We start from the raw sequence: 225,119 nt of genomic DNA, 5'->3' as shown, positions 1-225,119 counted from the left end.
CGGGCCGCTGCCCGAGCCGGCCGAGCGGATCGCGCGCGGGCCCGACGCCGAAGAACTGCTGAACGACGCGCGCCTGCGGGTGCGCCAGCCGGTCGACCATCCCCTCGCCGGCAGGTACGCCCGGATGGGCGTGCTCGGGTTCGCCGTCGCGGTGGTCCTGACGCTGGTCGGGCTGGAGGTGAGCATGGCCCTGCACGACGCGGGCCGGGTGCGGTGGTTCGCCGCCGGGCTGCCGGCACTGCTCGCGCCCTGGCTGGGCCACCTCGCGGCGAACGGCTGGATCCGCTACCGCACGTCGCACGAGGAGCAGGAGTACGCGGTGGACACCGCGATCGCGGGCGCGATCGGCGGAGGGGCGGTGTGGCTGTTCGCGGTGACGTTCCTGATCATCCGCGTCGCCACCTGACCGCTCCTTTCTGTGGTAATCGCGGCACGCCGCCCAGGCGATTTCTGTCAAGATATCCGCCATGGGTCTTCCGAAGAATTCGTTGACCGAGGATGAAAGGATCATCCTCGAATTTCATCCTCACTGGTCGACGCTCGTCTCGACGATCTTCTGGGCGATCGTCTCGGTCGTCGTGGCGGGGGTGATCATCTTCTTTATCCCGGCCGGGGGCTCGCAGACGCTCATCCGGCTGATCGTCGCGGCCGTCGGCGTCTTGGCGATCACCGTGGTGGGTTTCCTGCCCTTCCTGCGCTGGGTCACGACCACCTACACGCTGACCAACCGCCGGTTCGTGATGCGTCACGGCATCCTGTCCCGCTCCGGCCGCGACATCCCGCTGACTCGCGTGAACGACGTGTCCTTCGAGCACAGTCTGATCGAGCGGATCTTCGGCACCGGCACGCTCTCGGTCGAGTCCGGCGGTGAGCACGGCCAGCTGGTCCTCAAGAAGATCCCGCGGGTCGAGTACACCCAGAACCAGCTCTACCGCCTCGTCGAGGAGCTGACGGACGGTGACGGCGTCCGCCCGTGACGGCCGCCAAGGCGACGTGAGCGAGCGGAGCGAGCGAACCAATGAACACGCGCGTCTGGTCGCCCCTCCGACGCAGGAGGTCTCGTGAGCGATTTGCCGGATCCGCGGCGGCTCGAGGAGCTGCTGCTCGGCGGTGAGCTGCGCTACACCAGTCTCGACGCGATCCAGGCCGCCGGGGTGTCGGAGGACTTCGCCCGGCGGCTCTGGCGCGCCCTGGGGTTCCCGCACGTCCCCGACGACGTGGTCGCCTTCACCGAGGGTGACGTGGCCGCGCTCGCCGGGGTCGCCGGGCTGCGGCCGACCGGCGTGGTCGACGAGGAGATCAAGCTCCGCATGGCCCGCGCCGTCGGGCAGACCATGGCGCGGCTCGCGAAGTGGCAGGTGGACATCCTCGTCGAGGCGATGACCGACCCGCTCGAAGCACCGGACCAGGAGACCCTGCGGGTCGTCACGGCCAACGCCGAGACCCACCTCGCCGAGCTCGAACCCCTGATCACGCACGCCTGGCGGCGGCAGCTCGCCGCCGCCGGCGCGCGGCTGCTCGCCGCGCGGGGCGCCGAGGAGCTTCAGACCCGGGCGGCGGTCGGGTTCGCCGACCTGGTGGCGTTCACCCGTACGAGCCGTGACCTGGACGAACGCGAGCTGGCCCGGCTCGTGGAGCGATTCGAGGAGACGGCCTCGGACGTCGTCGCCGAGCACGGCGGGCGGCTCGTGAAGACCCTCGGCGACGAGGTCCTGTTCAGCGCCGACACCGCACGGACCGGGGCCGAGATCGGCCTGGCCGTCGCGGAGGCGGTCCGCGAGGACGAGGGCATCCCCGACGTGCGGGTCGGCATCGCGTACGGCCCGGTGCTGCCGCTGCGCGGCGACGTGTTCGGCACCACGGTGAACCTCGCCAGCCGGCTGACCACGATGGCCCGCCCCGGCACGGCGCTGGTCGACGCGGGCCTGGCCGCCGAACTGCGCGACGATGCCGCGTACGAGCTGACGCGCATCACCCGCCGCCGCGCCCACGGCCTCGGCATGATCCAGCCGTACGTCCTCCGGCGTCGCTAGGCGCGGACCGTCCCACTCGAGGCGATCGTCCAGGCGGCGGTGCCCCACAAGGTCAGCGCACAGGCCACCCCGACGACGGTGGAGACCACACCCTGGGACCCGTGCGCGATCCATACGGCCGGGCCCGCGACGCCGGCCGTGATCAGCAGTGCTGCGGGCACGCGCATCCGCGGCTGGGCGAAGACCCCGGCCAACGGGAAGAAGTGCGCGCCGACGATCAGCGCGACCAGCGGCGAGATCAGGCCGGGACGGCCCGTCCTGCCGCAGGCAGCGGCCACGACGGCGATCAGCACCCACTGCGCCGCGTTGACCTGCGCGAAGCGCCGCCGGTGCCGTGCCGGCGGTGGCCCACCGGCCGCGTCCGGCAACCGACGCTTCGCGGTGAGCATCAGACCCAGCGCGACCAGCAGGCCGAGCGGCAGGCCCACCCCCGCGACACCTCCGCCGAAACGGCCGATGCCCAACATCAACCAGCCGACGCCGAAGAGCGCGTAGAAGCCGACCCCCGCCCTGAACATGGGGGAATCCTACGGTCCACCATCGTGGGTTTCGGACAGGCCGTAGGTGCACGGCGGCGTACGGGCCGAGGGAACGCGATGACGGTCGGGCGCGTCGGTAGATGTAATCGGGAACCCGATCCGTCCGTCGCTTCGACACCTCTGGAGGCTCTCCGCATGACCGATGCCCAGTACCCATCCGCCGCGGTGGAATTGCGTGAGCGCGCCCTGGCCGCCCAGCGTGAGGGGGTGTGGGAGGAGGCCGAAGACCTGTTCCAGCAGGCGTTCGAGGCCGGGCACCCGGTCGCCGCGTACGACCTGGGCATCGGCCTGTTCGACCGCGGGGACGACGACGGTGGGCGGATGTGGTGCCGCCGCGCCGCCGAGCAGGGCGTGCCCGCCGGTGCTTTCGAGACCGGCTACTCCGCGGAACGCCGGGAGGACCTGGAGGAGGCCGAGCGGTGGTACCGGCAGGCCGCCGAAGGCGGCCACGTGGGCGGCACTCTCAATCTGGGGGTGCTCCTGGAGCACCGGGGTGCCATGCCCGAGGCCATGGACGTCTACCACCGTGCCTGGGAACTCGGCGCCCACGAGGCCGCGTTCAACATCGGCAAGATCCATGACAACGACGGCAACGGCGACCTGGAGAAGGCCGCCGAGTGGTACGAGCGCGCGGCCGAACGCGGCAACGCCGGCGCCGCGTACAACCTGGGACACGTCCGGCGTGACCAGGGCGATGAGGCCGCGATGGCGGCGGCCTGGGAGCGGGCCGCGGAACTCCGGCATCCGAAGGCCGCCCACAGCCTCGGAGTGGTGTTCAAGCGGCGGGCCGACTGGGAGTCGTCCGCCAAGTGGTTCCGGAGGGCGGTGGAGGATTTCGGGCACCGCGGCGCGGCCGACGCGCTTGCCGACTTCTGCGAACGGAACGGCGACCAGGACCAGGCCAGGTTCTGGCGAGACCTGACGGACGGGCTGGGCGCCTACAGCCCGGCGTTCGAGGCGTTCGCGAGCGAGGGTTCGGCCGCGGCGATCCACCGGCAGGACGTGCTGAACGCGGCCCTGGAGGGCGACCACGTCGACTTCAACGTCGACGAGCGGACGCTGACCACCGGGGGCCGCACGTACCACGGCGTCACCCTGCTCGGCAGCTTCTCGCACCTGGACCAGTCGTGGCTGTGGTCCTGGGCCAACCAGCACTACGGTGACGACCATCCCGCCATCGCGCCGCTGGAGGCCATCCGCGAGTACGGCCGCGACCACGACATCCCGGAACTCACGGTCGGACGCCTGGAGCTCTCCGGCTTCCCGCAGCCGCACCAGGCCGCGACCACGATGGCCATCGCCGCCGGCGCCCTGCTCGGCGGCAACGGCGTCCACAGCGTGGGGATCAACGAGGGCAAGGGTTCGGCGTACTTCCACATCGACGACCCGCAGCTGCCCGCCGCCGGCTACGACCCGCTCGCGGCCCCGCGCCTGCTGATGACCGCCGTCGAGGTCTTCCCGTCCGACCCTCGCCGGGTCGTCCGCGGTTTCATCGCGCACTACGGCGCCGGGATCGCGGAGGGCCCCGACGTGATCCAGGGGCGCTTCCCGGACGGCCGGAACCTCACGGTCGGGTTCACCGAGGAGGGGCTCATCAAGGCGATCTCGGCGGAGAACACCCCCTCCTGAGCGTCAGGCGCAGGCGGCGTAGAGCACGTCGCGCAGGCCCGGTACGTCCTCCCGGTCGCCGCGCCAGACCAGGCGCAGGCTCAGCGCGGGGGCCGGCAGGTCGAGCCGGGCCAGGGTGCCGCTCTCGCAGGCGGAGGTCACCCCGAACTCCGGCAGCAGAGCCACCCCGAGCCCGTGCTCGGCCCAGGAGCGCATCACCGGCACCGCGCCCGCCGGGACGCGCTCCGGCCCGGGGCCGAGCACCCGGTCCGCGGCCAGGCGGAAGGAGCAGTTCGGGTCCCCCACGAGCAGGCGCTCACCGGCCAGGTCGGCCGGGGTGAGGCCGTCGCGGCCGGCCAGCGGGTGGCCCGGGGCGGCGACCAGGGCGAGCGGGACCGCGTCGACGTCGAGGAAGGTCAGGGGCTCCGGCGGCGCCGGGAAGCCCAGGCCGCCGAGGGCGTCGCCGGTGTCCAGGACCAGCGCCGCCTCCAGCCGTCCCGCGCCGACGTCGGCCATCAGGTCATCGCGGCTCACACCGGGGCGGACCTCGACCTCGACGCCGGGGCGGCGCTCGGCGAGCCGGGCCAGCACACGCGGCACGTACGTGGCGGCGATGGTCTCCAGCGCGCCGAGCCGTACCTGCCGGGGCCGCCCGGCCACCTCGGCGCGCGCCTGTTCGGCCTGGTCGAGGAGGCGGCGGGCCCAGACCAGCAGCCGCTCGCCCGCCCCGGTCGGCCGCATCCCCGCCGGGGTCCGCTCGAACAGGGGCACCCCGAGCGACCGCTCCAGGGCGCGGATCTGCGCGGACACGCTGGAGGGCGCCCGGTCGAGCGCGACGGCGGCGTCGGTGACGGTCCGGTGACGTACGACGGCCTCGAAGGTCCGTAGCTGGTGGAGCTCCACGGCCATCGCAACCGCGCGGTGGCGTTCGGAAATTCCGAACGGGCGTGCGGGCCGGCCGGTGGAGCGCGTGAGGCCCGGCCCGGACAGTGGGGGCCCATGACCACTCTGAGACTCCCCGTACGGGCCGGAGCCGGGCACGGGCTCGCGCTCTTCGGCATCGCTCTCGGCTACTTCATGGTGCTGCTCGACATGACCGTGCTGTCGGTGGCCGAGCCGGACCTGGCCGCCTCGCTGCACACCTCGGTGTCCGGGCTGCAGTGGGCGACGACCGGCTACACCGTGGTGTTCGGCGCGCTCCTGCTGTCGGCCGGAGCCGTGGCCGACCGGTACGGGGCGCACCGGGTGTTCCGCGTCGCGGTCGCGGTGTTCGGGCTCGGCTCGCTGCTGTCCGCGTTCGCCCCGGTGCTGGGCGTCCTCATCGCGCTGCGGGTGCTGCTCGGCGCCGCCGGTGCGGCGTGCGTGCCCGCGTCGATGGCGATGATCGCGCGGCTCTACCCCGTGCCGGCCGAGCGCACCCGTGCGGTCGCGGTCTGGGCGTCGGTCAGCGGCGCCGCGGTCGCGGCGGGCCCGATCGCCGGCGGCGTGCTGGTCGACCTCGTGGGCTGGCGTGCGATCTTCCTGGTGAACGTGCCGATCGCGCTGGCCGTGCTCGCGCTCGTCGCGGGACCCGCGGTGCGCTGCCCGCGCGGCGGGCGGCGGGTCGACTGGGCGGCCCAGCTCGCCGCCTGCGCGGTCCTCGCGCTGCTGACCGACGCGCTGATCGCCGCCGGCGCCCGCTCCTGGGCGCACGTCGTCGTCTCCGGGACGGCCACGGTGCTCGCGGCGGCCGGGTTCGCCGTCCTGGAGCGGCGCAGCGTCGCGCCGGTGATCGACCGTGCGCTGCTGCGCGCGGGCGGGGTGCGGGCCGGGCTGGCGGCCGGCGCGGCGGTGAACTTCGCGCTCAACGGAAGCCTGTTCGTGCTGCCGCTGCTGCTCCAGGAACAGCGGCACCTCGGCGCGGCCGTCAGCGGGCTGGCCTTCCTGCCGCTCACCGTGCCGTTCGTGGCGAACCCGCCGGTGACCGGCCGGATCGTCGCGCGGGTCGGGCCGCGGCCGCCGATCCTGGCGGGGATGACGCTGCTGACGCTGGGCGGTGCGGCGCTCGGCTGGGCGGTCGCCGCCGGGGCCGGGTACGCGGTGCTCGCCGTCGGGCTGCTGCTGACCGGGTTCGGCGTCTCGTTCGTGCTGCCCTCCCTGGTCGCGGCCGTCCTCGACGTCGCGCCGGAGGGCACGGCCGGCGCGGCGGGCGGCACGCTGAACGCCGCACGCCAGACCGGGGCGACCATCGGCGTCGCCGCGATGGGCGCCGTATTCGGGCACGGGGCGGCGTACGCGCTGCTCCTCGCGGCGGTGGTCTGCCTGGCGGCGGGCGCCTGGTTCGCCCTCGCGGGTGATCGGCGCTGAGAGCGTGAGCGCACTAGATTGGCGGCAGGAGGTGCCACATGACCGACCTGCCCGATCGGATCTCGTTGCGTGAGGTGGGGCCGCGCGATGGTCTGCAGAACGAGGAGCCGGTGCCGACCGAGGCCAAGGTCGAGCTGATCGACGCCCTGTCGCACACCGGCGTCGGCCGCATCGAGGCCGTGTCGTTCGTGCATCCGAAGGCGATCCCGCAGATGGCGGACGCCGACGAGGTGTGGAGCCGGGTGCGGCGCGCCGGCGACGTACGCTACTCGGCCCTGGTGCCGAACCTGCGTGGCGCCGAGCGCGCCCTGGACGCGGGCTTCACCGAGCTGGAGGTCGTGGTCTCGGCCTCCGACACGCACAACCGCAAGAACGTCAACCGCTCCACCGAGGAGTCGCTCGACGACATCGCCAAGATCATCGACCTGGCGCACGGCCGCGGCGCCACCTGCCAGGTGATCGTCTCCACCGCGTGGGGCTGCCCGTACGAGGGTGACGTGCCGGTCGAGCGGGTCGTCGGGGCCGCCTCGCGGGCGGTGCGCGACGGCGCCGACAGCGCCTCGTTCGGCGACACGACGGGCATGGCGACCCCACCGCGGGTGACCCGGCTGGTCGGCGAGTTCCGCATGGCCAACCCCGACACCTCGCTCAACCTGCACTTCCACAACACCCGTGGCACGGGCCTGGCGAACGTGCTCGCGGCGCTCCAACTGGGCGTGGCCGACTTCGACGCCAGTGTCGGCGGCCTGGGCGGCTGCCCGTACGCTCCCGGCGCGACCGGGAACATCGCGTCCGAGGAACTGGTTCACATGGTGGAGGACATGGGCGTGGCCACGGGCGTCGACCTGGAGGCGCTCATCGACGTCGCCGCCCGGGCGGAGACGATGGTGGGCCACACGCTGCCCTCACAGGTGCTGCGCGCGGGCCCCCGGAGTCGCACGATCTCGCCCTGAGCGATCGGGCGTCCGGATCTCAGGAAGGTAAGCCCCCGTTGGCTTCAAGTTCACATTAGGCGGGGAGCATATCTGTCATGAGTGTCGAAGCCGGACAATTCTCCGAGGTAGAGGGTGAGTTCCCCGAGGACCGGTTTCTTGATCGCGAGGAGAGCTGGCTGCGGTTCAACCAGCGTGTGCTGGACCTGGCCGGAGACCCGGAACTTCCGCTGCTCGAACGCGTCCGCTTCCTGTCGATCTTCGCCAGCAACCTGGACGAGTTCTTCATGGTCCGGGTCGCCGGGCTGACCCGGCGCATGGCCACCGGGATCGCCGTGCAGACCGCGAGCGGCCGGCAGCCGCGCGAGGTGCTCGCCCGGACCTCCGAGGTCGCCCACGAGCTGATGCTCAGGCACGCGGCCTGCTTCCACGACGAGATCCTGCCCGCCCTCGCCAAGGAGGGCATCGAGATCCTGCGCTGGGACGAGCTGGCCGACACCGAGAAGGAACAGCTCCACCGCCTGTTCCGGCGGCGGATCTATCCGGTGCTCACCCCGCTCGTCGTCGATCCGGCACACCCCTTCCCGTACATCTCCGGCCTGTCACTCAACCTCGCCGTCGTGGTCCGCGACCCCGAGACCGAGGAGACGCTCTTCGCCCGGGTCAAGGTGCCGCCGCTGTTGCCGAGGTTCCTGGAGGCGTCGCCGTCGCGGTTCGTCCCGCTCGAGGACGTGATCGCGGAGAACCTCCCGCAGCTGTTCACCGGCACCGAGATCCTCGAACACCACGCGTTCCGCGTCACCCGCAACCAGGACCTGGAGGTGGACGAGGACATCGCGGAGAACCTCCTGCAGGCGCTGGAGCGCGAGCTGCTGCGCCGCCGCTTCGGCCCGGTCGTCCGGCTGGAGGTCGAGGAGTCGATCACGCCGGAGGTGCTCGAACTGCTGACCACCGAGCTCGGCCTGGACGAGAGCTCGGTCTACCGGGTGCCCGGCCCGCTCGACCTCGGCGGCCTCGGTGCGATCGCCGACCTGGACCGCAGCGAGCTGAAGTACCCGCCGTTCGTGCCCTCGGAGGCGGCGCTCCCGCACGACACCGACATCTTCGCCACGCTGCGCGACCATGACGTGCTCGTGCACCACCCGTACGACTCCTTCACGACGAGCGTCGAACGGCTCATCGAGGACGCCGCCGCCGACCCGCAGGTGCTGGCGATCAAGCAGACGCTCTACCGGACGAGCGGCGACTCACCGATCATCGACGCGCTCATCGACGCGGCCGAGGCGGGCAAGCAGGTCGTCGTGGTGGTGGAGATCAAGGCGCGGTTCGACGAGCGCGCCAACATCACCTGGGCCCGCAAGCTGGAGCAGGCCGGCTGCCACGTCGTCTACGGCTTCGTCGGCCTCAAGACGCACTGCAAGCTGGCCCTCGTCGTCCGCGAGGAGTCCGACGGCACGCTGCGCCGCTACTGCCACATCGGCACCGGCAACTACAACCCCAAGACCGCCCGCGTCTACGAGGACTACGGCCTGCTGACCGCAGACCCGCAGGTGGGCGAGGACGTCACGGACCTGTTCAACCACCTCACCGGCTACACGCGTGACACCGAGTACCGCCGGCTCCTGGTCGCGCCGGACTCCCTCCGCGCCGGGCTGGTGAGCCGCATCGAGCGGGAGATCGACAGCCAGCTGCGGGGCCGCCCGGCGCACATCCGCTTCAAGTGCAACTCCCTCGTGGACGAAGTGATCATCGACGCGCTGTACCGGGCGTCGCAGGCGGGCGTGCCGATCGACATCTGGGTGCGCGGCATCTGCGCCCTGCGGCCGGGCGTGCACGGGCTGTCGGAGACGATCCAGGTCCGCAGCATCCTCGGCCGCTTCCTGGAGCACTCGCGCCTGTACGCCTTCGAGAACGGCGGCGAGGCGGAGGTGTGGATCGGCAGCGCCGACCTCATGCACCGCAACCTGGACCGCCGCGTCGAGGTGCTCGTACGCGTCACCGACCGGAACCACTGCGCGGACCTGCTGGGCCGCTTCGACCTGGCGATGGGCATGGACACCCAGTGCTGGCTGCTGGACGAAGAGGGCAACTGGACCCGGCACGGCGGTTCCACGCACATTCAGACCCACCTCATGCGGACGCGGCGATGGAGGACCGTCGATGGGTGATGGCCCCGACCAGATCCGGGCGGCGGGCGCCGTCCTGTGGCGGCCCGGACGGAACGGTCCCGAGGTCGCGCTGGTCCACCGCCCCAAGTACGACGACTGGTCCTTCCCCAAGGGCAAGGCCAAGGACGGCGAGCACATGCTCCGCACGGCCGTACGCGAGGTGTGGGAGGAGAGCGGCGTCTGGCCCGTCCTGGGCCGCCGCCTGCCCGCCCGCGAGTACGTGAAGGAGAGCCGGTCCAAGCGCGTCGACTACTGGGCGGCCACCGGCAACGGCGGCGACTTCCGCCCGAACGAGGAGATCGACCGGGTCGAGTGGCTGCCGGTGCCCGAGGCCGAGCGGCGGCTGAGCTACGAGCACGACGCCGACCTGCTGCGTGAGTTCGCCGCAGGACCCAACCGGACCACGCCGTACATCGTGCTGCGGCACACCTCGGCCGGCGACAAGCACGAGTGGGACGGCGACGACGTGCTGCGGCCGCTCGACGAGCGCGGTCGCGCCGAGGCCGCGGCGCTGGCCGAGACGCTGGCCGGGTACGGCCAGACCCGGGTGTTCAGCTCCGCGACCGCCCGCTGCATGGAGACCGTGCTGCCGTACGCCGCGCGGATGAGCGCCGACATCCGCACCGACTGGGCGTTCTCGGTGGGCACGCCGATGGCCGCCTCGAAGGAGGCGGGCGGACGGTTCGCCCAGATCATCGGGGAGGGCGCCGCCGCGCTCGTCTGCACGCACGGCGAGCTGGTGCCCGAGCTGATCGAGCGCGCCTGCGAGACGCTCGGCGCTCCCGTGCCGGAGGATCCCCGGCTGCCCAAGGGCGGCTTCTGGGTGCTGCACGTCGCCCGTGACGCGCTCGTCTCCGCGGAGCGGCACCGCCTCTGAGGCGATGTGATAGTTCTCGTATGCCGTGTCCGGCCGACGAAGGGTGTTGATCGATGCCGCACGAGGTACGAGGGGTCGTCGCGCGTTCCAAGGGCGCGCAGGTCGCCATCGAGACGATCGTCGTGCCCGATCCGGGCCCCGGCGAGGCGCTCGTTCAGGTCCAGTCCTGCGGCGTGTGCCACACCGACCTGCACTATCGCGAGGGCGGCATCAACGACGAGTTCCCGTTCCTGCTCGGCCACGAGGCCGCCGGTGTGGTCGAGGCGGTCGGTGACGGCGTCACCGACGTCGCGCCGGGCGACTTCGTCATCCTCAACTGGCGCGCGGTCTGCGGGCAGTGCCGCGCCTGCCTGCGCGGGCGTCCCTGGTACTGCTTCGCGACGCACAACGCCGCCCAGAAGATGACGCTGACCGACGGCACCGAGCTCTCGCCAGCCCTGGGCATCGGCGCGTTCGCCGAGAAGACCCTCGTGCACGCGGGCCAGTGCACCAAGGTGAACCCGGCCGCCTCGCCCGCCGCCGCCGGGCTGCTGGGCTGCGGCGTCATGGCCGGCCTCGGGGCGGCGATCAACACCGGCGGCGTGACGCGAGGCGACTCGGTCGCGGTCATCGGCTGCGGCGGTGTCGGCGACGCCGCGATCGCCGGGGCGCGCCTGGCCGGCGCCGCGAAGATCATCGCCGTCGACATCGACGACCGGAAGCTGGAGTGGGCCCGCGGCTTCGGCGCCACCGACACGGTGAACTCCCGCGAGACCGACCCGGTCGAGGCGATCCGCGAGCTGACCGGCGGCCACGGCGCCGACGTCGTGGTCGAGGCCATCGGCCGGCCCGAGACGTACGAGCAGGCGTTCTACGCCCGCGACCTGGCCGGCACGGTCGTCCTCGTCGGCGTGCCCACCCCGGACATGAAGATCGAACTCCCGCTGCTCGAGGTGTTCGGCCGCGGCGGGTCGCTGAAGTCCTCCTGGTACGGCGACTGCCTGCCCTCCCGCGACTTCCCGATGCTGGTCGACCTGTACCTCCAGGGCCGGCTCGACCTCGACGGCTTCGTCTCCGAGACCATCGGCCTGGACGAGGTCGAGGAGGCGTTCGGCAAGATGGAGCGCGGCGAGGTCCTGCGTTCGGTGGTGAACCTGTGAGCGACGTTCGTGAGGCATCGGCGAGCCACCTGATGCCAGAGCACCGGCCGAACGCGCGGAGTGAACGGAAGGCACTGTGAGCGACGTTCGTGAGGCATCGGCGAGCCACCTGATGCCAGAGCACCGGCCGAACGCGCGGAGTGAACGGAAGGCACTGTGAGCGACGTTCGTGAGGCATCGGCGAGCCACCTGATGCCAGAGCACCGGCCGAACGCGCGGAGTGAACGGGAGGCACTGTGATCGGTCATCTCGTCACCTCCGGGACGTTCAGCCTCGACGGGGGCACCTGGGACGTCGACAACAACGTGTGGCTGGTCGGCGACGACCGCGAGGTGCTCGTCATCGACGCCGCGCACGACGCCGACGCGATCGCCGCCGCGGTCGGCGACCGCCGCCTGACCGCGATCGTGTCCACCCACGCCCACGACGACCACATCGACGCCGCGGCCGAGCTGGCCGACCGCACGGGCGCGCCGATCCTGCTGCACCCGGACGACATGGTGCTGTGGCGGATGACCTACCCCGACCGCGACCCGGACCGCGCACTCGCGGACGGGGACGAGCTGACCGTGGCCGGCACGACCCTGCGCGTCCTGCACACGCCGGGCCACGCCCCGGGCGCGGTCTGCCTGTACGCCCCGGACCTGGGCACGGTGTTCACCGGCGACACACTGTTCAACGGCGGCCCGGGCGCGACCGGCCGGTCCTACTCCGACTTCGGCGTCATCGTCGGCTCGATCCGCGACCGCCTGCTGACCCTCCCGCCGGACACCGTCGTACGGACCGGCCACGGCGACACCACGACGATCGGCGACGAGGCGCCGCACCTCGACGAGTGGATCGCCCGGGGCCACTGAGGTGGCGAGCCTGGAGGACGCGGAGCGGATCGCCTCGGCGCTGCCCGAGGTGACCGAGGGCACGCGCTACGGCAACCGCACGTGGCTGGTCAGGGGCAAGGGTTTCGCCTGGGAACGCCCGTTCCGCAAGGCCGACCTCAAGCGGTTCGGGGACGCCACCCCGCCGGACGGCCCGATCCTGGCCGTCCGGGTCGAGGATCTCGGCGAGAAGGAGGCCGTGCTGGCCGCCCACCCGGAGTCCTTCTTCACGATCCCGCACTTCGACGGGCACGCCACCGTCCTCATCCAACTCCGGCGCGTGGGCGAGGAGGAGCTGGCCGAGGCGATCACCGACGCCTGGCTGGCCTGCGCGCCGCGCCCGCTGGCGGAAAGTCACCTCGGCCGGCCGCCCGAGGCGCGGGGTCCGGCGTAGCGCCTGCCCGCAGACCAGGCCCGTCACGCGATCAGGGACGGGTGGGCGGGTGGGGGGTCTCGTTGGTCCAGCCCACCTTCAGGTAGGTGATCGCCGCGTGCTTCGGTCCCACAGTCGTGCTCTGGGAGAGGAGCATCGCGCGGGACGGGTCGATCAGGTATCGAGTGCCGCCGATGATGAGCGCGTACCCCCACCGCCCCTGCTCGTCCTCGGCCAGGCCGGCGCTCTTGACCTTCGGCCGTCCGGCCAGCGCGCGGAAGGCCGCCGCCCGGGTCTTCGGCGTGGCCGGCGCCTCGGCCAGCAGCTCGATGAGCAGGTCGTCGGTGTAGAAGTCGATGTCCTGCCGGCGCCAGGAGGGGGATACGGACCGTGCGACGCCGTTCGCCCACTTCTCGATGCCTTTCGCGGTGGTGGGCAGGTTCCTGACCTGGGCGAGGGTGAACATGTGGTCCGCCACCTCGAAGGCACGCGGCGACTTCTTCTTGCTCCGGTAGACCGTTCCCGGCTTGCCCGCCTCGTCACGGCCGTTCAGGATCAACACCCCTCCCCAGTAGTAGCCGTCCTTGCCGTACCAGCTCTCATCGATCTCCTTGGTGAAGTGCACCTCCCGAAGCGTGCTGACATGCCAGTACGCGCCGTCGGCGGCGGGCTGCCGCTCCGCGGTGGTCGCCGCCGCCAGCAACACCTGCCGCGTGGACAGCGGGGAGGAGGACGGGGAGCGCCTCACGGGTGGGGTCGCGGGCGTGGAGCCGCCGGAGACCGCGAAGACGACGGCCCCGGCGGCGGCGGCGAGGCCTCCCGCGAGGGCCGTCCACCGGACGAACCCGCGCCGGGTGCCCGTCCGTGGTGCTGCGGGCCGGGAGTCGATGGCCGCGAGCAGCCGCTCCCGGCCGGTGTCCAGACGCTGCGGGGACGGGATCGGGGCATCGGCACGCATCGTACGCACCAGATCGAGATCGTTCACTGCCGGCACCTCAGCTTTCCTCTGTGACCAACATGGGGTTCCCGTCGCCGAGCGCGGCACGGATCTTCCGCCGAGCGCGGTGCAGCCGTGACCGCACCGTTCCCACGGAGGTGCCCAGAGCCTGGGCCGTCTCCTCATAGGACAGATCGGCCCAGGCGATCAGCAGCAGAACCTCCCGATGCGCCCGGCTGAGACCCGCCAGGGCCGCCGCGAGCGACTGGTGCATCCCACTCGCCACCACCCGGTCGTCGGCGTCCTCCCACTGGCCGTAGGTCTGGGCCACCGGGTCGGCACCGCTGCGGGCGAACGCCCGCAGCATCCGGGTCTCCCTGCGGTGATACTGGGCCATGACGTTGGCGGCGATCCCGTACAACCACGGCCGGGCGTCCGGTCGCCCGAGGTCGTAGTGCCGGCGTTTCTCGAACGCCCGATAGAACGTCTCGGCGGTGACGTCATCGGCGAGATCGTCACCCAGCCTGCGGGCGACGTAACGGCTGATGTGGGCCGCATGCCGCTCATACAGCGCGGCGAACACCCCGGGCTCCCGCCAGGACCCCTCGATGACAGCGGCGTCGCTCGCGCCGTGTCGGGGCGACACAGTCATACGGCTCCTGTCTCTCGCAGCCGGGGATCCGGCCGTACGCGGTGTGCGCTTCACCCGCTTTTCTCCGAACCTGCGATCGAGTTCCCCCGAGGAGACGTGGCCGTGAGAGAGGCGGAGATCTTCGGCACGGACGCGTTCCGCGCGGTACTCCCACCTCGAAGAATGGATTTCCCGAAGGCGCTAAGGGTAATTTCTCGCCCATTTGTCGCTGGAACCCCATATCTTGAGCCCAGCGTCGGGGAGCTGATCGCGGGGGAGTCTGTGCGGGTACTGGCGGGCAGGTACGAACTGCACGAAGCGCTGGGGCGCGGCGGCATGGGCGTCGTCCACAAGGGTCTCGACCGCGAGCTGGGACGTACGGTCGCCGTCAAACTGCTCCCGGCCGAACTGCTCCGGCAGCCGGGCTTCCAGGAACGGTTTCGTCGTGAGGGACGCACCGCCGCCGCGCTCAGCCACGCATCCATCACGGTCATGCACGACATCGGGGAGGACACCTCCGGCGGTGAGCCGGTGCCCTATCTGGTGATGGAGTACCTCGACGGCCGCCCCCTCGACGAGGCGATCGCGGCCGGGCCCCTGCCCCTGGACCAGGTTCGCGCGATCATCGGTGACGTTCTCGACGCGCTGGACCACAGCCACGGCAAGGGCATCGTGCACCGGGACATCAAGCCCGCCAACGTGATGGTCGACCTGGACGGCTTCCGGCCCCGTGTGAAGATCCTGGACTTCGGCATCGCCAAGCTCATCGCCGACGCCGCCACCCGCCTCACCGCGACCGGCTGGATGGTCGGCACACCCCTGTACATGTCGCCCGAGCAGGCCGAGGGCCACGCCGCGACCGCGAAGTCGGACGTGTACGCGGTCGGCTGCCTGCTGTACGAACTGCTCACCGGGGACCCGCCGTTCACCGCGGAGACGCCCACGGCCGTGCTGTTGCAGCACATTCGCCAGACGCCCCGGCCGCCGTCCGCCCGGCGCCCCGATCTCCCGCCCGGCTGGGACGCCGTCGTTCTGAGGGCACTGGCCAAACGCCCTGAGGACCGGTACGCCGACGCGGCCGAGATGCGGGCCGCCGTGCTCACGGCCGGCGACGACGCCCCTGTTGTCCAGGCCGGTGCCGCCGCCCGGATGGACGGTGCCCTGGCCACCGCCCGCCGGCCGGAGGCCAACGCCACTCCGGCCACCCGGCCGATCTCCGCCGCCGGGGCAACGCCGCCGAAGACCAGAGGCCGGTCCGCGGGCGATCTACTCTTCGGGTCCTGGATTCCGTTCTGCCTCGTCGGACTGAGCGTCCTCGGCGTGGTGGCGGGCCTCTACTGCGGGCTCCGTTTCGGAACCGCGCATGTCTCGTCCTACAACGCGAGAAAGTATCTGGCGGCGGTCTTCGCCAGCGGCCTGCTCATCGCGGTCTCGGCGGTCGTGTTCTTCACGGCGGTCGGCGGCCTGGCCTTCCGCAGGCGGGGCCGGGCCGGGGGCAACCCCCCGGTGCGACCGTACGTGATCGAGCTCTTCCTCGTCCTGCTGTTCGCGGCCGGGCCGCAGGTCTTCGGCATGATCACCGCCGTGCGGCTCTACAACGGCTTCGACGGTGCCGACGGGATAGCGCTCCTTCACTCCATGAGCATGTGGCCCGGTCTCTCGAGAACGTACTTCTGGCTCGGCATCCTGTCCGCCGTCGTCGTCAGTCCCTTCGCCGTCGTGCCGGTGGCCCGGTATTTCTCCGCGGGCGCGCGGCGGCGCTGAGCGGGCGGGAGCACCCTCCGGGCGTGGCGAGCAGGGCTGAGGCGCCGTCCCACCGTTCCGGGTCAGTCGTCGTTCGCGCTGCGGGGTTCGGCGTAGCGCTGGAGGTAGAGCTGTTCGCCGAGCGCCTCCAGCAGCTCCAGCTCGGTCTCCAGGTAGTCGACGTGCTCCTCTTCGTCCTCGAGGATGTGTTCGAAGATGCGCGCCGAGGTCACGTCGCCGCGGGAGCGCATCAGTTCGATGCCGGGCCGCAGGCGTCCGACGGCCTCCATCTCGATGGCCAGGTCGGAGCGGATCTGTTCGGGCACCGTCTGGCCGATGCGCAGCGGGTTGATCCGCTGGTAGTTCGGCAGTGCCGACAGCATGAGCAGGCGGTCGGTGAGGGTCTCCGCGTGCCGCATCTCATCGAACGACTCGGCCCTGGTGTGCTCGGCCAGCGCGGTGTACCCCCAGTGCTCCTGCATCTTGGCGTGCAGGAAGTACTGGTTGATCGCGGTGAGCTCGGCCGTCAGCTGCTCGTTGAGCAGGTTGATGACGTCGGTGTCGCCTTCCATGTCACCCAATCGTGACACGGGCAAGGCAAAGCGCGGGCAATGCCTCGCCGTGTCCGCGACCGGGGGTCAGGCGGCCGCTTCGACGGCCTCCGTCGGCGCCGGCCCGGCCATGCTCTCCTGGAGCATCGCGCAGATGCGGTTGACACACGAACCGCAGCCCGGCCGCATGCCGCACGCCGCCCGGACCTCCTTGGCCGAACAGGCTCCGGCCGCCACGTGCTCCCGCACCACGTCTTCGGTGACGGCGTGGCAGACGCAGACGTACATGGCCGGTGGACCTCCGGGGGGGCGATTAGGTAAGGCTCCCCTAAGCTAACGCACGATCCGGGGTTTTGGCCAATGTTCGCTGGTCAGGAGCGATGTAGCGTACGTCACAAGTGCGTTCCTCCAGATACGTGTGAGTCGATCACCTGGGGGAAATTGACCGATGTGATGCGTATTTGGCCGGGTGACCCCTACCCCCTGGGCTCCACCTACGACGGCGCGGGCACGAACTTCTCCGTCTTCTCCGAGGCTGCGGACCGGGTGGAACTCTGCCTGTTCGACGACGCCGGCAAGGAGACCCGGATCCCCCTTACCGAACTCGACGGCTTCGTCTGGCACGGCTACGTGCCCTGGGTCGGCCCCGGCCAGCGGTACGGCTTCCGGGTGCACGGCCCCTACGACCCGGCACAGGGCCTGCGTTGCAACCCGGCCAAGCTCCTGCTCGACCCGTACGCCAGGGCGATCCAGGGCGAGGTGGAGTGGAACGAGGCACTGTTCGCGTACCGGTTCGCCGACCCGGGCGCGCGCAACGACGACGACAGCGCGCCGTACGTGCCCAAGAGCGTCGTGGTCAACCCGTTCTTCGACTGGGGCGACGACCGCGCGCCGCGCACGCCGTACCACGAGACGGTGATCTACGAGGCCCATGTAAAGGGCCTGACCCGGCGGCATCCGGACATCCCCGAGGCGGAGCGCGGCACGTACGCGGGCCTGGCCAATCCGGTGATGATCGACTACCTGCGGGAGCTCGGCGTCACGGCGATCGAGCTGATGCCGGTCCACCAGTTCGTGCACGACGACGTGCTGCTCCAGCGCGGGCTGTCGAACTACTGGGGCTACAACACCCTCGGCTTCTTCGCCCCGCACAACGGCTACGCGGCGAGCGGTTCGCGCGGCGAGCAGGTGCAGGAGTTCAAGCTGATGGTGCGGAGCCTGCACGCGGCGGGCATCGAGGTGATCCTCGACGTGGTCTACAACCACACCGCCGAGGGCAACCATCTCGGGCCGACGCTGGGGTTCCGCGGCATCGACAACCGCAGCTACTACCGGCTCGTCGACGGCGACCCGCAGTACTACATGGACACCACCGGCACCGGCAACAGCATCAACGTGCAGCACCCGCACGCGCTTCAGCTGATCATGGACTCGCTGCGCTACTGGGTGACCGAGATGCACGTGGACGGCTTCCGCTTCGACCTCGCCTCGACGCTGGCGCGCGAACTGCACGCGGTGGACCGGCTGGCGGCCTTCTTCGACCTGGTGCAGCAGGACCCGATCGTCTCGCAGGTCAAGCTGATCGCCGAGCCGTGGGACGTCGGCGAGGGCGGCTACCAGGTCGGCAACTTCCCCCCGCTGTGGACGGAGTGGAACGGCAAGTACCGCGACTCGGTGCGGGACTTCTGGCGCGGCACCGACGGCCTGCTGCCGGAGTTCGCGCGCAGGTTCACCGGCTCCAGCGACCTGTACGCCGACGACGGCCGCCGGCCGCTCGCCTCGATCAACTTCGTCACCTGCCACGACGGCTTCACGCTGCACGACCTGGTCTCCTACGACCACAAGCACAACGAGGCCAACGGCGAGGACAACCGCGACGGCAACGACGACAACCGCTCGTGGAACCACGGCGCCGAGGGCGACACCGGCGACGCGGACATCCTCGCGGTACGGGAGCGGCAGAAGCGCAACTTCCTGACCACGCTCCTGCTGTCCCAGGGTGTGCCGATGATCTCCCACGGCGACGAGCTGGGCCGCACCCAGGACGGCAACAACAACGCCTACTGCCAGGACAACGAGCTGAGCTGGGTCGACTGGACCGACCGGCCGGAGGCCGGCGCGCTGCGGGAGTTCGTCCGGCGGCTGACCACGCTGCGCCGCGACCATCCGGTCTTCCGCCGCCGCCGGTTCCCCTCCGGGGACAACGTCCAGTGGTTCACCCCCGAAGGACAGCCCATGACGGACGGGGACTGGCAGACCGGGTACGCCAAGGCGGTCACGATCTTCCTGAACGGCGACGCGATCACCGAGCCGGACCGGCGCGGGGAGCCGGTCCAGGACGCCTCGTTCCTGATGCTGGTCAACGCCTCCGACCGCGACCTGACGTTCACCGTGCCCGAGGCGTACCGCGGCCTGTGGACGACCGTGATCGACACCACCACCAGCTTCATGCTCGAGAACGAGGAGACCGCGCCGATGACAGGGGACAAACCGTTGGTCGAGGCCCGCTCGATCCAGGTGCTCCAGCGTGTCTAAGGCGCCGACCGCGACGTACCGGTTGCAGCTCAGGAAGGGATTCGGGTTCGCCGAGGCGGGGGAGCTGGCCGGCTATCTGGCCGCTCTCGGCGTCTCCCACGTGTACCTGTCGCCGATCCTGCAGGCCACCCCCGGCTCGGCACACGGCTACGACGTGGTCGACCACTCCCGCATCGCCGACGACCTGGGCGGCGAGGAGGCGTTCCGCGAGATGGCCGCGCGCCTGCGCGAGCACGGGCTGGGCATCGTGATCGACCTGGTGCCCAACCACATGGCCATCCCGGCGCCGGAGACGCTCAACCCGGCGTTCTGGGACGTCCTGTGCCACGGACCGGACTCGCCGTACGCGCGGTGGTTCGACATCGACTGGTCCGAAGGGGCGGTCGTGGTGCCGGTGCTGGGCTCGCCGGAGGACGAGCCCGAGATGGACGGCGACGTCGTCCGCTACCACGAGCACGTCTACCCGCGCGGCGGCCGCTACCGCCTCGGGTACTGGCGCGACACGGAGCCGAACTACCGGCGTTTCTTCGACATCTCCACGCTCATCGGGCTGCGCCCGGAGGACCCGGAGGTCTTCGACCGCACGCACGCGCTGCCGCTGCGACTGGTGCGCAAGGGGCTGGTCGACGGCCTGCGCATCGACCATCCGGACGGCCTCGCCGACCCGCGCGGCTACCTTCGCCGGCTCTCCGGCCGGGCGAGGCCCGGCACGTGGATCGTCGCCGAGAAGATCCTCACCGGCGGCGAACGGCTCCCCGAGGACTGGCCGTGCGCGGGCACCACCGGGTACGACGCTCTCGGCATGATCGGCGGGGTGTTCAACGACCCGGCGGGCGACGGGCCGCTGACCGATGCGTACACCACCCTCACCGGTGGCCGCCGCGACTTCGAGGCGGTGGAGCGGGAGGCCCGCCGGTACGCGGCCGAGCGCATGCTGGTGCCCGAGGTCGACCGGCTCGCCGGCCTGCTCGCGAAGATCCTGCCCGACGACGACCCGGAGGCCCTGCGCCTGGCGCTCGTCGAGCTGCTCGTCGCGATGCCCGTCTACCGCACGTACGTGGTGCCGGGCGAGGAGCCGTCGGCCCGCGACCTGGAGATCGTCGCCCAGGCCGCCGCCGGAGCGCGCGCCGCGCTGCCGGACGGTGAGCTGCTCGACCGGGTGGTGCCGCTGCTGCTCGGCCTGACCGGCCGCGACGCGCTGCGCGACGAGTTCGTCGTCCGGTTCCAGCAGACGTCCGCGCCGATGATGGCCAAGGGCGTGGAGGACACGGCGTTCTACCGCTGGTCCCGGCTCGCGGCGCTGAACGAGGTCGGCGGGGACCCGGTGCGGTTCTCGGTGTCGCCCGAGGAGTTCCACGCGTACTGCGCGGGGATCGCCGCCGAGCGGCCCGGCACGATGACCACGCTGTCGACGCACGACACCAAGCGGCAGGAGGACGTGCGCGCGCGGCTGGCCGTGCTCAGCGAACTGCCCGGCGACTGGATCGAGGCGGTCCAGAGGTGGCACGCCCGCGCGCCCGACAGCCCCCTCGACCCCGACCTGGACTACCTGATGTGGCAGACGATCGTGGGCGCGTGGCCGCTGTCCGGGCAGCGGCTCAAGGAGTACCTGACCAAGGCCATGCGGGAGGCCAAGACGCGCACGTCCTGGGTGAACGGCGACGCCGCGTACGAGGAGGCGGTGCTCGCCCACGTGGACGTCGTGCTCGCCGACCCGGAGCTGGCCGACGACATCGAGGGGTTCGTGGCGCTGCTCGCCCCGTACGCGCGGGCGAACTCCCTCGCCCAGAAGCTCGTGCAGCTCACCATGCCGGGCGTGCCCGACGTCTACCAGGGCTGCGAACTCGCCGGGCTGTCCCTGGTCGACCCCGACAACCGGCGGCCGGTGGACTACGTGCGCCGGCGCGAGCTGCTCGCCGACCTGGACGCCGGGACGGTGCCGGCCGACCTCGGCGGGGAGAAGCTGCTCGTCACCTCGCGCGCCCTGCGCCTGCGGGACGAGCATCCCGAATGGTTCTCCGGCGGTTACGAGCCGCTCGCCGCCGACGGCCCGGCGGCCGAGCACGTCCTGGCGTTCCGCCGCGGCGGCGTGACCACGGTGGTGACCCGGCTGCCCGCCGGTCTCGACGCCCGCGGCGGCTGGGACGACACGCATCTGCCGCTGCCGGGCGGTCCCTGGCGCGACCTGCTCACCGGCCAGTCGTACGTCTCGCCGGTGCCGCTCACCGGCCTGCTCGGCATGCTCCCCGTCGCACTACTGATCGAGGCTGAATGAGATACGACGTCTGGGCACCGGACGCCGCGAACGTCGAGGTGGAGGCCGGTGGGCGCCGCCATGCCATGGCTCCCTCACCCGTACGGCGGGGCTGGTGGACCGCCGAGGCCGAGGGCGAGGACTACGGGTTCGTGATCGACGGGAGGGGGCCCTTCCCCGATCCGAGATCGCCCTGGCAGCCGGACGGGGTGCACGGTCTCAGCCGGGCCTACGACCACGGCGCGTTCGCCTGGACCGACGGCGCGTGGCGCGGACGGCCGCTCGCCGGCGGCGTCCTGTACGAGCTGCACGTCGGAACCTTCACGCCGGAGGGCACGTTCGACGCCGCCGTCGAGCGCCTGGACCACCTGGTCGCGCTGGGCGTCGACGCCGTGGAGCTGATGCCGGTCGCGGCCTTCCCGGGCCGGCACGGCTGGGGGTACGACGGCGTGCACCTGTGGGCCGTGCACGACCCGTACGGCGGGCCGGACGGGCTCAAGCGCTTCGTCGACGCCTGCCACGCGCGCGGCCTGGCGGTCGTCCTCGACGTCGTCTACAACCACCTCGGGCCCAGCGGCAACTACCTGGGCGAGTACGGCCCGTACTTCACCGACGACCACCGGACGCCCTGGGGCCCGGCGGTCAACCTCGACCGGGCCGGGTCCGACGAGGTGCGCGCGTTCATCGTCGAGAACGCCCTGATGTGGCTGCGCGACCACCACCTGGACGGGCTGCGGCTCGACGCCGTGCACGCGCTGAGCGACGAACGCGCCGTGCACATCCTGGAGGAGCTGGCCGTCGCGGTGGACGGGCTGCGGGCCGCGACGGGCCGGGAGCTGTTCGTGGTCGCCGAGTCCGACCTGGGCGACCCGCGGCTGGTCACCTCGCGCGAGGCCGGCGGGTACGGCCTGGACGCCCAGTGGAACGACGACTTCCACCACGCCCTGCACTCGGTGCTCACCGGCGAGCGGCAGGGCTATTACTGCGACTTCGGCTCGATGGGCGCCCTCGCCAAGACACTGTGGGGCGCGTTCTTCCACGACGGCACGTGGTCGACCTTCCGCGGCCGCTCCCACGGCCGGCCGGTCGACCGGCTGCGCACGCCCGGCCACCGGTTCGCCGCGTTCCTGCAGAACCACGACCAGGTCGGCAATCGCGCCACCGGCGACCGGATCTCCGCGACGCTGTCGCCGGGGCTGCTCAAGGTCGGCGCCGGACTGCTGCTGACCTCGCCGTTCACGCCGATGCTGTTCATGGGGGAGGAGTGGGGCGCCACCACGCCGTGGCGTTTCTTCACCGACCATCAGGAGCCGGAGCTGGCCCGCGCGGTGAGCGAGGGGCGGCGGCGCGAGTTCGCCACGCACGGATGGGCGTCGGAGGACGTGCCCGACCCGCAGGACCCCGAGACGTACCGCCGGTCCGTGCTGGACTGGACGGAGCCGTCGCGGCCGGAACACCGCGAGCTGCTGGACTGGCACCGCGACCTGATCGCGCTGCGCCGTTCCTGCCCGGAGCTGACCGACACGCGGCTGACCGAGATCGACGTGGAGCACGACGAGTCGTGGATCGTCGTGTACCGGGGATCGGTGCGGGTCGCCGCCAACCTGGGCGCGGATCCGGTACGGCTGCCGGACGGCGAGCTGCTCCTCGCCTCCGCGCCCGGCATCCGCCCCGGCGGCGAGCTGCCCGGTGAGTCCCTGGCGATCCTGCGGATGGTGTGAGCCGGGCCGGGAAACCGCTTGACTGTCTCTATGAGCGAGAAAAATCCCGGTGCTCTCCTGTCCGAACACCTCGGTCTCGTCGAGGCACCGGTCGACCGCGTCCGCGCGGTGGTGCTCAACGTGCCCACCGGGGAGCTCTCCGGCCCGGACGCGCCGGTCGTCCTCGGCCCCGGGCGGACCGTCACCGTGTCCGGCGGGCCGACGACGTTCACCGCCGATGCCGGGACGCCCATCGTGATCGACGTCGACCGCGAGGCCGGGTGGGTCCAGGCGCACGGGGAGTGGTGGTGGTGCGTACGGCTCCAGGTCGAACCGCACCCGGACGGCGCGCTGGTCCGGCGGAGCGCCTACAACCGCGCGACCGGAGCGGCCGGGCGCCTGGTGCCGTACACCGTCGGCCGGGGACACCGGCGGCAGGGCCACGCGGCGCTGCTCGGCCTCCTCGACGACCTGGGCTCGCGGCTCGGCTGCGACACCCGCCTCCTGCCCGAGTGACGCTCAGGCCCGGGTGAGCCGCTCGTCGCCTTCGGGGTGGAACGTGCGGCGGTAGGCGATCGGTGACACGCCCAGGGTCGCGTGCAGGTGCTGGCGCAGTGACACGGCCGTGCCGAACCCGGCCAGCCGCGCGATCCGATCGACCGGCAGGTCGCTGGTCTCCAGCAGGTGCCGGGCACGGTCGATCCGCTGGCGGGTGAGCCAGCGGCCCGGGCTCATGCCGACCTCCTCGCGGAACCGCCGGCTGAGCGTGCGCACGCTCATCCCCGCCTGCTCCGCCAGGTCGGCCAGCGACAGCGGCAGGTCCAGGCGTTCCAGCGCCCAGGCACGGACCGGCGCGGTGCCCGCGTCGTACGGCTCGGGGACCGGACGTTCGATGTACTGCGCCTGGCCGCCGTCGCGCCACGGGGGCACCACACAGCGGCGCGCCGCGCGGTTGGCCACCTCGCTGCCGTGGTCGCGGCGTACGACGTGGAGGCACAGGTCGACGCCTGCCGCGGCTCCGGCGGAGGTGAGCAGGTCGCCGTCGTCCACGAACAGCACGTCGGGGTCCAGCCGGACGTGCGGGAACATCCGCCGGAACCGGTCGGCCTCGCCCCAGTGGGTGGTCGCGGGGCGTCCGTCGAGCAGACCGGCCGTGGCGAGCACGAACGAGCCGGTGCAGATCGACATGATCCGCGTGCCCGGCCGTACGCCGTCGAGGGCGGTCCCGAGGGCCGCCTGGTCGTACGCGCCCCTGAACGGGGGGATCGCGATCGTGTCGGCGCCGGCCAGCGCCGAGGCGTCGTGGTCGACGACGATGGCGAAGTCGGCGGCGGTACGCACCGGGCGGCCGTCCAGCGTGCAGGTGAGCACCTCGTACAACGGTTCGTCCGCGGGGCCGCGGGCGGCGCCGAAGATGCGGCCGGGGATGCCCAGCTCGAACGGGATCACGCCGTCCAGCGCGAGGACGACCACGCGATGGGGTGCGCTCATGACCAGATACTTTCACACGATGGCAATCAGGCCACTTCCCGGGGAGGGCGGCCCTGACGTTGGCTGGGGGCCTACCGAGGAGGAACATCATGGCTACCATGCGCGCCGTCAGCCAGGACACGCTGGGCGGTCCGGAGGTACTGAAGATCGTTGACGTCGAGCGGCCGGAGCCGGGGCCGGTGGAGATTCTCGTGCGCGTGCACGCGGCCGGGGTGAATCCGACCGACTGGAAGTCGCGGGCGACCGGTGGGCTGGTCGGCCACGAGCCGCCGTTCACCCTCGGCTTCGACGTGTCGGGCGTGGTCGAGGCGGTCGGCTTCGGCGTCACGCTCTACCGGCCCGGCGACGAGGTCTTCGGCATGCCGCGCTTCCCGCACCTCGCCGGGGCGTACGCCGAGTACGTCACCGCGCCGTCCCGCCACTTCACCCGCAAACCGGCCTCGATCGACCACGTCCAGGCGGCGGCGCTCCCGCTGGCGGCGCTCACGGCCTGGCAGGGCCTGGTGGACACCGCGGGCCTTCGCGCGGGGCAGCGGGTGCTGATCCACGCCGCCGGCGGCGGGGTCGGCCACCTGGCGGTGCAGATCGCCAAGGCGCGCGGCGCGCACGTCATCGGCACCGCCCGTACGGCCAAGCACGAGCTGATCCGCTCTCTGGGCGCGGACGAGGTGATCGACTACACCGAGGTGGACTTCGCCTCGGCGGTCCGCGAGGTGGACGTCGTGCTGGACCCGATCGGCGGCGACTACGGCCTCCGCTCGCTGCGGACCCTGCGCGACGGCGGAGTGCTCGTGTCCATCCTGCCGGTCGGCGAGGAACTGCGGGCCGCCGCGGCCCAGCGCGGCATCGCGGCGGACTTCACCCTGGTCGAGCCGGACTACGCGGGGATGAAGGAGATCGCCGCGCTGGTCGAGGCCGGCCGGCTGCACGCCGAGATCGACAGCGTGTTCCCGCTGGAAGAGGCGGCCAAGGCGCACGAGCTGGGCGAGCGCGGCCGTACCACCGGCAAGATCGTGCTGACCGTCTGATGGTGCTGCATCGCCCTGGATGATCACATACTGGTAAAGGATCAACGACGGGGTAACCGGACACTCCGCCACGGACGTCTCTTGTAGCGCAGCAGGTCACGTAACAGGAGATACTCGTGTCCAGTAAGAATGCGGGGCGTCGCCCCGTGATCCGGTCCCTCGTCGCCGTCGCGGCCTTCACCGCCGTCCTGGCCGGGCTCACCGGATGCGGAGGCGGGCGCCCCTCGGCCGGCGTCTCGCCGGGCGAGGTCCCCGCCGAGGACGCCCCGGCGGCCGCGGACGCCGGTGCCGGGGCGCCCCAGCGCTGGTGCGGCGACACGGAGTGGCTGGCCCCGGCCGCCGAGATGTACGTGTCGGTCTACCGGAAGAAGCGACGCCCGATCACCGCGGACACCATCGACGCCGACCTGGCCGACCAGGGCCGGCTGTGGAAGGCCTACCGCCGCCTGGCCGACGGGGGCGTGTCGGCGGACGTCCACGAGCTGCGGGAGTTCCTCGTGTCGGTCGCCGCCGCCGAGGACGCCGGCACCGAACCTGGAGGCTACGCCCGCCACATCGTGGCCGTCTGCGACAGCTGACGGCCGCATTTCACATCTTCCTGAAGTGATTGGCCGCCGGGGCGGACGGGCGGTAGGTCTTGGGGGACGCCCGTCCAGGGGTCACGACCGCGCGGTCGAGCGAAAGGATGCGGGTGGTGTCCTCCGAGCTGAGTGTCGACCACGTCCAGGTACGGAACGCGGTCATGCGCATGGACGACGTGGCCGGCACGCTGGACTCGCTGCGGCGGCTGGTCGACCAGAGCGACATCCCGCATCTCGCCTTCGGTCTGGTCGGCGAGGGCGCCCGGCACAATTACACGGTCTCCCGTGCGGACGAGCTGGACAACCTGGCCGCCGGCATCGACAAGGCGCAGACCTATGCCGACAACCTCCACAAGTCCGCGGACCTCTACCTGGGCGTCGAGGACACCAACGTCCGGGCGGTGCTCTACGACATCGGCTGGATCCCCGACTCCCATGGCGCCTACAAACCACGGCCGCCGACGCCCCCCGCCACGACGTCTCCCGCACCGAAGATCAGCTCGCCGGCGGACCTGATGGCCGTGCCGGCCAGCGCGGCGGTGGGAGGCTCCGGCGCGCTGGTGGTCGCCGCACTGGGAACGGCCACCGCGGCGAACCTGAAGGCAAGCGCCGGGATGTCGGCCCTGACGATCGGCGCGGCGCTCGCCTGGGGGGCCGTGGTCTGGTCGGACGACGGTTCCATCGACCGGGCCCTGCAGAACTGGGACCAGGTGGCCAGGGAGGCGCGCGCGCTCTTCGGCTCCGACGTGAACGGAGTACGACAGGCGCTCCAGGCGTCCTGGCAGGGCATCGCCGCGAACTCCGCGGACGGCAGGATGCTGGAGTTCGTCATCGCGGGAATGGCACTGGCCGACCGGGCCGAGCGCCGGGTCGAGACGCTGCGCGACATGATCAGCCAAATGATCACGATTCACAGGCTCGCGCTGGTGATCTCCATGCTCGTGGTCGTGGCGAGCGTCTTCGCGTTCTGGACGGCCGGCGCGTCACTCGCCGCGGCCGCGACGTACGCCCAGACGCTGGTCTGGGTGGTCACCGTCATCGAGGGGCTGTTCCTGTCCTGGGGCATGGTCGCGATGTGGGGGGACTCCGAGGAGGGCTTCGCCCTGAAGGGCACCGACAACGGCTCCGCCGCCCAGGCGGTGTCGGTGCTGACTCCGCCCGGGCACAGCCGGAACAAGAAGCCCCAGAAGGCCCCGCCACCGTTCAGCTTCTGAACGTCTCGCACCACTCGATGACACCCCGAACGAGACGGTTCGTCATCCGCCGACGCGCTTGTTCCCCCGCACGACGTCGAACCAGTCGAGGAACTCCGCGACGGTACCGATCTGCTTGATGCGGGCATGCAACGCCGCCTGGTCGTGGCCGGGCAGAAAGTCGTGACCGACCACGCTTCCACCGCAGCCGCACCTGCACGGCCTGCCGTCCATCTCCACGTCGAAGTAGGAGACCGGGTTGCGCACGCCCTGAACAGGGGACTCCTTGCCGACGTACCTGTCGTACACCGGGTGACCGGAGTGCAGGATCCTGCCGTTGATCACGCTGCGCCCGTCGGATCGCGAAAAGCCGATAAGCGCGCTTTCCATATAGCGAAAATGGAGCCGGCCGACCGGGCCGGGCGCGGGGTCGCGACGTAGGCCCAGTCGCTGATCTTGGTGGTCGCGGCATGTAAGTAGTGTCGGTTTTCGGCATCTGTGCACCGTGTGGCCGTTTGATGGCTATTTTGGTGAGCAGTCCCTGGTAGCCTCGCGCTTCGCGTGTGCCGTGCCGTGGATGCGGGTCGCCGTGGATGCCGGCCCCCCACTTCCTGCCGGATGCCCCCATCGAGGAGAGACCGTGTCCCACGGGTTGTTCGAGGTCCCTGTCGTCATGCTGGCGCAGAGCGCGATGTTCACCGCCGACATCCGGCCGTTCGTCGGCATCGTCGCCGCCGTCCTGGCCGCCATCCTGGCGGGCCACGCGAGCTGGCACGTCACGGACCGCATCGTCACCAGGCTCAAGCGCACCGATCACGACGAGTTCTGAACCCGCCCTGTACGAGCGGCAGGCCGAGGTGGGTAGGCGACGTCACCGGTACGGGTACCCGGCCCAGCGGAATTCTCCGGCCCGGACATGCGTCGCCCCTCGGTCCGATGGTCGTTCCGAGGGGCGAGAGTGCAGGTCACGGGGCTACTTCAGCAGGGCGCGGGACATGACGACGCGCTGGATCTGGTTGGTGCCCTCGTAGATCTGAGTGATCTTGGCGTCGCGCATCATGCGCTCGACCGGGTAGTCCTTCACATAGCCGTAGCCGCCCAGGAGCTGGACGGCGTCCGTGGTGATCTCCATGGCGGCGTCCGACGCGTAGCACTTGGCGGCGGAGGAGACGAATGTCAGGTCCGGCTCCTTGGCGCCCAGCATGCGGCGTTCGGACTTGGCCGCCGCGGCGTACGTCAGCTGCCGGGCGGCCTCCAGCTTCATCGCCATGTCGGCGAGCATGAACTGCACGCCCTGGAAGTCGCCGATCGGCTTGCCGAACTGCTTGCGCTCCTTGACGTACCCGATCGCGTAGTCCAGAGCGCCCTGGGCGATGCCCAGCGCCTGGGCCGCGATGGTCACGCGGGTGTGGTCGAGGGTGGCCAGGGCGGTCTTGAAGCCGGTGCCCTCCTCGCCGATGATCCGGTCGGCCGGGATGCGCACGTCGTCCATGATGACCTCGCGCGTCGGCGATCCCTTGATGCCGAGTTTCCGCTCCGGGGCGCCGAAGCTCACGCCCGCGTCGTTCTTCTCCACCACGAACGCCGAGATGCCGCGGGCGCCCTGGTCGGGGTCGGTGACCGCCATCACGGTGTAGAAGTCGGAGACACCCGCGTTGGTGATCCAGCGCTTGGTGCCGTTCAGCACCCAGTGGTCGCCGTCGCGGACCGCGCGGGTCTTCATGGCCGCCGCGTCGCTGCCCGCCTCCGGCTCCGAAAGGGCGTACGAGAACATGGCCTCACCGCGTGCCACCGGGCTCAGGTAGCGTTTCTTCAGATCCTCCGAACCGGAGAGCAGGATCGGTACCGTGCCCAGCTTGTTGACAGCAGGGATGAGTGAGGAGGCGGCACATGCCCGGGCGACCTCCTCGATCACGATCACCGTGGCGAGGGCGTCCGCGCCGACTCCCTCGTACGCCTCAGGAATGTGAACGGCGTGCAGGTCGGCCTGGATCAGAGCCTCGTACACGGCCTGCGGAAACTCCGCCGTCTCGTCGGTCTCGGCGGCCTTCGGAGCGATCTTGGCATTGGCAAGGGCCCGTACCGTCTCCCGCAGGAGCCCGTGCTCTTCAGAGAGTTCGTACAGAGGAAAGTCTGAGGTCATGTGCCGATCGTACGCCGTCTACCTACTCGCCAGTAGGGCCGGTAACATGCCGAGCGGCCCGTGGGGAAGGTCAGTGGGGTCGGGCATCAAATTCTCATGATGGGAGGCAGGGCCTTGGCACAACGCTTGACCGTGATCGGCACTGGCTACCTGGGCGCCACCCACGCGGCTTGCATGGCCGAGCTGGGGTTCGAGGTGCTCGGCATCGACGTGGACGCCGACAAGATCGCACGCCTGTCCGCGGGTGAGCTGCCGTTCTACGAACCCGGTCTCGAGCCCATCCTGCGGCGTAACCTCGAGAACGGACGGCTCCGTTTCACCACCTCCTACGACGAGGTGGCCGAGTTCGGCGACGTCCACTTCATCTGCGTCGGCACGCCGCAAAAGCCCGGCGAGTACGCCGCCGACATGACCTACGTCGACGACACGATCACGGCGCTGGCGCCGCGCCTCACGCGCGCCTGCCTCGTCATCGGCAAGTCCACGGTGCCGGTCGGCACCGCCGAGCGGCTCGCGCGCCGGCTCGCCCGGCTCGCCCCCGCCGGCGACTTGGCCGAGCTCGCGTGGAACCCGGAGTTCCTCCGCGAGGGCTTCGCCGTGGAGGACACCCTCCACCCCGACCGCATCGTCATCGGTGTGGAGAGCGACCGCGCCGAGAAGGTCCTGCGCGAGATCTACACGCCGATGACCGCCGAGGGCATCCCGCTGATCGTCAGCGACTATCCCACCGCCGAGCTGGTCAAGGTCTCCGCGAACGCCTTCCTCGCCACGAAGATCTCCTTCATCAACGCGATGGCCGAGGTCTGCGAGGCCGCGCACGCCGATGTGACCAAGCTCTCAGAGGCGCTGTCCCACGACGACCGCATCGGCGGCAAGTTCCTCGGCCCCGGCCTCGGCTTCGGGGGCGGCTGCCTGCCCAAGGACATCCGCGCGTTCATGGCGCGGGCCGGCGAGCTGGGCGTGGACCAGGCGCTGTCGTTCCTCCGCGAGGTCGACGCGATAAACATCCGCCGCCGGATCCGCATGGTCGACCTGGCCCGCGAGCTGCTCGGCGGCTCGTTCATCGGCCGTACGGTCGGCGTGCTCGGCGCCGCGTTCAAGCCCAACTCCGACGACATCCGCGACTCGCCGGCGCTCGACGTGGCGACCACGATCCGCGCGCAGGGCGGCAACGTCACCGTCTACGACCCGCAGGCGCTGGACAACGCCCGCCGGGCCCACCCCGAGCTGGCGTACGGCACGTCGGCGCAGGACGCCGCCGCCCACGCGCACGTCGTCCTGCTGCTCACCGAGTGGCGCGAGTTCCGCGAGCTGGACCCGGACGAGCTCGGGGCGGTCGTCGCGGAGCGCAACATCGTGGACGGCCGCAACGCGCTCGACCCCGAGCGCTGGCGCACCGCCGGCTGGCACTACCGCGCGCTCGGCCGTCCCTGAGAGGTCACCGGTCCGGTTCCCTCTCACCGGGAACCGGGCCCTGGTCGTCCGCGACCGCCTTGAGCTGGACGAACGGGAGCCGCAACAGCCTCACCGCGGCGTGCACCGCCTCCTCGCTCTCCGCGGTGAACACGCACAACAGGCGCGTCTGTGCGGGCATGTACATCCCGTTCACGTAGTGCACCGGGTGTCCCGACCGGGTGATCCGCCGCGCGGCGTCGGCGAGCGAGTGCTGGATCTCGGCCAGGCCGCCGGGCATGGCGCCGGCCGGCAGCCCGATCGACAGGTAGACCGTCACCGGGGGAAGTGGCCAATCGCCGGACGGATCGGGGGCGGGCTTCACCTGCGGCCTAGGAAAGGATCGGAGCCGGGACGGCACGCGCATCGCGGAACACCTCCGTGGCAACCGCGCGGACGCGGTCCAGGCGCGCGCACGACGGATGATCGATCGCATGTCGGTGCGGATGCACATGTCCCCCTCTCGCCGTCTGACCTACCCTCCACCATCGGGTGCGCGGTGGTTCGCCGTCTTCACGGCCACCCACCGTTCCGTGCCCCCTGCCAGCCGTACCGCCGGATTCCGGCTACCGGGAAGCCGCGAAAAGCGCGCGTACTGTTGAGGAATGGCTGTCCGGTGCCTGATCGTCGACGACGATGACGGCTTCGCCGATGTCGCTCGTGACCTGCTGCGACGCGAGCAGATCGACGTCGTCGGCGTGGCCGCGAACAGTGCTCGCGCCCTGCGGCTGATGGCGAGCGCGCGCCCCGACGTCATGCTCATCGACGTCAACCTCGGCGACGAGAGCGGCTTCGACCTGGTCGACACCATCACGGGCGTCGACGGGCGGCCGACCCTGATCCTCATCTCCACCTACCGGCTGGACGACTACGTCGACCTTCCCGTGCCCGGCGCCGCGGCGTTCGTCCGCAAGTCCGAGCTGTCGGGTACGGCGATCCGCCGGATCCTGGTGGACGCCGGCCAGGGCTCCGGCTGACCGGAAGCCCGGAGCGCCCTGGACGGTTATAGCGGTCATGAGCGACCGTTATGCCGACGAAGCCGTCATCCGGCGCATCCTCACCGGCTCGAAGACGTGGGCGTTCGTGGGCCTGCGCGACAACCCCGGGCGCACCGCGTACGACATGGCACAGCTGCTCCAGTCGCGCGGCAAGACGATCGTGCCGGTCCATCCCGACGCGGCGACCGTGCTCGGCGAGCCCGGCGCCGCCTCGCTCGCCGCGGTCGCGACACCGGTGAACGTCGTCGGCGTCTACCGGAACGCCGCGCACGCCGGCCGGGTCACCGACGAGGCGATCGAACTGTTCCGCACGTACGGCCCGCGGGCGGACGACGAGATCAGGGCCGTCTGGTATCCGCTCGACGTGGTCGACGAGGACGCCGCGCGCAGAGCCGCCGAAGCCGGTCTCGATGTCGTCATGGACCGCTGCCCGGCCATCGAATGGGCGCGGCTGCGCCTGCCCCGCTGAGCGAACCGACGGTCAGCCGGCGCTCATCGTCCCAGGTCATTCCGCAGGGCGTCGGCATGGCGGCGGGTCTGGACGGTGTCCGGATGTTCCGGGCCCAGCACGCGCACCTGCTCGGCGAGCAGCGCTTCGGTGTCGTTCAGCGCGCCTGCCAGGTCGCCCGCGACCTTCCTCCACTGGGCGAGCTGGCGCCGCGTCACGCGTGTGCGCGGGTGACTCGATCCCAGCGTACGAAGCTGCTGGGCCAGGAGCTCTTCCAGCAGTTCCACCGCTCGCTCCGGATTCCCCAGCTGGCCTTGCCACTGAGCCAGGCGGCGACGTGTCGCCATGACGTCGGCATGGTCCGGTCCCAGCAGGCGGCGCTGCTTCGCCAGCAGTGTCTCCGTCGCCTGCACGGCGCCGCCGCGATTGCCGATCTGCCACTGCCATTCGATGAGTTGCCGGTGCGTGTTCATCGGATCCACGTGGTCCGAGCCCAGCATGTGTACCTGGAGTGCGTGGAGGTCCTTGAGGGCGGCCAGGGCATCGGCTCGTCTTCCGCCCTCCCAGAGCCGCTTGGCCAGTCGGCGGCGCGTCGCGAGGGTATCGGCGTGTTCCGGACCCAGCACGCGTGACTGTTCCGCGAGCAACTCTTCGGTCGTGTTCAGGGCTCCGGCTCGGTCACCGGCCTGCCATTGCCGCGCCGCGAGCTGGGCGCGGGTGGCGAGGACCTCCGGATGATCCGCGCCCAGTGCCCGCAGTTGCTCGGCCAGCAGCTCCTTGAGGGACGCGACGAGTTCCCGGGCACGCCAACGGGTCTCGTCCGGCGTGGGCGCACGACCGCCTGCCGCCAGGCGTAGCGTTCGGGCCTTGCTGCGGCGCACCGTGCGGCGGTTGCGACGCTTGGTCTCGGTGCGCGGCGGAGTCTCGGTCTCTGCCGCGCCGGGCGGGCTTTCGGCCCATACCCGCCACTCGGTCAGAAGCCGGCGTGTCGCCTGCGTCGCGCGGTCGTCGGAACCCAGCAGCCGCTCCTGGTCCGTCAGCACGGCTTGCAGAATCCGGACCGCATCGGCCCGGTGCCCCGCCGTCCAGCGCCAGATCGCAAGCCGTCTGCGGGTGGCGACGGTCTGGAGATGGTCCGTGCCCAGGGTGCGAACCTGGTCGGCCAGCAACGCCTCGAAGTCGCGGATGGCGCCCGCCTGATCCCCCGACTGGCCCCGCAGCTCGGCGAGTCGCGTGCGGGTGACCGATGTTCTCGGGTGCTCGGTGCCGACGACGCGGATCTGGTCGGCGAGAAGGTCCGCCAGGCTGCTCAACGCGGTCGCATGATCGCCTGCCGTCCACTGCGCCAGGGCGAGGTGATAGCGGACGGCCCAGGTTTCGCGGTGGTCGGCACCAAGGTTCTCTTCCGATGCGTGACGCGTCTGCTCCCAATGAGCGACCGCGGAGGCGAGAAACCGGGCCTCGCCGAGGCTGTGTCCGGTCCGGACCAGTACGCGGTGGGCGTCGAGCGCCCAGAGCCGGGCGCCGGCGTTGGCGGACAGCGCCGTGGCGTTCACCCGGAACGCCTCGTCGTCGGCGAACTGCCCGGTGGCCGGCCAGACTTCGAGGAGTGCCTCGGAGGCGGCCTGGACGGCGCGATCGAATCTGTCCGTTGCCAGCTGGTCCCGGGTCGCCCGTTGGATCAGACCGTGCACACGGACGATCTCGTCAGCGGCGCCGGAGGCGATGTCCACCAGGTGCAGCCTGTACAGGCAGCGCAAGGCGTCGCGAGCGTCATCCGCGGTCAGGTCTCGATCACCCCGTACGGGCGGGTCCGCCGCGGCGCGGGCCGCGGGATCTCGCTGGGCCGACAGGTAGGCCAAGGTGGCGGGGCAGGTCAGCACGGCGACGGGAATCCCGTTCGCGTCGAGGAGGCCGGCCAGCTCGAGCATGGGCCGTGCCAGTCCGGCCGGCGCGAGCCGGTCGGCCAGTTCGATCGACAGCGACCACGTCGCGGCGACCGTGGCCAGCTGCTCGTCCGGCAGGGAGGAGTCCTCAGGAAGAACCTCACGCAGCGTGAGTCGGCTGTCCCTGAGCCGTCGCCGGTACGCGGAGCAATCCAGGCCACGGTCCATCAGATACGCCGCGGCCTGCGCCAGCGCCAGCGGCAGATGGCCGAGGTCTTCGGCCAACCCCCGCATCTGCTCGGGGTCGTCGTCGCGACGGTGTGCGGCAAGCGTGGCGGCAAGGTACGCGGTGGCCTGCTCAGGGGAGAAGAGACCGACGGTGATGGCCTGTCGGCCGGTTCCGGTGAGCACGGAGTCTCGGCGGCGTGTGGTGACCAGTACGCGTCCGGCAGGATGGCGGGGCGGCCACAAACGTCGCAGATCACCGGGGTCGGCCAGATCGTCCAGGACGATCAGCCAACGACGGTCCGTCGTTTCGAGGCAGGTCAGGAATTCCTGGGCGGCCTCCTCGACGTCGTTGCTCGTGACACACGCCATTCTCCTGCCCGCCTGTACGTAGGCGGAGACGATCGCGTCTCGGCTGCGCGCGTTCACCCAGAGCAGCAGGTCCACGTCGCGTGCGTCTCTGCGGTGCCGGGCATAGTGGGCGGCGATCTGTGTCTTGCCGACCCCGCCGATTCCGGAAACGACCTGACACAGTACTGCGGCGTCCCCACGCGAAAGAGCGACGTCCAGGTCGTCAATGGCGGTGCGGAACTGGAAGTGGTCGGCCTCCCGGGGAATCACCCCGATCTGCACGAACCCTTCGGGCGGCTGCGGACTGACGTAGTAGTTGTTGATCTGGGTGGCGTCGTCGCCAATGATCAAGGCGTTGGGCCCGAGAAAGACGTCGCCGCCGGTCCCGTCCGGCGAACGGCCGCCATCACTGGCGCCAGACCGCGTCACGCTCAGCTCCGCCGTGAACGCGTCACCCGAAGTTATTGGTCTGGGAGTTCTGGTCGCCGATCTGAACGGCGGTAGGCCCGTGAAAGGAGCTTCCGGACAAGGCGCCGCTGCCTTTCTGGACCGGCCGGGTCTGGGCGACCAGGCCGCGCAGCTCATGGGCGACCTGGTCGCGGGCGGCGTCGCCCGCCGCTTCCAGCAGCGCCTCGAACCGGCTCTGCCAGGCGCTCTCCTCGCTCGTTCGCACGAGCTTCGCGTCACCTTCTGGAGCGGCCGCGAGGGCGGCCGCGGTCTGGTCCAGCCGCTCCAGTTCCGCCCGCTCCCGCGCGGGGTCTCCGCCACCGAAGAGCCGCGCCACTCGTTGCCGCGCCGTCGCCCAAACATCGGTGCCGGCGGCCTGCACGACCGCTCCACCACCGGCCGCGGCCAACGCCTCGAGTGCCTCAGTCAGCATTCCGGCCCCTTTCCCGCCGCATCATCATGACGATACAGCCGCCCCACATTCCCGGAAAAGGCACGCGTTGAGCCCGATGGTGGGCTTTCATCCGGACGTCTTGGCATAGGTGAGGATGAGCCTCGACGACCTGCTCCACCAGACGGCCCGCCGTATCCACCATCGCCTCACGGCGGACCCGGAGGTCCTCGCCGACCTGCTGCGCGCCCCCGCGCGACCGCGCCCTGGTGACCGCCCTGACGCTCAGCCTGATGAGCCGGATCGGCGACGACCGGGCCGGAGACCCGGCGATGCTGGAGCTGCGGCTGGAGGCCACCCGCCGCCCGACGCCGTCGGCGCGCTGGTCGACGCCATCGTCGAGAGGACAGGCTCAGGAGGGCCGGTAACGGGCCCTGATGTGGAACCGCTCGCCCTGCGGACCGAGGATGCTCAGGAACTCGACGGGCCGTGCGTCGGCGTTGCCGAACCAGTGGGGGAGATGGGTGTCGAACTCGGCGACCTCGCCCGCGCTGAGGACCAGGTCCTGGTCGCCGAGCACCAGGCGCAGCCGTCCGTTGAGGACGTACAGCCAGTGGTACCCCTCGTGCGAGCGGGGATCGGGCTCCCGATCGTTCCGGCCGGCCGGCAGGATCTGTTTGAACGCCTGCAGCCCGCCGGGGTTGCGGGTCAGCGGGATGACGGTCATGCCGTTGCGGGTCACCGGCCGCGGATAGACCCGCGGATCGCCGCTGGCGGGAGCGCCGACGAGTTCGTCGAGCGGCACCTGGTAGGCCCTCGCCAGGGGAAGCAGGAGTTCCAGCCCCGGTCTGCGGTGCCCGGACTCCAGCCGGGACAGGGTGCTGACCGGAATCCCGGTGGTCTCCGACAGGGCGGTCAGCGTGGCTCCGCTCCGGTGCCGCAACTCACGCAGCCGCGGGCCGACCGCGGCCAGCACGTCGTCGAACTCGTCTCTCATACCCTCACTATCGGCCCGCCCCACGCGCGCCCCTACACCGCGTCAGGCGTTCACCGTCGCCTCGGCGCGGGCCATCGGCCCGGCGGGCCGGGCGGCGACGACGGTGGCCGCGGCGATGACCGTGGCCGCGAACGCGAACGACCAGGGTGTTCCGCCGGGCTGGTCGACGATCAGGCCGGCGATCGCACCGCCGGCCGAGTTGGCCGCGACCGGCACCGTCACCAGCCAGGTGCCGGCCTCATCGCGCATGCCGGCCGGCACGATGCGGCCGACGATGGCGGTGTAGACGGTCAGCGTGGGCGCGATGGTGACGCCGCCGAGCACGAGGGCGATGCCGAGCGTCAGCGCGTCCGGCATGATCGCCAGTATCGCCGTGCTCAGCGAGACCGCGCCGAGCAGCCAGGCGAACCGCCGCGGCAGCGGCGCACGGGGCCGCGCCATGCCGTACCCGAAGCCGCCCAGGCCGGATCCGATGCCTCAGCCCGCGAGCAGGACGCCCGCCAGCCCGTCCGCGTCCGGACCCGCCTGCAGAGTCGCGTACGCCGGCACGGTCAGCGGCGGACAGGTCCCGCCCGCGAACATCGCCGCCGCGCAGATCAGCGGCGTCGAGCCGCCATCGGCCGCGAACACGAACGCGACCAGCCCGGCGGGATGAGCGACGGCGGCCGTACGGAGCACCGGCGTGGAGCCGAGCCGGCCGGCGACCGGGCCCATGAGCGCACTCGGCGGTGTTGTTCCTGTCAGGTCGTGGACTCGCGGAGGCGTTCGCCCTTGGCCTTGGCCTGGGCGTGCAGGTCGCGCTGGAACTCCTCCATCCGCGTGCGCAGGCCCGCGTCGCTCGCCGCCAGGATGCGTACGGCCAGCAGGCCGGCGTTGCGCGCGCCGCCGACGGCGACGGTCGCCACCGGCACCCCGGCGGGCATCTGCACGATCGACAGCAGGGAGTCCATGCCGTCGAGGTACTTCAGCGGCACCGGCACGCCGATCACCGGCAGCGGTGTGACGGAGGCGAGCATCCCGGGCAGGTGGGCGGCGCCGCCGGCGCCCGCGATGATCACCTGGAGGCCGCGCGAGGCCGCCTCGGCGCCGTACGCGATCATCTCGTGCGGCATCCGGTGCGCCGAGACCACGTCGGCCTCGTACGGCACGCCGAACTCCTCCAGCGCCTCGGCCGCGGCCTTCATGACCGGCCAGTCCGAGTCGCTGCCCATCACCACGCCGACGCTCATCGGGGTCCGTTCCTCAGGTAGTCGGCCGCGTGACGCGCCCGTTCGCGTACGTCGTCCAGGTCGTCGCCGAGCGCGGTCACGTGCCCGATCTTGCGGCCCGGCCGGATCTCCTTGCCGTAGAAGTGCACCTTCACGCCCGGGTCGTGCGCCATGACGTGGATGTAGCGCGGGTAGATCTGGGGCTCGTCGCCGCCGAGGACGTTGGCCATCACCGTGTACGGCGCGGTCGGCCGCGTGTCGCCCAGCGGCAGGTCGAGCACCGCGCGCAGGTGCTGCTCGAACTGCGAGGTGCGCGCGCCCTCGATCGTCCAGTGCCCGGAGTTGTGCGGCCGCATGGCCAGCTCGTTGACCAGCACGCCGTCATCGGTCTCGAACAGCTCGACCGCCAGCAGGCCCGTCACGCCGAGCCGGTCGGCGATGTCCAGGGCCAACCGCTGGGCCTCCTCGGCCCGGTCGGGGTGGAGGCCGGGCGCCGGCGCGATCACCTCGTGGCAGATGCCGTCACGCTGCACCGTCTCCACGATCGGGTACGCCGCGCCCTGGCCGTACGGCGAGCGCGCCACCAGGGCGGCCAGCTCGCGGCGGAACGGCACGTGCTCCTCGGCCAGCAGTGGGACCCCCTCGGCCGCGGCCCGCTCGATCACCTCACGCGCCTCGGCGGGGGTCTCGCAGACCCAGACGCCCTTGCCGTCGTAGCCGCCGCGTACGGCCTTGAGGACGAGCGGCCAGGCGCCGAACTCCTCCGCGTCGGCCAGGCTCGCGACCGGCGCGAACCGCGGCACGGGCATGCCGAGCGCGCTCAGCCGCTCGCGCATCACGCGCTTGTCCTGGGCGTGCAGCAGCGCGGCGGAGCCGGGGCGGCACGCGACCCCGGCCTCCTCCAGCGCCTGAATGTGCTCGCCCGGGACGTGCTCGTGGTCCCACGTCACCACGTCGCTGTCCTTGGCGAAGGCGAGCAGGTCGTCGAGGGAGCGGTGGTCGCCGACCCGGACGTCGGAGATCACACGCGCGGCGGAGGCGTCGACGCTCTCGCCGAGCACGCGCAGTGTCACGCCGAGACCGATCGCCGCCTGCTGGGTCATGCGGGCGAGCTGGCCACCGCCCACCATGCCGACCGCGGGAATACCTTGCCTGTCCGTCACCCCCGCAGCCTATCGAGCCCTCAGAGGCCCAGCTCACGGGCGATGAGCATGCGCTGGACCTCGGACGTGCCCTCGCCGATCTCCAGGATCTTCGAATCGCGCCAGTGACGGGCGACCGGGTACTCGTTCATGAAGCCGTAGCCGCCGTGGATCTGGGTGGCCTCGCGGGCGTTGGTGACCGCGATCTCGGAGGAGTGCAGCTTCGCGATGGCGGCCTCCTTCTTGAACGGCTCGCCGCGCATCATCCGCTCGGCCGCGCGGTACCACGCGAGCCGCGCGGTGTGCGTGCGCACCTCCATGTCGGCGATCTTGAAGGCGATGGCCTGGTTCTTGCCGATCGGCGTGCCGAAGGCGGTGCGCTCCTTGGCGTACTTGATCGACTCGTCGAGGCACGCCTGGGCGAGGCCGGTGGCGAGCGCGGAGATCGCGATGCGCCCCTCGTCCAGGATCGACAGGAAGTTCGCGTAGCCGCGGCCGCGCTCGCCGAGGAGGTTCTCGGCCGGCACGTGGCAGTCGTTGAAGGAGAGCTCGCGGGTGTCGGAGGCGTGCCAGCCGACCTTGGAGTACTTCGGCGCCACGGTGAGACCCTCGTGCGGCGTCGGGACGATGATCGTGGAGATCTCCCGTTTGGTCCCCTCGTCGCCGGTGACGGCGGTGACCGTCACCAGGCGGGTGATGTCGGTGCCGGAGTTGGTGATGAAGCACTTCGTGCCGTTGATCACCCACTGGTCGTCGATCGCCTTCGCGGTGGTGCGGGTGGCGCCGGCGTCGGTGCCGCCGCCCGGCTCGGTCAGCCCGAACGCGCCGAGCGCGCGGCCCGTCACGAGGTCGGGCAGCCACGTGCGCTTCTGCTCCTCGGTGCCGAACCGGTAGATCGGCATCGCGCCGAGCGACACCGCGGCCTCCAGAGTGATCGCCACGGAGGAGTCGACGCGCGCCAGCTCCTCCAGCGCCAGGCAGAGGGCGAAGTAGTCGCCGCCCATCCCGCCGTACTCTTCGGGGAAGGGCAGCCCGAACAGCCCCATCTCGCCCATCTGACGGACGATGTCGTACGGGAACTCCTCGTCCGCGTCCAGTCGTTCGGCCTGTGGAGCGACGACGTCTCGGGCGAACTCCTCGACGGTCTTGCGCAGGGTTTCGTGCTCGTCGTCGAGCCGGTAGTCCATGATCACCTCGGTCGGAGAGACATGAGCCTGATCCCGTCATACCCCGGACGGCCGCGGTCGGCGGCTGCCAGAATCTGGGACCACAGGCACATGCTGCCACGAACGCCGTCTATCCTCGTCGTGCCGGGGGTAAGCAGAGTTGCGGGCCTGTCGAGTACGCGCGATCAACCGCGACCGCGAATGAAAGGTCTCCCTTAGTGAGCATCGCCGTAAATCTGTACCGACGATTCGCCCACCTCGTTCACGAGCTGGCAAAGTTCGGCGTGATCGGCGTGCTCAACTTCATCATCACCATCGGGATCTCCGACACCCTCCACCTGGGCTTCGGGGTCGGGCCGCTGACGTCGTTCGGCGTCGGCACCGTCGTCGCGACGACGTTCTCCTACTTCGCCAACCGCTACTGGACCTTCCGGCACCGCGACACCAGCGGCCTGGGCCGCGAGTACGTCCTGTTCTTCGTGCTCAACGGTGTCGCCCTGTTCATCACCTGGGTGTTCATCGGCGTCACGCACTACCTCCTGGGCCTGCAGGGCGGCATCGCGTACAACGCCGCCCAGGTCGTCGGCACCGGCGCCGCCACGCTGTTCCGCTACTGGGCGTACAAGAAGTGGGTCTTCCTGCCCGCCTCCGCGCCGCCGGTCGACCCCCACACGGGCCTGCCCGAGGCCGGCGCGGAGACCGCTGAGACCGAGGCCGAGTCGGAGACCGCGGACGACCCCGAGCCGGTGCCCGCCGGCGTCGCCAAGCGCTCCCGCTGAACGATCCCCCAACGGATCGACCAACGTCTGGGTCAGGGCTCTAGGCCGGGCCGCTGACCACGCGTTCCTTGGCGAGCAGCGCCTCCTCGCGCTTGCGCAGGAAGATGGCGAAGGTCGCCGGGCGGGCCCGGATCAGTTCGAGCCGTCCGCCGTCGGCGGTGGCCAGGGAGCGGGCCAGGTAGAGGCCCAGGCCGGTGCCCTGGCGGCCGCTGACGTTGCGGTCGAACACCCGGCGTTCGAGCTCGGGCGGCACCCCGGCGCCCTCGTCTCCCACCTCCACGACGATCGAGGTCGGCGTCTCCTTGGTGTGGATGGTGACCTCGCCGTCGCCGTGGACGAGGGAGTTGTCCAGCAGCGTCGCGACGATCTGCGAGAGGCCGCCGGGGCTGACCACGGCGGTCAGCCCGCGGACGCCCGACATGCCGATCCGGCGGTTCTCGCGGCGGAAGACCGGTTCCCACTCCTTGACCTGCTGGGCGACGATCTCGTCCACCCCGATCGGGATCGCGTCACCGGTCGGGTCGTGCTTGGCACGCGCGAGGAGCTGTTCGACGACGGCGGCCAGCCGCTCCACCTGCGCGGCGGCGGCGACGCCCTCCTCGCGTACGACGTCGGGGTACTCCGCGGCCTCGATCATCTCCTCCAGCCGCATCGACAGCGCGGTGAGCGGCGTGCGCAGCTGGTGGCTCGCGTCGGAGGCGAACTCCCGGCTGGCGGCGAGCAGGTCGGCGATGCGCACGGCGCTGCGGTCGAGGACCTCCGCCACGCGGTCGACCTCGGGCACGCCGTAGCGGCGCCGCCGCGGCCGCGCGTTGCCGGACCCGAGGCGGTCGGCGGTCTCGGCCAGGTCGATGAGCGGAAGCGTCAGCTTGCGCGCCTGCACCATCGCGAGCCCGACCGCCACGCCCACGCCGAGCACGACGAGGCTGCCGATGAGCAGGAACGTCCGCACGGCGTCCGCCTCGACGTCGCCCGCGTCCCGTGACACCTGGACGTGGATGCCGCGGTCGTTCGCCGCCATCTTGGTGATCACATGGTCGCCCTTGGCCGGGGCGTCGCCGGCGGTGATCTGGGTGCCGTCGGCCATGGTCACCACGATGTAGCGGCCCGGGAACTCCTTGGCGATCTGGTCACCGGTGATGGACTGGCGCAGCTCCTCGCGCAGGTTGACGCCCGCCACGACGGTCGCCGCCTCGCGCTCGACCTGCTGCTGGGCCTCGTCGTAGATCAGGCGCTCGGTGGCGTAGGCCAGCGGGATGCCGAGCAGGAGCACGGCCACGACTGCGACGGCGAGCGTCGACAGCAGCAGACGTCGCCTCATGGGGGTCCCTCTCTTCCGACCGTGACGTGATGCCGTGGTTCACGTCACGGTCACCGTCTCAGTCGCCGCGCTCGAACCGGAATCCGACTCCGCGCACGGTCGTGATGTAGCGAGGGCTTCCCGCGTCGTCACCGAGCTTGCGGCGCAACCAGGAGATGTGCATGTCGAGGGTCTTGGTGGAACCCCACCAGTTGGTGTCCCACACCTCGCGCATGATCTGCTCACGGGTGACGACCTTGCCGGCGTCGCGTACGAGCACGCGCAGCAGGTCGAACTCCTTGGTCGTGAGCTGCAACTCCTGGTCGCCCATCCAGGCGCGTCGCGACTCGGCGTCGATCCGCACCCCCTGGACGATGGGCGTCTCGGTGCTGCCCCGGCGCAGCAGGGCACGGACGCGGGCGAGGAGTTCCGCCAGGCGGAACGGTTTGGTCACATAGTCGTCCGCTCCGGCGTCGAGCCCCACAACGGTGTCCACCTCGTCGGCGCGGGCGGTGAGGATGAGGATCGGCACACCGTGGCCCTCCGCCCGGACGCGGCGGGCCACCTCGAGGCCGTCGAGTTCGGGAAGACCGAGGTCGAGCACGATCAGATCCACCCCACCGCCCAGCGCCCGTTCGAGGGCCTGCGGACCGTCGGGACTGACTTCGACGTTGTATCCCTCCCGCCGCAACGCTCTGGCGAGAGGCTCGGAGATGGACGTGTCGTCCTCGGCGAGCAGTACTGAGGTCATGAGCCGATCGTAGAGCTATTCAAGAACGTTTCCTCCGTACTAGAGGGGGCTTGACCTGCGATTTGCCAGTCATAGAGCTCCTAGGAACGCGCCAAATCCGAGCTAATGAGGGGTAATTGGAACGACCTTCAGACCGGCGTGACTCCGTGTCGGCGGTGCGAGAACGATCGATCCTTTCCATGGGCGGCGGCGAGACGAGCGGCGATCTCCTGTCGCAGATCCTCCGGCTCGACGATCGCGTCGACGACGAGTTCGCCTGCCAGGCGGACGATGTCGATGTCCTCCTCGTACTCGGCGCGGAGTTTCTCGACGTACGCCTCGCGCTCCTGGGCGTCCTCGATCGCCATGATCTTGTTGTAGTAGACGGCGTTCACGGCGGCCTCGGCGCCCATTACGGCGATCTTCGCGGTGGGCAACGCAATTGTGGCGTCGGGGTCAAAGCCCGGACCCGCCATGGCGTACAGACCGGCCCCATAGGCCTTTCGGACGACTACGCAGATTTTGGGCACCGTGGCCTCCGACACGGCGGTGATCATTTTGGCGCCGTGCCGGATGATGCCCTGACGCTCGACCGCCGTCCCGACCATGAAACCGGGCACATCGGACAGGAAGAGCAATGGCACGTTGAAGGCGTCACAGAGCTGGATGAACCGGGTGGCCTTGTCCGCCGAGTCGACGAACAGCACGCCGCCCTTGAACATCGGGTTGTTCGCGACCACGCCGACGACCTTGCCGTCGAGCCGGCCGAAGCCCACGACCAGCTCCTTCGCCCACAGGCTGTGGATCTCGAAGAAGGAGTCCTCGTCGAGCAGGCCCCTGACGTAGCGGCGCATGTCGAAGGCGACGCGCTCGCTGGCCGGCACGAGCTTGCGCAGGTCCACCGGCTTCGGGTCGCGCGCCTCGGCCGCAGGCGGCTCCTGCTCCCAGTGGGACGGCAGGTAGGACAGGAAGCCGCGGACGGCCTCCAGCGCCTGCGGCTCGTCCTTGGCCAGGAAGTGGCCGCAGCCGGAGACCGAGCAGTGCATCTTCGCCCCGCCCATCTCCTCCAGCGTCGTCTGCTCCCGCACCACCATCTCGACCATGCGGGGGCTGCCGAGGTACATCGAGGCGTTGCCGTCCACCATCGCCACGAAGTCGCAGAAGGCCGGGATGTACGCCCCGCCCGCCGCGCTCGGCCCGAACAGCGCGCACACCTGCGGGATCGAGCCGCTCGCGCGCACCTGGGTGTGGAAGATCTTCCCCGCCCCACGGCGGCCGGGGAACATCTCGACCTGGTCGGTGATCCGCGCGCCGGCGGAGTCGACCAGGTAGATCATGGGGACACGGGTCTTGTAGGCGCGCTCGATGATCCGGACGATCTTCTCCACCGTCCGGGCGCCCCAGGAGCCGGCCTTGACCGTCGAGTCGTTGGCCATGAGCGCGACCGGACGGCCGCCGATCGTGGCGGTGCCGGTGACGACGCCGTCGGCGGGCAGGTCGCCGGCGAGGGCGTTGGCATAGAGACCGTCCTCGACGAACGAACCGGCGTCGACGAGGAGCCGGATCCGCTCCCGTGCGAACAGCTTGCCCTTCGCGGCGTTGGCGTCGTGGTACTTCGGCGCTCCGCCGTGCTCGACCTTCTCGCGGAGTTCTGCCAGGTGAGGGTGGCCCGGCTCGTCCTGTGATGGCTGCATTGTGTGCTCGGTCACGATGGGACCCTACCCCGTGACTCCCCGTCCGCCCACGCCCCGCGCCTCTACTCTGAGGCCATGCCGCACGAGGATCTGCCCCGGTTCGAACTGGCCTTCCCGGGACCGTTGCGCGACCGGCTCGTCGCCGCCGTCCTGGCCGGCGTCAAGACGGCCACCACCGGGCTGTGCGAGGAGTACGAGCGGCTCGGAGAGCCGCTGCCCGTCGCCGGGGAGCGGTCCGTGGTCGTGGACTCCGGCGGCCGCCCGGTGGCCGTGGTGGAGACGACGGACGTGCGCGTCGTGCCGCTCGGCGAGATCGACCTGCCGTACGTGATGGAGGAGGGCGAGGGCCACACCTCGGTGGCGGAGTGGCGTGCCGCCCACGAGAGGTTCTGGCACGGCGAGGAGATGCGGGCGGCTCTCGGCGACCCGGAGTTCACCGTCGACGACGGCACACGGGTGGTGACGCAGCGGTTCCGCGTCGTGGAGCGGCTCGCCGCGCGTGCGGCCGAGGAGATCCTGGACATCGTGGACGAGCACGACAACGTGATCGGCACGGCGCCGCGGGCCGAGGCGTACGCGCGGCGCCTGCGGCACCGGTGCGCGTTCGTCTTCGTACGGGACGGCCGGGACCGGATCTTCGTGCACCGGCGCACCCCTGGCAAGCTGATCTTCCCCTCGCGCTACGACATGTTCGTCGGCGGCGTGGTCGGGGCCGGCGAGTCCTACGACGACGCGGCGCTGCGGGAGGCCGAGGAGGAACTGGGCGTGTCCGGCCTGGCCCGGCCGGTCCCGCTGTTCTCGTTCCTGTACGAGGGCGCGGCCGGGCACACGTGGTGGTCGCGCGTCTATGAGGTCCGGTGCGACCTGCCGGTCTCGCCGCAGGCCGAGGAGGTCGCCTGGCACGCCTTCCTGACCGAGGAGGAGCTCGAACGCCGCCTGCCCGAGTGGGAGTGGGTGCCCGACGGCCTGGAGGCCTACCGCCGGATGCGGGCTAGGCGACCCGGATGACCACCTTCCCGAACGGCGCGCCGTCCCGGTAGTACGCGAAGGCCTCGCGCGCCTCGGCGAAGCCGAAGACGCGGTCGATCACCGGACGCAGGAGGTTCGCGGAGATCGCCTGGTTCATCGCCTCGTGGTCCGCGCGGCTGCCGACGAAGACGCGCCGGATCGTCGCGAGCGAGTTCTTGTAGGCGTCGCCGGAGATCTCCAGGTTCGCGCCGGGCGCGCCGGCCGGGACGGGCGGCACCGACAGCAGCACGACCTGGCCGTACAGCGCGGCGGACCGTACGGACTGGTCGATGGTGGGCCGCCCGTTCGTCTCGAGCACGAGGTCCGCGCCCAGGCCGCCGGTGGCCTCGCGCACCGCGCGCCACCACTCCGGGGTCGCGGTGTAGTCGATCACGTGGTCGGCGCCGAGCTCCCGCAGCCGGGCCGCCCTGGCGGCGCTGGAGGTGGTGGCGACGACCCGGCAGCCCATCGCCTTGGCGAACTGGAGGCCGAACAGGGCGACCGGCCCGGTGCCGAGCGTGAGCACCGTCCGCCCGGGCTCCAGCGGGTCGCCGCCGACGAGGGAGGTCCACGCGGTGAGCGCGGCGCACGGCAGCGTGGCCGCCTCCTCCCAGCTCAGATGCTCCGGTACGGACACGGCCCACTGCTCGTCCAGCACGGCGTACTCGGTGAGCATGCCGTCGAGCGTGCAGCCGAGCTGGTCGATCAGCTCCGGCCGCAGCCGCCCGTCGTGCCAGCGGGGCCAGTAGGCGCCGACGACCCGGTCGCCGGGCCGGAAGCGGGTCACCGCGGAGCCGACCGCGACGACCTCGCCCGCGCCGTCGCTGAGCGGTGTCACGCCCGGCGCGGACGGCAGCGGGTAGCGCCGCTGCAGGATGAGCAGGTCGCGCCGGTTGAGGGAGGCCGCGTGGACGCGGACCACGATCTGGGCCGGACCGGGTTCCGGCTCGCCGGCCTCGTGCCGGACGATGCCGGCGATCTCTCCCGGCTCGTCCAAACGGTAGGTGTGCATGCGGCGATCCTCGGGCGGCCCCGCGAACCCGGCAATACCGCGCGAGGTATGGCCTGAGGTGCCGTTATGTCACTGGGGGCGGTACATCTCGCGGGTGCCGCCGTCGTCGTCGGGCGGGCTGAAGGGGGGCCGGTCGGCGTACGGGGACTGCTGCTGTTGCCGGGTCGGCTCGTACAGCGGCGTGTCATAGCTCGTGTGCTGCGGCGGGTCGTATCCGGCCTGCGGCTGCTCGTAGACCTGGTCGTATCCGCTCTGCGGCTCGGCGTACGCGGTGGGCTGCTCGTCCCGCGCCGCGTGGCGTCCGCCGAAGGACTCGCCCGCGACGTGCTCGCTGTACGGCTCGCGGCGCGTGTCCGGCCGGGCGTACTCGTAGTCGTCGTTCGCGTCGTCGTTCCCGCGGGCCCGCCAGCGGGAGGGGAAGAACGAGGCGAACAGCAGCCCGACGCCGGCGAAGAGGAGGAATCCCTCGTCCTCCAGCCCGGCGAGGGTGACGCGCTGCTCCTTGAACGGGAAGCGGTTGATCAGATCCGCGGTCGTCTTCTGGGAGACGAAGAACAGCACGCCGGCCGCGGTGAGCACGAGGCCGGCGATGAGTGAGGCCAGCGGCGACAGCCGCGACGAGGCGAGGAGCGCGAACACGATCGCCGCCCCCGCGATGAGGCCACCGCCGATCCACTTGTCCTGTTTGTGGAACTCGGTGACGTAACCGTGCTGCAAGCGGTACGTACCGAAGATCAACAAAGCCGCCAGGGCCGCAGTGAGTACGATTCCGGCAAAGAAGCCCCAGGTGTGACGAGCGCCGTTGGACATCGCTACTCCTCCAGAGTGGCCGCGGCCCGCTCGGGCGTTAGGTCAGCAGGCTAGTAGCCAACTGCCACATTTGGGGGAATAGGGATCGGCGACTTGGCGGCGAAGCCCGCCCACCAGGGGTCCTCCCGCTACTTGCAGAGGTTCTGCGTGGCGGTCTTGGCGTTGATCTGGCCGCCCGAGGAGGGCGACGAACTCGGCGGCGCCGCCACCTTCACCTGCTTCGCGCCGTTCCAGGACGGGCCGACCAGGAGCTGCAGCCGCGAGCCCAGAGACGACACCGCCCTGATCTTCGCGCCCGGGATGGCCGCTCTCAGCGTCTTCGCCGAGTCCTCGCGCCCCGGCCCGTACTCGATCACCGTCTCCGTCGCCCCGTGCTGCGTGCCCGGCGCCACGGTCGTGCCGAAGCCGGCCCGGTGCAGGTCGCGGGCGGCCCGGGTGGCCAGGCCCTGGACGCCGACGCCGTTGACGACGCGGACGTCGATCTGGCTCGGCGGCACCGTCAGGCCGTTCTTCGGAGCGGCGGACGCGGTCGGCGTCGGCTTCGCCGGCTGGATGATCGGCTGGTCGCCCTCGATCTCGTTGAAGAGCCGGTTGCCGGCCGACTGGTCCCACAGCACCGTGGACTGCCGTTGCCCGCCGATCGAGACCGTGTAGTCGGGGTTGGACAGGGGCACGGTCGTGAACGCGATGCTGTCGGTGCTCATGCCCTTCATCTGCGTGGCGAGCGCCGTCAGCGTGCTCTTCGACAGGCCCTTGTCGGCGCGGATCGCGTCGAGTGAGGCGCTGAGGAACTGCGGGAACTTGGCCGGCTCGCTCAGCGCCTTGTGCACGACCGCCGACATGAACTGCTGCTGCCGATCGATCCGGCCCAGGTCGCTGCCGCCGGTCAGGGTGTACCGGGCGCGGGCGTACGCGAGGGCGGTGGTGCCGTCGACGTTGCTCTTGCCGGCCGGCAGCCGCAGACCGCTCTTGGGGTCGTCGACCGCCGTCGGAGTGCAGACCGTGACCCCGCCCAGGGCGTTGACGACCTTGAGGAAGCCGAGGAAGTTGACCTCGACGTAGTGGTCGACGTGCACGCCGGTGGCCCGCTCGATGGTCTGCACGGTCAGCGGCGCGCCCCCGTACATGTAGGCCCAGTTGAGCTTGCCCTGCCGCTCGCCGATCTCGGCGCCCTTGGCGCCCTCCGACCCGTTGGAGCGGTGCGCCGGGATGGTCACGAGCGAGTCGCGCGGCAGGCTCACCACGGTGACCTTGTCGTGCTTGGACGAGATGTGCACCAGCATCATCGTGTCGGAGCGCTGGCCGCCGACCTTGCCCAGATGCAGGTCGTTGATCTGCTGGTCGGTCAGGCCCTCGCGCCGGTCGACGCCGGCGAGCAGGATGTTCATCGAGCCCTCGGGCCCGGAGTCGGGGCGGTTCTTGAGCCCCTCGAAGGCGTCCACGCGCTGGACGCTGCCGAGCACATAGTCCTGGAACGCCCAGCCTCCGCCGGCGAACAGGAGCACGAACGCGGACATCGCGCCGGTCGCCATGAGGCCGCGACGGTGCCGTCGCGCCCCGTGGGCGTACGTCCGGGACGGCCGGCGTTCGACCTTGACGTGCATGGACTCCGCGTCGCCCACCGTCACTCCGTCCGGCGGCGTCGTATCATCGCCGTCGACCGGAGCGCCGGGTCGCGGGCGGAAGTATCGCTCCTGCGGGTCGGACCCGGTGTCTTCAGACATGCCGCTCACGCCTCCCCGAGGTGCGAAGTCTTGCCTACATTGCGGCGTTCCTCGCGTTCGTACAGTACCGTGGCGCCGTCATGAATCCCTCGCCTAACACACCCCTTGCCGGAAACCGCGTGTGGCCGGCGGTGTCAGTGATCATGCCGGTACTCAACGAGGAGCGGCATCTCGCCGAGGCGGTCGGCGGCATCCTCAGTCAGGAGTATGCCGGTGAGCTCGAGCTCGTGCTGGCCATCGGCCCTTCTCGTGACCGTACGCAGGAGATCGCCGAGAAGCTCGCGGCCGACGACCCGCGGATCGTCATCGTCCCGAACCCCACCGGGCGCACCCCGCAGGGGCTCAACGCGGCCATCAAGGCCTCGCAGTACTCCATTGTGGTCCGGGTCGACGGGCACTCGCTCATGCCGCCCGACTACGTGCGCGCCGCGGTGGAGACGCTCGAGGAGACCGGCGCGGACAACGTCGGCGGCATCATGGCCGCCGAGGGCGTCACGCCGTTCGAGAAGGCCGTGGCGCGTGCGATGACCTCCAAGATCGGCATCGGCAACGCGCCGTTCCACACCGGCGGCGGCGCCGGCGAGGCGGACACCGTCTACCTGGGCTCGTTCCGGCGCAGTGCGCTCGAACGCGTCGGCGGCTACGACGAGACGTTCGTCCGCGCGCAGGACTGGGAGATGAACCACCGGATCCGCCAGACCGGCGGCAAGGTGTGGTTCACACCCCGCATGCACGTGACGTACCGGCCCCGTCCCAACATCCGGGCGCTCGCCAAGCAGTTCTTCCACACCGGCCGCTGGCGGCGCGTCGTGGGCCGCGAGCACCAGGGCACGCTGAACCTCCGCTACCTCGCGCCGCCCATCGCCGTCGTGGCGATCGTGGCCGGCGTCGTGGTCGGCGCGTTCGGCTTCTGGCCGGCCTGGATCCTGCCGGGCGGGTACGCCGCCGCGATCATCGTGGGCTCGGTGCCGACCGGGCGCGGGCTGCCGCCGTCGGCGTGGCTGCGCCTGCCGCTCGTGTACGCGACGATGCACCTGTCGTGGGGGCTCGGCTTCCTGCTCAGTCCGCCGAGCCTGGGGCGTTCTCGCGAGACGTGATCTGCTCGGCGACGATCAGGTCGACCGGGTGCGTGATCTTGATGTTCTGCTCGCTGCCCGGCACCACCACGATCGGTACGCCGGGCAGGTAGCGGTGCACCACGCCGCAGTCGTCGGTGGGCGGGTTCGCCGCGAACTCCGGGTCGGCGAGGGCACGCTCGTACGCCGTGCGGATCGTGGCCAGCCGGAAGCCCTGCGGCGTCTGGAACCGCCGCAGGCTGCCGCGGGACGGCATCTCGACCACGCGGTCGTCCTCGACCACGACGACCGTGTCCGATGACGGCACCGCCACCGCCACCGCATCGGCGTGCTCGAGCGTCGCGACGCACTCGGAGATGATCCGGGCGTCCACGAACGGCCGCGCGGCGTCGTGGAACAGCACCCGCGCGTCGCCCGGCCGGTCCGCCAGCGCCGACAGCGCGCTCAGCGTGGAGTCCGTACGGCTCGCGCCGCCCGCGATGACGCCGGTCACCTTCGGGTACGGGCCGGCGGCCAGTTCCGCGGCGGCGAGGTGACCGGGGGCCATCACGACGAGGATGTCGTCGATCTGCGGGGCGGCGTCGAACGCGGCGATCGCGCGCGTCAGGATGGGACGCCCGCCCACCGTCGCGAGCTGTTTCGGTGCCTCGAGACCGAGCCTGCGGCCCGTCCCACCGGCCAAGATCACGGCCGTTGTCGTCAAGGGCCTCATGAGGCATGCACTCTACTGTCCGCACACACGGAGGAGCGGTCGCGGGCGACGGTAACCTATGGGGACTCTCCATCCATCCGGCCGGCGGACGAACGGATGTTTACGCGAGGGCGGCGACGAGGTGACGGTCGCGATATGGTCGGCGCTCGTGTCTCGCGGCGTTCGCCGGAGATGACCCCCCACACCTGAAGGACTGCCTGACATGACGTTCGGAGGGCGCCGATGACGTTGGCAGTGGTAGTCGCGACGGAGACCGTCGCGCCTGAGTCCTCGCCGACGGCCGGCCTCGCGCTCCGGGGCGGCACTGTGATCGGCCGCCTGATCGAGCAACTCAAGTCCCTCGACGTGCGCGACCGCCGTGTCATCACGCGTCCCGGGACCGCCGCCGAGCTCCGCGACCTCGGCTGCGAAGTGATCGAGTCCAAGGGACTCGCCGAGGACCTGCGGGAGATCGCACGCGTGGCCCGCGAGGCCACCGAGCCGATGCTGGTCGTGCACGGCGACGTCGTGGCGCACCGCGAGGTGTTCGCCCGCCTCGTGTTCAACTCCAAGGCCCCCGCCTCGGCCGCCGCCACCCGGGTACGCCCGATCGGCGACGCGCCCACCCGCCCCGTACTCAAGATCCGGCGCGGCCGGATCGCCTCCGCGGGCACCCGCTTTCACCAGGTGACCGACCCGAACGCCCTCTTCCGCGGCGTGCTGCGCGTGGGCCAGGAGGAGACCCGGACCCTCGCCGCCGTGGCCGAGCGGTTCGCCGAACTCGTCGACACCCCCGACGGCCTCACCGAGATCAGCCCGGTGCGCATCCTGTGGAGCGGTCCGGACGACACCGACGCCGGGGCCACGGAGGAGGCGGAGGCGCACAACACCGGGCTGCCCCCGGTTCTGGCCAGCACGCCGGTCCGGGGCGACGACGCGCCGGCCCTGCTGGTCACCGGCCTCGTCCGTTCCGGCGTGAAGGTCACCGCCCGCGGCAGCCGCGAACTCGTCTGCGAGCGCGTCCTCGACCAGGAGCAGGCCGGCGCGGCCCAGCAGGCCGTCGACGCCGTCGACGAGGACCGCGTGCGGCTGAGCGCGGCGGTCAAGAACAACGACGGCTTCTTCACGACCTACGCGGTCAGCACCTACTCGCGCTACATCGCCCGCTGGTGCGCCAAGCGCCGCTGGACGCCCAACGGCGTCACCGCGATCTCGATGGGGATCTCGGTGGTGGCCGCCGCCTGGTTCGCCACCGGCCACCGCTGGGGCATGCTCCTCGGCGCGGTGTGCCTGTACTTCGCGTTCGTCTTCGACTGCGTGGACGGGCAGCTGGCCCGCTACACCCGGCAGTTCAGCACGCTGGGCGCCTGGCTCGACGCGACGTTCGACCGGGCGAAGGAGTACACCGTCTTCGCCGGGCTGGCCGTGGGCTCGACCGCGGCCGCCGTGGGCAGCTCGGTGCACGGCGGCGACGTCTGGTACCTCGCGGTCGCCGCGCTGACCCTGCAGACGTGCCGGCACATGGTCGACTTCGCGTTCGGCGCCTCCAAGCGGCGCAAGCCGCCGGAGCCGATCCCGGTGCTGCCCCTGGAGATGTCCGACGACAAGGTGCTCGACGAGCCCGAGCCGGCCAAGAGCCGTCCCAAGGGCGGCGGCCTGGGTCACCTGGCGGTGTGGCTGTCCGGGCGGTCGGAGAAGGTCCGGGCCTTCCACTGGTTCAAGAAGATCATCGTGCTGCCGATCGGCGAGCGGTTCGCGCTCATCGCCCTGAGCGCGGCGATCTTCAACGCCAAGGTGACGTTCATCGCGCTGCTCACCTGGGGCACCGTCGCCGCCCTGTACACCATCGGAGGTCGCTTCCTCCGGTCCCTGACCCAGCCCAGGACGGCCCGCCTTGACGCCTGAGCCAACTGAAACTCGAGGAGTGAGCGACCGATGAGTACCGTGCTTCCCGGAGGCATGTCGGCGGGGGCACCGGAGCGGCCGACTCCGAACGAAGCGTTCACCTTCCACGGCGACCGGCTGGTCGCGTACCGCGACGACGGCCCGGTGTCGCACCTCCTCGGGCGGCTCAGCGGCGGGCAGCTCCCGCCGCTGCTCCCGCTGCTCGTCGCCGGCATCGTCACCGCGATTCTGCTGATCGCCGGCGTCAACGGCCAGGACAGCCCCGCGATCTTCGCACCCGTGCTCGCGCTGCTGCTGTGCGGGCCGGCGTCGACGCACCCGCACAGCGGGCGCCTCGACTGGCTCGTGCCGCCGATCATGCGCGCGATCGAGTACGGCTACCTGGCGACGCTCTGCTTCGCGCATGACGTCTCCAAGCCGCTGACCTACGCCTTCATCGGCATACTCGCCTACCACCACTACGACACCGTCTACCGCACCCGCCAGCGCCTGTGGCCCGCCAAGTGGGTCTTCCGCGCCGGTCTGGGCTGGGACGGCCGCCTGCTCATCGCCGCCGTGGCGACGCTGGCGGGTGTGCTCCCGTACGTCATCGCGGTGCTCGCCGTCTACCTCGGCCTGCTGTTCGGCATCGAGAGCGTCTACACCTGGACGCGCACCGGCACGGGCAAGGGCGTGATGGTCGACCTCGAAGACGAGGGAGAGAGCCCCGGCGGAACCACGGCGCAGCAAGAAGAGGAAGCCGCGGCGGAGCAGGCCGAGGCGAAGCAAGCAGAGGAGGCCCTTCGATGATCGGCATGGTTCTCGCCGCCGGCGCCGGGCGCCGGCTCCGCCCCTACACGGACACGCTCCCCAAGGCGTTGGTGCCCGTGGACGGCGAGACGACGATCCTGGACATCGCGCTCGGCAACCTGGCGGAGGTGGAGCTCACGGACGTCGTCATCGTCGTGGGCTACCAGGCGGGCGCGGTGGAGGAGCGCAAGGCCGGGCTGGAGCGCCGGTACGGCGTCGACATCACCCTCGTGCACAACGACAAGGCCGAGGAGTGGAACAACGCCTACTCGATGTGGCTGGCGCGCGACCACTTCAAGGAGGGCGTGCTCATGGTGAACGGCGACACCGTTCACCCGGTGAGCGTCGAGCGCACCCTGCTGGAGAACCGCGGCCCCGACGTGCTGCTCGCCATCGACGACGTGAAGAAGCTCGCCAACGAGGAGATGAAGGTCATCCTCGGCTCCGACGGGCACCTGGAGCGCATCACCAAGCTGATGGACCCGGCCGACGCGAACGGCGAGTACATCGGCGCGACGCTGCTGGAGCCGGCGGCCGCCGAGCCGCTCGCCGACGCCCTCAAGGCGACCTGGGAGCGCGACCCGAACCTCTACTACGAGGACGGCTACCAGGAGCTGGTGAACCGCGGCGGAAAGGTGGCGGTCGCACCGATCGGCGCCGTGGACTGGGTCGAGGTCGACAACCACGACGACCTGGAGAAGGCCCGCCGGATCGCTGGTCTTTACTGATGCCCCTGCTCACGCGGATGCTCCCCGCTCCGCTGTCGATCGACGTGCGCCGGGGAGCGATCGCCCATCTCGGCGAGCTGCTCGCCGACCGGCGCATCGCGACCGAGGGCCGCGTCGCCATCGCGGTCGGCCCGGGCCAGGGTGACCAGATCGCCGAGCACGTACGCCCGAGCCTGGACGCCTGCGAGGTGTTCCAGGTCGAGGGCGCGTCCGTCGACGCGGCCATGGCCCTGGGCTCCCGGCTGCGGAGCGGGTCGTACGAGGCCGTCGTCGGCATCGGCGGCGGCCGTACGATCGACGCCACGAAGTACGCCGCGACCCTCGCCGGCATGCCGATGGTGTCCGTCGCGACCAACCTCTCCCACGACGGCATCTGCTCGCCCACCGCGTCGCTGGAGCACGACAAGGGCAAGGCGTCGTTCGGCGTGACGATGCCGCTCGCCATGATCGTGGACCTCGACTACGTGCGCTCGGCGCCGGAACGCCTCGTACGGGCCGGCATCGGCGACGTGCTGAGCAACTTCTCGGCGGTCGACGACTGGATCCTGTCGAACCGGGAGCAGAACGATCCCATCGACCGGCTGGCGCTGACCCTGGCCCGCACCGCCGGCGAGGCGCTCATCCACCAGCCCCGCTCGATCGAGTCGGACGAGTTCCTGACCGTGCTGGCCGAGGGGCTCGTGCTGTCGGGGATGGCCATGTCGTTCGCCGGGTCGTCCCGGCCGGCGAGCGGCGGCGACCACGAGATCCTGCACGCCATCGACGCCCTGTTCCCCGGCACCGCCAACCACGGCGAGCTGGCCGGGCTCGGCGCGGCGTTCTGCTACCACCTGCGCGCGACGCACCTGGGTGAGGGCGCCGAGCGCCTCACCGAGATCGTCGCGAGCCTCGACCGTCATGGCTTGCCCAGGACTCCCAAGGACATCGGTCTGACCGCGGAGCAGTTCGCCCAGGCGGTGGCGTACGCTCCCCAGACCAGGCCGGGTCGGTACACCATTCTGGAGCACCTCGCGCTGGACGAAGGTGCCCTGTTGAAAGCGGTACGTGAATATGTCGGCACCTTCGCTGGCTGAGGTCAAGGCGGGCGGACAGCCGCCCGGCCTGAAGAACCGGCGCAACGAGGAACACTGGGCGGGGCGCCTCTACATGCGCGACATCTCGCCCCTCTTCACCTGGTTGTTCGTCCGGATCGGGTTCAGCCCGAACCAGCTCACCTACATGATGATCGCCTGCGGTGTGCTCGGCGGCGCGGCCGTCGCGGTCTCCGCGGGCGGCACCACGGGCCTCGTGTGGGCGATCGTCGGGGCGTTGCTCATCCAGGCGTACCTCCTGCTCGACTGCTCCGACGGCGAGGTCGCGCGGTTCCGCAACCGCACCTCGGTGACCGGGGTCTACCTCGACCGGATCGGGCACTACATGTCCGAGGTCGCGCTGCTGGCGGGCCTCGGCGTACGGGCCCAGGGCGCCTGGGAGAACGGCGGGTACGTCGAACTCGGTCTGCTCGCCGCCCTCGGCGCCGCGCTGATCAAGGCCGAGACCGACAACGTCGTGGTGGCCCGCGCCAAGTCCGGCCTGACCGCCGACCCGGCGACCGGCGACCGCGCGCTGCGGCCGGAGTCCACCGGCCTGGCCCTCGCCCGCGAGGCCGTGTCGCTGCTGAAGCTCCACCGGATCATCGGCGCCGTCGAGCTCTCTCTGCTGATCCTGGCCGCCGCCGTGGTCGACAAGGTGACGGACACCCTCACCGCGACCCGCGTGCTCGCCGTCGCGGTCGCGATCGTCGCCGTGGTCCAGACGGGCCTGCACTTCGTCAGCATCGTCGCCTCACGGAGGCTCAAGTGAAGCTCTCGGTGGTCGTCCTCACCATGGGCAACCGCCCGGTGGAGCTGAAGAAGGCCGTCGACAGCGCGCTGAGCCAGAAGGGCGTCGACGTCGAGATCATCCTCGTCGGCAACGGCGCGGACGTGCCCGGCTCGTGGGGCGACGCCGTACGCGTCGTGCGCCTCCCGGAGAACGTCGGCATCCCGGCGGGCCGCAACCGCGGAGTCGAGGCCTCCACCGGCGAGCTGATCCTGTTCCTCGACGACGACGGCTGGTACGAATCGACGGAGCTGGGCGCGTACCTGCGCGACCGGTTCACCGCCGACCCGAAGCTCGGCATCGTGTCGTTCCGGGTGCGCGACCCGGAGGGCGGCCCGGGCGAGCGCCGGCACGTGCCCCGGCTGCGCGCGGGCGACCCGCTGCGCTCCTCGGAGGTGACGACGTTCCTGGGCGGCGCGTGCGCGGTGCGCCGTGCCGTCTTCGACGCGGCCGGCGGGCTGCCGGAGGACTTCTTCTACGCCCACGAGGAGACCGACCTCGCCTGGCAGGCGCTGAACGCCGGCTACCACATCGTGTACGACGCGGAGTGCGTGATGTTCCACCCCGCGGTCGCCCCGACGCGCCACGCGATGTTCTACCGGCTGAACGCCCGCAACCGGGTGTGGCTGGCCCGCCGCAACCTCCCGTGGCCGGTCGCGCTGACGTACCTGGCCGTCTGGATCGGCATGACGGTCCTCCGCGAGCGCAAGCTGTCGTCGCTGCGCCCGTGGTTCGGTGGCTTCCGTGAGGGCTGGCGCAAACCGGCGGGCCCCCGCCGCCCGATCAGGTGGCGCACGGTCTGGCGCATGACCCGCCTGGGCCGGCCCCCGATCATCTGACCCGACGTTTCGGCCCCCTGTTCGGCCCCGGCCGTATCGAGGACTTCGCGTCGGGCCCTCAACGCGCCTTTAGGGTGACGGCATGGGGCGACGGCGGCACGTCCGTACGACGGTGGCCCTTTGGCTGGGCCCGGTCGCCGGAGTCACGGCGGGCGCGCTCACCAACCTGATCACCGCGCGTTGGAACTGGTGGCTGTTCGGCGGCCTCATCGTGCTGACCACGGTGATCGCGGCGAGCGGAGCCCTGGTCGCCCCGCCTCCGCCCGCACCCGTAGCGGGGTCCGCCCCGCACCTGGCCGCGCCGGTGGGTACGCGGGTGTTCACCGGCCGGGCGCGGGAGCTCGACCGGCTGTGCGCCGCCGTGCCGGACGACTCCGGCCCGCTGCTGCTGGCCGTGACCAGGCTGGGCGGCACGGGCAAGACCGAGCTCGCCGTACGCGCGGTCGCCCGTCTCGCGGCGCGTTGTCCGGACGGACGGTTCTGGCTCGGCTTACGCACGTACGCGCCGGCCGAGTCACGGATGGGCACCGCGGAGGTGCTCCGCACCCTGCTCAACGCCCTGGGCGTCGCGCCGGATCCGCAGGATGTCGACGTCTCTCGGCTGAGCGCCAAATGGCGGTCGGTCACCGCCGACCGCCGGATCCTCCTGGTCCTGGACGACGTCGCGAACGCCGATCAGGTACGCCCCGTCCTGCCCACCTCGGCGGACTCGATCGTCCTCGTGACCAGCCGTCACTTACTGATCGGCCTGGATCCGGACGACACGGTGACCCTCGACGTGTTCACCGAGGCCGAGGCACGGCAACTCGCCGCCGGGATCCTGCGACGTGCCGGCCATGACGACGTGCCGACCGCGGCGGCGATCGCCGCGGGCTACCGGCTGCCCCTCGCGGTACGCCAGATGGCCGATCTCAAGGCGGCCGATCCTCATCGGGCCATCACCGACCCGCCACCCGGCGGCGGCAGCGGTGAGGCGGACGTGGCGTTCAGCCTGTCACTGGCCGCGCTGGGCAAGGACGCTCGCTCGATGCTGCGCCGCGTCGCGCGCTATCCGGGTTCGTTGATCACCGTTGCCGTCGCGGCCACCATGGCCGACCTGCCGCCCGATCGCGCCCAGCACCTCCTGTCAACGCTCTACCAGCACGGACTCCTCATCTCGGCCGGACACGACGGTGGCTACCGGATGCACGACCTCATCCGCGCCGCCGCCACCGGCGACCCCGCGACCCGCGACGACAGGCGCGGCCTGACCGAAGAACGTCTCTTCCGCTACGTCGATGCCGCGATCGCGTCAGCCGTCGAGACTCTGTACCGATCGGGTTCGGTGACCGGCTTGTCCAGCGGCCGTCCGGCGCGGTCGGCCGTGCCGCCACCTCGGCACGAAACCGACCTTCACGCTCTCACCTGGCTCGACCGGCATCACGCCGACCTGCTCGCGGTGGCTCGGCGGTGTGTCGCCGTCGGCTCTCCGCAGGCCTGGCGCATGGTCTACGACCTGGAGTTCTACCAGCGGCTACGCGGGTTCTACGGAGAGATAGCCGAGCTGCACACCGAAGCACTGCGCCTGGCCGAAGCGGCGGGTGACCGGTTCGGCCAGGCCGCCATGCACCACAACCTCGGCCTCCTCGACATGCGCAGAACCGACTTTCCGGCGGCCCGCGCCCACTTCGACATCTCGGTGGCCCGCTATGCCGAGGTGGGAAGCCTCGTCGGCGAGGGGGAGGTCCGTCATGAGCTCGCCAACATCGGCTACTGGCTCGGTGACCTCCCCTCCGCCCGCGCGCACGCCGAGGCCGCGCTCACCCTCCTGACCAAGGCCGGAGACCCCGTCGGCGTCGCCTTCGCCCATCGGGACCTGGGCGTGGTCGATCGGGCGCAGGGCCGGCACGCCGACGCCGCCGATCGCTTCGACACCTCCATCCGGCTCTTCGAGAGCATCGGCCAGCGCCGGGGAGTCGCGGTGGGCCGCCGGGAGCTCGCCCTCCTCCTTCTGGAGCAGGGCCGGCACACGACGGCCCGGCGGTACCTCGAGCAAGCACTGGCCGCATTCCAGGATCTGGGCGACTGATGAACGCGGCCGACACACATCGAGCGTTCGCGACGCTCGACCGCGAGGCCGGCGACAACGATGCCGCGCACCGGCACGCGAGTGCGGCCCTGAACCTGAGCACCGACATCAGCCACCGTCGCGGACAGGCCGAGGCGCACACCGAACTGGGCCTGATCGCCGCCGACCCCACCGCCGCCCACCGGCATTTCACCACGGCTCTGGACCTTTACCGTCGCCTGGGGATCAGCGACAAGGCGGACGACCTCATCCGATTACTGGGAAAATGATTTTGCCGTTTACCCACCGTAAGCGGATGACCACTATTAGTGTCTTCGGTATGCCGACACAAGAACACGACGTCCTCGCCGAGCTGTTCCGCTGGAGCCCCGCACTCGCGGCCGACCTCGTCGGCAAAATCGGCGTGGACCTGCCGGACGTCCGGGGAGCGTCACACTGCTCGGAGTCCTTCACCGACCTCAAGACCACTGAGTACACCGGCGACGCGGCCGTCCTGTTAGAACTCGACTCTGGCAGGTGCGGCGTCGTGGTGGAGGTCCAGCGCCGGCCGGACAAGGAGAAGCCATGGAGCTGGCCGCTGTACATCGCCACACTCCGCGCCCGCGAGCGGTGCCCCGTCATGCTCCTGGTGATCGCCCCGGAACGTAGTGTCGCCGAATGGTGCGCCACGACCATCGAGACCGGCCATCCCGGCCACACCCTCACCCCGCTGGTCCTGCAAGCGGACAACGTGCCGGAACTGACCGACCCGAAGGACTTCCTGGCCAACCCGCCGATGGGGGTGCTGTCGGCGATGTTCCACGGCGACGGCCCCGAGGGTATGAAAGTGTTGCGGGCGGCATCGGACGGCACGGACCTCATCGCCGACGCCGACCGCCAGCTCGCCCGCCGCTACGTCGACTGCGTCCTCGCCGTCGTTCCCCAAGCCGCCCGCGACGCCTTGGAGGCGCTCATGATGACCGAATCTGAGTTCTACAGCGAAACCTTCCGAAACGCCGAAGCCAAGGGAAGGGCCGAAGGACGAGCCGCGGCCAAGGCTGAAGCCGTACTGACGATCTTGCAGGTCCGGGGCCTTCTCCTCACAGAGGAACAGAAAAAGCGCATCAGTGGCTGCCGCGACCTTACCCAACTCCAGACCTGGGTAGCGTGCGCCGCGACCGTCGAGGCGGCCGACGAGCTCTTCGGCTGATCGCCGTTAGAGCTCGTCGTGTTTCAGTACCCGGCTGCGGTCCGCAGGCCGTCCTCGCTGCGTCCGTGGTTCGGCGTCTGCCGGGGCAACCGCCCGATCATCTGAGCGTGCACGCACTTTCGCGGGGCGTCCGTGGACGCCCCGCGAAAGAAGGTCAGGGGCGCTGGCCGGGCTTGTCGACGAAGGCCGCCGCGAGACGGACCGAGAAGACGTCGATCGTGCCCTTCTCGACCTTCCAGGTACCGTTCCCGCCGGTGCCCGCGTCACCGGTGTGGTCCTTGACCACGACGCTTCGCTCACCGAGATACGCGTAGGACGTACGGTCCAGTAGCACCTCCTGACGGAGGTAGCCCTCAACGATCCGGGAGACGGCCAGGGCGGGGCGGCCGGCGACGTCCACCGTCCGCCTTTCGAGGGTGACGCCGGGAATCTTCGCCATCGCGCGGTAGACCGCGGCCTCCTGCCGGGGCGGCACGAGGTTGTCGTTCAGCAACGAGGCGAGTATTCCGAAGGTCTGGGCGTCGCTCGCGTCAGCCGGGCTGCCGGGCCGGACGCCGGCCGGCGCTCCCTTCTTGGCCCAGGCGATCAGCGCGTCCGGGTCAAGCGGGATCTTGGTCACGGACCCGTAGTCCACCGGCGGCATGGCGCCCGCACCGGTCGGTGCGACCGTCAGCCTGCCGTGGTCGTACTGGGCCACCCGCGTTCCGTCGATCCGGGTCCAGAGCCGGTCGACCCGGGTCTTCAGCGGCGACTTCGGGGTCTGTACCCCGCCGATCGGCGGCTTGCCCGGCGAGGTGTACCGGGTCTCGAGGTAGGTCCACTGGCCCGGCCGGGGCGGGGTGAACGGACGGGAGCCCGTGCGGTTCGCCGCCTGGTAGAGCACGGTCTGGACATCGGCCACCGGCCCGCTGGTCGGGACGGTGCGGGGACCGTTGTCGCCGTCTGCCCCGCCCAGGCCGACGGCCACGGTCACCGCCGCGGCGGCGGTGGCCAGCCCACCGGCCACGGCGAGCCGCAGGCCCACGCGCGAAGGGCGGAGCCGGCGTGTGCGGCCGCGCACGGGCGCGGAGGACGCGGCTCGCTCCATCAGCGCCGCGTGGGCGGCGGTACGCGCCTCGGTGGAGGGCGGGGCGGTGTTCGGGCGAAGGGCGCGAAGCGTCGTGAGGTCGTCGTTCATGGTCAGCGGTCCTCTTCACTCGTCGGTTCGGTCTGGCCCATCGCGGCCCGGATCTTCTTCCGGGCGCGGTGCAGCCGGGATCGTGCGGTCCCGGCCGGAATGCCGAGCGCCTCGCCCGCCTCCTCGGAAGTCAGTTCGGCCCAGGCGACCAGTAGCAACACGTCTCGATCGCCGTCCCGCAGCTTCGCCAGCGCCGCCATCAGCGGGCCCCGGTGCGCTTCCGCGTCCAGCCGTGTCACCACCCGGTCGGCGTGGCTCTCGTAGATCCCCTCGGCGCCGGCGCGCGCGAGCGCCCGGTACTGCCGCACCTCCGCCCGGCGGTGCCGAGCGATCAGATTGGTGGCGATCCCGTACAGCCAGGGCCGGGCGTCCGCACGGGACAGGTCGTAGCGATCCCGCCGGTCGAACGCGATCAGGAACGTCTCGGCGGCCACATCGTCGGCCAGACCCGGCCCGAGCCGCTGGCCGGCGAAGCCGTGAATCGGCGCGTAGTGCCGTGCGAAGACGGCGGCGAAATCCTCTGGCTCCCGCACGGACCGCTCGATGATCGCGGCATCGCTGACCTCGGTCGGGAGCATCCGGCTCACCACTGCCATGGTCGAGAAGACTCAGTCATCGGCTACCTCCGTAGCATGGTCGGACAACCTCCTTCACCGATCCCGCCGAAGCTGTTCACGCCGCCAGGTTTCGGGAGCTCAGGACGTAGAGGTGACCGGCCGGAGCGAGGCCGGGGAAGGTGGTGCGGACACCGGTCGATGCCTGGTGGTCGGCGGTGGTTCCGGCTGCGGATCCGACCGGCCCGCCGAGACGGCGGCGGCCAGGTGGACGGCGTCGACCCGGCCGGGGATCCGGGCCGCGCGGCCCGGTCCGGTCGAGGGAGAAACGCGACCGCCGAGACGGCCGACGAGCTCTGACGGCGATCAGCCGAAGAACTCGTCGTGCCGCCTCGGCGGGCGGTGGTGGAGGCTCAGGCCCTGTCGGCCGACTCCAGGGCGGTGCGGGTGCGCTTGGCGGCCAGCGCGTTCACGGCGTCGGTGAAGCGGGTCATCGCGTCCGGCTCGTCGGCGCCCAGCAGGTCGTGCTTCAGCGCCCGCCGGCGGTCGGACATCGGGTCCTCGCCCTCCGCCGTCACGGCCGTCAGCACGTCCTTCAGGCTCGCGCAGTCGCGGCCGATGAGGTAGGCCGCCGACGCGCTCGGGTTCTGGGCGCGGAACTCACCGTCCGGCAGGTTCGCGCCGTTCGTCACCGCGTACGGCTTGCCGCTCGCGATGAAGTCGGCGACGACGCTCGAGATGTCGGTGATGAGCAGGTCGGCCCGGTTGAAGCACGAGTACAGGTGCGGGATCGTGCCGGTCACCACGCGGTGCCGCCACCAGCCCTCGGACGCCCAGTACGCCTGTTCGCACCCGGCCGCGGTGTCGCGCCACAGGGCGTCGCCCGCGAGGTCCGGCTCGGCCGCGCGCCGTGACTCCTCCGCCTCGTCGGCTCCGCGGCTCGACTCCCGGCCCAGCGCCGCCAGCCTCGCGGTCAGCGCCTCCAGGTCGCGCCGGGCCGCGGCGTCGCGGGCCGGGTCGGCCGGCCACTGACCGCTCGCGTCGCGGGCCGCGTTCGCCTCGGCGATCATGCTGACGATCTTGCTGTGCGCGCGGCGTACGGCGGGGTCGTTCTTGCCGGCCATCGGGTGCGGCTTGTACAGCAGCCGGATGTGCGGCGCGTGGTCCAGCAGCGCGCGGACCAGCTTGACGCCCATCACCGCGACCGACGTGTGGTACGGGTCGCCGGTCCAGCCCTCCCAGGTGGGGGCGTACAGGACGGTGAACATCGGGTCCGGGGTGACGCCGGAGGTGTCGATCGGCGCGAGCTGCGGCCGGCCGACCTCGACGATCTCGTCGTCGCGCACGCCCGCGTCGCTGCGCCGGTAGCGCTCGCGCCCGGCCGGCCCGGCGACCCAGACCTCGTCGTAGACCTTGCTGAACGGGCTGAAGCTGGCCGCCTTGTCGCTGTCGCCGTGGCCGATGAACACGCAGCCGATGTCCGGCAGCCGCAGCATGTGGATGTTCTTGCCGGCGTTGGCCGGGAACAGGGCGACCCGGGTGGTCTCGGGCATCGGGAAGTTCATCATCTCGGTGCCGCCGGGGAAGCACAGGACCGGCGAGGACGTGCGGCCGAGCAGCGGCATGTTGTTCCGCTCCCGCATGATGATCATCTTCTTGTGCGGCAGCCGGTCGAACGTCTCCAGCCACATGTTGACCTGGTACATGCAGTCGTCGGCGCCGGAGAAGTACAGCACGACCTCCGGCCCGTACGCGGCGATCTCCTCGGCGACGTCCTTGAGCACCCGCTCGCGGTCGGCCAGCTGCCGGTTGAGCCGGATGTGCACGGCGGCGAGGACGAGCGCGACCAGGCCGGCCGCCAGCGCCACCGCGAGCCCGGCGGCGACCGGTCCCGGGGTCTCCAGCCCGACGGTGAGCACCGCGCCCGCCACCACCGGCACGTCGAGGTAGATCATCGACCGGTGCTCCCGCACCGATGCGGGCGGCGGCGCGGGAAGGCGCAGCCGCGTCAGGTCGATGCCCCGAGTGATCACCGGGAGCCGGCGCCGTTCGATGACGACGACGGCGAGACAGGAGTGCACCGCGCGCAGGACGTGCAGCAGCACCAGCGTGCCCGCGACCGTGGTGAACCAGCCGGCGGACAGCGTCGCCGACCGGGCCAGCATGACCAGCACGGCCACGTCGCGGACGGTCGCGCGCAGCGTCACGCCGAGACCGACCTGGCTCAGCGCGGCGTTGAAGTACAGCGCGCGGCGGACCAGAAACGCCTCGGCGACGTAGCCGGTCAGCGCGAACACGGCGACGAACAGGGCGCTCGGCCACACGGCGGCGACGACGAGAAGCGCGTACGACAGGACGAGGCCGCCGGCGATGGCGGGTCCGGCCGTGTCGCCTCCGAAGCGCCGGCCGATCTTGGAGAGGATGCTGGACGGATTCAAGCTGCTGGCCGATCGTCGTCGGTGCGGGTGAGGGACTTGGCGGCGAGCGCGGAGACGGCCGCGTCGAACCGCTTGGCGGAGTCGAGGCCGTCGGGCCCGAGCAGGTGGGCGCGCAGCTCCCGCCGCCGCTCGGCGAGCGGGTCGGGGCCCTCGGCCTGCGCGTGCGCGAGGATCTGCCCGATCTCGGCGCAGCCGGGCCCGATGAGGTACGCCGCGAGGGCCGCCGTCGGGAACAGCTGCCGGAACTCCTCGCCGCTCAGCCCCTTGACGTTCGTCACCGCGTACGGCTTGCCGCTGACGATGAAGTCGCCCGCCACGCTGGAGATGTCGGTGATGAGCAGGTCGGCGTGGTTGAAGCAGTCGTACACGTGCGGCCGTGGACCGGTGATGACGCGGTGCCGCTGCGGGCCGCCGGCCTGCCAGTACGCCGCGGTCCACGCCTCCTCGGTCTGGCGCCATTCGTCGGACGTGCCGGCCGCGGCGCTGTCGCGGGTGAGCTGGGCCTCGTCGCCGGCGGTCTCGTCGCCGGCGAGGGCGTCCAGCCGCCGGGACAGCGCCTTGAGCCGGTCGGCGTGCTCACCGCCGCTCGCCGGGCGTCCCGCGTTGGCCCGCTCGATCATCGCGACGATCTCCTCGTGGCGTTCGATCGCCTTCGGGTCGCGGGTGCCGGTGAGCGGGTGCGGCTTGTAGACCACCCGGACCTGCGGCGCGTGCTCCAGCAGCGCCCGGACGATCGCCGGGCCCATCGTCGCGACCGAGCTGTGCGCCAGGTCGTCCGACCAGCCCTCCCAGGTGGGGGCGTACAGGACGGTGAACATCGGGTCTGGGTTGCGGCCGGAGGCGTCGATCGGCGCGAGCTGCGGCCGGCCGACCTCGACGATGTCCTCGTCCCGTACGCCGGTGCGCATGGTCAGGTACCGCTCGCGCCCGGCCGGCCCGGCCACCCAGACCTCGTCGTACGCGCGGGCGAACGGGTTGAAGCTCGCCGGCTTGTCGCTGTCGCCGTGGTTGATGAAGGCCGACCGGATGCCGGACATCCGCAGCATGTGGAGGTTCTTGCCGACGTTGGCCGGGTACAGCGCGGTGCGGATCGAGGACAGGTCGAGCCGCACCATGTCCATCGCCTTGGGCACGCACAGCACCGGCGTCTTCGTACGGCCCAGCAGCGGCACCATGACGCGCTCCCGCAGGATGATCACCGCCCGGTGATCGAGTTCGTCCATCGTGGAGAGCCACATGTTGGCCTGGTAGGCGGAGTCCGCCGAGCCGGAGAAGTACAGCGCGACCTCCGGCCGCAGCTCCGCCAGCCGCTCGTTGACCAGGTCGAAGACCCGGTTCTCGTCACCGAGGTGGCGGTTGCGCACGGCGTGCCGCGCCATGATCGCGAACGCGACGAGGCCGAGGACGTACGCCGTGGCCAGCCCGCTCACCCCGGCTCGCAGCCCGAAGAGCCCGCCGAGCATGACCGGCAGCACGTCGAGGTGCAGCATCGTGCGCGAGTGCCGGGTGGTCAGCTGCGGGCTCGGGGCGTCCGGGATGCGCAGGGCGGTGAGGTCGATGCCGCGCGTGACGACGGGGAGCCGCCGGCGTCGGATGACGTAGAGGGTGAGCCCGGAGTACACGCCGCGCAGCGCGTGCAGGCCGAGCAGGCCCAGCGCCAGGACGGCGAAGACGGTGTCTCCCGCGTGGCCCTCCCGCACCAGCAGCAGGAGCACGGCGAGCTCGCGGATGAGGAACCGCACGGTCACGCCGGTGTGGGTCTGGGCGAGCCGCTCGGTGACGGGGAGTTCGTCGCGCGAGGCGACCGCGTCGGCGACGTAGGCGATCAGCGCGGTGGCGGCGAAGGCCCAGGTGTTCGGCCACAGCGCGGCCACGACCGTCGCGGGATAGGACAGGACGAGCGCGGGCCCGGCCACGGCCCGTACCAACGGGTGAGTCATCGGGTGACCGCCGTCGGGTCGTGGCGGCGGATGTCGACCGTGTGGCCGGTCAGTCCGGAGATGAGCACGTCGATCGAGGTCATCGCCACGTCGCGGGAGGCCAGCAGCGTGCCGGGCGGCTCCTGGCCGAACGCGCGCGTCCGCATCGGCGTGGCGGTGCGTTCGGGGTTGATGCAGTTGACGCGCACCCCGTCGTCGGCCCACTCGTCGGCCAGGGCCTGGGTCAGGTTGACGGTGGCGGCCTTGGCCGAGGAGTAGAGGCTGTAGCCGGCGCGGCCGCGCGTGTAGCTGCTGGAGGTGTAGAGCAGCAGCTGGCCCTTGGTCTCGCGGAGATAGCCGATGGCCGCCCGCGCGACCCGCAGCGGGCCGAGGTAGTTGATCCGCAGCGACTCGTCGATGATCGCCTCGTCGATCTCGTCGAGGCGGCCGGTGTGCAGGACGCCCGCGGTGTTGACGACGTAGTCGATGCGGCCCGTCTCGCCGTACGCCTTGGCCAGGGCGTTCTCGATGTCCTGCGGGTTCTCCACGTGCGTGCCGGTCTCCGACCGCGAGAAGGAGTACACCTTGGCGCCGAAGGACCGGGTCAGCTCGGCGATGTCGGCGCCGATGCCCTGGCTGCCGCCGAAGACGACGACGGTCTTGCCGCTCAGGCGGCTCTCGTAGTCACCGTCGTCCTCCGGCGACGGCGGCGGCGCCTGGGAGGACAGCTGGAACAGCTTGTCGGCGAGGAACACGTCGACCGGGTGGGTGACCTTCATGTTCTGCTCGCTGCCGGGCACGACGACGATCGGCACGTCGGGCAGGTAGCGGAGCACGACGCTGCAGTCGTCGGTCGCGGTGACCTTCCCGCCGGTGAAGTCCGGGTCGGCGAGCGCGAGTTCGTACGCCTCGCGGATCGTCGACAGGCGGAAGCACTGCGGCGTCTGACCGCGGCGCAGCAGGTCGCGGCGGGGCACGTCCTTGATGACCGTGCCGCCGTAGTCGTCCACCTTGATGATCGTGTCGGCCGAGGGGATCGCCACGTCGACGGCCTCGTACCGTTCCAGGGCCGTGACGCAGTCCTCGATGACGCGGTGGTCGATGAACGGCCGGACGGCGTCGTGGAACAGGACGTTCGCCTCGGGGGCGGTAGCGCCGACCGCTTCGATCGCGCGCATGGTGGTCTCGGTCCGGGTGGCGCCGCCCTCGATGACGCGGGACACCTTCGTACATCCGGCGGCGGCGACTATGGCCTCGGCATCGGCGGTGAAACCGGGGGTCATGGCGACGATGATCTCGTCGATCTGCGGCGCGCTCTGAAAAACCTGCAGCGTGTGCTGCATGATCGGCTTGCCGGCGATCTTGACGAGCTGTTTGGGGATCTCGAGCCCCATCCGCTGCCCCGTGCCACCTGCCAGGACGACTGCGACGTTGTACAACTTGGGTCCGTCCTCTGTCTGATAGGTGCAAGCGAGGATAGCGTCAGATAACCGGTAAAAAACGACAGACGTACCACATGAAGGCTACGTAACGCTCACCTGAGAATTCGGTTACTTGATCAACGTTTTACGCCGTCCGAGCCTCGCCTGACCGGGGCGCGCGCATGATCGCGCCCCGTACGCTCCCGGTCCGCCGTCGGCCGAATCGCCTTGACCGGCGCCCTCGTGCCGCCATCATCGGTGGCGAGCGTCCGAACCCCGTACGCTCGGCAGTCCCGGGATTTGGAGGTGGTCACGGTCGAGTCCGCACGGAGCCGTTGGCGCGCCGTGCCCGGGGTTGTCGCGACCTTGGTCACCGTCATCTGCGGAGCGATCCTCGCCGACCGGCTCATCCTCCAGGCGGAGTGGTGGCAGGTGAACCGCACCGTGACCCACGCCCCGCGACCGCCGCTCGCCGACCTGGGGCCACCACCCGGTCCGGTCACGCTGAGCTGGCAGCTCAGCACCCCGGTGGCCGACAGCGAGCTGCCCGCCTACGACCGGGTCGCCTACACGATCATGGACGGAGAGCTCGTCGTCGTGTCCGGCCACGGCCTCACCGTCCGCGACGCGCGTACGGGCCGTGAGCGCTGGCACTACTACCGCGGGCAGTGGTCCCTGCTGGGGTGGGCGCGCACCGGTCACGTGGTCGTCGCCTACCTCGAGCGCACCGGCCACCGCGGCAACCGCCTCATGGTCGGCCTCGACGCGGTCAGCGGCACACTGCTCTGGCGCCAGCGCGGCGACGTGCCGGCCGCGACCGAGCGCACCACGTTGCGCTGGCCGGCGGGCGGCGGTGTGGTCATCGTCACCGAGGACGGCCGGCACACGCTGTACGGCCGTGCCGCGGCGACCGGCCGGCGCGTGTGGAGCAAACGTCTCGCGCACGGCTGCCTGCTGCCCGAGGCCGTCCCGTACGGTTCGTCGGCCAGCGACAACGTCGCCGCGTTCGGCCTCGACTGTGGCGCGCGCGACCGCACGCTGGCGCTCGACCCGCGCACGGGGCGCACCCTGTTCACGACGAACGCCGCGCACCCCGCGGTGTCGGTCAGCGGCGACGTGACCGCCGTCTTCGACGGCACCGGCCTGCACGCCTACGACCGGGGCGGCCGGGAGTTCCTCGTCCGCAGGGGAGAGGACGTCTGCCGCGAGATGTGCCCGGCCGTGGTCACCGGTGGGCATCTGCTCATCGCCTACGACCTGGCCCGCGGACCGGAGAACGGCACCGAGACGCGGAGGCTGGAGTCGATCGACATCGGCTCCGGGGGGCTGTCCTGGCGCCGCGACATGTCCGGGTACACCGCGCTGTCGGTGTCGGGCGGCCTGGTGTACGGCCTGCGCTCCCGGCTCGCCGATCCGCTGCTGCCCGCCGGGATCGACGTCATCGACCCGGCCACCGGCGCCGGCACCACGGTGCCCGCGCCGCTGGTGACCCGCCCGGGCCTGGACGGCGTGCGGCCCTGGCTCGCCGCCGGCGGCGGACTGCTGTACGTGGCCGTGCCGACCGCGCGCCCGCGCCCGTTCGGCGGGGCGCGGCTGGTCGCCCTGCGCGGCGGGATCCGCGGGTCGGGGCCGCCGGAGCTGGCAGGCGTGCCGGCGCGGGAGTGGCCCGAGGCGTGCTCCCTGCTGACCAAGCACGACCTGCCACGCGGATACGCGGCGGAACCGACCACCGCACACGTCGAGGGCCTGCGCCTGCGGGTCGGCTGTACCTACCGCCTGCGCCACCAGAAGCGCCGGGCGTCGGACGGTCCCGAACGCGAGGCGGCCGCCGTGTCGGTCACGGTCCAGTGGGTCGCGGCCGACGAGAGCACGGCCACGGCCCTGTTCTGGGCGGCCCGTGACACGCAGAACGGCGTCCGTGACCCGGTGAAGGCCGGCGACGCGGCGTACGGGCTGGGCGTGCCGTCGGGGACGGTGGTGATGCGGGTGGACCGCACGATCGTGACGGTCACCTCCGGCATACCGAGCATGGCCTCGGGCCTGGCCAACCTGGTCGCCGCCCGGCTCCGCGCCGCGCCCTAGTAGCACTACTAGCCCGCCCGCGGCGCTCAGGCCTTCGCGGAGGCCCAATCCTCGAGCTGGGCGACGAACAGGCGTGCCTGTTCGGGCCAGTGGAAGCGGGCGCGCGCCGCCTCGTGACCCCGTTTGCCCATGTCCAGGCGCAGCGCGGCGTCGTCGCGGAGCCGGCGGACCGCCGCCGCCGTGGCCACCGGGTCCTGGAACGGCACGACCAGGCCGCAGCCGCTCTCGTTGACGATCTCCGCGGCGATCGGGTTGGGCGTGGTGACGACCGGCAGGCCCCGCGCCATGTACTCCACGACCTTCGTCGGCATCGAGTGCCGGTAGTTCGGCGAGTCGTGCAGCAGCGCGAGCCCCGCGATGGCGCCTTCGGCCATGCGCAGCGCCCGGTCGTTCGGCACGAAGCCGTACCAGCGCAGCAGACCGGTCCGCTGTGCCTCGCGCAGCAGCGGCCGGACGCCCGCGTCGGCCGCGCCGATGAGCTCCAGGGTGATCCCGTCGGCCTGGAGGATCCGCGCGAGTTCGATCAGGTCGGCGGCGCCGCGGGCCATCGAGAGCTGCCCGACGTAGACCACCCGCTCGTCGCCGGGCGGCGCCGGCGGGACGTCCGGGACGTTCGTGGTGTTCGGCACGACGAGGTGGGTCTCGCGGAAACGTGCGCGGTACCCCTCTTCGGCCAGCAGCAGCTTCATCCGGCGTTCCGCGCGCCGCTCCAGCCGCCGTACGGCGAACCGTAGCGGTATGCGCATGGGCGCCGGCAGCCAGCCCTTGGCGCCCAGGGCCGCCGCGGTGTCCTCGTGGACGTCCCAGACGGTGCGTGAGCGCAGGCGGCGCGGCACGCCGAGCAGCAGTTCGGGATCGTGCAGCAGGACGAGGTCGGCCTCCCCGCCGCGTTCGCGCAGCACGCGCCGCGCCATCCGCAGCGCGTGCAGCCGTCGCCGGCCGGTCGCGCGCGGCACGTCCACCGGAACGATCTCCGGCCAGGGCGTGACATTGCACGCGCGGAAAGGCGCCATGTAGGTGATCTCATGACCCGCGTCGAGCAAGGCTCGAATCTGCCGGTGCAGAATTCGCGCGTCCTCCGGATGGTGCACGACCGTACAGACGAATATCCGCATCGATTTCACTTCACCGCGAGTCTGTTGGGGTAAGGCGAACATTCGGTTAATTCGGCACGGCCATCAGTTCACAACAATTCGACGCGCTCGGCGGCCGACTCGTCCACCATCCGCGTACGGCCGCGGGTGTCGAACAGCAGGCGCGCGTGCCGGGTCAGCGTGTCGGCGTCGTACTCGGCGTGGTTCGTCAGGACGACGACGAGGTCGGCCTCGGCCAGCGCCGTGTAGAGCACGCGGGCGCGCGGCACCGCGACGCCGTCGACCTCCCAGTCCTCCACGTGCGGGTCGTGGAAGGTCAGGTCCGCGCCCATCTTGCGCAGCCGTCGCGCGACCGGCCGCGCCGGCGACTCGCGCTGGTCGGCGATGTCGGCCTTGTACGTCACGCCGAGCAGCAGAACCTTGGCGTTCTTCATCGCCCGGCCCTCGCGGTTGAGCAGGGCCTGCGCCCGCTCGACCACGTACCGCGGCATCCGGTCGTTGATCTCCTGGGCGAGCTCGACGAAGCGGAACGGGTAGCCGAGCGAGCGCACCTTGTACGACAGGTAGTTCGGGTCGATCGGGATGCAGTGGCCGCCGACGCCGGGGCCCGGGTAGAACGCCTGGAACCCGAACGGCTTGGTCGCCGCGCACCCGATCGCGTCCCACAGGTCGATGCCGAGCTCGTGGCAGAACACCGCCATCTCGTTGACCAGCGCGATGTTGACGTGCCGGTAGGTGTTCTCCAGCAGCTTGGCCATCTCGGCCTCACGCGTGCCCTTGGCCTGCACGACGTGCTCGACGAACTTGCCGTAGAACCCGGCGGCCGCCTGGGCGCAGCCCGGGGTCATGCCGCCGACGATCTTGGGGGTGTTCTTGACGCCGTACACCGGGTTGCCCGGGTCGATGCGCTCCGGCGAGAAGGCCAGGTGGAACTCGGCGCCCGCCGTCAGGCCGGACTCCTCCAGGATCGGCGCGACGACCTCCTCGGTCGTGCCCGGGTAGGTGGTCGACTCGAGGACGACCAGCGTGCCGGGCTCCAGGTGCCGCGCGACCGTCTGCGCGGCCTTCCGCACGGCCGTCAGGTCGGGCCCGCCGTCGGCCGACAGGGGCGTGGGCACGCAGATCACGACGGTGCGCGCGCCGTCGAGGACGGACTCCTCCCGGCTGGGCGTGAAGCCCGCCGCGAGCATGTCCTCGACCTCGGCCGGGCTGACGTCGTCGACGTGGGAGAGCCCTGCCTTGAGCCCGGCCACGACGCGTGCGTCGAGATCCAGCCCGCCGACCTTGAGTCCGGCGCGGCAGGCCTCCCGCACGAGCGGGAGGCCGACGTATCCGAGTCCGATGACCACCAGGTCCACCAGGTGGCTCCCTTCAGGAAGCAGATGAGGCGATTTCTCGATAAGGGGTGAGATAGCGAGCCGTTACGGCCCGCCAGGTCCGGTATTCCGCGACCCACTCTCGGCCGGCCTGTCCGATTTCACCGCGTGTCCTGGGACTGTAAATGAGCTGGTCCAGGTGATTCGCCCAAGCTTCCGGGTTTTCGGGAAGTGTTAACGTCCCCGTCACACCTGGTTCGATGATTTCGCGAAGTGCTCTGACATCACTTGCTATTACTGGGATTCCCCCTGCCATCGCCTCCAGGGGCTTCAGCGGAGTCACCAGCTGACAGACACGGTCCGCAGTCCGCGGGACCGCGAACACATCGAGGACGGCTTGATACCGACGTACCTGATCGACCGGCACCCGGCGGGTGAATATCGCGGGAACCTCCAGCTCGGCCGCTCGGCGCTCCAGGGCCGGACGCTCCGGCCCGTCGCCGACGAGCAGCAGGGTGAAGTCCCGGCGCAGGGCGGCGGCCTCGATCAGCGTGGCGATGCCCTCGAAGCCGTAGAACGTCGAGGTCAGCCCGACCACGACCTCGCCGGGTGCGATGCCCAGCTCGGCCCGGAGCTTCGCGGCGTCCGGCAGGGGCGCGAGGAACGAGTCGTCCACGGCGTTCGGTACGACGAGCACATTGCCCACGCCGCGGCTCTCGATCTCCTCGCGCATCGCCTCGCCGAGCGTGACGACGAGGTCGGCCGAACGCATCCGGGCCGTCTCGACCTCACGGGTGAGCCGGTAGAACTCATCGTTCTCGGTCCGCGCCGGGTCGCGCGACAGCCAGGAGTCCTCCAGGAAGCCGCGCACCTCGTAGGCCATCGGCACGCCGTACCGGTCGCGCAGCTCCAGCGCGACGGCGGCGTTCATGTGGTTGCTGGCCGCGTGCAGCACGGAGGGGCGGAGCCGCTCCACGAGGCCGCCGGCCAGGTCGGCGGCCTTGCGGATCTCGCGCACCGGCCCGCGCGGCGGCAGCCACGGCAGGAGACGGTGGTAGGTCACGCCGTCGACGTCGACCCGCGGCCGCGCGTCGGTGACGCCCTGGGCGAGCGGATGCCCGAGCCGGGTCACGACGTGCGGTTCCAGTCCCAGCTCCCGCTGGGCGGAGACGATCCGCTGCGTCCGCACGGTGTACCCGGCCTGGGTGGCCGGCAGCGCGTTCGTGACGAAGTGCAGCACGCGGGCGGGGTCCCGCCGTCCGAGGGCCCGCTTCGGCGCGGTCGTACCGGTGGCGGCGAGCAGGGCCCGCAGGTCGCGCGTCTCGTCGGACTTCGGAGTCGGCCGTGCCCACGTCGCCAGGCGAGGGCGTACCCTCCCCGGAACGACGCGGAGCGCCAGGCGTACGGCGAGCCGGAGCGCACGCCGCGGGTCGTCGCGCGCGTGCCGCCAGGCCAGCGCAGCGGAGAAAAAGATCATCTTGGCCACCTGCATGGCGGGCGAGGCTAAGCACCTTCAATGAACGAGAGGCAAACGTGATCGCGCACGTCCTCGGCGCCCGGCCGAACTTCGTCAAGGCCGCCCCCGTCATCGCCGCCCACAACCGTGAGCAGCGCCTGATCCACACGGGTCAGCACTACGACGAACGCATGTCAGAGGTCTTCTTCCGCGAGCTCGGTCTGCCCGAGCCGGACGTGAACCTCGGGGTGGGCTCCGGCAGCCACGCCGCGCAGACCGCGGCGATCATGGTGGCGCTGGAGAAGGAGTTCATCGAGCGTTCACCCGAGCTCGTCATGGTGTACGGCGACGTGAACTCCACCATCGCCGCCGCGCTGGTCGCGGCCAAGCTGCACATCCCGGTCGCCCATGTCGAGGCCGGGCTGCGCAGCTTCGACATGACCATGCCCGAGGAGGTCAACCGGCGGCTGGTCGACCAGCTCTCGAACCTGCTGTTCGTCACCAGCCCCGAGGCCGTCGGGCACCTCGCAGCCGAAGGCGTGGACGTCGACCGGGTGCACTTCGTGGGCAACCCGATGATCGACACGCTGCTCGCCCACCTGGACTCCTTCGACACCGAGGCGGTGCGCGCCGCCCACGGGCTGCCCGAGCGCTACATCGTCGCGACGCTGCACCGGCCGGCGAACGTCGACGACCCGCAGGTCGCCGCCGGGCTGGTCAAGCGGCTGCACGAGATCGCCGACCTGGCCGACGTGGTCATGCCGGTGCACCCGCGCGGACGCCGGGTGCTGACCGAGGCCGGGCTGGACGACCACCCGCGCGTGACGCTGCTGGAGCCGCTCGGCTACGTCGACTTCGTCGCGGTCGTACGCGGCGCCGTCGCCGCCGTCACCGACTCGGGCGGCGTGCAGGAGGAGACCACCATCCTCGGCGTCCCGTGCCTGACCCTGCGGCCCAACACCGAGCGGCCGATCACCATCACGCACGGCACGAACCGCCTCGTCACCCCGGACGGGCTCGTGCCCGCGGTCGAGCAGGTGCTGGCGTCGCCGGCCGGCGAGCACGAGGTCCCGCCGCTGTGGGACGGCAAGGCCGGCCCGCGCATCGCCCGGATCACGGAGAGCTGGCTCAATGGCTGACCCGGAGGCCGGGTCGCGGATCGCGGATACGAAGGGACTGCTCAATGGCTGACCGGCAGGTGTCCCGGCTCAAGGCGGCGCTGGCCGACCGCGATGCCCGGGTGCGCATCCTGGAGGCGCGGGTCGCCGCCCTGGAGGAGTCGACCTCGCTGCGGGTCGGCCGCGCCGTCACCGACGCGGCGCGCAGCCCCGGCAAGGGCGTCGTCCGGCTGCCGCGCGAGCTGTACCGCATGTGGCGGCACCGCGGCGCGCCCAACGTCGTCACGTCGGTCGACGCCCGCGAGCGTCCGATGTTCAGCGCCCGTGACGAGGACCGGCTGATCGTCGGCTCGCCCGCCACGGGCCTGATCGTGGCCGGGGTGCTCGGCGCGGCCGCCGCCGAGGAGCTGGGCCGTACCGCCCGCGTCGTCCCGCTGATGCCGCACGACGCCGCCCTGATCGTCGACACCGCCGACGTCGACCTGGTGCTCGTGGACGCCGCCGCGGGCGCGCCCGGCGGGCCGTGGGCGTACCTGGGCGTCCCGGGGGTGCCGGACCGCGAGCGCGCCCTGCTGGGCCTGATGGACGTCGCGCGGGGCCGGGGCCGCCCGCTCGTGCTGCTCGGCTCCGCGCCCGGCCTGGCAGGGCTGGGCTGGGACGCCACGCTGAAGGCCGGCACGCCCCTGGACGAGGGACTCGCCGCTCTTCGCACCCGCTTCGGCCTCGAACGACCATGACCTTCACCACCACCGCGAAAGGAAATCGCGTGCGCGCTCTCGTGTACGGCGACGTGGACCTCAACATCATCGACGGGTCGGCGATCTGGGCCCAGGCGATGGTGCAGGCGCTGCGCGAGGCGGGCGTCGAGGTCACCCTCGTGCTGAAGGCGCCGGTGCGCACGGACCGCCTCGTGGCCCCGCTGGAGCGGCTGCCGGGAGTGACCGTGCGGCGCCGGCCCGAGGACGCCGCCGGCCCCCTCAAGGTCGAGGACGCCGCTCAGCTGCTGACCGAGCTGGACGCCGCCGAGCCGTACGACCTGGTCGTCGTGCGCGGGCGCCGGCTCGCGGTGCGCGTCACCGCCACGCCGCTGGCCGGACGGCTGTGGACCTACCTGACCGACGTGCCGCAGAACGCCGCCGAGATGGCCGCCCCGGCGAACAAGGGCGTCCGCGGCGAACTGGCCGCGGTCGCCAAGGCGTCGCGCTTCCTGCTCTGCCAGACCGAGGAACTGCGCTGCTTCCTCGAAGGCATGCTGCACAAGGCGGCCGGCAAGTGCGTGCTGTTCCCGCCGGTCGTGGTGCTGCCCGAGGGACTGGAGCCGGCGCCGGAGCGCATCCCCGGCCGGCCGCTGAAGCTCGTCTACACCGGCAAGTTCGCGCCGCGGTGGAACACCTACGAGATGACCTCGCTGCCCCGGCGCCTGGCCGCGCGCGGCGTCGACGCCGAGCTCCACATGGTCGGCGACAAGATCCACAACGACCGTACCGACCCGGGGTTCTCCCGCCGGATGCGCGTGGCGCTGGAGTCCACCCCCGGCCTGGTCTGGCACGGCGGGCACCCGCGTGCCGAGGCGATGCGGGTGAGCGCCGGCTGCGACATCGGGCTGTCCTGGCGGCACCCGGAGCTGGACGCCAGCCTCGAACTGTCCACGAAGGTCCTGGAGATGGGCGGCCTCGGCGTGCCGGTCGTGCTGAACCGCACGCCGATGCACGAGAACCTCCTCGGCCCGGACTATCCGCTCTTCGCGGGCACCGAGGACGAGGTGGTCGACGTCATCGCCGGGGCGGCCGACCCCGCGACGTACGCACGGGCGCGCGAGCGCTGCCTGGAGGCCGCGCGCGCGTTCACGCTCCAGGCCGCCGCCGGCCGGCTGCGCGGCTATCTGCGCCAGGCCTTCCCGCCCGCTCCGGAGGGCGCGAGCCCGACGAAGATCGTGGTCGCCGGGCACGACCTGAAGTTCTTCACCCGGCTGCTCGACCACCTGCGCTCCCTGCCGAACGTGGAGGTACGGGTCGACCAGTGGCCCGCGCTCGGCAAGCACGACCCGGAGGTCAGCCGTGAGCTGGCCGCGTGGGCGGACGTCGTGGTCTGCGAGTGGTGCGGTCCGAACGCCATCTGGTACAGCGAGTGGCTGAAGAAGCACGGCCGGCCGGAACAGCGCCTCGTCGTCCGGCTGCACCGCTTCGAGCTGTACGGCGCGTGGCCGGGCCGCCTCGACATCGACGCCGTCGACCAGGTGGTGTGCGTCAGCCCGCACTACGCCGACCTGACCCGCAAGATGACGGGCTGGCCCGCCGACAAGGTCACCGTCATCCCCAACTGGGTGGACGACGCGCAGTTCGGCCGGGCCAAGCTTCCGGGCGCCGAGCACCATCTGGGCTTCATCGGCCTCGCGCCGTGGCGCAAGCGACTCGACCTGGCCGTCGACGTGCTCGAACGCCTCCGGCGCGACGACCCGAGGTTCACGCTCTTCATCAAGTCCAAGCTGCCCTGGGACCTGCCGTGGATCTGGAACCGCAGCGAGGAGCGGGAGAGGTTCGAGGCGCTGTTCCGCCGGATCCGCCGGTCGCCGCTGCTCGCCCCGGGCGTGGTGTTCGACCCGGCGGGGCCCGACGTGGCCTCCTGGCTGCGACGGGTCGGCTTCGTGCTGTCCACCAGCGACGACGAGAGCTTCCACCTGGCGCCCGCCGAGGGCATGGCCTCCGGCGCGATACCGGCGCTGCTGCCCTGGGAGGGCTCGGACCGGATCTATGACCGCCGCTGGATCCACGACGACCCGGCAGCGATGGCCGACGCGATCGCGGCGACCGTCGCCGAGGGCCGCTGGGAGGAGGAGCGGGCGCGGGCACGCGAAGAAGTGCGGCGGTCCTACGCCCTCGACCTCGTCTGCGACCGGTGGGCCGAACTGGTGCTCACACGCTCTTCGGACGGCGCAGCGGGACGAACGCCCACGACATGTCCGGCTCCAACGCCCAGTGCATGAGCCAGCGCACCGGCGGGGTGCACAGGATCGTCGCGAGCACCGCGCCGGTCACGGCGGTCACGGCCACGCCGGGCAGCGTGTGCAGGAACGGCGTGTCGTACCAGCCCATGTACTCCATCAGCTTCGTGGCGAAGCCGTGCAGTAGATAGGCGTACAGCGTGGTCGCGCCCAGGTTGGTGAACCAGGTCTGGCGCGCGGGCACCATCGTGAGGAACGCGAACACGAGGATGCCCGCGCCCACCAGGAGGCCGAGACGCATGCCTGAGCCGACGAGGTTGTTCACGTGCATGTCGGCGTTGCCGTCGCGCCAGTACATCCACTCGGTGGTCATGTGGCGGTCGGCGAAGAGGTACGTGAAGGCGAGCGCCAGGACGAGCGTGATCCCGCCCAGTACCCGGGCCACCGGGCGCTTGAGCATCTCGAAGTGCTCCGGCTTGAGCACCAGGCCCAGCACGTAGAACGGCACCAGGCCGAGCGTGCGGTGCATCTCGAGCTCGCCCGGCAGGGCGGTCATGGCCGACAGCAGCGAGATCAGCACGGCCGCCAGGACCGGCCAGCGGATCTGCTGCCAGACCGGCGTGGACAGGCGCCACAGGAACAGCGCCATCAGGAACCAGGTCAGGTAGTACGGATCCAGGATGCTGATCTCGAACTTCGAGTGCCCGACCGCCCAGTGGTAGGTGGAGTAGGCCGTCTCGAACACGACGTACGGCACGCCGAGGTTCACGATCAGCTTCTGCGCCTTGCGGCCGCTGAAGGTGAAGTTACGCGAGAAGTAGCCGGTGATCACGATGAAGACCGGCATGTGGAACGTGTAGACGAACATGTAGAGCGCGTGCGCGGCGCGTACGTCGCGCAGGTTCACGATCGAGTGACCGGCCACGACGAGCACGATGGCCATGAACTTGGCGTTGTCGAAGAACGGGTCGCGCCGCCGTCGCGCGGGACGCTGCTCGACGACCGCGTCCCGTGGTGCGGGGACCGTCGGGGCGGCGGAGGCGTCGGCCGGAATGCCGGTCGGTGAGGCCGGCGGTGCGGTGTGAGGTGTGCTCGGCGAAGTCATCGATTCCGTTGAGGGACGACGGTGAGGGCGGCCCCGGGCACGCCCGGGGCCGCGAACGACCATACCTATCCGGGCCGCTGATCGGACGCCGGGTCGAAAAACTCTCCAAAAGCTCTCAGGTCTTGCAGGGGTCGTCGGAGGCGGTCACGGCGTCCGATGACTTGGGGATGGTGGTGGACTGGGCGCCCTTGAGACCGTTCCAGTCCGGGCCGAGGACCAGGTCGACGACGCCGGCCGCGACCGACTGGTCCGGCACCGGCGTGCTCGCCGGGGCGACCTGGCCGAGCGCGGTGGCCTGCTGGTCGGCGCCGCTGCCGTAGCGCAGCTCGGTTTTGCTCGGCCTCGTCGTCGCGGTGCCGATGCCGGCGACGGAGTAGCCGCGCGCGGTCAGCTGGTCGCCGACCCGCTGGGCCAGACCGGCGGTGCCGGTGCCGTTCAGCACGCGCACCTTGATCTGCGCCGGCGGCACGCTCACCTTCTGGGCCTTCGCCGGGGTCTGGATCTTGTTGTCGTTGCGGATCGCGGCGAACAGGTTGTTGGCGTCCGGCTGCCGCCAGGCGATCCGGTTGGGGTCCGGCGCGTAGGCCCCCCACGGCACGGTGACGAACTGCACCTTGCCCGCCGACATGCCCTGGAGACTGCCCGCCACCTTCTTCATCTGGTCGACGGTGAAGTCCTTGTCCGTGGTGACCGACTTGGTGGCGGCGTCGAGGAAGCCGTAGAGCTTGCCCGGGCTGGTCAGCGTGCCGTTGCTGGTGGCCTTCTTCACGACCGCGCCGAGGAACTTCTGCTGCCGCTTGATCCGGTCGGTGTCCGAGCCGTCGCCGAGGCCGTGCCGGTTGCGCACGTACGCGAGGGCGGTGTCGCCCTTGACGATGTGCCGGCCGGCGGACAGGTGCAGCTTGCTGTCTCTGTCGTCCACGCGCTGGGGCAGGCAGATCTCGACGCCGCCGAGGGCGTCCACCACCCGCTTGAAACCGGAGAAGTCCACCTTGACGAAGTGGTCGACGCGGATCCCGGTCAGCGTCTCGATGGTGTGCATGGTGCAGCCCGCGCCGCCGTTGTTGAACGACGAGTTGATCATGTTCAGGCCGCCCGGAATGGTCCGCCCGCTCGGGGTCTTGCACGAGGGGAGGTTCACCATCGAGTCGCGCGGGAAGCTGATGCCGACGGCCTTCTGACCGCCGGGGGAGAAGTGCAGCAGGATGATCGTGTCCGAACGCTCGCCCTCCGCCTTGCCGTACTTGGCGTTGGCGCCGTTGCGCTGGTCCGAGCCGATCAGCAGGACGTTGAGAGCCTGGTTGAGCTTGGGCGGCCGGTGCGTGCCGAGCTCGGCCGTGACGTCCTCTTGCGTGATGTTGCCCTGCAGCTTGCGGTACGTCCCGTACGCGACGAGGCTCGTCCCGACCAGCACCACGGCGAGCCCGATCGACACCCAGCCGAGCACGCGCCAGAGGACGCCTCGCTTCGGCGCGTCGCCGAGCGGGTCGTCGTACTCGGGGTACTCGTAGTCGCTGAACATTCGGCCCTAGAGGCTAGGCGAGGTGACCAACGCAGTCGCCCTTTCCAGGGATATACGTCGATCTAGTCCGCTTTGTTCGAGGTTTTGGCAGATTATTACTGATCCCTGCGAGGCCAACGGTCCGATCAGTCCGGAAAGCAGCCCTTCCGGTGTGGCGTAGGACACAGTCGTGAGCGTGCGAGTGCCGGGCGGCAGCCCCAGCGCCTCGCCCGCGGCGACGAGCCGCGCCCCGCTCATGACCTCCCCGCCGATCTCCACCGCCGGGGCGTCCGCGTCCGTCACGCCGGTGAAGTGATCACCGTACGAGCGCACCTCGACCGCGTAGTCGGTGACCCCGGGCGGGCACTCGGCCAGCGGCGCGCCGAGCGCGTGCAGCGACAGGCCGACCACCTCGGCGTGTCCACTGCCGGTGGCCGCGAGCGCGGCCTCCAGCCGGCCGGGGCCGGCGGCCACGATGTCGGCGTCGGCGGGGATCTCGCCCTCGTCCACCGGAATCGCGGTCAGCCCCGCCGACCAGCAGGCGAACAGCCACACGGCGGTCTGCCAGTGCACCGGCAGGGCGAGCGCGACCCGGGCGCCCGGGTCGGCGGCGAGCCCGTCGAGCAGCAGGTTCGCCGTCTTGGCCACCCAGTTGTCGAAGGTCTTCACCGACAGTTCGACGCGTTCGCCGGTGGCGTCGTCGTAGAAGGTGACGAGCGGGCGGGACGGCTCGGCCGCCAGCGCCCCCCGCAGCAGGTCGACGGGATGAGACATGAGAGTGAAGACTAGGGGTGTTTCACCGGTTCCGCGTGTAGCCGGGGTGTCTCATGGGTTCTCGTGCGCGCCGGGTTCGCGTCGGAGAGACCCCTCCGTTGCGATCCGTGTTCTAGCCTGACTGCTTGTGCTGGTCGATGAGCTGGTCCGGGACCGTACGGACGCGCCGACATCAGGGCGATTCCCACTTCGAAGCGGAGGTGACGGGTCGCCGTGTCGGTAGTCGCTCCCGAACCGACGGATGAGCGGGACAGGAGAGACCCGGGCGAGGCCCGCGCGGGCGTCTTCCTGGCCCGGCTGACCGTCGCCCCGGCGCTGCTGCTGGTCTGCTGGCTGGCGGTCGCGCTGCCGCTGCTCATGGCCGGGGTGTTCACGCCGCTGCCCGCCATCGCGTCGTTCGTGCCGGTCGCCGCGCTCGTGCTGACCTTCGGCCTGCGGGCGGTACGCCCGGCCGGGGCGCGCTGGGGCTCGTGGTGGACGGTCGGCGGCCTGCTCGCCGTCACCGTGGCGTTCTGCGTGATGCAGCTCCTGACCTTCTCCGAGCAGATCGTGGTGCGCCGCGACCCCGCGTCGTACTTCAACTTCGCCACCTGGCTCGCCGGCCACGGGTCGCTGCCGATCCACCCGGCCCTGGGCCCGTTCGGCGGCGCGGATCCCGCGCTGTCGTTCGGCAGCCCCGCGTTCTACCAGCGCGGCGGCGTGCTGTGGCCGCAGTTCATGGCCGGTACGCCGATGATCCTCGCGCCGGTCGGGCGCCTCGCGGGCCCGTACGCCATGCTCGCCGCGATGCCGGTGATCGGGGCGCTGGCCGTCCTGTCGTTCGGCGGCCTGACCGCGCGCCTCGTCGGGCCCCGGTGGGCGCCGGCCGGCGCGCTGCTGCTGGCGCTGGTCTGGCCGATGATGATGATCTCGCGGTCGATCTACAGCGAGACGGCCGCGCTCGTGCTGGTGTGCGGCGGCCTGGCCCTCGCCATCGACGCCGTACGGGCGAACCGCCGCCTGACCGCGCTGCTCGGCGGGCTCGCGCTCGGGCTCACCATCCTGGTGCGCATCGACGGGCTGCGCGATGTGCTGCCCGTCGTGGCGTACGCCGGGCTGCTGGTGGCGCTGCGGCGGCGCACGGGGCCGGCGCTGTTCGCCGGGCTGGTCGCCGGCGTCGGCGCCGGGGTGATCGAGGGGTACACCCTGTCGCAGCCGTACCTGCACTACGTCCGTGCCTCACTGGTCCCGCTGCTGTACATCGGCGGGGCCGTGCTCGTGGCCACGGCGGTGGCGGTCGTCGTCGTGCGGCGGTGGGGCCTGCCCCGCCTGGACCGGTTCCGGCTGCCGGACCTTGCGCTGGCGGCGGTGTTCGCGGTGATGGCGTTCTTCGCCGCCCGGCCGAGCCTGCAGACGGTCCGGCGCGTGCCGCACAACCCCGACGACGAGGCCAACGCCTCCTTCATCGCGGCGCTGCAGAAGTCGCTGCGGCTGCCCGCCGACCCGTACCGGCAGTACTCCGAGCTGAGCCTGCACTGGGTGACCTGGTACATCGGCGTGCCGGCGGTGCTGCTCGCCACGATCGGCGCCGGCCTGCTCCTGCGCAAGCTGCTGCTCCGCCGCCGTACCGACTGGCTCCTGCCGTACGCGGTGATCGCGTGGACGACGGTGACCACGCTGTGGCGGCCGGGGATCACCCCGGACCATCCCTGGGCGAGCCGGCGGCTGATCGTCGTGGTGCTGCCCGGCCTGCTGCTGTTCGCGCTGTGGATGATGGCCTGGGCGGTGCGGAGCGTGCGGCGGCTGGGGTACGGGCCGCAGATCGCGGGCGGCACGGCGGTCGTCGGCGTGCTGCTGGTCCTGGTGCCCACCGTGCTGACCTCCGCCGGAATGATGTTCACCCCGACGGAGCAGGGCGAGGTGGCGCAGGCACGGTCGATGTGCCGCAGTATCGGCCCGCGCGCCACCGTGCTGATCATCGAGCGGGTCACCGCCGACCGCTTCACCCAGCTCGTCCGCGGCACGTGCGGTGTGCCGTCCGGCCGGATCCAGGTACGGCCGGGCTCCAACACCGCGGCGTCGGAGGACGTCGAGCGGATCAGTGAGAAGGTCGTCGCCGCGGGTCGCCGCCCGGTGCTCCTGGGCGCGAACTCCGTGGACGTGGCGCCGTACGGCACCGCGCGGCGCGTCTATCACGTCAGCACCCGCCGCGACTCCAGCAGCCTCGTCGCCGCTCCGCACGGCACGTGGTCACTGGCGATCAACGTCTGGATGGCCGTTCCCGTGTACGCAGGGTGAACAGTGCGTACCCTTGGCTCGTGGCCCAGCCAGTCCGAGTATCCTCGCCATGCGTGACTGACACGCCCCACGTGACGATCGTCCTGCCGTGCTACAACGAGCAGGACCACGTCATCGACGAGGTCGAGCGCATCTGTAAGGCGATGGATGCCAGTGGCCACACCTATGAGCTTCTCGCCGTCGACGACTGCTCGACCGACGGCACGCTGGCGCGGCTCGAGGAGGCGGCGCCGAACTTCCCCTCCATGCAGGTGGTCCCGTTCCACCGCAACGGCGGTTCCGGCACCGTGCGCCGCATCGGTTCCCAGCAGGCCAAGGGCGACATCGTCGTCTGGACCGACGCGGACATGAGCTACCCCAACGAACGCATCCCCGACCTGGTCGACATCCTCGACGAGGACCCGACCGTCGACCAGGTCGTGGGCGCGCGGACCAGCGAGGAGGGCTCGCACAAGCTCCTGCGGGTGCCCGCCAAGTGGTTCATCCGCAAGACGGCCGAGCGGCTGGCGGGGCAGAAGATCCCCGACCTCAACTCCGGCCTGCGCGCCTTCCGCCGTGACGTCGCCGAGCCGTACCTCAAGCTGCTGCCGCCCGGGTTCTCCTGCGTCACCACGATCACGCTGGCGTTCATGTCGAACCAGCACGACGTCCGGTACGTCCCGATCGACTACGCCAAGCGGGCCGGAAAGTCGAAGTTCCACTTCGTGCACGACGCCTACCGCTACATCCTGCAGGTGCTGCGGATGGTGATGTACTTCAACCCGCTCAAGGTGCTGATGCCGCCCGCGCTGTGGCTGCTCGGCCTGGGCATCGCCAAGGGCGTCTTCGACCTGATCGTGCACCCGGTGCGGTTCGCGAACAACACCGTCATGATCTTCGTGACCGGCATGATCATCGCTTCGCTCGCGCTGCTCGCCGACCTCATCGTGCGGTCGCGGGGAGACACGTGAAGATAGCGATCGTGGGTCCCGCCTTCCCGTACAAGGGAGGCGGCGCACACCACACGACCGAACTCGCCCACCGGCTCGCCGCGGCCGGGCACGAGGTGACGATCGAGTCGTGGAAGGCCCAGTATCCGGGCTTCCTCTACCCGGGCGAGCAGACGATCTCCACGCCAGAGGGCGTGCCGTTCCCGGGCACCCGCCGCACGCTGGCCTGGTACCGCCCGGACGGCTGGATCCGCACGGGGCGGCGGCTGCGCTCCTTCGACCTCGTCGTGCTGGTGGTGCTCTCGCCGGTCCAGGTGCCGGCCTACCTCGGCATGGCGCGTGGCCTCGGCCGCGGAGGCCCCCGCCTGATCGCCCTCTGCCACAACGTCCTGCCGCACGAGCGCAAGCCCTACGACGTCCCGCTGATGCGGCGGCTGCTGCGTCGCGTGGACGGCGCCCTGGTGCACTCCGCGCAGCAGGCGCAGCTCGCCCGCGACCTCGCGCCCGGCACCCCTGTGGTCACCGCCGGACTGCCCGCCCACCTGCCGACGCCCGCCGGCGGCACGCCGGTCGTGGTCGCCGACGCCGAGCCGGCCGACCACCTGCTGTTCTTCGGCATGGTCCGGCCGTACAAGGGGCTGGACGTGCTGCTGAGAGCCCTCGCGCGCCTCGACGGCGTCTCGCTGACCGTGGCCGGGGAGTTCTGGGGCGGTGTGGACGAGACGCGCGCGCTGATCTCCTCGCTCGGCCTGGACGACCGGGTCGAGCTGCGGCCGGGGTACGTCCCGGCGGACGACGTGCCGGGCCTGTTCGCCCGCGCCGACGCGCTCGTGCTGCCCTACCGCACGGCGACGGCTTCGCAGAACGTCTTCATGGCGTACGAGCACGGCGTCCCGGTGATCGCCACCCGCGCCGGCACCCTCGCCGATCATGTACGCGACGGCATCGACGGACTGCTGTGCGACCCGGACGACGTCGACTCGCTGAGCGACGCGCTGAAACGCTTCTACGCCCCGGGCGAGCCGGCCCGGCTGCGCGCGGGCGTGAAACCGGTCGACGCGGAACCGCACTGGGTCGCTTATCTGGAGCAGTTGCTCAGTCACTGATTTTCGCCCGGCGGCGACGCGCCGGTCTCGCTGGAAAACCGGAACTCCCCCTCGTATGAGGAGGGGGAGTCGGTTTTCAGCGCCTAGAATTCGTGGCCGTATTCTCCACCGTGGCCGTATTCTCCGCCGCGACCCCGTTCCCGGCGTCGGTCGACCGGACTGTTTATCCACAGGGAGGACTCGGCGGAATTCGTCGTCGCCGGAGTGCGTGAACGGGGGCCTGCAGGCGCCCACTGCATGACATAGCGTTCCCGCGCACCAATCACCGATAACCGGTTTATGGTGCGCTTTGTCCAGCTTTTGCTAGTCCGTGGTCTCGTCGTGCGGGGTCAGCGCGCGCAGGTGGGCTTCGAGCAGGGCGACGTGGTCCTCGGGCCGTGCCGGGCCCGGCCGGAGAACGGTCGTCAGGCTCAGGCCGTCGATGAGGGCGGCGAGGCGTTCGGTCTCCAGTGTCAGGTCGAGGTCCCGCCGGAGCGTGCCGGTCTCGTGGAGCCGGTCCAGGAGCAGGCGTACGAAGACGCGCTCGTCGGCGGACGCCTCCTGGGCCGGTGCCTGGAACGACGTGTCGGTCCGGCTCGCGACCATGAAGTCGAGGAAGACCGCCACCTCGCTGCGGCGGCGGGTGTCCAGCGGAAGCAGTTCGGCCAGCAGATCCGTCGCGGCGCGGAGCCGCTCGGCGGGGGACAGGTGCCGGAAGTCGCCGAGCTCGTCGAGGCGGGTCCGCAGGCGGGTGCCGAGCCGGTCGAGCATCGAGCGCATCGCGAACGTCATCAGGTCGTGGTGACTCGCGAAGTAGTGACGTACGGAACCGATGCTGAGCCCCGCCTCCTCGGCGACGGTGCGCAGCGAGGCGCTGTGCAACCCGTCGCGCTCCGTCACCCGGAACAGCGCGTCGATGACGTCCGTACGGCGGGCGACGGGATCCACGTACCGGGGCATGCGACGAATCTAGCCGTCCTCTCGGTGCCCTGGACAATGCGGCGCCATCGACTACGCACTGTAGTAGCACGGTCATGCTACATTGGCTCTCGTTCGTTCTTCTCACCCCCTGCAGGAGGTCTCATGGGACAGAGGCGTCGGCGTCATGGCGCACGTCTGGTCCGCCTGGCACTCGACCTGGGGATCTCTCCCCTCGCGTACTACGGCGGTGTTCTCGCCGGTGTCTCCACGCTGCGCTCGTTGCTCACCGCCACGGTGGTGGCCGGCGTATGGCTGGTCGCCGTCACCGTGCACGATCGCAAGGCGGACGCCCTGGCCGTCTGCATGCTGGGGATGTACGGCGTCATGGCCGCCCTGGCGGCGGCGACCGCCGACCCACGGCTCCTGCTCACGCGCGATCCGGTGACCAGCGGGCTGGCGGGCCTGGTGTTCCTGGGAAGTTGCGTCAAGGGCACGCCCGCGACCGCGTACCTCGCGCGCAAGCTGCATGGCGAGCGGCCGGCGGACGAGCGGGCGCACCGCAGGCTGCACCTGGTCGAGACCGTCGTACTGGGCATCGGGCTGACCGCCGAGGCGCTGCTGCGGCTCGTGCTGGTCTTCACGCTGCCGCTCTCCACGAGCGCCACCGTGGTTCCGCCCGTGGAGTTCGCCGTCCTGCTGCCGCTGGTCGGCTGGGCGGTGTGGCATCGCAGGCGCGCTCGCGCGGCGGACGGCGGCGCCCGGGCCGCGTCCGACCCGCGGGCCCCGGTCGGCGCCGCGGCGGACGGACCGGGGTGGACGCGATGAGGACCCTGGAGAGCACGCCGGCGGCGGACGGCTTCCGCATGCCGGCCGAGTGGGAACCCCACGAGGGATGCTGGATGGCGTGGCCGCAGAACGGCTACGTGTGGCGGGAGGGCGCACGGCCCGCCCAGCGCGCCCTGGCGGCCGTCGCCAACGCGCTCGCCGACGTCGGCGAGCAGGTCACCGTCACGGTCACCGGCGACCAGTACGCGCACGCCCGCGCGGTACTCGACGGCCGCGTCCGCGTGGTGGAGACCACGTGCTGGCTGGGCTGGGCGCGCGACATCGCCCCGACCTACGTCGTCGACCGCGAGGGCCGCCGGCGCGGGGTGGACTTCGCCTTCAACGGCTACGGCGCCCGTTACCCGTACTGGGCCACCGACGACCAGTACGCCCGGAAGGTCCTCGACCTCACCGGGACCGATCGCTACCGCGCCCCCATGGTCCTGGAGGGCGGGGCGTTCCACGTCGACGGCGAGGGCACCGCCCTCGTCACCGCCGAGACCCTTCTGGACCCCGACCGGAACCCGGCGCCCTCCCAGCCCGCGATGGAAAAGCTTCTCCATGACTACCTGGGCGTCACCCGCACCGTCTGGATCGAGTGGGGCCTGACCTGCGACGAGACGCGCGGCCACGTGGACAACATCGCCTGCTTCGCCGCTCCCGGCGTCGTCTGCCTCACCTGGACCGACGACCCGCGCGACCCGCAGTACGAGCGCAGCGCCCGCGCGCTGGAGGACCTACGGCACGCCACCGACGCCCGGGGAAGGACACTGCGGGTGGAGAAGCTCCCCCTGCCCGGCCCGCTTCACCGCACCGATGAGGAGGCCCGCGGCGTCGACACCCTCGGCGTGCCCGACACGGGACCCGGCCGCCTCGCGGCGTCGTACGCGAACTTCTACCTCACGTCCGACCACGTCTTCGCGCCACTGCTCGACCCCGAACACGACGACGAGGCGATGCTCCGACTCGGCCGGATCTTCCCGAACCACACCGTCGTCGGCCTCCCCACCCGCGAACTCCTCCTGGGCGGCGGCAACATCCACTGCGCGACCCAGCAGATTCCCGCCCTCGGCGTTCTCGACGCTGATTCTCCTGACGAACGCGCCCGTAAGGGCCTCTCGGTGCGCTAATCCCCCGATTCCCCGACGTAATCGAACGGTGTCGCTGAGTGATCGGCGATCTGTGTTTAACTGAAGTATGCGTAGTGGAGGTGAGGAAGGCATGGCCGTGCCCCTTGAGGTCGACCTGCCCCGTGACCACTACACCGTCGAGGACTGGCTTCACCTGCCCGAAACCGTCGGGCAGCGGATCGAGCTCATCGACGGGAGCTTTGTCGTGAGTCCCACGCCGTTGTCGACTCATCAGCTCTGCGCCAAGCGGCTGGTACGCATTCTGGACGATGCCGCATCGCATGACCTCGAGGTCCTCGAAGCGTTCGGCGTGCGGACGGCGAACGAGGTGCCGGTCCCGGATGTGGTGGTCGGTGACGCAGACGTGATTCTGGGTGGCGCCACCGTGCTGCTCCCCGAGCAGACTCACCTCGTGGCCGAGATCGTCAGTCCGAGTCACCGCCAGCGGGACTATCACGACAAGCCCCGGATCTACGCCGGCGTCGGCATCCCGACCTTCCTTCGCATCGAACTGGCCGGGATCGCGCCGCCGTACGTCGAGGTGTTTCATCTGCGTGACGGCGCGTACACCCTGGTGGCGAAGGCGAACGCGGGGCAGGTGCTGGAGCTGACCCAGCCGTTCCCCGTCGCGTTCGACCCGGCGCGTCTCGTCGGACGGCGTGCGGCGTAGCGCTCGGAGCAGGGCGCGCTTGGGTCTGGCCCCGCCGTAGGTTGAAGATCGCTTGGGCGTCGCGACGCGCCGCGCGGGGAATTCTGTGATCGCCGGGTACGGCTTCACAGCTTCGGGGGATGTCAGCAGATGGCGTTGAAGCACTCGCGGCGCGGCGGTCGTTCCACCCGTGACCTGGAGGTGAATCCCCTCTTCAGCCAGGAGCCGGTCACGGTTCCCCGGTACGCCCTGCCGCCGGGGAGATGGACCCGGCGACCGCACATGCCGGCCCGGCTGTGGCACGCCCCGGATCCCCGGCGGGTGGCGGGGTGCTCGACGACCGGATCGAGCGAGGCCGCCAGCGCGGTGATCGCGCCGTTCCTCGACTCGGGCCTGGTGTGGGACTTCCGGCTGCCCCGCGTGGCGTCGATCAACACCTCCGGCCACAAGTACGGGCTGGTCATGCCCGGTCTCGGCTGGGCGCTGTGGCGTGACGCCGATGCGCTGCCGGACGACCTGGTCTTCCACGTCAACGACCTGGGCGGGCAGATGCCCACGTTCGCGTTGAACTTCTCCCGTCCCGGCGCCCAGGTCATCGCGCAGTACTACAACTTCCTGCGGCTGGGCTTCGACGGATACCGCCGCGTCCAGCGCACCTGCCGGGACGTCGCCGTGCGGTTGGCCGGACGGATCGCCGCGCTGGGGCCGTTCGAGCTGATCACCGACGGCGGCGAGGCGCCGGTCTTCGCGTTCCGGCTGCGCCCGGAGATCACCAACTTCACCGTCTTCGGCGTCTTGGCCGCCCTGCGCGAATACGGGCGGCTGGTGCCCGCGTACACCTTTCCACCGGACCGTACCGACCTGTCGGTGTTGCGGATCGTCGTCCGCAACGGGGCGTTCGCTCACGGCATCAAGACGTGATGTGTCGCCTGTTCGGGATGAGCAGTTCGCCGCGGCGTACGCACGCCACGTTCTGGCTGCTGGACGCCCCCGACAGCCTCAGCGACCAGAGCCGGCGGGACCCGGACGGTACGGGGCTGGGCTACTTCGACGCCGACGGCACCCCGCGGGTGAGCAAGGCGCCCATCGCCGCGTACGAGGACCGGCGTTTCGCGACAGAGGCCAAGCAGGTCGAGTCGACGACCTTCCTCGCGCACATCCGCTTCGCCTCGACCGGCGGCCTGGAGCGGCGCAACACTCACCCGTTCGAACAGGACGGTCGCCTGTTCGCGCACAACGGCGTGCTGGAGAACCTGGACGAGCTCGACACCGAGCTCGGTCCGGACATCGCGCTGGTCCACGGGGACACCGATTCCGAACGGTTCTTCGCTCTGATCACACGCGAGATCCGGGCTCATGGCGGGGACGTCGCCGGCGGCATCGTCCGCGCGGCCCGCTGGGTCGCCGACCGCCTGCCGGTCTACTCCCTCAACCTGGTCCTGACGACCGCGGACGGGCTGTGGGCGTTGCGCTACCCGGACACCCACGCCCTGTACGTGCTCGAACGCCCGCCGGGCGGCCGGCACGGCGACCGGCACCTGGACCACGGCGGCACCGCCGGCCACATGCGCGTCCATTCCCGCGACCTGACCGGCGCGCCCGCGGTCGTGATCGCCAGCGAACGCATGGACGACAACCCCGCCTGGCGCCTGATGGAACCCGGCGAGCTCCTCCACGCGGGACCCGGCCCGCGCGTCACCCACACGATCGCGCTTCCCCGCGAACCGAGCCATCGGCTCCGCCTGAAGGATCTGCGGCCCGAGGCCGCCGAATCCCAGAAGTCCGCGTAGGGACCCGGCGCGCCTCGCCGGACGACGCGCCGGGTACGGGGTGTCTCAGGCGCTGATGCCCTCGATGTGGGGCTGGAGCTCCTTGAGCAGGGCACGCTTGGGCTTGGCCCCGACGATCTGCTGTACCGGCTCGCCACCCTTGAACAGCAGCAGGGTGGGCAGACCCATGACGCCGTAGCGGTTCGGAACGTTCGGGTTGGCGTCGTAGTCCAGCTTGGCGATCTTGAGCTTGTCGCCGTGCTCCTCGGCGATCTGGTCGAGCACCGGAGCGATCATGCGGCAGGGTCCGCACCAGGTCGCCCAGAAGTCGACCAGCACGGGCGTTTCGCTCGCCAGCACCGCCTCGTCGAAGGTCGCGTCGGTCACGGTAAAGGGCGCGGCCGCGTCCGCCATCAGATGTCTCCTTCCGGGCGCACCGCCCGTACGGCGGCGACGTCTCACGCTGAAAGTCGCGAACCGCCCAAGTTGTTCCCGCACTGCCGGCCTCAAGTCCGGGGGCTCAGTCCCGCGACGGACAGCCGGAACAGCCGGTCCGCCGCGGCGGCGGGGTCCGGATGGTGCTCCGTCGCGAGGACGATGCCGACGATCAGCGCGATCAGGTCGGCGATGGTGACGCCGGGGGGCACCGTGCCGTCCTGCATGGCGCGGTGCAGCAGGGGATCTCCCGCCTCTCGCATCACCGCCGCGCAGGTGTTGTCGTGCAACGGGTCGGGCTCGGTCCCGTCGTAGGTCAGCGCGGCCGCCAGCCCCCGGGCGGAGGCGGAGTAGGCGACGACGTCACTCAGCCATTCCAGGAGCGCGGCCCGGCTGTCGCTCTCGCCGGTCAGGGCCTGGGCGCGGGTGGCCAGGGCTTCGATCCGTTTCCGGGACACCGCCTCCAGCAGCGCGCGCCGGGTGGGGAAGTGGCGGCGCACGGTCGCCGAGCCGACCCCCGCGATGCGGGCGATCTGTTCCAGGGAGGCGTCGGCGCCGTGGGCGGCGATCTCCTCCTCGGCCACGGCGAGGATGCGCCCGTAGTTGCGCCGGGCGTCCGCGCGCTGGCGGTCGGGCATCGGCCTCGTCTCCAGGGTCGGTTGTCATGCGGCGGGGTTGTTAAGTGGCGGGCCCCGCCATATCGTAGCGCGGAGAAAACGGCGGGCCCCGCCGTTTAGTGTCGAGCACCCCGAGGAGCACCATGTCCACATACTCCGCGCCCGTCCTGGTCACCGGCGCCACCGGCAGGCAGGGCGGGGCCACCGCCCGTGCCCTGCGTGCGGCGGGCGTCCCCGTACGCGCCCTGGTGCGCGACCCGTCCACGGACCGGGCCAGGGCCGTCGAGGCGCTCGGCGCCGAACTGGTCACCGGCGATCTCCACGACCGCGACTCCGTGATCCGGGCCGCCGAGGGCGCCCGCGCGGTCTTCTCCGTGCAGATGCCCGCGATCGTCGGCGATGCCTTCGACTTCGAAGGGGAGATCGCCCAGGGCGTCAACCTCGTCGAGGGCGCGAAGGCCGCCGGAGTGCCGCAGTTCGTGCACACGTCCGTCACCGGCGCCGGCCGGCACACCGAGGTTCCGGGCTGGGCCGAGGGCCGGTGGGCTTCGATGGAGGGCACCCTGGGCGCCAAGAGTGCGATTCAGGACCGGGTCCGCGAGGCCGGCTTCCCGCACTGGACGCTGCTCAAGCCGGGCTTCTTCATGGAGAACTTCCTCCCGTCCATGGCGTTCCTGTTCCCGCGCGGCGTCGAGGGCGGTCTGGTGAGCGTCCTGAACCCCGAGACCCGGCTGTCCCTGGTCGCGGTGGACGACATCGGCAGGGCGGCCGCCGCGGCCGTCGCCGCGCCGGAGCGGTTCGACGGGGTGGAGCTGGAGCTGGCGAGCGACCATCTGTCGATGAAGGAGATCGCCGAGGTCCTCTCCCGCGCCCTGGGCACACGGCTGACCGCGCCGGACATGACCGAGGAGGAGGCCCTCGCCGCCGGAATGCCCGCGATGGGAGCCACCCACGAGTGGCTGAACGTGGCCGGACAGCCGGGCCGCCCGGAGTACGCGAGGGCCCTCGGCCTCCCGCTCACGAGTTTCGAGGAGTGGGCGCGGGAGCACATGCGGGCAGCGGCCTGACCGTTTTCTTGGCCCGGGGTCGCCGAGTCCACGCCACGGCGGTCGACCGTCCAGCCGGTCGCCCCGGCCTCGCAGGGTGGTGTTCTGCCGGAGGATCCGCCGCATGACGCCGTAGCCGGTGCCGAACTTGTCGGCGACCTGGCGGATGCTTCAGCCCGGCTCGTAGAGGCGTACCGCGTCCTCGGCGCGTTGCCGTAGGGCATCGCCCGATTCGCCGCGTTCGGCCTCGAGGAGGCGGCGGATCGCCGCGAGGCGGTAGCGACGGTGACCGCCGGGAGTGCGGATCGGCGTGAGCCTGCCGTCGCGTGCCCACCGTACGGACCCCGAAGAGCTCCGCCACCTCCCGGCGTCTGAGCAGGTCATCGTCGCCTTGGGGGAGTCTCATGAGACGGCCTCGCCGGTCACCGCACGCCGGGGGAGCGCGGCCGCGCGTTCGTCGTGAGTGAGTGGGCCGCCCACGGCCAGGAGAGCGTGGACGACCTTATGGGCTCAGCCCCCTCCTTCTCGCGGCCACGGCTGTCACGCCGGAGCGTTCGCGAATGCCGTGCGGATCTCCGCGCAGAAGGCTTCGGGCACTTCGAGCATCGGGAAGTGGCCCCCGTGCTCGGCCACACTCCAGTGGCGCAGGTCGCGGTAGCGCTCCTCGACCCATGAGCGGGGCAGCTTCTGAAGGTCGCGGGGGAAGACCGTCACGGCCGCCGGCACCGTCACGGGCGTGTTCGTGTCGGACATGCCGAGGCCGCGGAAGCTCTCCCAGTACAGCCGGGCCGCGGACGCGCCGGTGCGGGTGAACCAGTACAGCGAGACGTCGTCGAGGATGCGATCCCGGGACACCGCCTCCTCGGGGTTGGTCTCTGAGTCGGAGAAGTCAAAGAACTTCTCCGCGATCCAGGCGAGCTGGGCGGTCGGCGAGTCGACCAGCGCGTACCCGATCGTCTGCGGGCGTGTGGACTGCTGGAGCGCGTAGCCCCGCCCTGACCGCCCGAACTCGGCGTACTCCTCGAGCCAGCGCTTCTCGGTCGGCGTGAGCGTGTTGTCGTCGAATCCCTCGGGGCGCGGCGCCCAGGGCACGGTGGTATGCATCATGGCGACCCGTTCGGGGTGGCGCACGGCGATCGTGATCGTGACCATGGCGCCCCAGTCGCCGCCCTGAACGAAGAACCGTTCGTAGCCGAGCCGGGTCATCAGCGCGACCCAGGCATCGGCGATGCGCTCGATGCCCCACCCCGCCTCGGCCGGCTTCTGGGAGTAGCCGAACCCGGGCAGGGACGGGATGACGAGGTGGAACGCGGGCTCGCCGTCGCACGGCTCGGCGAGCGCGTCGATCACGTCGAGGGTCTCGATGACCGATCCCGGCCACCCGTGCGTGATCAGCAGGGGACGAGCATCCGGCCGCGAGGACCGGATGTGGAGGAAGTGGACGCCGAGGCCGTCGAGGATCGTGTGCGACTGTCCGTGCGAGGCCAGCTCGCCCTCCACGCGCCGCCAGTCGTGCTCATCGCGCCAGTAGCGGATGAGCTCGGTCAGGTAGTCGAGGGGGATGCCCTGCGCCCAACCGGGTGCCGTCTCCGGTTCGGGGAGCCGGGCTCGGCTGAGGCGTTCTCTCAGGTCGTTGATCTCGTGATCCGGCACGACGGGCCGAAACGGGGTGATCTCCGCATTCTGGCGGTCACTCATCGGGAGGTTCCTTTCCACGGTCGCGTTGACGTGGTCGCGCGGCGGTCGCGTTCAGCCGGTGACCGGGCGGATCGGCAGGAGGGTGCCGGACAGGTGCATGGACTCGTCGGCGCACAGGAAGCGCACGAAGGGAACGATGTCCTCGGGCCGGCCGACTCGCCCGCCCGGGTACGCCGACGCGACGCGCTCGGCGTACCCGTCTTCGACAGTGCCGCGCATGCCCGGGGTGTCGGTCAGACGGCGTACGTCGCGGATGTCGGCGTGCAGTAGTCGCAGCTTCTCCGTGGGGAGCATCAGTCCCGCATTGCTGACCAGGGCATCGATCCGCCCCCATCGGCCGTCGATGGCGCCGACCGCTTCGGCGACGGCGGCCTCGTCCGTGACGTCGCACTTGAGAGCCAGTGGCTCCTCCGCGCTCGGCACGCTCTGCTCGATCTCGCGGGCGACCGCAGCGAGGTCCGCGCCGTCGCGTTCTAGGAGGGCGATGCGCGCACCCTCCGCCGCGAGGACGGAGTTCGCCGAGCATGGTCTCGAGGGCGCTCGGGTGGACCGCATCGCCGGGGCAGCGGGAGTGAACAAGGAGCGGATCTACGGCCACTTCGGCAACAAGGAACAGCTCTTCGAGGCGGTGCTCTCGGCCGCGCTGACCGAGGCGGCGGAACTCAAGCCGGCCGCCGGACTGACCGACCCGGCCGCCTACGCGGCCGCGACATTCGACTTCCACCGGTCGAACCCGCACTTGATCCGCCTGTTGATGTGGGAGTCGTTGCAGCGACAGCGGATCTCACCGGAGGCCGCGGCGCGGCGAACGCGCTTCTACACCGAGGCCGCACAGCGGCTCGTGCCTCCGGGTATCGACGACGAGACCGCACGGTTCGTCCTGTACGGCATCCTGGCGCTGGCGACGTGGGCCCAGGCGTTGCCCATCGCCGGCTCGATGGTGTTCGGAGGCGCCCCCGACCCACAGGATCTGCGCGAACGGATCGCGAACGCCGCCGCCGCGCTCGTCGAACCTCGCCAGTGAACGCGGCCGGGCGATGTCGGTGCCGTTCGCCTGACGGCCGGTGGCCGAAGCCGTACGTGTCGGGCGTCGGTCACCGGGTGCCCGGCTGTTCCTCCAGGAGTTCGGCCTCTTCGAGGGCCGGGTGGCGGGAGCCCAGGAGCACCGCCGCGCCCGCCCATGCCAGGTCGGCGACGGTCATCACGACCCTTGAGGCCAGGGCGACGATCAGTGGGGCGCCCGCGGGCAGGACCGGGCCCAGTGTCACGGTGAGCGCCGCCTCCCGTACCCCCACGCCGCCTGGTGCGATGACGACCAGGAATCCGGCGGTGAACGCCAGCGCGTACGCGCCGGTGGACAGGAAGAAGCCCGACCCGCCCGCCGCGCGGACCAGCAGCCAGGCGTGCGCGCCGAACAGCAGCCAGCCCAGTGCCGTCCAGGCCACCGCGCGGATCATCGTGGCCAGGCCCGCCGTACGGTCGAGGGGCTGGCGCCGGGCGAGCCGGAGTGCCCGGTTGAGCGCCCACGCCACGATCCGCGGGTGCAGCAGGGCCAGGAAGATCGGCGCGAGCACCAGCAGCCACCAGTAGCGACGGGTGGCATCGGACGAGGTCAGCGGCAAGGTCACGGCCGCCGCCGCGCAGCCGGTGGCGATCGTGGTGGCCATCGCCAGCAGGGCCGCCGTCGCACCGCGCTGGCGGGGTACGCGATGTTCCTTCGCCAGCTCCATCTGGGCGACCAGCGCCCACACCGAGCCGGGGATGTACTTGCCGAGCTGGGAGACGAAGTAGACCCGCACGGCCGCCCGCAGGGGGAGCGGCGAGCCCATCCCGGCCAGCAGCGACCGCCAGCCCAGCATCCAGGCGCCGAGCCCGGCGACGCCGGCGACGAGCGCGGCGACCATGTACGGCCAGGAGAAGGCCGTCAGCGCATGGCGGGTGTCGTCCCAGCGCGACGCCAGGCCGTACACGCAGAAGGCGAGCGCGACGACGACCAGCGCCACGCGAGGCAGGCGACTCGCTCGCAGCCGGGAGATCACCCGGTCAGGGTAGTCGTTGGCCGGCCTGGCCCGGGCATCACGCTCGCGCCCGCCGGATGAACAACGGCCCGTTCGCGCCGAAACCCGGCGGTACGGGCCTTCGTCGAACTTCCCGCTCGGCCGCTCACGTACGCTGCGGCCTCACGACGTGCGCATAGGCCGATAAGTCGGCCCGCGCGGGGGATAGGGGTGTGCCGTGAGCGGCGGCAGGACGGCGGGCGAGGTGCGCCGGCGGCGGCGCCGGAGGGTTGTATGGGCGGTCGTCGTGGCGCTGGTGGTGGGCGGGGTCGCGGCGCTGACCACGCTGCTGGGGCAGAACGAGCGTGTCGCCCGCATGTGGGTCGAGGCGGAACTGTCCGCCGACGGCAGTGCCCGCGTCACCGAGGTGATCGACTACGACTTCGGGGGAGCCAACCGCCGGCACGGCATCTTCCGCGACGTCCCCGGCATACCCGAGGACGCCAAGGTGAGCGTCACCATGGACGGCAAGCCGGTCCCGTACGACGTGGATCCCTACTGGGGCGATCACGGTGAGACCCGGATTCTCATCGGTGACGCCGACCACTTGATCAGCGGCCATCACCGCTATCGCATCCAGTACCCGCTGGAGGGCGTCGCCCCCGGCGGGAAGCTCGCCTGGAACGCCGTGGGCACCGGGTGGCAGGTCCCGCTCAGCCACATCGAGATCCAGGTGACCGGGCCTTTCGCCTTCGGTGACGTCCGCTGCGTCAGCGGCCGGTCCGGCTCCAGGAACCCGTGTCGGGCCGGCCGGCCGCAGCCGGGGCAGCTCACGCTCGGGCTCGACGCGCTGAAGGCGGGTCAGGGCGCCACGCTGTACGCCACCTCCGCCGGCAGGCTCGCCGCCGCGCCACCGTCGCCGGCCGAGCCCTCCGGCCCGGTCGTCCTCGCCGACCGGCCCGGTGCGCTGTGGGCCGGGCTGTACGCCGCCGGGATCGCTCTGGCCGCCGGGCTGCTGGTGGGGTGGGTGATGCGGAGGGCCGGGCGTGAGCGGATCGCCGCCGACGCGCTGCCAGGCTCCCCGCCGGCCGGCAAGGTGCGCCGCGTGGACGTCACGCGGTTGGCCTCCCTGGCCACCGAGGCGTCGTCCCCGCCGGAGGAGCTGACCCCGGCGCAGGGCGGCCTTCTGCTCGACGAGTTCGTCTGGCCCAGGCACCAGGTGGCCTGGCTGCTGAGTACCACGATCGACGGCTACCTCGTCCTGGGCGACGACAACGACTCGTATCCCACCCTCACCCGCCCGTCGCGGGAGGAGGTCACGCGCGACGACCGTGCCGTCCGGGACGTGCTGGACCAGGCATTCGTGGGTCGTGACTCGCTGGTGCTCGGCGGCTCCTACGACCCGTACTTCACGAAGGCCTGGAACAAGATCGCCGATCAGCTGAGAGGGTGGCTCGACGGCAGTGGCCTGTGGGAGCCGGGCCGGGAGAGGTTGAGAAGACGTCTCGTGCTCGGCGGTGTGGTCGGTGCCCTGGCCGGTCTGATCGCCGTGGGCGTCGCCGGTGCCGCCGCGGGAGGTGCGCACGGGTACTGGTCGGTGTTGCTGCCCATCGGGGCGGCCGTGGCGGGCGCGAGCGTCGCACTGTTCGCCTGGGCGGACGAGACGCTGGTCCGCACCCCTCGGGGGTCGAAGCTGTGGCTCGAAGTGGAGTCCTTCCGCCGCTACCTGGCCGGAGCGGGCGCCGAGCATGTGGAGAAGGCGGCCGAGGCCGGAGCGCTGGACCAGTACACCGCCTGGGCGGTGGCCCTCGGCGTGGCCGACCGCTGGTCCGAGGCGGCGGAGAAGTCGACGGTGCCTCCGGTGTCCGGGCACCGGCGCGCAAGGGCGTCCCTGTACCGACCGCTGATGGCCACGGCGATCCTCTCGGCGGTCTCCTCGACCACCAGGGCGCCGTCTTCCAGCGGATCGAGTTCGGGCTCCGGATCGAGCTCCGGCGGCGGCTTCTCGGTCGGCGGCGGTGCGGGCGGCGGAGGAGGCGGCTCCTGGTGACGGCCGTACGGCGGAAGCAAACGGTGAACACTCGGTGATCAGCGGATACCGCTCAGGTTCCGCCCGTAGAGTGGGGTCGCGATGAAACTCAACGACGCAAAGGCCTTCGTGGGCCATCAGGTGCACGTGTGCCGTTTCCGTGAGGCCGGGACGCTTCTCCGCTGGATGGGTGACGACCTGCGCGGCAAGCGGGTGCTCGACGTCGCCGGCGGTGACGGCTACTGGGCGGGGCAGGCGCGCAAGCGCGGCGCGTACGCGGTCTCCATCGACCTGGCCCGCGGCAAGATGCTCTACGGCCGTACGCTCAAGTACACGCCGGCGCTGATCGAGTGCGACGCGCTCCGGCTGCCGTTCGCCGACGAGTCCTTCGACGCGCTGCTGTCGGTGTGCGCCATCGAGCACTTCGACGACGGCGGCACGGCGCTGGACGAGATGTCGCGCATCCTCAAGCCGGGCGGCGAGCTGTTCATGTCCGCCGACGTGCTGAGCCGGTCGCGCGACTGGCCCAAGCTCCGCGAGGCGCACTGCGAGAAGTACCACGTGCAGCACACCTACACGCACGAGACCCTGGCCGGGCTGCTCGGCGAGCGCGGCATGGAGCTGGTCGACTACTCCTACCAGTTCCGCAGCCGGACCACCGAGCGCCTCTACCTGTCGCTGTCGGCGTACGGGGGCCGGGTCGGTTTCAACGCCGCCGCGCCGCTGACGCCCCTCGTGGCACTCGCCGACCGCCGCAGTCCCAATGACCGCGGCAGCATCGTGCTGATCAGGGCGCGCAAGAAATAGTGACGTCCCCCCGTTCCGGACTGATCGGCGTAGGCTTCCGATCGGGGAGTGATCCCCACCACTTCGGCACCTAACGAGGGGGCGACTGTCAACGTGGTGCCTCGGGTCCTCGTCGACGCGACCGCTGTACCCGCTGACCGCGGTGCGCTGGGGCGATATGTCGACGGCCTGATCGCCGCGCTGCACCGCGCGGACGCCGATCTGGCCGTCGCCTGCCAGCGATCGGATGAGGAGCGCTACGCCGCGCTCGCACCGAAGGCCCGTGTCGTCTCGGGGCCGCCGGCGATCGTGCACCGGCCGGCGCGGCTGGCCTGGGAGCAGACCGGGCTGCCGTTCATCGCCAAGCAGGTCGCCGCCGACGTCATCCACGCGCCGTACTACTCGACACCGTTGCGGCCGGGGGTGCCCGTGGTCGTCACGGTGCACGACGTCACCTATTTCGCCGAGCCGGAGGTGCACAACCCGGTCAAGGCGACCTACATCAAGTCGGCCACGCGCACCGCGGTACGCCGCGCGGCCCGGCTGATCGTGCCGTCCAAGGCGACGCGTGACGAGATGGTCCGGCTGTTGCGCGCCGACCCGACGCGCATCGACGTCGCCTACCACGGCGTCGACCACGAGATCTTCCACCCGCCGGGCGAGGACGAGCGGCGGCGCGTCTCCGACCGGCTCGGCCTGCACGGCCACCCGTACATCGCGTTCCTCGGCGCGCTGGAGCCGCGCAAGAACGTCCCGAACCTCATCCGCGGCTGGGTACGCGCCGCCGACGGCCTGAAGGACGCGCCCGCCCTCGTGCTGGCGGGCAGCGGCGGCTGGGACGACGAGGTCGACGCGGCGCTCGCCGACGTCCCGCACCAGCTGAGAGTGCTGCGGCCGGGCTATCTGCGCTGGTCGTCGCTGCCGGGGTTCTTCGGCGGCGCGCTCGTCGTCGCGCTGCCGAGCCGGGGCGAGGGCTTCGGGCTGCCGGTGCTGGAGGCGATGTCCTGCGGCTCGGCCGTGCTGACGACGCACCGTTCGTCGCTGCCGGAGGTGGGCGGTGAGGCCGTCGCCTACACCGAGCCCGACGCCGAGAGCATCGGCGCGGCGCTGAGCACGCTGATCGCCGACGACGCCCGCCGGCGCGCGCTCGCCGAGGCGGCCGCCGCCCGCGCCGCGGAGTTCACCTGGACGGCGTCCGCCGAGGCGCATCTCGCTTCCTACCGGCGCGCCGCCGAGCAGTAGTGTGGCCGCCACACCGATAAGGGAGGGACACGCTGGAAGCGATTCTGCTGGTCGGAGGTAAGGGCACGCGGCTGCGGCCGCTGACCATCTCCACCCCCAAACCGCTGCTTCCCACCGCCGGCGTGCCACTGCTGGAGCACCTGCTCAGGAAGGCCCGCGCGGCCGGGATCCGGCGCATCGTCTTCGCGACGTCCTATCGCGCGTCGATGTTCACCGAGGCGTTCGGCGACGGCTCGCGGCTCGGCCTCGAACTCGTCTACGTCACCGAGGACCAGCCGCTCGGCACGGCCGGCGCGATCCGCAACGCCGCGCGCGAGCTGACGTGCGACGCCGACAGCCCGGTCGTCGTGCTGAACGGCGACATCCTGTCGGGCCACGACCTGGCGGCCCAGATCATGATGCACGAGAAGTCCGGCGCGGCCGTCACGATGCACCTGACCCTGGTCAACGACGCGCGCCGCTACGGCGCCGTGCCGACGACCTCCGAGGGCAAGGTCATCGAGTTCGTGGAGAAGTCGCCGAAGCCGCCGACCAACCAGGTCAACGCGGGCTGCTACGTCTTCCGGCGCTCGGCGATCGAGGCCATCCCCGAGGGCCGGGTCGTCTCGGTGGAGTACGAGACCTTCCCCGGCCTGCTCGCCGCCGGCGAGACGATCATGGGGTACGTCGAGGGCGCGTACTGGCTCGACGTGGGCACGCCGAGCACGTTCGTGCAGGGCTCGTGCGACCTGGTGCTCGGCCGGATGACGTCGCCGGCGGTCACGCCCGGCGGCGGCGTGCTGTTCCTCAACGGCTCGGTGGTCGCCCCGGAGGCCGCGGTCTCCGGCGGTACGGCCGTCGGCGCCGGGGCCGTGGTCGAGTCGGGCGCGACGGTGGAGTCCAGCGTGCTGTTCGACGGGGCCGTGGTCGAGCAGGGCGCGCGGGTCTCCCGCTCGGTGATCGGCCGGGGCGCCCGCATCTGCGCGGGCGCGGTGCTCGACGAGACGGTGATCGGCGACGGCGCGATGGTCGGCGCGGGCAACGAACTGCGCGGCGGCCTGCGGCTGTGGCCCGGCACCCAGCTCCCGCCGACCGCGGTGCGGTTCTCCAGCGACGTCTGAGGCCGGCGCCGAGAAGTGGTGCTGGGTACACCCCGGCCCGGGGTCTGACCGGCTGGGGCGGGACAGGCGGCGTGCCTAGTTTCGTCGGCATGAGGATTCTTTCATCCGCCGCTCTCGCCGGGCTCGCCCTGGCCGGGGTCGTCTCGGCGCCCACCCGGTCGTCGGCCACGTCACCGCACGGGGATGACTCCGGCGGACGGGGCCGCGTGGTCTCCGCCAAGAAGATCGCCGGTCTCTCCCGGCAGCAGACGGCCTCGTACCTGGACACGATGAACTTCGGGTCGCCGGCGCCCAGGTACGGGATCGACGAGTACGCGATCGTCTACCGGACGATCACCCCCACGGGAGCGTCGACCACCGCCAGCGGCCTGCTCATCCTGCCGCGCAGCAAGGACCGTACGCTGCGCACGGTCGCCTACGAACACGGCACCAACCCCACGCGGCTGGACGCGGCGACGACCTCCGCCGAGAGTTACGACCGGGCCGCGGCGGCGCTCATGGCCGCCGCCGGGTTCGGCACGGTGGCCCCCGACTACCTCGGGCTCGGCCTCGGGCCGGGGCACCACCCGTACATGGACCACGCCTCGGAGACGACCGCCTCGCTGGACATGCTCCGCGCGGCCGGTGAGGTCGCCGCCGACCACGGCCGCTCGCTCACCTCGAAGGTGCGGGTCACCGGCTTCTCCCAGGGCGGCGCGGCGGCGATGGCGCTGGGCCGCGTCCTGCAGGCGCGCGGGCGGCTCGTCGCGCTTGCTCCGATCAGCGGCCCGTACGACGTCGAGCACGCCGAGATCCCGGTGGGTCTCCACGGCGATCGGCTGTCGCCCCAGGAGGTCACCTTCTACCTCGGCTACTGGACGACGTCGATGAACCGGCTGCACCACTTCTACACGTCGCCGTCCGAGGTGTTCCGGAAGCCGTACGACGAGACCGTGGAGACTCTCTTCGACGGTGACCACAGCGGGGCGCAGATCTTCGCCGGACTGCCCGCGACGCCGCAGGAGCTGCTCCGGCCGGAGTTCATCGCGCGGCTCGACCACCCCGACGGCTCCCTCGCCCGCGCGCTGCGCGAGAACGACGACACCTGTTCCAGCTGGCGGCCCGGGGTGCCGATCCGTATCTTCGCCGCGCACGGCGACAAGGACGTGACGATCCTCAACGCGCGGCACTGCCAGGCGCAGCTGCGCGAGCACGGGGTCGACGCGCCGTTGACCGACGTCGGCGCGACCGACCACAACGGCTCCGCGTTCCGCTCCGTGCCGCAGGTCGTACGCTGGTTCGCCTCCCTGTAAGAACGGCGAAACCACGTAAGCTCAGGACGAGAACCATGCTCACCCGCGAGTGGCTGCCTTCATGGCCGGTGGACCTGAACCTGACGCTGGGGCCGCACCGGCGCGGTTCGGGCGACCCGGCGTACACGGTCGGTCCCGACGGCGCGGTGTGGCGCGCGTCGACGACGCCGGAGGGGCCCGGCACGCTGCGGGTCCTGCGGCGCGGCGACACGGTCGAGGGCCGGGCGTGGGGGCCGGGGGCGGAGTGGCTGCTCGACGGCCTGCCCGAGCTCCTCGGTGCCGCCGACGACCCGACGTCGTTCACGCCCGCGCACGAGATCCTGCGCACGGCCGCCGTCCGGTTCGGCCACTTCCGCGTCGGCCGGAGCCGCAACGTCTTCGAGGCACTCGTGCCGGCCGTGCTGGAGCAGAAGGTCGTCGGCAAGGAGGCCTGGCGCGCCTGGCGCTACCTGGTCCGGAGGTTCGGCGAGGTCGCGCCGGGTCCGCAGCCGCCGCACCTGCGGTGGCCGCTGCGGGTGCCGCCGCCGCCCCGGGTCTGGGCCACCATCCCGTCGTGGGAATGGCACCGGTCGGGGATCGAAGCGGTGCGGGCCCGTACGATCATCGGCGCCGCGCGGGTGGCGAGCCGGCTGGAGGTCGCCGACACGGCCGAGGCCGACCGGAGGCTGCGCTCACTGCCCGGCATCGGGGTCTGGACGTCGGCCGAGGTGCGGCAGCGGGCCCTCGGCGACGCCGACGCGGTCTCCGTCGGCGACTACCACATCCCCGGCATCGTCGGCTGGGCCCTGACCGGGCAGAAGGTCGACGACGCCGGGATGCTCGAGCTGCTGAAGCCGTACGCCGGGCACCGCTACCGGGTCACCCGGATGCTGGAGCTGTCCGGCGGCGGCCCGCCCCGCCGCGGGCCGCGGATGTCCGTACGCGACTACCGCGCGTTCTGACGGCGCCAGGCCGGCCCGAAGTGGCTTGAGCGGCCGTCGCGGGTGTCGGCGCCGTAGAGCGGGCCGAGCACGGCGAGGGCGACGATGAAGGACAGGATGATCCAGGCCATGACGGTCTCCCGGGGTAAGGAGTGTTTGTCGTTTCGCTGCTTAAGTGTGCGCGGTGAAAACGTTCAGCACCAGCGAGCGTTTCTGTACGGAACCGGTAAGCGTCGCTGAAGCTTCGGCCGCAACGCCGGGGGCGACGGGAATACCGGGCACGGCCTCGGCGTATGTTCCGGACATGAGCGAACGGAGTGAGCGAATCGAGGGACCGGCGCGCCCGGTCCGTCCCCCGGCGAAGGAGGGCTCGTGACCGATCTCGCCGACGGGCCCCCGCCGCCGACCGCCGTCCGGCGGGCGCTCGCCCGCGCCCGCGACGGCAAGGCGCTCGACGTCACCGAGGCCGAAGTCCTGCTGGCCGCCCGGGGAGAACAACTCGACACGCTGCTCGAACACGCCTCCCGCGTGCGCGACGCGGGCCTGGAGGCGGCGGGCCGGCCCGGCGTCATCACCTACAGCCGCAAGGTGTTCATCCCGCTGACCCGCCTGTGCCGCGACCGGTGCGGCTACTGCACGTTCGCCACCGTCCCCGGCCGCCTCGACGCCCCGTACCTCAGTCCCGACGAGGTCCTGGAGATCGCTCGCCAGGGCGCCGCGCTGGGCTGTAAGGAGGCGCTGTTCACCCTCGGCGACCGGCCCGAGGACCGCTGGAAGCAGGCCGGCGAGTGGCTGCACGCGCACGGCTACGACGACACGCTCTCCTACGTGCGCGCGATGGCGATCCGGGTGCTGGAGGAGACCGGCCTGCTGCCGCACCTCAACCCCGGCGTCATGACCTGGCAGGACCTCCAGCGGCTCAAGCCCGTCGCGCCGTCGATGGGGATGATGCTGGAGACGACCTCGCGCCGGCTGTTCGAGGAGAAAGGCCAGGCGCACTTCGGCTCGCCCGACAAGGACCCGGCGGTGCGCCTGCGCGTGCTGGAGGACGCGGGACGCTCCAGCGTCCCGTTCACCACGGGCGTCCTCATCGGCATCGGCGAGACGGTGCGCGACCGGGCCGAGTCGATCTTCGCGATCCGCAGGGTCGCGCGGGAGTACGGCGGGATCCAGGAGGTCATCGTCCAGAACTTCCGCGCCAAGCCGGACACCAAGATGCGGTCGACGCCCGACGCCGACCTCCAGGAGCTCGCCGCCACGATCGCGGTCACCCGGCTGGTCCTCGGCCCCAAGATCCGGGTCCAGGCGCCGCCTAACCTCGTGGACGCCGAGTACGAGCTGATGCTGCGGGCCGGCATCGACGACTGGGGAGGCGTCTCACCGCTGACCCCGGACCACGTCAACCCCGAGCGCCCGTGGCCCCAGATCGACGACCTCGCCGCGCGCACCGCCAAGAGCGGCTTCACGCTGCGCGAACGCCTGACGATCTACCCCGAGTACGTCCTGCGCGGCGAACCCTGGCTCGACCCGCGCCTGGCCGCCCACGTCGCCGCCCTCGCCGAGCCGTCCGGCCTGGCCCGCGAGGACGTCATTCCCGAGGGCCTGCCCTGGCAGGAGCCCGACGGCGGCTGGGCCGACCAGGGCCGTACGGACCTGCACGTCGCCATCGACACCGCGGGCCGCAGCGCCGACCGGCGCGAGGACTTCGACGAGGTGTACGGCGACTGGGCCGAGGTGGGCGAGCGGATCCGGCCGGTCGAGCGGTTCGACGCGGACGTCGCGTCGGCGCTGCGCAGCGCGGAGCGGAACCCGGGCGGGCTGTCGGACGAGGAGGCCCTGGCGCTGCTCCAGGCCGACGGCGCGGAGCTGGACGCGCTGGCCCGGCTCGCCGACGACCTGCGGCGCGACGCGGTCGGCGACGACGTGACGTACGTCGTCACCCGCAACATCAACTTCACCAACGTCTGTTACACCGGCTGCCGGTTCTGCGCCTTCGCCCAGCGGCGCACCGACGCCGACGCGTACACACTCTCGCTGTCCCAGGTCGGCGACCGCGTCGACCAGGCGTGGGCGGCCGGGGCCACCGAGGTCTGCATGCAGGGCGGCATCCACCCCGACCTGCCCGGCACGGCCTACTTCGACCTGGCACGCGAGGTGAAGAAGCGCGCGCCCGAGATCCACATGCACGCGTTCAGCCCGATGGAGGTCGTCAACGGGGCGTCCCGGACGAACCTGTCCATCCGCGACTGGCTGACCGAGGCCAGGGCCGCGGGCGTCGACTCGCTGCCCGGCACCGCCGCGGAGATCCTCGACGACGACGTGCGCTGGGTGCTCACCAAGGGCAAGCTGCCCGCCGCCGAGTGGGTCGAGGTGGTCACCACCGCGCACGAGTTGGGCATCCCGACGACCTCGACGATGATGTACGGGCACGTGGACACCCCCGCGCACTGGGTGGCGCACCTGAAGCTGCTGCGCTCGATCCAGGAGCGCACGGGCGGCTTCAGCGAGTTCGTGCTCCTGCCGTTCGTGCACCAGAACGCGCCGATCTACCTCGCCGGCCTGGCCCGTACCGGCCCGACCCGGCGGGAGAACCGCGCGGTGCACGCCCTCGCGCGCATCCTGCTGCACGGCGCGATCCCCAACATCCAGTGCTCCTGGGTCAAGCTCGACGACGAACTGTGCACCCAGGTGCTCCAGGGCGGCGTCAACGACCTGGGCGGCACCCTCATGGAGGAGACCATCAGCCGCATGGCGGGCTCGGAGAACGGCTCGTTCAAGACGATGTCGGCGCTGGAGGAGATCGCCGCCCGCGCCGGCCGCCCGGCCCGCCAGCGCACGACGATGTACGGCGAGGTCCCGGCCGAACGCGTCGCGGCGGCCCGCGCCACGGACGGGGTGGGGCACTTCCTGCCCATCGTGTCTTGACCCCGCCCCGCCGCGTCCTGGTCGCGGGGATCTCCGGCGCGGGCAAGACCACGCTCGCACGGAGGCTGTCCGTCCGCTGGGGTCTGCCGCGCCACGAACTCGACGCGCTGCACCACGGCCCGGGGTGGACGCCGCGTCCGGGGTTCCTCCCGGACGTGCGCCGCCTCGCCGCGGAGGACCGCTGGGTCACCGAGGACCAGTACCACCGCGTCCTCGGTGACCTGCTGTGGGAGCGCGCCGACACGGTCATCTGGCTGGACCTGCCCCGGCGCACCGTGATGTGGCGTGTCGTACGCCGTTCGGTGGCCCGCGCCGTGACGCGCCGCGAGCTGTGGAACGGCAACCGCGAGAGCGCCCGCGACTGGCTGCGCCCGTCCCACCCGATCCGCTGGGCCTGGTCGCAGGCCGCCTCCCGCCGCGAGGCGACCGCCGCGCGGGCGGCGAGGTTCCCCGGCGTCACCGTCGTCCGCCTGCGCACCGCCCGCCAGGCCCGTCACTGGCTACGGCAGGCCTGACCCGATCAGGCCGGGAACGGTTCGAGTCGGACCGCGGCCGCCGTTCGGTCGCCTGTGTGCCCGATCGACCCGGGCGGACCGTGCAGGACGAGGCTGTCCGGTTCGCGAAACGGGCAGTCCGCGGGCTTTCTCAAGCGCCGTAGCGGCGTTGTCGGGCGGCGAAGCTGCGGAGCGCCCGCAGAAAGTCGATCTCACGGAACGCAGGCCAGTTGGCCTCGCAGAAGTACAGCTCGGCGTAGGCGCTCTGCCAGAGCAGGAAGTTCGACATCCGCTGTTCGCCGCTGGTGCGGATGATGAGGTCCGGGTCGGGCCGGCCCACCGTGTAGAGGTGCCGGGCGATGTCGTCCACCGTCAGGGTCGACGCCACGTCGGCGAGGGATTCTCCGGCCTCGGCCCGGTCGTACAGATGCTCACGCAGGGCGTCGATCACCTCCTGGCGGCCTCCGTACCCGACGGCGAGCGTGACGTGGGCGCCGGTCGCACAGTCGCGAGTGGCCTCCACGGCGTCCTTGAGGGCACGGGCCGTCGTATCGGGCAGCGCGTCGAGCACGCCGGCGACATGCACTCGCCAGCGGGCGTCCCGGCGGCCGAGCCGGTCCGCCACCAGCTGTTCGATGACCTGCATGAGGAAGGCGACCTCGGCGTCACCACGGTTCTGGAGGTTCTCCGTCGAGCACAGGAACACGGTGACGTGCTTGATCCCGACGGCCTCGCACCAGGACAGGACGTTCTCGGCGTGCTCGGCGCCGTACTTGTGCCCGAGGCTGGGGTTCTCCAGGCCCATCTGCCGGGCCCACCGGCGGTTGCCGTCCATGATCAGCCCGACGTGCTCGGGCAGCGAACCGGCCATGACCCGCCGACGCAGGCGGCGAGCGTAGAACGAGTAGAGCGGACCGATCATCTGGCACCTTCCGCTGTCGGGCGCCGTCATCGGCGCGCCTCGGAGGCGTGAGGAAACACGCGACCGGGCTCGGGGCGTTGTGGGCGTCGCTCAGTCGGCCGGCGACAGGTGACGAATGTCGTACAGGGTTCCGGCGAACGCCGGCACCAAGACGAGCAGTCCGGCACCCGACGCGGCGGACAGCAGGTCGAGATGCCCGTTCGTCGTGGAAGCGTGGAGCAGGATGGGACCAGGCGCGGTCACCGCGGCCGCCAGAACCCACAGGCCGAGTTTCAGGCGGCCGGGGCGGGGCGGCACGACCACGGCCTGACCGAAGGCCGCGACGATCCGGCAACTTTGGATCGCCGCGAGCGCCAGTGCGGTCCACCAGCAGGCGAGCAGCACCGGTCGCAGCAGCGTCGGCGCGGCCGTGTACGCGCCGGTGTCAACGCAGACCACCACGCCCGCGCCGAGCGCGACCGGGACGGCGAATCGCGCGGCCGCGCAACGAACCACCGCGATCACGGCGTTGAGCGTCATGCGGGGTCGAGGTGCGACGAGGGCGAGCCCGAGGAGCATCAGGAGGCTGCACACGCTCATCGGCCAGGACCCGGCGGTCTTCACCGGCAGCGGGGCGTGCAACTCCATGACCGCATGCGTGATGAACCAGCAGACGGCAGAGACCGCGACCGCCATCGTCGCAGCCCGTCGGTAGCGTTGCGTGCAGGACTCAGCGGGCCAGACGACCGGGTGCAGCCACATGTCGGCGATCCCCGCCAGCACGTTGGGCCACGCCTTCCATCCGCCGGTCCCTATCTCGCCTTCCAGGGCCGGACCCCACCGGCTCCGAAAGGCGGCCGGGTAGAGCCTGACCAGCATCCGCGCGATGTTCACGCCGGATGCGCCCCGAGGTTGCGCAGGCCTGCGGCGGCGACCCGCTCCATGGCCCGCAGCTCCCGTTCCAGGACCTGACGGCCCTGAGGGGTCAGCTGGACCGGACGCTGGCGGCCGCTCTCGTCGAGCGACTCGATCAGCCCTTTGGTCTCCAGTCGGGTCAGGGCCCCGTACAGACTGCCGGGCCCCAGCCGCCGCCCGGTCAGCTCCTCGATCGCGGTGTTGATGGCGTAACCGTGCAGCGGCCCTTCCGCAAGTACGCACAGCACCAGCGTCTGAGCATCGTTCGCTTGCATCAGCACCTCCTCTCACCGCTCACCTTACTACGCGACAAGTACTACGCGCCGTGTACTATCTGCGGTCATGAACGACGGAAACCTTGCGGTCATGAACGACGGAAACCCCGTGGTCGTGACGGACGTAACGAAGAAGTTCGGATCCGCGAACGCCGTCCGCTCGGTCTCCTGGGCGCCCCGGCGCGGCGAGGTGACAGCGCTGGTCGGCCTCAACGGCGCCGGTAAATCGACCCTCATGCGGATCATGACCGGCCTGATCAAGCCGATGGGGGGTGCGGTGACGGTGCCGGCCGAGCAGGGGCGGCGCTCGCTGTCCGCGATGATCGAGGCTCCTGCGTTGTTCACCGGATTGACGGTGCGCCACAACCTGCGGATTCATCGCATCCTCACCGGCGCGCACCCGGACGACGTCCAATCCGTCGCAACGCTGACCCGGATTGATCAGGTCATGTCACGCCGTGTCCGTGCCCTGTCCCAGGGCTACCGGCAGCGAGTGGCCATCACCGTGGCGCTGCTGGGATCACCCGCCGTCCTCCTGCTCGACGAGCCGACCAACGCCCTCGACCCGGAGGCCACCGCCCACCTGCGCGTGATGGTCCGGCGCATCGCCGACCGTGGAACCGCGGTGATCGTGTCGACGCACATGCTCCGGGAGCTCGAAGGGGTCGCCGACACCCTCACCGTCATGCACGAGGGGCAGGTCCTCTACGACGGCCCGTTCGCGTCGTTCGTGGGGCCGCCGAGCCTGCGCGTCCGGGCACAGGACGCCGAGGCGATGGCCCGGCTCACCGCACGCCTCCAGGACGAGGGGATCGCGGCACGGCAGGCCACGGACGGCGTCCGAGTTCCGGCCGACGGCCGACACCCCGACCGCGCGGCCCAGCGCGTCTTCACCACCGCGGTCGACGCCGGCATCGAGCTGGTCGAGCTCGGCCACATCACACCGACCCTGGAAGAGGCGTTCCACGCCGCGATCTCCGGAGCCCGCTCATGAGGACCTACCGCGCCGAACTGCTCCGTTCCGCCAGTCGAGCCACCGGCTGCCTGCTGCTGCTCTGCCTCTGCCTGGCTGTTTTCAGCATGTCGAACGCCGGGCCACAGCACGAGCCGCCGCTGTGGGGATTCCGCCAGGCCGCCATCTTCATCGCGACCCTGCTCATGGGCCGGGCCGCGACCGTCACGGCCGGCGACTTCAGCACCGGGACGATCCGGCCGTGGATCATCTCTACCCGGTCGCGAGGTCCGGTGTTCCTGGGAAAGCTCGCCGCCTCGCTCACCATCGAGGTGGGCACCGCCGTGCTCATGGGACTGGGCGCCTACCTGGTCAGCGGGGTGTTCGGCCGCGTTCCCCCCGTCGGCGCCATGGCCACCGCGACGGCGCAGCTCGCCCTGGCCTGCGCGGCCCTCTCGGTCTTCGGGCATGCCACGGGGGTCATGACCCGGTCGGTGCCCGTCGCCCTGACCGTCACCCTCGGCTGGATCCTGCCCGCCGAAGCCGTCCTGCAGGGCCGCTCCGCGCGGCTCGACAGGTGGCTGCCGGGCTCCGTCCTGCACGACTTCACCCTCGGCCACGTCGCCCCGGGCGGTACGACGGCCGAAGCCGTGTTCCACGCCACCCTCCCGCTCGTCCTGCTCGACGCGGCCGCGCTGGTCTTCTTCCTGCGCCGCGATATCAACAGCTGAAGGAGCGACCTTCCTTTGACGAGTTCTGAGATGGTGCTCCTCACGGTCGGGCACCGGGCACGATCGGCCGCGGTGACGGCGTTGTGGGTCTCGGTCGCCGGGGCGGCGGCCTTCACGGTGTTCGCCTTCCTGACGACCCAGGTTCACGCCATTCGGGCGGGCAGCCCGTGGCAGGACGACCCGTACGACGGCGTCGTGTCCTTCACCCAGCTCATCGTCCCGGCGCTGGCCGTGCTGACCGTGACGCGCGCTCGGCTGCTACGCGGATGCGGCTGCCAGCCGGTGTTCCGGGTCGGGCAACTGCTGCGGGCCGCGCTCGTGTGCACCCTGCTGGTCGCCGCCACCGTCGTCACCGACTGGCTCGCGGTCACCGTACGGGCCGACCACCGGCTCTGGAACCACGGCACACCCTGGCTCATAGCAGCGCTTGCCCCCCTCACCGCGGCGGTGGCGGCAGGACTACTGACGCAGTGGCGGGCGTTCCGCCGACTGCCGCCGCGCGACGCCCGCGGGCCGGAGGGCGACTGGCTGGACGACCTCCCAGCCCTGACCGAACTGGTGGCACGAGCCCTTCCCCGCACCGGACGTCGGCTCGCCGGCGTGCTGGGCCGTGACGAGGTGATCGGGTTCACCCGGCGGCATGTCCTGCCGCTCGCGGCGGCGATCACCCTGGTCACCGAACTCCCGCTCAGCATCGGGGAGGCGCTCGGCGAGCATTGGACCGACCCACTCTTGTCGGTCACCGTGAACGCGATCGGCTCGGGAGGGTTCTTCGCCCTGATCATGATCTGCAACAAGGCGCTACGGATCGTCGTACCGCATGCGGACGATCGAACGCTGTCCGGGCGTCTGGGCAGAGCACGCCGCTCGGCCCGGATGGCCGCCGTCGCCGGAGCGCTCGCCCTGCCCACGTCCGCGGTGCTGCGCGGCAGCATCTGGCCGATGCTCGGCGGCGGGGGCCGGCTGCCCGTACCGGTCGCGTTCGCCACGATCACCTTCACCGGCGCGGCCACCACCACACTGGTCGTCTTCGGCACCGTCCTCATTCTCAGCCGACCGACCAGGCCGCGCCGACGCCCGCGAAGGTGGCGCGGATGGGTGCGCCGTACGGTCAAATCGATCGCGGCGACCGCGACCGCGTTGGTGGTCGTGAGCGCCGGTTACGTCGCCGCCGTGGCGACACTGCACGCGCAGCCGGTCACGCTGCCCGCCCCGGCAGGTCCGCACCACGTCGGCCGCACGATGTTCGACTGGACCGACCACACCCGCGCCGACCCGCTCGCCCCCACCCCGAGGAACGCTCGGAACCTGTCCGTATGGGTGTGGTATCCCGCAGTGCCGGGCGCCCGTGGCCGCCGCGCGCCGTACGCCCCGGGCGCCTGGAACCAACTGCATCTGCCAAGCCTGCCGGGGCTGGGCGAGACCGACTTCGCCGCCGTCCGAACCCATGCTCTGGAGGACGTCCCACCGGCCGGTGGCCGCTTCCCGGTCGTCGTGCTGCTACCCGGCCTGGGGTTCGCCGCGCCGCAGTACGCCACGCTGGCCGAGAACCTGGCGAGCCACGGCTACCTCGTCGCCGGCGTCACCCCCACCTACAGCGCGAACCTGACCGTCCTGCACGCGCACCCGGTACACGCGACGACCTCCGGCAACCCGGCGTTCGACGGCACCGACCTGCACACCGCCGCCGCCACCGAGGCCGGTGACCGTCTGACCGGGATCTGGGCCGCCGACGCGCGCTTCGCCGCCGCCCAAGTCGCACGGCTGGGCCTGACCGGCCGGTTCGCCGGGCGCGTCGACACGGCGCGTACCGCCTACGTCGGTCATTCCTTCGGCGGTGCGGCCGCACTGGAAGCATGCCGCACCGACCCGCACTGCGCGGGCGCTGCCGACCTCGACGGCACCCAGTTCGGACCGGTCGCACACACCGGCCTGAACAAGCCCATGATGATCATCGCCGCTCAGGACTCCTGCGTGACCGGCACCTGCCGGCCCGCCGATACCGCGGACCGCTCCGACGTCGCCACGGCCCACGCGATGCTCACCGCCGGCACCGGGCCCGCTTGGCGCTACCAGATCGAGGGAGCCCGGCACTTCAACTTCACCGACTACGGCGCCTACTACCTGGCCGCCCCCATCCGCCCCCTGCTCGCGCTGGGCACGATCGACGGCGACCTCGGGCTCCAGATCACCAACACCTACCTGAGCGCATTCGTCGACCACGCCCTGCGCGGCAGCCCCGAACCGCTCCTCACCGGACAGACCACGCCCTACCCGCAGATACGGATCCAGCCGACGATACGGTCGACGCCAGCGGTGCGGTGACGGACGCTCGACAACCGCCGACGCCGCGCGTCGAGAGCCTCATCGACTCCCGACCGTGATCGCGCCGTCAGCGCAGCTCGATGAAGGCGTCCGGGTCGCGGGGTGGGCGGTCGCGCGGGGGCGCGGCGGCGTGGCCGATGCCGACGGCGCCCATCGGGTCCCAGTTCGCCGGCAGGTCAAGGGTCTCGCGTACGACGTCGGCGCAGAACATCGTGCTCGACACCCAGCACGATCCCAGGCCCTCCACGGCGAGCGCCACGAGGAGGTTCTCCACCCCAGCGCCCATCGCGACCAGGAACATCTCGCGCTCCGCACGGGAGCGGCGCGCGTCCGGGTAGGGGTGCGCCCCGTCCGCCACCAGGCACGGCACCACCAGGTACGGCGCGCGCCGGAGCACCTCGCCCCGCCGCAGGCGGCGCGCGATGGACTCCTCGGAGAACCCGTCGCCGCGCAGGTCCGCCTCCCAGGCGTCGCGCATGGCGTCGAGCAGCCGGTCCTTGGCCTCCTCCACCAGCACGAACCGCCACGGCGTCGTGTGGTGCGGGGCGGGCGCGGTGATCGCGGCGGACACGGCGCGGCGTACGGCGGCGCGGTCGACCGGCTCGTCGGTGAACTCGCGGATCGTCCGGCGGGCGCCCACGACGTCCGCGGAGCCGTACCGGAACATGTCCTCGTCGGCCGGGCGGACCAGCACCCGCGCGCCCGGCCCGTCCTCCTCGGTGACCAGGTGGGGCAGGCCGCGCACGACCGCCACCGGGACGCCGGCCAGCTTGCCCTTGACCAGCTCCGCCGCCGAGGCGACCTCGTCGGCCACCGAGGTCGCCGTGGCCGTGAGCAGGTTGCCGTACGCGTCGGTGCGCCCGCGCAGGTCGTCCATCGGCCGTACGCCCGCGGCGCCGATCGCGGCGTCGGTCAGGCCCATCCGCCACGGACGTCCGAGCGTGTCGGAGACGATCACGCCGGCGCGTACGCCGGTCAGCTCGCGCAGCCGGGCGCGGATCCGGCGGGCCGACGCGTCGGAGTCGACCGGGAGCAGGAGCACGGTGCCGGGCTCGGTGTTGGAGGCGTCCACGCCCGCGGCGGCCAGCACGAGGCCATGGCGCGTCTGCACGATCCGGGTGTCGCCGCGGCGCGCGACGACGCGCACGGTCTCGGCGTCGATCGCCTTCTCCCGGTCGTCCGCGACGAGGACCCGCCCCTCCGCCTTGCTCACGATCTTGGAGGTGACGACCACGATGTCGCCGTCCCGGAGGTCCGTGCCGGCGATCAGCGCCGCGATGTCATCGCCCTCGCGGACCTCGGGCAGACCGGGCACACCGAAGACCTCGAATGTTTGAGTCATGAGTCCTGCTTCGTCGGAGGGCGTGACCACTGAGGCGTGTTGTCGATTCCCTCGCTTCGCTCGGTCATGCCCGCAGCTCCTCGGCGAGGTCGAGCGCCGCGCGGGCGATGTCCGCGGTGGCCTCCACGTCGGTCATGAGGAGTGGCCGGGCCCGCACGGCGATGCCGTCGAGGTCACCGGCGGTGCCGTCATCGGCCGTGTCGACCAACCAGCCGTCGAGCAGGTCGGGGCCGTAGTGCGCGGCCACCGCGCGGGCCGAGGTCTCCACGCCGATCGCGGTCAGGCACGCGTCCGCCATGCCGCGCACCGGGGCGCCGCCGATGATCGGCGAGACCCCGACCACCGTCTTGGCCGCGACCGCGGCGCGGATCCCGGGCACGGCGAGGATGGTGCCGATGCTGACCACGGGGTTGGACGGGGGCAGGACCACCAGGTCGGCGGCCTCGATCGCCTCCAGCACGCCCGGGGCGGGCTTGGCGTCGTCGGCGCCGACCGCGGCGATGCTCCGCGCCGGAGTCCCGGCGTGCAGGCGCACCCACCACTCCTGGAAGTGGACCGCCCGCTTTCCCTCGTCGTCCTCGATGACGACGTGCGTCTCCACGCGGTCGTCGGTCATCGGGAGCAGCCGGACGCCGGGCCGCCAGCGGTCGCACAGCGCCTCGGTCACCGCCGACAGCGGATATCCGGCGTCGAGCATCTGGGTGCGCACGATGTGCGTGGCGAAGTCGCGGTCGCCGAGGGTGAACCACGCGGGCCCCACCTCGTACGCGGCCAGCTCCTCCCGGAGGGTGAACGTCTCGTCCGCGCGCCCCCAGCCCTGCTCCTCATTGATGCCGCCGCCGAGGGTGTACATCACGGTGTCGAGATCGGGGCAGATCCGCAGCCCGAAGAGAGATATGTCGTCGCCTGTATTGCCGATGACGGTGATGTCCGCTTCGGGAGCGGTGTGCCGGAGTCCGCGCAGGAAACGGGCTCCCCCGATCCCGCCCGCGAGTGCCACGATGCGCATGTGGACAAGTCTGGCATCACTGGGCCGGACCAAATGCGACGGGCCATCCGCTTGTGCGAAGCTGACACAAACCGATTACTCACTGGAGCTGGTTCGTGAACAAAGACGTACAGCGGCTGCGAGAGCCCGGGGCATGGGTTCTGCTCGGAGCGGTCGCGCTTCAGATCCTGTCCGGCCTGATCGGGCTGCTGTTCGGCCGGGGCAGATTGCCCTTCACGATGGAAGCCTTCCAGTACGTCACCGGTGACCTGTTCTTCACTGAGGCGGCCGTCACCGGGTTGGTCGTGGTCGCCGTGCTGCTCGTGACGAGGATCGGCGGGCCGCCGACCCGGCAGGCCCGCAACGTGGCCCTCGCCGCGCTCATCGTGCTCGGCGTCGTCGCTCTGTTGACCATCATCTGCATGCTCGCCGGCCTCGGCGCGGGCGGTGACGAGTCGGGCATCCTGTTCGACAGCGCGGCGACGCAGAAGGTCACCATGTTCCTGTACGGGCTCTCGAAGCTCGCGGTGCTCGCCGTCGGCGGCTTCTACGCCCTGCACACCTACCAGACCTCCGCCCCGCCGGCGCCGTACGGCCCGCAGTACCCGCAGCAGGGCTGGGGTCAGCCGGGCGCGCAGCCGCCGTACGGCCAGCCGGCCTACGGCCAGCAGCAGCCGCCGGCCTACGGTCAGCCGCCGCAGCAGCCGCAGCAGCAGTACGGCCAGCCGGGCTACGTGCCCGCGCCGTACGGCACGGGTCCGTATGGGCAACCGGGTCAGCCGGGCCAGCCCGCCCAGCCCGCCCAGCCGGCCCAGCCGGGTCAGTACGGTCAGCCGCAGCCCGGTCAGCCGGGCCAGCCGGGTCAGCCGCAGCCCGGGCATCCGCCGGTGCCGCCCATGCCGCCGCAGGCGCCGCAGTCGGGTCCGCCCTCCGCTCCGCAGCCCGCCGTCCCGACCGGCCCGCAGCAGTCGGCCCCACCGCCGTCGCAGGGCGAGGAGCTCGAGGGCGAGTGGACCCGCGCCTTCGGCGGCGGTGAGGTCTCCAAGGCCGCCGAGCAGGAAGAGGACGACAAGCCCGAGAACCCGCCGTCGGACCGGTCGCCGTCCGCGGACCCGTACCGGCCTCCCGAGTAACCGGTCGTCCGGAAAGCCCCCCAAAAAAGACGGCCCTGCGGCACGGAGCGAACGCTCTCCCGGATCGGTCCGAGCTCCGTACCGCACGGTTCCTGATCGTGTCTCCGCAGGTCAACGCGGTTTTTTTAGCTTCGCTAGACCTACGGTGCCGCATTCGGCTTGACGTGTGTGGTCAGACACGCGTGTAATTTCATCGGTGTAGTTCTGCCTTCCCGGGGGAGAGGGAAGGCGTGACCAGGGGGGCTCCACGGGGCTAGGAGGTGCGCTATGGGCAGTGAGGTGCTCATCCCGCTGGCGCACGGCACAGACGGTGAAGAGTTGGGCTGGCAGGAGCGCGCCCTGTGTGCGCAGACGGATCCGGAAGCATTTTTTCCGGAAAAGGGTGGCTCCACTCGCGAGGCCAAGAAAGTGTGCCGCGCTTGCGATGTACGGGCTGAGTGTCTGGAATATGCGCTCGGCCATGACGAACGTTTTGGTATTTGGGGTGGTCTGTCCGAGCGCGAGCGCCGCAAGCTCAAGCGCGCCGCGGGCTGACACCCGCCTGCGGACCGCGCCGGCGGGCTTCGGCCGGCTGAGCGGACCAGACATATTCCACGGGCGCCTTCGCTATCGTGGTCAGCCGTGCCGGGCAGCTGAGCCCGGTCCGGCTGACCCCTCGGATGAGAACAGTGGCGCCCCAACTCGACCGCCATATCGTCACCGCCGTACTCGTCACGCATGACGGTGCGCGCTGGCTGCCGGAAACGCTCAAGGCACTGTTGACCCAGAGCCATCCGGTCGACCGGCTCGTCGCGGCGGACACCGGCAGTACCGACGCCGGGCCGGCCATGCTCACCGAGGTCGTCGGTGAGGGAAACCTCATCACGCTTCCGGCCCGCACCCGGTACGCCGACGCGGTCACCGCCGCTCTCGCCCATCCGGCCTCGACCGTCGAGGTCCCGGAGGGTGCGCCCGGAGTCGACCGTGTCGAGTGGGTCTGGCTCATCCACGACGACTCCGCGCCCGCGCCCGACGCGCTCGAACGCCTGCTGACCACCGCCGAGGCGCACCCGCCCGCGACCGTCCTCGGTCCGAAGCTGCGCGACTGGGACGACCGGCGGGTGCTGCTCGAGGCGGGCGTCGCCATCGACCGGACGGGACGCCGCGAGACCGGGCTCGACCCGCGCGAGTTCGACCAGGGGCAGCACGACACCATCCGCGAGGTCATGGGGGTCAGCACCGCCGGCATGCTGGTGCGCCGCGACGTATGGGACGAACTGGGTGGCCTCGACCCGGCCTTCGGCCTCTTCCGCGACGACGTCGACTTCGGCTGGCGCGCCTACGCCGCGGGGCACCGGGTCCTGATCGCGCCGGACGCGGTCGCCTTCCACGTTGAGGCCGCCGCGCGCGGCGCGCGCCGGGTGGCGTTCCCGGCCGACGACCGGCGCAGCGCGCTGCTCGTGCTGCTGGCGAACCTGCCGCTGTCCGCCCTCGCGCTCTCGCTGCCGATCATCGTCGTCACCTCGTTCCTGCGGGCGGCCTTCTTCGCCGCGGCCAAACGGCCCGGCGCGGCGGGCCGTGAACTCACCGCGCTGCGCGGCGCGCTGTTCCGCGCTCCCCGGCTGCGCCGGGCGCGGCGGCCGGGACTCACCGCGAGCGGCGTCAACCGCTTCCAGCCGCGCTGGCCGACGCTGCGGCGGCTGCCGGACGTGTTCGTCGGCCGCGGCGCGACCCTGCCGTCGCCCGAACCTGGCGCCCTGTACCGCTGGCTCCGCCGTCCCGGCGTCGTGATGACGCTCGCGCTGACCGTCGTCGCCCTGGTGGCCGAGCGGCACATCATCGCCACCGGCGGCCGCCTCGGCGGCGGCGCGCTCGTGCCCGCGTGGGGCGGGGCGGGCGACCTGTGGGCCGAGTACCTCACCGGCTGGCATCTGGTCGGCCTCGGCTCCGGCGCGGGAGCGCCGCCGTACGCCGGGGTGCTCGCCGCGCTCGCGACGCTGCTGCTCGGCAAGCCGTGGCTCGCGGTCCTCGTGATCCTGGTCGCGGGCGTGCCGCTGGCCGGGCTCACCGCCTACACTGCCGCCCGCCGGCTGCGCGGCCTCGCCGTCCCGGTCGCCGTCTGGGCCGGCGTCACGTACGCGCTGCTGCCCGTCGCGACCGGCGCGGTGGCGACGGGACGGCTCGGCACGATCGTGGTGATCGTCCTGCTGCCGCTCATCGGGGTGTTCGCGACCGGCACGCTCACGACGCCGTCGCGGCACGCGCCCTGGGCGGCCGGTCTGCTGCTGGCGGTCGCGATGGCGTTCGCGCCGTTGACCTGGGCGCTCGCCGTCCTCGTCGGCCTGCCCGCGCGTTACGCGCTGGCCGGCCACCGCCCGTACGCCGGCCGCCGCCTCGCCGTCGCGCTCGGGGTTCCGCCGCTCCTGCTGCTGCCCTGGACGCTGCACCTGCTCGCGCATCCGTCGGGGTTCCTGCGGGAGGCCGGTCCCCGGGCGGCCGTCGCACGCCCGCAGGCCGGCGCGCTCGTCATGCTCAGCCCCGGCGGACCGGGCACGCCCGTCTTCTGGGTCACCGCCGGGCTCGCGGCGACCGGGCTGGCGGCGCTCCTGCTGCGGCGCCGGCGTACGGCCGTGCTGGCCGGCTGGCTGCTCACGATCATCGGAATGCTGGTGGCGATCCTCGTCCTGACCCGGCCGGAATGGCCGGGCGTGGCACTGACGTTCGCCGCGGCCGGCGTCGTGCTGGCCGCCGCGAGCATGCTGCGCGTCGCGGCGACGAAGCTGCGGGCGCCGGGGCTGATCCCGCGTGCGGGCGCGGCCGTCGTGCTGGCGGCCGCCGCGTCGACGCCGTTGCTGGCCGCCGCCCTGTGGGTCGTCCACGGCGCCCACGGGGCGCTCGCCCGCGCGAACCCCGAGGAGTTCCCGCTGGTCGTCGAGTCGCACGTGACCCGCCCGCGCTTCCTCATCCTCTCCTCGCGCACCGACGGCGCGGTCGGAGCGACCGTGATCCGCGAGCGGTCGCCGATCCCCGGTGAGGAGACCGCCGAGCCCCCGGCGCCGGCGCGGTGGCGCCTGCGCGCGGCCGTCGCCGGCCTCACCTCCGGCACCGGCGGCGCATCGGCGCTGAGCCGTCTCGGCGTCGGCTACGTCCTCGTGCCCGATCCCGGCCACGACCCGCTCACCGGCGCCCTCGACGCCGTGCCCGACCTCCAGCGGCTGGGCCGCACCTCGGGGTTCGGGCTCTGGCAACCGGTCACACCCTCCGGGCGGCTGATGCTCGTCGACGGCCGTACGGTCACGCCGCTGGCGGCCGGGTCCATCGACGCGAAGGTCCGGATCCCGCCGGGACCGGCGGGGCGCACGCTCCTGCTCGCCGAGCCCGCGAGCGCGGGCTGGCACGCCGCCATCGGCGGCCACGCGGCGCGGTCGCGGACCCTGGACGGCTGGGCGCAGGCCTATGACGTTCCCGCCTCGGGCGGCACCTTCACGTTGCGCCGCGGCATGCTGCTGCGCCACCTGTGGGTGGCCGTGCAGGGCGTGGCGCTCCTGCTGGTCGTCGTGCTGGCGCTGCCGTCCGCCGCGTGGGTCGAACGCCCGCGCGGCCGGCGCCGCCGCGGCGGCCACGCCCGTACGACCAAGGCCAAGGACGAGCCGCGGGTCCAGGCGATGAGCGGGGTGGAGTCATGAGGGCGGCACTGGCGTCGGCGTACGCCGTGGTGCGCCGGGTGCTCGGGCCCCCGGCGCGCCTGGCGTACCGGCTCGCCCGCGCGGTGGCGCGGGCGGCGGGCGCGTACGCCGTGCGGCTCTCGTCGGCCGACACCCGGCCGGGCTGGATGAACCGGCTGCCGGCGAACCGGTTCGCGCTCGCCGCCCTCGTCGTGCTGGCCGTCGCCGCGCTGTACGGCGTCGCCTCGTTCGCCCGCCCGGCCGCCTCGGCGCCCCGGCACGGCACCACGGTCCCGGTCACCTCGGCGTACGCCGCCTGCCCCGACACGCACGGCGCCCGGGTGAGCGCGGTCACGCCGCCCGGCGCCCGTGGGTCCGGCCAGGCGTCGGTCGCGGGCGCGCCGGTCCTGCTCACCACGCCGGGCACCGCGTGGTCGACCGACGTCAAGAAGGGCGCCGGTCCGTGGGTCTTCGGAGCGTACGGCTCCCTCGCGCCCGGCCTGACCGTGGAGCAGACCACCTCCGACGGCGGGCTCGCCGGCACCCGGTGCGACCGGCCGGCCACCGACCTGTGGTTCGCCGGGCCCGGACCCGCCGACGCCGATGACGTGAGCCTCTACCTCACGAACGTCGACGATCGCCCCGTGACCGCCCTGGTCGCCGCGCTGAGCCCGGAGGGCTCGATCGAGACGCCCGAGGGCCAGAACCAGGTCCTGGTCGGTCCGCACTCCACGCGACTGGTCCAGGTCGGCGTGCAGGTCGAGGGGTTCGGCCAGACCGCGGCGGACGCGAAGCTCATCGCACTGCACGTCCACGCCATGACGGGCCGGATCTCGGCGGCGGTGCGGGTCGACCGCAAGAAGGGCGCCGACTGGCTGCCCGCGACCGCCCCGAGCCGCCGCGTCGTGGTGCCGGGCGTGCCCTCGGGCGGGGGCCGCCGGCGGCTGCTGATCGCGGTGCCCGGTCAGGACGAGGCGCGGGTCACCGTGCAGGGCATGGCGCCCGACGGGGCGTTCGCGCCGGTGGGCGAGCGGTCACTGGACGCCACCGCGCTGGCGGTGACGCCGTTCGACCTGGGCTTCGGCGGCAAGTCCACCGCGCTGCGGCTGGTCGCGAACCGGCCGATCGTCGCGGCGCTCGTCGCGGAGAAGGGCGACGACTTCGGCGTCACCGCGGCCGTACCGCCCCTCGGCACGGCGGACGCCGGACTCGTGGCCGACAACCGGGACACGACGACGCTGCTGCTCAGCGCCCCGCCCGAGCACGCCGCCGCGGTACGCCTGACGCAGCTCGCGGCGCAGGGCCCGGCGGCCCCGGCGAAGGACGTCGCGGTGCCCGCCGGCCACACCGTGGAGGTGTCGCTGCCCCCGCCCGCGAGCGGTGACGACTACGGCCTCACCATCGCGCCGCGTCCGGGCTCCGGACCGGTGTACGCCGCGCGTCTGCTCGAGGTGAAGAAGAAGGGCTTCACCCTGCTGCCGATAGCCCCGGCGCGGATCACCGCCGCACTGCCTCCGGTGGCCGACTCGACCGTTCCCTGAATCGTTCGGTGCCAGAGTCCTAAGGGAGACAAAGCGGCGGCAGGCTTGTCCGGCAGGCCTATTCGGTAGGGCTCATTCGGTGAGGTGACCGTGTCCGACCGTCCGCTTCGTTTCGGTGTGCTGGGCCCTCTCGTCGTCCGTGCCGATGGCGGGAACGCGCGGATGGGCGGCCCGAAACAACGCCTCCTCCTGGCCGCCCTGCTGCTGGCCGAAGGACGGCCGGTCTCCGCCGACAAGCTCGTCGACACATTGTGGCCACAGCGTCCGCCGCGTTCGGCGGTGGCGAATCTCCACACCTATGTGTCCAGTCTGCGTTCGTGCCTGCCGCCCGTTCCGGACGGTCACCGCGTACGGCGGCACGCCGACGGCTATTCGATTTCCCTGCTGCCGGGGGAGCTCGACCTTCAGGTGTTCGAAGAACTGCTCGAAGAGTCCGCGCACCGGAAGGCCGCCGGTCGCCCCGACGACGCGGAGAGCCGGATCGCGGAGGCGCTGGCGTTGTGGCGCGGCGAGCCGCTGGAGGACCTGCCGCCGAGCCCGCTGTGGCAGGCGGAGACCGCACGCCTGGTCGAGCGCCGGCTCGAAGCGGTCGAGGAGCGGTGCGCGCTCCGGCTCGCGGCGGGCCGGCACGCGGAGAACGTCGCCGAGCTGCGGAGCCTGCTGGTCCGCCACCCTCTCCGCGAGGGACTGTGGCAGCAGCTGATGCTGGCGCTGCACGCCGGCGGCCGCCAGGCGGAGGCGCTGGGCGCGTACTCCGAGGCGCGTGAGCACCTGGTCGACGAGCTGGGCACCGAGCCCGGCCCGCGCCTGCGCCTGCTGCACGAGGCGATTCTGCGGGGCGCGGGTCCGGCGGCCGAGGACACCGGGGTGTTCCCGCTCTGCCAGCTTCCCGGCGACACGCCGGACTTCACCGGACGCGAGGCCGAGGCGCGCGAGCTCGCCGGGATCCTCCAGGACGCGTCGCCGGCGGCTCCGCCACCCGTGGTCGTGGTGACCGGCGCCCCCGGTGTCGGCAAGTCCGCGTTCGCGCTCCACGTCTGCCACGCCCTTCGCGGGTCGTTCCCGGAAGGGCAGCTCTACTTCGACCTGTCCGGCACGGGCGGCCAGCCACGTGACCCCGGAGACGTGCTCGTCGAGGTGCTGCGCACACTGGGGTTCACCGGTGCGGCGGTGCCGCGCACCCTGAGCGAGCGCGCCGCGCTCTTCCGCTCCCGCCTCGCCGACCGGCGGGTGCTCGTGCTGGTGGACGGCGCGACCGACGCCGCTCAGGTACGGCCGCTGCTGCCCGCGACCCCGGGAAGCGCCACCGTGGTCACCAGCAGATGGCAGCTCGCCGACCTGTCCGGGGCGCACCACATCGAGCTGGACGTCTTCCGGCCCGGCGCGGCGGTCGAGCTGCTGGCCCGCGTCGCGGGTCGCGAACGCGTCCGGCGCGAGCCCGACCAGGCCGCCGCCATCATCCGCGACTGCGGGTGCCTCCCGCTCGCCATCCGCATCGCCGGGGCGCGGCTGAGCGGACGGCAGGGCTGGTCGCTGCGGGTGCTCGGGGAGCGGCTGGCCGACGAGTCGCGCAGGCTCAGCGAACTGCAGGTCGGCGACCTGGGCGTCCGCGCGACGTTCGACCTGAGCGTACGGCTGCTCGACCCGGAGGCGGCGCGGACGTTCCGGCTGCTGGGCCTGCTCGGCACGCCCGAGTTGCCCTGCTGGGTGGCCGGCGCGCTGCTCGACCGCGCCGACGGCGACGACGTGCTCGAAGAACTCGTCGACGCGAGCCTGGCCCATCACGCGGGTCCCGGCCCCGACGGCCTGCCGCGCTACCGGCTGCACGGCCTGCTGCGGCAGTACGCGCACGAGGAGGCGCTGGCCGCGCCCGACGCGGACCAGGACGCGGCGATCGGCCGGCTCCTCGCCACCTGGCTCGACCTGGCGGAGCAGGCGGCGGCGCGGCTGCCGGCGAGCCTGCTGACGCCGCTGTCCGGCGACGCGCCGCGCCGGCCCCTCGACCCGTCCGTGGCCGAGCGGCTGACCGCCGACCCGATGGCCTGGTTCGACACCGAACGGCGCGGGCTGCTGGACGCCGTCGCGGTCGCCGCGGAGTACGGCCGTGCGGCGCACGCGTGGGAGCTCGCCATCGCGATGGTGCCCTACTTCGACCAGCGCAGCCTGTACGAGGACTGGCGGACCACCCACCGGCACGCGCTGCGCGCGGTACGCGCGGCCGGCGACCGCCGCGGCGAGGCGGTGCTGCTGCGCACGCTCGGGCAGGTGTACGTCTACCAGGACGAGTACGACGAGGCTCTCGCCGCCATCGAACGCTCCCGTACGCTGTGCCGCGCGCTGGACGACGCCAGGGGCGAGGCGCTCGCGGACGTCGGCCTGGCCACCCTGCACCGGATCCTCGGCCGCGCCGACGAGGCGCTGAACCGTTACCGCGCCGCGCTCCCGGTCCTGGCGACCGGCGACGACCGCCACATCCAGGCGCAGCTCCGCGGCTCCATCGCGGCCATCCTCATCTCGCGGGATCGCCTGGACGAGGCGGAAGAGTGGCTCGCGACGGCCCTGGCGCGGGCGCGGGAGTCGGCCGACCCCCACCGCGAGGCGCGCGTGCTGAGCCAGGTCGCCGAGCTGTACCTGCGGCGCGGCGACGCCGCCGGCGCGCGGGCCCGGCTGGAGGAGGCGCTGGCGGTCTTCGAGGAACTGGGCGACGACCGGTGCGCCGCGTACGCGCTGCTGGACCTCGCGCGGTGCCACCTCGGCGCCGACAACGCGGCCGCCGACGCGACGCTGGACCGGGCGCTGGAGAGCTTTCGCCGGTCCGGCAACCGCCGGGGCCACGCCGCCGCGCTGCTGATGCTCGGCGAGGTCCGCATGGCCGAGGGCGACGCGACGACCGCGGGGATGTACCTGCGCGAGGCCGCCGGGATGTGGCGCGAGCTGGGCGACGGCGTGCAGGAGGCCGCCGCGCGCGAGCACCTGGCCGGCCTGGGCCCGTCCGGGCGCTGAGCCGGCGTCGCCCCGGCGGCCGGGCCGCCGGGGCAGCGCGCTCTCAGTTGCTGTTGCCGGGCTTCCAGCCCAGGTAGTGGCTGTAGTAGTGGACGCTCGTCGCGTGGCCGATCTTGCCCTTGACGCTGGTGGCCCAGAATCCGCCCTTGCCGTCGGCGATGCCGACGTGACCGGCCGAGCTGATGTTCCAGAAGACGAAGGCGCCCTTCGGGGGAGTGCCCGTGGTGTGGCGGGCCCCGTCGGAGGACCGCCAGTGGTCGATGGCCGTCGGGTGGTGGGTGGCGCGGGCCCAGGAGAGCCGCGCCGCCTTCTCGCAGTAGCCCTCGTACGCGGTGCTGCCCTTGCGGCTGGAGTACCACTGGATCGCCTGGGCGGCCGTTCTCTTCGCCGCCACGGCCTGGCTCTGCGGCGCGGCCTGGACGACGGCCGGCGCCGTCGGCGCGGCGGAGGCGGGCGCCGACACCGCCACCGTGCCACCGAGCGCGGCGGCGAGCGTCATCGCGGCCAGCCCGGTCTTCGTCACCCGTGCGTTCGTGATCCTCATGCTGATCCTTCCTGAGGCGGGGGATTCGCGAGCAGTCTCCGGACCGTCGCTACAAAGCGCCTACAAGTCGGATGTGGCGGGTTCTTACTTCGTGACGGGTTCGGTGGCGTAGCGGCCCATCACCTCGGCGACCGCGTCATCGGTCATGAGTCCTCCTTCGTCGGAGGGCGTGACCACAGGGGCGTGTCTTTTGACTCCCTCGCTCCGCTCGGTCATGGGACGGCCCGCGGCGACCATGGCGCGCAGGTCGCGGAAGTACTGGACGTACAGGTCGGGCGTGAAGGTGTTCAACACGACGGCCGGCTCGTCACCGGGGTTGGCGAACGTGTGCGGCGCGCCGGGCGGCACCATCACCAGCGTGCGCGGGCCCGCGTCGTGGCTCTCCTCGCCGACGGTGAAGCGCACGGTGCCCGCCACCACGTAGAAGCCCTCGTCGTGCCGGGCGTGCCGGTGCTGCGGAGGTCCCTCGGTGTGCGGCGCGATGGTGATCTCGCCCAGGCCGAGCCGGTGTCCCGTCGTGCTCCCGTCCTCCAGGATCCGCATGCGGATCGGCCCGGTGAGCGTCGCCTCGCCCTCGTCCGGGCCGACCACGGAGACCTCCGCGGCGGTGAACTCCCGGATCGCGGCCAGCAGCAAGTCCGGGGTCTCGATCTGCGGGACGTGCCCGGTGCCCGCCAGCAGCCGGAACCGCGCGCCCGGCATCGCCGCGGCGTACGCGCGCCCGTAGTCGGGGTCGGCGATCCGGTCGGCCTCGCCCCACAGGACCAGAGCCGGCGCGGTGACGCCGGAGAGGCGTTCGCGCAGGCCCGGGTCGACCATCGAGCCGCCGTACACGGCGAGCGCGGCCCGGTTGCCGGCCATGGTCTCACGCTGCGCCGGGGTCATGGCCTCGGGGTCGATTCGGAAGGACGCCGGGTCGTGGTAGCTGAGCCGGGCGACGTCGTCCAGGCTCAGCGAGAAGAAGTCGACGACGGGGTGGCCCGGCACCTCGATGCCGACCGCGTCGACGAGGACGACCGCGCAGATGCGCGGGGAGCCCAGCAGCGCCATCTCGGCGGCGATCCAGCCGCCGATGGAGTTGCCGACGACGACCACGTCGGTCAGGCCGAGTGTCTCCAGGAAGGCGCTGTAGACGGCGGCGAGCCCGCGAACGCTCGTCAGGGTCTCCGGCCGTGGGGTGCCGTCGAATCCGGGGTGGACCGGGGCGATGACCCGGGCGGGCTGCTCGCCGGCGAGCAGGTCGGCGAACCCGGCGACCGAGGCGGGGCCGGCGCCGCCGTGCAGCAGCAGGTACGGGCGGCCCTGACCGCGGTCGGTCGCGGTGAGCCGTACGGGGCCGACGCCGTCGGCGGTGAGGTCGTACGTAGCGGTGATCATGTCGCTCCTCGGAAGTCGTCGTGTCGAGGAGGCTATATAAGGAAGCTTAGATAAGCAACCTTAGATAAGGAGCCTTGGGTAAGCTTCCTGTGTATGACCCGTACCGCGCAGGAAGTGGCCCTGCTCGTCAAGCGGCTGCAGCACCGGCACCACCGGGAGCTGACGGCGGCTCTGGCCCCTCTCGGCATCTCCCTGGTGCAGTGGGACACCTTGCGCCACCTCGACCGTCGCCCCGAGGCATCCCTTCACGACCTGGCGCGGCTGACCTTCCAGACCGACCAGTCGTTCGGCTCGCTCGCCGCCCGCATGGCCGACCGCGGCCTCATCGAACGCGTGCCCGGCCCGGGCCGGGCCGTACGGCACCGGCTCACCGAACGCGGGGAGGAGCTGCGCCGGGCGGGCGCGGAGATCCATGAGAAGGTGATCGCCGAGTCCTTCGCCCCGCTGGCACCGGACGAGCTGGACCGCCTCGGCGATCTCCTCGGCGGCGTCCTGGCCGCCCGGGAGGACGCCTAGGGCCCTAGTCGTCGGGAGAGTCGTAGGTGGGGTCGATGGACTCCGGGGAGAGGCCGAGCAGGTCGGCGACCTCCTCGACCACGACGTCGCGCACCAGGCGGGCGCGGTCGCGTTCGTCGTCGCCGCCACGGGCTTCGACCGGGCGGCGGTAGACCACGATCCGCGGCGGCCGGCCGTCGGCGGCCGGGATCAGGCGGCTCAGCGGGACCGTGTCGGCGTCCAGGGAGTTCGGCTCGATCGCCGGCACCTCCTCGACCGCGAACTCCACTCCGGCGAGCTGCCGGCTCCACCGCTGTTCGAGCCGGTGCGCCTCGTCGCGTACGAGCTCGTCGAACCGCTCGGCGCGCGTGCGTGAGATGGGCACCTCCGCCGGGGCGAGCGGCCCGCGCATGCCACGACCGCGGCGGTCACGACGGCGCGTGCCGGAGCCTCCTGTCACGCGTGATCGCACAACACCAGCATACGACCCGTGCCTCTTCACACGCCGATCGTACGGCCCGACCGTCGCCCCTGGTCACATCGTCTAGGACCAGGCATGACCCCGTGGTATCTTGCGATTTTGCCGTCTAGGAGGGGAAGGCAGCGCTGGCCAGACGTGCGTTGGTCACCGGCGTTACGGGACAGGACGGCCGCTACCTCGTAGATCATCTTCGCAGGTCCGGCTATGACGTTTACGGCCTCGTCCACCGGACGGCGGCAGAATCGCTCTTATTCGAAGAGTCCGAACTCATCCGCTGCTACGGCAACATCCTCGATCAAGTCAGCCTGATCCGCGCGCTCGACGCCGCGCAACCCGACGAGGTCTACAACCTCGCCGCGGCCGAACCACCCAGTGTGCCCCTCGAAGCCGAACTCGCCATGCGGGTGAACGGGCTCGGGGTCCTCCAGATACTGGAGGCCGTCAGGATCGTCAACGGACTCTCCGCCTCGGGCGCGAAGCCGTCCGGGCAGACCCGGATCTTCCAGGCGTCATCCGCCGCGATGTTCGGCCGGCCCGACAAGGAGCCGCAGGACGAGAGCACGAAACTCGCGCCGGTCGACCCGTTCGGCTCCGCCAAGGCCTACGGCCACATGATGACCAGGACCTACCGCCACAAGTACGGGATGCACGCCTCAGCCGGGATCATGTTCAACCACGAATCCCCGAGGAGGAAGCCCCATCACTTCGCGCGGCACGTAGCGGCGGTCGCGGTGATGATCAGTCGTGGCGCCCGCAGGCACGTCTCCCTCGGGGATCTCGACCGGAGGGTGGAGTGGGGCTTCTCCGCCGATCACATGCGGGCGGCGCACGCCATCATCGGTCAGCCGGAGGCGGGCGACTATGTCGTGGGCGTCGGCGAGACCCACTCCTACCGGGAGTTCGTCGAACTCGCCTTCGCGCACGTCGGCCTGAACTGGGAGGAGCACGTCAGGCCGGCGCCGGGCCCGCCCACGTCATCCGGCGGCAAGGAGCTCCGCGCGGACGCGACGAAGGCGCTGACCCGTCTCGGCTGGCGCCACAGCACCTCTTTCGAGGAGCTCGTGATGTCGATGGTCGAGGCGGAGAGAGCACGCGTCTCCGCCTCGACCACGTGACCGGCTCAGCGCTCCTTGAGGGATTCGCCCACGATCTCCTGAGCCTCGGCGATCACCTGTTCGAGGTGCGTCTCGCTCTGGAAGCTCTCGGCGTAGATCTTGAAGACGTCTTCGGTGCCGGAGGGGCGAGCCGTGAACCACGCGGACTCGGTGCCGACGTAGACGCCTCCGATCGGCAGGTCGTTGCCCTTCGTCCTGGAGAACTTCTCTGTGATCGGCTCGCCGGCGAGCGTCGTCTCGCGAATGGAGTCGCCTGTCATCTTCGACAGGATCTGCTTGTCCTCCCTCGTCGCGATGGCGTCCTGGCGCGCGTAGTGCGGCTTGCCGAACTCCCGCGTCAGGTTGTCGTAATAGACGTTGGGCGAGTCGCCGGTGGCGGCCGTTATCTCGGCGGCCAGCAGCGCCATGACGATGCCGTCCTTGTCGGTCGTCCAGGTGCGCCCGTCGCGCCGTACGAAGGAGGCGCCGGCGCTTTCCTCGCCACCGAAAACGATGGACTCGTCCTCGAAATAGGGAACGAACCACTTGAAGCCGACCGGAACGTTGACCACCGTACGGCCGGCGGACTGAACCAGCCGGTCGATGAGCCTGGTGGTGACCAGTGTCTTGCCGATGGCGGCCTGTGCCGGCCAGTTGTTCCGGTGTTTGATGAGGTAGTCGACGGCCACCGTCAGGTAGTGATTGGGGTTGAGCAGACCGGCCTTGCCCGTGACGATTCCGTGCCGGTCCGCGTCGGCGTCGTTGCCGGTGGCGATGTCATAGTGGCTGCGCTCGTTGACGAGCGCCGACATCACGTACGGCGACGAACAGTCCATGCGGATCTTCTCATCCCAGTCGAGCGGGATGAAGCGGAATGTGGGGTCGATCTCCGGGTTGACCACCGTGAGATTCACGTTGTAGTGATCCGCGATCGCGGTCCAGTAGTCCAGGCTGGCACCGCCGAGCGCATCGGCGCCGATACGGATGTCCGAGCTCCGGATGACATCCATATCCAGGATGCTCGCCAGATCGCCGACGTAGCGGGCCACGAAGTCGTAGTCGCCGATGTGGTCGGAATTGATCGCGCGCTCGTAGGGGATGCGCTTGACGCCGTCCAGTCCATTGGCGAGCAGAGAGTTGGCGCGCTTCTCCAGCCACCGGGTCACCGTGGAATCCGCCGGGCCGCCGTTCGGGCCGTTGTATTTGAAGCCGCCGTCGCCCGGAGGATTGTGGGAAGGCGTGATGACGACGCCGTCGGACCGCGACTTGCCGCCATTGCTGTTGTGGCTGAGGATCGCGTGCGATATCGCCGGAGTCGGAGTGAAGCGGTCGCTCACGTCCTTGAGAACGTGCACGCCGTTTGCCGCGAACACCTCCACCGCGGTCCTGAACGCGGGCACCGAAAGAGCGTGTGTGTCGAACCCGACGAAAATGGGTCCGTCAATACCTTGTTCTGCGCGGTAGTCACAGACGGCTTGACTTACAGCGAGGATGTGGTTTTCATTGAATGACCGGTTGAGTGATGATCCACGGTGGCCGGATGTGCCGAACTCAACGCTCTCACCAGCAACATGAACATCTGGTTGCTCGTCGTAATATGCGGATAGAACCTCGTTCACATCGATAAGGTCCGAGGGTTCAGCCGCCTGGCCGGCCCGTGAGTGCACTGCCATGTCATACCTCCATCTCCAGGCCAAGCATAGTGTCTGACGGCACGTTGGCCCGGACTGCGTGCTCCCCCGAGCGGCATGCTACCTGCCGCGGTCTCGCTCCTGATCCCAATCGAGGCGCTATGATATCCAGGCGTGATCGGTGCTCACGCCCGGCCCGGTCGGACAGTGATCAAACGCGAGCCTGATTTTCGGGTGAGAGAGGCCTCTCTTGACTGATTCACAAATATGGCCGTTCAATTTGCCGGGCTCCGGCAATGACGCTATTAGTTTGAGCACGGGGGATCTCGACCAGTCCCTGTTCCGTGAGTACGATATTCGCGGTCGGGTCAATGACGGCCGGCTCGGTGACGTTTACCCGCTTAACGAGTTCAGCGCGAACCGGATCGGCCGTGCCTTCGGCTCCCTGCTGGTCGACCAGGGGATCTCCGAGGTCGTCGTGGGCTACGACGCGCGCAGCTATTCGGAGATGCTCGCCAACGCGGTCACCGTCGGCCTGCTCTCCACCGGCGTTGACGTCGTCTTCTTGGGGCTCGCCACCACTCCTTTGGTCTACTTCGCGCAGCACGAGCTCGGGGGCACCGCCGGAATCTGCGTGACGGCCAGCCACAACCCCAACGGCTGGTCGGGTTTCAAACTCTCCAACCGGCCGTCGGTCACTCTCGGACCCGAGGAGATCGCCGAAGTCGCCGATCGAGCGGCGAAGGGGAACTTCAGCCGTGGCCAAGGCCGTTATCGAGAGCAGTCGCTGACGGAGGCCTACGCGAATTACATCGCCTCCGCCCTCCCCGCGCCTCGTCCTCTCAAGGTCGTGATCGACGGGGGAAACAGCATCGCCGGTCCGATCGCCGAGCTCGCCCTCAAAGGGGCCGGATACGACGTCATCACTCTCAACCGTGAGCTGGACTGGACCTTTCCCAATCACGAGCCCGATCCCGAGTCGGCGGCGTCTCGCGCGCAGATTCAGGAGGCCGTGGTCAAGCACGGAGCGCATTGCGGAATCTCGTTCGACGGTGACGGCGACCGTCTCGGGGTGACGGATGGCGCCGGAAACATCGTCTGGGCGGACGCGATCCTGGCCCTTCTCGCCGAAGAGGTTCTGCGCCGCCGGCCGGGCGCTCCCATCGTGTACGACGTGAAATGCAGCAGAATGGTCACGGAGGTCATCGAGCGAGCGGGCGGCACTCCGGTCATGACGAAGACCGGCCACTCGCACATCAAGTCGAAGATGCGTGACGTCAAGGCGCCGTTCGCGGGAGAGCGCAGCGGCCACTTCTTCTTCGCGGACGGCTACCTGGGCTACGACGACGCCATCTACGCCGCGCTGCGCCTGCTCTCCGTCATCGGTGCCGATCAACGGGATTTCGCCACCATTGTCGCCGACCTTCCGCACTACGAGGGAACGCCGACGATGCACGCCGAATGCGCGGATTCCGACAAATATCGAGTGGTCGAGGACTTCGCGCGGTACGCGGAGTCGCTGAATCCTCGGGACATTGTTCGGATCAACGGTGTCCGTGTAGAATTCGACGACGGATGGCTGCTGGTCCGGGCCTCCTCGAACATGCCGGCGCTCGTCATACTCGCCGAGGCGAACAGCAGCAGTCGGCTGTTCGAGCTTTATCAGATGCTGCGTACCGGTCTCAGTCGTTCGCCCGAAGTGGGCTCCGACTGGCTGAATGATCCATGGAAGTAAGCGTTCTCCAGCAGACCCGACTTCGTTGAGGCGATGGCCGTGAGTACTGACTTCTTCGCACGAATTTCGGAGTTCGACCCAAAGATATCCAGCGCAACCTATCGGTCGGTCGGCGGCGAAGATGACGGAGACGTCTTCGACACCGCCGCCGTCGTGGTCACCGCGGCGATCGCCGCCGCGGCGGAGGCCGCCGCACGGTGCCCGACCGACGGTGAACTGTCGAGCACCAAACGCGCGATCGACGCGGCGGCGACCAACGCGGCGGAGGCGGTGTTCGCCGGAACGACCGCGGAGATCAACGTCACGGCGGGGGAGGGCGTCCGGGACGCCAGCCCCGGAGCGCAGACCGGGCAGGTCATCAACCGGGGAGGAGCCGCCGGCCGCTGGGACGGCATCTTCGACTACGTCGACGGCACCACGCTGGCGGCGCAGTCGCTGGCGGGTGCGCTCGCGCTCGGCGGCCTGGGCCAGGGCTTCCGGCCGGTGCCGGACCTGCAGGCGTACGCCATCCTCGCGCCGGTCGGGGCGCTGGACGGCTTCGACATCATGTCCAGTCCAGAAGATCACGCGGCCGAGGCGTTGAAACGCATCGCCGGTGCTCTGGACATGAAGGTCACCGACCTCGCGGTGGTGACGCATTCGGTGAACGGCCACCACCACCATGCCGGGCTGATCGAGCGGATGTCGCAGTGCGCCGGCGAGGTGGTCGTTCCGCCGCACGTGTCGGTCGAGCCGCCGTACCTCCTCTCGCTGACCGGGCTGTCCCAGCCCCGAGTGCACGCCCTGATCGGCGCGATCGGGCTGACCGAGCTGGCGTTCGCGGCGGCCCTGCTCGATCTGGTCGCACCCCACTACGAGTTCGTCTTCCGCCCGGCCTCGATCGCGGGGCAGCGGCGAGAGCAGGGCGAGACCCTCGGGCCGCTGTTCAAGTTCACCGACGAGGAGGTCGGCGAACTCGCCGAGGCCGGCTGGGCGACGGACCGTCAGTACCTGAGCTCCGACATCGTGCCCAGAGGGTCGGCGGAGGCCGCCGCGATCTTCGCCGTGACGGAGAATGACGCGCTGTCGCTGCCCCGACCGGCACGCACCGGGGACAAGACGGTCTCCTCCGGTCTCCTCCTGCGCCCGGACCGACGAGTCGGCCGGGTGACCATCACCAGGAGCGCCTGAACCCACCGCTCACAGCAGACCCAGATGCTGCAGTCCCAGGAGCCCCGAGTCGACGTCGGTCATCCTGCCTTCGCGTAGCGCGCGCCGTAGGTCGTCGATGGTGACGAGTACTACACGCGTCACCTCGGGGTCGAGGTCGGATGGCGCCGACGCGGGCACGCAATCCGTCGCCGTGAAGCAGTACTTCTTGGCCGAGGAGTAGGCGTCCAGGTAGCAAGTGGCATGGAGCTCGACCGATCCCCGGTAACCGGTCTCCTCCAGGAGTTCGCGCTCGGCGGCCGTCGACGGAGTCTCGTTCTCATCGATGAAACCGCCGGGCAGCTCACGGAGCAGGTCTCCTGGGCCGGGGCGATACTGCTCCACCATTATCACCCGCTGTTCGCGGGTGAGCGCGACGATGCTGACCGTCGGCCGGGCCACCGAGATGTAGTAGATGGCCTCGCTGCCATCCGGCAGGAGATAGCCCACCTGGTCGAGTCCCCGGCCGAAGGCCCGGAACACCGGTTCGCGCGAGGTCTCCACCCACCTCTCGGAAGCAGGCGGTGGTGCGTCCACTAGTGTCCCCTCTTCGCCAACGCGTCGTGCAGGGCCTGTACGACCGTCTTCGTGTCCTCTTCCGGCATGTGGCTCCAGGTGGGCAGCCAGGCGGTGGACGCGGAGACCTCGGCGGCCACCGGGCAGGGCAGCCGAACGCCGTCCGCGTACAGCGGCAGCTCCGGCAGCGACGGCCAGATGGCCCTGGCGTCGATGCCGCCCGACCTCAGCTCGCCGACCAGCTCGTCGCGGTCCGGAACGGTGACGGGGTGAAGCCAGCACGAATACCGTGCCCACGGCGCGATCGGCCGGTGGCCGACGGCGTCATCGACGATGGAGGAGCGATAGCGATCGGCCACCGCATTTCTCCGCGCGGTCAACTCGTCCCATCGTTCGAGCTGTGCCGCACCGATCGCCGCGGTGACGTTCGTCATCCGCATGTTGTGGCCGACGACTTCATGCCAGTAACGCCGCTCTGGCCGCATGCCGTGGTTGGCGATGATCCGCATGCGGTCGGCGAGTTCGTCGTCATCGGTGCCGGCGCACCCGCCCTCCCCGGTGCTGATCGTCTTGTTCGAGTGGAAGCTGAAGATCGAGATATTCCCGAAGGAGCCGGTGGGAGATCCTTTGTACCCGGCGCCGTGGGCCTGGGCGGCGTCCTCGATGAGAGGTACCCCGAGTTCGCTCAGCCTGTCGAAGTCACACGGATGCCCGAGCAGGTCGACCGCGATGATCGCTCTGGTCCGGTCCGTGACGAGCGACGCGGCGAGCGCGGGATCGATCGTCCAGTCCTGAGGAGTGATGTCGCACATCACCGGGGTCGCGCCGACGGTGCGCACCGTCGCCGCGGGAGAGACGAACGTCAGCGCCGGGACGATCACCTCATCGCCGGGGCCGACGCCCAGCGCGCGAAGCGCCAGCTCCAGCGCCGCCGTCCCGCTGCTGACCGCGAGCACGTGCCGGCGCCCGGTAAGCCGCGCGATGCCGTGCTGAAATCGATCGAGATAGGGGCCGCTGCCGGAAATCCATCCCGAACTCATCGCATCACTGACGAATGCGGATTCGAGGGCGCCGATTGACGGTGATGACAGTGGTATGCGCATTACTCCCGCGTCTTCCAGATCCAGCCGACGACCGCCAGAACGATGATGATGAGTCCGATGCTGGTGGACAGGCGCCACCAGCTGTCCTTGGAAATCCAGTCGCCGAACTGCTGTACCAGACCGGGAATGCCGACGACCGCCAGGGCGACCGCGAGGACCGCGAGGAACGTGTTGGTGCGGGCCTGGGTCTCCTGCTCGCGGATCTGCACGAGCGCGCGCGCCATCGTGCCGGCCTTTTCCATGTCGCCGGACAGCGTCTGCATCGTTTCGCTTATGCCGCGGAGCGTGTCTATACGGTCGTTGAGGACCCTGTTGCGCGGCTCAATGAGTTTTCCGCGGAATCTGGCGAGACGGTCGATCAGTGAAAGGTGCTGCAACTGCGTACGGGAGAAGGTGCCGTGCTCAACCGCGCTCATGCCTTCGCGCTGAGTGAAGTCGGCCATGACGTCGTTGTACCGGTTTGCGAGGTCCTCGGCCACGGCCGAGCGTAAAGCCATGGTGCTCCATACGAAGATGGAAGACGAATCATATCCATAGTTCTGCAGCCGAAACCGGGACCTGTCGCGGAAGAACGCGGGAAGATGTCCGATCTCAAGGCAGCATGCGCTGTTCGCGAACACCATATGATCGTCCAGGAAGCGGAAGCCGGTGCTCACCTCATGGAAGACGAGTTCCGGGCCGCGCTGCAGCCACAGTCCGTCATGGAGGATATGATCGGACGGGTACCCCAGAATCGCGGATATCTCCCAGGCGTATTTGCGCGATTCATAAATACCGGCATACATCTCGTCCGGGTCTCGGTGGGCCGTGCCGGTGAGGTCCCAGATCTGCACGGCAAGGCAGTTGTGCAGCATCCACGTCTGGGCTATGTCGTCGGCCGTGAGCAGGCCGTTCTTGACCAGCGCGCCGGCGACCTGTGCGGCCAGCTCCGCGCTCGTGTCCATCCGCGTGATGCCGCGTATCGCGGCAAGGCATTGTGACATCCCGAGAGGGGATTCGATCTCGATGCTGGGCAGCCCGTCATTTCGCGGAGTGGATATCACGAAGGGGACGGCGGAGACGAAGTAGTCGCCCGACTGGGAGATCACCGACTGGCTGAGCCCGGTGCCCGGTGTCGCGCCGATGGTGTCGGCGATGGCCGCCGGGAGGTCGCCGGCCGGATAATACCTGCTGTAGATGAGCTCGCTTCCGCTGCTCACCTTGTCGCTGTAGCCGTATCCGAAGTCGTCGTCGACATCTTCGAAGATGTCGTCCGCCTGTATATCGGCGGACTTCAGGCGATGTGCGAAGTAGGCGACGATCGTCATGCCGCTTATTTGCAGGCTCTCGGCGCCCGGGGGAGGCGGAACCTCACCCGCCGACCCAAAGATCGACGTCGCATACTCCATGCGTCTCTCCCCTGAGCCCCGCGCGGCTTCGCCGGACATGCTTTCCTGTCCGTACAAGTCCTCGTATGAAAGATTCTACATCTAATAGCGAAATTCAAGGTCGTGTGTGTAATCTCCGGCGCGTCCGTGTCGCTGTGGGCCGTTGCGGCATTGCCCGCCGATCGCCTGCCGGCGAGATAGTGCGAGGTAGAAGACGGTGCAGGCGTCACATGAGGGCTCGCTGGTCGTCGTGGGGGCGAGGGGTGGGGCGAGCCGCGATGAGGCACCCGCCCAAGACACGGCGGCGATGGTGGTGGCGGTGGTCGTGGGCGCGCGGTACGGTCTGCCATTGTGAGCCTCGTCCGGATTTGCTCCCGCACAGCGTGCAAGGAGCCCGCAGTCTTTACGCTCACGTACGTCTACCGTGACTCTACGGCGGTTCTGGGGCCCCTCGCGGCCTACGCGGAGCCCCACTGCTACGACCTGTGCGTCGATCACGCGGAGAGGCTGACCGCGCCGATGGGCTGGGAGCTCGTGCGGCTTCCGGCCGAGCCCGACTCCACCTGCACGACCGATGACCTGGAGGCCCTCGCGGACGCCGTCCGGGAGGCCGCCCGTCCGGTGAAGCGCGAGGAACCCGTGGGCCAGGCCGTCGAGGTCGGCCGTCGCGGCCACCTCCGGATGCTGCGATCCGAGTCGCCGGGGCCGAGGAACGCCAGCGAGAGTTGACGCGGGAGGAACAGCTGCCGGGCGGTCGTGCCAGATGCCGCGCCCAGTAAGCTTCCTATGCTGGAAGACCAGGCATTCCACCCGATGTAACGGCTGATGATCGTCATTTTGGCGGGTCAGTCCCTAAGGAGAGTCCGTGAACATCGACTCCTGGCTGTTGGAGATCCTCGCGTGCCCCAACTGCAAGGGCGAGCTGAGGTCCGACGAGGCGGCGGAGGAGCTCGTCTGCACCGGCACGTGCAAGTACGCCTACCCGGTTCGCGACGACATCCCGGTCCTGCTGGTGGACGAGGCCAGGACGCCTGCATGACGCGAGCCGCGTCCGTCCCGGGGGCGACCCCCCGGTATATCGGAGGGCCGGCGCGACGATGAGTTTTCCCGAGCCCGACTACGGCCGTCTCGACGATCCCGAGGCACTGGCCGAGGCGGACCCGGGCGAGATGCTGCGTCATGTCGCTTCGGCGGCCGCACAGGTCCGTGAGGCGCGCCTGCTCGCCACCGAGGCGGGGGTCGACCGTGTCGCCGCGGGCGGGCGGCCGCGGGCCGTGGTGATCGTCGGCATGGGCGCGTCCGGCATCGTCGGCGACCTGATCGACGCCGTCTGCGGCCTGGGCTGTCCCGTTCCGGTGACGACCGTCCGCGGACACCGGCTGCCCGGCTGGGTCGGCGTCGCCGACCTCGTCATCGCCGTCTCGCGCTCCGGCTCGACCGAGGAGACCCTCGGGCTGGTGGCCGATGCCGCACGGCGCGGATGCCGGCTGCTGTGCGTCGGGGCCGGCGGCTCGCCGCTCGCCGACATGGCCCTACAGGCCGGTGGGCTGTTCGTGCCGGCGCCGGCCGCCGCGCGGTCGCGGGCGGCGCTGTGGGGCCTGGCCGTGCCGCCCCTGCTCGCCCTCGACATCCTCGGCCTGACCGTCGTACGGCCCGAGGTGCTCGAACGCACCGCCGAGCGGTTGGAGGAGATGAGCCACCTGTGCCGCCCGGCCAGCGAGTCGTTCGTCAACCCCGGCAAGCAGACCGCGCTGGAGATCGCCGGGTCGATCCCGGTCATCTGGGGCACGTCGCCGCTGACCGGCGTGGTGGCGCGGCGGTTCGCCGCCCAGCTCGCCACCGACGCCAAGTACCCGGCCATTCCCGGCGAGCTGCCCGAGGCCGGGCACGGCCAGGTGGTGGTCTTCGACGGCCCCTTCGCGACGAGGGCCGGCTCCGCGGAGACCGGTGAGGATGACTTCTTCCGCGACCGCGTCGACGAACCGGAGACCACGCGACTGTGCCTGGTCGTCGTACGCGACACCGACGAGCATCCGCAGGTGACGCGGCGGCGGGAGGCGTCCGCCGAGCTCGCGGCCGAACGCGGTGTGACGGTCACCGAGCTGACCGCCCGCGGCGAGCATCCGCTCGAACGCCTGGCCGGCCTCATCGCCCACGCGGACTACGCGAGCGTCTACCTCGCGCTGGCCCTCGGAACCGACCCGACCCCCCTGCCTGCCATCCAGGAACTCGAAGTGAGGATCTCATGACCGCCCAGGAACGATCTTGAGCGCCGAAGGCGGGAGCAAGGCGATCATCGCCGCGCTGGGAGCCAACCTCGGCATCGCGGCGGCCAAGCTCGTGGCGTTCGCGTTCACCGGATCGGCCTCGATGATGGCCGAGGGCGTGCACTCGATCGCCGACTCCGGCAACCAGGGACTGCTCATCCTCGGCCGCAACCGGTCCCAGCGGGCCGAGACGAGCCGGCACCCGTTCGGGTACGGCCGCGAGCGCTTCTTCTACGCTTTCGTCGTCGCCGTCGTGCTGTTCACCGTGGGCGCGCTGTTCTCGCTGTACGAGGGCTGGCACAAGGTCAGGGATCCGCACGACATCGAGGACCCCCTGTGGGCGTTCGGCGTCCTGGTCCTCGGCATCCTGCTGGAGGGCTTCTCCTTCCGTACGGCGGTGAAGGAGTCGAACCGCACCCGCGGCGAGCAGAGCTGGGTGTCCTACATCCGCCGGGCCCGCGCGCCGGAGCTGCCGGTCGTGATCCTGGAGGACTTCGCGGCCCTGATCGGCCTCGTCGTCGCCCTCGCGTGCGTCGCCCTCGCGGTGGTCACCGGCAACGGCGTCTGGGACGGCGTAGGCTCGATCGTCATCGGCGTGCTGCTCGCGTTCGTCGCCGTCGTGCTGGCGGTGGAGACCAAGAGCATGCTCATCGGCGAGTCCGCGGTGGGCGAGATCGAAAAGCGGATCACCACCGAGCTGGAGTCGGTCGAGGAGATCGACCGGGTCATCCACCTGCGCACCCTGCACACCGGCCCGGAAGAACTCCTCGTCGCGGTGAAGGTCGCGGTCACCTCGGACGACACCGCGGCGGAGGTGGCACGGGGCATCGACGCGGCGGAGAAGCGCATCCGCGAGGCGGTGCCGATGGCCCGCCACATCTACATCGAACCCGACCTCGACCGCGCCCGTACGACACCGGAGAGCACCGCCGAGACCCCCTGACGCCGTCCGGTGCCGCGACGAGTGCGCGGAATGGCGAGTGAGCGTGCCCGCCATGGCGTCCGGCGCCGGCCGTCCGTCGCTACGTTGACCTCGCGTCGTCGCGGGGACGGCGGTGAGGGAACAGGGGAGCACCGTGATACGCAGAATTCTGACCCTGGCGGCGACGGCGATCGCGGTCACCACGATCGCGGTGCCGGGTACGGCCATCGCGCCGGCGAAGGCGCGGGCGGCGACCGGCACGGTACTCCTCGACGAGCCGGCGGTCTGTAACTCCCAGAACGTGTGCGGCCGTATCGAGCTCTACCTCAACGAGTCGAACGGGCAGGTGCACGCGAGGCTGATCAGCCGCGAGGGCGCGATCACGGGGTCGGTCGCCAAGCTCCAGACGTCGGGCTACGACGACTTCCGCAACGCTCCGTACGCCTGGAGCAGGACGGTCGGCGACACCACGCACGGCGACGGGAGCACGTACGTCAACACCGATGACGTGAGCTACTCCTACCCGGGCGCCGACTGGTGGTGGCGGGGATGCGGCTACATCGGCTCGGGCAGCCACTGCACGTACGCCTTCACCTTCGCCTACAGCACGGGCATCGGCTGGAAGATCCGCTACTTCAACGGCTACGGGATCTACGACTGGAACGGCTAGACGCCGTCCGCGGGACCCGCTCGATCTCCGCCCACACCTGCCGGCCCTGGCTCCACAGCCGGGCTCGCAGCCGTTGGATCCGTCGTCCCCTGACGAAGAGGACCGCCCCGATCGGGGTGAACACCACGCCCAGCCCGCCGACGATCAGCGGGGCGAGGAACGCCGACCAGAATGACGCGATCCGCGCGTCGGACGGATCGTCGGGGTCGTGGGCGACGGGCACGCCGTCACCTTCCTCGTACGCCGGCGGGTCGCTGCCGGTGGAGCTCTGGAACGAGTACGACCTGCCGTCGACGGCGAACCACCGGCACGCCCTGTAGTGCCGGCGGAGGGCTCAGGGCGCGTAGCCGTGCAGGAAGACGCGGGCGCCGGCGGTGGCGAGCTCCGCGACGTCGGCGTCGGAGATCGGGAAGACGCCGCGGTAGTTGCGGCTCTCCACCTCGGCCGCGGCGAGTGTGGCCAGGTGGAACGCGGCGCGTTCGGGGTCGGCGACGCGCAGCAGGCCGCGGTCGGCCAGCTCCTCCAGGCGCCGCGCCAGCTCGCGCCGCACGCGGCGCGGGCCGGCCTCCTGCCAGGCGTTCAGCACCGCCGGCGGCAGGTGCCCGACCTCAGCCCTGATCTGCTGCACCAGGGCGAAGTGGTCGGCGAACTCCGGCGTCGGCCGGGCCCAGGCGCAGGCGAAGCCGATGATCGCGGACTCGACGTCGGTGACCTCGCCCAGATGCGCCTCGATCAGCGCGATCTGTGACTCGGCGACCTCTGTCGCGCTGCTCTGGATGACCTCTTCGAACAACCGGGCCTTGTCGCCGAAGTGGTTGTAGAGAGTGCGGGTGGACACGTCCGCCGCCGCCGCGATCGTGTCGATGCTCGCCCGCGTGTAGCCCTCGCGGGCGAAGGTGACCCGGGCGCCATCGAGGATCGCCCGGCGCTTGTCGGGGGATCGCCGGGACCGCCCCGGAGCCGTGTCCGTGCCGCTCATGCCGCTGATCCTAACCGATGTACAACGGCCGTTGTAACATTACAGTACAACGTGTACTTTACCTTTCGATCCCGCAAGCGACATCGGAGGACCGTCCATGACCAGGATCGCGATCATCACTGGAAGCACCCGCCCGCGCCGACGCGCCCCGATGGTGGCCGCGTGGGTGCGCGACGTCGCCGAACGCCACATCGACACGGCCGACTTCGAGGTCGTCGACCTCGCCGCGTTCGACCTGCCGCTGCTCGACGAGGAGGTGCCCGCCGCGATCGGCGAGTACACGGGCGAGCACACGCGTCGCTGGGCCGAGGCCATCGCCGGTTTCGACGGCTTCGTCTTCGTCACCCCGGAGTACAACCACTCCGTCCCGGCGGCGCTGAAGAACGCCATCGACTACCTGTTCGCCGAGTGGGGCGACAAGGCCGCCGGGTTCGTCGGCTACGGCCTGCACGGCGGCACCCGTGCGGTGGAGCACCTGCGCCTCACACTCGCCGAGGTCAAGGTCGCCGGCGTACGGACCACGGTGGCGCTGTCGCTGTTCCAGGACTTCACGATCACCGACATGGCCGAGCCCGGCGCGTTCACCCCCGGCGACCACCAGGAGCCGACGCTCGCCCGGATGCTCGACGAGGTCGTCGCCTGGTCGGCCGCGCTGGCGCCGCTCCGGGCCGGGCGGGTGGCGGCATGACGACCGTGGCGGCGCCCGCGGAGGAACGCATCGGCCGGCCGGTCTGGCGGCTGGCGCTGGTCATCGTGTTCGGCGCGTTCGCGTCCGGGCTCGACGGCTCACTGACCAACATCGGGCTGGACACCATCGGCGCCGACCTGCACGCCGGGCTGGACGAGACCCAGTGGGTGGCCACCGGCTACCTGGTCGCCCTCGCCGTCTCGCTGCCGCTGTGCGGCTGGCTCGGGCGGCGGCTCGGCCCGGGGCGACTGTGGCTGATGGCGCTCGTGGCGTTCACCGCGGCCTCCGGGCTGTGCGCCGCCGCGCCGAGCATCGGCTGGCTGATCGCGCTGCGCGTCGCGCAGGGCCTGGGCGCCGGACTGCTGGTGCCCGCCGGGCAGACGGTCATCGGCCAGGCGGTCGGCGCCCACCGCCTCGGCCGGGTGATGTCCACGCTGGGCATCGCGGTCGCGCTGGCGCCCGCGCTCGGACCCGTCGTCGGCGGGCTCGTGCTGCACGCGCTGTCGTGGCCGTGGCTCTTCCTGGCCAACCTGCCGATCGGCGCGGTCGGGCTGGCGCTCGGCCTGCGGTACGTGCCGCGCGGAGACCGCGGAGCCGCGGGCCCGCTCGACCGGCGGGGCTTCGCCTTGATCGGCGGCGGGCTTCCGCTCCTGGTCTACGCGCTGACGAGGTGGGGTTCGGCCGGCACTCCGGCCGCGCCCTCGGTCGCGATCCCGCTCGTGTTGGGCGTCGCGGGTCTGGCCGCGTTCGTGCTGCGGACCCGCCGGCGGGAGCACCCGCTGATGGACCTCGGGCTCTACCGCCGGCCGGTGTACGTCGCGGCCAGCGGCGCCTCGGCGCTCAGCGGTGCGCTGATGTTCGGCACCGCGCTGGTCTTTCCGTTGTACTTCCAGATCCTGCACCACGACCGGGTGGTCGACACGGGGCTGCGGATGCTGGCGCTCGGTCTGGGCACCGCGGTGATCCTGCCGGTCGCCGGGCGGCTCACCGACCGTTACGGCGGCGGCCTGGTCGCCTCCTGGGGCGGCGTGGCCGCGGTGGCGGTGATGGTGGTGTTCCTGCTGTTCGGCGCGGACGCCGACGCCGAACCGGTGCTGGTCGAGGCGCTGCTGGTGCTGCTGGGCATGGCGGTCGCGGCGACCGCGGTGCCCCCCGGCATCGCCGCCTACCAGGCTGTACCGCCCGACCGGCTTCCCGACGCCACCACCCAGGTCAACATCGTGCAGCGGATCGGCGGCGCGCTCGGCGGCTCCCTGTACGCGGTGGCGCTGGCGAACGCCCTGCCCGGCGGCGGCGAGCACGCCTTCCGCGTCGTGTTCGGATGGCTCACCGGCTCGGCCGTGCTCGCCCTGCTCTGCTCGCAGTGGCTGCGCATCGCCCTGCGCCGCGCCGGCTAGCCGTCGCCGCCCGGCGTGACCAGGCCGGACTCGTACGCCAGGACGACGGCCTGGGCGCGGTCGCGCAGGCCCAGCTTGGTGAACACGCGGGCGACGTGGGTCTTCACCGTGTGCTCGCTGACCACCAGGCGTTCGGCGATCTCGCCGTTCGACAGGCCGCCGGCGATCAGGCCGAGGACCTCGGTCTCGCGGGCGGTGAGGTTCTCCAGCTCCGGGGCGCGCTGCGGCCGGGCGCGCCGCTGCCGGGCGAACTCCCGGATCAGCCGTCCCGTCACCTGTGGGGCCAGCAGGGCGTCGCCGCGCGCCACCACGCGTACCGCCGAGACGAGGTCGTCCGCGGTGGAGTCCTTGAGCAGGAATCCGCTCGCCCCGGCCGACAGCGCGTCGTAGACGTACTCGTCGACGTCGAACGTCGTCAGCACGAGCACCCGGGTTCCGCCGTTCGCCGGGTCGGCGAGGATTCGCCGGGTCGCGTCGATCCCGTCCATGCCGGGCATGCGGATGTCCATCAGGACGACGTCCGGGCGGTGAGCTTCGGTGAGGCGTACGGCCTCACGGCCGTCACCGCCCTGCGCGACGACGTCGATGTCGGGCTGGGCGGCGAGGAGTGCGGCGAAGCCGGCGCGCACGATCGTCTGGTCGTCGGCGATCAGCACTCGGATCATGAACGCCGATTCTGGCCTACCGGAAGCTCGGCCTGCACGGCGAATCCGCCCTCTGCGCGCGGACCTGCGGCGAAGCGGCCACCGAGCAGCGTCGCGCGCTCGCGCATCCCGACGAGCCCGTGTCCCATCGCCTTCGTGCGGTTCTCCACCCTCGTGACGGGCACGGGCGACCCGTCGTCGGTCACGCGGACGGCGAGCCGGTCGCCGAGGTAGTCCAGCTCGACCCGCACCCGCGATCCGGGCGCGTGCCGGCGGGCGTTCGTCAGCGCCTCCTGGACGATGCGGTACGCCGACAGCTCGATGGTGGTCGACAGGGGCCGTACGGCGCCGTTGACCCTGAGCTGGGCCTCTCCGCCGGCGCCGCGGTGACTGTCGATGAGCTCGTTCAGCCGGTCGAGGCGCGGCTGCGGCGTCACCTCGGCGGGTTCGGCGTTCGGCTCGGCGCGCAGCACGCTGAGCAGCCGGCGCATCTCCTCCAGCGCCTCGCGGGCCGCGCCGGCGATCTCGGCGAAGCCGTTCTTGGCCTCCGGCGACAGCGTCTGCATCGTGTACGGCGCGGTCTCCGCCTGCACGGCGATCATCGAGACCGAGTGCGCGACGACGTCGTGCAGCTCCCGCGCGATCCGGGCGCGTTCGCGCAGCACCGCCTGCTCGCGCTGCACGGCGTTCAGCCGGGTCAGGGTCTCGCTGTTGCGCTCGCGCTCCTCGTCCATGCTGGCCTCGGCGGTCTCCACCGTACGGCGCGCGTCGCCCAGCCCGAGGGCGGCGACGACGGCGACGAGAGAGGCCGGCCAGGGGATGCCGTCGAGGCTGCCGGAGGCGACGTAGACGACGCCGACGGCGACGACGCTGCCCACGCCGAGCACGCCGGTGGACTGGCGCGGCAGCTGCTGGGCCAGCAGGAACAGCGTGTACAGCCCGGCGAAGGCCGTCGTCGCGAGCAGCGGCTGTCCCGACAGCAGGCTCGCGGCGAGGGCGCCGAGCGTGATGGCCGCGGCCGGGCGCAGCGACTCCCGGCGGAACATCAGCGGCACGGTCGAGGCGAGCGCGAACCCGCCGAGGAGGCTGACCGCCTGCCGGTGGTGCAGCGGGATCTCGAACAGCGCGGCCAGCGCGAGCACGGCCCCGGTGACCGGCCCGTACCACCAGGACCTGCCGAACCGCCGCCAGGCGTGCAACCAGCGCAGTAGTGGAGGCGTGTGAGGCGTGGGCGCCGCCGCGCCGGGCCGGGCGTACATCGTCCCGCCGGGCGCACGGTGGGAGGGATCGGGTGGCGTGCTCCGGCCGTACAGGGACGCGACCAGGCGGCCCGTGAGCGGCTTGAGCAGGCGGCCGATGCCGGTCAGGATCCACAACAGCACCTGACCCACGGCGGTGACCACCTGGGCGGCCAGACGCCACGCTGCGGGGCCGGCTTCTTGGAGAAACTCAGGTTTGTCGCTAGCCACCCTTTATCTTCACCTCCCGAGGCCGGTGCTCGCCTCACCGTACGGAGCGATTTACCCCTCCCTGAGACCGGGGCGGTGTCCACCTGGAGGACGATGCGAGGTCCCTCCCACAGGGGGACGCGTAGGCGGGGGTGGGCGGCGTAGCTTTTTGAGCGTGACAAGGGCGCCGCGTCTCCGTACTAGGGGGTCCGGAGACGTCGGCCCCTGGTCCGCCATCCGACCTTCGGGGGTTCGGATGGCGGCCGGTCTCCCTCGCCGGGTGGCCGTCGACCGTCCGAGGTCTCCCGCGGGCACTCCCCGTGGACGGCATGATCGGGCACACCATGGGCTGGGGTCTCCCCGATCCGGCCACCCAGGCGAGGGCCCTTTGCGTTCTACCGCCGGCCGCGGAGCAGGCGCAGGGCCTTCTCCTTCTCGAAGTCGAGCGCGCGTGCCGGCGGGGGCGACAGGCGCCCGATGCGCTCGCCCAGCTCTCGCACCGCCGCCCGGACGTCCGGCTCGGCCAGCACGCGCAGCCCGAAGGCGAGCTCTCCCGGGCTGATGTCGTACCGCTTCTCCAGCGTCAGCGCGAGGGCCACCGCCCGCAGCTCGTCGTCGCCGAAACGCCGGTGCCCGCGGGGCTCACGGACCGGAGGCAGCAGGCCGAGGGCTTCGCGGTAGCGGAGCATGCGGGGCGAGGTACCGAGCCGCTGGGCGGCCTCCGTGATGCGCATGAGGCCTATTCTGACAAATCAGTGTCAGATACCGCGCCCGGGCCGTGCACCCCTCGACGCACCGCACCTAGACTCGGTCGTGAAACCGAATCCAGGGGAGTAAACCAAGCATGGACTACAAGGTCGCCGATCTGTCGCTGGCGGCGTTCGGCCGCAGGGAGATCAAGCTCGCCGAGCACGAGATGCCGGGCCTGATGGCCGTCCGTGAGGAGTACGCCGAGTCCAAGCCGCTGCGCGGGGCGAAGATCATGGGCTCGTTGCACATGACGATCCAGACCGCCGTGCTGATCGAGACCCTGGTCGAGCTGGGCGCCGACGTCCGCTGGGTGAGCTGCAACATCTTCTCCACCCAGGACCACGCCGCCGCCGCGGTCGTCGTCGGCCCGGACGGCACCACCGACGACCCGCAGGGCGTCCCGGTGTTCGCCTGGAAGGGCGAGACGCTGGAGGAGTACTGGTGGTGCACCGACCAGGCCCTCGCCTGGCCCGATGGCACCGGCCCCAACATGATCCTCGACGACGGCGGTGACGCGACGCTGCTGGTGCACAAGGGCGCCGAGTACGAGAAGGCCGGTGCCGTGCCCTCGGCGTCGGAGGACGACCCGGAGGAGTGGAAGGTCATCCTGGACCTGCTTCGCCGTACGGTCGACGGCTCGGGTCGCTGGACGAAGACCGCCGAGCGGATCAAGGGCGTGACCGAGGAGACCACGACCGGCGTCCACCGGCTGTACGAGATGGCCAAGGCGGGCACGCTCGCGTTCCCGGCGATCAACGTCAACGACTCGGTGACCAAGTCCAAGTTCGACAACAAGTACGGCTGCCGGCACAGCGTGATCGACGGTCTCAACCGCGCCACCGACGTGCTCATCGGCGGCAAGGTCGCGGTCGTGTGCGGCTACGGCGACGTCGGCAAGGGCTGCGCGGACGCGCTGCGCGGCCAGGGCGCCCGGGTCATCGTCACCGAGATCGACCCGATCTGCGCGCTCCAGGCGGCGATGGACGGCTTCCAGGTCACCACGCTCGACGACGTGGTGGCGATCGCGGACATCTTCGTGACGACGACCGGCAACTTCAACATCATCACCGCCGACCACATGGCGCGGATGAAGCACCAGGCGATCGTCAGCAACATCGGCCACTTCGACAACGAGATCGACATGGCCGGCCTGGCGAAGATCCCCGGCATCAAGAAGGAAGAGGTCAAGCCGCAGGTCCACACCTGGACCTTCGAGGACGGCCACTCCATCATCGTGCTGGCCGAGGGCCGCCTGATGAACCTCGGCTGCGCCACCGGCCACCCGTCGTTCGTGATGTCGAACTCCTTCACCAACCAGGTGATCGCCCAGATCGAGCTGTTCACCAAGACGGAGGACTACCCGATCGGGGTCTACACCCTGCCCAAGCACCTGGACGAGAAGGTCGCCCGCCTGCACCTGGACGCGCTCGGCGTCAAGCTGACCACGCTCACCAAGGAGCAGGCCGCCTACATCGGCGTCGACGTCGAGGGCCCGTACAAGTCGGACCACTACCGGTACTGACCTCGATTCAGCGATGAAGTCAGACGTGACGGACCCCGGGCTCGCCGAGTCCGGGGTCCGGCGTATCGAGTGGGCCGACCGTTCGATGCCGGTGTTGCGGCGCATCCGCGAACGGTTCGCCGCCGACCGCCCGCTGGACGGCATGAAGGTCGCGGCGTGCATGCACGTCACCACCGAGACCGCGAACCTCATCCGCGCGCTCCAGGCCGGCGGGGCCGAGGTCGCGCTCGCGGCGTCCAACCCGCTGTCGACGCAGGACGACACGGCGGCCGCGCTCGTGGAGGAGTACGGCGCGGCCGTCTTCGCCCGGCAGGGCGTCGACCGCGACGGCTACTACCGGCACATCCACCAGGCGCTCTCGATCGGTCCGGACCTGGTGCTGGACGACGGCTGCGACCTGGTCAACTCGCTGCACACCGAGCGCCTCGACCTGGCCGCCGGCGTACGCGGGGGGTGCGAGGAGACCACGACCGGCGTCATCCGGCTGCACCAGATGGCCCGCGAGGACGCCCTGCGCTTCCCGATGGTGGCGGTCAACGACACCGACACGAAGCACATGTTCGACAACCGGTACGGCACGGGCCAGTCCACCCTGGACGGCATCATCCGCGCGACGAACACCCTGCTCGCCGGCAAGACGATCGTCATCGCGGGCTTCGGCTACTGCGGCCGCGGCCTGGCCGAACGCGCCCGCGGCATGGGCGGCCGCGTCGTCGTCACCGAGATCGACCCGGTCAAGGCGCTGGACGCGGCCCTGCAGGGCTTCCGGGTGCAGCCGATGTCCCAGGCCGCCGAGGACGGCGACGTGTTCATCACCGTCACCGGGAACACCGACGTGATCCGCGCCGAGCACTTCGCCCGTATGAAGGACGGCGCGATCCTCGCCAACTCCGGCCACTTCGACGTGGAGGTCGACGTACGGGCCCTCGCCGACCTGGCGGTGGAGGTCCGCCACGAGGTACGCCCGCAGGCGGACGAGTACGTCCTGGCCGACGGGCGGCGCCTGGTGCTGCTCGCCGAGGGCCGGCTGGTGAACCTGGCGGCGGCCGAGGGCCACCCGGCCGCCGTGATGGACATGTCGTTCGCCGACCAGGCGCTCACGTGCGAGTGGCTGGTCACCCAGGATCTGGCCCCGGGCGTGTACGAGGTGCCGGAGGCGATCGACACGGAGGTCGCCCGGCTCAAGCTGATCTCGATGGACATCGAGATCGACGCCCTGACCCCGGACCAGGAGGTCTACCTGTCGTCCTGGCGCCGCGGCTCCTGAGCGGCCGCCGACGGCATGTGTGGTACGGCGGCTCCCGGGTCGTGACCGGCGAAGACCAGCCCGATGACGAACCCCGCGACCTCCTCCAGTTGGCGGGCTTGGTCGAGCCCTCCCAGCACGGCCGGTGCGCCGCCGACCGCGCGTGCGAGCTCGCCGACGACCTCCAGCGCCGCCGGGTCGTCGCCGCACATCGCCAGGGTGACGGCCGTTTCGCCCGGTCCCGTCCACTGGTCGGAGGGGAAGAGATGGAAGGCCTTGACGACGTGTGCCCCCGGAGCCAGGCCGGCGATCCGCTCCGCCATCGATTCCCCGGGCCCGGTGAGCAGTGCGCCGACTCCGTGGTCGACGGGGTTCGTGGGATCGATCAGCGGCGTGCCCGCCAGCGAGCCGTCGGCGGCGCCCACGGCCCGCAGCATGTCCTCGACGCCGTCCCAGGCGACGGCGAGCAGCACCGCGTCGCGCCCGGCGACCACCTCCCGCGGCTCGGCCGCGCGTACGTCCGGGCCGAGCCGGTCCGCGAGGTCCCGCGCCTTGGCGGGTGACCGGCCGCCGACCACGATCTCGTGTCCCGCCCGCGCCCAGCCCTCGGCGAGTGCCGCCGCCAGCGTTCCCGTTCCCAGGATTCCGATCCGCATCGTCGTTTCCCTTCCTCGTTGATCGTCCGGCGGCCACGGTAAGGAAGGTGACGCGCACCGATCGGTGCGTATCGCGTGCGCGATGATGGTGGGCGAGATGAGCGAAGCCCACTGCTACCAGATGGTCGCCGACTGCCGCCTGCGGGCGGCCACCGACCTGTTCGCCCACACCTGGGATCCCGTCGTCCTGGCGGCCCTTCAGGCCGGGCCGCGCCGACGCCGCGAGCTGCGGGCCGCGATCGGCGGCATCAGCGACAAGGTCATGACCGAGACGTTGCACCGCCTGTCCGGCAACGGCCTGATCGACCGTCGGACCTACGCCGAGGCCCCGCCGCGCGTCGAGTACGGCCTGACGGCCCTCGGGCGCAGCCTGGTCGACGGCCCGATGAGAGCGCTCGGGGACTGGCTGACCGAGCACGGCGACGAGCTCCTCGACGCCCAAGAACGCTCCGCGCTCGAGGGCCTGTCTCGAAGTCCCCGTCCGTAGCGAGCGCCGCGCAGTAGGACAGCGGGGCTTCGAGACAGGCCCTAGATTGGGGCCATGCCGCACGGAACGTACGTTCATGAGTCGCAGGTCGAGGAGAGGTTCTCCTGCGCTCCGGACGGAGGAGGCTGGCGCTACACCGCCGAACGCTCCGACGGCGGCACCATCGAGCTGATCGCCGACGGACGCTGGCGGCCGGCCCGGCTCCAGGTGACCTCCGGCGAGCACGTGCTGCGCGGCGGCGCGGCAGGCGCCGAGCTGCTGTGGGTCACCGGGGGCCGGGAGGGCTCCGCGCGCGCCACCGGGTTCGTCGGTGACTCGCCGGGGCTGCTCGTCGCCGTCGCGCGTTCGCTCGGCCTGACCGAGGGGGAGCGGGCCGACGTGCGCCTCCTGATGCTCACCGAGCCCGCGCTCGCCGTCCGTACGGTGCCGCAGCGCTGGGCGCTCACCGAGATCACCTGGCACGAGGCCGACGAGGGCCGGCTACCGGTCGAACGCTACGAGATCACCGATCTGGAGACCGGGGAGATCTCGGAGTGCTACCTCGCCGGCGACGTCGTCGTGGCCGCCTCCGGGATCGAGCTGGCCGGGCTGGACGACCCGCCGAACTTCGCCTGACCGGTCACTGCCGGGGCGGCAGGAACCGGGGCGCCGAACCGGGGGCCGCGCCGAGCCACTCGGGACCCGGCACCGGGCCTGGGCCGTACGAGGGCGGCGGTGGCGGGGGCCCGCCCACCGGGATCGCCTGGGGCACGGGCGCCGGCATGGGCATGACCGGCGCGCCGCGGCGGTTGATCGCCTCGCGCCGGGCGGCGCGTTCGGCCAGCCGGACCTCCTCGCGGTGCCGGCGTTCGGCCAGGACGGCCGACAGGTAGATCTCCGGCCGAAACCCCGGAGGCGGCGGCGGGCTGACGTAGCGCAGGATCTCCGCCATGAGCCGGTCGCCCATCGCGTCGCGTACGCGGGGCGCCAGCTCCCAGAAGCGCGTGAGGTACTGCCGCGCGGCCATCGCCACGTTGTCCGGCAGCATGGCGAGCTCCAGCGACCGCGCCCACGGCGCCAGTGGCGGCGGCATGATCGCGACCGGCCCGAGGAAGACGTTGACCGGCACCCGGTCCTGGATGACGATCGTGCCCGCGAACAGGTCGCCGAGCCGCTTGCCGCGCTGGTTGAGCAGCGACGAGATGAGCGCGGGCGAGCCGAGCAGCGCCCAGATCTCCAGGAACCCGGCCAGCGCGCGTACGAGGGCCTGCCGGAAGCGCTCAGGGCCACCGTCGTCGCCGACGACGCGCAGCCCGACCGCGAGCTTGCCCAGAGTGCGGCCGCGCGTCAGCGTCTCCGTGATCGTCGGGTAGCCCACGAACACGGCCACCATGCACACGATCGACAGACCCACCGCCACGGCCGAGTCGAGCACCGTCGCCGACAGGCCGACGAAGATGAAGCAGATGTAGAGCACGAAGATCTGCAACAGCATGTCGACGAACAGCGCCAGGGCGCGGCTGGCCAGCCGCGCCACCCGGATGTCGAGTGCCACGGCCTCGCCGGTCACCAGTTCGATCGGCACGCGCCCTCCCGTCGGATCACTGAGAGACTGGCGAGGATCCCCCAGGAGTCTTTGAGAGTAGTCTGCCCGTTTGTGGACGTCGATGCCTTCGTGGCCGCGCACAACGCCGAGTGGCGGCGCCTGGAGCAACTGATCAACCGGGGTGCCAGGAAGCTGAGCGGTGCGGAGATCGACGAGCTGGTCGAGCTGTACCAGCGGGCCGCGACCCACCTGTCCGTCGTCCGCTCCAGCTCGCCGGAGCCCGCGCTGGTCGGCCGCCTGTCGTCGCTGGTGGCCCGGGGGCGCGCGGCGGTGACCGGCGCGCACGCGCCGATGTGGCGCGACGTCGCCCGCTTCCTCACCGTCTCCTTCCCGGCCACCGCGTACCGGATGCGGAGGTGGTGGCTCGGCGCGGCGGTCATCTCCAACCTGGTGTCGCTGGTCATCGCCGTCTGGGTGGCCCGCAACCCGGACGTGCAGACGTCACTGCTGTCCCCGATGCAGATCCGCCAGCTCGTCGAGCACGACTTCGCGAACTACTACACCGACCACGCGGCGGGCGCGTTCGCCTTCCAGGTGTGGGTGAACAACGTCTGGGTCTCGGCCGAGGCGCTGATCTTCGGCATCCTGCTCGGCATCCCGACGATCTTCGCCCTGTGGGGCAACCAGCTGAACCTCGGCGTCTCCGCCGGCCTGATGTTCGCCCACGGCAAGGGCGCGATCTTCTTCGGCCTGATCCTGCCGCACGGCATGCTGGAACTCACGGCCGTGTACCTCGCCGCCGCGGCCGGCCTGCGCCTCGGCTGGACGATCATCGACCCGGGCCACCGCCGCCGCAGCCACGCCCTGGCCGAGGAGGGCCGCGCGGCGATGAGCATCGCCCTGGGACTCATCATCGTGCTGGCGGTGTCGGGCGCGATCGAGGGCTTCGTGACGGGACACGTGAGCGTGACGTGGATCCGCATCGGCATCGGCGTGATCGCGGAGTCCGCCTTCCTGACGTACGTCATCGTGTTCGGCCGCCGCGCGGTCCGCGAGGGCGACACCGGCGACATGGAAGCCGTCCCCGACACCGCCCCGGTCGCGGCCTGACCGTCAGCCGAGCGCGTCGAGATCCACCTCGACGGGAAAGGGCTCGTCGGTCCGGAGACGATCCGCGTGTTTGCCGACCGGTGTGTAAGCCGCTGTCTCCAGCCGGTACGTGTAAGCGACCAGTCCGGCGTCTTCTTGCTCAATTCGCCAGAAGTGCGGAATGCCTGCTACGGAATATTCGGCCGGTTTGTCGAGACGATCGGCGCTCACGCTGCCTTTGCTCATTATCTCGACAGTGAGCAGAACCTGGTGTGGTCGCACCGGGAGAATGTTGGAGTCGCCGGAAAAGACCAGAATGTCGGGCCGCCGGTTGTTCAACGGTACGTCGGACAGCCTCAGGTCGACGTCGGTCGTGACCTGCCACGGAGCGGGTGCGACCTGCTCTAGCGCGTTGGCGAGCAGCCGGGCGATCCGATTGTGCCTCGGCGTCGCGGAAGGCGACACGATGATGCTCCCGTCGAGAATTTCAATGCGCCGGCAGATTTCCTCCGGCATGCGATCGTAATCCTCGGCGGTGACGCCTTCCTCTGGAAGTGTCAACATCCAGTCCGGTAGCGCGGTCACATCAGGCCTCCGTGGGACAGGCATCGCTCAACCTGTGCCTCTCAGGTTACGGCACTCCAAGAATTCCCGTCAGAGGCGGCCGGCGGCCTTCAGGGACAGGTACGCGTCGGCCAGGGCCGGGGCGATGTCCTCCGGTGGGGCGTCGACGACCTCCACGCCGTACTTGCGGAGTTCCGCCGTCACACGGCTGCGGTCGGCGCGGGCGCGTTCGGCGGCGGCCGCGTCGTAGACGGCGCTCGCGTCGCCGCGGGCCGTGGCCATCTCGGTCACCCGCGGGTCGCTCACCGCGGCGACCATCACCAGGTGCTTGGCGGTGAGCTGGGGCAGCAGCGGCAGCAGGCCCTCCTCCATCGCCGCGGCGTTGAGGTCGGTCAGCAGCACCACGAGGCAGCGTTGCCGTACGCGGGCCAGCAGGGTCGAGACCATGCCCGCCGCGTCCGCCTCGATGAGTTCGGGCTCCAGCGGGGCCATGGCGCGGACCATCGCGGGCAGCAGGTTGGTGCGCGTGCTGCCCTCCACCCGGGCGCGTACCTGCCGGTCGTAGGCCAGCAGGTCCACCCGGTCGCCCGCACGCGAGGCCAGCGCGCCGAGCAGCAGGGCGGCGTCCATCGAGCAGTCGAGCCGGGGGATGTCGCCGACCCGGCCCGCGGCCGTACGGCCGGTGTCCAGGACCAGGTAGATGCGCCGGTCACGTTCGGGCCGCCACGTGCGGACGACCACGTCGCTCCGGCGCGCCGTCGCCCGCCAGTCGATGGAGCGTACGTCGTCGCCGTCCACGTACTCCCGCAGCGAGTCGAACTCCGTGCCCTGCCCGCGAATGAGCGCGACATGCTGGCCGGTCAGCTCCCGCAGGCGGGACAGCTTGGCCGGCAGGTGCCGTCGCGAGGGGAAGGCCGGCAGGACGCGTACGGTCCAGGGCGCCCGGCGGGAGAGCTGGCGGGCGGCCAGCCGCAGCGGCCCGTACGAGCGGATCGTCACCGAGACGGCCCGGCGGTCGCCCCGGCGCGTGGGGACGAGACGCATGTCGACGCGGCGGCGTTCGCCCGGCGGCACCGACAGGGTGGCCGAGCGCGGCGTCGCGCCGGCGCTGGGCGGCCAGGCGTCGCGCACCTCCGCGCGCAGCCGCCGCGTACCGGGGTTCTCCACGATGAGGGAGACCGAGGCCTCCTCGCCGAGGCGGACGTTCGTGTCGCCGGAGCGGTGCAGGCCGAGCGCGCGGACGTTGCCCGCCAGCGCCAGGTCGGCCGCGACCAGGGCCACGATCAGGGCGTTCACCGCGAGCAGCGTCCACCAGCTCGGCACGATGACCATCACGGCCGCGCCGAGCAGCGCCAGGAGCCCGGTACGGCCGGTCAGCGCCATGCCGCGCTCCTCAACGGGGCGCGGGGACGGTGGTGAGCACGCCGTCGAGCACGCCGTCGGTCGTCGCGCCCTCCAGCTCGGCCTCGGGCCGCAGCTGCACGCGGTGCCGGAGCGTCGGGCGGGCGAGGGCCTTCACGTCGTCCGGGCGCACGTAGTCGCGGCCCGACAGCCACGCCCACGCCCGTGCCGTCGCGAGCAGCGCGGTCGCGCCGCGGGGGGAGACGCCGAGCTGGAGAGAGGGCGACTGCCGCGTGGCCCGGCACAGGTCGACGACGTAACCGCTGACCTTCGGGTCGACCCGGATGCGGCGTACGGCGTCGCGCCCGGCCGCCAGGTCGGCCGGGCCGGCGACGGGCTTGACCCCGGCGGCGTCCAGGTCGCGCGGGTCGAAGCCGGAGGCGTGCCGCTGGAGTACGGCGATCTCGTCCTCCCGCGAGGGCACCGGCACGGTCAGCTTCAGCAGGAACCGGTCGAGCTGTGCCTCGGGCAGCGGGTAGGTGCCCTCGTACTCGATCGGGTTCTGCGTGGCGCACACCACGAACGGGTCGGGCAGCGGGCGCGGTACGCCCTCCACCGACACCTGCCGTTCCTCCATCGACTCCAGCAGCGACGCCTGGGTCTTGGGCGGCGTGCGGTTGATCTCGTCGGCGAGCAGGAGGTTGGTGAAGACCGGCCCCTCGCGGAACTCGAACTCCGACGTCCGGTTGTCGTACACGAGCGAGCCCGTGACGTCACCCGGCATCAGGTCGGGAGTGAACTGCACGCGTTTGAAGTCGAGCTCCAGCGCCTGCGCCAGAGTGCGGATGAGCAGCGTCTTGGCGACGCCCGGCACCCCTTCGAGCAGGACGTGCCCGCGGGACAGCAGGGCGATGACCAGGCCGGTCACCACGGCGTCCTGCCCGACGACCGCCTTGGCGACCTCGGTCCGCAGCGCCATCAGCGCGGCACGGGTGTCCTGCGCCGGCACGTCGTCCGACGGCTCGATGCCGTAGATGTCAGATCCCTGTCGCTCCGTCACGAGCTGCGAACCTGCCTTTCGAGTTCGTCGAGGTAGCCGGAGAGCCGGACCAGCTCGGCGTCGTCCATTGGTGGAGGACCGTACAGCGCCGCGCCGATGGCGGCTTGCGGCTCTCCCGTGTGCGCCGCGATGCCGGCGACGATCTCGTTCGCCATCGCCGGGTCGGAGGCGGCGCTCTTCGGCATGCCGAGCAGGGCGGTGAGGCGTTCGAGCGCCCCGGCGCGCAGCGCCATGGCCGCGCGGTCACCGGCCCCGCGCGAGCGGTACAGCCGGGCCCGTCCCTCGACCGCCTCCGCGGAGCGGACCACCACGGGCAGCGGCTCGACCACGACCGGACCCAGCCGGCGTGCCCGCCACAGCGCGACCAGCACCACCGCGATCACCGCCTGCAGCACGGCGAGCTTCACGCCGAACGGGACCAGCTCGGTGAACGACTTCTGCCCGCCGGCGCCGGGCGGCGGCGGGGCCGGCAGCAGCCAGACCACGTTCGAGCGGGAGCCGAGGAGGTTCATGCCGAGCGCGGCGTCGCCCGCGTCGGTGAGGCGTTCGTTGGTGAACGGGCCGCCGGATCCGATCACCGTGACGTTCGCGCCGCCCACCGGCAGCTGGACCAGACTCGGCCGCCCGTCCCCGAGGTAGCACTGCGTCGCGCCGGCGGGGGCCCGGTAGACCTGACCGCCGATGAGGTCGATCGAGCCGGCGTCGGCCGCGGCGGGCAGCGGGCAGGCGGGGGAGATCGTGCCCGAGGTGACGCCGTCGGTCTCGACGCCGGGCGCGAGCGCCTCGAGCGCGTCGCCGGACGGCTCCAGCAGCAGCCGGTCGCCGGGCAGGGCGCGCAGGGTGGCCAGGTCGGTGGAGGTCAGCCGCTCCGACCGCGCGATCACCAGGAGGGTGTCGGGGTTGGAGTTCACCGCGCCGGCCGCCGCGGACACGCTGCGCGCCACGGTCACCGGGGTGCCGTGCTGCCGGGTGATCTCGACGAGCGCGCGGGCGCCCTGCTGTCCCGGCGAGTCGGGGTCGAGGTACTCCGCGCGGACCTTGGGCCGCAGCGCGGCGAGCACCACGCCGATGATGACCAGCGCCAGCAGGACGATCAGGATGCCGCGCGAGCGCCGCCAGCGCCGGTGCGCGACCTGCCGCGCGGTCTCGGGCGCGGCCGGGGGCGCCGTCTGGACCGCGGTCACGTGGTGCTCCCGGAGACGAGCGGCGCCGGGCGCGCCGCCCGCACCCGCCGGTCGAGGTCGACGAGCCGCTGGTAACCCTCGGCGTCACCCTGGCGTCCGCCGTACCAGACGTCGTCGAAGGTCCGTACGCCCGCGGCGAGTTCTTCGGCGTGGTCGGGCAGCGCGGCGCCCGCCTCGGCCGCCAGCTCGTCGGCGGTACGGCCGGGGCGAGGCTCGACGATGACGCGTTCTTCGAGGTCGCGGGCGATGGCGCGCAGGCGTTCGCGGATGGCCTCGGGCCACTCGCCGGCGGCCGCGTGGCGTTCGGCGGCGGTGCGGTGGTCCTCGGCGGTGGTGTGGGTGTCGTCGAGCAGGCCCGTGCGTTCGGCCGCGCTGCGGCGCAGGTTGCCGACGCGCCACCAGATCGCGGCGGCCACCAGGATCAGCACGACCACGAGCACGACCAGCGCCGTCCAGCCCCAGCCGCTGCCGGCGTGCTCGCCCGGCGTGTGGTCGAACAGGCGGCTCAGCCAGTCGTTGATCTTGTTGATGATCCGGTCGAGGAACGACGGCTCGTCGCGGTGGTAGATCGGCTTGTTCAGCTCGCGGCGGGCGAGCTCGCGCGCCGCGTCGCGGCCGACGGGCGGTGCGGGGGCGTTGAGGATCACCGTGGCCATCCCGGCGGGGGAGGCGGAGGCGGCACGGGCGCCGTCCACGGAACGGCGCCGCGCCGCACCTTCGGCTGCGGGCCGGAGCCCGCGGCGGTGAGCGGGCCGGGCAGCCACGCGGCGAGCGGGTCCTCCGGCGATCGCATCTGCAACTCCAGGTCGAACGCCTCCCGCCGCATGCGCCGGTCGGCGTACACGAAAGCGATCACCCCGGCGTTGAACGGGTTGACCAGGGTGCCGGCGACGATCCGGCCGACCGCGCTCACGGCCAGCAGGGCGACGAGGAGCCCGCCGCCCGGTGAGGGATGGACGCCCGCCACGATCTCCACCACGACGGTGAACGGCGCCGGGATGACGACGAATTCGGCCAGCACCGTGATCAGCAGGGCGAGGAACAGGATGCCGAACGTGCGCCACCAGCGCCCGCGCACCATCTCCGCGGACCGGCGCAGCGAGGCGATCACCCCGCGGCGCTCCATCACGAGGATGGGCGTGCTGAGGGCGAACCAGACATACGCCGCCACCATCGCCACGAAGGCGACCGGCGTACCGAGGATCCAGGCGAGGGCCTGCACGCCGACGGGAGCGTCGGCCGCGACCGAGGCCACCATCGGGGTGAGCGGGATCGCCAGCGCCAGGAACACCGCCACGATGACCGCGGTGGCCGCGCCGAACAGGCGTCCCAGGCAGGGCCGTACGGCGCGCCAGGCCTGGCCGAGGGAGGTGGGGCGGCCCAGCAGCGTCCGCGCCATGACCGGCGCGAGCAGCCCGGACAGCAGCAGCACGACGTACGCGGTGAGGAGCAGGCTGCCGGCCGCGATGACGAACGCCCAGCCCACCGACTTCTCGACCGAGCCCGGCGTGATCTCGGTACGGGCCTGGGCGCCGATGAGGAAGTACTGGGCCAGCGTGACGACGACCTCGACGGCGGTCGTCATCACCGCCGACATGCCGAGCGTGGCGCGAGGGTTGCGGCGGATGTAGGTGACCGCTCCGTCGAGGATCTCCGAGACGCCGAGCGGGCGCAGCGGGATCTCGGTCTCCAGCTCGGGCTCGTCGGCGGCCGGCTCGGGCGCCGGGGGCGCGGGGTGGTCGGCCGGGGGCGCGCCGGAGCCCGGCGTCGCCCAGGCCCCCGGGTCGGTCACCCTGCCCCCTCCACGCTGTGTCCCCCTGTCGATACGGGCCATCCTGCCACGCTGAACAGTTCCGCGTGATCGCGCGGGAGGACTCCCTGGAATCGGGCGTCAATGGGGCAAAATGGGGACGCGGAATCACTGCACCGGATCGATCCCCCCGACGGACCGGCAGTGGCGCCGCGCTCGCCGGTCGCGCCGGTAACGGCGATCGTCACCGCGCGAGGGGTCGCCACACGAGGGATCAGAGGTAACCTTGGCCTGCTTGGGGGGACCACCTCTTACAACTCCGGCGATGAGGGTACATGAAAGGACGCGTGCTGGTCGTCGACGACGACCTTGCTCTGGCCGAGATGCTCGGCATCGTGCTGCGGGGAGAGGGCTTCGAGCCCTCGTTCGTGCACGACGGCGACAAGGCGCTCGAGGCGTTCCGGGAGACCCGTCCCGATCTCGTGCTGCTCGATCTCATGCTTCCCGGCATCGACGGCATCGACGTGTGCCGCCAGATCCGGGCCGAGGCCGGGGTGCCGATCGTGATGCTGACCGCCAAGAGCGACACGGTCGACGTCGTTCTCGGCCTCGAATCGGGTGCCGACGACTACATCGTCAAGCCGTTCAAGCCCAAGGAGCTGGTGGCGCGCGTCCGCGCCCGGCTCCGCCGCACCGACGACCCGACGCCCGAGCTGCTGCAGATCGGCGACATCGCGATCGATGTCGCCGGTCATTCGGTCAAGCGGGGCGATCGACACATCCCGCTCACTCCGCTGGAGTTCGACCTGCTGGTGGCGCTGGCTCGCAAGCCGCGCCAGGTCTTCACCCGCGAGGTCCTGCTCGAGCAGGTCTGGGGCTACCGCCACGCGGCCGACACCCGGCTCGTCAACGTGCACGTCCAGCGGCTCCGGGCCAAGATCGAAAAAGACCCCGAGCATCCGGAGATCGTCGTCACCGTACGCGGGGTCGGCTACAAGGCCGGCCCGGCCTAGTCCGGCCGTGCGGATCCCCCTGAAGGCGTCGACCCGCCGCGGCCTGAGTGTGATCCGCCGTCTCGCCCGAGCCGCGCTGGGCGCGATGCAGGCGCGCTGGCGGCGCTCGATCCGCGTGCGGGTGGTCACCACGACGCTGGTCGTGTCGGCCATCGTCGTGGCGGTGCTCGGGGTGTTCCTCATGCAGCAGATCACCAACGCTCTGCTGGAGGCCAAGGAACGCGCCGCGCTGCTCCAGCTCGACGACGGCGTCGGCATCGCCCAGGGGCGGCTCGCCACCGGTCCGAGCGACCCGGAGACGCTCAACGACGTGGTCACCACACTGGCCCGCCGCAGCGGCACGGCGGGCCTGTACGAGGTCATCCTCATCGACGACCGCGACCCGGGCATCAACGGCTTCTCCAGCAACGCGATCAAGCCCGACAGCGTGCCCGCCCGCCTGCGGCTCCAGGTGGAGCGGGCGCCCGCCAGCAACCCGTACCGCACGTACGGCCGGCTGAGCTACGACGACGGCACCTCGACGGCCGGCCTGATCGTCGGCGCCAAGGTCAACGCCTACCAGATCTACTACCTGTTCCCGCTGAACCAGGAGCGGCAGAGCCTCGTGGTCGTGCAGCGCACGCTGTTCGGCGTCGGCGCGGCCCTGATGCTGCTGCTCGCCGCGATCGCCTCCCTGGTGACCCGCCAGGTCGTCATCCCCGTACGGCTCGCGGCCCAGTCGGCCGAACGCCTCGCCGCCGGGCGGCTCGAAGAACGCATGAAGGTCCGCGGCGAGGACGACCTCGCGCGGCTCGCGACCTCGTTCAACGACATGGCGGCGAACCTCCAGGAGAAGATCGTCCAGCTCGAGGAGCTGTCGAAGGTCCAGCGCCAGTTCGTCTCGGACGTCTCCCACGAGCTGCGCACGCCGCTCACGACGATCCGGATCGCCGCCGACGTGCTGTACGAGGCCCGCGAGGACTTCGACCCGCTGACGTCGCGGTCGGCCGAGCTCCTGCAGAGCCAGCTCGAACGCTTCGAGGGCCTGCTCGCCGACCTGCTGGAGATCAGCCGGTACGACGCGGGCGCCGCCACCCTGGACGCCGAGTCGATCGACGTACGCGAACTGGTCCTGCGCGCCGTCGGCGACACCGAGGACCTCGCCGAACGCAAGGGCAGCAAGATCGTCCAGCAGCTGCCGGGCGAGGCGACCATGGCCGAGGTCGACCGCCGCCGCGTCGAGCGCATCCTGCGAAACCTGCTGGTCAACGCGGTCGAGCACGGTGAGGGCAAGGACATCGTGGTGAGCGTGGCGGCCGACCGCGACGCCGTGGCCATCGCGGTCCGCGACCACGGATGCGGCCTGCGGCCGGGCGAGGCCCACATGGTCTTCGACCGCTTCTGGCGCGCCGACCCCGCCCGCGCCCGCACCACCGGCGGCACGGGCCTCGGCCTGTCGATCTCCAAGGAGGACGCCCGCCTGCACGGCGGCTGGCTCCAGGCGTGGGGCGAGCCCGACCAGGGATGCCAGTTCCGCCTGTCGCTGCCGCGGGTGGCGGGCGCCGAGTTGCGCGGCTCGCCGCTGCCCCTCGTACCCCCGGAGGTCGAACTCCGCCGCGCCCCGTACGCCGAGCTCAAGCTGGAAGCGGACGCATGAGGCGGGGGCTCGCGCTGGTGACGGTCGTGCTGTGCGCGGTCGCGGGATGCGCGAGCGTTCCTTCGGGAAGCCAGGTGATCGGCGGCCGGATCACGAACCACCAGCAGCCGATCGACGACCCGTACGTCCGCGTCATCCCCGTCGGCCCCGGCCGCGACTGGGACCCGGGCAAGATCATTACCGCCTTCCAGGCCGCGTCGGGCAGCTTCGACGGCCCGAACGGCGACCACAAGGTGGCCCGCGAGTATCTGGCCTGCGGCGGATGCTGGCAGCCCGGCATCTCCACCGTGGTCTACGACCGGATGGAACAGACGTCGGTCCAGATCGGCGGCGCGCACGCGTCGGTGACCGTCGAGGTCGACCAGCTCGGCAGGATCGGCTCGGACGGGCAGTACATCGCCGACTCCCACCGTTTCAAGGCGACGTACCAGCTCCGGCAGGACGCGCAGAAACAGTGGCGGATCAGCTGGCTGCCGCAGGAGCTCCTGCTGAGCCGCAACGACGTGAACCGCGCCTTCCGCACGCTCGACCTGTACTTCTTCTCACCGGACCCGCAGGTCAAGGCACTGGTGCCGAACCCCGTTTTCATCCCGATGGTCAACCGGACGTGGCTGTCGCAGCAGCTCGTGAAACAGCTGCTCGGCGGCCCGACGACGTGGCTGCGGGGCGCCGGCGTCCGCACCGATTTCCCCGGCGGCACCCAGCTGCGGCGGCTGGACATCTCCGGCGGCGTCGCGACGGTCGATCTGAGCCGCCAGGCGCGCTCGGGCGACCTGCGCAACATGTCGATCCAGCTGATGTGGACGCTGCGGCAGCTCCGGGAGGTCGACCAGCTGAAACTGGAGATCGAGGGCAAACCGGTGCAGGTCCCCGGCGTCGGCGGCACGGTGCAGTCGGCGAGCGTCTGGAGCGGCTACAACCCGGACGGCCAGGGCGACGCGCCGCGCGGCTGGGTGCGCACCGCCGACGGCCGGCTGGCCAGGCTCGACTCCTCAGTACCGCAGGTGCTGCTGCCCAAGCTCCGCGTGTCCCAGCCGGCGATCTCCTACGACGCGCGGCAGGTCGCCGCCGTGAGCAAGTCCGGCGACACGGTGACGGTGACCGACATGACGACGGGCGCGACCCGGGTCGTCCTGCACGCCAAGCTGGCGGGCGGCCGGTTCTGCAAGCCGTCGTGGGACTCGCGCGGGAACGTCTGGGCGGTCGAGTCGAACTCCCACGGATCCCGCCTGTGGGAGATCACCAGCGGCACGACGAAGATCGCCGTCGACGGCTGGACCCTCGCGCCGTACCCGGTCCGCGCCCTGCGCATCTCCCGAGACGGCACCCGAGCCGCCGCGATCGTCCAGATGGGCCAGGTCTCCCAGGTGCAGCTCGGCCGCGTGGACCGGGCCCCGACGGGCGGCCTGCAGGCGGAGGGCTTCATCGCGATCAACTCGGACCTGTCCGCCGCCCTCGACCTGACCTGGCGCGACGCCGACCACCTGGCGGTCATCGGCGCGACGGACAGCAACCCGTCGCCCCTGCTCTACGACGTGCCGGTCGGCGGCGGCACCATCCAGCCGATGGTGGGCCCGGGCGGCGACATGAAGGCCGTGGCCGCATACCCGGGTGCCCCACTGCTCGTCGCACAGCATGTGTCGAGCCCCCAGCCGTTGGACAACGTGTGCTGGCTCAGCGACAAGTACGGCGAGTGGAAGTGCTACGACCGCACGTCGGCCCCGGCATACCCAGGCTGACCCGCCGACCCCGCTGAGATGGTGGGCCGTACGCGCTGACGCGCTGACGCGCATGGCCGCTGAGGCGGTGGGGTCTGCTTCGGCCGGCCTGCGCGTCGCTGCTGACCGGTTGGCCTACCGTCGCTGATCTCCCTCCTGTCCCGAGTGCCGTTGCGTGGCCGCGATGACGGCGCTCGCTCGTACGTCGGCACCCGCCGCGCGTAAGGCTCGGGCCGCTTCGGCGAGGGTCGCGCCCGTGGTGATCACGTCGTCCACGACGATCACTCGCCGGCCCCCCAGGTCCAGGCGGGACTCCATGGCTCCGGTGAGGTTCAGGGCGCGGTCCATGGCAGACAGACCGGCCTGATCCGCCACGCGACGCCGATGCCGTAGCGCCCGCACGCACACGATCCCCGCCCCACCACCAAAGCGGGCGCCCCGCGTCAGCTCGGCGGGGTCGGCCCCCCACAGCGGGTCGGTAGGGCGGGCGTCCCATGCTGGATCGCCAAGGCGGGCCTCCCAATCTGGACCGACGGGGTAGGCGTTCCACGCCGGATCGCCAGGGCGGGCGTCCCACGTCGGGTCGGCGGGGCGGGCGTCCCATGTCGGGGCGTCCCGTGCCGGATTGGTAGGGCGGGCGTCCGACGTGGCATCGCCGAGGCGGGCGTCCCATGTCGGGTCGGTGGGGTGGGCGTCCCGTGCCGGATCGGTAGGGCGGCCGTCCGACGTGGCATCGCCGAGGCGGGCGTCCCATGCCGGGTCGGCGGGGTGGGCGTCCCGCATCGGGGCTGCGGGGTCGGTCTCCCATCCAGGACCGGTGGGACGGGCCTTCCCCACTGGACCGGTGGGGCGGGCCTTCCGCGGATCAGCAGGCCGGGTGTTCCGTGCCGGGTCGGTGTCGCGGGCATCCCGCGCTCCGGTGGAGACGTCGCTCGTTCGGGCGGTGGGGTGGGGCTCCGTCTCGTATGTCGTCCGTCCCGTTGCCTGTCCTGCCGTCAGCCTCGAGGCATGCTTCGCTGCCTCCTGGGCGATGCGCAGGGTCGGGTCGTGGCCTCGGCGGCGTACCGACGCCCTTGAGGAGGGCACAGGGACGAGTAGAAGCGGCTCCCCTGGGGCGGCGGCCCTCGTGGCGGCGCGGGCGAGAGCGGCCCCCAGAGGCCGCGCCAGGCCGGACAAGCCGCGTTCCTTGTGCGCGATGATCAGACGGCGGACCGGGCCCGCGTATGGCGCGACGGCGAACGGGGGCGGCAGCCCCTCGGGGACGGGGCTCGGCAGGCACAGCCGGGCGGGGCCGGCGAGATGGTCTTCGCAGGCCGGGCACACGAGCCCGCCGGGGCCGCCGCAGCCCGCGCACGGCTGGGGAAGGATCAGATCGAGGAACGCGGCGAGAAGCTTCATGTCACCCGACCCTGCCCCCTCCCCTCACGACATGCCAGCCCCGTCCACACCCTGTGGATAACTTCGCGCCCGCGAAAGAACAAGGCCCACGAGGTGCGACGACACGCCGAAGCCGGGCGTGGCGCCATCTCGCCCCTGCGGCTACCGGCGGTAGCGGGTTATCGCCTGTCCGCCGTTCGCGGCGGCGCACACGCCGGGCGACCGGGTGTTCGCGTCGAGCGAGATCGGAACCGGCCGTCTCAAGGCCTCGCGCAGGTGGTGGCGGAGGCGCGCCGGGTCGCCGTTTCGCCCCTCCGCCAGGCCTGACGCGACCCGCCGGCCGGGCCGAAACTCGGGGTGGCGATGACTATCCGTGGTTTTTCTGGGGATCCCCACCTGACATTCATGGCGTAAGGGGTTAGCGTTCCTGACATGACACCCGCCCGGGTCCGTGGTTGCGCCGAGTCTCAACCGGCCCGGCAAGCCGATGCCAGCCGCAGGCTAAACGGCCCACGTAAGGCGACTTCTCGTCGACCGATCACGGTGCGGCTTAGAGGTAAGTCCTGCCCCGCCGGGGGATCAGATGTCCTCCGGACCGGGAGAAGGGGAGTAGTGGCGAGAGCGCTGCGAGACCCTCAGCAGGCGGATGTGGGGACGAAGACCAGGTCGGCCGGGCGGGTGTTTCCTCTACGTCACGGTGGCCAAGATGTGAAGACAGTGTGAGGACAGAGAGCATCGAGCCCGGCTGCCCCGTGCCGGGTGCTCTTGAAGACCGGGAGGAGGGGGTCCCCCATGGACATCATCGTGAAGGGGCGCCACACGGACGTCAACGATCGCTTCCGTCGGCATGTGGACACCAAGCTCGGCAAGGTCGAGAAGCTGGATCCCAAGGTCATCCGGGTCGACGTGGAGGTCTCCGAAGAACACAACCCCCGCCAGGCCGACACCCGTGAGCGGATCGAGCTCACCATCGTCTCCCGCGGCCCTGTGATCAGGGCCGAGGCCGCGGCGGACGATCGCTACGCCGCCCTCGACATGGCCCTCGGCAAGCTGGAGAACCGCCTGCGTCGCTCGTGCGACCGCCGCAAGGTCCACCACGGCGGCCACGGCCGCGCCCGGCTCGCGGACGCGCTCGCGCCCGAGCCCGAGGCGCTCTCGGTCACGTCGCAGGCCGAGGAGCCCGTACGTACGTCGGCGGAGGAGGAGGCGCGCGACGCGTACGCCCCGCCCGAACCCGAGGGCATCGTGCCGATCGCGATGGAAGGCGACGGTCCGGTCGTTCTGCGCGAAAAGGCGCACAAAGCGGATCCGATGACCATTGACCAGGCACTATTCGAGATGGAACTGGTCGGCCACGATTTCTATCTCTTCCGTGACAAGGAGAGCGGCCGTCCAAGTGTCGTTTACCGGCGACGGGGCTGGGATTATGGAGTGATCCGTCTTATCGAGGAGTGACGCCGCGCTTGCGCGGCGCCACCACCTCGACCAATCTGGTCCCAGGCGGTTCCGGCGAGGAACCGCCTGGGACCACACGGTCATATAAGTCTCACCCCCGCGATTACGCCCACGATCCCCATGGGCCGGCGCACCGTTTGGAGGAGGAGTTGAGCGAGACTCCGCAGAGTCGTGACCCCGCGGCCGGTGACCCCATCCGCGTCCTCATCGTCGACGATCACGCCCTGTTCCGCCGCGGTCTCGAGATGGTCCTCGACGACGAGGACGGCGTCGAGGTCGTCGGTCAGTGCGGCGACGGTCAGGAGGCCGTCGAGCAGGTGAGCGACCTCGTTCCGGACGTCGTGCTCATGGACATCCGGATGCCGCGCCGCGGCGGCATCGAGGCGTGCACGGCCATCAAGGACCAGGTGCCCAGCGTCAAGATCGTGATGCTGACCATCAGCGACGAGGAGGAGGACCTCTTCGAGGCGATCAAGGCGGGCGCCACCGGCTACCTGCTGAAGGACGTCTCGATCGACGAGGTCGCCGACGTCGTGCGCGCGGTGCACGACGGTCAGTCGTTCATCAGCCCGTCGATGGCCTCCAAGCTGATCACCGAGTTCGCGGCCATGGCCAAGCGCGGTGACGAGCGCCAGCAGCAGGTGCCCGCGCCGAAGCTGACCGACCGCGAGATGGAGGTCCTGCGCCTGGTCGCGCGGGGGCTCGGCAACCGCGAGATCGCCAAAGAGCTGTTCATTTCGGAGAACACCGTCAAGAACCACATTCGGAACATTCTGGAAAAACTCCAGCTCCATTCCCGGATGGAAGCCGTCGTGTACGCGGTACGGGAGAAACTGCTCGAAATCAGCTGAGCGGCTCGACGGGAGCATGAGGAGCGCGGACGGAGTCGTCCCAGGGTTCACGTGAAGAAGCCGACGACGCTGCGGATGCGGTCCCCGGCGAACTCGACGATGTCGTAGCCGGTGGCGACCGTGCCCAGCCGCCACGTGAAGAGCGCCCGGTCGTGGTGGGCTCCGATCACCGTCCCCAGGGCGAACCGCAGGTCGCCGAAGTTCTGCTGAGCCCGGCCGATGGTCGCCGAGAGTTCCGCGTGTCCGCGCACGCCGGCGTAGTCGGGGTCGATGTAGACCGAGTCCTGGGTGAGGACGGACTCCATCAGCGCCTCGCGGGCCGTGGCGTCTCGTTCGTTCCAGATGTCGAGGTACTTGCTGATCAGGTCGGTGGTGCTCACTTCTGGGCTCCTTCGAGGGGGCGGGACGGTTCTGCGTCGGGTGTGGGGCGGGCGAGGGCGAGTGCGGTCAGGCCGCCGGCGGCGGTGACGGCCGCGGCCGTCCATCCGGCGACGTGCAGGCCGTGCAGCAGATGGGTTGAGCCGGTGGCGAGCGCGACGAAGACGGCCAGGCCCAGCGCGCCGCCGAGTTCCTTGGCGGTGCTGGCCAGGCCGGACGCGACGCCCTGCTGGTGGGGTGCGATGCCGGATCCGGCGGAGGCGAACAGTGCGACGAAGGCGACGCCGCCGAACAGGCCCCAGACGACGCTGCCGGGCAGCAGGGTCCAGAAGCCGCCGTTTGCCGTCGTGCCGGCGACCAGGACGGCGATGCCGGCGCCGGTCCCGGCCATCGAGACGACGAGTGTGGTGCGGATACCCCAGCGGCCGAGCAGGGGCGGGGTGACCTTCAGTGCGGCGAGCATGCAGATCAGCGTGAGCGGCAGGAACGTGAGTCCCGCCTTCAGCGAGCTGTAACCGAGGACGGGCTGGAGGTAGGAGGTGAGGATGTAGTAGCCGCCGCCGAGCGTTCCCTGGAACAGGCCGATCACGACCATGGTGGTGGCGAGGGAGCGGCCCCGCGCGAGCCGTAGCGGGATGAGCGGGTCGCGGGTGCGGGCCTCCACCACCAGCAGCAGCGCGAGCAGGAGCGCGCCCGCGGCCAGCGATCCGGCGCCGCGGGGCGATCGCCATCCGGCGTCCGGGCCGCTGGCCAGGCCGAACACCAGCAGCGCCGAGCCCACGGTGGCCAGGACCGCCCCCGGCACGTCGAACCCGCCGGGCGTACGGTCCGGGTCGGCGGGCAGCAGCCGCGGCGCGGCCAGGACACAGCCCAGCACCAGGGGCACGTTGACGAAGAACACCCATTCCCAGCCCAGGTAGTTGGTCAGCACCCCGCCGAGCAGGGAACCGGTGGCCAGTCCGGCGCTGCCCGCCATGCCCCAGGCGCCCAGCGCGCGGTTGCGCGCGGGGCCCTCGGTGAACCCCCGGTAGATGAGCGTGAGCGTCGCGGGAGTCAGCAGGGCTCCGCCCGCACCCTGGACCGCACGGGCGGCGATCAGCGGCCCGGGGCCGGAGGCCAGGCCTCCCGCCAGGGAGGCGACGCCGTACAGCGCCAGTCCGGTGACGAACATCCGGCGTGGACCGAGTCGGTCCACGGCACGTCCGCCGAACAGCATCAGCCCGCCGAGTCCGACGGAGTACGCGCTGACCACCCACTGCACGGAGGACGGGCTGAAGCCCAGCGCGTGCTCGATGCCGGGCAGCGCCACATACACGATGTTGTAGTCGAGAGCCACGATGAGCTGCGTCAACGCCAGCAGCCCAAGGCGTAGCCGGTTCCGTTCCATGCGTCACCTACATGCCGTTGATTTACTACACGCCGTTCAAAGTCAGCACGCCGTACAGTAGTCAAACGCTGTAGCCTGTCAACTGTGAGCGAGCAGACCATGAGCCGTCGCGAGCGGCTGCGCGCGCAGACCAGCGCGGAGATCAAGGCGATCGCGCTCAAGCTCATGGGTGACGGCGGCCCCGACGCGATCTCGCTGCGCGCCATCGCCCGTGAGATGGGCATGACGGCCGGTGCGATCTACAGCTACTTCCCGACCCGCGACGACCTGATCACGGCGCTGGTCGGCGACGTCTACACGGCGGCCGTGGAGGCCGCGGAGTCGGCGCGGGACGCCGTGCCGGACAGCGACACGGGCGGCCGGGTCCTGGCCTGGGCACAGGCCATGCGCGAGTGGGCGCTGGCCAATCCCGAAGGGTTCCGGCTGATCTACGGCGATCCGGTGCCCGGCTACCGGCCGCCCGGCGACGGCCCCGGCCGGGAGGCCGAGCTACGCGCCTGCTCCGGTCTCATCGGCCTCGTCGCCGAGGCATGGCCGACGGCTCGTACCCTCCAGCCGGAGGGCCGGGACTATGACTGGGCCGGCTTCGACGCGGGCCTGGCCGCCCACGTACGAGAGGACTTCCCCGGCCTGCCGCCGGCCGCGGTGGCGCTGACCCTGCGCGTGTGGGGCCGGATGCACGGCCTGGTGGCCCTGGAGATTTATGGCCACCTGAGCGGGCTCATCCATGACCCGGGCGCCGTCTACCGCGACGAGATGCACGACCTCATCGCCTCTCTCGGCCTCAACGCCTGACCGGCGCCGGTCGCGGAGCCGTCCTAACCGAGGGCGGCGGCCAGCGGCGCGGCGAGGGCCGGCGGGTCGATGCGTTCGACGCGGACCGCGTCGCAGCCCACCCATTCCGCCGCCTCGCGCAGCGCCTCGGCCAGGTGCGCGACCGCGCGTTCGGCCTTGGCAGGGGTGTTCGCCGCCGCCGGCTCCAGGGACGCCTTGCGGGCGATCAGCGTCGTGCCCTCGCGCGCCGGGTCGACGCGGCCGATCAGGTGTCCGCCGGCCAGCACGGGCATCGTGAAGTAGCCGTGCACGCGCTTCGCCTTCGGGACGTACGCCTCCAGGCGGTGGTCGAAGGCGAACATCCGCTGGGTGCGCTTGCGGTCCCACACCAGCGAGTCGAACGGGGACAGCAGCGTCGTACGGTGCCGGCCGCGGGGCGTCTCGTCCAGGCCCTCAGGATGGGCCCAGGCGGTGCTCCAGCCGCGCACCTCCACCGGCACCAGGCCGGTCGCCTCGATCACCGCGTCGACCTGGTCGCCCCGGACCCGGACGTAGTCGGCGAGGTCCGCTCGCGTCGCGACGCCCAGGGCGCGGCCCGCGCGGGCGACCAGCGTGGTGACGCACTCCTCGTCCGACAGGTCCTGCTCACGCAGCTCCGCCGGGATCGCCCGCTCCGCCAGGTCGTACACCCGGCGCCAGCCGACCCGACGGGTGCAGACCACCTCGCCGGTCGCCAGGAGGTACTCCGCGGCGATCTTGTGGTCCGTGCGGTCGAACCACTCGCCGCCCTTCTTCGCCCCGCCGAGCCCCGTCGCCGTCAGCGGGCCGTCGGCGTGGAGGCGGGCCAGCACCTCCTTGCACGCCTCCTCGGGCGTGCGGTGCCAGTGCCGGCCCCTGCGCTGGTAGTCACGGCGCCGGAAGGCGTACAGCGGCCAGTCGCCGATCGGCAGCACGCAGGCGGCGTGCGACCAGTATTCGAAGGCGGCCGTGCCGTTCCAGTAGGCGCGCTCGACGCTGGAACGGCCGACGGCGCCCAGACGCGCGTAGGCGACCAGCTCGTGGGAGCGCGCCAGGACCGAGATGGTGTCGAGTTGCACCGCCCCGAGATGACGGAGCGCACCGAGGGCACGCCGGGCGCCGGGGTCGCCGCGCAGGCCACCGCCCTGATGGGGAGTGACGACACGCCCGAGGAAACCCTGGGCGCGAAGTTGAATCCGGCGTGCCTGCTCGGGGGTGAGCTCTACGGGAGGCATGGCCCGATGTTACGGACCATCACCGACGGAAAACGGGAGCGAGATCAGCCGTGCGGCCGGGTCGTCGCCGGGTCGCTGGCCGTTTCCGGCCCGCTCAGCTCGCCGCGGACGCCCGCGCGCTCGGACGGGTGCCGTTCTTCGGGCGCCTGACGAGGGCCGTCCATGATGACGTCGTCGAAGATGTGCACCGCCGCGGCGATCAGACCGCCGACCACGACGAGTCCGACGCCGACCCAGAACAGCCACCACTTCGGGTGCGGCACCAGCGCGACGCCACCCACGCCGAATCCGATCCAGATCACGATGACCGCCAGCCATGAGCTGGCACGGCCGGCGTGTGAATTGTGGGCCATTCATCCCTCCCTGCGGGTTGCGCGCTTCATTCGGTGCGGACGACCGGTCACGCGCCCGCCGCTCCCAGTTTTTTTACACGATCACTTGGCACGAACATGGCGAACCCTGACCCGGTCGCGGGCATCACCGGTCTCGTGATAGTGACGGTTGTCCCGCTGTACGGTTGGACTCGCCTACGATGACACCGTACGGGTCGTGTACGCGCGCCTCCGACACGACCCCCGGCGATACCACGAACGCTGCGAGGAGCTCCCGAGAGTGCCAGTAGTCATCGACAAGATCCTTCGCGCCGGCGAAGGCAAAGTTCTGCGTAAGCTCAAGCGGATCGCCGACCAGGTCAACTCCATCGAGGAAGACTTCGTCGACATGAGCGACGCGGAGTTGCGCGCGCTCACCGACACCTACAAGGAGCGCCTCGCCGACGGCGAGAGCCTCGACGATCTGCTTCCCGAGGCGTTCGCCACCGCTCGCGAGGCGGCCAAGCGCACGTTGGGCCAGCGCCACTTCGACGTGCAGGTCATGGGCGGCGCCGCGTTGCACATGGGCAACATAGCGGAGATGCGCACCGGTGAGGGCAAGACTCTGACCTGTGTGCTCCCGGCGTACCTCAACGCCCTCGCGGGCGAGGGCGTGCACGTGGTCACGGTCAACGACTACCTGGCCAAGCGCGACGCGGAGTGGATGGGCCGGGTCCACCAGTTCCTGGGCCTCGAGGTCGGCGTGATCCTGGCCGACATGACGCCGGAGGACCGCCGCAAGGCGTACGCCGCCGACATCACGTACGGCACCAACAACGAGTTCGGCTTCGACTACCTGCGCGACAACATGGCCTGGAGCCTCGACGAGTGCGTCCAGCGCGGCCACAACTTCGCGATCGTGGACGAGGTCGACTCCATCCTCATCGACGAGGCCCGTACGCCGCTGATCATCTCCGGCCCCGCGGAGCAGAACTCCCGGTGGTACGTCGAGTTCGCCAAGATCGTGCCGCGGCTCAAGCGCGCCACCGACGGGCCCGAGGGCGAGGACGGCGATTACCAGGTCGACGAGAAGAAGCGCACCGTCGGCATCCTGGAGTCCGGCGTCGAGAAGGTCGAGGACTGGCTCGGCATCGACAACCTGTACGACTCGGTCAACACGCCGCTGGTCAGCTTCCTGAACAACGCGCTGAAGGCCAAGGAGCTGTACAAGAAGGACAAGGACTACATCGTCAACGCGGGCGAGGTCCTGATCGTCGACGAGTTCACCGGGCGCATCCTGCACGGCCGTCGTTACAACGAGGGCATGCACCAGGCCATCGAGGCCAAGGAAGGCGTGGCGATCAAGGACGAGAACCAGACGCTCGCCACGATCACGCTGCAGAACTTCTTCCGCCTCTACGACAAGCTCGGCGGCATGACCGGTACCGCCCAGACCGAGGCGGCCGAGTTCAACAAGATCTACAAGCTCGGGGTCATCCCGATCCCGACCAACAAGCCGATGATCCGCAAGGACGTCCCCGACGTCGTCTACAAGACCGAGCAGGCCAAGTTCGAGGCCGTGGTCGAGGACATCAAGGAGAAGCACGACAAGGGCCAGCCGGTCCTGGTCGGCACCACCTCGGTGGAAAAGTCGGAGAAGCTCTCGCGGATGCTCAAGCGCCGTGGCGTCCCGCACGAGGTGCTCAACGCGAAGTACCACGAGAAGGAAGCCCTGATCGTCGCCGAGGCGGGCCGTAAGGGCGCCGTCACGGTCGCCACCAACATGGCCGGTCGCGGTACCGACATCACCCTCGGCGGCAACCCCGACCACATCGCCGACCAGGCGCTCCACGCGCAGGGCCTGTCCCCGCTGGAGACCCCGGAGGAGTACGAGAAGGCCTGGCCGGAGGCGATCGAGAAGGCCAAGCAGGCGGTCAAGGAGGAGCACGAGGAGGTCACCGACCTCGGCGGCCTCTACGTCCTCGCCACCGAACGCCACGAGTCGCGGCGCATCGACAACCAGCTGCGCGGCCGTTCCGGCCGGCAGGGAGACCCGGGCGAGTCGCGGTTCTACCTCTCGCTCGAGGACGACCTGATGCGGCTGTTCAACTCCGCCCGCGTCGAGGCGATCATGACCCGCCTCAACATCCCGGACGACGTGCCGATCGAGTCGAAGATCGTCTCGAACGCCATCCGATCCGCCCAGCACCAGGTGGAGCAGCAGAACTTCGAGATCCGCAAGAACGTCCTCAAGTACGACGAGGTCCTCAACCGCCAGCGCAAGGTGATCTACGCCGAGCGTCACAAGGTCCTCGAGGGCGCCGACCTGCACGACCAGATCGTCCACATGATCGACGAGGTCGTCGCGGGCTACGTCACGGCGGCCACCGCCGAGGGCTTCCCGGAGGAGTGGGACCTCGACAAGCTCTGGAAGGCGTTCAAGCAGCTCTACCCGATCTCGATCAGCTCCGACGACCTGGTCGAGGAGGCGGGCGGCCAGGCCGGCCTGACCGCCGAGCTGCTCACCGAGAAGATCACCGAGGACGCCCAGGAGGCGTACGCCAAGCGCGAGGAGGAGCTCGGCGGCGAGGTCCTGCGCGAGCTGGAGCGGCGTGTCGTCCTCTCGGTGCTCGACCGCAAGTGGCGCGAGCACCTGTACGAGATGGACTACCTCCAGGAGGGCATCGGCCTGCGGGCGATGGCCCAGCGCGACCCGCTGGTCGAGTACCAGCGCGAGGGCTACGACATGTTCACCTCGATGCTCGAGGGCATCAAGGAAGAGTCGGTCGGCTACCTGTTCAACCTCGAGGTGGAGATCGCCGATGAGGAGCAGCAGGCCGCCGTGGCCGGTGTCGGCGAGGCTCCGGTCGAGCTCGCCGAGACGGAGGAGGACGACACCCCGGAGATCGTCGCCAAGGGCCTCGAAGAGGGCGGCCGGCCGCAGAGCCTGAGCTACAGCGCTCCGACGGTCGACGGTGAGGGCGGCGTCGAGACCCACACCGAAGAGGTGGACGACGTCTACGCGGACGTCTCCCGCAACGACCCGTGCCCGTGCGGCTCGGGCAAGAAGTTCAAGCGCTGCCACGGAGACCGCCGCAACGGCTGACGCGGAACGACCGAACGGCCCCGGACGATTCGTCCGGGGCCGTTCGCGTGGAGCCGCTAGGTTATGGCGGTGGCCGCAACAAAAGAACCGAACCGGCTGATCCTGTTCACCGATGCCGTCGTGGCGATCGCCGTCACGCTGCTCGTGCTCCCGCTCGTGGACGTCGTTCCCGAGGTCGCCAGAGAACACCGCCCCGCCACCGAGGTGATCACCGGGCACCAGCCGGAGATCTGGACCTTTCTCCTCAGCTTCGCGGTGATCATCAGACTCTGGCTGTCGCATCACAAGGCGTTCCAGCACGTGCGGGCGTACTCGACGCCGTTGGTGCTCTGCAACAGCACCTGGCTGCTGGCCATCGTCGTGTTGCCGTTCCCCACCGAGATGGTGGGCGTGTTCGACAACAGCCGGTTCACGACCGGCCTCTACATCGGCACGGTCTTCGTCGCCACCGGCCTGCAGGCCGCGATGTACCTCATCATCCGGATCGACCCCGAAGTGGCCTCGGAGGACGCCCCCCTGCCGGGCGACTTCGTCCTCGGCGCCGTCACCGCGGCCGTTCTCCTGCTCCTCGCCCTGGTCGTCGCGTTGACCGTGCCGGGGGTCGGCTACTGGGCCCTGCTCCTGTTGCTGCTGTCCGGCCCTGTCGAGTGGGCCTGGCGCCGGCGGCACGCGGTCGCCGCGGCCTAGGAAAAAACAGGGAACCGCCACGTCCGATCGCACCAAGTACCGGATGAACCGACGCGCACGGCGCGGACAAGGAGAACCGGTTGGTGATGATCGATACATACCCGCATCGGACACCGGTGAGGTGAGCGACAGCGAGAGCATCGGCGCGTCGCTCACCGATCCGGAGAGGTTCGCCGATGTCTTCCACCGGCACTGGGACGAGATCCACCGCTATGTCGCGGCACGGCTCGGTGCCGAGGCGGCCGAAGACGTCGGTGCCGAGACCTTCACGGTCGCCTTTCGCAACCGTGGAAAGTACGACCTGACCCGGCCGGACGCCCGGCCCTGGCTGTACGGCATCGCGACCAACCTCATCGGCCAGCACCGCCGGGTCGAGAAACGCCGTACCCAGTTGCTCGCCCGCACCCCCGCCGAGGGCGTGAGCGGGTCGTTCGCCGACGGCAGCGACGCACGGGTGACCGCCGAACTCCTCGGCCCCCGCATCGCGTCGGCGCTGAAGAGCCTGTCGGCCGCCGACCGTGACCTGCTGCTCCTGATCGCCTGGGCGGACCTGACGTACGAGGAGGCCGCCGAGGCGCTGCGCGTTCCGATGGGCACCGTACGGTCCCGGCTGCACCGGATCCGCAAGAAGATCCGCCGCGCGTTCGGAAACGCCGACCCCACGCGTCTTCAGGAGGAGAACCGATGATCGACAAGGAGATCGTGCTCGTCCGGGAGGCTCGTCCGGCGGACGTTCCGGCCGATTCCGCGGCGAAGGCCCGCGCGTGGGCCCGCCTGCGCGCCGAGATGGAGTCGCCCGGCACCCCCGCGTTCGAAGCCCGTCCCTTTCACCGGCGTCTCGGCTGGCGGCTCGGTGCCGTGGGGGTGATCGCGGCCGGTGCCGCGGCTGCCGTGGTGGTGACCCAGGCCGTGGGATCCGCGCCGGTGGGCAAGCCGAACACCGGACCCGTGCCCAGCCTTGAACTGGCCGCCCAGACGATCGAGCAGCAGACGGTCCCGAAGCCGCGGGCGGATCAGTGGGTGTACGCGCCCGAGCTGCGCAACTGGGCCATCGCGCCCGGCAACACGATCGGCACGCTGCGGGGCAAGGTCAAGGTCGAGCAGTGGTGGCGGTTCGACGGCAGGAGGGTCGCCGAGTCCGTCAACGGTTCGAAGATCACGATGACGGCCATCCTGCGCCCCGGGGAGAAGATCCCTCCCGGCCACGTCATTCCCGGCGTCAACGGAGGCTTCGCCTGGGGCGCCGGCGTCTGGAGGAGGTCCCCGCGCGGGCTGTACGACTACGTGGCCAAGCTGCCGACGGACCCCGCCGCGCTGCTCAAGAAGATCCGGCACGACACCCAGGCCGCCGACGACGATGACGCCACGTTCTATCGGATCCAGGAGATCCTCGACGACGACAAGCTCATCCCGGCGAAGACCAACGCCGCCATCTACCGCGCGCTCGCAATGATCTCCGGAGTACGGATCGTGCCCGGGGTGAAGGATCTCGCCGGGCGCTCGGGCGTCGCGGTCGTCCGTGACCAGGACACGACGCGCTTCGAGATCATCCTCGATCCGAAGACGTACCAGTACCGGGGCTGGCGGTCCGTCGCGCTCAAGGACCAGTACGCACGCAAGAAGCTCACCGCCCACGCGGGACAGGTGCTCAACGACTCCGCCGACCAGGGCATGCGCGTGGTCGACCAGCCCGGCACGCGAGACTGAGCCGACTCCACGCCCGACCTCGTACGACGGCCGTCCCCGCCCGGGGAACCCGAGAGCGGGTTCCCCGGGCGGTCATTCATGCCGGGACGGTCGTCTCGATCGCGGCGCAGCGCCAGCGGCGGTCGTACTCCAGCCGCAGCGCGAGCGCCTGCACCCGTGCGCCGATCACGGCCACCGCCGCGACCTCGGCGACTCCCGGCTCGGGCGCACAGACCCGTACGGTGCCCAGCCGGGGCGCGGCCCGTGCGGGCAGGCGTGCGGACAGCGACCCCAGCCGCTCGAACAGGCGCGGTGTCGTACGTCCGGCCAGGTGGTGGTACGGCCGGACTCCGGCCAGCACCTCCAGGACGAGCCGGGCGATCAGCCGTGCCTCCGACCGCACGTCGGGCGGGCCGTCGCGTACGACGCCGAGGACCGGCCGGGGCGGGCGCCCGTGCGGCGGACCGGAGTCCAGGGCGAGAGCGAGTGACCCGTGCACCGCGATCGCGGGCGGCTCGCACCCTCCGTACGGGACGAGCCGGATCGGGGAGCGTACGGGCGTTCGTCTGCGCATGATGCGACCTCCGTGATGTGCGGCCGCCGGACGGCGGCGACACACAGAGAGGTCTCAGCGGACACGGAGATACATCGTGGCCGGATACGGACAGGTCACTGCCTGGTCGCGGCCCGGCTCCGGCGGGGGATCTCCAGCGCGCTGTGCAGCTGGTAGCGGTCGGCGCGGTAGGTGGAGACGGCGAGTTCGACGCAGGTGCCGTTCATGAACGACCGCCGCTGGAGCAGCAGCACCGCGCTGCCGCGGGCGAGGTCGAGCAGCCGAGCGTCGGCCGTGTCGGCGATGCCGGCCTCGATGGTCTGCTCCCCGGCGTCGAACACGATCCCGAAGCGCGTCTCCAGCACGTCGTACAGCGACGCGTCGCTCAGCGGGGTGTCGGGCAGCCCCGGCGCGACGGTCAGCGGGATGTGCGAACGCTCGACGGCCATCGGCTCGCCGTCCGCGGTGCGCAGGCGTTCGACGACGTGCACCCCGGTGCCCGGCGGCACGTCGAACACCCGCGCCAGGTGGGCGTTGGCCGGCGTCGTACGGCGGTCGAGGTCGCGGGCGCCCGGTTCGAGGCCCCGGGCCCGCATGTCCTCGGTGAAGGACACGAGCCGCAGCGGCATCTCGATCTTGGGCCGAGCGACGAACGTGCCCTTGCCCGGCACGCGGTACAGCCGGCCCTCGGTAACCAGGTGGTCGACGGCCTGCCGTACCGTCATTCGTGACAGCCGGTACCGCTGGCACAGCTCCCGCTCGGACGGAATGGGCGCGTCCACCGGCAGTTCGGCGTCCTCGATCAGGTCGAGGAGGATCTCCCGGAGCTGGAAGTACTTGGGTACGGGGCTGGACGGATCGATCTTGCCCATGGGGTACCTCTGGCCGCGATGTCGGGGAGTGAAGTATGGTTCATACTGGTCTAGTCCGGACTAGACCACACGCCCAGTCAGCGTGTCAATGCAGGTCAGGACTACGAAGCCGTAACGACGCGATCACGCGTCGACCGACACGCGGAGCCGCGGATCCAACGGCAGCCAAGGAGATCCCATGCCTGAGACTTCGCGCATGCGCACCGAGATCGGTGAGCAGGCCACCGCGCTGAACGCGACGCTCGACGCGCTGTTGCCCCGCGTGGCCGAGGTCGGCGTCCTGGGCCGGGAGACCCGCCAGGTGCTGTTCATCGCGCGCGGTTCGTCCGACAACGCGGCGGTCTACGGAAGCTACCTGGCCCAGACGCACGCGGGCCGGCTCGCCACCCTCGCCTCGCCCTCGATCGCGACGACGTACAAGAAGAAGATCGACCTGTCCGGCGTGCTCGCGGTGGCGATCAGCCAGTCGGGTCGCACCGAGGAGATCGTCGAGACCCTCGACTGGGCCGCCGGCTGCGGCGCGCGCACCGTCGCGGTCACCAACGGCGAGGGTTCACCGCTCGCCGAGGCCGCCGAGCTCGCGCTCGTCACCCGGGCCGGCGACGAGATCGCCGTGCCCGCGACCAAGACCTACACCACCCAGCTCGCCGCCCTCGCCGTGCTCGGCATCGGCCTGGGCGCCGAGGTCGACCTCACCGACCTGCGCCGCGCGCCCGAGGAGGTCGACCGGCTGATCGCCGCGACCGAGGCCGCCGACGCGCTGCCCGAGATCGTGGAGGAGCTCGCGGGCGTGCCCGGCGCGGTCGTGTCCGGCCGGGGCATCGCGTACGGCACGGCGCTGGAGTTCGCGATCAAGCTGAAGGAGGCGTGCTACCTCCACGCGATGGGCCTGTCGTACGCCGACCTGCTGCACGGGCCGATCGCCGTCGTCGACGACGACACCCCGGCGCTCCTGGTCGCCGCTGACTCCGGGCCGACGCTTCCGGGCACGGTCGCGCTGGCCCGGCGGGTCACCGCTGCGGGCGCGAAGGCGTACGGCATCGGAGGCGGCCGTATGCTGGCCGATGCGTCCACGCTGGCGCTTCCCGGTCCGGACCTGCCGGAGTGGGTCGCGCCACTTGCTCTGATCGTGCCGGGTCAGCTGATCACCGAACGGCTGGCCCGACGCCTCGGGATCGACCCCGACATGCCGCGCGGCCTCGGCAAGGTGACGCAGACGGATTGATGATGGGGTCCGCTTCGACAAGGGAGACTGTGTGATGGCCGAGCGCCGTGTCACGGTGCAGACCGAGGCGGGGCTGCACGCCCGCCCCGCCGCGCTGTTCGTCCAGGCCGCGACGAAGGCGCCGATGGATGTGAGCGTGGGCCGGCCGGACGCCGATCCGGTCAACGCCAAGAGCATCCTGCTGGTGATCGGGCTCGACGTCCGCCACGGCGAGGAGATCGTGATCAGCGCCGAGGGAGACGGCGCCGACGCCGCCCTCGACGAGCTCGTCGCGACGGTGACCGCGAACGGTGCCTGACCGCCTGAGCGGTCTCGGCGTCAGCCCCGGCGCCGGCGCCGGACCGGTGCGCACGATCGCGGGCGCGGTCCCCGAACCCCCTGCGGGCGAACGTCACGGGGGTGACGCCGCCGCCGAGACGGCACGCGCCCTCGCGGCCCTCGAAGAGGTCGCCGCCGACCTTGAGAAGCGCGGCGACCGGGCCGGCGGCGAGGCGCGCGACGTCCTGGCCGCGCAGGCGATGATGGCCCGCGACCCGGGCCTGGCCGAGCTGGCCGGACAGAAGATCGCCGACGGCGGCTCGGCGCCGCGCGCGGTGTACGAGGCGTTCGGGGTGTTCCGCGACATGCTGGCCGGCGCGGGCGACTACTTGGCCGCGCGCGTCGCCGACCTCGACGACATCCGCGACCGCACCGTCGCCGTGCTGCGCGGGCTGCCGATGCCGGGCGTGCCGGACTCCGACGAGCCGTTCGTGCTGGTCGCCCGCGACCTGGCGCCCGCCGACACCGCGCTCCTCGACCCCGCGAAGGTGGTCGCCTTCGTCACCGAGGAGGGCGGCCCGACCAGCCACACCGCGATCCTGGCACGCTCGATGGGCGTGCCGGCCGTGGTCGCCTGCCCGGGGTGCACCGCGCTCGCCGAGGGCACCGTCGTGCTCGTCGACGGCGGTTCCGGCGACGTACGCCCCGATCCGTCCGCCGAGGAGGTCGCCCGTGCCCGCGCGGTCGCCGGGGCGCGTTCGGCGGCGATCGCGGCGACCGGCCCCGGCACGACCGCCGACGGGCACGCCGTGCCGCTGCTGGCCAACGTGGGCGGCCCGCAGGACGTCGCGGCGGCGCTCGAACACGGCGCGGAGGGCGTCGGCCTGTTCCGCACCGAGTTCCTGTTCCTGGACCGTACGACGCCGCCCGGCGAGGATGAGCAGGAGGCCGCCTACCGCGCGGTCCTTGAGGCCTTCCCGTACGTGGTGGTCCGCACCCTCGACGCGGGCGCCGACAAGCCTCTCGGCTTCCTGCCGGCGACGGGGGAGGAGCCCAACCCGGCCCTCGGCGAGCGCGGTCTGCGCATGCTGCGGCGGCACCCCGAGGTGCTCGCGGGCCAGCTCGCCGCCCTCGCCCGCGCCGCTCGCGGGCTGCCGGTGGAGCTGCTGGTGATGGCGCCGATGGTGGCGGACGCGGCGGAGGCACGGGAGTTCACCGAGACGTGCCGGACGGCCGGCATCACGCGCGCGGGCGTCATGATCGAGATCCCCGCCGCGGCGCTGCGGGCCCGTGACCTGGCCGCCGAGGCCGCCTTCTTCAGCATCGGCACCAACGACCTCGCCCAGTACGCCTTCGCGGCCGACCGGCAGCTGGGCGCCCTCAGCCGGCTCCAGGACCCCTGGCAGCCGGCACTGCTCGACCTGGTCGCGCTCACCGCGGAGGGCGCCGGCGGCAAGCCCTGCGGCGTCTGCGGCGAGGCGGCCGGCGACCCGGCGCTGGCCTGCGTGCTGACCGGGCTCGGCGTCACCTCCCTGTCGATGAGCCCACCCGCCCTGCCCGCCGTACGCGCCGCGCTCGCGGCCCACACACTCGACCAGTGCCGCCACGCCGCCACCGCCGCCCGCACCGCCCACAACGCCGATGAGGCCCGCCAAGCCGCACGCGAGGCCCTCCCCGGCCTGACCGCCCTGGGCCTGTAGCCTCCGAGCCGGAGACGCCCCGCCCACCGGGGCAGGGTTCCGGCGAAGTCGGGTGTTGTCGGTCAGGTGGGGCTTTCGAGGAGTGGCGTCGTTCAGTCGCGGGCGGTCAGGTGGTGCGAGATGAAATGGCGCCATCTGGCGATGGCCGTGGGCTTTGTCTCGCTGTGCGTGCCGGCGTAGCCGGCCAGTTGTTTGTCGGGTGATCCCAGCAGGTCGAACAGGGCCAGCTGCCCGTCCCTGGGAAAGACCTCGTCGTGCCACTGGATGTGGAAGAGGGCGGGGGCGGTGACCCGCCGGGCGTCCCTCGCGACGCGTGCCGGCACGGCCATGCCCTCATACATGGCCGCTACCTGCTGAAGACCGAACTTCCCGAGGACCACACAACGGAGTTCGTCGCCCATCGCGGCCGCGAGGGGAAGACCGAACCGTGCCCCCATGGACATTCCCAGATATCCGAGGCGGGAGGTGTCCACGAGGTCCAGAGCCCCAAGGGCGTCCACGGTCGCGCGCCATTCGTCCGTCATTCGGTCGAGGACGACCTCGATTCCCTCTGCCGCGATCCGTCGCTGATACTCCGCGACGGTCATCGGGGCGGGAACTCGGTCTCCGTGGTACGGCCCGTCGATCGCCAGCGCTGCGATGCCGGCGTGGGATGCGAACCATCGGGCCCGGTCGAGGATCCGCTCGCTTCGCTTGTGCCCGCTGCCTCCGTGTCCCAGCAAGACCAGGGGAGGCGTGGAGCCGGGAGAAGATGGGAGCCACAGTACGCCTGGAACCGCGCCCGCCGGTCGGCCAAGCCGAAACGATCGCTCGACGACCCCGCCGTGAGTTACCGGACGTTCGATCCACTCCAGTGTCTCGCGCACGAACATATCGAATCAGACGCGGCCGAGGCCGGTCTCCGATCAACATGCCGTCCGCGTCGACCAGGGCCGGCCACGCCGGCCCCTTGGGAGGTCATCAGGTGTCTGGGCACCGCGTGGACGCGGCGACCATGGCCGCGGCCGGGGCGCCGCGGCGGTGCCTCCCTCGGCCTCGCCCCCTTCCGGTCCCGTCTTTACCCAGGTGAGTCATGGCCGGTCGGCGTGCGGGGTTTGCTCTCCTCCGTGGGACTCATTAGCGTCATGCGGGTGCGACGGACGTTCGGGTGGAGGTTCGTGACCGCTCTCGCCGCTGGGGCGATGGCCGTTTCGGCGTGCCATGAGTCCGGTGCGCGGTCGGCCATCGGTCCCTCCCACACCACGCCCACGCGGGCCTCGGCGTCGCCGACGCCGGTCGCCCCGGAGGTCGCCCTCGTCAAGAAGATGAGCGTGCGCGAGAAGGTCGGGCAGCTGTTCATGCCGACCATCCCCGGCTCCACGCCCGCCCAGGCCGCCGCGCTGGTCGAGCGCTACCACCTCGGCGGGGTGATCTACTTCCCGGTCAACCTGCGCACCCCGCGCCAGACCGCGGAGCTGTCCAACGGCCTGCAGAAGGCCGCGATGAAGCACGGCGGCGTGCCGCTCGTCATCAGCACCGACGAGGAGCAGGGGCCCGTCTCGCGGCTGCCCTACATCACCCGCTTCCCCGCGAACAAGTCGCTCGCGTCCGGGAGGCATCCGGACGACAACGTCCGCACCGCCGCCCGGGTCACCGGCGAGGAGCTGCGCGCGGTCGGCATCAACCAGGACAACGCCCCCGACGCCGACGTCAACATCAACCCCAACAACCCGGTGATCGGCGTACGGTCGTTCGGCGCGGACCCGGAGAAGGTCGCCCATTTCGTCGGCGTGGCCATCGACGCGTACCGCGCGACCGGCGTGGCGGTCGTGGCCAAGCACTTCCCCGGGCACGGCGACACCGCCACCGACAGCCACACCGGCCTGCCGATCATCAACCACAGCAGGGCGACGTGGGAGCGCGTCGACGCGCCGCCGTTCAAGGCCGCGGTCGAGCACGACGCCGACGTCATCATGACCGCGCACATCGTCGTGCCGGGTCTGGACAAGTCGCGGCTCCCGGCCACGATGTCCAAGACCGTGCTGGGCGGGCTGCTCCGGGGCACGCTCGGCTACCGGGGCGTGATCATCACCGACTCCCTCCAGATGGCCGGCGCGACGATCAAGTTCGGGCCGGAGGAGGCGGCGGTACGCGCGGTCGTGGCCGGCGCGGACATGCTGCTCATGCCGCGGAACCTCGGCCGCGCCTACAACGCGGTGCTCGCGGCCGTGAAGTCGGGCCGGATCTCCCAGAGCCGCCTCGACGACGCGGTCACCCACATCCTTCACATGAAGTACGAGCGAGGGATGTTCCGCTCGCCGTACGTCGACGCGGCGAAGGCATCGCACGTCATCGGATCGAAGGAGCATCGGGAGGCGGCCCGCAAGGTGGCGGCCGACGTCCGTTCTGGCGGCTGATGTCCAATCTTGGCCGTTGACGTTCCTCCCTGCGCGTGACTAAGTTTCAGCTCGCTGGCCAGGGCCAGTCATTTTCTTTCGCGCATCTCGGGGGCGGAAGGAGTTACCGATGTCCCGTCGCCGACGGCTCATTGCCATAGGTGCGGCGTCAGTGGTGGCCGTGGCCGGTATCGGCTCAGGTACCGCCAACGCCGCACAGGCCGGGCACAAGCCCGGCAAGGACAAGCGCGTCCTGAAGATCCTCAACAAGATGACGCTCGAGGAGAAGGTCGCCCAGCTCTTCGTGCTCCAGGTGTACGGCACGAGCGCGGACACGACCGACCCCACGGCCGTCGCGGCCAACCAGAAGCTGTGGGGCGTCGACAACGCCCAGCAGCTGATCGCCAAGTATCACCCCGGCGGGATCATCTACTACTACGTCGATCCGCCCAACCTCGTCAGTCCCCAGCAGGTCGCCCATCTGTCCAACGGGATCCAGCAGGCGGCCATGCACACGCGGGTGCCGATCCCGGAGACCATCACCACGGACCAGGAGCAGGGCTCCATCGTCACGCGGGTCCCGGCGCCGTTCACGCAGTTCCCGGGCGCCCAGGCGCTCGGCGCGGCCCGTTCGCCGAAGAACGCGTTCACCACGTCGAAGATCACCGGCGAGGAGCTCAAGGCGATCGGGATCACGCAGGACTACGCTCCCGACTCCGACGTGAACGTCAACCCGGCCAACCCGGTGATCGGTGTCCGGTCCCCGGGCTCCGACCCGTCGCTGGTGGCCCAGATCGCCTCCGCCGAGGTCGACGGCTACCAGGCCGCGGGCGTCATCGCCACGGCCAAGCACTTCCCGGGTCACGGCGACACCAACACCGACAGCCACACCGGTGTGCCGATCATCAACCACACCAAGGAGCAGTGGGAGAAGCTCGACCTCCCGCCGTTCAAGGCCGACATCGCGCACGGCGTCGACTCGATCATGACGGCGCACATCATCGTCCCGGCGCTGGACCCCTCCGGTGACCCGGCGACGCTGTCCAAGCCGATCCTCACCGGGATCCTCCGCGACCAGCTGCACTACAAGGGCGTCGTCGTCACCGACGCTCTCGGCATGGCCGGACTCCGGGCGAAGTACGGTGACGACCGGATCCCCGTGCTGGCGGTCAAGGCCGGCGTGGACCAGCTGGAGAAGCCGCCGGCGGACGCCAGCGGCAAGGGGCTGTACACCCTCCAGCGCGACTCCCTGGTCAACGCGGTCAAGAGCGGCGAGATCAGCGAAGCGCGCATCGACCAGTCCGTGTACCGGATCCTCGAGCAGAAGCTCAGCCACGGCCTGTTCCAGCACCCGTACGTGGACGAGAGCAAGGTCGCCAAGGTCGTCGGCACGCCGTCGCACCTCGCGACCGAGCAGAAGATCACCGACCAGACCACGACGCTCGTCAAGAACGCCGTGCTGCCGCTGCCCAAGGACAACCGCAAGGTGTTCGTGACCGGGTACGGCGTCACCACCACCCAGACGCTCGCGAACGACATCGGCAAGCGCGGGCCGGTCACGTCGGTCCTGCAGACGGGCACCAGCCCCACGCCGGCGACGATCGACAAGGCGGTGGCGCAGGCGAAGGACAACGACCTGACCGTCGTCACGACCAACGCCGCCTGGAACCTCGCCGTCAACGGCCCCGGGCAGATGAACCTCGTCAAGGCACTCGTCGCGACGGGCAAGCCGGTGGTCGTGGCGTCGGTGCGCGACGCGTACGACATCGGGTACTTCCCGGAGGCGCCGACCTACCTGGTGACGTACGGCTACACGCCCGCGTCGCTGGAGTCGCTCACCAAGGTGCTGTTCGGTGAGATCAGCCCGCAGGGCAAGCTGCCGGTCATGATCCCGGTGGCGGACCATCCCGACCAGACGCTCTACCCGTACGGGTACGGGCTGACGTTCGACAAGTGATCGAACGGGCGCGGGACGGCAACGGCGCCGTCCCGCGCCCGTTTCTAGCCTCCGGCGCGGTGGGCGGCGAGACGCGCGGCACCCACCGCGCCGTCGCCCGCCGGCGTGGGCTCGACGCCGAACCGGCTCACCAGGCCCGCGCGCACCCCGTCGGCGACCGGACCGCTCTCCAGCAGGGACCCGGAGACGACGAGGCCGAACCCGGCCGTCCCCTCCCGCGCGGCGAGCAGGTCGTCGAGCGCGGGGCGTACGGCGTCGGCGTCCTCCAGGAGATGCCGGACCGCCTCCGCGACGATCTCGACCGCGACCGGGTCGCCCTTCTCCGCCGCCGCGCTGACGCACGGCGCCACCTTGCCGATCGAGGCGGGCCGCTCGGCGTAGACCTTCCTGATGATCGCCTGGGGCAGATCGGACCCGGACCACGTACGGCCCGCGGTCGGCGCGCCGCTCGGCGCGACGATGGCCCGGTCGAGGCCCGTGAGGAGGGGCTCGGCCTCCTCGCCGAGGAGGGCGCGCGGCACGGTCTCGGCGAGGACCGTCGCCCGGCCGCGGCCGTCATAGGCGCGCATCGCGGCGCGTACGCCCTCCCGCCCGATCCACACCGCGGACCCCTCGTCCCCGATCAGGTAGCCGTTGGCGTCGGAGCGACGCTCGATCTCACCGGCGTCGATGACGGCCGCGCCCGCGCCGGTGCCCGCGAGGATCACGATGCCGGTGCGCTCGGCGCTCCCGGCGGCGAACGCGACCGCGATGTCGGTGACCACCTCGGGCTCGCCCGGGACGCCCGCGGCGGCCCAGGCGGCGTTGGCGGAGGCGACCGCGCGCGGCCGGTTGGCGGCTCCGGCGCCGGCGATGCCGAAGACGCCGTGCACCACACGGGCCGGGTCGAGCTCCTCCAGGGCGGCCGTGAGAGCGGTGGTCAGCGCCTGCGTCAGCTCACCGGAGGTGCCGCCGCCGGAGTTGGGGTTGGCGCCGGGTCCGGTGCCGTAGCCCGCGACGACGCCGTCGAGCGTGACGATCGCCGCGCGCGTGCGGGTGCCGCCGGCGTCGACGCCGACCAGGTAGGGACCGATCGCGTTAGAGCACACATAGTGACGGTAGAACATCGGCCGTTCCCCGCGGAACATCAGCCGTTGACATCATCTGGTTTTCGTAAGAAACTTTCCGCCATGAGGAAGGTCGGGCCCGAATCCGGGCTGGGGGCCGACGCCACAGGCGCATCTCCACTCAGCACCGTCGTACGTGTCCGTTCGCTGCTGCCATCGCTGCCACCTGCGGAGGCGCGGGTCGCGCAGCGTGTCATCGACGATCCGGAGGCGGTCGCCAGCTCCACGATCACCGAGCTCGCCCAGGCGTGTGGCACCTCCGAGACCACGGTCATCAGGTTCTGCCGCGCGATCGGCTTCTCCGGCTATCCGGAGCTCAGGTTGACGCTGGCCACGGAGGCCGGCCGGGCACAGGGAGTGACCGGCGGCCGGGTCGTGGGCAGCGACATCAGCGCGGACGATACGCTGGAACAGATCGTCGAAAAGATCGCCTTCGCCGACGCGCGGGCGGTCGAGGAGACCGCCAACCAGCTCGACATCCAGGTGCTCGGCGAGGTGGTCACGGCGATCGCCGAGGCCCGCCGGGTCGACATCTACGGCGTCGGCGCCAGTGCCTTCGTGGCCTCGGACTTCCAGCAGAAGATGCACCGGATCGGCCGGACCTCCTACGCGTGGTCCGACGCGCACATCATGCTCACCAGCGCAGCGGTTCTCGACTCCTCGGACGTCGCCGTCGGGATCTCCCACACGGGGTCGACGGTGGAGACGATCGACGCCCTCAGCGTGGCCAAGCGCCGCGGCGCCACCACGGTGGCCCTCACCAACTTCCCCCGCTCTCCGATCGCCGACGCCGCCGACCTGGTGCTGACCACGGCGGCCAGGGAGACCACGTTCCGATCCGGAGCGACGGCGAGCCGGCTGGCCCAGCTCACCGTGATCGACTGCGTGTTCGTCGGTGTCGCGCAGCGTACGACCGAGATCAGCGAACATCTGGAGGCGACACTCGAGGCGGTCAGGGTCCGCCGGGTGCGTCCCGAGCGGAGGCGCAGGTGAACGACAGCATGCCCCTGGCGATGCTGGGGACCGTACCCACCGAGGTACGCAACCCCCGCACCACCGAGATCGACGTGCTGCCCACGCTGGAGATACTCCGTCTGATCAACAACGAGGACGCCACGGTGCCGGGCGCCGTGGCGGTGGCGCTGCCGCAGATGGCCAAGGTCGTCGACCTGGAGGTCGAGGCGTTGCGCGGCGGCGGCCGGGTGCACTACTTCGGCGCGGGCACGTCCGGGCGGCTCGCCGTCCTCGACGCGGCCGAGCTCCCGCCGACGTACGGCATCGACCCCGGCCTGGTGGTCGCGCACCACGCGGGCGGCATGGACGCCATCTCCCACGCGATCGAGAACGTCGAGGATGACGCCTCGCTCGGCGCCCGCGACGCGGGCGAGGTGAACGCCGGCGACGTCGCGGTCGGCATCACCGCCAGCGGGCGCACCCCCTATGTCGTGGGCGCGCTGCGGCAGGCCGCGGCCGCCGGCGCGCACACGGTGCTGATCAGCTCCAACCCGGCCGCGGCGGCCGGGGCGGAGGTCGAGGTGCACATCGCGGTGGACACCGGACCGGAGGCCGTGTCGGGCTCGACGCGGATGAAGGCCGGCACCGCGGCCAAGCTCGTGCTGAACGCCATGTCCACGGCGGTGATGGTGCGGCTCGGCCGCACCTACTCCAACCTCATGGTCAGCATGAGCGCGCTCAACTCCAAGCTCCGCGGACGTCTCGTCAAGATTCTGGTCGAGGCGACCGGCATGGACGCGGAGACGTGCGAGGCCGCCCTGGCCGATGCGGCCGGCGACACGCGCACCGCCCTTGTCTCCCTGTTGTGCGACGTCCCGTCGGGCCGGGCCGCCGAGGCGCTGGCCGGCGCCGGTGGCTCCGTCCGCGAGGCGATGCGCACGATTCGTGGAGACGCCTGATATCTCGGGGGTTAGAGAAAGGGTCCACCTCCTTATGCGTAAGTTCTGCACGGTCATCACGGCGCTCGGCGTCGTGCTCGCCGCCCCGGCGTGCGCCCCCAGTACCAAGAGTGGCGGTGACAAGGTCACCCTCACCGTGCTCTCCTGGCGCCCCGAGGACACGGCGGGTTACGCGAAGATCTTCGCGCCGTTCGAGAAGAGCCACCCGAAGATCAAGGTCAAGTTCAAGCCGATCAAGAACACCGAGTACCTCACGGTGCTGCCGACCGAGCTGAAGAAGGCCACGGGCGGCCCGGACGTGGTGCAGCTCAAGCCGTACGGGCCGATCCAGAGCCTCATCTCGGCCGGCAACCTCGCGCCACTCGACGGCCAGGTCGACGTGAGCAAGTGGGACCCGTCCGTGCTCCAGGCGGCCAAGGGCAAGCAGGACGGCAAGCTGTACGGCGTCCCGTACGCCATGCAGACCCTCTCGGTGCTCTACAACAAGAAGATCTTCGCCGACCAGCAGATCCAGCCGCCGACGACCTGGGCGGACTTCACCGCGGCCTGCGACAAGCTGAAGAAGGCCGGCATCACGCCGCTGTCGACGAGCGGCCTGCAGCCGTGGGTGCTCGCCATCGACCACCAGATCTTCGGCGCGACGCGCTACGGCGGCGACGACTTCGCCAAGGCGGCCCTGGCCGGCCAGAAGAACTTCACCGACCCCGACTACACCGCCTCGCTCGACGTGACGGCCAAGCTCAAGCCGTACTACCCGGACAAGGTCGCCGCGGTCGACTACCCCGACGCGCAGACCCTGTTCACCAGCGGCAAGGCCGCGATGTACCCGGGCGGTTCGTATGAGGTCGGGCCGTTCACCAAGACCAATCCGGACCTGCAGATCGGTTCCTTCGACGCCCCGCCGGCCCCCGGCGCCAAGGTGAACCACGCGCTGACCTCGGGCTTCGTCGACGGCTCGTACGGCGTCAACGCGCACTCGGAGCACAAGACCGAGGCGATGGAACTGGTCAAGTGGATGGCGACGCCGGAGTTCGGCCAGCTGTACGCCAACACGCTCAAGCAGATCTCGGCCGTCCCCGGCGTGACCCCCGGCGACCCGCTGCTCGCGCAGACGTACGAGGGCTTCAAGACCCACGGCGCGACGTACATGATGGTCGTCGACTTCGGCTACGGGAACCCGCTCGGCCGCGACCAGGAGGGTGAGGCTCTGCAGAAGATGCTGAGCGGCACCTCGGCCGCGGACGCGGGCAAGCTCGTCCAGAAGGGCATCTCGGCGTGGTTCAAGCCCAGCGGCGGATGACGTCGACGACCGAGCCGGTCGAGGTCGCCGGTCCCGGCGGCGGGAGCACCCGCCGCCGGGGGCGGCGGCGCTGGCCGCTGCTGCTGGTGTTCCTGCTGCCGGCGCTCGCGCTGTACACGGTCTTCATCGTGTACCCGCTGGTGTCGGCCCTGCAGTACAGCTTCTTCGACTGGACCGGCACCCGGCAGAACGGCTTCGCCGGCCTGGCGAACTTCCGTGACCTGTTCACGAAGTACCCGCTGAGCGAGCAGGTCTGGCGGGCGCTGGCGCACAACTGCGTGTTCTTCATCGGCACGATGCTGATCCAGACCACGGGCGGGCTGCTGCTGGCCACCCTGCTGCACCGTTCCCGGCGCGGCAAGCGCTTCCTGCAGACCGCGTACGTGCTGCCGCACCTGGTCAGCCCGATCGTGGCCGGTTACCTGTGGTCGCTGATGCTCAACCCGCAGTTCGGCGCGATCAACGCCGCGCTGCGTGGCGTCGGCCTCGGCTCCCTCGCCCAGCCCTGGCGCGGCGACCCCCACCTGGCGCTGCCGGTGGCGATCGTGATCAACGCCTGGCAGTGGGTGGGCTTCCCGATGCTGTTGTTCGCCGCGGCGCTGGCCGGCATCCCCGAGGAGTACCACGAGGCGGCGCGGGTGGACGGCGCGTCGGCCTGGAAGAGCTTCTGGCGGGTGACCTTCCCGCTGCTCACGCCGGTGCTCGGCATCGTCACGGTGCTGACCTTCATCGGCAACTTCAACATCCTGGACCTGATCTACGCGCTGCAGGGCTCGAAGGGCAACCCGGCGTACTCCACCGACGTGCTCGGCCTGCTGTTCTACCGGACCGCCTTCGAGAACCCCGACGCCAACGCGATCGGCCAGTCCTCCGCGCTCGCGGTCTGCATGTTCATCCTGATCTTCGGGATCTCGGCCGCGGCGAACCGCTTCTTCCGCCGGATGGAGGCACGCCTGAAATGACCACCTCCGTGCTGGAACCGGCGGTCGCGGTCGCACCCGCCCGGCGTCGCCGCCGCCCGCGCCGTGGCGCGGTCGCCTCCACCGTGCTGCTGTGGGTGTACGCGGTGGCGGCGCTCGCACCGCTCATCATCATGGCGCTGGGTTCGCTGCGCACCGAGCAGGACCTTGCCACCAAGCCGCTCGGCATCCCGACGCACCCGGCCTTCGAGAACTACGCGAAGGCCTGGTCGGAGGGCGGGTTCAGCTCCTACTTCGTGAACTCCATCATCGTGACGGTCGGCGCCGTGGTGCTGGGCACGGGCGTCGCGGTGCTGGCCGCCTACCCGCTGGCGCGCTACCGCTTTCGCGGGCAGGGCCTGCTCACCGCGTACTTCCTGGCCGGCCTGATGCTGCCCATCCGCCTGGGCATCGTGCCGGTGTTCTACCTGCTCAACTCCATCGGCCTGATCGACTCACGGATCGGCCTGATCTGCGTGTACGCCGCCAGCGGCGTGCCGTTCGCGATCTTCGTCCTGACCGCGTTCTTCCGCGGCCTGCCGAACGAACTGGAGGAGGCCGCCCGCATCGACGGGGCGGGCGAGCTGCGCATCTTCGCCCAGATCATGGTGCCGATGGTCCGGCCCGCGCTGACGACGGTGGCGCTGTTCCAGTTCATCCCACTGTGGAACGACTTCTTCTTCCCGCTGGTGCTGATGGAGGACGACAAGTACACGCTGCCGGTCGGCCTGACCCGCTTCGTCGCGGAGTTCGAAGCGGCCCACGCCCAGCTGTACGCGGGCCTGGTCATCACCACGATCCCGCTGGTGCTGCTGTTCCTGCTGGCCACAAAGCAGATCGTCGCCGGCCTGACGGCGGGCATGACGAAGTAGCCCGGGGGTCAGTGGAAGGTCACTTCGACGTGGAGGCCCCCTCCGGGGTTGGGCCGTGCGGTCAGTGTGGCGCCGTGCGCCTGGGCGATGGCGCGCACGATGGCGAGGCCGAGTCCGTGGCCGTCGGTGTGGCGGACGCGTTGGCCGCCGAGCTGTTGGAACGGCTGGAAGAGCCGCTCGACCTCGGCCGGGGGGATCGCCGGACCGGTGTTGCTGACCGCGATGGAGGCCTTGTCTCGGACCAGGTTCGTGGTGATCTGGACCTGCCCTCCGGGTGTGTTGTGGCGCAGTGCGTTGTCGACGAGGTTCGTCACCAGCCGCTCGATGAGCCCGGGGTCGCCGGTGGCCGGTGCCCGGCCGAGTGCGGCATCGATGGTGATGCCGCGGCGTTCGGCTCGTTGTCCGTGGCCGGCGATGACGGTTTCGGTGATCTGGTCGAGATCGACCGGCTCCCACTGTTCGACGCCGTGTTCGCTGGTCGCCAGGGTGAGGAGCGCCTCGATGAGGCGCTCTTGTTGATCGCCGAGTCGCAGAGCCTGTTCGCAGGCCGTCCGCAGAGCTTCGGTGCCGGCGTCGGGGTCGGCGAGGGCGACTTGCAGGAGAGTTCGTTGTCCTGCGAGTGGGGTGCGTAGTTCGTGTGAGGCGTTGGCCACGAAGTGGCGTTGGGCCTCGAAGGAGGCCTCAAGCCGCGCGAAGAGGTCGTCGAGGGTCTTGCCGAGGTCGGTGAGCTCGTCGCCAGGGCCGTCGAGGTCGAGCCGGCGGTTGAGGTTCGTGGCGGAGATCTCCTGGGCGGTGGTGTTGATGGCGCGCAGGGGGCGTAGGAACCGTCCGGCCAGCCACCAGGCTCCAATGAGCGCGACGATCGCGGCGGCCAAGCCGATGGCGGCCGGACCGAATTCGAACTGGTGGCTGCTGCCGACCTGGTCCGTGCCGGGGGTGGCGTTCGCGGGGGCCCGCGCCGCCGTGTGGCCGTACAGCAGGTTGGTGGCGAGGAGTACGGCGGTGAGCAGGCCGAGGAAGAATCCCGAGTACAGCAAGGTGAGCTGTGCCCGGAGCATGGGCCGCCGCCTGCGGCGGAGCAGGGACATGACCTTGTCACGCGGGCGCATCACGCGTCTCCGATTCGGTAGCCGCCTTCGCGGACGGTGTGGATGACCGGCGGGTCGCCGAGCTTCGCGCGCAGCCGGCGGATCGTCGTCTTGACAGCGGTGGTGAAGGGATCGGCCTCTTCGTCCCACACCCGTTCGAGGAGCTCTTCGGCGGAGACCACCCGGCCGCCGGAGGCGAGGAGGCATTCGAGGACGGCGAACTCCTTCGGGCTGAGCTCCAGGCGCCGCCCGGCGCGGAAGGCGACCCGGCGGTTCGGATCCAGCATGAGGTCCGCCGCGCTCAGTGTGGGTGGCACCGCCGGCGTTGAGCGCCGGCCCAGGGCGCGGACGCGGGCGACGAGCTCGGAGAAGTCGAACGGCTTGGGCAGGTAGTCGTCGGCGCCCAGCCCGAGGCCGTCGACGCGGTCCTTGACGGTGCTCGCCGCGGTGAGCATCAGTACGCGGCTGCCGGAGCGCTCGGCCACGATGCTCTTGCACACCTCGTCGCCATGGATTCCGGGCAGGTCCCGGTCCAAGATCACGACGTCGTAGCGGGTGATCGCCAGATGCTCCAGCGCGTCGTTGCCGTCCAGGACCACGTCCACCGCCATGCCCTCGCGGCGAAGGCCGGTGCCGATCGAGCGGGCCAGGATTTCGAAATCCTCGACGACGAGCACTCTCACGAACCTTCTCCGTTCCGCTGCCTGAAGGTGGCGGCCACGCCCGTTCAGGGTCCGGGGTGGGGTGCCATCACCGCAACGATGCCAGGGCCCAGGTGTCAGCCCGGTGTCGGCGGCTGACACCAGGCTGACACCGGGCGTGCCGTACATCTACGTCGAGCGCCATCGCCGAGACAAGGACGGACGAGCACGTGAACGACGCGATCATCGAAGTCACCGGTCTACGCAAACGGTTCGGGCCCACACTCGCCCTCGACGGCGTGACCTTCACCGCCCCGCCCGGCAAGGTGACCGGCTTCATCGGCCCGAACGGGGCGGGGAAGTCCACCACCATCCGGGTGATCCTCGGTCTCGACGCTCCCGACGAGGGTCACGCCCGGGTCGGCGGACACCCCTATCGGGACCTGCGGAACCCGCTGCGCCACGTCGGGGCGCTGGTCGACGCCGCCGCCGTCCAGCCCAGCCGTACCGCCCGCAACCACCTGCTGTGGCTGGCCCGTTCCCAGACCCTGGAGGCCGGCCGGGTCGACGCCGTGCTCGAGCTGGTCGGCCTCGCCGCGGCGGCCCGCCGCAAGGCGGGCGGCTTCTCGCTGGGCATGCGCCAGCGTCTTGGCATCGCGGCGGCGATGCTCGGCGACCCACCGGTCGTCATCTTGGACGAGCCGTTCAACGGCATGGACCCGGAGGGGATCGTCTGGATGCGCAAGCTGCTGCGCACCCTCGCCGCCGAGGGCCGGGCCCTGCTCGTCTCCAGCCACCTGATGAGTGAGCTGCAAGGCATCGCCGATCACATTGTGGTGATCGGCCGCGGCAAGGTCCTCGCCGAAGCCGGCATCGATGAGCTGCTCGCGCGCGCCGCCGGTGAGCAGGTCCTGCTGCAGACGCCGACGCCGGCCGAGGCGTACCGGGTGCTGCATCGTGCCGGGGGCGTCACGACGATCATTGACGACGGCGCCCTGAGCGTCTCCGGGCTCGCCGCCCGCCAGGTCGTGGCGGCTCTTGGCCAGTCGGACGTGGTCTTTTCCGAGGTCACCACCCAGCGGCCGACGCTGGAGGACGTCTACTTCCAACTCACCAGCGGCGAGGCGGAGTTCGGGACCAACACCGTGCAGGGGGCACAGCGATGACCACGACCAGCACGCCGCCCCTCCTGGCAGGCACGCCCGAGCGGGCACGCTTCACGGCCGTGCTGCGGGCCGAGTGGACCAAGTTCCGTACGGTCCGCGGCTGGGTGATCGCCCCGATCATGGCCGCCGTGCTGTGCGTCGTGTTCACCTTCTTGGTCGCCAACGGCACCCACACCGACTTCTGCACCGGCACCGGCAACTGCACGGCCGGCCATGCCTTCGTGCCGACCGGACCGAAGGGCCAAGCGGTCGCCGACAGCTACTACACCCTCGGCGGGCGGCTGACCGGCGACGGCACCATCACCACTCAGGTCACCTCGCTGACCGGCGTCGTCTCGACCGCCCCGCCGGACGTCGCCCCCTCTCAGGCGCAGCAAACCCGCCCCGGGGTCCCGGCCTGGGCCAAGGCCGGGATCCTTCTGCGGCCGAGCACCCGGCAGGGATCGGCCTACGCCGCGGTGATGGTCACCGGCGGCCACGGCGACCGCTTCCAATACGACTACAGCCACGACGACGCCGGCCGGCCCGGACCGGTCTCCGCCGGCTCGCCGCACTGGCTGCGCCTGACCCGCACCGGCGACACCCTGACCGGCTACGACTCGACCAACGGAACGACGTGGACCCGGACCGGCACCGCGCACCTGACCGGGCTACCGGCCACCGTCTACGCCGGGCTGTTCGTCACCTCGCCGGTCTCCTTCCAGACATCGGCGAGCGGCTCACGCACCCTCGCCACCGCCACCTTCGACCACACCGTCATCGACGGCAGCGCCACGCCCAGCGCCTGGCACGGTCAGAACATCGGAGCCGGCGAGCAGGACTTCTACCCGACGCTGCGAGCCGGCAGTTACCACCGCGCCGGCGGTTCCCTCGTCGTCAGCGGCTCCGGAGACATCGCCCCCGCCGTCGTCCAAGGGCTCCTCGGCGCGGACACGGCCTCCAGCAGCCTGCCCTTCGGGCTCACCGTCGCGCTGATCGTGCTCATCGTGGTGGCGACCATGTTCGTCACCGCCGAGTACCGCCGCGGCCTGATCCGCATCACCTTCGCGGCCATCCCCGGCCGGCGCCGCGTGCTCGCGGCCAAGGCCGTCGTCATCGGCGCGGTCGCCTTCGTGATCGCCGCCGTCGCCGCGGCGACCGCCGTTCCCCTCGGCGAGCACATCCTGCACGCGAACGGGGCCTACGTCTTCCCGGCCGGCGCCCTCACCGTCGTGCGCATCGTCGCCGGCGCCGCGGCCCTGGCCGCCGTCACCGCCGTCGCCGTGCTCGCCGTCGGCACCATCACGCGCAAGAGCGCCGCGGCGGTCGCCGGGGGCATCGTGGTGTTCGTCCTGCCCTCGATCATTGGCTCGATCAGCTCCGGTGGCGCCGTCCAGTGGCTGTATCGCCTCACCCCGGCCGCCGGCCTGTCGGTGCTGCAAGCCCTGCCCCGATCGGCGCAGGTCGACTACCCCTACACCTTCGCCAACGGCTACTACCCGCTCGCCCCCTGGGCCGGCTTCGGCGTCCTCGCCGTATGGGCGGCGCTCGCCCTCGGCATCGCCGCCGTTCTGCTGCGCCGGAGAGACGCATGATCGAAGCACTACGAGCCGAATGGACCAAGACGCGCACCACAGGCGGCATCGCCTGGCTGCTCACCGGTGCCATCGCCGTGACCATCGCGGTCAGCGCCGGCATCGCCGCCGCCACCCACGTGTCACCACAAGGCGGCCAGGAGGATCCCACCAAGATCGCCCTGACCGGCGTCTACCTTGGCCAAGCGGTCGTCGCGGTATTCGCCGTCCTGACCATCTCCGAGGAATACGGCACCGGCATGATCCGCGTCAGCCTCGCCGCCATGCCGCGCCGCCTTGTGCTCCTCGCCGCCAAAGCCGCCACCACGACGGCACTCGCCCTCACCGCCGGCATCCTCGCCGTCACCGGCTGCCTGCTCGTCGGCCGCCTCATGCTCCCAGCCGCCGGCCTCGACCCGGCCCACGGCTACCCACTCATCTCGATCGGCCACAGCCCAACCCTGCGCGCCGCCTCCGGCAGCGTCTGCTACCTCGTCCTGATCGCCCTGCTCTCCCTCGGCGTCGCCACCGCCCTCCGCGACGGCGCCCCATCGATCGCCGTCGTGCTCGGCCTGCTCTACCTGCCCCCACTCCTCGCCCAAGCCTTCACCGACCCACTTCGGCGGCACATTGAGCAGATCGCCCCCATGACCGCCGGACTCGCCATCCAAGCCACCACCAACCCCCACTCCCAACCCATCGCCCCCTGGGCCGGCCTGGGCGTCCTCACCGCATGGGCAGCAGCATCGCTCCTGATCGCCGCACTCCTACTGCGGCTGCGCGACGCATGACCACCGTGTTGTCAGATGCCTCGTCGTCTGCGTGGGGCGATGGTGTAGCTGAAGGAGATCACGAAGTCGATGGCGAGTATGAGTGCCCAGGGGGCCATCACCGACCACAGCCTCAGGGTGCGGTGAACGTCTCCGACGAGCAGCGTGAAGATGCCCAGCACCGCTGCCGCCACGATGTAGGCGAGGAGGTGGCGAAGCCATTGCCCGCGTTCGTAGGCGGCGTGGGCGGATCCGGTCTTGGGTGCCTTCACCGGGGTGGGGCCGCCGGCGAAGCGATGGGCGAAGCGCTGGTCGGCCCAGCCGATCATCTGATGGCCGAAGGCGACCGATACGCCGATGTAGATCGCGGCCAGACCGTGCGCGGGCGAAGCGGGTGCGCCGCTCCGGAGGTCGACGACCGAGGCCGCGAGCAGCACCACGTCGACCATGGGAACGCTGACCAGCAGGACGTTGCTGAGCCGCCGGGCGCGCAGGAGATAGCGGACCGCGAGCCCGGTCACCAGCAGCGCCCAGAACCCGATCTCGCATCCCACGATCAGGAAGATCACAACGCTCCTTTATTTGGCACAGCCGTATGAAAAAGAAAATAACACGACTGTGCGATAATGACCAGATGCCGAAGATCGTGGACCACGAGGCGCGCCGGCTGGAGCTCGCCGACGCGGTCGGCCGCGTCATCGTCAGGGACGGGGTGAATGAGGTCTCGATCCGCTCGGTCGCGGCCGAGGCCGGCTGGTCGTCAGGCGCGCTGCGGCACTACTTCAGCACCCGCGCCGAGCTGCTGGCCTTCGCCTGCGAGCAGGTGGTGGAGCGGGTCACGACCCGGATCACCGACCTGAGGCACAGCGGCACCATCCAGCAGGCGGTCCGCGCCGCGCTGCTGGAGACCATGCCGGTCGACGCGCGGCGTCACGCCGAGGCCGCCATCGCGTTCGCCTTCCTGACGCTCGGGCTGAGCGATCCGCGCCTGGCCGAGGTCCAGCGCACCCACTTCGACGGCATGTACGGGCTCTGCCTTCAGCTCATCGAGAGCCTGGAGACCGAGGGCCTCCTGGCCCCTCACACCGCCTCGACCGAGCTCCTCTCCCGGCGCCTGCACGCCGTCGTCGACGGTCTGTCCATCCAACGGCTGGCCGGCCACCTGACCCCGGAGAGCATGATCGACCAACTCGACGCCTACCTCGCCGAAATCAGCCTCGGGGCTGGCGGCCGGCCGTGATCTCGGCTCGTGGGCATGCCGGGGTGTGGTCGGCGTCGTAGCGGCGGACGGGACTTTACGGCCGGATGTGCCACCATCGTGCCCGTGACCGATCTGCTCTCCCACGTGCGCGTTCCAGGCGACCGGGAGATCCGTGCCCTGCACGAGAAGCATGCCCCCACGGGCGAGGCGTTCGAGCTCGTCCACACCCACTGCGAGATCGTGTGCCGGATCGCGGAGCAGCTCCTCGGCCGCGCGGGCGACGGCGTCGACGCGGACCTCGTACGGGCGGGCTGCCTGCTGCACGACATCGGCGTCTACCGCCTGTACGACGGCGCGGGCGAGCTCGACCACGCGAGCTACATCCGCCACGGGGTGCTCGGCCACGAACTCCTCGCCAAGGAGGGGTTCGCGGAGGCGATCTGCCGGTTCTGCTCGTGCCACACGGGTGTGGGCATCGGTCCCGACGAGGTACGGATGCAGCGCCTTCCGCTGCCGGCGGGGGACTATCGCGCGCGGTCCCGCGAGGAGCGGCTGGTGATGTACGCGGACAAGTTCCACAGCAAGAGCAGCCCGCCCGCGTTCGTCCGCGCGGACACCTACGCGGTGGACGTCCGCCGCTTCGGGGCCGGCAAGGCGGCGGCCTTCGCGGAGTTGCGCGAGGAGTTCGGCGAGCCGGACCTGGCCCCGTTGCTCACGACGTACGGTCACGCGGTCCGTTAGGCCATCGGGGCCGCCGGGAGCCGGTGACCTCCCGGCGGCCGGTCCAATGGCGGTGGAACTGGTAACCGAAGAGGTCCACCGAGAACGCCTCCGACGCGGCGTCGGCGGGGGCGGCCGCGACGCCGGTGAGGGCGAGCGGCGCGACGGGCACGGCCGTGACGATCGGACGCATGGCGGACTCCTTTCCCCCGGGAGGCAGGAAGCGTGTACACGTTATACATGTCCGTTATGTAAACGGCAACCACCTCGTATCACGACGTACGGCCACGCCCCGCGGGCGGGGCGTGGCCGTACGTCGTCGCGATCGCGCGTCAGCGAGCCGGGGGAGGGAGGGGAACGCCCTTCGTGCCGGGCTTGACCTGGGAGCAGTGGACGCCCTTGGGCAGCGGTCCGATCTTCACGTGACCCTTGCCGTCCTTGGTCGCCTTGACGACCGTGGCACCGGACGGCGGAGCCGGCAGGGCCGCGCCCTTGGGGATCGCCTTGACGATCCGTCCGTTCACCTTCGCCAGTGCGCGGGCCTTGCCGGGCACCTTGCCCGTGACGACCTCCTTCGGCCCCTTCTCCGGCCTGACCTTGAGCTTCGCGCCCTTGCCGACGCAGACGATCGCGACCGGGCTCGTCCCCTTCGCCGGGACGGTGGTCGGCGCCGAGCGCGAGACGGCCGGTGACGCGCCCGCGGCGTACGCCGAGCCCGCCAGCCCGGTCAGCGCGATGCCACCGGCCAGAACGCCGACGGCGATGAGCCTGTTTCTCATGGTTCCTCCGAGCAGGAGTCGATCAGGACACCTCGGAGTCTCCCGACGGGGAGCTGAAGTCACGATGAGTGCGGAACGAGGTCAGCCACCCACTGGGAGCGCAGGGCGCCATCCGGCTGCTGGCCGACCACCACAACGCCGGGTTGCCGCGCTGGCTGCCCGGCGGGTTCGCGGCACGGCTCGCGTGCTACGCGGTGGCGACCGTCGCCGGCCGCCATTCTCGTGGTGCCCGGCTACCGGCTCGGTGTATAGGCCAGCACCACCGCGCCGTTGCCGATTTCGGTCACTCCCGTCAGGTTCATGAGGGTCGTGCTGATGCCCGACAGCAGCGACTCACCGGAACCCGCGACAAACGGGGATATGCTCAAATGCAGCTCGTCCAGCAGACCCGCCTCGACGAGCGCCCGGCTGAAAGGGCCGTTGCCATACTTCACCAACGTGCCGTCGCCGGCCTCTTTGAGCTGGGCGACGGCGTCGATGGCGTCGCCGGTGAGCACCTCGGCGTTCCAGGTGGTCTCGGTCAGCGTGGTGGAGGCGACGTGCTTCGGTAGGGAGTTGAGCTTGTCGGCGAGGTCGCCGGTCATGGTCGGCCACGTTGCGGCGAAGTTTTCGTAGGTCGCCCGTCCTAGCACGAGACCGGCTGCCTGTTCCAACAGTCGGAGCTGATAGTCGAAGTGGTTGTCGTTGGGGGCGACCTTCATCTGTCCGGCCCACCAGTCGTCCCCGGAGAACCTCCCGTCGAGCGAGAGATGGTCATATTCGATCAGTTTTCGCATCCCCGGAGACAACCATCCCGATGATCGACGGTCTTGTATCGAACCGAATCCCGCCGGCTTCGAGGTGCTGCTCAAGCGGGTCGAGACAGCGCAGCGGGTCGGGTCGGGTCGGGGATCAGAACGCGACGAACGGGATGTCGGACCTCAACTCGCCCGGGGTGTGGCCGGTCGCCCACCGCATCGCCCGCGCGAGCTGCGGCTGATCGTAGTAGCCGCCGACGGTGACCACGTCGACGATCGATCTCCCCGCCGTGAGGAGCTGTGCGGCGTGCTGTGCCTGCTCGATGCTGACGAGCTTGCGGCGCGACATCCCGACGGCCCGGCGGAACCGGATCTGCGCCGTCCGTTCCGACATGGCTCGTGGTCGTTCGCCGTGACGGATCTCGTCGACGAGTGGATCGAAGATCAACAACCCTGCTCGCACGAGTCTGTCGACGAAGACGTCGACGTTCTGCTCGGTTGGCATCTCCCAGTCTCGGTTGTCCAGCAAGATCCGGTCGCCTGACAGGGTCGGCAACAGAGCATCGTTCAGGTCAGCCAGGCCGGAAGGCGGGAACAGGGGCAGATAGGCACCGAGCCGCAGCTCGACACCGAAAAACTCCCAGCCCTCCGGACAGATCAGTTGAGTGGCCCTGGTCTCCGGTCCGCGCAGGTGCACCGTCAACCTGTCACCGGTCCGCGCAAACGCGATCATGGAGGAGCCTTTGGCCGCCGAGGTGAAACCGGTCGCGGCGTCACAGCTTGCCGACCACACTCGTCGCACCAGCGGGAGTTCGCCGGCGACAGCGTTGAAAATCAACCCCATAACGGCGGGAGTCTAGGCGGTCCCGACTCCACCGGGCTGAGACCGGGCGGCACCGCGTGGGAGTCGAGCAGGCACTGTCCGTCAGCACCGTCTTCATGGTGGCTTTAGGTACGGCTCGTCACGCTGGGCCGGTGCGGATTCTCGTGGTGGAGGACGAGCGGCGTCTCGCCGAACTGCTGAAGGACGGTCTGGCCGGTGAGGGGTTCGCGGTCGATCTCGCCCATGATGGCCAGGAGGGATTGTGGCTGGCGACCGAGAACCCGTACGACGTGATCGTCCTGGACGTGATGCTGCCGCGGCTGGACGGCGACGCGGTCTGCGCCCGGCTGCGCGAGGCCGGGATCTGGACGCCGATCCTCATGCTGACCGCCAAGGACACCGCGCAGGACGAGGCGCAGGCGCTCGACAACGGCGCGGACGACTTCCTGGGCAAGCCGTTCGCGTACGTGGTCCTGCTCGCCCGGCTGCGGGCGCTGCTCCGGCGCGGGGCGCGCGAGCGTCCGGCCGTGCTCACGGTGGGGGATCTCCAGGTCGACCCGGCGGGGCTGCGCTGCCGCCGGGGCGACGTATCGATCGCGCTGACGCCGAAGGAGTTCGCCGTTCTGCACGGTCTGGCGCGCCGGGCCGGCGAGGTGGTCTCCAAGACCGAACTGCTGTCGATGGCCTGGGACTTCGCCTACGACGGCGACTCCAACATCATCGAGGTCTACGTCAGTGCCCTGCGGCGCAAGATCGACAAGCCGTTCGGGCGCACCACTCTCGTCACCGTGCGCGGCGCGGGCTACCGGCTGGAGGCCTGACAGATGCGACGTCCGCGATGGACCCGCCCGCTGGGCGGCGTACGGCTGCGCGCGACCGCGGCGGCGGTGCTGACCGTCGCCGTGGCGCTGGGCCTGGCCTCGGCCGTCCTGCTCCTGGCCCTGCGGCACTCCCTGGAGGAGAGCGCCCGCGCCGAGGCGACCGCGAAGGCCAAGGCCGTGGCCGCCGCCGTACGGATCGGGCCCAGCCTGTCCTCACCGCACGCGCTCGATGACAGCAGCGGCGGCACCGGCAGCACCGACGTCCAGGTGATCAGCAAAACGGAGGCGGGACCGAGCTGGAAGACCGGATCCGCCTACGTCGTCGCGGGGGAGCGGGTGGCCACCAAGGGCGGCACGGTGATGATCCAGGGCCGGTCCTCGCTCGCGCCGACCCGGCAGGCGATCACGACGCTGTGGCATCTGCTGCTGCCCGGGGTGCCGGCGCTGCTCCTGCTCGTGGCGCTGCTGACCTGGCTCGCGGTGAGCCGCGCGCTGCGGCCGGTCTCGGCGATCCGCGCGAAGATGGCCGACATCACCGCCCACGACCTGCACCAGCGGGTCCCCGAACCCGGCACCCGTGACGAGATCGCGGCGCTGGCCCGTACGGTGAACGCCACGTTGGACCGGCTGCGGACCGCCGTCGAACAGCACAAGCGGTTCGTCGCGGACGCCGCGCACGAGCTGCGCAGCCCGCTGGCGGTGCTCCGCGCCCGGCTGGAGCTGACCGCCCACCGGGTCGAGGCTCCCACGCTGGCCGCCCAGGCGCTGACCGACGTCGAACGGATCCAGTCGCTGACCGACGACCTGCTCCTGCTCGCCCGCCTCGACGCGGGCGAACCCCCGCGCGAGCAGGAGGTCGACCTCGGTCAGGTGGCCGCCGAGGAGGCGGCGCGAACCCGGCCGCGGCCGGACGTCACGGTGACGCTGGACATCGCCCCCGACGTGCTCGTCCGCGGGTCCGGCGACCAGCTGAGGCGGCTGGTGGCCAACCTGGTGGACAACGCCGTACGGCACGCGGCGACCGCCGTCACGGTCCGCCTGGCCGAGGACGGCTCCCGTGCGGTTCTGGAGGTCGTCGACGACGGCCCCGGCATCCCGGCCGAACACCACGAGGTCGTCTTCGACCGCTTCACCCGTCTCGACGAGGCCCGCGACCGCGACCGGGGCGGTTCCGGCCTCGGGCTGGCGATCGCCCGCGACATCGCCGTGGTCCACCGCGGCTCCCTGTCGGTCGCCGCGAGGCCGGAGAACGAATCCGGCGCGTGCCTTCGCGCCGTGCTCCCGGTCGGTGTTCCCGGATAGAGGCTTCCTGCGGTTGATGGCGGCATCGGGGGCGTGTGACCGCGGAAATTCGATGGCGCGTGGTCCGACGGCGCCGTTACGCTCCGTGCATTATCGCCGGTCATGAGCGAAGTGAGTCTTTTATGCGTGGTTCTAGGTATATGCCCCCGGATCGGGGGTAACGGCGGACGCGGTGCCGCATCTCTCCTCGGTCGGGGCTCGCCGGCACCGCGGCGGGTCCTCGACCGCGCCGGCGTGAGAGCGCCGGTAGTGCCGACCCGCGGAAAGAGCGGAGCGAACGCAGGGGGAAGTGATGAAGGCCATGACGTCGTCGGCGGCGATCCGTACCCGGGAGGACGAGGCCACCGGCACCGAGCCGCGGACCACGCGACGCCGCACGGTCCCGCCGTCCCACCCGGTACGGCTCACCACGACGCCCACCGGCACCGCCCGTAAGCGGGCCGCCGGCACCGGCACGGCGGTCACGCGCCGGGCGCCGGCGCGCACGGTCCAGGCGCCCGCGCGACGTCCGGCCCCCACCGCCGGACGTCACGCCCCCACCGCCGGACGTCACGCGCCCACCGCGCCGCGGGCGCCGTTCGCCCTGCTGGTCGTGGGCCTGCTCGGCGGCGCGCTGGTCAGCCTCCTCCTGCTGAACACCGTGCTCGCCCAGCAGTCGTTCACGCGCAGCGAGTTGCAGCAGGAGAACCAGCGGCTCGTGGAGCGCAAGCAGGCGTTGCAGGAGGACATCGCCCGCGAGAACAGCCCCGAGGTCCTCCACGCCAAGGCACGCCGCCTGGGCATGCGCGACTCCGGCGACCGAGTGGTCACCGATCCGCGCACCGGTCGCTGACCGGCGCGGCGGCGGCTCTAGCGAGCCGCCGCCGCGTCGATGATGGAGCGGACGCGGGCCGGGGTGGTCACCGCGCGGGTGGTCTCCGGCGGGTACAGCGCGCCGCCCATGTAGATGCCGGCCGCCTGGAAGCGGCTGCGCGACCGTACCGTCTCGTTCGCGGTGAAGTGGAGCTCCCGCGCGCCGGTCTGCTCGGCCACGCGGGCGGCCGTGCGCTCGTTGATGCCGCCCGCCGGCATGACGATGATCCGGTCCGCGGCCTTCTCCACCAGCCGGGCGATCAGGTCGGCGCCCTCCAGGGCGCTCGGTGCCGCGCCGGAGGTCAGCAGCCGGTCGACGCCCAGCGCGACGACGTCCTCGAACGCCTTCTCCGGATCACGGGTCACGTCGAACGCCCGGTGGAAGGTCACGCTGAGCGGCCGGGCCGCCGCGACGAGGCGCGCGCACAGCTCCGTGTCGATCTCGGCGTCCTCGGTCAGCGCGCCGATGACCACGCCGTCGACGCCGGCCGCCTTGGCCGCCGCGATGTCGCGGAGCATCACCTCGACCTCGGCGGGGCCGTAGATGAAGTCCCCGCCGCGCGGCCGGATGATGACGTGGACGCGGAGCCGGCCCGCGGCGGCGGCCACGGCCTGCTCGATCATGCCCTGGCTCGGGGTGATCCCGCCCTCGAACAGGGCGGCGCAGAGCTCCACCCGGTCGGCGCCGGCCTCCGCTGCGGCGGCGACGTCGTCGGCGGACTCCAGGCAGATCTCGTAGCGCATGGGTTCCTCTCGGGTCATGAGTGTCACAGAAGTTCGGGCGTCAGGTCCGGGTCGGCCATGTCGGGATCGAACGGGAAGAGCGGCCGCCGTACGCCGTGGTGCCCGAGCCGCAGCAGGTCCTGGTCGACGCCGCCCGGGGTGAGCGCGAGCAGCCAGTCCGCCGCGAGGTCGTACAGCTCCGGCTCCAGGTAGCCGATCTTGACGATGACCAGGTCGGTGTCGGCCGGAGACAGGCCGAGGGCGGTGAAGTCGCAGATCTCGTGGTACGGCTTGCGCCGGCTGGTCAGGATGACGTGCAGCCCGCCGGTCCTGATCACCGCGATGTCACCGCCGACCGGGTCGCCCGGCAGCAGGGAGTGCACCATGCCCGCGATGGCGACCGGTCCGGAGGGGCCCGCGTCGATCCGGCCGCCCGCGCGGACCATCACCTCGGCGCCCTCGCCGGCGGCGAACGCCGTCGCGACCGCCTCGGGGTCGACGATGCTCGCGTAGATCGCGCTGGCCTTGCCCAGGCGCAGTTCCTCCACGACGAGCAGCCGGCTCAGCGTCCAGGACACGTCGCCGGCGCCGCCGGCGGTCGGGTTGTCGCCGGAGTCGCTGATCAGGAACGGCCGGGCGTCACTGGCGAGCGCGGTCGCCAGGCACTCGTCGAACGTGCCGGTCGGCGCCACGAACGCGAAGTCGTCGCGGGCGTGCCAGTACGCCTCGGCCAGCTCGCGTGCCTGCGCGGCGATGACCTCCTCGTCGTCGCCGGTCACGACCACGGCGGCGCGGCACCGGGGCTCGTCGGCCCAGGCGTAGCCGACCCAGATCGCCGCGTCGACCACGCCCGGCAGCGCCTCCACGGCCGGGATCCGGCCGTACAGGCTCTTGGCCGGTTCGACGCGGGTGCTGGTCTTCTCCCCGGGCAGCAGCACCGGGACCTGCACCCACGCCTTCCGCGGCCGACCGCCGTCGTGGAGCCGCTCGACCAGGTTGTACGCGGCGCGTTCGCGCGACTCCCAGGCGTCCTCGTGCGGGGCCATGCGGTAGCAGGTGATCAGGTCGACGGCCGACGCGAGCTCGCGCGACACGTTGCCGTGCAGGTCCATCGAGGCGGAGATCAGCGTGTCCGGGCCGACGGCCTCGCGGATCACGGTGGCCAGCCGGGCCTCGGCGTCGGTACGGCCGACGACGCTCATCGCGCCGTGGATGTCGAAGAACAGGCCGTCGAGCGGGCCGGCCGCCTTGGCGCGTTCCACGATCTCGGCCTCGAGCGCGTCGTACACCTCGGGTTCGACCGCGCCGCCGGGCAGCGACACGGCGTGCAGCAGCGGCACCCACTCGGCCCCGGTGGTCCACGGCGCGCCCATCCATGAGTAGCGGGCGAGCAGGGCGTCGCCCCGCGTGACGGTGAAGTCCGCCAGCCGGGTGCGGTGCGGGGAGAAGGTGCTCGACTCGATGGCGATTCCGGCGATGCCGATGCGCAGCGGTGTCACGGGAGATTCCTCACTGGGGCGGCCAGACCCTGGTCGATCAAGAGGCGGCCGATGCCGAGCAGGCCGGCGTCGGGGCCGGCGACGCTCTCTCCGATCTGGAGTTCCTGGGTGGTGAGCGGCAGGCAGCGTTCGTACAGGGCGCCGCGCGCGGCGGCGACGAACAGGTCGCAGGTGGCCAGCGCGCCGCTGAGGACCACCGCCTGCGGGTTGAAGAAGTTGACGATGGTGACGAGGACCTCGCCGAGCTGCCGGCCGGCGAAGCGCAGCGTCGTGTTGACGGTCGGGTTGCCGTCGCGCGCCAGCCGTACGAGGTCGGCGGTGGTCGCGAGGTCGACGCCCTGAGCACGGAGGGCGGCGACGATCGCGGCCCCGCTGGCGATCGTCTCCAGGCAGCCGAAGTTGCCGCAGTTGCAGGGGCGCTCGCCGCCGGCCGGCACGCGGTTGTGGCTGACGTCGCCGGCGACGCCGCGGGCGCCACGGTGCAGGCGGCCGTCGTTGACGAGCGCGGCGCCGAGCCCGGTGCCGGCCTTGACGAACACGAAGTCGCGCAGCTCGGGGCCGCGCACGACCGCCTCGCCCATCGCCATGAGGTTCGCGTCGTTGTCCACGACGAGCGGCGTCTGGTAGTACTCGGCCAGCCGGCGCCGTACGGAGAAACCGTTCCAGCCGTGCATCCGGGAGGAGCCGACCACCGCGCCCTCGGAGTCGACCGGGCCCGGCAGTCCGATGCCCATGCCGAGCACCGTACGTCCGGCCGCGAGCTCGGCGAGCGCGTCGGTGATCCGCGCGAGGACGGGTTCGGGGCCGGCCGTCACGTCGATCTCCAGGTCCTGGATGGCCTCCGGCCGTCCGGCCCGGTCCATCGCGGCGATTCTCGCGTGGTGACCGCCGAGGTCGGCGGCCAGGATGACCCCGTCGCCGGCGCGGACGCTGAGCAGCCGGGGCCGCCGCCCGCCGCGCGAGCGGCCCTCGCCGGACTCCTCCAGCAGGCCCGCGTCGAGCAGTTCCTGGACGTGTGCGGAGACGGTCGAGGGCGCCAGGCCGAGCAGCCGCGAGAGGTCCGCCCGTGACGTGGCCTGGCCGGACGCCACCAGCCCCATGATCTGCGCGGCCGACATGGTGGCTCCTTCACTGCAGTGATCACGGTTGCGGCGGCAACCCTAGCGACCGGGCCCGAGCGAACTAAGTCCAGAGCTTAGTTCGGAGATGGAGATTGAAGCGGAAACTTGGCTGGACGATAGCAAGCAGTCGGGAGGGAGTCCACCGCCCGTACGCCGTAACACGGCTGTAATCAGCGCTTTCTCCCGGATCCTGGCTCGCTACTTAATTCGTTCGAGGCTTGTCTTCGTTCGATACGGGCATGTATCGTCGCCGCCAACATCCCGCCGAAAACGGTGGAAGTCCCCCATGGAGCACCGATGAAGAGACCCCTGACGCTGGCGGTGTTCGGCGCAGCCGCGGCCCTGCTGGCCGCCGGCTGTTCCTCCGGTGGTGGAGGATCGTCCGCGAGCGGTGGCACCCCCCAGCAGGGCGGGTCGGTCACCTTCGCGATGCCTCCGAACGCCACGCCGAACTGGATCTTCCCGATCGGCACGCCCGGCCACCTGGCCTCGTTCAACGGCGCCATCCGGCAGGAGGTCTTCCTGCCGCTGTACGCCTACGACGGCTACAGCGGCACCGTGGCGATGGACGAGAAGGCGAGCGCCGCCAAGGCGCCGGTCTACTCGAACGGCGGCAAGACGGTCGACATCAAGTTGAACACGTTGACGTGGGCGAACGGCCAGAAGGTCACCAGCCGCGACGTGGAGTTCTGGTTCAACCTGGTCAAGGCCAACAAGTCGCAGTGGGGCAACTACAGCGCCGGCGACATCCCCGACAACGTCGCCAAGTTCGAGACGGTCAGCGACACGGAGTTCAAGCTCCACCTCACCAAGGCATACAACCCGGACTGGTTCACCGCGAACCAGCTGACCTACGTCACGCCGATCCCGCAGTCGGCCTGGGACGTGGAGAGTTCGGGCGGCAAGGTCGGCGACTACGACCGCACCACCGACGGCGCCAAGAAGGTCTTCAAGTACCTGACCGGCGAGGCGGGCAAGCTGTCGGAGTACGCGAGCAACCCGCTGTGGAAGGTGGCGAACGGCCCGTTCACGGTGAAGGAGTTCACCACCACCGGCCAGGTCACGCTCGCCAAGAACCCCAAGTACACCGGACCGGACACGGCTCACCTGGACACCGTGACGTTCAAGCCGTTCACCTCCGCGGACGCGGAGCTGAACGTCCTGCGGTCGGGTGGCGTCGACTACGGCTACATGCCGGCGCTGGCGACCAGCCAGCAGAAGTCGATCGAGAACCTCGGTTACCAGGTGAAGCCCTGGAACGGCTGGGCCGTCACCTACATCCCGTACAACTTCAACAACCCGGCCATGAGCGCGGTGTTCAAGCAGCTGTACATCCGCCAGGCCGTGCAGATGTCGATCGACCAGACGACGATCTCGCGGGTCATCTGGCACAACCAGGCCGCGCCCGGTTACGGCCCGGTGCCGCAGACGCCGGTGTCGAAGTATCTGGCGCCGGAGCAGCGGACCAACCCGTACCCGTTCGACCTGAACAAGGCCAAGGCGCTACTGACCTCGCACGGCTGGACGATCCAGAACGGCGTGGCCGCCTGCACCCAGGCGGGCTCCGGCGCGAACCAGTGCGGCGACGGCGTCAAGGCGGGCACGCAGCTGAAGCTCACCATCGACAGCCAGAGCGGCAGCACCGAGACCGACAACATGATGCAGGAGGTCCAGTCCTCCCTGTCGAAGATCGGCATCAAGCTGTCAATCAAGTCGGAGCCGCTGAACTCGGTGCTCGACCACACCGCGCAGTGCAAGCCGAGCCAGCCGTCCTGCTCCTGGCAGCTCTCCTTCTTCGGCACGGCGGGCAGCTGGTACTTCCCGGCGTACCCGAGCGGTGAGCAGATCTTCAGCAGCACCGGCAGCTCGAACCTCGGCAGCTACGTGGACCCGACGGCCGACGACCTGATCAAGAAGTCGACCAGCTCGTCGGACCCGGCCGCGATGCAGAAATACGACGCGTACGTGACCAAGAACCTGCCGGTCATCTGGATGCCGAACCCGGCCTACCAGGTGTCCGCGATCAAGAACAACCTGCGCGGCGTGGTACAGGACCCGCTCGTCTTCATGCAGCCGCAGCGCTGGTACCTGGCCAAATGAGACCGGTCCGGGGCGGTGGCGGACCGCCGTCCCGGACCTTCCACCCCCTGGCGGAGGCATCCCGTTGACGCGCTTCCTGCTCAAGCGGATCGGGCAGGCGGTCGTGGTCATCTTCTTCGTGACCGTGATCGTCTTCCTGTTGCTGCACTCGGTGCCGGGCGGCCCGGCCCACGGCATTCTCGGCCCGAAGGCCAGCCCCCAGGCGATCGCGGAGTTCAACCGCGAGCACGGCTTCGACAAGTCGCTGGTCCAGCAGTACTGGGCCTACCTCAATGAGCTGTTCCACGGCGACCTGGGCGAGTCGTACACGCTCAACCAGTCCGTCGCCTCGCTGATCGGCCAGCGGATCCCCAAGACGCTCGTGCTCACCGGCCTGTCCACGCTGGTCGCACTCGCGGTGGCGATCCCGCTGGGCGTGTGGCAGGCGCGGCGCCGCAAGGGCCTGGCCGACTACGCCGTCACCACCGTGGTGTTCGTCGGCTACGCCACCCCGGTGTTCTTCCTCGCGCTGGTCCTGGTCATCGTCTTCACCCAGAAGACGCAACTGCTGCCGCCGCAGGCGCCGCAGACACAGTCGATCGCCGGCCTGTTCGCCGACTCGCGGGCGCTGATCCTGCCCGTGCTCGCCGGGGCGATCGCCACGATCGCGGCGTTCAGCCGGTACATGCGCTCGGCCGTGCTGGACAACCTCGCCGAGGACTACGTACGGACCGCGCGCGCCAAGGGCGCCTCGGAGCGGCGCGTCGTGTGGCTGCACATCATGCGCAACTCCCTGACGCCGATCGTCGCGATGCTCGGCTACTACCTGCCGGTGCTGTTCTCCGGGGCGCTGGTGATCGAGTCGGTGTTCAACTACCCCGGCATGGGGCTGCTGTTCTGGAACGCCGCGCAGACCTCCGACTATCCGATCCTGCTCGGCGCGGTGCTCGTCATCGCGCTGGCCACCGTCATCGGGTCGCTGCTCGCCGACATCGTCCAGGCGCTCATCGACCCGCGGGTGAGAGGAACGATCAAATGAGCGAGCGGAGCGAGCGAATCGACCAACACAGCGTCCTGGTGATCACTCCTCCGACGAAGGAGGACTCATGAGTCTTTCTGCACCGGTCGCCGCCGAACCACAGCCCGTACGGGTCGCCGGGTCCTACCGGCGCATGGCAACGCTGTTCTTCGCCAACCGGCTCGCCGTCACGGGGCTGGTCATCCTGGCCGCGCTGCTGGTGTTCTGCTTCCTCGGCCCGCTGATCCACCACACGGACCAGACGCACACGAACCTGTCCGCCGCCAACCTCTCGCCCGGCACCGGGGGACACCTGCTGGGCACCGACGACGTCGGCCACGACGTGCTGGGACGTCTGATGATCGGGGGCCAGACGTCCCTGGAGATCGGGGTGGCGGCCGGGCTGCTCGCCACCCTGATCGGCACGGTCTGGGGCGCCATCTCCGGCTACGCCGGCGGCTGGCTGGACGCGCTGATGATGCGCGTCGTCGACGCGGGCATCGCGATCCCGGCGCTGTTCCTGCTGCTGGTGACCGCGACGATCCTGCGGCCGACGGTGGGGGTGCAGATCCTCATCATCGGGTGCGTGTCGTGGCTGGTGCCGGCCCGGCTCGTACGCGCCGAGGCGCTGTCGCTGCGCAGCCGCGACTACGTGCAGGCGATGAAGGCGATGGGCGGCAGCCACCGCCGCGCGGTGTTCCGGCACATCATCCCGAACGCCATCGGCACCGTGGTGGTCAACGCGACGTTCCAGGTGGCGGACGCCATCCTGCTGATCGCCTACGTCAGCTTCCTGGGGCTCGGCGTGCCGCCGCCCAAGACCGACTGGGGCGGGATGCTCAGCAAGGGCATCTCCTACACCTACGACGGCTACTGGTGGCTGATCTTTCCGGCCGGTGTCGCCATCGTGCTCGTCGTGTGCGCGTTCAACGCGATCGGCGACGGCCTGCGCGACTCCTTCGAGGTACGCCTGGAGGGGCGATGAGCGACCAGCCGCCCACACTCGCGATCGAGGACCTGAGCGTCACGTTCGGCAGCGGACACCGGACCGTACGCGCGGTCGACGGCGTCAGCGTCACCGTCGCGCCCGGAGAGATCGTCGCCGTCGTCGGCGAGTCCGGGTCGGGCAAGAGCGTCACCTCGATGTCCACACTGGGGCTGCTGCCGCCGACCGCGAAGGTCGGCGGGACGGTACGGGTCGGCGGCGTGGACGTGACGACGCTCGACGGGCCGCGCCTGCGGGCGGTCCGCGGGGCCGAGGTCGCCATGGTGTTCCAGGAGCCGATGACCGCGCTGAACCCGGCGTTCACCGTCGGCTGGCAGGTCGCCGAGGCGCTGCGCCTGCACACGGACCTGTCCCGCAAGCAGGCCCTCGACCGGGCGGTCGAGCTGCTGGAGATGGTCGGCATCCGGGATGCGAGCCGCCGGCTCGGGCAGTTCCCGCACGAGCTGTCCGGCGGCCTCCGCCAGCGCGTCGTCATCGCGATGGCGATCGCCTGCGAGCCGAAGGTGCTCATCGCCGACGAGGCCACCACCGCGCTCGACGTCACCGTCCAGGCCGAGATCCTCGACCTGCTGCGCGACCTGCGGACGAAGTTCGGCATGGCGATGCTGGTGATCACGCACAACATGGGCGTGGTCGCCGACATCGCCGACCGGGTCGTCGTCATGTACCAGGGCAAGGTGGTCGAGCAGGCGCCCGTCGACGACCTGTTCGCCCGGCCCGAGGCCGACTACACCAAACGCCTGCTGTCCGCCGTGCCGCGCCTGGCCCCTGGCGAGCGCCGCGATCGGGAGGCCCCGGAGAAGGAGACGGCGGCGCTGTCCCTGGAGAACCTCGTCGTGGAGTTCCGCGGCAAGGGCGGCAGCCGGGTCCGCGCGGTCGACGACGTCACGCTCACCATCGCCGAGGGCGAGGTGCTGGGGCTGGTCGGGGAGTCCGGATCGGGCAAGTCCACCGTGGGCCGCGCCGCGATCGGCCTGGTCAAGCCCGCCTCCGGCACCGTACGCCTGCTCGGCGAGTCGCTGGGCGAGGCGAGGGGCCGCGCTCTGCGCCGACTGCGGCGCCACTGCGGCATCGTCTTCCAGGACCCCGCCTCCTCGCTGGACCCGCGGATGACGGTCGGCGACTGCGTGGCCGAGCCGCTCGTCATCAACGGCGTCGGCGACCGCACGGAACGCGTGGTCGCGCTGCTGAAGAGCGTCGAGCTGGACCCGGCACTGCGCCTGCGCCACCCGCACGAGCTGTCCGGCGGCCAGCGACAGCGGGTCGGCATCGCACGGGCACTCGCCCTCGACCCGCGGCTCGTCATCGCCGACGAACCCACCAGCGCGCTGGACGTCTCGGTCCAGGCCGCCGTGCTGGAGGTCTTCCTGGAGTTGCAGGAACGCCTCGGCTTCGCCTGCCTGTTCATCACCCACGACCTCGCCGTCGTCGGCCGCGTGTCGGACCGGGTCGCGGTCATGAACCAGGGCCGGCTCGTCGAGGTGGGCGCGCGCGACGACGTCCTGTTCGACTCACAGGAGGAGTACACGCGCCGCCTCGTGACGTCGGCACCGGTGCCCGACCCGACCGAGCAGCGCCGCCGGCGCGCCGAGCGGAGGGCGGCTTCGGCTCCTCCGTCTTCAACGTGAACCGTCTTGGGACCTGCTATGGGTTCGGGATGATTCGTCGTGTTCCGTGACGACAAAGGGGTCGGACTCTTGGTCGGGTAGTTCGATGCCCATCATCGCCAGCGTCCTGCGCAGTACGGAGTCGGTCTCCACGACCAGGTCCAGGATGCCTGCGGACCTGTGCGCCTCAACGATGCCGGCGACCAGTTCGAGCAGGTGACGGGCGTCGTCGCGGTGCTCGTCGAGCATCTTCTTCAGAACGTCCGCGACGTGCTGAGGATCCTGCGCGAGTTCGAGTGCGTGCGGCGCGGAGGAGTGCTTCGCCGCTCGGGCGAGAAAGCCGCTCCAGAGCTCGCGCAGCCGATCCGTCGTGGCCACCAGGAGTTCCTGCACGCGAGCACGTGCCTCGATCTCGTACCGTTCTCTCAGCGTCGCCTGCAACATCTCACGCACCGCGTCGGGTGGGGTCACTTCGACTCGGGCTCTCCAGATCGATCGCGTGGAGCGGCCCTCGCCGACGAGCGACCGGGCCAGCGCGTCGTTGATCGCTTTCTCCGCCTGGACGGGCTCGAGAACGGAGTACGCGGAGGAGACACTTCGTGCCGTGTCCCTGACGACCTCGCTGGTCCTGGCGAGCTCCTCGCGTTGCAGCCATACGGTCGTCCGGCGCCCGCTTTTCACGGTTCTCTGGTAGAAGGCGGTGATGGTGAAGTCGTAAGCGGGCTCAGCTGAGGGGGCCGGGAAGGTCTCCGGCCGGTCGCCGATCGAAAGCGGAGACGGCTCGGCGAACTGCCTGCTGATCAAGAACAAGGGGTGGCTCCCTTCGATATCTCCATGAGATGGGAGTACAGCTCCTGCGAGATGCGCCGTCGCCGACGCCAGAAACGCAGATAGAGGTCCAGCTCTCGCGCGTTGACCGTGGCGGCCACGCGGTCGACGACGGCCCGGGTGTCGCGGAGTTCGTCATGGAGCCGCACCCAGGCGCAGAAGACGTCCCAAGCGTCGGGCAGCGCCAAGCGTGGCCGTGCGGAACCCTTGCTCGCGATCCGTAGCCTCAGGGCGTTCTGCCACAGCCGGACCAGGTGATCGCTCGCGCAGAGCCCGGCGAGTGCGGGGCCGACGGACGCGTCGCCCCACGGCGCGGCGAGGCGTCCGAACGCCAGTGCGGCGCAGTACCGGCCGCCGTCCGATCCCGTGGTCACCCACGAGGAGAGTTCCCTGACTATTGCCGGTGCTGTTCCGGCGTGGCAGAGGTTCGCGACAGTCACGGCGATCTCGTGGTCGAGACGGAGGTTCAGCCGGACGGAGACGGACCGCAGCACGCGAAGTGCTTCATCCGGTGCCTCCAGGCCGATCCTGGACCCGTACGCGCGGACGGCGACGGCACGGTGGCCGTAACGTACGGACGAGGCCAGTTCGCGGAGGTGAGCGTGAACGCGGTCCTTGAGCTGCAGGTCACACGCCGCCGCTTCCAGCACCAACGCGGCTCGCCGGTGATCGTAAGAGCTCCGCGAATTGCTCCATCCGGCGAGGAACCTCGTGTTGATCGTGTCGAAGTCGAGCGTCGCGAACATCCCCACCGCGTGCGCGGCCCGCGTCTGGACGCCGGGGTCGGGATGCTCGGTTAGGTGCCGCAGCCATTGGATCAACGCCTCTCTGATCGTCGGGTGCTCTTCCCAAAGCACCTGCAGCGCTATGCCCGGTGCCCTCGGGCGATCGAGAAGGAGTGTGCGGCCGTCGCCAGGGCGTGAAGAAGGCCGTGCCGTCGACTTGGTGGAGCGCAACCAGCTCTGTAGTTCCTCCCATATGGGGCGCGTACGCCTTTCATCGTGGACTTTCCAGTGCTCGTCGATGCGCTCCGCGAGATCCATTGCGGCCTGCGAGATGAGCATTTCAGGACAGCCGTGCAGGGCCGCCACCGCGGCCATGAAACATCCACAGAGAATCGGATCTCGTGTATCGATTCGGCGGCGGATGTCCTCTCGGAGGCGTCCCGTCAGCTCGTCGAGGAGGTCCTCGACGACCGCGGCGAGTGGGTGCCCCTTCCGCAGTCTGTGAACCGCCTGACGAGCCTGGGCGGCGACGATCGACGGTGAGTGCTCACCGTCGAGACGAGTGGTGATCGTCTGGTCGACCTCGGCGAGCTGCCCTGGATCGATGTCGGTACTCGCCGCATGGTGAAGCCAGCGGCGGAAGACGGCCTGGTCCGATGCCGGGACATGGTCGATCACACAACGGCCGGTCCGTTTCGGAGGGATCACGACCACCAGCCGGCACTCGTTCCGAACCGCGAGATCGGACAGGTGGTCGATCTCGCGGACCCGGCTGTCGCCTGACGTGGGCTCGAGAAGGTAGCCATGGCCGCGTCGTAGTTGGGGCATGTCTACTTTGTCGCGTGGCAGCCGGATCTCCCCGACGTGCTCCTCGGCCTCATCGGGAGATGCCGCGCTTCCCCGCTTGCGCACCCAGTTGAGTAGTGCGGCTCGCGCGGCGGACCTGCGGCCGGTGCCTTCCGCGCCGCGAAGGAAAACCAGGGTTTCGGTGTCGACGTGCATTTCCAGACTTTCCTGGCTGGCCGACGGCACGAACCATTCCAGGAGTTCGTTGGCCTCCTGGATCCGTAGATGAGTGACGATGCAGCGACCGTCACCGGATTCCGTGAAGTTGAAAGTGCTGCCTTGAAATATGGTGCCGCCCTCGGACGCGGTATTCCTGACATCGCCGTAGACGTCACGGCCCGCGTCCACCGAGGCGTTGCCGAAGAGGTCTCGCAGGCTGTCGTCGCGATCCTGCCGGTCCCGCGCCTCGGCGGCGATGCTCTCGTGGAGCCGCCGTTCGTCAGGTTCGGCGTCCTGTCCGCCGTCGCCGGGATCGGTCTTGCCGTCTGGACACTCGACCCGCACTTCGAGTTCTCGGCCGGGCGGGCGCGAGTCCGGACCGTCAGGCTGCTGCGCTCTGGCGCCCTCGTCCGTCTCCGCGCCGGAACCGGTCGTTTCCGCTCCGGAGCCGGTGTCCTGCGCAGGGTTTTCTCGATCGTCGCTCATCGGTCCGGCCCGCCGCCGAGGTTGATGCTTCCTCCCCCGCTCGCGTTGTTGCTCACGGTGCCGAAGACGTCGCGCCCGGCGGTGATGCTCCCGGTGGGCGCGGGCGGCCCCGGCGTCGCAGGCGTGGCGGGCCGGGCGGCGTCGGGCGGCGGCTGCTCGTCCACGTCGTAAGGAGTCAGTTCGGTGATCTGGTGGATGTCGTATCCGGGCAGATAGAGGTGGGCGGTGTAGGACTGTTTCTTCTCCTGGACGCGTATGTGGCGGAACTCCGTCGGACGGGGATCACCGGGCCCCTGTGTCACGTAGTCCCGGTAGACGTCCTCAGAGATCACGACCGCCAGGTCCGCTTCGGGACGCGCACAGAGGGAGGCGCGTACCGGCTTGGAGTCGCGCAGGCGGGCGGGGAGGACGACGTGCTGTCCCGGCCAGCCGGACTCTCCGTCTCGGTGGATCGGCCCGGCGTGCACCGCGAGCCGCAGCCTGATCCGGGTCCACGCGGGCTCCTCCCGCAACCGGTTGTAGGAGCCGAGTTCGGCGTCGAGCCGGCGTACGAGGACGTCGAGGAGGCGAAGGACGTCGGAGCCGGGAGGCAGGATCGCCATCAGGCCGTCGCCGCCGAGCTGCCGCTCCCATCGCTCGCGGTGCAGCTTCGCCGCGTCGGCGGCGCGGTCGAGACTCATCATCATGGCGCTCTGTAGAACACGCTGCTCGGCATCGCTCCTGCTGCCGTAGTCCTCGATGTCGACGGTCATCAGAGCGCGATACTCCGGCATCGGGTGGTCGTTCATCGTCTCTCCAGCTCTCGGGGTCGGCCTCATCATCCGAACCCGGTTCCGGACGGATGCCGTATTAGTACGGCTTTGGAGAAACGTCTCTCGGATCTAGGTCCGCGAACCTCAGTAGCCCCCGCATATCCGTGATGAGGACACGGCGGTGCCCTGGCTGGACCAGCCCCAGTCCAGAGAGGCCACGGAGAGCCTTTTGTACGGTGACCTCTTTGGCGCCGACCATGCCACCGAGCTCTGTCTGGGTGAGCGATACGCCGATATCGAGGGCGTCGTCCTTCCGTGTCCCGTGACGCCTGGCAAGGTCGATCAGCACACGTGCAAGGCAAACGTCGGTTCCGTACCCGGTGAAGTCGAGCCGCCGCTGGTTGGCCCAGCGCAGTCGTTCGATGGCCATTTGGTTGAGTGTCAACGCCGCTTCGGGATGCCGACGGATGAAGTCGATGAAAACCGCTCCTTTGACCTGGAACACCACCGCTCGGCCGCAGGTTGTCACGGTCGCGGACCGAGGCGATCCGTCGAGGGCGCCCATCTCGCCGACCACGTCACCACTCACCCTGATCGCCAAAAGCGCCTCGCTGCCGTTCTGAGTGTGCGCACTTATCTTGACCAGCGCGTCCATGAGAACCCAGACGGACTCGCCGGGTGCACCCTGTCGCAGCAGTACATGACCGGGCGGATACGTTCGCCGGACGCCCAGTTGAAGGATCCTCGTTCGCAGAGGTTCTCGAAGACGATAGAGGAAGGTGTCTTTCGGCCAGTTTCCCTGTGGCAAAGCATGCCTCCGGAGAGCACGGTCCTGCTCTAGGCATACGTCGGGACGGGCGTACTGACAACGCCCTGGTGACTCACACCGGGCACAACGGCGTTGTCCTGGATGAGGGGCTACAGCGGTGCGCCTACCATCGAGCCCGTGACCGTACGCGGATTGATTATCGACTGGGGCGGTGTGCTGACCACGCCGCTGCGCGACGCGATCGCGGAGTGGATCGAGGCCGACGACATCGACCACGAGGGCTACCGCCTGGTGATGCGTGAGTGGTTCGCGCAGGCGTACGCCAGAGACGGCGCGGTCAATCCGGTCCACGGCCTGGAGGACGGGTCGCTGCCGCCGGCCGAGTTCGAGCGGATGCTCGCCGAACGGCTGCGCACCCGCGGCGGTATGGCGGTGGCGGCCGAGGGGCTGCTGCTGCGGATGTTCGCCGCGTTCGAGCCGGTCGAGGAGATGTACGAGGCGCTGCGCCGGGCGCGGGCGGCCGGGGTGCGCACCTGCCTGCTGTCCAACTCCTGGGGCAACACCTACCCGCGCGAGTCGTTCGGCGAGCTGTTCGACCAGGTGGTGATCTCCGGTGAGGTGGGGCTGCGCAAGCCCGACCCGGAGATCTTCCACCACGCGCTCGACCTGCTCGGCCTCCCGGCGCCGGAGTGCGCCTTCATCGACGACATCGAGCACAACATCCGGGCCGCCGAAAGCCTCGGCATCGTGGGCGTCCACCACGCCGACGCCGCGACCACCGTCGCGCGTCTGGAGGAGCTGTTCGGGGTGTCGCTCGGGTAGTCCTTGTCCGGTACTGGCACACTCTTCAGGGACATGCGCGTCTATCTTCCGTCCACGCTCAGCGGACTCGCCGGAATCCTTCGGGATCGCAAGCTCGAGCCGGCGCCGCTGACCGGCTATGCCGTGACACCGGCCCTGCGCGAGTGGTATGCCTCGGCCGACCTGGAGGAGCTGGAGTACGCCGCGATGTCGGACGCCGCGCGTGACTCGCTCCGCCTGCTCGCCGCCGACCCGGAGGCCCCGTCCCGCCGCGTCGTGATCGCCGCCGAGGTTCCCGACGAGGCGGTCGTGCACGCCGGGGGCGACCTGGGCGATCCGGGGGAGCGCGCCCGGGTGCGCGTGACCCAGCCGGTCCCGTTCGAGCGGATCGTCTCCGGCCACGTGGACGACGCCGAGGCCGAGACCGACGTACGCGCGGCCCGCGCCGCGAGCGACGCCGCCGACGCCGGCGACGACGACGCCCGCTTCACCGTCGACGGCGCGGCCGGCCACGAGCTGCTGTGGTACGCCACCCAGGAGCTGCCGCACCTGCTCTCCTGACGGGTGGCGTAAGAAACTCCGCACCCTCGTGCAAGAAAGGCGGCACCGGAAGGGGTTACCCGGTGTCAGACCGACCGAGCACGGAGAGGGGGCGATGGCGTGAGCGTTGCCCACGACGAGGACTCCGGCGACGACGCCGAGGCCTTCACGACCATCTACCGGCGCTATCACACGAGGGTGCTGGGCTACGCGCTGGTCCACAGCCGTCGTGACGTCGCCGAGGACATCGCGCACGAGACGTTCCTCACGGCATGGCGAAAGCTGGAGGAGATCCCCTCCGACGATCCGCTGCCGTGGCTGTTGGGAGTCGCGCGGAACCATCGGCTCAAACAGCTCGCCGCCGGCCACCGGCGCGAGGCGATCGCCGAGCGCATCGAGCGGCTGAGCGACGAACGCGACACGGCGGCCTGGGACACCGGTGACCTGGTGGTCGAGCGCGCGGCCGGGCTGGCCGCGTTCGCCTCCCTGCCCGAGACCGACGCCGAAGTCCTGATCCTGAGCGCCTGGTACGGGCTGAGCGCGGCACGCGCCGCGACCGTACTGCGGTGCACCAAGGCCCTCTACTACGTCCGCCTTCACCGTGCCCGCCGACGGCTCGCACGCGCGTTGCAGGAGCGAACGCATTCGCCGGCCGTCCGTCTCGACCTCGTGGAAGGAAACCGCTCATGACTCCCGACCGCGTCGTCGCCGCGCTGAAGCCCGCGGCGCTGGAGGACCGGTCCGAGGCCGGTGTGGACGCGGCGATCGCCGCCATCGTCGCGACTCCGCGATCCGTTCCCGCCGCGCGCGGCACCGCCCGGCGCCCACTGTGGCCGGCCGTGGCCGGCGGCGTGGCCGTCGCCGCGGTCGCGGTCACGGTCGTCGGGGTGTCGACCCACCGCTCCGGCCGTCCCGAGGCCACCGTCGTGCCCGCTCCGCCGAAGGCGTCGAAGGTGCCGAACGTGCAGGCGGCGGCGCTCTCCTTCACCCGGACGGGCAGGTATCTCACCGTGAAGGTGAAGGACCCGGTCGCCGACCCGGCGCGGTACGAGGAAGAGTTCGCCGCCCACGGGTTGAACGTCGACCTCCAGCTGGCACCCACCTCGCCGAAGAAGGCGGGCGAAGTGCTCTTCGTGGAGGACGACGGAGGCGGCCGGGTCAAGATGATCACCGCCCCGGGGCACTGCGGGAGCGACACGTGCGACGTCGGCATCAAGATCCCGTTGACGTACAAGGCGTTCGTCCGGGTCATCTTCGGCCGGATGCCGGGGCCGGGCGAGCACTACAACACCGGCCCCGGAGACACACCCGGTGAGGGGGTGGGGCTGAGCAATGTCAGGGGACGCACGGTCGCCGACGTGCTCGCCGAGGCCAGGAGGAAGCACATCGGCGACATCGGATACCGCTGGCAGCCCACCAGCGCCGCCGAGGAGGGGGACAAGCAGCCGTACCCCATGGGCATCCCGGCCGACAAGGTGAAGGGCGACTGGCGCGTCTACGACGCTGTCGCCGGCGTGGGCGGCGAGGTCCTGCTGTTCGTCCACCCCGCGGGCTGATCAACCGGGCGGACGGCCAGAGCGACCGCCTCGCCCGCACGAGTGAGCCACACGCCGCACGGCGCGTGGCTCACTCGATCTCGCACCGGCGCCGTCGTGCACGCTCTTCGACGACCGCGACGCCATTCACCGGGACCTTCCGGGGTTCGGCGGCGTGTCACGACCGTGCCGTCGCGGCCTTCGGGGACGGGGCGTCGCCGGGACGGGTCAGCGGGCCGGGGCGCAGCAGCGCGCCGCAGATGACGGCGCCGACCGCGAAGATGCCGGCGCACCACCAGAACACCGTGGTGTAGCCGTGGACCGCCGCGAGCTGCATCAGCCGCGGTGCCGGCAGCCCGTGTGAGTGATCGGTCACGTAGCCGGTGGCGGCGCTGGCCGCGATGGTGTTGAGCAGCGCCGTGCCGATCGAGCCGCCGAGCTGCTGGCCGGTGTTGATGCTCGCCGAGGCGACCCCCGCGTCGTGCGGCGCCACGCCGGAGGTGCCCGTGGCGGCCACCATGCCGAAGATGAGGCCCATGCCGGCGCCGGTCACCATGAGCGGTCCGAGCAGCGCGGACGCGTAGCCCGAATGCACCCCGATCCTCGTCAGCCAGATCATGCCGGCCGCGTTGAGCAGCATGCCGGCGATGACCATCGGCTGGGGGCCGAACCGCGGCATCAGCTTGGTGTTGCCCAGGGTGGCCATGGTGCCGCTGAGCGCCACCATCGGCAGCATGGCCAGGCCCGAGACGACGGCCGAGTACCCCAGGGTCACCTGCATGTAGTAGACGAGGAACAGGAAGATGCCGAACGTGGCGGCCCCGCTGATCAGGACGGTGAGGTAGGCGCCGGCGCGGTTGCGGTCGAGCACGACGCGGGGCGGCAGCAGCGGGTGCGCGGTGCGCCCCTGCCAGACCGCGAAGGCGATCAGCAGCGCGACGCCGACCGCGAGGAATCCCCAGGTCGACGGTGTGCGCCAGCTGTGCGATGCGGCGTTGGAGAAGCCGTAGACCAGGCAGAACATCCCGCCGGACACCGAGACCACGCCCGGGATGTCCAGCCGGCCGCCCGGCGTCCTGTCCTGCCGGCCCACCAGCAGCGCGGCTCCGACGATCGCGGTCGCCGCGAAGACCAGGTTGATGTACATGCACCAACGCCAGGACAGGTAGGAGGTCAGCGCGCCGCCGAGCAGCAGCCCCAGCCCCCCACCGGCGGCCGCGACCGCGCCGTAGACGCCGAAGGCCCTGGCCCGTTCCTTCGGGTCCTTGAAGGTCGTGGCCAGCAGAGACAGGGCGGACGGCGCGAGCAGGGCGCCGAAGAGCCCCTGGCAGGCGCGCGCGGTCACCAGCATCGCGAAGCCGTTCGCGGCGCCGCCGACGGCGGAGGCGGCCGCGAAGCCGACCAGCCCGGTCATGAAGGTCACCTTGCGGCCGATCAGGTCGGCCAGCCGCCCGCAGAACAGCAGCAGGCTTCCGAACGACAGCGCGTACGCGGTCACGACCCACTGCCGGTCGGCGGCCGTGAACTTCAGGGCGTGCTGCGCCGAGGGCAGCGCGAGGTTCATCACGGTCAGGTCGAGGACGACCATGAGCTGGGCGGCGGCGATGACGGCGAGGATCAGCCACCGTCTCGGGTCCGCGGCCGTCGCCCCGGCCGCCTGCGGGCGCGGCCTGGCCGCGCGGGCCGCACTGTGTGCTGCCACGATCATCTCCTTCACATCGAACGCTGACGAACACGAGACGCCGGCGCTCCGATCCCTGTGACAGCGCGTCCATGTGACGTGAGCCACCGGCCGTGAGTGTCACAAAACGGCGCGGACCGCCGTCTTGTGCGTGTGGCAGTGCTGAGAGCGAACAGGCGGGAGCCGGGCATGAGCGAGCGCAGCGAACGGACCATGAGCTCTGTGGACTCCGCCACCGAGGCGTTCGTACGCCACCGCAACCTGTTGTTCACGGTGGCGTACGAGATGCTGGGTTCGGCCACCGACGCCGAGGACGCCCTGCAGGAGACGTGGCTGCGGTGGGTGGGCGTCGAGCTTGGCACCGTACGGGATGAGCGTGCCTACCTGGTGCGGATCGTCACCCGGCAGGCGCTGGACCGGCTGCGGGCGCTCGGCCGGCGTAAGGAGTCCTATGTCGGGCCGTGGCTGCCCGAGCCGTTGCTGACCGCGCCCGACGTGGCCGATGACGTCGAACTCGCCGACAGCGTGTCGATGGCGATGCTGCTGGTGCTGGAGACGCTCGCGCCGACCGAGCGGGCGGTGTTCGTGCTGCGCGAGGTGTTCGACCTGGACTACGAGGAGATCGCCGAAGCCGTCGGCAAGTCCCCCGCCACCGTACGGCAGATCGCCCACCGCGCACGGGCCCACGTCGCGGCCCGCCGGCCGCGCGGCACCGTCTCCCCGGCCGAGACCCGCGTCGTGTTCCAGGCCTTCCAGCGAGCGGTCCAGACCGGCGACCTGCAGCGGCTGGTCGACGTCCTCGCACCGGACGTCGTCGCCCTGAGCGACGGCGGCGGGGTCAAACACGCCTTCCTGCGGCCCGTCGTGGGGGCCGGCAGGGTGGCTCGTCTGCTGGCCAACGGCTGGTACCAGCGTGATGCCGAAAGGTCCGTCGAGCCGGTACAGGTCAACGGCGGCCCGGGGCTGCTCGTCCGGCTCAACGGGGAGATCGACGGCGTGCTGACGGTGCGGGTCGAGAACGGCCAGGTCACCGGCCTGTACCACGTGCGCAACCCCGAGAAGCTGTCGCGGGTGGAGCGGGAGACCGCCGTGAGCCGCTGAGGCCGGGAACGGCCCGCGTCCGCCGCGGGACGGTTTTCGTCCGTGCCGCGGTCTAAGCTCATGGCGTCATGCATATCGTCTGGGACTGGAACGGCACGCTCTTCGACGACCGCGACGCCATTCTCGCCGCGACCAACGAGGTGTTCGCCGGCTATGGCCTGCCGCCGTTGGAGCTGGACGGCTACCGCGCGGCCTACACGCGGCCGATCTGGACGTCGTACGAGCGGATCCTCGGCCGGGCGCTCGAGGACGGCGAGTGGGAGCGGATCGACGCCGCGTTCCACGACTCCTACCACCGGCTGATGGAGCGCTGCCGGCTCGCCGCCGACGCCCAACGCACCGTCGACGCGCTCGCCGACGGCGGGCACACGCAGTCGGTGCTGTCCATGTGGCACCACGACCGGCTCGCCCTGGCGGTGCGCAGGCTGGGTCTCGGCCTGGCCTTCCGGCGCGTCGACGGGCTGCGGCCCGAAGAAGGCGGCGGGCTGAAGGCGGAGTTCATGGTGCGGCACCTGGCGGCGCTGGGCGTCGAGGCCGCCGATGTCGTCATGGTCGGCGACAGCATCGACGACGCGGCCGCGGCGCGGCACGTCGGGGCCCGCGCGCTGCTCTACACCGGCGGCCTGCAGTCCCGCGCGGAGCTCGCCCGGTTCGGCGTTCCGGTGATCGAACGCCTGGCCGACGTCGCACAGCACATCTGACCTGGATCGACGAGCGTTTTGTCGGGTACGGCTACCCGTGCTTACGATGCAGAACGACGACGTCGTCGAATGCTGGGGAGTGTTTTCATGGATGCTGTCACGAACGTACCGGTCCCGGTCAACGAGCCGGTCAAGACGTACGCCCCCGGTAGTCAGGACCGGACCGCGCTCGAGGCCAAGATCAAGGAGCTGTCCGGCGAGCGGATCGACCTGCCCATGACCATCGGCGGGGAGCGACGGCTCGGCGGTGGGGCGCCCATCGACGCGGTCGAGCCGCACAATCACCGGCACGTCCTCGGCCGTATGCACGAGGCGACCGCCGCCGACGTCACCGCGGCCGTCGAGGCCGCCCGTGCCGCCGCGCCCGCCTGGCGTGCGATGTCCTTCGACGACCGGGCCGCGATCTTCCTGCGGGCCGCCGAACTGCTGTCCGGCCCGTGGCGTTCCACGCTGAACGCCGCCACGATCCTGGGGCAGTCCAAGTCGGTGCAGCAGGCCGAGATCGACGCGGCCTGCGAGCTGATCGACTTCTTCCGCTTCAACGTCTCGTTCGCGCGCGAGCTGATCAACCAGCAGCCGATCTCCTCCCCGGGCGTGTGGAACCGGCTGGAGTACCGGCCGCTGGAGGGCTTCGTCGTCGCGATCACGCCGTTCAACTTCACCGCGATCGCCGGCAACCTGCCGTGCTCGGTCGCGCTCATGGGCAACGTGGTGGTGTGGAAGCCGTCGCCGACGCAGACGTTCGCGGCGCACTTCACCATGCGGCTGCTGGAGGAGGCCGGGCTCCCGCCCGGTGTGATCAACCTGGTGACCGGTAACGGGCAGGCCGTCTCCGAGGTCGCGCT

General features: G+C 71.1%; 213 protein-coding genes and 1 pseudogene (2 of these 214 only partly in view). 121 read left to right on the top strand and 93 right to left on the bottom strand.

Annotated features, from left to right (window positions below; genetic code table 11):
• From ACQEV1_RS48970 to ACQEV1_RS48960, 3 genes are all read left to right on the top strand, one after another.
• On the top strand, positions 1-406 hold the 3' portion of the coding sequence (locus tag ACQEV1_RS48970) for a hypothetical protein (RefSeq protein WP_285625532.1). Its footprint begins 245 nt before the window's first position; only the last 406 of its 651 coding nucleotides appear in the window; the start codon falls outside the window, past its left edge; its stop codon occupies positions 404-406.
• 82 nt (positions 407-488) lie between these two features.
• Positions 489-977, top strand: a complete 489-nt coding sequence (locus ACQEV1_RS48965) for a PH domain-containing protein (protein ID WP_433404711.1) — start codon at positions 489-491, stop codon at positions 975-977.
• Between the two features lie 84 nt (positions 978-1,061).
• Entirely contained in the window at positions 1,062-2,033 is a 972-nt protein-coding gene (locus ACQEV1_RS48960; RefSeq protein ID WP_433404708.1) for an adenylate/guanylate cyclase domain-containing protein, read from the top strand.
• On the opposite strand, the gene ACQEV1_RS48955 is transcribed toward ACQEV1_RS48960, so the two are convergent.
• Positions 2,030-2,551 carry a hypothetical protein gene (locus tag ACQEV1_RS48955; protein WP_433404706.1) on the bottom strand — a complete coding sequence of 174 codons (522 nt, stop codon included), beginning with the start codon at positions 2,549-2,551 and terminating at the stop codon, positions 2,030-2,032. The two genes, ACQEV1_RS48960 and ACQEV1_RS48955, sit on opposite strands and share 4 nt — an antisense overlap.
• A gap of 156 nt (positions 2,552-2,707) precedes the next feature.
• On the opposite strand from ACQEV1_RS48955, the gene ACQEV1_RS48950 reads away from it, so the two are divergent.
• Positions 2,708-4,201 carry an SEL1-like repeat protein gene (locus ACQEV1_RS48950; protein WP_433404703.1) on the top strand — a complete coding sequence of 498 codons (1,494 nt, stop codon included), beginning with the start codon at positions 2,708-2,710 and terminating at the stop codon, positions 4,199-4,201.
• 3 nt (positions 4,202-4,204) lie between these two features.
• On the opposite strand, the gene ACQEV1_RS48945 is transcribed toward ACQEV1_RS48950, so the two are convergent.
• A complete protein-coding gene (locus tag ACQEV1_RS48945; protein WP_433404700.1) occupies positions 4,205-5,089 on the bottom strand; it encodes a LysR family transcriptional regulator in 885 nt (294 codons plus the stop codon).
• A 90-nt stretch (positions 5,090-5,179) separates the two neighbouring features.
• On the opposite strand from ACQEV1_RS48945, the gene ACQEV1_RS48940 reads away from it, so the two are divergent.
• The 7 genes from ACQEV1_RS48940 (at position 5,180) to ACQEV1_RS48910 (ending at position 12,911) form a co-directional block, all read left to right on the top strand.
• Complete coding sequence (locus ACQEV1_RS48940; protein WP_285625546.1) at positions 5,180-6,526, top strand: MFS transporter; 1,347 nt, start codon at positions 5,180-5,182, stop codon at positions 6,524-6,526.
• 38 nt (positions 6,527-6,564) lie between these two features.
• On the top strand, positions 6,565-7,479 hold the full coding sequence (locus tag ACQEV1_RS48935; RefSeq protein WP_285579336.1) for a hydroxymethylglutaryl-CoA lyase: 915 nt from the start codon (positions 6,565-6,567) through the stop codon (positions 7,477-7,479).
• A 77-nt stretch (positions 7,480-7,556) separates the two neighbouring features.
• The gene (locus tag ACQEV1_RS48930; RefSeq protein ID WP_285625549.1) at positions 7,557-9,626 is read left to right on the top strand and encodes an RNA degradosome polyphosphate kinase; all 2,070 of its coding nucleotides are present in this window, start codon (positions 7,557-7,559) and stop codon (positions 9,624-9,626) included.
• The gene (locus ACQEV1_RS48925; RefSeq protein WP_285625551.1) at positions 9,619-10,503 is read left to right on the top strand and encodes an NUDIX hydrolase; all 885 of its coding nucleotides are present in this window, start codon (positions 9,619-9,621) and stop codon (positions 10,501-10,503) included. Before ACQEV1_RS48930 ends, ACQEV1_RS48925 begins: the two co-directional genes overlap by 8 nt.
• A 53-nt stretch (positions 10,504-10,556) precedes the next feature.
• Positions 10,557-11,642, top strand: a complete 1,086-nt coding sequence (locus tag ACQEV1_RS48920; RefSeq protein ID WP_433404696.1) for an S-(hydroxymethyl)mycothiol dehydrogenase — start codon at positions 10,557-10,559, stop codon at positions 11,640-11,642.
• A 239-nt stretch (positions 11,643-11,881) separates the two neighbouring features.
• Entirely contained in the window at positions 11,882-12,499 is a 618-nt protein-coding gene (locus ACQEV1_RS48915; RefSeq protein WP_285626164.1) for an MBL fold metallo-hydrolase, read from the top strand.
• 1 nt (position 12,500) lies between these two features.
• On the top strand, positions 12,501-12,911 hold the full coding sequence (locus tag ACQEV1_RS48910; RefSeq protein WP_285625559.1) for an MmcQ/YjbR family DNA-binding protein: 411 nt from the start codon (positions 12,501-12,503) through the stop codon (positions 12,909-12,911).
• 31 nt (positions 12,912-12,942) lie between these two features.
• Here the strand turns inward: ACQEV1_RS48910 and ACQEV1_RS48905 are convergent, their stop codons facing one another.
• Positions 12,943-13,875, bottom strand: a complete 933-nt coding sequence (locus ACQEV1_RS48905) for a CU044_5270 family protein (protein WP_433404693.1) — start codon at positions 13,873-13,875, stop codon at positions 12,943-12,945.
• Between the two features lie 10 nt (positions 13,876-13,885).
• The gene (locus ACQEV1_RS48900; protein ID WP_433404691.1) at positions 13,886-14,479 is read right to left on the bottom strand and encodes an RNA polymerase sigma factor; all 594 of its coding nucleotides are present in this window, start codon (positions 14,477-14,479) and stop codon (positions 13,886-13,888) included.
• 261 nt (positions 14,480-14,740) lie between these two features.
• Between ACQEV1_RS48900 and ACQEV1_RS48895 the strand changes: the two genes are divergently transcribed.
• Complete coding sequence (locus ACQEV1_RS48895; protein WP_433404688.1) at positions 14,741-16,222, top strand: protein kinase domain-containing protein; 1,482 nt, start codon at positions 14,741-14,743, stop codon at positions 16,220-16,222.
• Positions 16,223-16,284: 62 nt separating this feature from the next.
• Here the strand turns inward: ACQEV1_RS48895 and bfr are convergent, their stop codons facing one another.
• Both bfr and ACQEV1_RS48885 read right to left on the bottom strand, forming a co-directional pair.
• Complete coding sequence (gene bfr / locus ACQEV1_RS48890; protein WP_285625569.1) at positions 16,285-16,773, bottom strand: bacterioferritin; 489 nt, start codon at positions 16,771-16,773, stop codon at positions 16,285-16,287.
• Between the two features lie 66 nt (positions 16,774-16,839).
• Positions 16,840-17,040 carry a (2Fe-2S)-binding protein gene (locus ACQEV1_RS48885; protein ID WP_285579315.1) on the bottom strand — a complete coding sequence of 67 codons (201 nt, stop codon included), beginning with the start codon at positions 17,038-17,040 and terminating at the stop codon, positions 16,840-16,842.
• A gap of 162 nt (positions 17,041-17,202) precedes the next feature.
• Between ACQEV1_RS48885 and glgX the strand changes: the two genes are divergently transcribed.
• From glgX to ACQEV1_RS48865, 4 genes are read left to right on the top strand one after another with little or no spacing between them, the layout of a single operon-like run.
• On the top strand, positions 17,203-19,287 hold the full coding sequence (glgX, locus tag ACQEV1_RS48880) for a glycogen debranching protein GlgX (protein ID WP_433404685.1): 2,085 nt from the start codon (positions 17,203-17,205) through the stop codon (positions 19,285-19,287).
• A complete protein-coding gene (gene treY / locus ACQEV1_RS48875) occupies positions 19,280-21,562 on the top strand; it encodes a malto-oligosyltrehalose synthase (RefSeq protein WP_433404682.1) in 2,283 nt (760 codons plus the stop codon). The genes glgX and treY overlap by 8 nt, the downstream gene beginning before the upstream one ends.
• Positions 21,559-23,262, top strand: coding sequence for a malto-oligosyltrehalose trehalohydrolase (treZ, locus tag ACQEV1_RS48870; RefSeq protein WP_433404679.1), 1,704 nt, complete (start codon positions 21,559-21,561; stop codon positions 23,260-23,262). The genes treY and treZ overlap by 4 nt, the downstream gene beginning before the upstream one ends.
• A gap of 30 nt (positions 23,263-23,292) precedes the next feature.
• Positions 23,293-23,757 (top strand): hypothetical protein, encoded by a 465-nt coding sequence (locus ACQEV1_RS48865; protein WP_285625577.1) that lies wholly within the window; start codon positions 23,293-23,295, stop codon positions 23,755-23,757.
• A 3-nt stretch (positions 23,758-23,760) separates the two neighbouring features.
• Here ACQEV1_RS48865 and ACQEV1_RS48860 read toward each other — a convergent pair whose 3' ends face one another.
• The gene (locus ACQEV1_RS48860) at positions 23,761-24,732 is read right to left on the bottom strand and encodes a GlxA family transcriptional regulator (RefSeq protein ID WP_285625579.1); all 972 of its coding nucleotides are present in this window, start codon (positions 24,730-24,732) and stop codon (positions 23,761-23,763) included.
• Between the two features lie 98 nt (positions 24,733-24,830).
• On the opposite strand from ACQEV1_RS48860, the gene ACQEV1_RS48855 reads away from it, so the two are divergent.
• The 3 genes from ACQEV1_RS48855 (at position 24,831) to ACQEV1_RS48845 (ending at position 27,555) form a co-directional block, all read left to right on the top strand.
• Positions 24,831-25,760 carry an NADP-dependent oxidoreductase gene (locus ACQEV1_RS48855; RefSeq protein WP_433406148.1) on the top strand — a complete coding sequence of 310 codons (930 nt, stop codon included), beginning with the start codon at positions 24,831-24,833 and terminating at the stop codon, positions 25,758-25,760.
• Between the two features lie 116 nt (positions 25,761-25,876).
• Complete coding sequence (locus tag ACQEV1_RS48850; RefSeq protein ID WP_433404677.1) at positions 25,877-26,338, top strand: hypothetical protein; 462 nt, start codon at positions 25,877-25,879, stop codon at positions 26,336-26,338.
• A gap of 116 nt (positions 26,339-26,454) precedes the next feature.
• On the top strand, positions 26,455-27,555 hold the full coding sequence (locus ACQEV1_RS48845) for a hypothetical protein (RefSeq protein ID WP_433404675.1): 1,101 nt from the start codon (positions 26,455-26,457) through the stop codon (positions 27,553-27,555).
• 42 nt (positions 27,556-27,597) lie between these two features.
• Here the strand turns inward: ACQEV1_RS48845 and ACQEV1_RS48840 are convergent, their stop codons facing one another.
• Positions 27,598-27,924, bottom strand: a complete 327-nt coding sequence (locus ACQEV1_RS48840) for a hypothetical protein (protein WP_433404673.1) — start codon at positions 27,922-27,924, stop codon at positions 27,598-27,600.
• 250 nt (positions 27,925-28,174) lie between these two features.
• Here ACQEV1_RS48840 and ACQEV1_RS48835 point away from each other — a divergent pair, with 250 nt between their 5' ends.
• Entirely contained in the window at positions 28,175-28,363 is a 189-nt protein-coding gene (locus ACQEV1_RS48835; protein ID WP_285625586.1) for a hypothetical protein, read from the top strand.
• Positions 28,364-28,507: 144 nt separating this feature from the next.
• On the opposite strand, the gene ACQEV1_RS48830 is transcribed toward ACQEV1_RS48835, so the two are convergent.
• Positions 28,508-29,677: an acyl-CoA dehydrogenase gene (locus ACQEV1_RS48830; RefSeq protein WP_433404671.1), complete on the bottom strand. Its 1,170-nt coding sequence runs from the start codon at positions 29,675-29,677 to the stop codon at positions 28,508-28,510.
• Between the two features lie 99 nt (positions 29,678-29,776).
• Here ACQEV1_RS48830 and ACQEV1_RS48825 point away from each other — a divergent pair, with 99 nt between their 5' ends.
• Positions 29,777-31,111 (top strand): UDP-glucose dehydrogenase family protein, encoded by a 1,335-nt coding sequence (locus ACQEV1_RS48825; protein WP_285625592.1) that lies wholly within the window; start codon positions 29,777-29,779, stop codon positions 31,109-31,111.
• Between the two features lie 4 nt (positions 31,112-31,115).
• Here the strand turns inward: ACQEV1_RS48825 and ACQEV1_RS48820 are convergent, their stop codons facing one another.
• Complete coding sequence (locus ACQEV1_RS48820; RefSeq protein WP_285625593.1) at positions 31,116-31,409, bottom strand: hypothetical protein; 294 nt, start codon at positions 31,407-31,409, stop codon at positions 31,116-31,118.
• Positions 31,410-31,734: 325 nt separating this feature from the next.
• Here ACQEV1_RS48820 and ACQEV1_RS48815 point away from each other — a divergent pair, with 325 nt between their 5' ends.
• Both ACQEV1_RS48815 and ACQEV1_RS48810 read left to right on the top strand, forming a co-directional pair.
• Positions 31,735-32,106, top strand: coding sequence for a LytR/AlgR family response regulator transcription factor (locus ACQEV1_RS48815; protein ID WP_285579292.1), 372 nt, complete (start codon positions 31,735-31,737; stop codon positions 32,104-32,106).
• Positions 32,107-32,143: 37 nt separating this feature from the next.
• Positions 32,144-32,596, top strand: coding sequence for a CoA-binding protein (locus ACQEV1_RS48810; protein WP_285625595.1), 453 nt, complete (start codon positions 32,144-32,146; stop codon positions 32,594-32,596).
• Between the two features lie 23 nt (positions 32,597-32,619).
• On the opposite strand, the gene ACQEV1_RS48805 is transcribed toward ACQEV1_RS48810, so the two are convergent.
• Both ACQEV1_RS48805 and ACQEV1_RS48800 read right to left on the bottom strand, forming a co-directional pair.
• Positions 32,620-35,466, bottom strand: coding sequence for a tetratricopeptide repeat protein (locus ACQEV1_RS48805; RefSeq protein WP_433404666.1), 2,847 nt, complete (start codon positions 35,464-35,466; stop codon positions 32,620-32,622).
• 22 nt (positions 35,467-35,488) lie between these two features.
• Positions 35,489-35,917: a hypothetical protein gene (locus ACQEV1_RS48800; protein WP_285625598.1), complete on the bottom strand. Its 429-nt coding sequence runs from the start codon at positions 35,915-35,917 to the stop codon at positions 35,489-35,491.
• 227 nt (positions 35,918-36,144) lie between these two features.
• On the opposite strand from ACQEV1_RS48800, the gene ACQEV1_RS48795 reads away from it, so the two are divergent.
• Complete coding sequence (locus ACQEV1_RS48795) at positions 36,145-36,303, top strand: hypothetical protein (protein WP_433404663.1); 159 nt, start codon at positions 36,145-36,147, stop codon at positions 36,301-36,303.
• Here ACQEV1_RS48795 and ACQEV1_RS48790 read toward each other — a convergent pair.
• The 6 genes from ACQEV1_RS48790 to ACQEV1_RS48765 are packed head-to-tail and all read right to left on the bottom strand — an operon-like array spanning position 36,288 to position 40,409.
• On the bottom strand, positions 36,288-36,872 hold the full coding sequence (locus ACQEV1_RS48790) for a helix-turn-helix domain-containing protein (RefSeq protein WP_285625600.1): 585 nt from the start codon (positions 36,870-36,872) through the stop codon (positions 36,288-36,290). The genes ACQEV1_RS48795 and ACQEV1_RS48790 overlap by 16 nt on opposite strands.
• 42 nt (positions 36,873-36,914) lie before the next feature.
• The gene (locus ACQEV1_RS48785) at positions 36,915-37,313 is read right to left on the bottom strand and encodes a hypothetical protein (protein ID WP_285625604.1); all 399 of its coding nucleotides are present in this window, start codon (positions 37,311-37,313) and stop codon (positions 36,915-36,917) included.
• 36 nt (positions 37,314-37,349) lie between these two features.
• Positions 37,350-37,586, bottom strand: a complete 237-nt coding sequence (locus tag ACQEV1_RS48780; RefSeq protein WP_433404660.1) for a hypothetical protein — start codon at positions 37,584-37,586, stop codon at positions 37,350-37,352.
• 26 nt (positions 37,587-37,612) lie between these two features.
• On the bottom strand, positions 37,613-38,101 hold the full coding sequence (gene purE / locus ACQEV1_RS48775; RefSeq protein WP_433404658.1) for a 5-(carboxyamino)imidazole ribonucleotide mutase: 489 nt from the start codon (positions 38,099-38,101) through the stop codon (positions 37,613-37,615).
• On the bottom strand, positions 38,098-39,210 hold the full coding sequence (locus ACQEV1_RS48770; RefSeq protein WP_433406145.1) for a 5-(carboxyamino)imidazole ribonucleotide synthase: 1,113 nt from the start codon (positions 39,208-39,210) through the stop codon (positions 38,098-38,100). Before ACQEV1_RS48770 ends, purE begins: the two co-directional genes overlap by 4 nt.
• 53 nt (positions 39,211-39,263) lie before the next feature.
• A complete protein-coding gene (locus ACQEV1_RS48765) occupies positions 39,264-40,409 on the bottom strand; it encodes an acyl-CoA dehydrogenase family protein (protein WP_432705596.1) in 1,146 nt (381 codons plus the stop codon).
• Positions 40,410-40,606: 197 nt separating this feature from the next.
• On the opposite strand from ACQEV1_RS48765, the gene ACQEV1_RS48760 reads away from it, so the two are divergent.
• Entirely contained in the window at positions 40,607-41,167 is a 561-nt protein-coding gene (locus tag ACQEV1_RS48760) for a GtrA family protein (RefSeq protein ID WP_433404655.1), read from the top strand.
• A 40-nt stretch (positions 41,168-41,207) separates the two neighbouring features.
• On the opposite strand, the gene ACQEV1_RS48755 is transcribed toward ACQEV1_RS48760, so the two are convergent.
• From ACQEV1_RS48755 to ACQEV1_RS48745, 3 genes are all read right to left on the bottom strand, one after another.
• Complete coding sequence (locus ACQEV1_RS48755) at positions 41,208-42,488, bottom strand: ATP-binding protein (protein WP_285579270.1); 1,281 nt, start codon at positions 42,486-42,488, stop codon at positions 41,208-41,210.
• Positions 42,489-42,546: 58 nt separating this feature from the next.
• Entirely contained in the window at positions 42,547-43,218 is a 672-nt protein-coding gene (locus ACQEV1_RS48750) for a response regulator transcription factor (RefSeq protein WP_141956913.1), read from the bottom strand.
• A gap of 128 nt (positions 43,219-43,346) precedes the next feature.
• Positions 43,347-44,906 carry an acyl-CoA carboxylase subunit beta gene (locus tag ACQEV1_RS48745; protein ID WP_433404650.1) on the bottom strand — a complete coding sequence of 520 codons (1,560 nt, stop codon included), beginning with the start codon at positions 44,904-44,906 and terminating at the stop codon, positions 43,347-43,349.
• 60 nt (positions 44,907-44,966) lie between these two features.
• On the opposite strand from ACQEV1_RS48745, the gene ACQEV1_RS48740 reads away from it, so the two are divergent.
• Positions 44,967-45,899, top strand: a complete 933-nt coding sequence (locus ACQEV1_RS48740; RefSeq protein WP_433404648.1) for an ASCH domain-containing protein — start codon at positions 44,967-44,969, stop codon at positions 45,897-45,899.
• Here ACQEV1_RS48740 and ACQEV1_RS48735 read toward each other — a convergent pair.
• From ACQEV1_RS48735 to ACQEV1_RS48725, 3 genes are all read right to left on the bottom strand, one after another.
• Positions 45,883-46,911: a zinc-dependent alcohol dehydrogenase family protein gene (locus ACQEV1_RS48735; protein ID WP_433404645.1), complete on the bottom strand. Its 1,029-nt coding sequence runs from the start codon at positions 46,909-46,911 to the stop codon at positions 45,883-45,885. The two genes, ACQEV1_RS48740 and ACQEV1_RS48735, sit on opposite strands and share 17 nt — an antisense overlap.
• A gap of 69 nt (positions 46,912-46,980) precedes the next feature.
• On the bottom strand, positions 46,981-47,721 hold the full coding sequence (locus tag ACQEV1_RS48730) for a hypothetical protein (RefSeq protein ID WP_433404642.1): 741 nt from the start codon (positions 47,719-47,721) through the stop codon (positions 46,981-46,983).
• Positions 47,722-47,849: 128 nt separating this feature from the next.
• A complete protein-coding gene (locus ACQEV1_RS48725; RefSeq protein ID WP_433404639.1) occupies positions 47,850-49,445 on the bottom strand; it encodes an LCP family protein in 1,596 nt (531 codons plus the stop codon).
• An 80-nt stretch (positions 49,446-49,525) separates the two neighbouring features.
• Here ACQEV1_RS48725 and ACQEV1_RS48720 point away from each other — a divergent pair, with 80 nt between their 5' ends.
• Complete coding sequence (locus tag ACQEV1_RS48720) at positions 49,526-50,542, top strand: glycosyltransferase family 2 protein (protein WP_285625627.1); 1,017 nt, start codon at positions 49,526-49,528, stop codon at positions 50,540-50,542.
• Here ACQEV1_RS48720 and ispD read toward each other — a convergent pair.
• Positions 50,505-51,224, bottom strand: a complete 720-nt coding sequence (ispD, locus tag ACQEV1_RS48715; RefSeq protein ID WP_433404636.1) for a 2-C-methyl-D-erythritol 4-phosphate cytidylyltransferase — start codon at positions 51,222-51,224, stop codon at positions 50,505-50,507. The two genes, ACQEV1_RS48720 and ispD, sit on opposite strands and share 38 nt — an antisense overlap.
• 231 nt (positions 51,225-51,455) lie before the next feature.
• Between ispD and ACQEV1_RS48710 the strand changes: the two genes are divergently transcribed.
• The 9 genes from ACQEV1_RS48710 (at position 51,456) to ACQEV1_RS48670 (ending at position 60,590) form a co-directional block, all read left to right on the top strand.
• Entirely contained in the window at positions 51,456-53,117 is a 1,662-nt protein-coding gene (locus tag ACQEV1_RS48710) for a CDP-alcohol phosphatidyltransferase family protein (RefSeq protein ID WP_433404633.1), read from the top strand.
• A gap of 30 nt (positions 53,118-53,147) precedes the next feature.
• Positions 53,148-53,906, top strand: a complete 759-nt coding sequence (locus tag ACQEV1_RS48705) for a DUF5941 domain-containing protein (RefSeq protein WP_285625633.1) — start codon at positions 53,148-53,150, stop codon at positions 53,904-53,906.
• The gene (locus ACQEV1_RS48700) at positions 53,903-54,634 is read left to right on the top strand and encodes a sugar phosphate nucleotidyltransferase (protein WP_433404630.1); all 732 of its coding nucleotides are present in this window, start codon (positions 53,903-53,905) and stop codon (positions 54,632-54,634) included. The genes ACQEV1_RS48705 and ACQEV1_RS48700 overlap by 4 nt, the downstream gene beginning before the upstream one ends.
• Positions 54,634-55,707 (top strand): iron-containing alcohol dehydrogenase family protein, encoded by a 1,074-nt coding sequence (locus ACQEV1_RS48695; protein ID WP_285579244.1) that lies wholly within the window; start codon positions 54,634-54,636, stop codon positions 55,705-55,707. Before ACQEV1_RS48700 ends, ACQEV1_RS48695 begins: the two co-directional genes overlap by 1 nt.
• Positions 55,685-56,476 carry a CDP-alcohol phosphatidyltransferase family protein gene (locus tag ACQEV1_RS48690; protein ID WP_285625638.1) on the top strand — a complete coding sequence of 264 codons (792 nt, stop codon included), beginning with the start codon at positions 55,685-55,687 and terminating at the stop codon, positions 56,474-56,476. The genes ACQEV1_RS48695 and ACQEV1_RS48690 overlap by 23 nt, the downstream gene beginning before the upstream one ends.
• A gap of 23 nt (positions 56,477-56,499) precedes the next feature.
• The gene (locus tag ACQEV1_RS48685; RefSeq protein WP_285626171.1) at positions 56,500-57,333 is read left to right on the top strand and encodes a glycosyltransferase family 2 protein; all 834 of its coding nucleotides are present in this window, start codon (positions 56,500-56,502) and stop codon (positions 57,331-57,333) included.
• Positions 57,334-57,415: 82 nt separating this feature from the next.
• Positions 57,416-59,401 (top strand): tetratricopeptide repeat protein, encoded by a 1,986-nt coding sequence (locus ACQEV1_RS48680; RefSeq protein ID WP_433404625.1) that lies wholly within the window; start codon positions 57,416-57,418, stop codon positions 59,399-59,401.
• Positions 59,401-59,670, top strand: a complete 270-nt coding sequence (locus ACQEV1_RS48675; protein WP_433404623.1) for a hypothetical protein — start codon at positions 59,401-59,403, stop codon at positions 59,668-59,670. The genes ACQEV1_RS48680 and ACQEV1_RS48675 overlap by 1 nt, the downstream gene beginning before the upstream one ends.
• A 2-nt stretch (positions 59,671-59,672) precedes the next feature.
• The gene (locus ACQEV1_RS48670) at positions 59,673-60,590 is read left to right on the top strand and encodes a hypothetical protein (protein ID WP_433404620.1); all 918 of its coding nucleotides are present in this window, start codon (positions 59,673-59,675) and stop codon (positions 60,588-60,590) included.
• Between the two features lie 154 nt (positions 60,591-60,744).
• Here the strand turns inward: ACQEV1_RS48670 and ACQEV1_RS48665 are convergent, their stop codons facing one another.
• The 5 genes from ACQEV1_RS48665 to ACQEV1_RS48645 all read right to left on the bottom strand — a co-directional run bounded on the left by ACQEV1_RS48665 (position 60,745) and on the right by ACQEV1_RS48645 (position 68,117).
• Entirely contained in the window at positions 60,745-61,767 is a 1,023-nt protein-coding gene (locus ACQEV1_RS48665) for a CU044_5270 family protein (RefSeq protein ID WP_433404617.1), read from the bottom strand.
• A 2-nt stretch (positions 61,768-61,769) separates the two neighbouring features.
• Positions 61,770-62,363, bottom strand: coding sequence for an RNA polymerase sigma factor (locus tag ACQEV1_RS48660; RefSeq protein WP_285625651.1), 594 nt, complete (start codon positions 62,361-62,363; stop codon positions 61,770-61,772).
• Between the two features lie 371 nt (positions 62,364-62,734).
• Positions 62,735-64,759, bottom strand: coding sequence for a CDP-glycerol glycerophosphotransferase family protein (locus ACQEV1_RS48655; protein ID WP_433404614.1), 2,025 nt, complete (start codon positions 64,757-64,759; stop codon positions 62,735-62,737).
• Positions 64,756-66,699, bottom strand: a complete 1,944-nt coding sequence (locus tag ACQEV1_RS48650) for a hypothetical protein (RefSeq protein WP_285625656.1) — start codon at positions 66,697-66,699, stop codon at positions 64,756-64,758. Before ACQEV1_RS48650 ends, ACQEV1_RS48655 begins: the two co-directional genes overlap by 4 nt.
• Positions 66,696-68,117 carry a bifunctional cytidylyltransferase/SDR family oxidoreductase gene (locus tag ACQEV1_RS48645; protein WP_285625659.1) on the bottom strand — a complete coding sequence of 474 codons (1,422 nt, stop codon included), beginning with the start codon at positions 68,115-68,117 and terminating at the stop codon, positions 66,696-66,698. Before ACQEV1_RS48645 ends, ACQEV1_RS48650 begins: the two co-directional genes overlap by 4 nt.
• A 327-nt stretch (positions 68,118-68,444) precedes the next feature.
• Between ACQEV1_RS48645 and ACQEV1_RS48640 the strand changes: the two genes are divergently transcribed.
• A complete protein-coding gene (locus tag ACQEV1_RS48640) occupies positions 68,445-70,181 on the top strand; it encodes a PQQ-binding-like beta-propeller repeat protein (protein ID WP_433404610.1) in 1,737 nt (578 codons plus the stop codon).
• Between the two features lie 26 nt (positions 70,182-70,207).
• On the opposite strand, the gene ACQEV1_RS48635 is transcribed toward ACQEV1_RS48640, so the two are convergent.
• The 3 genes from ACQEV1_RS48635 to ACQEV1_RS48625 form a co-directional block, all read right to left on the bottom strand.
• Positions 70,208-71,296 carry a glycosyltransferase gene (locus tag ACQEV1_RS48635; RefSeq protein WP_285625663.1) on the bottom strand — a complete coding sequence of 363 codons (1,089 nt, stop codon included), beginning with the start codon at positions 71,294-71,296 and terminating at the stop codon, positions 70,208-70,210.
• A 68-nt stretch (positions 71,297-71,364) separates the two neighbouring features.
• Positions 71,365-72,633: a nucleotide sugar dehydrogenase gene (locus ACQEV1_RS48630; protein ID WP_433404606.1), complete on the bottom strand. Its 1,269-nt coding sequence runs from the start codon at positions 72,631-72,633 to the stop codon at positions 71,365-71,367.
• A gap of 13 nt (positions 72,634-72,646) precedes the next feature.
• The gene (locus ACQEV1_RS48625; protein WP_433404603.1) at positions 72,647-74,068 is read right to left on the bottom strand and encodes a glycosyltransferase family 4 protein; all 1,422 of its coding nucleotides are present in this window, start codon (positions 74,066-74,068) and stop codon (positions 72,647-72,649) included.
• Between the two features lie 59 nt (positions 74,069-74,127).
• On the opposite strand from ACQEV1_RS48625, the gene wecB reads away from it, so the two are divergent.
• From wecB to ACQEV1_RS48610, 3 genes are read left to right on the top strand one after another with little or no spacing between them, the layout of a single operon-like run.
• On the top strand, positions 74,128-75,186 hold the full coding sequence (gene wecB / locus ACQEV1_RS48620) for a non-hydrolyzing UDP-N-acetylglucosamine 2-epimerase (protein WP_433406143.1): 1,059 nt from the start codon (positions 74,128-74,130) through the stop codon (positions 75,184-75,186).
• 44 nt (positions 75,187-75,230) lie between these two features.
• The gene (locus tag ACQEV1_RS48615) at positions 75,231-75,902 is read left to right on the top strand and encodes a hypothetical protein (RefSeq protein WP_285579227.1); all 672 of its coding nucleotides are present in this window, start codon (positions 75,231-75,233) and stop codon (positions 75,900-75,902) included.
• On the top strand, positions 75,899-78,148 hold the full coding sequence (locus tag ACQEV1_RS48610; protein WP_433404600.1) for a glycosyltransferase: 2,250 nt from the start codon (positions 75,899-75,901) through the stop codon (positions 78,146-78,148). Before ACQEV1_RS48615 ends, ACQEV1_RS48610 begins: the two co-directional genes overlap by 4 nt.
• On the opposite strand, the gene ACQEV1_RS48605 is transcribed toward ACQEV1_RS48610, so the two are convergent.
• The 3 genes from ACQEV1_RS48605 to ACQEV1_RS48595 all read right to left on the bottom strand — a co-directional run bounded on the left by ACQEV1_RS48605 (position 78,078) and on the right by ACQEV1_RS48595 (position 81,486).
• Positions 78,078-79,211 (bottom strand): acyltransferase family protein, encoded by a 1,134-nt coding sequence (locus ACQEV1_RS48605; RefSeq protein ID WP_285625673.1) that lies wholly within the window; start codon positions 79,209-79,211, stop codon positions 78,078-78,080. The genes ACQEV1_RS48610 and ACQEV1_RS48605 overlap by 71 nt on opposite strands.
• 115 nt (positions 79,212-79,326) lie before the next feature.
• Entirely contained in the window at positions 79,327-80,733 is a 1,407-nt protein-coding gene (locus ACQEV1_RS48600; RefSeq protein WP_285625676.1) for an LCP family protein, read from the bottom strand.
• A 6-nt stretch (positions 80,734-80,739) separates the two neighbouring features.
• Complete coding sequence (locus tag ACQEV1_RS48595; protein ID WP_433404597.1) at positions 80,740-81,486, bottom strand: TIGR03089 family protein; 747 nt, start codon at positions 81,484-81,486, stop codon at positions 80,740-80,742.
• 213 nt (positions 81,487-81,699) lie between these two features.
• Here ACQEV1_RS48595 and ACQEV1_RS48590 point away from each other — a divergent pair, with 213 nt between their 5' ends.
• The 3 genes from ACQEV1_RS48590 to ACQEV1_RS48580 are packed head-to-tail and all read left to right on the top strand — an operon-like array spanning position 81,700 to position 85,798.
• Positions 81,700-83,763 (top strand): hypothetical protein, encoded by a 2,064-nt coding sequence (locus tag ACQEV1_RS48590; RefSeq protein WP_433404594.1) that lies wholly within the window; start codon positions 81,700-81,702, stop codon positions 83,761-83,763.
• Between the two features lie 53 nt (positions 83,764-83,816).
• Positions 83,817-84,713: a glycosyltransferase family 2 protein gene (locus tag ACQEV1_RS48585; RefSeq protein ID WP_285625684.1), complete on the top strand. Its 897-nt coding sequence runs from the start codon at positions 83,817-83,819 to the stop codon at positions 84,711-84,713.
• Positions 84,710-85,798 (top strand): glycosyltransferase family 4 protein, encoded by a 1,089-nt coding sequence (locus ACQEV1_RS48580; RefSeq protein WP_433404591.1) that lies wholly within the window; start codon positions 84,710-84,712, stop codon positions 85,796-85,798. The genes ACQEV1_RS48585 and ACQEV1_RS48580 overlap by 4 nt, the downstream gene beginning before the upstream one ends.
• Positions 85,799-86,101: 303 nt before the next feature.
• Here the strand turns inward: ACQEV1_RS48580 and ACQEV1_RS48575 are convergent, their stop codons facing one another.
• Positions 86,102-86,737, bottom strand: a complete 636-nt coding sequence (locus ACQEV1_RS48575; RefSeq protein WP_433404587.1) for a TetR/AcrR family transcriptional regulator — start codon at positions 86,735-86,737, stop codon at positions 86,102-86,104.
• 123 nt (positions 86,738-86,860) lie between these two features.
• On the opposite strand from ACQEV1_RS48575, the gene ACQEV1_RS48570 reads away from it, so the two are divergent.
• The 5 genes from ACQEV1_RS48570 (at position 86,861) to ACQEV1_RS48550 (ending at position 91,092) form a co-directional block, all read left to right on the top strand.
• A complete protein-coding gene (locus ACQEV1_RS48570; protein ID WP_433404584.1) occupies positions 86,861-87,523 on the top strand; it encodes a VC0807 family protein in 663 nt (220 codons plus the stop codon).
• Positions 87,520-88,653 carry an agmatine deiminase gene (gene aguA, locus ACQEV1_RS48565; protein WP_433404581.1) on the top strand — a complete coding sequence of 378 codons (1,134 nt, stop codon included), beginning with the start codon at positions 87,520-87,522 and terminating at the stop codon, positions 88,651-88,653. The genes ACQEV1_RS48570 and aguA overlap by 4 nt, the downstream gene beginning before the upstream one ends.
• 91 nt (positions 88,654-88,744) lie before the next feature.
• Positions 88,745-89,323: a Uma2 family endonuclease gene (locus tag ACQEV1_RS48560; protein ID WP_285625694.1), complete on the top strand. Its 579-nt coding sequence runs from the start codon at positions 88,745-88,747 to the stop codon at positions 89,321-89,323.
• Between the two features lie 129 nt (positions 89,324-89,452).
• Positions 89,453-90,223: a pyridoxal-dependent decarboxylase gene (locus ACQEV1_RS48555; protein WP_433404579.1), complete on the top strand. Its 771-nt coding sequence runs from the start codon at positions 89,453-89,455 to the stop codon at positions 90,221-90,223.
• A complete protein-coding gene (locus tag ACQEV1_RS48550) occupies positions 90,223-91,092 on the top strand; it encodes a class II glutamine amidotransferase (protein WP_285625699.1) in 870 nt (289 codons plus the stop codon). Before ACQEV1_RS48555 ends, ACQEV1_RS48550 begins: the two co-directional genes overlap by 1 nt.
• 45 nt (positions 91,093-91,137) lie before the next feature.
• Here ACQEV1_RS48550 and trxA read toward each other — a convergent pair whose 3' ends face one another.
• Positions 91,138-91,485 (bottom strand): thioredoxin, encoded by a 348-nt coding sequence (gene trxA / locus ACQEV1_RS48545; RefSeq protein ID WP_285579202.1) that lies wholly within the window; start codon positions 91,483-91,485, stop codon positions 91,138-91,140.
• Between the two features lie 92 nt (positions 91,486-91,577).
• Entirely contained in the window at positions 91,578-92,144 is a 567-nt protein-coding gene (locus tag ACQEV1_RS48540) for a TetR/AcrR family transcriptional regulator (protein WP_433404574.1), read from the bottom strand.
• Between the two features lie 122 nt (positions 92,145-92,266).
• Between ACQEV1_RS48540 and ACQEV1_RS48535 the strand changes: the two genes are divergently transcribed.
• The gene (locus tag ACQEV1_RS48535) at positions 92,267-93,190 is read left to right on the top strand and encodes an NmrA/HSCARG family protein (protein WP_285625705.1); all 924 of its coding nucleotides are present in this window, start codon (positions 92,267-92,269) and stop codon (positions 93,188-93,190) included.
• Positions 93,191-93,340: 150 nt separating this feature from the next.
• Here the strand turns inward: ACQEV1_RS48535 and ACQEV1_RS48530 are convergent, their stop codons facing one another.
• From ACQEV1_RS48530 to ACQEV1_RS48520, 3 genes are all read right to left on the bottom strand, one after another.
• Positions 93,341-93,553, bottom strand: coding sequence for a hypothetical protein (locus tag ACQEV1_RS48530; RefSeq protein ID WP_433404570.1), 213 nt, complete (start codon positions 93,551-93,553; stop codon positions 93,341-93,343).
• A 156-nt stretch (positions 93,554-93,709) separates the two neighbouring features.
• Entirely contained in the window at positions 93,710-94,867 is a 1,158-nt protein-coding gene (locus ACQEV1_RS48525; protein WP_433404567.1) for an epoxide hydrolase family protein, read from the bottom strand.
• A 51-nt stretch (positions 94,868-94,918) separates the two neighbouring features.
• A complete protein-coding gene (locus ACQEV1_RS48520) occupies positions 94,919-95,422 on the bottom strand; it encodes an SDR family oxidoreductase (protein WP_433404565.1) in 504 nt (167 codons plus the stop codon).
• On the opposite strand from ACQEV1_RS48520, the gene ACQEV1_RS48515 reads away from it, so the two are divergent.
• Positions 95,352-95,891, top strand: coding sequence for a TetR/AcrR family transcriptional regulator (locus ACQEV1_RS48515; RefSeq protein WP_433404562.1), 540 nt, complete (start codon positions 95,352-95,354; stop codon positions 95,889-95,891). The genes ACQEV1_RS48520 and ACQEV1_RS48515 overlap by 71 nt on opposite strands.
• 70 nt (positions 95,892-95,961) lie before the next feature.
• Here ACQEV1_RS48515 and ACQEV1_RS48510 read toward each other — a convergent pair whose 3' ends face one another.
• Complete coding sequence (locus tag ACQEV1_RS48510; RefSeq protein ID WP_285625716.1) at positions 95,962-96,906, bottom strand: lysylphosphatidylglycerol synthase transmembrane domain-containing protein; 945 nt, start codon at positions 96,904-96,906, stop codon at positions 95,962-95,964.
• Between the two features lie 196 nt (positions 96,907-97,102).
• Here ACQEV1_RS48510 and ACQEV1_RS48505 point away from each other — a divergent pair, with 196 nt between their 5' ends.
• From ACQEV1_RS48505 to ACQEV1_RS48480, 6 genes are all read left to right on the top strand, one after another.
• Complete coding sequence (locus ACQEV1_RS48505) at positions 97,103-98,914, top strand: DUF2207 domain-containing protein (RefSeq protein ID WP_433404559.1); 1,812 nt, start codon at positions 97,103-97,105, stop codon at positions 98,912-98,914.
• A gap of 81 nt (positions 98,915-98,995) precedes the next feature.
• Positions 98,996-99,700, top strand: coding sequence for a class I SAM-dependent methyltransferase (locus tag ACQEV1_RS48500; RefSeq protein WP_285625722.1), 705 nt, complete (start codon positions 98,996-98,998; stop codon positions 99,698-99,700).
• A 96-nt stretch (positions 99,701-99,796) separates the two neighbouring features.
• Positions 99,797-100,921, top strand: coding sequence for a glycosyltransferase family 4 protein (locus ACQEV1_RS48495; RefSeq protein WP_285625725.1), 1,125 nt, complete (start codon positions 99,797-99,799; stop codon positions 100,919-100,921).
• A 32-nt stretch (positions 100,922-100,953) separates the two neighbouring features.
• On the top strand, positions 100,954-102,021 hold the full coding sequence (locus tag ACQEV1_RS48490) for an NDP-sugar synthase (RefSeq protein ID WP_285579473.1): 1,068 nt from the start codon (positions 100,954-100,956) through the stop codon (positions 102,019-102,021).
• 89 nt (positions 102,022-102,110) lie between these two features.
• Positions 102,111-103,313: an alpha/beta hydrolase family protein gene (locus ACQEV1_RS48485; RefSeq protein WP_433404556.1), complete on the top strand. Its 1,203-nt coding sequence runs from the start codon at positions 102,111-102,113 to the stop codon at positions 103,311-103,313.
• Positions 103,314-103,348: 35 nt separating this feature from the next.
• Positions 103,349-104,254, top strand: coding sequence for a DNA-3-methyladenine glycosylase family protein (locus tag ACQEV1_RS48480; RefSeq protein ID WP_285625729.1), 906 nt, complete (start codon positions 103,349-103,351; stop codon positions 104,252-104,254).
• Here ACQEV1_RS48480 and ACQEV1_RS48475 read toward each other — a convergent pair.
• Positions 104,239-104,364 (bottom strand): hypothetical protein, encoded by a 126-nt coding sequence (locus tag ACQEV1_RS48475; protein ID WP_285625732.1) that lies wholly within the window; start codon positions 104,362-104,364, stop codon positions 104,239-104,241. The genes ACQEV1_RS48480 and ACQEV1_RS48475 overlap by 16 nt on opposite strands.
• Before the next feature lie 241 nt (positions 104,365-104,605).
• Between ACQEV1_RS48475 and ACQEV1_RS48470 the strand changes: the two genes are divergently transcribed.
• Both ACQEV1_RS48470 and ACQEV1_RS48465 read left to right on the top strand, forming a co-directional pair.
• Positions 104,606-107,158 carry a bifunctional FO biosynthesis protein CofGH gene (locus ACQEV1_RS48470; RefSeq protein ID WP_433404552.1) on the top strand — a complete coding sequence of 851 codons (2,553 nt, stop codon included), beginning with the start codon at positions 104,606-104,608 and terminating at the stop codon, positions 107,156-107,158.
• A complete protein-coding gene (locus ACQEV1_RS48465; protein WP_285625738.1) occupies positions 107,155-107,673 on the top strand; it encodes a hypothetical protein in 519 nt (172 codons plus the stop codon). The genes ACQEV1_RS48470 and ACQEV1_RS48465 overlap by 4 nt, the downstream gene beginning before the upstream one ends.
• A 130-nt stretch (positions 107,674-107,803) precedes the next feature.
• Here the strand turns inward: ACQEV1_RS48465 and uppS are convergent, their stop codons facing one another.
• From uppS to ACQEV1_RS48450, 3 genes are all read right to left on the bottom strand, one after another.
• Positions 107,804-108,574 (bottom strand): polyprenyl diphosphate synthase, encoded by a 771-nt coding sequence (uppS, locus tag ACQEV1_RS48460; protein ID WP_433404549.1) that lies wholly within the window; start codon positions 108,572-108,574, stop codon positions 107,804-107,806.
• Positions 108,575-108,664: 90 nt separating this feature from the next.
• Positions 108,665-109,432: a hypothetical protein gene (locus tag ACQEV1_RS48455; RefSeq protein ID WP_285625746.1), complete on the bottom strand. Its 768-nt coding sequence runs from the start codon at positions 109,430-109,432 to the stop codon at positions 108,665-108,667.
• An 11-nt stretch (positions 109,433-109,443) separates the two neighbouring features.
• On the bottom strand, positions 109,444-109,743 hold the full coding sequence (locus ACQEV1_RS48450) for a PadR family transcriptional regulator (protein WP_285625749.1): 300 nt from the start codon (positions 109,741-109,743) through the stop codon (positions 109,444-109,446).
• Between the two features lie 67 nt (positions 109,744-109,810).
• Here ACQEV1_RS48450 and ACQEV1_RS48445 point away from each other — a divergent pair, with 67 nt between their 5' ends.
• Genes ACQEV1_RS48445 through ACQEV1_RS48435 form a run of 3 tightly spaced genes read left to right on the top strand, consistent with a single transcriptional unit; the run spans position 109,811 to position 113,751 of the window.
• Positions 109,811-110,737, top strand: a complete 927-nt coding sequence (locus ACQEV1_RS48445; protein ID WP_433404545.1) for an ABC transporter ATP-binding protein — start codon at positions 109,811-109,813, stop codon at positions 110,735-110,737.
• A complete protein-coding gene (locus ACQEV1_RS48440) occupies positions 110,734-111,426 on the top strand; it encodes a hypothetical protein (protein WP_433404543.1) in 693 nt (230 codons plus the stop codon). The genes ACQEV1_RS48445 and ACQEV1_RS48440 overlap by 4 nt, the downstream gene beginning before the upstream one ends.
• Positions 111,427-111,441: 15 nt before the next feature.
• Entirely contained in the window at positions 111,442-113,751 is a 2,310-nt protein-coding gene (locus ACQEV1_RS48435; protein WP_433404541.1) for an alpha/beta hydrolase family protein, read from the top strand.
• A gap of 67 nt (positions 113,752-113,818) precedes the next feature.
• Here ACQEV1_RS48435 and ACQEV1_RS48430 read toward each other — a convergent pair whose 3' ends face one another.
• Positions 113,819-115,093 (bottom strand): coenzyme F420-0:L-glutamate ligase, encoded by a 1,275-nt coding sequence (locus ACQEV1_RS48430; protein ID WP_433404538.1) that lies wholly within the window; start codon positions 115,091-115,093, stop codon positions 113,819-113,821.
• Positions 115,094-115,157: 64 nt separating this feature from the next.
• Entirely contained in the window at positions 115,158-116,102 is a 945-nt protein-coding gene (cofD, locus tag ACQEV1_RS48425; RefSeq protein ID WP_433404535.1) for a 2-phospho-L-lactate transferase, read from the bottom strand.
• A gap of 95 nt (positions 116,103-116,197) precedes the next feature.
• On the opposite strand from cofD, the gene ACQEV1_RS48420 reads away from it, so the two are divergent.
• The 5 genes from ACQEV1_RS48420 to ACQEV1_RS48400 all read left to right on the top strand — a co-directional run bounded on the left by ACQEV1_RS48420 (position 116,198) and on the right by ACQEV1_RS48400 (position 125,402).
• Positions 116,198-117,214, top strand: coding sequence for a hypothetical protein (locus ACQEV1_RS48420; protein WP_433404532.1), 1,017 nt, complete (start codon positions 116,198-116,200; stop codon positions 117,212-117,214).
• Positions 117,215-117,481: 267 nt separating this feature from the next.
• Entirely contained in the window at positions 117,482-117,748 is a 267-nt protein-coding gene (locus ACQEV1_RS48415; protein WP_285579166.1) for a WhiB family transcriptional regulator, read from the top strand.
• A gap of 134 nt (positions 117,749-117,882) precedes the next feature.
• Positions 117,883-120,879, top strand: coding sequence for a glycosyltransferase (locus ACQEV1_RS48410; RefSeq protein WP_433404529.1), 2,997 nt, complete (start codon positions 117,883-117,885; stop codon positions 120,877-120,879).
• Positions 120,876-122,399 (top strand): DUF5719 family protein, encoded by a 1,524-nt coding sequence (locus ACQEV1_RS48405; protein WP_433404526.1) that lies wholly within the window; start codon positions 120,876-120,878, stop codon positions 122,397-122,399. The genes ACQEV1_RS48410 and ACQEV1_RS48405 overlap by 4 nt, the downstream gene beginning before the upstream one ends.
• Positions 122,400-122,489: 90 nt before the next feature.
• Positions 122,490-125,402: a BTAD domain-containing putative transcriptional regulator gene (locus tag ACQEV1_RS48400; protein ID WP_433404523.1), complete on the top strand. Its 2,913-nt coding sequence runs from the start codon at positions 122,490-122,492 to the stop codon at positions 125,400-125,402.
• Positions 125,403-125,445: 43 nt separating this feature from the next.
• Here ACQEV1_RS48400 and ACQEV1_RS48395 read toward each other — a convergent pair whose 3' ends face one another.
• Both ACQEV1_RS48395 and ACQEV1_RS48390 read right to left on the bottom strand, forming a co-directional pair.
• The gene (locus ACQEV1_RS48395) at positions 125,446-125,946 is read right to left on the bottom strand and encodes a hypothetical protein (protein ID WP_433404520.1); all 501 of its coding nucleotides are present in this window, start codon (positions 125,944-125,946) and stop codon (positions 125,446-125,448) included.
• Positions 125,947-126,030: 84 nt separating this feature from the next.
• Positions 126,031-127,323 (bottom strand): alpha/beta fold hydrolase, encoded by a 1,293-nt coding sequence (locus ACQEV1_RS48390; protein ID WP_433404517.1) that lies wholly within the window; start codon positions 127,321-127,323, stop codon positions 126,031-126,033.
• Positions 127,324-127,416: 93 nt separating this feature from the next.
• Here ACQEV1_RS48390 and ACQEV1_RS48385 point away from each other — a divergent pair, with 93 nt between their 5' ends.
• Positions 127,417-127,839, top strand: a complete 423-nt coding sequence (locus tag ACQEV1_RS48385) for a MarR family winged helix-turn-helix transcriptional regulator (protein ID WP_285625783.1) — start codon at positions 127,417-127,419, stop codon at positions 127,837-127,839.
• A gap of 4 nt (positions 127,840-127,843) precedes the next feature.
• On the opposite strand, the gene ACQEV1_RS48380 is transcribed toward ACQEV1_RS48385, so the two are convergent.
• Entirely contained in the window at positions 127,844-128,230 is a 387-nt protein-coding gene (locus tag ACQEV1_RS48380) for a metallopeptidase family protein (protein WP_285579151.1), read from the bottom strand.
• A gap of 209 nt (positions 128,231-128,439) precedes the next feature.
• Between ACQEV1_RS48380 and ACQEV1_RS48375 the strand changes: the two genes are divergently transcribed.
• Complete coding sequence (locus ACQEV1_RS48375; protein ID WP_433404513.1) at positions 128,440-129,414, top strand: GDP-mannose 4,6-dehydratase; 975 nt, start codon at positions 128,440-128,442, stop codon at positions 129,412-129,414.
• Between the two features lie 5 nt (positions 129,415-129,419).
• Here ACQEV1_RS48375 and pgm read toward each other — a convergent pair whose 3' ends face one another.
• The gene (gene pgm, locus ACQEV1_RS48370) at positions 129,420-131,066 is read right to left on the bottom strand and encodes a phosphoglucomutase (alpha-D-glucose-1,6-bisphosphate-dependent) (protein WP_433404511.1); all 1,647 of its coding nucleotides are present in this window, start codon (positions 131,064-131,066) and stop codon (positions 129,420-129,422) included.
• A gap of 268 nt (positions 131,067-131,334) precedes the next feature.
• Between pgm and ACQEV1_RS48365 the strand changes: the two genes are divergently transcribed.
• Both ACQEV1_RS48365 and ACQEV1_RS48360 read left to right on the top strand, forming a co-directional pair.
• The gene (locus ACQEV1_RS48365; protein ID WP_433404508.1) at positions 131,335-132,759 is read left to right on the top strand and encodes a phosphomannomutase/phosphoglucomutase; all 1,425 of its coding nucleotides are present in this window, start codon (positions 131,335-131,337) and stop codon (positions 132,757-132,759) included.
• Positions 132,760-132,798: 39 nt separating this feature from the next.
• Positions 132,799-133,929, top strand: a complete 1,131-nt coding sequence (locus ACQEV1_RS48360; protein WP_285625794.1) for a fructose-bisphosphatase class II — start codon at positions 132,799-132,801, stop codon at positions 133,927-133,929.
• Between the two features lie 9 nt (positions 133,930-133,938).
• On the opposite strand, the gene ACQEV1_RS48355 is transcribed toward ACQEV1_RS48360, so the two are convergent.
• Genes ACQEV1_RS48355 through ACQEV1_RS48345 form a run of 3 tightly spaced genes read right to left on the bottom strand, consistent with a single transcriptional unit; the run spans position 133,939 to position 136,954 of the window.
• Positions 133,939-134,451 (bottom strand): NUDIX hydrolase, encoded by a 513-nt coding sequence (locus ACQEV1_RS48355; RefSeq protein ID WP_433404505.1) that lies wholly within the window; start codon positions 134,449-134,451, stop codon positions 133,939-133,941.
• 32 nt (positions 134,452-134,483) lie between these two features.
• Entirely contained in the window at positions 134,484-135,566 is a 1,083-nt protein-coding gene (locus ACQEV1_RS48350; protein WP_433404502.1) for a DegT/DnrJ/EryC1/StrS family aminotransferase, read from the bottom strand.
• Complete coding sequence (locus tag ACQEV1_RS48345; RefSeq protein ID WP_433404499.1) at positions 135,566-136,954, bottom strand: hypothetical protein; 1,389 nt, start codon at positions 136,952-136,954, stop codon at positions 135,566-135,568. The genes ACQEV1_RS48350 and ACQEV1_RS48345 overlap by 1 nt, the downstream gene beginning before the upstream one ends.
• A 330-nt stretch (positions 136,955-137,284) precedes the next feature.
• Here ACQEV1_RS48345 and ACQEV1_RS48340 point away from each other — a divergent pair, with 330 nt between their 5' ends.
• The 5 genes from ACQEV1_RS48340 to ACQEV1_RS48320 all read left to right on the top strand — a co-directional run bounded on the left by ACQEV1_RS48340 (position 137,285) and on the right by ACQEV1_RS48320 (position 140,792).
• Positions 137,285-137,662, top strand: coding sequence for a DUF3499 domain-containing protein (locus tag ACQEV1_RS48340; RefSeq protein ID WP_285579137.1), 378 nt, complete (start codon positions 137,285-137,287; stop codon positions 137,660-137,662).
• 136 nt (positions 137,663-137,798) lie between these two features.
• Positions 137,799-137,972 (top strand): Trm112 family protein, encoded by a 174-nt coding sequence (locus ACQEV1_RS48335; RefSeq protein ID WP_285579135.1) that lies wholly within the window; start codon positions 137,799-137,801, stop codon positions 137,970-137,972.
• A 58-nt stretch (positions 137,973-138,030) separates the two neighbouring features.
• Positions 138,031-139,182: an SIS domain-containing protein gene (locus tag ACQEV1_RS48330; RefSeq protein ID WP_285625805.1), complete on the top strand. Its 1,152-nt coding sequence runs from the start codon at positions 138,031-138,033 to the stop codon at positions 139,180-139,182.
• Positions 139,183-139,198: 16 nt separating this feature from the next.
• A complete protein-coding gene (locus tag ACQEV1_RS48325) occupies positions 139,199-140,143 on the top strand; it encodes a cation diffusion facilitator family transporter (protein ID WP_433404495.1) in 945 nt (314 codons plus the stop codon).
• A gap of 133 nt (positions 140,144-140,276) precedes the next feature.
• Positions 140,277-140,792, top strand: coding sequence for a hypothetical protein (locus ACQEV1_RS48320; RefSeq protein WP_433404492.1), 516 nt, complete (start codon positions 140,277-140,279; stop codon positions 140,790-140,792).
• Here the strand turns inward: ACQEV1_RS48320 and ACQEV1_RS48315 are convergent.
• Positions 140,758-141,057, bottom strand: a pseudogene (locus tag ACQEV1_RS48315) (DUF3592 domain-containing protein); the annotation flags it as partial. The gene ACQEV1_RS48320 and the pseudogene ACQEV1_RS48315 sit on opposite strands and share 35 nt — an antisense overlap.
• Positions 141,058-141,126: 69 nt before the next feature.
• Positions 141,127-141,771, bottom strand: coding sequence for a TetR/AcrR family transcriptional regulator (locus ACQEV1_RS48310; RefSeq protein ID WP_285625812.1), 645 nt, complete (start codon positions 141,769-141,771; stop codon positions 141,127-141,129).
• Positions 141,772-141,868: 97 nt separating this feature from the next.
• On the opposite strand from ACQEV1_RS48310, the gene ACQEV1_RS48305 reads away from it, so the two are divergent.
• Together ACQEV1_RS48305 and ACQEV1_RS48300 are read left to right on the top strand one after the other, a co-directional pair.
• Positions 141,869-142,459 carry an NADPH-dependent FMN reductase gene (locus ACQEV1_RS48305; protein ID WP_285625815.1) on the top strand — a complete coding sequence of 197 codons (591 nt, stop codon included), beginning with the start codon at positions 141,869-141,871 and terminating at the stop codon, positions 142,457-142,459.
• On the top strand, positions 142,456-143,856 hold the full coding sequence (locus tag ACQEV1_RS48300) for a DHA2 family efflux MFS transporter permease subunit (protein ID WP_433404489.1): 1,401 nt from the start codon (positions 142,456-142,458) through the stop codon (positions 143,854-143,856). Before ACQEV1_RS48305 ends, ACQEV1_RS48300 begins: the two co-directional genes overlap by 4 nt.
• Here the strand turns inward: ACQEV1_RS48300 and ACQEV1_RS48295 are convergent.
• The 3 genes from ACQEV1_RS48295 to ACQEV1_RS48285 form a co-directional block, all read right to left on the bottom strand.
• Positions 143,853-144,521, bottom strand: coding sequence for a response regulator transcription factor (locus ACQEV1_RS48295; RefSeq protein WP_285625821.1), 669 nt, complete (start codon positions 144,519-144,521; stop codon positions 143,853-143,855). The two genes, ACQEV1_RS48300 and ACQEV1_RS48295, sit on opposite strands and share 4 nt — an antisense overlap.
• Positions 144,518-145,903 (bottom strand): sensor histidine kinase, encoded by a 1,386-nt coding sequence (locus ACQEV1_RS48290; protein ID WP_433404486.1) that lies wholly within the window; start codon positions 145,901-145,903, stop codon positions 144,518-144,520. The genes ACQEV1_RS48295 and ACQEV1_RS48290 overlap by 4 nt, the downstream gene beginning before the upstream one ends.
• A 440-nt stretch (positions 145,904-146,343) precedes the next feature.
• The gene (locus ACQEV1_RS48285) at positions 146,344-146,682 is read right to left on the bottom strand and encodes a MerR family DNA-binding transcriptional regulator (RefSeq protein WP_285579119.1); all 339 of its coding nucleotides are present in this window, start codon (positions 146,680-146,682) and stop codon (positions 146,344-146,346) included.
• Between the two features lie 110 nt (positions 146,683-146,792).
• On the opposite strand from ACQEV1_RS48285, the gene ahcY (ACQEV1_RS48280) reads away from it, so the two are divergent.
• Both ahcY (ACQEV1_RS48280) and ahcY (ACQEV1_RS48275) read left to right on the top strand, forming a co-directional pair.
• Positions 146,793-148,220: an adenosylhomocysteinase gene (gene ahcY / locus ACQEV1_RS48280; protein WP_285625828.1), complete on the top strand. Its 1,428-nt coding sequence runs from the start codon at positions 146,793-146,795 to the stop codon at positions 148,218-148,220.
• Positions 148,221-148,233: 13 nt separating this feature from the next.
• Positions 148,234-149,487 carry an adenosylhomocysteinase gene (ahcY, locus tag ACQEV1_RS48275; protein ID WP_433404483.1) on the top strand — a complete coding sequence of 418 codons (1,254 nt, stop codon included), beginning with the start codon at positions 148,234-148,236 and terminating at the stop codon, positions 149,485-149,487.
• On the opposite strand, the gene ACQEV1_RS48270 is transcribed toward ahcY (ACQEV1_RS48275), so the two are convergent.
• Complete coding sequence (locus ACQEV1_RS48270; protein WP_433406141.1) at positions 149,457-150,194, bottom strand: NADPH-dependent F420 reductase; 738 nt, start codon at positions 150,192-150,194, stop codon at positions 149,457-149,459. The genes ahcY (ACQEV1_RS48275) and ACQEV1_RS48270 overlap by 31 nt on opposite strands.
• A gap of 25 nt (positions 150,195-150,219) precedes the next feature.
• Here ACQEV1_RS48270 and ACQEV1_RS48265 point away from each other — a divergent pair, with 25 nt between their 5' ends.
• The gene (locus ACQEV1_RS48265; RefSeq protein WP_433404480.1) at positions 150,220-150,609 is read left to right on the top strand and encodes a winged helix-turn-helix transcriptional regulator; all 390 of its coding nucleotides are present in this window, start codon (positions 150,220-150,222) and stop codon (positions 150,607-150,609) included.
• A 54-nt stretch (positions 150,610-150,663) separates the two neighbouring features.
• Complete coding sequence (locus tag ACQEV1_RS48260; protein ID WP_285625837.1) at positions 150,664-151,224, top strand: hypothetical protein; 561 nt, start codon at positions 150,664-150,666, stop codon at positions 151,222-151,224.
• A 4-nt stretch (positions 151,225-151,228) separates the two neighbouring features.
• On the opposite strand, the gene ACQEV1_RS48255 is transcribed toward ACQEV1_RS48260, so the two are convergent.
• The gene (locus tag ACQEV1_RS48255) at positions 151,229-152,173 is read right to left on the bottom strand and encodes an RDD family protein (protein WP_285625839.1); all 945 of its coding nucleotides are present in this window, start codon (positions 152,171-152,173) and stop codon (positions 151,229-151,231) included.
• 72 nt (positions 152,174-152,245) lie between these two features.
• Here ACQEV1_RS48255 and ACQEV1_RS48250 point away from each other — a divergent pair, with 72 nt between their 5' ends.
• Positions 152,246-153,244: a stage II sporulation protein M gene (locus ACQEV1_RS48250; protein ID WP_285579109.1), complete on the top strand. Its 999-nt coding sequence runs from the start codon at positions 152,246-152,248 to the stop codon at positions 153,242-153,244.
• A 3-nt stretch (positions 153,245-153,247) separates the two neighbouring features.
• Here ACQEV1_RS48250 and ACQEV1_RS48245 read toward each other — a convergent pair whose 3' ends face one another.
• The 6 genes from ACQEV1_RS48245 to ACQEV1_RS48220 all read right to left on the bottom strand — a co-directional run bounded on the left by ACQEV1_RS48245 (position 153,248) and on the right by ACQEV1_RS48220 (position 159,164).
• On the bottom strand, positions 153,248-153,808 hold the full coding sequence (locus tag ACQEV1_RS48245) for a Uma2 family endonuclease (RefSeq protein WP_433404476.1): 561 nt from the start codon (positions 153,806-153,808) through the stop codon (positions 153,248-153,250).
• A gap of 69 nt (positions 153,809-153,877) precedes the next feature.
• Positions 153,878-155,170: a DUF58 domain-containing protein gene (locus tag ACQEV1_RS48240; protein WP_433404473.1), complete on the bottom strand. Its 1,293-nt coding sequence runs from the start codon at positions 155,168-155,170 to the stop codon at positions 153,878-153,880.
• 10 nt (positions 155,171-155,180) lie between these two features.
• The gene (locus ACQEV1_RS48235; RefSeq protein ID WP_433406138.1) at positions 155,181-156,107 is read right to left on the bottom strand and encodes an AAA family ATPase; all 927 of its coding nucleotides are present in this window, start codon (positions 156,105-156,107) and stop codon (positions 155,181-155,183) included.
• Positions 156,108-156,184: 77 nt separating this feature from the next.
• Positions 156,185-157,372 (bottom strand): DUF4350 domain-containing protein, encoded by a 1,188-nt coding sequence (locus ACQEV1_RS48230; RefSeq protein ID WP_285625845.1) that lies wholly within the window; start codon positions 157,370-157,372, stop codon positions 156,185-156,187.
• The gene (locus ACQEV1_RS48225) at positions 157,369-158,028 is read right to left on the bottom strand and encodes a DUF4129 domain-containing protein (protein WP_285625847.1); all 660 of its coding nucleotides are present in this window, start codon (positions 158,026-158,028) and stop codon (positions 157,369-157,371) included. The genes ACQEV1_RS48230 and ACQEV1_RS48225 overlap by 4 nt, the downstream gene beginning before the upstream one ends.
• Entirely contained in the window at positions 158,016-159,164 is a 1,149-nt protein-coding gene (locus ACQEV1_RS48220) for a DUF7544 domain-containing protein (protein ID WP_285625850.1), read from the bottom strand. The genes ACQEV1_RS48225 and ACQEV1_RS48220 overlap by 13 nt, the downstream gene beginning before the upstream one ends.
• 293 nt (positions 159,165-159,457) lie before the next feature.
• Between ACQEV1_RS48220 and mtrA the strand changes: the two genes are divergently transcribed.
• The 3 genes from mtrA to ACQEV1_RS48205 all read left to right on the top strand — a co-directional run bounded on the left by mtrA (position 159,458) and on the right by ACQEV1_RS48205 (position 163,510).
• Positions 159,458-160,135 carry an MtrAB system response regulator MtrA gene (gene mtrA / locus ACQEV1_RS48215; RefSeq protein WP_285579099.1) on the top strand — a complete coding sequence of 226 codons (678 nt, stop codon included), beginning with the start codon at positions 159,458-159,460 and terminating at the stop codon, positions 160,133-160,135.
• A gap of 85 nt (positions 160,136-160,220) precedes the next feature.
• A complete protein-coding gene (gene mtrB / locus ACQEV1_RS48210) occupies positions 160,221-161,771 on the top strand; it encodes an MtrAB system histidine kinase MtrB (protein WP_433406136.1) in 1,551 nt (516 codons plus the stop codon).
• Positions 161,768-163,510 carry an LpqB family beta-propeller domain-containing protein gene (locus ACQEV1_RS48205; RefSeq protein WP_285625853.1) on the top strand — a complete coding sequence of 581 codons (1,743 nt, stop codon included), beginning with the start codon at positions 161,768-161,770 and terminating at the stop codon, positions 163,508-163,510. Before mtrB ends, ACQEV1_RS48205 begins: the two co-directional genes overlap by 4 nt.
• Before the next feature lie 114 nt (positions 163,511-163,624).
• Here the strand turns inward: ACQEV1_RS48205 and ACQEV1_RS48200 are convergent, their stop codons facing one another.
• The gene (locus tag ACQEV1_RS48200; protein ID WP_433404467.1) at positions 163,625-164,887 is read right to left on the bottom strand and encodes a phosphoribosyltransferase family protein; all 1,263 of its coding nucleotides are present in this window, start codon (positions 164,885-164,887) and stop codon (positions 163,625-163,627) included.
• 771 nt (positions 164,888-165,658) lie between these two features.
• On the opposite strand from ACQEV1_RS48200, the gene hpf reads away from it, so the two are divergent.
• Positions 165,659-166,321 (top strand): ribosome hibernation-promoting factor, HPF/YfiA family, encoded by a 663-nt coding sequence (gene hpf, locus ACQEV1_RS48195; RefSeq protein WP_285625855.1) that lies wholly within the window; start codon positions 165,659-165,661, stop codon positions 166,319-166,321.
• A 149-nt stretch (positions 166,322-166,470) separates the two neighbouring features.
• The gene (locus ACQEV1_RS48190; protein ID WP_285625859.1) at positions 166,471-167,172 is read left to right on the top strand and encodes a response regulator; all 702 of its coding nucleotides are present in this window, start codon (positions 166,471-166,473) and stop codon (positions 167,170-167,172) included.
• A 47-nt stretch (positions 167,173-167,219) separates the two neighbouring features.
• On the opposite strand, the gene ACQEV1_RS48185 is transcribed toward ACQEV1_RS48190, so the two are convergent.
• Both ACQEV1_RS48185 and ACQEV1_RS48180 read right to left on the bottom strand, forming a co-directional pair.
• Positions 167,220-167,552, bottom strand: coding sequence for a nuclear transport factor 2 family protein (locus ACQEV1_RS48185; RefSeq protein ID WP_285625862.1), 333 nt, complete (start codon positions 167,550-167,552; stop codon positions 167,220-167,222).
• Positions 167,549-168,937 (bottom strand): MFS transporter, encoded by a 1,389-nt coding sequence (locus ACQEV1_RS48180; RefSeq protein WP_433404463.1) that lies wholly within the window; start codon positions 168,935-168,937, stop codon positions 167,549-167,551. Before ACQEV1_RS48180 ends, ACQEV1_RS48185 begins: the two co-directional genes overlap by 4 nt.
• Before the next feature lie 84 nt (positions 168,938-169,021).
• Between ACQEV1_RS48180 and ACQEV1_RS48175 the strand changes: the two genes are divergently transcribed.
• Positions 169,022-169,732 carry a TetR/AcrR family transcriptional regulator gene (locus ACQEV1_RS48175; RefSeq protein WP_285625869.1) on the top strand — a complete coding sequence of 237 codons (711 nt, stop codon included), beginning with the start codon at positions 169,022-169,024 and terminating at the stop codon, positions 169,730-169,732.
• A gap of 23 nt (positions 169,733-169,755) precedes the next feature.
• Here the strand turns inward: ACQEV1_RS48175 and ACQEV1_RS48170 are convergent, their stop codons facing one another.
• Together ACQEV1_RS48170 and ACQEV1_RS48165 are read right to left on the bottom strand one after the other, a co-directional pair.
• Complete coding sequence (locus ACQEV1_RS48170) at positions 169,756-170,964, bottom strand: winged helix-turn-helix domain-containing protein (protein ID WP_433404460.1); 1,209 nt, start codon at positions 170,962-170,964, stop codon at positions 169,756-169,758.
• Between the two features lie 44 nt (positions 170,965-171,008).
• A complete protein-coding gene (locus ACQEV1_RS48165) occupies positions 171,009-171,317 on the bottom strand; it encodes an HGxxPAAW family protein (RefSeq protein ID WP_285625875.1) in 309 nt (102 codons plus the stop codon).
• Positions 171,318-171,576: 259 nt separating this feature from the next.
• Here ACQEV1_RS48165 and secA point away from each other — a divergent pair, with 259 nt between their 5' ends.
• The 4 genes from secA to ACQEV1_RS48145 all read left to right on the top strand — a co-directional run bounded on the left by secA (position 171,577) and on the right by ACQEV1_RS48145 (position 176,775).
• Positions 171,577-174,381: a preprotein translocase subunit SecA gene (gene secA, locus ACQEV1_RS48160; protein WP_285625877.1), complete on the top strand. Its 2,805-nt coding sequence runs from the start codon at positions 171,577-171,579 to the stop codon at positions 174,379-174,381.
• Between the two features lie 69 nt (positions 174,382-174,450).
• Positions 174,451-175,068 (top strand): TMEM175 family protein, encoded by a 618-nt coding sequence (locus tag ACQEV1_RS48155; protein ID WP_433404456.1) that lies wholly within the window; start codon positions 174,451-174,453, stop codon positions 175,066-175,068.
• Positions 175,069-175,189: 121 nt separating this feature from the next.
• Complete coding sequence (locus ACQEV1_RS48150) at positions 175,190-175,756, top strand: RNA polymerase sigma factor (protein WP_433404454.1); 567 nt, start codon at positions 175,190-175,192, stop codon at positions 175,754-175,756.
• Positions 175,753-176,775 carry a CU044_5270 family protein gene (locus ACQEV1_RS48145; protein ID WP_433404451.1) on the top strand — a complete coding sequence of 341 codons (1,023 nt, stop codon included), beginning with the start codon at positions 175,753-175,755 and terminating at the stop codon, positions 176,773-176,775. The genes ACQEV1_RS48150 and ACQEV1_RS48145 overlap by 4 nt, the downstream gene beginning before the upstream one ends.
• Positions 176,776-176,851: 76 nt before the next feature.
• On the opposite strand, the gene ACQEV1_RS48140 is transcribed toward ACQEV1_RS48145, so the two are convergent.
• Both ACQEV1_RS48140 and ACQEV1_RS48135 read right to left on the bottom strand, forming a co-directional pair.
• On the bottom strand, positions 176,852-177,328 hold the full coding sequence (locus ACQEV1_RS48140) for an Rv3235 family protein (protein ID WP_433404448.1): 477 nt from the start codon (positions 177,326-177,328) through the stop codon (positions 176,852-176,854).
• Between the two features lie 95 nt (positions 177,329-177,423).
• Entirely contained in the window at positions 177,424-178,179 is a 756-nt protein-coding gene (locus ACQEV1_RS48135; RefSeq protein ID WP_285579074.1) for a GntR family transcriptional regulator, read from the bottom strand.
• Between the two features lie 196 nt (positions 178,180-178,375).
• Here ACQEV1_RS48135 and ACQEV1_RS48130 point away from each other — a divergent pair, with 196 nt between their 5' ends.
• From ACQEV1_RS48130 to ptsP, 3 genes are read left to right on the top strand one after another with little or no spacing between them, the layout of a single operon-like run.
• On the top strand, positions 178,376-179,404 hold the full coding sequence (locus ACQEV1_RS48130; RefSeq protein WP_432705605.1) for an SIS domain-containing protein: 1,029 nt from the start codon (positions 178,376-178,378) through the stop codon (positions 179,402-179,404).
• Between the two features lie 34 nt (positions 179,405-179,438).
• Positions 179,439-179,702, top strand: coding sequence for an HPr family phosphocarrier protein (locus ACQEV1_RS48125; protein WP_285579071.1), 264 nt, complete (start codon positions 179,439-179,441; stop codon positions 179,700-179,702).
• Positions 179,695-181,362 (top strand): phosphoenolpyruvate--protein phosphotransferase, encoded by a 1,668-nt coding sequence (gene ptsP / locus ACQEV1_RS48120; protein ID WP_433404445.1) that lies wholly within the window; start codon positions 179,695-179,697, stop codon positions 181,360-181,362. The genes ACQEV1_RS48125 and ptsP overlap by 8 nt, the downstream gene beginning before the upstream one ends.
• A 92-nt stretch (positions 181,363-181,454) precedes the next feature.
• On the opposite strand, the gene ACQEV1_RS48115 is transcribed toward ptsP, so the two are convergent.
• The gene (locus tag ACQEV1_RS48115) at positions 181,455-181,949 is read right to left on the bottom strand and encodes a hypothetical protein (RefSeq protein ID WP_432705598.1); all 495 of its coding nucleotides are present in this window, start codon (positions 181,947-181,949) and stop codon (positions 181,455-181,457) included.
• Positions 181,950-182,492: 543 nt separating this feature from the next.
• Between ACQEV1_RS48115 and ACQEV1_RS48110 the strand changes: the two genes are divergently transcribed.
• The gene (locus ACQEV1_RS48110) at positions 182,493-183,758 is read left to right on the top strand and encodes a glycoside hydrolase family 3 protein (RefSeq protein ID WP_433404443.1); all 1,266 of its coding nucleotides are present in this window, start codon (positions 182,493-182,495) and stop codon (positions 183,756-183,758) included.
• Between the two features lie 109 nt (positions 183,759-183,867).
• Entirely contained in the window at positions 183,868-185,694 is a 1,827-nt protein-coding gene (locus tag ACQEV1_RS48105) for a glycoside hydrolase family 3 protein (RefSeq protein WP_433404440.1), read from the top strand.
• A 44-nt stretch (positions 185,695-185,738) separates the two neighbouring features.
• Here the strand turns inward: ACQEV1_RS48105 and ACQEV1_RS48100 are convergent, their stop codons facing one another.
• The gene (locus ACQEV1_RS48100; RefSeq protein WP_433404438.1) at positions 185,739-186,782 is read right to left on the bottom strand and encodes an N-acetylglucosamine kinase; all 1,044 of its coding nucleotides are present in this window, start codon (positions 186,780-186,782) and stop codon (positions 185,739-185,741) included.
• A gap of 81 nt (positions 186,783-186,863) precedes the next feature.
• On the opposite strand from ACQEV1_RS48100, the gene ACQEV1_RS48095 reads away from it, so the two are divergent.
• Genes ACQEV1_RS48095 through ACQEV1_RS48075 form a run of 5 tightly spaced genes read left to right on the top strand, consistent with a single transcriptional unit; the run spans position 186,864 to position 191,844 of the window.
• Positions 186,864-187,793, top strand: coding sequence for a MurR/RpiR family transcriptional regulator (locus tag ACQEV1_RS48095; RefSeq protein WP_285579064.1), 930 nt, complete (start codon positions 186,864-186,866; stop codon positions 187,791-187,793).
• A gap of 8 nt (positions 187,794-187,801) precedes the next feature.
• Positions 187,802-188,713, top strand: coding sequence for an N-acetylmuramic acid 6-phosphate etherase (locus ACQEV1_RS48090; RefSeq protein WP_285626189.1), 912 nt, complete (start codon positions 187,802-187,804; stop codon positions 188,711-188,713).
• Positions 188,714-188,747: 34 nt separating this feature from the next.
• Positions 188,748-190,013, top strand: a complete 1,266-nt coding sequence (locus tag ACQEV1_RS48085; protein ID WP_285625904.1) for an ABC transporter substrate-binding protein — start codon at positions 188,748-188,750, stop codon at positions 190,011-190,013.
• Complete coding sequence (locus ACQEV1_RS48080) at positions 190,010-190,975, top strand: carbohydrate ABC transporter permease (RefSeq protein WP_285579060.1); 966 nt, start codon at positions 190,010-190,012, stop codon at positions 190,973-190,975. The genes ACQEV1_RS48085 and ACQEV1_RS48080 overlap by 4 nt, the downstream gene beginning before the upstream one ends.
• Entirely contained in the window at positions 190,972-191,844 is an 873-nt protein-coding gene (locus ACQEV1_RS48075) for a carbohydrate ABC transporter permease (RefSeq protein ID WP_285625909.1), read from the top strand. The genes ACQEV1_RS48080 and ACQEV1_RS48075 overlap by 4 nt, the downstream gene beginning before the upstream one ends.
• Positions 191,845-191,852: 8 nt before the next feature.
• Here ACQEV1_RS48075 and ACQEV1_RS48070 read toward each other — a convergent pair whose 3' ends face one another.
• Together ACQEV1_RS48070 and ACQEV1_RS48065 are read right to left on the bottom strand one after the other, a co-directional pair.
• Entirely contained in the window at positions 191,853-192,953 is a 1,101-nt protein-coding gene (locus ACQEV1_RS48070) for a sensor histidine kinase (RefSeq protein ID WP_433404433.1), read from the bottom strand.
• Positions 192,953-193,615: a response regulator transcription factor gene (locus ACQEV1_RS48065; RefSeq protein ID WP_285625915.1), complete on the bottom strand. Its 663-nt coding sequence runs from the start codon at positions 193,613-193,615 to the stop codon at positions 192,953-192,955. Before ACQEV1_RS48065 ends, ACQEV1_RS48070 begins: the two co-directional genes overlap by 1 nt.
• Before the next feature lie 188 nt (positions 193,616-193,803).
• Here ACQEV1_RS48065 and ACQEV1_RS48060 point away from each other — a divergent pair, with 188 nt between their 5' ends.
• From ACQEV1_RS48060 to ACQEV1_RS48050, 3 genes are read left to right on the top strand one after another with little or no spacing between them, the layout of a single operon-like run.
• Entirely contained in the window at positions 193,804-194,739 is a 936-nt protein-coding gene (locus tag ACQEV1_RS48060; RefSeq protein WP_285625921.1) for an ABC transporter ATP-binding protein, read from the top strand.
• Positions 194,736-196,313: an ABC transporter permease subunit gene (locus ACQEV1_RS48055; RefSeq protein ID WP_433404429.1), complete on the top strand. Its 1,578-nt coding sequence runs from the start codon at positions 194,736-194,738 to the stop codon at positions 196,311-196,313. Before ACQEV1_RS48060 ends, ACQEV1_RS48055 begins: the two co-directional genes overlap by 4 nt.
• The gene (locus ACQEV1_RS48050) at positions 196,310-197,083 is read left to right on the top strand and encodes an ABC transporter permease (protein WP_433404426.1); all 774 of its coding nucleotides are present in this window, start codon (positions 196,310-196,312) and stop codon (positions 197,081-197,083) included. Before ACQEV1_RS48055 ends, ACQEV1_RS48050 begins: the two co-directional genes overlap by 4 nt.
• A gap of 11 nt (positions 197,084-197,094) precedes the next feature.
• Here the strand turns inward: ACQEV1_RS48050 and ACQEV1_RS48045 are convergent, their stop codons facing one another.
• Positions 197,095-197,631 (bottom strand): hypothetical protein, encoded by a 537-nt coding sequence (locus ACQEV1_RS48045; RefSeq protein WP_433404424.1) that lies wholly within the window; start codon positions 197,629-197,631, stop codon positions 197,095-197,097.
• 65 nt (positions 197,632-197,696) lie between these two features.
• Between ACQEV1_RS48045 and ACQEV1_RS48040 the strand changes: the two genes are divergently transcribed.
• Both ACQEV1_RS48040 and ACQEV1_RS48035 read left to right on the top strand, forming a co-directional pair.
• Entirely contained in the window at positions 197,697-198,302 is a 606-nt protein-coding gene (locus tag ACQEV1_RS48040) for a TetR/AcrR family transcriptional regulator (RefSeq protein WP_433404422.1), read from the top strand.
• Positions 198,303-198,407: 105 nt separating this feature from the next.
• Entirely contained in the window at positions 198,408-199,004 is a 597-nt protein-coding gene (locus ACQEV1_RS48035) for an HD domain-containing protein (RefSeq protein ID WP_433406133.1), read from the top strand.
• Here ACQEV1_RS48035 and ACQEV1_RS48030 read toward each other — a convergent pair.
• The 4 genes from ACQEV1_RS48030 to ACQEV1_RS48015 form a co-directional block, all read right to left on the bottom strand.
• The gene (locus ACQEV1_RS48030; protein ID WP_285579042.1) at positions 198,976-199,176 is read right to left on the bottom strand and encodes a hypothetical protein; all 201 of its coding nucleotides are present in this window, start codon (positions 199,174-199,176) and stop codon (positions 198,976-198,978) included. The genes ACQEV1_RS48035 and ACQEV1_RS48030 overlap by 29 nt on opposite strands.
• Before the next feature lie 139 nt (positions 199,177-199,315).
• The gene (locus ACQEV1_RS48025) at positions 199,316-199,762 is read right to left on the bottom strand and encodes a hypothetical protein (protein WP_433404419.1); all 447 of its coding nucleotides are present in this window, start codon (positions 199,760-199,762) and stop codon (positions 199,316-199,318) included.
• Positions 199,763-199,995: 233 nt separating this feature from the next.
• Positions 199,996-200,538 (bottom strand): dihydrofolate reductase family protein, encoded by a 543-nt coding sequence (locus tag ACQEV1_RS48020; RefSeq protein ID WP_433404417.1) that lies wholly within the window; start codon positions 200,536-200,538, stop codon positions 199,996-199,998.
• 115 nt (positions 200,539-200,653) lie between these two features.
• Positions 200,654-201,343 carry a helix-turn-helix domain-containing protein gene (locus tag ACQEV1_RS48015; protein WP_433404414.1) on the bottom strand — a complete coding sequence of 230 codons (690 nt, stop codon included), beginning with the start codon at positions 201,341-201,343 and terminating at the stop codon, positions 200,654-200,656.
• Positions 201,344-201,474: 131 nt separating this feature from the next.
• On the opposite strand from ACQEV1_RS48015, the gene ACQEV1_RS48010 reads away from it, so the two are divergent.
• From ACQEV1_RS48010 to ACQEV1_RS48000, 3 genes are all read left to right on the top strand, one after another.
• On the top strand, positions 201,475-202,143 hold the full coding sequence (locus tag ACQEV1_RS48010; RefSeq protein ID WP_285625950.1) for a response regulator transcription factor: 669 nt from the start codon (positions 201,475-201,477) through the stop codon (positions 202,141-202,143).
• 3 nt (positions 202,144-202,146) lie between these two features.
• Positions 202,147-203,445: a HAMP domain-containing sensor histidine kinase gene (locus tag ACQEV1_RS48005; protein ID WP_433404410.1), complete on the top strand. Its 1,299-nt coding sequence runs from the start codon at positions 202,147-202,149 to the stop codon at positions 203,443-203,445.
• 292 nt (positions 203,446-203,737) lie between these two features.
• Complete coding sequence (locus tag ACQEV1_RS48000) at positions 203,738-204,277, top strand: FtsB family cell division protein (RefSeq protein ID WP_433404406.1); 540 nt, start codon at positions 203,738-203,740, stop codon at positions 204,275-204,277.
• Positions 204,278-204,294: 17 nt separating this feature from the next.
• On the opposite strand, the gene ACQEV1_RS47995 is transcribed toward ACQEV1_RS48000, so the two are convergent.
• From ACQEV1_RS47995 to ACQEV1_RS47985, 3 genes are read right to left on the bottom strand one after another with little or no spacing between them, the layout of a single operon-like run.
• On the bottom strand, positions 204,295-205,059 hold the full coding sequence (locus ACQEV1_RS47995; protein ID WP_285625957.1) for a copper homeostasis protein CutC: 765 nt from the start codon (positions 205,057-205,059) through the stop codon (positions 204,295-204,297).
• 5 nt (positions 205,060-205,064) lie between these two features.
• Positions 205,065-206,519 (bottom strand): M81 family metallopeptidase, encoded by a 1,455-nt coding sequence (locus ACQEV1_RS47990; RefSeq protein WP_433404403.1) that lies wholly within the window; start codon positions 206,517-206,519, stop codon positions 205,065-205,067.
• Positions 206,516-207,637: an ROK family transcriptional regulator gene (locus ACQEV1_RS47985; protein ID WP_285625963.1), complete on the bottom strand. Its 1,122-nt coding sequence runs from the start codon at positions 207,635-207,637 to the stop codon at positions 206,516-206,518. Before ACQEV1_RS47985 ends, ACQEV1_RS47990 begins: the two co-directional genes overlap by 4 nt.
• 300 nt (positions 207,638-207,937) lie before the next feature.
• On the opposite strand from ACQEV1_RS47985, the gene ACQEV1_RS47980 reads away from it, so the two are divergent.
• The 4 genes from ACQEV1_RS47980 (at position 207,938) to ACQEV1_RS47965 (ending at position 213,371) form a co-directional block, all read left to right on the top strand.
• Positions 207,938-209,740 carry a peptide ABC transporter substrate-binding protein gene (locus ACQEV1_RS47980; RefSeq protein WP_285625965.1) on the top strand — a complete coding sequence of 601 codons (1,803 nt, stop codon included), beginning with the start codon at positions 207,938-207,940 and terminating at the stop codon, positions 209,738-209,740.
• A gap of 64 nt (positions 209,741-209,804) precedes the next feature.
• Positions 209,805-210,758 (top strand): ABC transporter permease, encoded by a 954-nt coding sequence (locus tag ACQEV1_RS47975; protein ID WP_285625968.1) that lies wholly within the window; start codon positions 209,805-209,807, stop codon positions 210,756-210,758.
• A 67-nt stretch (positions 210,759-210,825) separates the two neighbouring features.
• Positions 210,826-211,722, top strand: a complete 897-nt coding sequence (locus tag ACQEV1_RS47970; protein ID WP_285625970.1) for an ABC transporter permease — start codon at positions 210,826-210,828, stop codon at positions 211,720-211,722.
• Positions 211,719-213,371: an ABC transporter ATP-binding protein gene (locus tag ACQEV1_RS47965; protein ID WP_433404399.1), complete on the top strand. Its 1,653-nt coding sequence runs from the start codon at positions 211,719-211,721 to the stop codon at positions 213,369-213,371. The genes ACQEV1_RS47970 and ACQEV1_RS47965 overlap by 4 nt, the downstream gene beginning before the upstream one ends.
• On the opposite strand, the gene ACQEV1_RS47960 is transcribed toward ACQEV1_RS47965, so the two are convergent.
• From ACQEV1_RS47960 to ACQEV1_RS47945, 4 genes are all read right to left on the bottom strand, one after another.
• Positions 213,363-214,160, bottom strand: coding sequence for a hypothetical protein (locus ACQEV1_RS47960; RefSeq protein WP_433404396.1), 798 nt, complete (start codon positions 214,158-214,160; stop codon positions 213,363-213,365). The genes ACQEV1_RS47965 and ACQEV1_RS47960 overlap by 9 nt on opposite strands.
• Positions 214,151-216,394 (bottom strand): hypothetical protein, encoded by a 2,244-nt coding sequence (locus ACQEV1_RS47955; protein ID WP_433404393.1) that lies wholly within the window; start codon positions 216,392-216,394, stop codon positions 214,151-214,153. The genes ACQEV1_RS47960 and ACQEV1_RS47955 overlap by 10 nt, the downstream gene beginning before the upstream one ends.
• Positions 216,391-217,182, bottom strand: coding sequence for a hypothetical protein (locus tag ACQEV1_RS47950; protein ID WP_433404392.1), 792 nt, complete (start codon positions 217,180-217,182; stop codon positions 216,391-216,393). Before ACQEV1_RS47950 ends, ACQEV1_RS47955 begins: the two co-directional genes overlap by 4 nt.
• A gap of 61 nt (positions 217,183-217,243) precedes the next feature.
• Positions 217,244-217,954, bottom strand: a complete 711-nt coding sequence (locus ACQEV1_RS47945; RefSeq protein WP_433404389.1) for a Crp/Fnr family transcriptional regulator — start codon at positions 217,952-217,954, stop codon at positions 217,244-217,246.
• Positions 217,955-218,056: 102 nt separating this feature from the next.
• Here ACQEV1_RS47945 and ACQEV1_RS47940 point away from each other — a divergent pair, with 102 nt between their 5' ends.
• From ACQEV1_RS47940 to ACQEV1_RS47925, 4 genes are all read left to right on the top strand, one after another.
• The gene (locus tag ACQEV1_RS47940; RefSeq protein ID WP_433404386.1) at positions 218,057-218,737 is read left to right on the top strand and encodes an HAD family hydrolase; all 681 of its coding nucleotides are present in this window, start codon (positions 218,057-218,059) and stop codon (positions 218,735-218,737) included.
• Positions 218,738-218,770: 33 nt separating this feature from the next.
• Positions 218,771-219,277, top strand: coding sequence for a DUF6912 family protein (locus tag ACQEV1_RS47935; RefSeq protein WP_433404383.1), 507 nt, complete (start codon positions 218,771-218,773; stop codon positions 219,275-219,277).
• 99 nt (positions 219,278-219,376) lie between these two features.
• Complete coding sequence (locus tag ACQEV1_RS47930) at positions 219,377-219,946, top strand: RNA polymerase sigma factor (RefSeq protein WP_285625980.1); 570 nt, start codon at positions 219,377-219,379, stop codon at positions 219,944-219,946.
• Positions 219,943-220,812: a hypothetical protein gene (locus ACQEV1_RS47925; protein WP_433404380.1), complete on the top strand. Its 870-nt coding sequence runs from the start codon at positions 219,943-219,945 to the stop codon at positions 220,810-220,812. The genes ACQEV1_RS47930 and ACQEV1_RS47925 overlap by 4 nt, the downstream gene beginning before the upstream one ends.
• 157 nt (positions 220,813-220,969) lie before the next feature.
• Here the strand turns inward: ACQEV1_RS47925 and ACQEV1_RS47920 are convergent, their stop codons facing one another.
• Complete coding sequence (locus ACQEV1_RS47920) at positions 220,970-222,493, bottom strand: MFS transporter (protein WP_433404377.1); 1,524 nt, start codon at positions 222,491-222,493, stop codon at positions 220,970-220,972.
• 168 nt (positions 222,494-222,661) lie between these two features.
• Between ACQEV1_RS47920 and ACQEV1_RS47915 the strand changes: the two genes are divergently transcribed.
• The 3 genes from ACQEV1_RS47915 to pruA all read left to right on the top strand — a co-directional run.
• The gene (locus ACQEV1_RS47915; protein ID WP_433404375.1) at positions 222,662-223,573 is read left to right on the top strand and encodes an RNA polymerase sigma-70 factor; all 912 of its coding nucleotides are present in this window, start codon (positions 222,662-222,664) and stop codon (positions 223,571-223,573) included.
• Positions 223,574-223,641: 68 nt separating this feature from the next.
• Positions 223,642-224,274, top strand: a complete 633-nt coding sequence (locus tag ACQEV1_RS47910) for an HAD family hydrolase (protein WP_433404372.1) — start codon at positions 223,642-223,644, stop codon at positions 224,272-224,274.
• Between the two features lie 87 nt (positions 224,275-224,361).
• A protein-coding gene (gene pruA, locus ACQEV1_RS47905; RefSeq protein WP_433404370.1) for an L-glutamate gamma-semialdehyde dehydrogenase crosses the window boundary here: on the top strand, positions 224,362-225,119 show its start. It continues 871 nt past the right edge of the window; the window shows 758 of its 1,629 coding nt (coding positions 1-758); the start codon lies at positions 224,362-224,364; the stop codon falls past the right edge of the window.

The organism is Actinoallomurus sp. CA-142502 (genome assembly GCF_050936355.1).
Lineage (GTDB): Bacteria > Actinomycetota > Actinomycetes > Streptosporangiales > Streptosporangiaceae > Actinoallomurus > Actinoallomurus iriomotensis.
Note: the sequence above shows the minus strand (reverse complement) of the source record. Positions and strands in the feature narration are given on the sequence as shown.

Bases quoted from the DNA above. Each gene is read 5' to 3' on its own strand.
- ACQEV1_RS48030 (WP_285579042.1), bottom strand. From the start codon at position 199,176: ATGCGTCCGATCGTCACGGCCGTGCCCGTCGCGCCGCTCGCCCTCACC.
- ACQEV1_RS48430 (WP_433404538.1), bottom strand. From the start codon at position 115,093: ATGACTCAAACATTCGAGGTCTTCGGTGTGCCCGGTCTGCCCGAGGTC.
- ACQEV1_RS48660 (WP_285625651.1), bottom strand. From the start codon at position 62,363: ATGGCAGTGGTGAGCCGGATGCTCCCGACCGAGGTCAGCGATGCCGCG.
- ACQEV1_RS47985 (WP_285625963.1), bottom strand. From the start codon at position 207,637: ATGTCGGCCGCGCAGATCATGGGGCTGGTGGCGTCCGGCCAGGCCACG.
- ACQEV1_RS48925 (WP_285625551.1), top strand. From the start codon at position 9,619: ATGGGTGATGGCCCCGACCAGATCCGGGCGGCGGGCGCCGTCCTGTGG.
- ACQEV1_RS48310 (WP_285625812.1), bottom strand. From the start codon at position 141,771: ATGAGCGGCACGGACACGGCTCCGGGGCGGTCCCGGCGATCCCCCGAC.
- trxA (WP_285579202.1), bottom strand. From the start codon at position 91,485: ATGGCGGACGCGGCCGCGCCCTTTACCGTGACCGACGCGACCTTCGAC.
- ACQEV1_RS48170 (WP_433404460.1), bottom strand. From the start codon at position 170,964: ATGCCTCCCGTAGAGCTCACCCCCGAGCAGGCACGCCGGATTCAACTT.
- ACQEV1_RS48285 (WP_285579119.1), bottom strand. From the start codon at position 146,682: ATGCGCATCACGGAGGCCGCCCAGCGGCTCGGTACCTCGCCCCGCATG.
- ACQEV1_RS47970 (WP_285625970.1), top strand. From the start codon at position 210,826: ATGAGTCTTTCTGCACCGGTCGCCGCCGAACCACAGCCCGTACGGGTC.
- ACQEV1_RS48075 (WP_285625909.1), top strand. From the start codon at position 190,972: ATGACCACCTCCGTGCTGGAACCGGCGGTCGCGGTCGCACCCGCCCGG.
- ACQEV1_RS48595 (WP_433404597.1), bottom strand. From the start codon at position 81,486: ATGTCTCATCCCGTCGACCTGCTGCGGGGGGCGCTGGCGGCCGAGCCG.
- ACQEV1_RS48080 (WP_285579060.1), top strand. From the start codon at position 190,010: ATGACGTCGACGACCGAGCCGGTCGAGGTCGCCGGTCCCGGCGGCGGG.
- ACQEV1_RS48730 (WP_433404642.1), bottom strand. From the start codon at position 47,721: ATGTCCAACGGCGCTCGTCACACCTGGGGCTTCTTTGCCGGAATCGTA.
- ACQEV1_RS47940 (WP_433404386.1), top strand. From the start codon at position 218,057: ATGAGGGGCTACAGCGGTGCGCCTACCATCGAGCCCGTGACCGTACGC.
- ACQEV1_RS48665 (WP_433404617.1), bottom strand. From the start codon at position 61,767: ATGAACGACGACCTCACGACGCTTCGCGCCCTTCGCCCGAACACCGCC.
- ACQEV1_RS48525 (WP_433404567.1), bottom strand. From the start codon at position 94,867: ATGAGTGACCGCCAGAATGCGGAGATCACCCCGTTTCGGCCCGTCGTG.
- ACQEV1_RS48485 (WP_433404556.1), top strand. From the start codon at position 102,111: ATGAGGATTCTTTCATCCGCCGCTCTCGCCGGGCTCGCCCTGGCCGGG.
- ACQEV1_RS48570 (WP_433404584.1), top strand. From the start codon at position 86,861: ATGGGACAGAGGCGTCGGCGTCATGGCGCACGTCTGGTCCGCCTGGCA.
- ACQEV1_RS48395 (WP_433404520.1), bottom strand. From the start codon at position 125,946: ATGAGGATCACGAACGCACGGGTGACGAAGACCGGGCTGGCCGCGATG.
- ACQEV1_RS48165 (WP_285625875.1), bottom strand. From the start codon at position 171,317: ATGGCCCACAATTCACACGCCGGCCGTGCCAGCTCATGGCTGGCGGTC.
- ACQEV1_RS48825 (WP_285625592.1), top strand. From the start codon at position 29,777: ATGGGAGGCAGGGCCTTGGCACAACGCTTGACCGTGATCGGCACTGGC.
- ACQEV1_RS48015 (WP_433404414.1), bottom strand. From the start codon at position 201,343: ATGGGGTTGATTTTCAACGCTGTCGCCGGCGAACTCCCGCTGGTGCGA.
- ACQEV1_RS48145 (WP_433404451.1), top strand. From the start codon at position 175,753: ATGATCGACAAGGAGATCGTGCTCGTCCGGGAGGCTCGTCCGGCGGAC.
- ACQEV1_RS48405 (WP_433404526.1), top strand. From the start codon at position 120,876: ATGAGGGCGGCACTGGCGTCGGCGTACGCCGTGGTGCGCCGGGTGCTC.
- ACQEV1_RS47915 (WP_433404375.1), top strand. From the start codon at position 222,662: ATGAGCGAGCGCAGCGAACGGACCATGAGCTCTGTGGACTCCGCCACC.
- ACQEV1_RS48200 (WP_433404467.1), bottom strand. From the start codon at position 164,887: ATGAAGCTTCTCGCCGCGTTCCTCGATCTGATCCTTCCCCAGCCGTGC.
- ACQEV1_RS48615 (WP_285579227.1), top strand. From the start codon at position 75,231: ATGGCTGACCGGCAGGTGTCCCGGCTCAAGGCGGCGCTGGCCGACCGC.
- ACQEV1_RS48725 (WP_433404639.1), bottom strand. From the start codon at position 49,445: ATGTCTGAAGACACCGGGTCCGACCCGCAGGAGCGATACTTCCGCCCG.
- purE (WP_433404658.1), bottom strand. From the start codon at position 38,101: ATGAGCGTCGGCGTGGTGATGGGCAGCGACTCGGACTGGCCGGTCATG.
- ACQEV1_RS48500 (WP_285625722.1), top strand. From the start codon at position 98,996: ATGAAACTCAACGACGCAAAGGCCTTCGTGGGCCATCAGGTGCACGTG.
- ahcY (WP_433404483.1), top strand. From the start codon at position 148,234: ATGAAGTCAGACGTGACGGACCCCGGGCTCGCCGAGTCCGGGGTCCGG.
- ACQEV1_RS48560 (WP_285625694.1), top strand. From the start codon at position 88,745: ATGGCCGTGCCCCTTGAGGTCGACCTGCCCCGTGACCACTACACCGTC.
- ACQEV1_RS48005 (WP_433404410.1), top strand. From the start codon at position 202,147: ATGCGACGTCCGCGATGGACCCGCCCGCTGGGCGGCGTACGGCTGCGC.
- ACQEV1_RS47910 (WP_433404372.1), top strand. From the start codon at position 223,642: ATGCATATCGTCTGGGACTGGAACGGCACGCTCTTCGACGACCGCGAC.
- ACQEV1_RS48140 (WP_433404448.1), bottom strand. From the start codon at position 177,328: ATGCGCAGACGAACGCCCGTACGCTCCCCGATCCGGCTCGTCCCGTAC.
- ACQEV1_RS48690 (WP_285625638.1), top strand. From the start codon at position 55,685: ATGTCGGCACCTTCGCTGGCTGAGGTCAAGGCGGGCGGACAGCCGCCC.
- ACQEV1_RS48800 (WP_285625598.1), bottom strand. From the start codon at position 35,917: ATGCTGACTGAGGCACTCGAGGCGTTGGCCGCGGCCGGTGGTGGAGCG.
- bfr (WP_285625569.1), bottom strand. From the start codon at position 16,773: ATGGAAGGCGACACCGACGTCATCAACCTGCTCAACGAGCAGCTGACG.
- ACQEV1_RS48950 (WP_433404703.1), top strand. From the start codon at position 2,708: ATGACCGATGCCCAGTACCCATCCGCCGCGGTGGAATTGCGTGAGCGC.
- pgm (WP_433404511.1), bottom strand. From the start codon at position 131,066: ATGGCAGTGCACTCACGGGCCGGCCAGGCGGCTGAACCCTCGGACCTT.
- ACQEV1_RS48780 (WP_433404660.1), bottom strand. From the start codon at position 37,586: ATGGGCCCGGTCGCCGGCCGGCTCGGCTCCACGCCGGTGCTCCGTACG.
- ACQEV1_RS48090 (WP_285626189.1), top strand. From the start codon at position 187,802: ATGCCCCTGGCGATGCTGGGGACCGTACCCACCGAGGTACGCAACCCC.
- ACQEV1_RS48650 (WP_285625656.1), bottom strand. From the start codon at position 66,699: ATGACTCACCCGTTGGTACGGGCCGTGGCCGGGCCCGCGCTCGTCCTG.
- ACQEV1_RS48475 (WP_285625732.1), bottom strand. From the start codon at position 104,364: ATGGCCTGGATCATCCTGTCCTTCATCGTCGCCCTCGCCGTGCTCGGC.
- ACQEV1_RS48260 (WP_285625837.1), top strand. From the start codon at position 150,664: ATGCCGCACGGAACGTACGTTCATGAGTCGCAGGTCGAGGAGAGGTTC.
- ACQEV1_RS48600 (WP_285625676.1), bottom strand. From the start codon at position 80,733: ATGTTCAGCGACTACGAGTACCCCGAGTACGACGACCCGCTCGGCGAC.
- ACQEV1_RS48135 (WP_285579074.1), bottom strand. From the start codon at position 178,179: ATGGGCAAGATCGATCCGTCCAGCCCCGTACCCAAGTACTTCCAGCTC.
- ACQEV1_RS48445 (WP_433404545.1), top strand. From the start codon at position 109,811: ATGAACGACGGAAACCTTGCGGTCATGAACGACGGAAACCCCGTGGTC.
- ACQEV1_RS48920 (WP_433404696.1), top strand. From the start codon at position 10,557: ATGCCGCACGAGGTACGAGGGGTCGTCGCGCGTTCCAAGGGCGCGCAG.
- ACQEV1_RS48300 (WP_433404489.1), top strand. From the start codon at position 142,456: ATGACGACCGTGGCGGCGCCCGCGGAGGAACGCATCGGCCGGCCGGTC.
- ACQEV1_RS48240 (WP_433404473.1), bottom strand. From the start codon at position 155,170: ATGGCGCTGACCGGCCGTACCGGGCTCCTGGCGCTGCTCGGCGCGGCC.
- ACQEV1_RS48380 (WP_285579151.1), bottom strand. From the start codon at position 128,230: ATGCGCGGGCCGCTCGCCCCGGCGGAGGTGCCCATCTCACGCACGCGC.
- ACQEV1_RS47955 (WP_433404393.1), bottom strand. From the start codon at position 216,394: ATGAGCGACGATCGAGAAAACCCTGCGCAGGACACCGGCTCCGGAGCG.
- ACQEV1_RS48025 (WP_433404419.1), bottom strand. From the start codon at position 199,762: ATGAGAAACAGGCTCATCGCCGTCGGCGTTCTGGCCGGTGGCATCGCG.
- ACQEV1_RS48040 (WP_433404422.1), top strand. From the start codon at position 197,697: ATGCCGAAGATCGTGGACCACGAGGCGCGCCGGCTGGAGCTCGCCGAC.
- ACQEV1_RS48710 (WP_433404633.1), top strand. From the start codon at position 51,456: ATGACGTTGGCAGTGGTAGTCGCGACGGAGACCGTCGCGCCTGAGTCC.
- ACQEV1_RS48705 (WP_285625633.1), top strand. From the start codon at position 53,148: ATGAGTACCGTGCTTCCCGGAGGCATGTCGGCGGGGGCACCGGAGCGG.
- ACQEV1_RS48740 (WP_433404648.1), top strand. From the start codon at position 44,967: ATGCCGCACGAGGATCTGCCCCGGTTCGAACTGGCCTTCCCGGGACCG.
- ACQEV1_RS48020 (WP_433404417.1), bottom strand. From the start codon at position 200,538: ATGCGAAAACTGATCGAATATGACCATCTCTCGCTCGACGGGAGGTTC.
- ACQEV1_RS48830 (WP_433404671.1), bottom strand. From the start codon at position 29,677: ATGACCTCAGACTTTCCTCTGTACGAACTCTCTGAAGAGCACGGGCTC.
- ACQEV1_RS48205 (WP_285625853.1), top strand. From the start codon at position 161,768: ATGAGGCGGGGGCTCGCGCTGGTGACGGTCGTGCTGTGCGCGGTCGCG.
- ACQEV1_RS48235 (WP_433406138.1), bottom strand. From the start codon at position 156,107: ATGGCGCTGCGGACCGAGGTCGCCAAGGCGGTCGTCGGGCAGGACGCC.
- mtrB (WP_433406136.1), top strand. From the start codon at position 160,221: ATGCAGGCGCGCTGGCGGCGCTCGATCCGCGTGCGGGTGGTCACCACG.
- ACQEV1_RS48815 (WP_285579292.1), top strand. From the start codon at position 31,735: ATGGCTGTCCGGTGCCTGATCGTCGACGACGATGACGGCTTCGCCGAT.
- ACQEV1_RS48390 (WP_433404517.1), bottom strand. From the start codon at position 127,323: ATGATCACCGCTACGTACGACCTCACCGCCGACGGCGTCGGCCCCGTA.
- ACQEV1_RS48330 (WP_285625805.1), top strand. From the start codon at position 138,031: ATGAGTTTTCCCGAGCCCGACTACGGCCGTCTCGACGATCCCGAGGCA.
- ACQEV1_RS48180 (WP_433404463.1), bottom strand. From the start codon at position 168,937: ATGGAACGGAACCGGCTACGCCTTGGGCTGCTGGCGTTGACGCAGCTC.
- ACQEV1_RS48750 (WP_141956913.1), bottom strand. From the start codon at position 43,218: ATGACCTCAGTACTGCTCGCCGAGGACGACACGTCCATCTCCGAGCCT.
- ACQEV1_RS48520 (WP_433404565.1), bottom strand. From the start codon at position 95,422: ATGCGGTCCACCCGAGCGCCCTCGAGACCATGCTCGGCGAACTCCGTC.
- ACQEV1_RS48350 (WP_433404502.1), bottom strand. From the start codon at position 135,566: ATGCGCATACCACTGTCATCACCGTCAATCGGCGCCCTCGAATCCGCA.
- ACQEV1_RS48115 (WP_432705598.1), bottom strand. From the start codon at position 181,949: ATGACCGTCGCGGAGTATCAGCGACGGATCGCGGCAGAGGGAATCGAG.
- ACQEV1_RS48855 (WP_433406148.1), top strand. From the start codon at position 24,831: ATGCGCGCCGTCAGCCAGGACACGCTGGGCGGTCCGGAGGTACTGAAG.
- ahcY (WP_285625828.1), top strand. From the start codon at position 146,793: ATGGACTACAAGGTCGCCGATCTGTCGCTGGCGGCGTTCGGCCGCAGG.
- ACQEV1_RS48685 (WP_285626171.1), top strand. From the start codon at position 56,500: ATGGGCAACCGCCCGGTGGAGCTGAAGAAGGCCGTCGACAGCGCGCTG.
- ACQEV1_RS48385 (WP_285625783.1), top strand. From the start codon at position 127,417: ATGACCCGTACCGCGCAGGAAGTGGCCCTGCTCGTCAAGCGGCTGCAG.
- hpf (WP_285625855.1), top strand. From the start codon at position 165,659: ATGGACATCATCGTGAAGGGGCGCCACACGGACGTCAACGATCGCTTC.
- ACQEV1_RS48530 (WP_433404570.1), bottom strand. From the start codon at position 93,553: ATGACCTGCTCAGACGCCGGGAGGTGGCGGAGCTCTTCGGGGTCCGTA.
- ACQEV1_RS48930 (WP_285625549.1), top strand. From the start codon at position 7,557: ATGAGTGTCGAAGCCGGACAATTCTCCGAGGTAGAGGGTGAGTTCCCC.
- ACQEV1_RS48865 (WP_285625577.1), top strand. From the start codon at position 23,293: ATGAGCGAGAAAAATCCCGGTGCTCTCCTGTCCGAACACCTCGGTCTC.
- ACQEV1_RS48700 (WP_433404630.1), top strand. From the start codon at position 53,903: ATGATCGGCATGGTTCTCGCCGCCGGCGCCGGGCGCCGGCTCCGCCCC.
- ACQEV1_RS48945 (WP_433404700.1), bottom strand. From the start codon at position 5,089: ATGGCCGTGGAGCTCCACCAGCTACGGACCTTCGAGGCCGTCGTACGT.
- ACQEV1_RS48940 (WP_285625546.1), top strand. From the start codon at position 5,180: ATGACCACTCTGAGACTCCCCGTACGGGCCGGAGCCGGGCACGGGCTC.
- ACQEV1_RS47980 (WP_285625965.1), top strand. From the start codon at position 207,938: ATGAAGAGACCCCTGACGCTGGCGGTGTTCGGCGCAGCCGCGGCCCTG.
- ACQEV1_RS48550 (WP_285625699.1), top strand. From the start codon at position 90,223: ATGTGTCGCCTGTTCGGGATGAGCAGTTCGCCGCGGCGTACGCACGCC.
- ACQEV1_RS48770 (WP_433406145.1), bottom strand. From the start codon at position 39,210: ATGGTGGGCGGTGGCCAGCTCGCCCGCATGACCCAGCAGGCGGCGATC.
- ACQEV1_RS48765 (WP_432705596.1), bottom strand. From the start codon at position 40,409: ATGGACTACCGGCTCGACGACGAGCACGAAACCCTGCGCAAGACCGTC.
- ACQEV1_RS48720 (WP_285625627.1), top strand. From the start codon at position 49,526: ATGAATCCCTCGCCTAACACACCCCTTGCCGGAAACCGCGTGTGGCCG.
- ACQEV1_RS48555 (WP_433404579.1), top strand. From the start codon at position 89,453: ATGGCGTTGAAGCACTCGCGGCGCGGCGGTCGTTCCACCCGTGACCTG.
- ACQEV1_RS48900 (WP_433404691.1), bottom strand. From the start codon at position 14,479: ATGACTGTGTCGCCCCGACACGGCGCGAGCGACGCCGCTGTCATCGAG.
- ACQEV1_RS47950 (WP_433404392.1), bottom strand. From the start codon at position 217,182: ATGAACGACCACCCGATGCCGGAGTATCGCGCTCTGATGACCGTCGAC.
- ACQEV1_RS48345 (WP_433404499.1), bottom strand. From the start codon at position 136,954: ATGGAGTATGCGACGTCGATCTTTGGGTCGGCGGGTGAGGTTCCGCCT.
- ACQEV1_RS48480 (WP_285625729.1), top strand. From the start codon at position 103,349: ATGCTCACCCGCGAGTGGCTGCCTTCATGGCCGGTGGACCTGAACCTG.
- treZ (WP_433404679.1), top strand. From the start codon at position 21,559: ATGAGATACGACGTCTGGGCACCGGACGCCGCGAACGTCGAGGTGGAG.
- ACQEV1_RS48055 (WP_433404429.1), top strand. From the start codon at position 194,736: ATGACCACGACCAGCACGCCGCCCCTCCTGGCAGGCACGCCCGAGCGG.
- ACQEV1_RS48415 (WP_285579166.1), top strand. From the start codon at position 117,482: ATGGGCAGTGAGGTGCTCATCCCGCTGGCGCACGGCACAGACGGTGAA.
- ACQEV1_RS48450 (WP_285625749.1), bottom strand. From the start codon at position 109,743: ATGCAAGCGAACGATGCTCAGACGCTGGTGCTGTGCGTACTTGCGGAA.
- ACQEV1_RS48695 (WP_285579244.1), top strand. From the start codon at position 54,634: ATGCCCCTGCTCACGCGGATGCTCCCCGCTCCGCTGTCGATCGACGTG.
- uppS (WP_433404549.1), bottom strand. From the start codon at position 108,574: ATGATCGGTCCGCTCTACTCGTTCTACGCTCGCCGCCTGCGTCGGCGG.
- ACQEV1_RS48605 (WP_285625673.1), bottom strand. From the start codon at position 79,211: ATGACTTCGCCGAGCACACCTCACACCGCACCGCCGGCCTCACCGACC.
- ACQEV1_RS48785 (WP_285625604.1), bottom strand. From the start codon at position 37,313: ATGGCGCGGCCCCGTGCGCCGCTGCCGCGGCGGTTCGCCTGGCTGCTC.
- ACQEV1_RS48680 (WP_433404625.1), top strand. From the start codon at position 57,416: ATGGGGCGACGGCGGCACGTCCGTACGACGGTGGCCCTTTGGCTGGGC.
- ACQEV1_RS48735 (WP_433404645.1), bottom strand. From the start codon at position 46,911: ATGCACACCTACCGTTTGGACGAGCCGGGAGAGATCGCCGGCATCGTC.
- ACQEV1_RS48050 (WP_433404426.1), top strand. From the start codon at position 196,310: ATGATCGAAGCACTACGAGCCGAATGGACCAAGACGCGCACCACAGGC.
- ACQEV1_RS48885 (WP_285579315.1), bottom strand. From the start codon at position 17,040: ATGTACGTCTGCGTCTGCCACGCCGTCACCGAAGACGTGGTGCGGGAG.
- ACQEV1_RS48440 (WP_433404543.1), top strand. From the start codon at position 110,734: ATGAGGACCTACCGCGCCGAACTGCTCCGTTCCGCCAGTCGAGCCACC.
- ACQEV1_RS48515 (WP_433404562.1), top strand. From the start codon at position 95,352: ATGCGCGCACCCTCCGCCGCGAGGACGGAGTTCGCCGAGCATGGTCTC.
- ACQEV1_RS48305 (WP_285625815.1), top strand. From the start codon at position 141,869: ATGACCAGGATCGCGATCATCACTGGAAGCACCCGCCCGCGCCGACGC.
- ACQEV1_RS48540 (WP_433404574.1), bottom strand. From the start codon at position 92,144: ATGCCCGACCGCCAGCGCGCGGACGCCCGGCGCAACTACGGGCGCATC.
- ACQEV1_RS47935 (WP_433404383.1), top strand. From the start codon at position 218,771: ATGCGCGTCTATCTTCCGTCCACGCTCAGCGGACTCGCCGGAATCCTT.
- ACQEV1_RS48085 (WP_285625904.1), top strand. From the start codon at position 188,748: ATGCGTAAGTTCTGCACGGTCATCACGGCGCTCGGCGTCGTGCTCGCC.
- ACQEV1_RS48095 (WP_285579064.1), top strand. From the start codon at position 186,864: ATGAGGAAGGTCGGGCCCGAATCCGGGCTGGGGGCCGACGCCACAGGC.
- ACQEV1_RS48840 (WP_433404673.1), bottom strand. From the start codon at position 27,924: ATGGAAAGCGCGCTTATCGGCTTTTCGCGATCCGACGGGCGCAGCGTG.
- ACQEV1_RS47965 (WP_433404399.1), top strand. From the start codon at position 211,719: ATGAGCGACCAGCCGCCCACACTCGCGATCGAGGACCTGAGCGTCACG.
- cofD (WP_433404535.1), bottom strand. From the start codon at position 116,102: ATGCGCATCGTGGCACTCGCGGGCGGGATCGGGGGAGCCCGTTTCCTG.
- ACQEV1_RS48935 (WP_285579336.1), top strand. From the start codon at position 6,565: ATGACCGACCTGCCCGATCGGATCTCGTTGCGTGAGGTGGGGCCGCGC.
- ACQEV1_RS48860 (WP_285625579.1), bottom strand. From the start codon at position 24,732: ATGAGCGCACCCCATCGCGTGGTCGTCCTCGCGCTGGACGGCGTGATC.
- ACQEV1_RS47995 (WP_285625957.1), bottom strand. From the start codon at position 205,059: ATGACCCGAGAGGAACCCATGCGCTACGAGATCTGCCTGGAGTCCGCC.
- ACQEV1_RS48265 (WP_433404480.1), top strand. From the start codon at position 150,220: ATGAGCGAAGCCCACTGCTACCAGATGGTCGCCGACTGCCGCCTGCGG.
- ACQEV1_RS48000 (WP_433404406.1), top strand. From the start codon at position 203,738: ATGAAGGCCATGACGTCGTCGGCGGCGATCCGTACCCGGGAGGACGAG.
- ACQEV1_RS48105 (WP_433404440.1), top strand. From the start codon at position 183,868: ATGTCCCGTCGCCGACGGCTCATTGCCATAGGTGCGGCGTCAGTGGTG.
- ACQEV1_RS48125 (WP_285579071.1), top strand. From the start codon at position 179,439: ATGGCCGAGCGCCGTGTCACGGTGCAGACCGAGGCGGGGCTGCACGCC.
- aguA (WP_433404581.1), top strand. From the start codon at position 87,520: ATGAGGACCCTGGAGAGCACGCCGGCGGCGGACGGCTTCCGCATGCCG.
- ACQEV1_RS48625 (WP_433404603.1), bottom strand. From the start codon at position 74,068: ATGATCTTTTTCTCCGCTGCGCTGGCCTGGCGGCACGCGCGCGACGAC.
- ACQEV1_RS48295 (WP_285625821.1), bottom strand. From the start codon at position 144,521: ATGATCCGAGTGCTGATCGCCGACGACCAGACGATCGTGCGCGCCGGC.
- ACQEV1_RS48610 (WP_433404600.1), top strand. From the start codon at position 75,899: ATGACCTTCACCACCACCGCGAAAGGAAATCGCGTGCGCGCTCTCGTG.
- ACQEV1_RS48755 (WP_285579270.1), bottom strand. From the start codon at position 42,488: ATGAGGCGACGTCTGCTGCTGTCGACGCTCGCCGTCGCAGTCGTGGCC.
- ACQEV1_RS48130 (WP_432705605.1), top strand. From the start codon at position 178,376: ATGCGCACCGAGATCGGTGAGCAGGCCACCGCGCTGAACGCGACGCTC.
- ACQEV1_RS48790 (WP_285625600.1), bottom strand. From the start codon at position 36,872: ATGAGAGACGAGTTCGACGACGTGCTGGCCGCGGTCGGCCCGCGGCTG.
- ACQEV1_RS48535 (WP_285625705.1), top strand. From the start codon at position 92,267: ATGTCCACATACTCCGCGCCCGTCCTGGTCACCGGCGCCACCGGCAGG.
- ACQEV1_RS48225 (WP_285625847.1), bottom strand. From the start codon at position 158,028: ATGGCCACGGTGATCCTCAACGCCCCCGCACCGCCCGTCGGCCGCGAC.
- mtrA (WP_285579099.1), top strand. From the start codon at position 159,458: ATGAAAGGACGCGTGCTGGTCGTCGACGACGACCTTGCTCTGGCCGAG.
- ACQEV1_RS48675 (WP_433404623.1), top strand. From the start codon at position 59,401: ATGAACGCGGCCGACACACATCGAGCGTTCGCGACGCTCGACCGCGAG.
- ACQEV1_RS48455 (WP_285625746.1), bottom strand. From the start codon at position 109,432: ATGCTGGTCAGGCTCTACCCGGCCGCCTTTCGGAGCCGGTGGGGTCCG.
- ACQEV1_RS47925 (WP_433404380.1), top strand. From the start codon at position 219,943: ATGACTCCCGACCGCGTCGTCGCCGCGCTGAAGCCCGCGGCGCTGGAG.
- ACQEV1_RS48575 (WP_433404587.1), bottom strand. From the start codon at position 86,737: ATGCCCCGGTACGTGGATCCCGTCGCCCGCCGTACGGACGTCATCGAC.
- ACQEV1_RS48070 (WP_433404433.1), bottom strand. From the start codon at position 192,953: ATGCGCCCGCGTGACAAGGTCATGTCCCTGCTCCGCCGCAGGCGGCGG.
- ACQEV1_RS48635 (WP_285625663.1), bottom strand. From the start codon at position 71,296: ATGCGGATATTCGTCTGTACGGTCGTGCACCATCCGGAGGACGCGCGA.
- ACQEV1_RS48955 (WP_433404706.1), bottom strand. From the start codon at position 2,551: ATGTTCAGGGCGGGGGTCGGCTTCTACGCGCTCTTCGGCGTCGGCTGG.
- ACQEV1_RS48810 (WP_285625595.1), top strand. From the start codon at position 32,144: ATGAGCGACCGTTATGCCGACGAAGCCGTCATCCGGCGCATCCTCACC.